The sequence below is a fragment of the Modestobacter lacusdianchii genome (assembly GCF_054177765.1).
In genome coordinates this window covers 56791-286201 of record NZ_JBJJTJ010000001.1, presented here as the reverse complement: position 1 = coordinate 286201, position 229411 = coordinate 56791, and the positions used below count along the sequence as shown (strand labels likewise).

Annotated in this window: 208 protein-coding genes, 5 tRNA genes and 2 pseudogenes (2 of these 215 running past the window's edge); 133 read left to right on the top strand and 82 right to left on the bottom strand. The window is 74.7% G+C overall.

Annotated elements, in window-relative coordinates; all coding sequences use genetic code 11:
* The 4 genes from ACJTNH_RS01350 to ACJTNH_RS01335 form a co-directional block, all read left to right on the top strand.
* A protein-coding gene (locus tag ACJTNH_RS01350) for a bifunctional [glutamine synthetase] adenylyltransferase/[glutamine synthetase]-adenylyl-L-tyrosine phosphorylase (protein WP_458172443.1) crosses the window boundary here: on the top strand, positions 1–1012 show its 3' end. 2093 nt of this gene lie to the left of the window's left edge; the window shows 1012 of its 3105 coding nt (coding positions 2094–3105); its start codon lies off the left edge, out of view; it ends in the stop codon at positions 1010–1012.
* Positions 1013–1017: 5 nt separating this feature from the next.
* Entirely contained in the window at positions 1018–1638 is a 621-nt protein-coding gene (locus ACJTNH_RS01345; RefSeq protein WP_458172442.1) for an FMN-binding negative transcriptional regulator, read from the top strand.
* A 29-nt stretch (positions 1639–1667) separates the two neighbouring features.
* Complete coding sequence (locus tag ACJTNH_RS01340; protein ID WP_458172440.1) at positions 1668–2003, top strand: CDGSH iron-sulfur domain-containing protein; 336 nt, start codon at positions 1668–1670, stop codon at positions 2001–2003.
* A gap of 108 nt (positions 2004–2111) precedes the next feature.
* Complete coding sequence (locus tag ACJTNH_RS01335; protein WP_458172438.1) at positions 2112–3386, top strand: hypothetical protein; 1275 nt, start codon at positions 2112–2114, stop codon at positions 3384–3386.
* Between the two features lie 17 nt (positions 3387–3403).
* On the opposite strand, the gene ACJTNH_RS01330 is transcribed toward ACJTNH_RS01335, so the two are convergent.
* Positions 3404–4417 carry an iron-containing redox enzyme family protein gene (locus tag ACJTNH_RS01330; RefSeq protein WP_458172437.1) on the bottom strand — a complete coding sequence of 338 codons (1014 nt, stop codon included), beginning with the start codon at positions 4415–4417 and terminating at the stop codon, positions 3404–3406.
* A gap of 117 nt (positions 4418–4534) precedes the next feature.
* Complete coding sequence (locus ACJTNH_RS01325; RefSeq protein WP_458172435.1) at positions 4535–6091, bottom strand: methyl-accepting chemotaxis protein; 1557 nt, start codon at positions 6089–6091, stop codon at positions 4535–4537.
* A 353-nt stretch (positions 6092–6444) separates the two neighbouring features.
* Here ACJTNH_RS01325 and ACJTNH_RS01320 point away from each other — a divergent pair, with 353 nt between their 5' ends.
* Both ACJTNH_RS01320 and ACJTNH_RS01315 read left to right on the top strand, forming a co-directional pair.
* Positions 6445–8658, top strand: coding sequence for a carbon starvation CstA family protein (locus ACJTNH_RS01320; RefSeq protein WP_458172434.1), 2214 nt, complete (start codon positions 6445–6447; stop codon positions 8656–8658).
* Positions 8655–8852, top strand: a complete 198-nt coding sequence (locus ACJTNH_RS01315; protein WP_222193413.1) for a CstA-like transporter-associated (seleno)protein — start codon at positions 8655–8657, stop codon at positions 8850–8852. Before ACJTNH_RS01320 ends, ACJTNH_RS01315 begins: the two co-directional genes overlap by 4 nt.
* A 63-nt stretch (positions 8853–8915) precedes the next feature.
* Here the strand turns inward: ACJTNH_RS01315 and glnA are convergent, their stop codons facing one another.
* A complete protein-coding gene (gene glnA, locus ACJTNH_RS01310; RefSeq protein WP_458172431.1) occupies positions 8916–10349 on the bottom strand; it encodes a type I glutamate--ammonia ligase in 1434 nt (477 codons plus the stop codon).
* A 187-nt stretch (positions 10350–10536) separates the two neighbouring features.
* Between glnA and ACJTNH_RS01305 the strand changes: the two genes are divergently transcribed.
* Positions 10537–10959, top strand: a complete 423-nt coding sequence (locus ACJTNH_RS01305) for an RDD family protein (RefSeq protein WP_458172430.1) — start codon at positions 10537–10539, stop codon at positions 10957–10959.
* 79 nt (positions 10960–11038) lie between these two features.
* Here the strand turns inward: ACJTNH_RS01305 and ACJTNH_RS01300 are convergent, their stop codons facing one another.
* The 3 genes from ACJTNH_RS01300 to ACJTNH_RS01290 all read right to left on the bottom strand — a co-directional run bounded on the left by ACJTNH_RS01300 (position 11039) and on the right by ACJTNH_RS01290 (position 14489).
* On the bottom strand, positions 11039–11911 hold the full coding sequence (locus tag ACJTNH_RS01300) for a DUF4191 domain-containing protein (protein ID WP_458172429.1): 873 nt from the start codon (positions 11909–11911) through the stop codon (positions 11039–11041).
* A 69-nt stretch (positions 11912–11980) separates the two neighbouring features.
* Positions 11981–12970, bottom strand: a complete 990-nt coding sequence (gene lipA / locus ACJTNH_RS01295; protein WP_458172428.1) for a lipoyl synthase — start codon at positions 12968–12970, stop codon at positions 11981–11983.
* 94 nt (positions 12971–13064) lie between these two features.
* Positions 13065–14489, bottom strand: a complete 1425-nt coding sequence (locus tag ACJTNH_RS01290) for a hypothetical protein (protein ID WP_458172427.1) — start codon at positions 14487–14489, stop codon at positions 13065–13067.
* Positions 14490–14620: 131 nt separating this feature from the next.
* Between ACJTNH_RS01290 and ACJTNH_RS01285 the strand changes: the two genes are divergently transcribed.
* A complete protein-coding gene (locus ACJTNH_RS01285; RefSeq protein WP_458172425.1) occupies positions 14621–15550 on the top strand; it encodes an LLM class F420-dependent oxidoreductase in 930 nt (309 codons plus the stop codon).
* A gap of 47 nt (positions 15551–15597) precedes the next feature.
* On the opposite strand, the gene ACJTNH_RS01280 is transcribed toward ACJTNH_RS01285, so the two are convergent.
* Together ACJTNH_RS01280 and ACJTNH_RS01275 are read right to left on the bottom strand one after the other, a co-directional pair.
* Positions 15598–16419, bottom strand: a complete 822-nt coding sequence (locus ACJTNH_RS01280; protein WP_458172424.1) for a phosphocholine cytidylyltransferase family protein — start codon at positions 16417–16419, stop codon at positions 15598–15600.
* 14 nt (positions 16420–16433) lie between these two features.
* The gene (locus ACJTNH_RS01275; protein WP_458172422.1) at positions 16434–17549 is read right to left on the bottom strand and encodes a CDP-glycerol glycerophosphotransferase family protein; all 1116 of its coding nucleotides are present in this window, start codon (positions 17547–17549) and stop codon (positions 16434–16436) included.
* Positions 17550–18092: 543 nt separating this feature from the next.
* Between ACJTNH_RS01275 and leuS the strand changes: the two genes are divergently transcribed.
* Complete coding sequence (gene leuS / locus ACJTNH_RS01270; protein WP_458172420.1) at positions 18093–21029, top strand: leucine--tRNA ligase; 2937 nt, start codon at positions 18093–18095, stop codon at positions 21027–21029.
* A 167-nt stretch (positions 21030–21196) separates the two neighbouring features.
* Here leuS and ACJTNH_RS01265 read toward each other — a convergent pair whose 3' ends face one another.
* The 3 genes from ACJTNH_RS01265 to ACJTNH_RS01255 form a co-directional block, all read right to left on the bottom strand.
* A complete protein-coding gene (locus ACJTNH_RS01265) occupies positions 21197–21613 on the bottom strand; it encodes a PPOX class F420-dependent oxidoreductase (protein WP_458172419.1) in 417 nt (138 codons plus the stop codon).
* Positions 21610–22251 carry a lipoyl(octanoyl) transferase LipB gene (gene lipB / locus ACJTNH_RS01260; RefSeq protein WP_458172418.1) on the bottom strand — a complete coding sequence of 214 codons (642 nt, stop codon included), beginning with the start codon at positions 22249–22251 and terminating at the stop codon, positions 21610–21612. Before lipB ends, ACJTNH_RS01265 begins: the two co-directional genes overlap by 4 nt.
* Before the next feature lie 160 nt (positions 22252–22411).
* Positions 22412–23647 (bottom strand): NAD(P)/FAD-dependent oxidoreductase, encoded by a 1236-nt coding sequence (locus tag ACJTNH_RS01255; protein WP_458172416.1) that lies wholly within the window; start codon positions 23645–23647, stop codon positions 22412–22414.
* A 117-nt stretch (positions 23648–23764) separates the two neighbouring features.
* On the opposite strand from ACJTNH_RS01255, the gene ACJTNH_RS01250 reads away from it, so the two are divergent.
* Entirely contained in the window at positions 23765–25564 is a 1800-nt protein-coding gene (locus ACJTNH_RS01250) for a serine/threonine-protein kinase (protein WP_458172415.1), read from the top strand.
* Between the two features lie 73 nt (positions 25565–25637).
* Here ACJTNH_RS01250 and ACJTNH_RS01245 read toward each other — a convergent pair whose 3' ends face one another.
* The 3 genes from ACJTNH_RS01245 to lpdA all read right to left on the bottom strand — a co-directional run bounded on the left by ACJTNH_RS01245 (position 25638) and on the right by lpdA (position 29986).
* The gene (locus tag ACJTNH_RS01245; RefSeq protein ID WP_458172414.1) at positions 25638–26543 is read right to left on the bottom strand and encodes a TIGR01777 family oxidoreductase; all 906 of its coding nucleotides are present in this window, start codon (positions 26541–26543) and stop codon (positions 25638–25640) included.
* Between the two features lie 144 nt (positions 26544–26687).
* On the bottom strand, positions 26688–28544 hold the full coding sequence (gene sucB, locus ACJTNH_RS01240) for a 2-oxoglutarate dehydrogenase, E2 component, dihydrolipoamide succinyltransferase (protein WP_458172413.1): 1857 nt from the start codon (positions 28542–28544) through the stop codon (positions 26688–26690).
* Positions 28545–28603: 59 nt separating this feature from the next.
* Positions 28604–29986 carry a dihydrolipoyl dehydrogenase gene (gene lpdA / locus ACJTNH_RS01235; protein WP_458172412.1) on the bottom strand — a complete coding sequence of 461 codons (1383 nt, stop codon included), beginning with the start codon at positions 29984–29986 and terminating at the stop codon, positions 28604–28606.
* Positions 29987–30143: 157 nt separating this feature from the next.
* Between lpdA and ACJTNH_RS01230 the strand changes: the two genes are divergently transcribed.
* Complete coding sequence (locus ACJTNH_RS01230; RefSeq protein ID WP_458172411.1) at positions 30144–30494, top strand: oxidoreductase; 351 nt, start codon at positions 30144–30146, stop codon at positions 30492–30494.
* A 70-nt stretch (positions 30495–30564) separates the two neighbouring features.
* Here ACJTNH_RS01230 and ACJTNH_RS01225 read toward each other — a convergent pair whose 3' ends face one another.
* Entirely contained in the window at positions 30565–32076 is a 1512-nt protein-coding gene (locus ACJTNH_RS01225; RefSeq protein WP_458172410.1) for a leucyl aminopeptidase, read from the bottom strand.
* Between the two features lie 129 nt (positions 32077–32205).
* On the opposite strand from ACJTNH_RS01225, the gene gcvT reads away from it, so the two are divergent.
* The gene (gene gcvT / locus ACJTNH_RS01220; protein ID WP_458172409.1) at positions 32206–33324 is read left to right on the top strand and encodes a glycine cleavage system aminomethyltransferase GcvT; all 1119 of its coding nucleotides are present in this window, start codon (positions 32206–32208) and stop codon (positions 33322–33324) included.
* Between the two features lie 42 nt (positions 33325–33366).
* Here gcvT and ACJTNH_RS01215 read toward each other — a convergent pair whose 3' ends face one another.
* The 4 genes from ACJTNH_RS01215 to ACJTNH_RS01200 are packed head-to-tail and all read right to left on the bottom strand — an operon-like array spanning position 33367 to position 35757.
* Positions 33367–34542, bottom strand: a complete 1176-nt coding sequence (locus ACJTNH_RS01215; protein ID WP_458172408.1) for a YihY/virulence factor BrkB family protein — start codon at positions 34540–34542, stop codon at positions 33367–33369.
* A gap of 44 nt (positions 34543–34586) precedes the next feature.
* Complete coding sequence (locus ACJTNH_RS01210; RefSeq protein WP_458172407.1) at positions 34587–34859, bottom strand: DUF4235 domain-containing protein; 273 nt, start codon at positions 34857–34859, stop codon at positions 34587–34589.
* A complete protein-coding gene (locus ACJTNH_RS01205) occupies positions 34856–35317 on the bottom strand; it encodes a DUF3618 domain-containing protein (RefSeq protein WP_458172406.1) in 462 nt (153 codons plus the stop codon). Before ACJTNH_RS01205 ends, ACJTNH_RS01210 begins: the two co-directional genes overlap by 4 nt.
* Entirely contained in the window at positions 35314–35757 is a 444-nt protein-coding gene (locus ACJTNH_RS01200; protein ID WP_458172405.1) for a phage holin family protein, read from the bottom strand. The genes ACJTNH_RS01205 and ACJTNH_RS01200 overlap by 4 nt, the downstream gene beginning before the upstream one ends.
* A 145-nt stretch (positions 35758–35902) precedes the next feature.
* Between ACJTNH_RS01200 and ACJTNH_RS01195 the strand changes: the two genes are divergently transcribed.
* The gene (locus ACJTNH_RS01195; RefSeq protein ID WP_458172404.1) at positions 35903–36115 is read left to right on the top strand and encodes a hypothetical protein; all 213 of its coding nucleotides are present in this window, start codon (positions 35903–35905) and stop codon (positions 36113–36115) included.
* Positions 36116–36208: 93 nt separating this feature from the next.
* Here ACJTNH_RS01195 and ACJTNH_RS01190 read toward each other — a convergent pair whose 3' ends face one another.
* Both ACJTNH_RS01190 and ACJTNH_RS01185 read right to left on the bottom strand, forming a co-directional pair.
* Complete coding sequence (locus ACJTNH_RS01190) at positions 36209–37192, bottom strand: aldo/keto reductase family protein (protein ID WP_458172402.1); 984 nt, start codon at positions 37190–37192, stop codon at positions 36209–36211.
* 98 nt (positions 37193–37290) lie between these two features.
* On the bottom strand, positions 37291–37905 hold the full coding sequence (locus tag ACJTNH_RS01185) for a DUF3043 domain-containing protein (RefSeq protein WP_458172401.1): 615 nt from the start codon (positions 37903–37905) through the stop codon (positions 37291–37293).
* A gap of 215 nt (positions 37906–38120) precedes the next feature.
* On the opposite strand from ACJTNH_RS01185, the gene ACJTNH_RS01180 reads away from it, so the two are divergent.
* The gene (locus ACJTNH_RS01180) at positions 38121–38477 is read left to right on the top strand and encodes a HesB/IscA family protein (RefSeq protein ID WP_036334939.1); all 357 of its coding nucleotides are present in this window, start codon (positions 38121–38123) and stop codon (positions 38475–38477) included.
* Between the two features lie 364 nt (positions 38478–38841).
* Here the strand turns inward: ACJTNH_RS01180 and asnB are convergent, their stop codons facing one another.
* From asnB to ACJTNH_RS01165, 3 genes are read right to left on the bottom strand one after another with little or no spacing between them, the layout of a single operon-like run.
* Positions 38842–40776, bottom strand: a complete 1935-nt coding sequence (asnB, locus tag ACJTNH_RS01175; RefSeq protein ID WP_458172400.1) for an asparagine synthase (glutamine-hydrolyzing) — start codon at positions 40774–40776, stop codon at positions 38842–38844.
* A 39-nt stretch (positions 40777–40815) separates the two neighbouring features.
* Positions 40816–41154: a DUF3817 domain-containing protein gene (locus ACJTNH_RS01170; RefSeq protein WP_458172399.1), complete on the bottom strand. Its 339-nt coding sequence runs from the start codon at positions 41152–41154 to the stop codon at positions 40816–40818.
* Entirely contained in the window at positions 41144–41509 is a 366-nt protein-coding gene (locus tag ACJTNH_RS01165; RefSeq protein WP_458172397.1) for a metalloprotease, read from the bottom strand. The genes ACJTNH_RS01170 and ACJTNH_RS01165 overlap by 11 nt, the downstream gene beginning before the upstream one ends.
* 256 nt (positions 41510–41765) lie before the next feature.
* Between ACJTNH_RS01165 and ctaC the strand changes: the two genes are divergently transcribed.
* Positions 41766–42659, top strand: coding sequence for an aa3-type cytochrome oxidase subunit II (ctaC, locus tag ACJTNH_RS01160; RefSeq protein ID WP_458172395.1), 894 nt, complete (start codon positions 41766–41768; stop codon positions 42657–42659).
* Between the two features lie 33 nt (positions 42660–42692).
* Positions 42693–43094: a cytochrome c oxidase subunit 4 gene (locus tag ACJTNH_RS01155; protein WP_458172394.1), complete on the top strand. Its 402-nt coding sequence runs from the start codon at positions 42693–42695 to the stop codon at positions 43092–43094.
* 987 nt (positions 43095–44081) lie between these two features.
* On the opposite strand, the gene qcrB is transcribed toward ACJTNH_RS01155, so the two are convergent.
* From qcrB to ctaE, 4 genes are all read right to left on the bottom strand, one after another.
* Complete coding sequence (gene qcrB, locus ACJTNH_RS01150; protein ID WP_458172392.1) at positions 44082–45767, bottom strand: cytochrome bc1 complex cytochrome b subunit; 1686 nt, start codon at positions 45765–45767, stop codon at positions 44082–44084.
* Positions 45767–46882 (bottom strand): cytochrome bc1 complex Rieske iron-sulfur subunit, encoded by a 1116-nt coding sequence (qcrA, locus tag ACJTNH_RS01145; RefSeq protein ID WP_458172390.1) that lies wholly within the window; start codon positions 46880–46882, stop codon positions 45767–45769. The genes qcrB and qcrA overlap by 1 nt, the downstream gene beginning before the upstream one ends.
* A gap of 70 nt (positions 46883–46952) precedes the next feature.
* Positions 46953–47837 (bottom strand): cytochrome bc1 complex diheme cytochrome c subunit, encoded by an 885-nt coding sequence (gene qcrC / locus ACJTNH_RS01140; protein WP_458172389.1) that lies wholly within the window; start codon positions 47835–47837, stop codon positions 46953–46955.
* An 8-nt stretch (positions 47838–47845) separates the two neighbouring features.
* Positions 47846–48445: an aa3-type cytochrome oxidase subunit III gene (ctaE, locus tag ACJTNH_RS01135; protein WP_458172388.1), complete on the bottom strand. Its 600-nt coding sequence runs from the start codon at positions 48443–48445 to the stop codon at positions 47846–47848.
* 161 nt (positions 48446–48606) lie between these two features.
* Between ctaE and ACJTNH_RS01130 the strand changes: the two genes are divergently transcribed.
* Positions 48607–49029: a hypothetical protein gene (locus ACJTNH_RS01130; protein WP_458172387.1), complete on the top strand. Its 423-nt coding sequence runs from the start codon at positions 48607–48609 to the stop codon at positions 49027–49029.
* 3 nt (positions 49030–49032) lie between these two features.
* Positions 49033–50091, top strand: a complete 1059-nt coding sequence (gene trpD / locus ACJTNH_RS01125; RefSeq protein WP_458172385.1) for an anthranilate phosphoribosyltransferase — start codon at positions 49033–49035, stop codon at positions 50089–50091.
* 76 nt (positions 50092–50167) lie between these two features.
* Here the strand turns inward: trpD and ACJTNH_RS01120 are convergent, their stop codons facing one another.
* Both ACJTNH_RS01120 and ACJTNH_RS01115 read right to left on the bottom strand, forming a co-directional pair.
* Positions 50168–50455 (bottom strand): Lrp/AsnC family transcriptional regulator, encoded by a 288-nt coding sequence (locus ACJTNH_RS01120; protein ID WP_458172383.1) that lies wholly within the window; start codon positions 50453–50455, stop codon positions 50168–50170.
* Complete coding sequence (locus tag ACJTNH_RS01115; RefSeq protein WP_458172381.1) at positions 50452–52398, bottom strand: DEDD exonuclease domain-containing protein; 1947 nt, start codon at positions 52396–52398, stop codon at positions 50452–50454. The genes ACJTNH_RS01120 and ACJTNH_RS01115 overlap by 4 nt, the downstream gene beginning before the upstream one ends.
* Before the next feature lie 163 nt (positions 52399–52561).
* Here ACJTNH_RS01115 and ACJTNH_RS01110 point away from each other — a divergent pair, with 163 nt between their 5' ends.
* The 4 genes from ACJTNH_RS01110 to ACJTNH_RS01095 all read left to right on the top strand — a co-directional run bounded on the left by ACJTNH_RS01110 (position 52562) and on the right by ACJTNH_RS01095 (position 56891).
* The gene (locus tag ACJTNH_RS01110; RefSeq protein ID WP_458172380.1) at positions 52562–52900 is read left to right on the top strand and encodes a hypothetical protein; all 339 of its coding nucleotides are present in this window, start codon (positions 52562–52564) and stop codon (positions 52898–52900) included.
* A 331-nt stretch (positions 52901–53231) separates the two neighbouring features.
* On the top strand, positions 53232–54317 hold the full coding sequence (locus ACJTNH_RS01105) for a C40 family peptidase (RefSeq protein ID WP_458172378.1): 1086 nt from the start codon (positions 53232–53234) through the stop codon (positions 54315–54317).
* A gap of 151 nt (positions 54318–54468) precedes the next feature.
* On the top strand, positions 54469–55767 hold the full coding sequence (locus tag ACJTNH_RS01100) for a M48 family metallopeptidase (RefSeq protein ID WP_458172377.1): 1299 nt from the start codon (positions 54469–54471) through the stop codon (positions 55765–55767).
* Positions 55764–56891 carry a glycosyltransferase family 4 protein gene (locus ACJTNH_RS01095; RefSeq protein WP_458172375.1) on the top strand — a complete coding sequence of 376 codons (1128 nt, stop codon included), beginning with the start codon at positions 55764–55766 and terminating at the stop codon, positions 56889–56891. Before ACJTNH_RS01100 ends, ACJTNH_RS01095 begins: the two co-directional genes overlap by 4 nt.
* Before the next feature lie 24 nt (positions 56892–56915).
* On the opposite strand, the gene ACJTNH_RS01090 is transcribed toward ACJTNH_RS01095, so the two are convergent.
* Positions 56916–58709, bottom strand: coding sequence for an AMP-dependent synthetase/ligase (locus ACJTNH_RS01090; protein ID WP_458172374.1), 1794 nt, complete (start codon positions 58707–58709; stop codon positions 56916–56918).
* 176 nt (positions 58710–58885) lie between these two features.
* On the opposite strand from ACJTNH_RS01090, the gene ACJTNH_RS01085 reads away from it, so the two are divergent.
* The 4 genes from ACJTNH_RS01085 to ACJTNH_RS01070 are packed head-to-tail and all read left to right on the top strand — an operon-like array spanning position 58886 to position 62251.
* Positions 58886–59317: an SRPBCC family protein gene (locus ACJTNH_RS01085; RefSeq protein WP_222193485.1), complete on the top strand. Its 432-nt coding sequence runs from the start codon at positions 58886–58888 to the stop codon at positions 59315–59317.
* Positions 59317–60480, top strand: a complete 1164-nt coding sequence (locus ACJTNH_RS01080) for an ArsA family ATPase (RefSeq protein ID WP_458172372.1) — start codon at positions 59317–59319, stop codon at positions 60478–60480. Before ACJTNH_RS01085 ends, ACJTNH_RS01080 begins: the two co-directional genes overlap by 1 nt.
* A complete protein-coding gene (locus ACJTNH_RS01075) occupies positions 60477–61223 on the top strand; it encodes a hypothetical protein (RefSeq protein ID WP_458172371.1) in 747 nt (248 codons plus the stop codon). Before ACJTNH_RS01080 ends, ACJTNH_RS01075 begins: the two co-directional genes overlap by 4 nt.
* The gene (locus tag ACJTNH_RS01070) at positions 61220–62251 is read left to right on the top strand and encodes an ROK family glucokinase (RefSeq protein WP_458172370.1); all 1032 of its coding nucleotides are present in this window, start codon (positions 61220–61222) and stop codon (positions 62249–62251) included. The genes ACJTNH_RS01075 and ACJTNH_RS01070 overlap by 4 nt, the downstream gene beginning before the upstream one ends.
* A 63-nt stretch (positions 62252–62314) precedes the next feature.
* Here ACJTNH_RS01070 and ACJTNH_RS01065 read toward each other — a convergent pair whose 3' ends face one another.
* The 3 genes from ACJTNH_RS01065 to ACJTNH_RS01055 form a co-directional block, all read right to left on the bottom strand.
* On the bottom strand, positions 62315–63559 hold the full coding sequence (locus ACJTNH_RS01065; RefSeq protein ID WP_458172368.1) for an ornithine cyclodeaminase, nickel-pincer nucleotide-dependent: 1245 nt from the start codon (positions 63557–63559) through the stop codon (positions 62315–62317).
* A 108-nt stretch (positions 63560–63667) separates the two neighbouring features.
* Positions 63668–64339: a hypothetical protein gene (locus tag ACJTNH_RS01060; RefSeq protein WP_458172366.1), complete on the bottom strand. Its 672-nt coding sequence runs from the start codon at positions 64337–64339 to the stop codon at positions 63668–63670.
* Complete coding sequence (locus ACJTNH_RS01055) at positions 64336–65115, bottom strand: alpha/beta hydrolase (RefSeq protein ID WP_458172365.1); 780 nt, start codon at positions 65113–65115, stop codon at positions 64336–64338. The genes ACJTNH_RS01060 and ACJTNH_RS01055 overlap by 4 nt, the downstream gene beginning before the upstream one ends.
* 126 nt (positions 65116–65241) lie before the next feature.
* Here ACJTNH_RS01055 and ACJTNH_RS01050 point away from each other — a divergent pair, with 126 nt between their 5' ends.
* Positions 65242–66024 (top strand): lysophospholipid acyltransferase family protein, encoded by a 783-nt coding sequence (locus ACJTNH_RS01050; protein WP_458172363.1) that lies wholly within the window; start codon positions 65242–65244, stop codon positions 66022–66024.
* Between the two features lie 54 nt (positions 66025–66078).
* Positions 66079–66582, top strand: coding sequence for a polyadenylate-specific 3'-exoribonuclease AS (locus tag ACJTNH_RS01045; protein WP_458172361.1), 504 nt, complete (start codon positions 66079–66081; stop codon positions 66580–66582).
* A 33-nt stretch (positions 66583–66615) separates the two neighbouring features.
* Here ACJTNH_RS01045 and ACJTNH_RS01040 read toward each other — a convergent pair whose 3' ends face one another.
* Complete coding sequence (locus ACJTNH_RS01040; RefSeq protein ID WP_458172360.1) at positions 66616–68733, bottom strand: Cache 3/Cache 2 fusion domain-containing protein; 2118 nt, start codon at positions 68731–68733, stop codon at positions 66616–66618.
* Positions 68734–68915: 182 nt separating this feature from the next.
* Between ACJTNH_RS01040 and ACJTNH_RS01035 the strand changes: the two genes are divergently transcribed.
* The 3 genes from ACJTNH_RS01035 (at position 68916) to ACJTNH_RS01025 (ending at position 72902) form a co-directional block, all read left to right on the top strand.
* Positions 68916–70253, top strand: a complete 1338-nt coding sequence (locus ACJTNH_RS01035; RefSeq protein WP_458172358.1) for a class II 3-deoxy-7-phosphoheptulonate synthase — start codon at positions 68916–68918, stop codon at positions 70251–70253.
* Positions 70253–71308: a threonine aldolase family protein gene (locus ACJTNH_RS01030; RefSeq protein WP_458172357.1), complete on the top strand. Its 1056-nt coding sequence runs from the start codon at positions 70253–70255 to the stop codon at positions 71306–71308. Before ACJTNH_RS01035 ends, ACJTNH_RS01030 begins: the two co-directional genes overlap by 1 nt.
* 166 nt (positions 71309–71474) lie before the next feature.
* Complete coding sequence (locus ACJTNH_RS01025; RefSeq protein ID WP_458172355.1) at positions 71475–72902, top strand: GntP family permease; 1428 nt, start codon at positions 71475–71477, stop codon at positions 72900–72902.
* 102 nt (positions 72903–73004) lie between these two features.
* Here ACJTNH_RS01025 and ACJTNH_RS01020 read toward each other — a convergent pair whose 3' ends face one another.
* From ACJTNH_RS01020 to ACJTNH_RS01005, 4 genes are all read right to left on the bottom strand, one after another.
* Positions 73005–74168 (bottom strand): S8 family peptidase, encoded by a 1164-nt coding sequence (locus tag ACJTNH_RS01020; RefSeq protein ID WP_458172353.1) that lies wholly within the window; start codon positions 74166–74168, stop codon positions 73005–73007.
* Positions 74169–74319: 151 nt separating this feature from the next.
* Entirely contained in the window at positions 74320–75240 is a 921-nt protein-coding gene (locus ACJTNH_RS01015) for a deoxyribonuclease IV (RefSeq protein WP_458172352.1), read from the bottom strand.
* A 10-nt stretch (positions 75241–75250) separates the two neighbouring features.
* The gene (gene pknB / locus ACJTNH_RS01010) at positions 75251–77251 is read right to left on the bottom strand and encodes a Stk1 family PASTA domain-containing Ser/Thr kinase (protein WP_458172350.1); all 2001 of its coding nucleotides are present in this window, start codon (positions 77249–77251) and stop codon (positions 75251–75253) included.
* A 238-nt stretch (positions 77252–77489) separates the two neighbouring features.
* The gene (locus tag ACJTNH_RS01005) at positions 77490–78632 is read right to left on the bottom strand and encodes an alpha-hydroxy acid oxidase (protein WP_458172349.1); all 1143 of its coding nucleotides are present in this window, start codon (positions 78630–78632) and stop codon (positions 77490–77492) included.
* 169 nt (positions 78633–78801) lie between these two features.
* Here ACJTNH_RS01005 and ACJTNH_RS01000 point away from each other — a divergent pair, with 169 nt between their 5' ends.
* The 3 genes and pseudogenes from ACJTNH_RS01000 to ACJTNH_RS00990 all read left to right on the top strand — a co-directional run.
* The gene (locus tag ACJTNH_RS01000; protein WP_458172347.1) at positions 78802–79125 is read left to right on the top strand and encodes an Rv2175c family DNA-binding protein; all 324 of its coding nucleotides are present in this window, start codon (positions 78802–78804) and stop codon (positions 79123–79125) included.
* A gap of 10 nt (positions 79126–79135) precedes the next feature.
* Positions 79136–79480, top strand: a complete 345-nt coding sequence (locus ACJTNH_RS00995; protein WP_458172346.1) for a lycopene cyclase domain-containing protein — start codon at positions 79136–79138, stop codon at positions 79478–79480.
* Positions 79477–79686: pseudogene (locus ACJTNH_RS00990) on the top strand (lycopene cyclase domain-containing protein); the annotation flags it as partial. The gene ACJTNH_RS00995 and the pseudogene ACJTNH_RS00990, both read left to right, overlap by 4 nt.
* On the opposite strand, the gene ACJTNH_RS00985 reads toward ACJTNH_RS00990, so the two are convergent.
* The 3 genes from ACJTNH_RS00985 to ACJTNH_RS00975 are packed head-to-tail and all read right to left on the bottom strand — an operon-like array spanning position 79683 to position 83289.
* On the bottom strand, positions 79683–80645 hold the full coding sequence (locus ACJTNH_RS00985) for a phytoene/squalene synthase family protein (RefSeq protein WP_458172344.1): 963 nt from the start codon (positions 80643–80645) through the stop codon (positions 79683–79685). The pseudogene ACJTNH_RS00990 and the gene ACJTNH_RS00985 overlap by 4 nt on opposite strands.
* Positions 80642–82156 carry a phytoene desaturase family protein gene (gene crtI, locus ACJTNH_RS00980; protein ID WP_458172342.1) on the bottom strand — a complete coding sequence of 505 codons (1515 nt, stop codon included), beginning with the start codon at positions 82154–82156 and terminating at the stop codon, positions 80642–80644. Before crtI ends, ACJTNH_RS00985 begins: the two co-directional genes overlap by 4 nt.
* Entirely contained in the window at positions 82153–83289 is a 1137-nt protein-coding gene (locus ACJTNH_RS00975; protein WP_458172340.1) for a polyprenyl synthetase family protein, read from the bottom strand. The genes crtI and ACJTNH_RS00975 overlap by 4 nt, the downstream gene beginning before the upstream one ends.
* Before the next feature lie 90 nt (positions 83290–83379).
* Between ACJTNH_RS00975 and metF the strand changes: the two genes are divergently transcribed.
* On the top strand, positions 83380–84282 hold the full coding sequence (gene metF, locus ACJTNH_RS00970; protein ID WP_458172339.1) for a methylenetetrahydrofolate reductase [NAD(P)H]: 903 nt from the start codon (positions 83380–83382) through the stop codon (positions 84280–84282).
* Positions 84283–84393: 111 nt separating this feature from the next.
* Here the strand turns inward: metF and ACJTNH_RS00965 are convergent, their stop codons facing one another.
* Positions 84394–85008 (bottom strand): hypothetical protein, encoded by a 615-nt coding sequence (locus ACJTNH_RS00965; RefSeq protein WP_458172337.1) that lies wholly within the window; start codon positions 85006–85008, stop codon positions 84394–84396.
* Between the two features lie 102 nt (positions 85009–85110).
* Between ACJTNH_RS00965 and ACJTNH_RS00960 the strand changes: the two genes are divergently transcribed.
* The 4 genes from ACJTNH_RS00960 to ACJTNH_RS00945 are packed head-to-tail and all read left to right on the top strand — an operon-like array spanning position 85111 to position 88378.
* Complete coding sequence (locus ACJTNH_RS00960) at positions 85111–85485, top strand: hypothetical protein (protein WP_458172336.1); 375 nt, start codon at positions 85111–85113, stop codon at positions 85483–85485.
* A 45-nt stretch (positions 85486–85530) separates the two neighbouring features.
* Entirely contained in the window at positions 85531–86637 is a 1107-nt protein-coding gene (locus ACJTNH_RS00955; protein WP_458172334.1) for a sigma-E factor regulatory protein RseB domain-containing protein, read from the top strand.
* A complete protein-coding gene (locus ACJTNH_RS00950) occupies positions 86634–87572 on the top strand; it encodes an ATP-binding cassette domain-containing protein (RefSeq protein WP_458172333.1) in 939 nt (312 codons plus the stop codon). The genes ACJTNH_RS00955 and ACJTNH_RS00950 overlap by 4 nt, the downstream gene beginning before the upstream one ends.
* Entirely contained in the window at positions 87569–88378 is an 810-nt protein-coding gene (locus tag ACJTNH_RS00945; protein ID WP_458172331.1) for an ABC transporter permease, read from the top strand. The genes ACJTNH_RS00950 and ACJTNH_RS00945 overlap by 4 nt, the downstream gene beginning before the upstream one ends.
* Positions 88379–88416: 38 nt before the next feature.
* On the opposite strand, the gene ACJTNH_RS00940 is transcribed toward ACJTNH_RS00945, so the two are convergent.
* Entirely contained in the window at positions 88417–90018 is a 1602-nt protein-coding gene (locus ACJTNH_RS00940; RefSeq protein WP_458172330.1) for a methyl-accepting chemotaxis protein, read from the bottom strand.
* Between the two features lie 134 nt (positions 90019–90152).
* A complete protein-coding gene (locus ACJTNH_RS00935; protein ID WP_458172328.1) occupies positions 90153–90983 on the bottom strand; it encodes a lipase family alpha/beta hydrolase in 831 nt (276 codons plus the stop codon).
* A gap of 35 nt (positions 90984–91018) precedes the next feature.
* On the opposite strand from ACJTNH_RS00935, the gene ACJTNH_RS00930 reads away from it, so the two are divergent.
* A complete protein-coding gene (locus ACJTNH_RS00930) occupies positions 91019–91675 on the top strand; it encodes a CDP-alcohol phosphatidyltransferase family protein (RefSeq protein ID WP_458172326.1) in 657 nt (218 codons plus the stop codon).
* A 119-nt stretch (positions 91676–91794) separates the two neighbouring features.
* Positions 91795–92778 carry a carbohydrate kinase family protein gene (locus ACJTNH_RS00925; RefSeq protein ID WP_458172325.1) on the top strand — a complete coding sequence of 328 codons (984 nt, stop codon included), beginning with the start codon at positions 91795–91797 and terminating at the stop codon, positions 92776–92778.
* A gap of 123 nt (positions 92779–92901) precedes the next feature.
* Here the strand turns inward: ACJTNH_RS00925 and ACJTNH_RS00920 are convergent, their stop codons facing one another.
* From ACJTNH_RS00920 to ACJTNH_RS00890, 7 genes and pseudogenes are all read right to left on the bottom strand, one after another.
* On the bottom strand, positions 92902–93558 hold the full coding sequence (locus tag ACJTNH_RS00920; protein ID WP_458172324.1) for a flavin reductase family protein: 657 nt from the start codon (positions 93556–93558) through the stop codon (positions 92902–92904).
* Positions 93559–93589: 31 nt separating this feature from the next.
* Positions 93590–94156: pseudogene (locus ACJTNH_RS00915) on the bottom strand (peroxiredoxin family protein); the annotation flags it as partial.
* A gap of 102 nt (positions 94157–94258) precedes the next feature.
* Positions 94259–95401: a glycosyltransferase gene (locus ACJTNH_RS00910; RefSeq protein ID WP_458172323.1), complete on the bottom strand. Its 1143-nt coding sequence runs from the start codon at positions 95399–95401 to the stop codon at positions 94259–94261.
* The gene (locus tag ACJTNH_RS00905; protein ID WP_458172322.1) at positions 95398–96198 is read right to left on the bottom strand and encodes a carotenoid biosynthesis protein; all 801 of its coding nucleotides are present in this window, start codon (positions 96196–96198) and stop codon (positions 95398–95400) included. Before ACJTNH_RS00905 ends, ACJTNH_RS00910 begins: the two co-directional genes overlap by 4 nt.
* Entirely contained in the window at positions 96195–97808 is a 1614-nt protein-coding gene (locus ACJTNH_RS00900; protein ID WP_458172476.1) for a phytoene desaturase family protein, read from the bottom strand. Before ACJTNH_RS00900 ends, ACJTNH_RS00905 begins: the two co-directional genes overlap by 4 nt.
* A gap of 56 nt (positions 97809–97864) precedes the next feature.
* Entirely contained in the window at positions 97865–98458 is a 594-nt protein-coding gene (locus tag ACJTNH_RS00895; RefSeq protein ID WP_458172321.1) for a GNAT family N-acetyltransferase, read from the bottom strand.
* Positions 98455–98982, bottom strand: coding sequence for a YbaK/EbsC family protein (locus ACJTNH_RS00890; protein ID WP_458172320.1), 528 nt, complete (start codon positions 98980–98982; stop codon positions 98455–98457). Before ACJTNH_RS00890 ends, ACJTNH_RS00895 begins: the two co-directional genes overlap by 4 nt.
* Positions 98983–99281: 299 nt before the next feature.
* Between ACJTNH_RS00890 and ACJTNH_RS00885 the strand changes: the two genes are divergently transcribed.
* Genes ACJTNH_RS00885 through ACJTNH_RS00875 form a run of 3 tightly spaced genes read left to right on the top strand, consistent with a single transcriptional unit; the run spans position 99282 to position 103935 of the window.
* The gene (locus ACJTNH_RS00885; RefSeq protein ID WP_458172319.1) at positions 99282–99608 is read left to right on the top strand and encodes a DUF6504 family protein; all 327 of its coding nucleotides are present in this window, start codon (positions 99282–99284) and stop codon (positions 99606–99608) included.
* On the top strand, positions 99608–100129 hold the full coding sequence (locus ACJTNH_RS00880; RefSeq protein WP_458172318.1) for an SAV_6107 family HEPN domain-containing protein: 522 nt from the start codon (positions 99608–99610) through the stop codon (positions 100127–100129). Before ACJTNH_RS00885 ends, ACJTNH_RS00880 begins: the two co-directional genes overlap by 1 nt.
* Complete coding sequence (locus tag ACJTNH_RS00875) at positions 100126–103935, top strand: DNA polymerase III subunit alpha (RefSeq protein ID WP_458172317.1); 3810 nt, start codon at positions 100126–100128, stop codon at positions 103933–103935. Before ACJTNH_RS00880 ends, ACJTNH_RS00875 begins: the two co-directional genes overlap by 4 nt.
* A 97-nt stretch (positions 103936–104032) precedes the next feature.
* Here the strand turns inward: ACJTNH_RS00875 and ACJTNH_RS00870 are convergent, their stop codons facing one another.
* Positions 104033–104794: a metallophosphoesterase family protein gene (locus ACJTNH_RS00870; protein ID WP_458172316.1), complete on the bottom strand. Its 762-nt coding sequence runs from the start codon at positions 104792–104794 to the stop codon at positions 104033–104035.
* Positions 104795–104902: 108 nt separating this feature from the next.
* On the opposite strand from ACJTNH_RS00870, the gene ACJTNH_RS00865 reads away from it, so the two are divergent.
* Together ACJTNH_RS00865 and ACJTNH_RS00860 are read left to right on the top strand one after the other, a co-directional pair.
* Positions 104903–105643: a methyltransferase domain-containing protein gene (locus ACJTNH_RS00865; RefSeq protein WP_458172315.1), complete on the top strand. Its 741-nt coding sequence runs from the start codon at positions 104903–104905 to the stop codon at positions 105641–105643.
* A gap of 19 nt (positions 105644–105662) precedes the next feature.
* Entirely contained in the window at positions 105663–106832 is a 1170-nt protein-coding gene (locus ACJTNH_RS00860; RefSeq protein ID WP_458172314.1) for an alkaline phosphatase family protein, read from the top strand.
* 3 nt (positions 106833–106835) lie between these two features.
* On the opposite strand, the gene ACJTNH_RS00855 is transcribed toward ACJTNH_RS00860, so the two are convergent.
* From ACJTNH_RS00855 to ACJTNH_RS00845, 3 genes are read right to left on the bottom strand one after another with little or no spacing between them, the layout of a single operon-like run.
* Positions 106836–107828, bottom strand: a complete 993-nt coding sequence (locus ACJTNH_RS00855) for a sucrase ferredoxin (RefSeq protein ID WP_458172313.1) — start codon at positions 107826–107828, stop codon at positions 106836–106838.
* On the bottom strand, positions 107806–109173 hold the full coding sequence (locus ACJTNH_RS00850; RefSeq protein WP_458172312.1) for a cupin domain-containing protein: 1368 nt from the start codon (positions 109171–109173) through the stop codon (positions 107806–107808). Before ACJTNH_RS00850 ends, ACJTNH_RS00855 begins: the two co-directional genes overlap by 23 nt.
* 2 nt (positions 109174–109175) lie before the next feature.
* A complete protein-coding gene (locus ACJTNH_RS00845) occupies positions 109176–109451 on the bottom strand; it encodes a BatC protein (RefSeq protein ID WP_458172311.1) in 276 nt (91 codons plus the stop codon).
* A 136-nt stretch (positions 109452–109587) separates the two neighbouring features.
* Here ACJTNH_RS00845 and ACJTNH_RS00840 point away from each other — a divergent pair, with 136 nt between their 5' ends.
* The 6 genes from ACJTNH_RS00840 to ACJTNH_RS00815 all read left to right on the top strand — a co-directional run bounded on the left by ACJTNH_RS00840 (position 109588) and on the right by ACJTNH_RS00815 (position 114527).
* Positions 109588–110586, top strand: a complete 999-nt coding sequence (locus ACJTNH_RS00840; RefSeq protein WP_458172310.1) for an acyl-CoA dehydrogenase family protein — start codon at positions 109588–109590, stop codon at positions 110584–110586.
* On the top strand, positions 110583–111326 hold the full coding sequence (locus ACJTNH_RS00835) for a PIG-L deacetylase family protein (protein WP_458172309.1): 744 nt from the start codon (positions 110583–110585) through the stop codon (positions 111324–111326). Before ACJTNH_RS00840 ends, ACJTNH_RS00835 begins: the two co-directional genes overlap by 4 nt.
* Entirely contained in the window at positions 111323–111937 is a 615-nt protein-coding gene (locus tag ACJTNH_RS00830) for a class I SAM-dependent DNA methyltransferase (protein ID WP_458172308.1), read from the top strand. Before ACJTNH_RS00835 ends, ACJTNH_RS00830 begins: the two co-directional genes overlap by 4 nt.
* Entirely contained in the window at positions 111934–112671 is a 738-nt protein-coding gene (locus ACJTNH_RS00825) for a glycosyltransferase (RefSeq protein WP_458172307.1), read from the top strand. Before ACJTNH_RS00830 ends, ACJTNH_RS00825 begins: the two co-directional genes overlap by 4 nt.
* A gap of 77 nt (positions 112672–112748) precedes the next feature.
* Positions 112749–113957: a DNA polymerase IV gene (dinB, locus tag ACJTNH_RS00820; protein ID WP_458172306.1), complete on the top strand. Its 1209-nt coding sequence runs from the start codon at positions 112749–112751 to the stop codon at positions 113955–113957.
* A 132-nt stretch (positions 113958–114089) separates the two neighbouring features.
* Positions 114090–114527 (top strand): DUF3040 domain-containing protein, encoded by a 438-nt coding sequence (locus ACJTNH_RS00815; protein ID WP_458172305.1) that lies wholly within the window; start codon positions 114090–114092, stop codon positions 114525–114527.
* A 69-nt stretch (positions 114528–114596) separates the two neighbouring features.
* Here ACJTNH_RS00815 and ACJTNH_RS00810 read toward each other — a convergent pair whose 3' ends face one another.
* The 4 genes from ACJTNH_RS00810 to ACJTNH_RS00795 all read right to left on the bottom strand — a co-directional run bounded on the left by ACJTNH_RS00810 (position 114597) and on the right by ACJTNH_RS00795 (position 120478).
* The gene (locus ACJTNH_RS00810) at positions 114597–115553 is read right to left on the bottom strand and encodes a ribose-phosphate diphosphokinase (RefSeq protein ID WP_458172304.1); all 957 of its coding nucleotides are present in this window, start codon (positions 115551–115553) and stop codon (positions 114597–114599) included.
* Positions 115554–115690: 137 nt separating this feature from the next.
* The gene (locus tag ACJTNH_RS00805; RefSeq protein ID WP_458172303.1) at positions 115691–118045 is read right to left on the bottom strand and encodes a transglutaminaseTgpA domain-containing protein; all 2355 of its coding nucleotides are present in this window, start codon (positions 118043–118045) and stop codon (positions 115691–115693) included.
* Entirely contained in the window at positions 118042–119391 is a 1350-nt protein-coding gene (locus tag ACJTNH_RS00800) for a DUF58 domain-containing protein (protein WP_458172302.1), read from the bottom strand. Before ACJTNH_RS00800 ends, ACJTNH_RS00805 begins: the two co-directional genes overlap by 4 nt.
* Positions 119392–119416: 25 nt before the next feature.
* A complete protein-coding gene (locus ACJTNH_RS00795; protein ID WP_458172301.1) occupies positions 119417–120478 on the bottom strand; it encodes an AAA family ATPase in 1062 nt (353 codons plus the stop codon).
* A 226-nt stretch (positions 120479–120704) separates the two neighbouring features.
* On the opposite strand from ACJTNH_RS00795, the gene mraZ reads away from it, so the two are divergent.
* The 19 genes from mraZ to ACJTNH_RS00700 all read left to right on the top strand — a co-directional run bounded on the left by mraZ (position 120705) and on the right by ACJTNH_RS00700 (position 142148).
* Entirely contained in the window at positions 120705–121139 is a 435-nt protein-coding gene (gene mraZ, locus ACJTNH_RS00790) for a division/cell wall cluster transcriptional repressor MraZ (protein WP_458172300.1), read from the top strand.
* Between the two features lie 345 nt (positions 121140–121484).
* A complete protein-coding gene (rsmH, locus tag ACJTNH_RS00785; protein WP_458172299.1) occupies positions 121485–122459 on the top strand; it encodes a 16S rRNA (cytosine(1402)-N(4))-methyltransferase RsmH in 975 nt (324 codons plus the stop codon).
* Positions 122460–122553: 94 nt separating this feature from the next.
* Entirely contained in the window at positions 122554–123216 is a 663-nt protein-coding gene (locus tag ACJTNH_RS00780; protein WP_458172298.1) for a hypothetical protein, read from the top strand.
* A gap of 3 nt (positions 123217–123219) precedes the next feature.
* Entirely contained in the window at positions 123220–125088 is a 1869-nt protein-coding gene (locus ACJTNH_RS00775) for a peptidoglycan D,D-transpeptidase FtsI family protein (RefSeq protein WP_458172297.1), read from the top strand.
* Positions 125089–125204: 116 nt separating this feature from the next.
* The gene (locus ACJTNH_RS00770; protein WP_458172296.1) at positions 125205–126758 is read left to right on the top strand and encodes a UDP-N-acetylmuramoyl-L-alanyl-D-glutamate--2,6-diaminopimelate ligase; all 1554 of its coding nucleotides are present in this window, start codon (positions 125205–125207) and stop codon (positions 126756–126758) included.
* The gene (locus ACJTNH_RS00765) at positions 126755–128212 is read left to right on the top strand and encodes a UDP-N-acetylmuramoyl-tripeptide--D-alanyl-D-alanine ligase (protein WP_458172295.1); all 1458 of its coding nucleotides are present in this window, start codon (positions 126755–126757) and stop codon (positions 128210–128212) included. The genes ACJTNH_RS00770 and ACJTNH_RS00765 overlap by 4 nt, the downstream gene beginning before the upstream one ends.
* Entirely contained in the window at positions 128209–129288 is a 1080-nt protein-coding gene (gene mraY / locus ACJTNH_RS00760) for a phospho-N-acetylmuramoyl-pentapeptide-transferase (protein ID WP_458172294.1), read from the top strand. Before ACJTNH_RS00765 ends, mraY begins: the two co-directional genes overlap by 4 nt.
* Positions 129285–130724, top strand: a complete 1440-nt coding sequence (murD, locus tag ACJTNH_RS00755; protein WP_458172293.1) for a UDP-N-acetylmuramoyl-L-alanine--D-glutamate ligase — start codon at positions 129285–129287, stop codon at positions 130722–130724. Before mraY ends, murD begins: the two co-directional genes overlap by 4 nt.
* Before the next feature lie 6 nt (positions 130725–130730).
* Positions 130731–132425, top strand: a complete 1695-nt coding sequence (gene ftsW, locus ACJTNH_RS00750; RefSeq protein WP_458172292.1) for a putative lipid II flippase FtsW — start codon at positions 130731–130733, stop codon at positions 132423–132425.
* Complete coding sequence (gene murG / locus ACJTNH_RS00745; RefSeq protein ID WP_458172291.1) at positions 132422–133609, top strand: undecaprenyldiphospho-muramoylpentapeptide beta-N-acetylglucosaminyltransferase; 1188 nt, start codon at positions 132422–132424, stop codon at positions 133607–133609. Before ftsW ends, murG begins: the two co-directional genes overlap by 4 nt.
* Positions 133606–135057 (top strand): UDP-N-acetylmuramate--L-alanine ligase, encoded by a 1452-nt coding sequence (murC, locus tag ACJTNH_RS00740; RefSeq protein ID WP_458172290.1) that lies wholly within the window; start codon positions 133606–133608, stop codon positions 135055–135057. Before murG ends, murC begins: the two co-directional genes overlap by 4 nt.
* A gap of 11 nt (positions 135058–135068) precedes the next feature.
* Positions 135069–135869 (top strand): cell division protein FtsQ/DivIB, encoded by an 801-nt coding sequence (locus ACJTNH_RS00735; protein ID WP_458172289.1) that lies wholly within the window; start codon positions 135069–135071, stop codon positions 135867–135869.
* Between the two features lie 374 nt (positions 135870–136243).
* Positions 136244–137554: a cell division protein FtsZ gene (ftsZ, locus tag ACJTNH_RS00730; RefSeq protein WP_458172288.1), complete on the top strand. Its 1311-nt coding sequence runs from the start codon at positions 136244–136246 to the stop codon at positions 137552–137554.
* Between the two features lie 78 nt (positions 137555–137632).
* On the top strand, positions 137633–138364 hold the full coding sequence (gene pgeF, locus ACJTNH_RS00725) for a peptidoglycan editing factor PgeF (RefSeq protein WP_458172287.1): 732 nt from the start codon (positions 137633–137635) through the stop codon (positions 138362–138364).
* The gene (locus tag ACJTNH_RS00720) at positions 138361–139134 is read left to right on the top strand and encodes a YggS family pyridoxal phosphate-dependent enzyme (RefSeq protein WP_458172286.1); all 774 of its coding nucleotides are present in this window, start codon (positions 138361–138363) and stop codon (positions 139132–139134) included. The genes pgeF and ACJTNH_RS00720 overlap by 4 nt, the downstream gene beginning before the upstream one ends.
* Positions 139135–139237: 103 nt before the next feature.
* Positions 139238–140089: a cell division protein SepF gene (locus ACJTNH_RS00715; RefSeq protein ID WP_458172285.1), complete on the top strand. Its 852-nt coding sequence runs from the start codon at positions 139238–139240 to the stop codon at positions 140087–140089.
* Between the two features lie 53 nt (positions 140090–140142).
* Positions 140143–140442, top strand: coding sequence for a YggT family protein (locus ACJTNH_RS00710; RefSeq protein ID WP_458172284.1), 300 nt, complete (start codon positions 140143–140145; stop codon positions 140440–140442).
* Positions 140443–140539: 97 nt separating this feature from the next.
* Positions 140540–141271 carry a DivIVA-like cell division protein Wag31 gene (gene wag31, locus ACJTNH_RS00705; RefSeq protein WP_458172283.1) on the top strand — a complete coding sequence of 244 codons (732 nt, stop codon included), beginning with the start codon at positions 140540–140542 and terminating at the stop codon, positions 141269–141271.
* A gap of 148 nt (positions 141272–141419) precedes the next feature.
* Complete coding sequence (locus ACJTNH_RS00700) at positions 141420–142148, top strand: hypothetical protein (protein ID WP_458172282.1); 729 nt, start codon at positions 141420–141422, stop codon at positions 142146–142148.
* A 94-nt stretch (positions 142149–142242) separates the two neighbouring features.
* On the opposite strand, the gene ileS is transcribed toward ACJTNH_RS00700, so the two are convergent.
* Positions 142243–145389, bottom strand: coding sequence for an isoleucine--tRNA ligase (gene ileS / locus ACJTNH_RS00695; protein ID WP_458172281.1), 3147 nt, complete (start codon positions 145387–145389; stop codon positions 142243–142245).
* Positions 145390–145498: 109 nt separating this feature from the next.
* Here ileS and ACJTNH_RS00690 point away from each other — a divergent pair, with 109 nt between their 5' ends.
* Positions 145499–147010 carry a potassium/proton antiporter gene (locus tag ACJTNH_RS00690; protein WP_458172280.1) on the top strand — a complete coding sequence of 504 codons (1512 nt, stop codon included), beginning with the start codon at positions 145499–145501 and terminating at the stop codon, positions 147008–147010.
* Between the two features lie 391 nt (positions 147011–147401).
* Here ACJTNH_RS00690 and mqo read toward each other — a convergent pair whose 3' ends face one another.
* Positions 147402–148889, bottom strand: a complete 1488-nt coding sequence (gene mqo / locus ACJTNH_RS00685) for a malate dehydrogenase (quinone) (RefSeq protein WP_458172279.1) — start codon at positions 148887–148889, stop codon at positions 147402–147404.
* Between the two features lie 333 nt (positions 148890–149222).
* On the opposite strand from mqo, the gene lspA reads away from it, so the two are divergent.
* The 6 genes from lspA to ACJTNH_RS00655 all read left to right on the top strand — a co-directional run bounded on the left by lspA (position 149223) and on the right by ACJTNH_RS00655 (position 156838).
* On the top strand, positions 149223–149792 hold the full coding sequence (gene lspA / locus ACJTNH_RS00680; protein ID WP_458172278.1) for a signal peptidase II: 570 nt from the start codon (positions 149223–149225) through the stop codon (positions 149790–149792).
* 74 nt (positions 149793–149866) lie between these two features.
* Positions 149867–150832, top strand: a complete 966-nt coding sequence (locus tag ACJTNH_RS00675; RefSeq protein ID WP_458172277.1) for an RluA family pseudouridine synthase — start codon at positions 149867–149869, stop codon at positions 150830–150832.
* A 12-nt stretch (positions 150833–150844) separates the two neighbouring features.
* The gene (locus tag ACJTNH_RS00670; RefSeq protein ID WP_458172276.1) at positions 150845–151642 is read left to right on the top strand and encodes a CPBP family intramembrane glutamic endopeptidase; all 798 of its coding nucleotides are present in this window, start codon (positions 150845–150847) and stop codon (positions 151640–151642) included.
* On the top strand, positions 151639–152151 hold the full coding sequence (locus ACJTNH_RS00665) for a GNAT family N-acetyltransferase (RefSeq protein ID WP_458172275.1): 513 nt from the start codon (positions 151639–151641) through the stop codon (positions 152149–152151). The genes ACJTNH_RS00670 and ACJTNH_RS00665 overlap by 4 nt, the downstream gene beginning before the upstream one ends.
* Before the next feature lie 230 nt (positions 152152–152381).
* The gene (dnaE, locus tag ACJTNH_RS00660) at positions 152382–155951 is read left to right on the top strand and encodes a DNA polymerase III subunit alpha (RefSeq protein ID WP_458172274.1); all 3570 of its coding nucleotides are present in this window, start codon (positions 152382–152384) and stop codon (positions 155949–155951) included.
* A gap of 152 nt (positions 155952–156103) precedes the next feature.
* Entirely contained in the window at positions 156104–156838 is a 735-nt protein-coding gene (locus tag ACJTNH_RS00655) for a DUF2567 domain-containing protein (protein ID WP_458172273.1), read from the top strand.
* Between the two features lie 94 nt (positions 156839–156932).
* Here the strand turns inward: ACJTNH_RS00655 and ACJTNH_RS00650 are convergent, their stop codons facing one another.
* Complete coding sequence (locus tag ACJTNH_RS00650; RefSeq protein ID WP_458172272.1) at positions 156933–157862, bottom strand: LON peptidase substrate-binding domain-containing protein; 930 nt, start codon at positions 157860–157862, stop codon at positions 156933–156935.
* 83 nt (positions 157863–157945) lie between these two features.
* Between ACJTNH_RS00650 and hisD the strand changes: the two genes are divergently transcribed.
* The 5 genes from hisD (at position 157946) to hisH (ending at position 161841) form a co-directional block, all read left to right on the top strand.
* Positions 157946–159250, top strand: a complete 1305-nt coding sequence (hisD, locus tag ACJTNH_RS00645) for a histidinol dehydrogenase (protein ID WP_458172271.1) — start codon at positions 157946–157948, stop codon at positions 159248–159250.
* Positions 159247–160353 (top strand): histidinol-phosphate transaminase, encoded by a 1107-nt coding sequence (locus ACJTNH_RS00640; protein ID WP_458172270.1) that lies wholly within the window; start codon positions 159247–159249, stop codon positions 160351–160353. Before hisD ends, ACJTNH_RS00640 begins: the two co-directional genes overlap by 4 nt.
* 4 nt (positions 160354–160357) lie before the next feature.
* Positions 160358–160954 carry an imidazoleglycerol-phosphate dehydratase HisB gene (gene hisB / locus ACJTNH_RS00635; protein WP_458172269.1) on the top strand — a complete coding sequence of 199 codons (597 nt, stop codon included), beginning with the start codon at positions 160358–160360 and terminating at the stop codon, positions 160952–160954.
* Positions 160951–161127 (top strand): hypothetical protein, encoded by a 177-nt coding sequence (locus tag ACJTNH_RS00630; RefSeq protein WP_458172268.1) that lies wholly within the window; start codon positions 160951–160953, stop codon positions 161125–161127. Before hisB ends, ACJTNH_RS00630 begins: the two co-directional genes overlap by 4 nt.
* A gap of 66 nt (positions 161128–161193) precedes the next feature.
* Positions 161194–161841, top strand: a complete 648-nt coding sequence (hisH, locus tag ACJTNH_RS00625; protein WP_458172267.1) for an imidazole glycerol phosphate synthase subunit HisH — start codon at positions 161194–161196, stop codon at positions 161839–161841.
* Between the two features lie 75 nt (positions 161842–161916).
* Here the strand turns inward: hisH and ACJTNH_RS00620 are convergent, their stop codons facing one another.
* Together ACJTNH_RS00620 and ACJTNH_RS00615 are read right to left on the bottom strand one after the other, a co-directional pair.
* Positions 161917–162690, bottom strand: coding sequence for an SDR family NAD(P)-dependent oxidoreductase (locus tag ACJTNH_RS00620; RefSeq protein WP_458172266.1), 774 nt, complete (start codon positions 162688–162690; stop codon positions 161917–161919).
* Positions 162691–162706: 16 nt separating this feature from the next.
* Positions 162707–163306 (bottom strand): nitroreductase family protein, encoded by a 600-nt coding sequence (locus tag ACJTNH_RS00615; protein ID WP_458172265.1) that lies wholly within the window; start codon positions 163304–163306, stop codon positions 162707–162709.
* Between the two features lie 60 nt (positions 163307–163366).
* Here ACJTNH_RS00615 and priA point away from each other — a divergent pair, with 60 nt between their 5' ends.
* The 3 genes from priA to hisF are packed head-to-tail and all read left to right on the top strand — an operon-like array spanning position 163367 to position 165278.
* Positions 163367–164098 carry a bifunctional 1-(5-phosphoribosyl)-5-((5-phosphoribosylamino)methylideneamino)imidazole-4-carboxamide isomerase/phosphoribosylanthranilate isomerase PriA gene (gene priA / locus ACJTNH_RS00610; RefSeq protein WP_458172264.1) on the top strand — a complete coding sequence of 244 codons (732 nt, stop codon included), beginning with the start codon at positions 163367–163369 and terminating at the stop codon, positions 164096–164098.
* Positions 164095–164487, top strand: a complete 393-nt coding sequence (locus ACJTNH_RS00605) for a RidA family protein (RefSeq protein WP_458172263.1) — start codon at positions 164095–164097, stop codon at positions 164485–164487. Before priA ends, ACJTNH_RS00605 begins: the two co-directional genes overlap by 4 nt.
* On the top strand, positions 164484–165278 hold the full coding sequence (hisF, locus tag ACJTNH_RS00600) for an imidazole glycerol phosphate synthase subunit HisF (RefSeq protein ID WP_458172262.1): 795 nt from the start codon (positions 164484–164486) through the stop codon (positions 165276–165278). Before ACJTNH_RS00605 ends, hisF begins: the two co-directional genes overlap by 4 nt.
* Before the next feature lie 15 nt (positions 165279–165293).
* On the opposite strand, the gene ACJTNH_RS00595 is transcribed toward hisF, so the two are convergent.
* Positions 165294–165923, bottom strand: coding sequence for a TIGR03085 family metal-binding protein (locus tag ACJTNH_RS00595; RefSeq protein WP_458172261.1), 630 nt, complete (start codon positions 165921–165923; stop codon positions 165294–165296).
* 231 nt (positions 165924–166154) lie between these two features.
* Here ACJTNH_RS00595 and ACJTNH_RS00590 point away from each other — a divergent pair, with 231 nt between their 5' ends.
* From ACJTNH_RS00590 to ACJTNH_RS00510, 17 genes are all read left to right on the top strand, one after another.
* Positions 166155–167960, top strand: coding sequence for an ABC transporter ATP-binding protein (locus ACJTNH_RS00590; RefSeq protein WP_458172260.1), 1806 nt, complete (start codon positions 166155–166157; stop codon positions 167958–167960).
* Positions 167957–169762, top strand: coding sequence for an ABC transporter ATP-binding protein (locus ACJTNH_RS00585; protein WP_458172259.1), 1806 nt, complete (start codon positions 167957–167959; stop codon positions 169760–169762). Before ACJTNH_RS00590 ends, ACJTNH_RS00585 begins: the two co-directional genes overlap by 4 nt.
* Before the next feature lie 60 nt (positions 169763–169822).
* Positions 169823–170254: a hypothetical protein gene (locus ACJTNH_RS00580; protein ID WP_458172258.1), complete on the top strand. Its 432-nt coding sequence runs from the start codon at positions 169823–169825 to the stop codon at positions 170252–170254.
* A 198-nt stretch (positions 170255–170452) separates the two neighbouring features.
* Positions 170453–170962 carry a hypothetical protein gene (locus ACJTNH_RS00575; protein WP_458172257.1) on the top strand — a complete coding sequence of 170 codons (510 nt, stop codon included), beginning with the start codon at positions 170453–170455 and terminating at the stop codon, positions 170960–170962.
* Between the two features lie 43 nt (positions 170963–171005).
* The gene (locus ACJTNH_RS00570) at positions 171006–172661 is read left to right on the top strand and encodes an FAD-binding dehydrogenase (RefSeq protein WP_458172256.1); all 1656 of its coding nucleotides are present in this window, start codon (positions 171006–171008) and stop codon (positions 172659–172661) included.
* Between the two features lie 24 nt (positions 172662–172685).
* Positions 172686–173489 carry a hypothetical protein gene (locus ACJTNH_RS00565; protein WP_458172255.1) on the top strand — a complete coding sequence of 268 codons (804 nt, stop codon included), beginning with the start codon at positions 172686–172688 and terminating at the stop codon, positions 173487–173489.
* Positions 173490–173521: 32 nt separating this feature from the next.
* Positions 173522–173896, top strand: coding sequence for a phosphoribosyl-AMP cyclohydrolase (gene hisI, locus ACJTNH_RS00560; protein WP_458172254.1), 375 nt, complete (start codon positions 173522–173524; stop codon positions 173894–173896).
* Positions 173880–175400 carry an anthranilate synthase component I gene (locus tag ACJTNH_RS00555; RefSeq protein WP_458172253.1) on the top strand — a complete coding sequence of 507 codons (1521 nt, stop codon included), beginning with the start codon at positions 173880–173882 and terminating at the stop codon, positions 175398–175400. Before hisI ends, ACJTNH_RS00555 begins: the two co-directional genes overlap by 17 nt.
* The gene (locus ACJTNH_RS00550; RefSeq protein ID WP_458172252.1) at positions 175397–176023 is read left to right on the top strand and encodes a TIGR02234 family membrane protein; all 627 of its coding nucleotides are present in this window, start codon (positions 175397–175399) and stop codon (positions 176021–176023) included. Before ACJTNH_RS00555 ends, ACJTNH_RS00550 begins: the two co-directional genes overlap by 4 nt.
* Before the next feature lie 188 nt (positions 176024–176211).
* Positions 176212–177021, top strand: a complete 810-nt coding sequence (gene trpC, locus ACJTNH_RS00545; protein WP_458172251.1) for an indole-3-glycerol phosphate synthase TrpC — start codon at positions 176212–176214, stop codon at positions 177019–177021.
* A gap of 90 nt (positions 177022–177111) precedes the next feature.
* The gene (gene trpB / locus ACJTNH_RS00540; RefSeq protein WP_458172250.1) at positions 177112–178506 is read left to right on the top strand and encodes a tryptophan synthase subunit beta; all 1395 of its coding nucleotides are present in this window, start codon (positions 177112–177114) and stop codon (positions 178504–178506) included.
* Positions 178503–179303: a tryptophan synthase subunit alpha gene (gene trpA / locus ACJTNH_RS00535; RefSeq protein WP_458172249.1), complete on the top strand. Its 801-nt coding sequence runs from the start codon at positions 178503–178505 to the stop codon at positions 179301–179303. The genes trpB and trpA overlap by 4 nt, the downstream gene beginning before the upstream one ends.
* A complete protein-coding gene (lgt, locus tag ACJTNH_RS00530; RefSeq protein ID WP_458172248.1) occupies positions 179300–180355 on the top strand; it encodes a prolipoprotein diacylglyceryl transferase in 1056 nt (351 codons plus the stop codon). Before trpA ends, lgt begins: the two co-directional genes overlap by 4 nt.
* A gap of 405 nt (positions 180356–180760) precedes the next feature.
* Positions 180761–185446, top strand: coding sequence for a glutamate synthase large subunit (gene gltB, locus ACJTNH_RS00525; protein WP_458172247.1), 4686 nt, complete (start codon positions 180761–180763; stop codon positions 185444–185446).
* Positions 185439–186926: a glutamate synthase subunit beta gene (locus ACJTNH_RS00520; RefSeq protein WP_458172246.1), complete on the top strand. Its 1488-nt coding sequence runs from the start codon at positions 185439–185441 to the stop codon at positions 186924–186926. The genes gltB and ACJTNH_RS00520 overlap by 8 nt, the downstream gene beginning before the upstream one ends.
* A gap of 149 nt (positions 186927–187075) precedes the next feature.
* On the top strand, positions 187076–188491 hold the full coding sequence (pyk, locus tag ACJTNH_RS00515) for a pyruvate kinase (RefSeq protein ID WP_458172245.1): 1416 nt from the start codon (positions 187076–187078) through the stop codon (positions 188489–188491).
* Positions 188488–189375, top strand: a complete 888-nt coding sequence (locus tag ACJTNH_RS00510; RefSeq protein ID WP_458172244.1) for an acyl-CoA thioesterase — start codon at positions 188488–188490, stop codon at positions 189373–189375. Before pyk ends, ACJTNH_RS00510 begins: the two co-directional genes overlap by 4 nt.
* 74 nt (positions 189376–189449) lie before the next feature.
* Here the strand turns inward: ACJTNH_RS00510 and ACJTNH_RS00505 are convergent, their stop codons facing one another.
* Positions 189450–191309, bottom strand: coding sequence for an aminotransferase class V-fold PLP-dependent enzyme (locus ACJTNH_RS00505; RefSeq protein WP_458172243.1), 1860 nt, complete (start codon positions 191307–191309; stop codon positions 189450–189452).
* 272 nt (positions 191310–191581) lie between these two features.
* A tRNA-Leu gene (locus ACJTNH_RS00500) sits at positions 191582–191655 on the bottom strand.
* Positions 191656–191724: 69 nt separating this feature from the next.
* Here ACJTNH_RS00500 and ACJTNH_RS00495 point away from each other — a divergent pair.
* Positions 191725–192348 carry an ANTAR domain-containing response regulator gene (locus tag ACJTNH_RS00495; protein ID WP_458172242.1) on the top strand — a complete coding sequence of 208 codons (624 nt, stop codon included), beginning with the start codon at positions 191725–191727 and terminating at the stop codon, positions 192346–192348.
* 226 nt (positions 192349–192574) lie between these two features.
* Positions 192575–193909, top strand: coding sequence for an ABC transporter substrate-binding protein (locus ACJTNH_RS00490; protein ID WP_458172241.1), 1335 nt, complete (start codon positions 192575–192577; stop codon positions 193907–193909).
* Between the two features lie 103 nt (positions 193910–194012).
* Here ACJTNH_RS00490 and ACJTNH_RS00485 read toward each other — a convergent pair whose 3' ends face one another.
* The 7 genes from ACJTNH_RS00485 to ACJTNH_RS00455 form a co-directional block, all read right to left on the bottom strand.
* Positions 194013–194438 (bottom strand): DUF1772 domain-containing protein, encoded by a 426-nt coding sequence (locus ACJTNH_RS00485; RefSeq protein WP_458172240.1) that lies wholly within the window; start codon positions 194436–194438, stop codon positions 194013–194015.
* Complete coding sequence (locus ACJTNH_RS00480) at positions 194435–194758, bottom strand: hypothetical protein (RefSeq protein ID WP_458172239.1); 324 nt, start codon at positions 194756–194758, stop codon at positions 194435–194437. Before ACJTNH_RS00480 ends, ACJTNH_RS00485 begins: the two co-directional genes overlap by 4 nt.
* Before the next feature lie 118 nt (positions 194759–194876).
* Positions 194877–195728 (bottom strand): ABC transporter ATP-binding protein, encoded by an 852-nt coding sequence (locus ACJTNH_RS00475; protein WP_458172238.1) that lies wholly within the window; start codon positions 195726–195728, stop codon positions 194877–194879.
* Positions 195725–196744, bottom strand: coding sequence for an ABC transporter ATP-binding protein (locus ACJTNH_RS00470; protein ID WP_222193612.1), 1020 nt, complete (start codon positions 196742–196744; stop codon positions 195725–195727). Before ACJTNH_RS00470 ends, ACJTNH_RS00475 begins: the two co-directional genes overlap by 4 nt.
* Positions 196734–197732: a branched-chain amino acid ABC transporter permease gene (locus tag ACJTNH_RS00465; RefSeq protein ID WP_222193613.1), complete on the bottom strand. Its 999-nt coding sequence runs from the start codon at positions 197730–197732 to the stop codon at positions 196734–196736. The genes ACJTNH_RS00470 and ACJTNH_RS00465 overlap by 11 nt, the downstream gene beginning before the upstream one ends.
* Positions 197733–197737: 5 nt before the next feature.
* Positions 197738–199054: an ABC transporter permease subunit gene (locus ACJTNH_RS00460; RefSeq protein WP_458172237.1), complete on the bottom strand. Its 1317-nt coding sequence runs from the start codon at positions 199052–199054 to the stop codon at positions 197738–197740.
* 242 nt (positions 199055–199296) lie between these two features.
* Positions 199297–199701 (bottom strand): PaaI family thioesterase, encoded by a 405-nt coding sequence (locus ACJTNH_RS00455; protein ID WP_458172236.1) that lies wholly within the window; start codon positions 199699–199701, stop codon positions 199297–199299.
* Between the two features lie 71 nt (positions 199702–199772).
* Between ACJTNH_RS00455 and polA the strand changes: the two genes are divergently transcribed.
* Entirely contained in the window at positions 199773–202505 is a 2733-nt protein-coding gene (gene polA, locus ACJTNH_RS00450; RefSeq protein WP_458172235.1) for a DNA polymerase I, read from the top strand.
* A gap of 130 nt (positions 202506–202635) precedes the next feature.
* On the opposite strand, the gene ACJTNH_RS00445 is transcribed toward polA, so the two are convergent.
* The gene (locus ACJTNH_RS00445) at positions 202636–203202 is read right to left on the bottom strand and encodes a 2'-5' RNA ligase family protein (protein WP_458172234.1); all 567 of its coding nucleotides are present in this window, start codon (positions 203200–203202) and stop codon (positions 202636–202638) included.
* A gap of 86 nt (positions 203203–203288) precedes the next feature.
* Positions 203289–204134: a class I SAM-dependent methyltransferase gene (locus ACJTNH_RS00440; RefSeq protein ID WP_458172233.1), complete on the bottom strand. Its 846-nt coding sequence runs from the start codon at positions 204132–204134 to the stop codon at positions 203289–203291.
* A gap of 236 nt (positions 204135–204370) precedes the next feature.
* Here ACJTNH_RS00440 and rpsA point away from each other — a divergent pair, with 236 nt between their 5' ends.
* Entirely contained in the window at positions 204371–205855 is a 1485-nt protein-coding gene (rpsA, locus tag ACJTNH_RS00435) for a 30S ribosomal protein S1 (RefSeq protein ID WP_458172232.1), read from the top strand.
* A 446-nt stretch (positions 205856–206301) separates the two neighbouring features.
* Here the strand turns inward: rpsA and ACJTNH_RS00430 are convergent, their stop codons facing one another.
* Entirely contained in the window at positions 206302–206556 is a 255-nt protein-coding gene (locus ACJTNH_RS00430) for a hypothetical protein (RefSeq protein WP_458172231.1), read from the bottom strand.
* Between the two features lie 220 nt (positions 206557–206776).
* On the opposite strand from ACJTNH_RS00430, the gene coaE reads away from it, so the two are divergent.
* Both coaE and ACJTNH_RS00420 read left to right on the top strand, forming a co-directional pair.
* Positions 206777–207373, top strand: coding sequence for a dephospho-CoA kinase (coaE, locus tag ACJTNH_RS00425; RefSeq protein ID WP_458172230.1), 597 nt, complete (start codon positions 206777–206779; stop codon positions 207371–207373).
* Between the two features lie 93 nt (positions 207374–207466).
* Positions 207467–207958 (top strand): VOC family protein, encoded by a 492-nt coding sequence (locus ACJTNH_RS00420; protein WP_458172229.1) that lies wholly within the window; start codon positions 207467–207469, stop codon positions 207956–207958.
* Between the two features lie 94 nt (positions 207959–208052).
* Here the strand turns inward: ACJTNH_RS00420 and ACJTNH_RS00415 are convergent.
* From ACJTNH_RS00415 to ACJTNH_RS00400, 4 genes are all read right to left on the bottom strand, one after another.
* Positions 208053–208127: transfer RNA gene (locus ACJTNH_RS00415), tRNA-Val, on the bottom strand.
* A gap of 53 nt (positions 208128–208180) precedes the next feature.
* A tRNA-Cys gene (locus ACJTNH_RS00410) sits at positions 208181–208251 on the bottom strand.
* Between the two features lie 42 nt (positions 208252–208293).
* Positions 208294–208366 (bottom strand) — tRNA-Gly (locus tag ACJTNH_RS00405).
* A gap of 119 nt (positions 208367–208485) precedes the next feature.
* Positions 208486–209061, bottom strand: a complete 576-nt coding sequence (locus tag ACJTNH_RS00400; protein ID WP_458172228.1) for an SsgA family sporulation/cell division regulator — start codon at positions 209059–209061, stop codon at positions 208486–208488.
* 172 nt (positions 209062–209233) lie between these two features.
* Between ACJTNH_RS00400 and ACJTNH_RS00395 the strand changes: the two genes are divergently transcribed.
* The 24 genes from ACJTNH_RS00395 to ACJTNH_RS00280 all read left to right on the top strand — a co-directional run.
* The gene (locus ACJTNH_RS00395; RefSeq protein WP_458172227.1) at positions 209234–209860 is read left to right on the top strand and encodes a sigma-70 family RNA polymerase sigma factor; all 627 of its coding nucleotides are present in this window, start codon (positions 209234–209236) and stop codon (positions 209858–209860) included.
* Complete coding sequence (locus ACJTNH_RS00390) at positions 209857–210753, top strand: anti-sigma factor domain-containing protein (protein WP_458172226.1); 897 nt, start codon at positions 209857–209859, stop codon at positions 210751–210753. Before ACJTNH_RS00395 ends, ACJTNH_RS00390 begins: the two co-directional genes overlap by 4 nt.
* A gap of 98 nt (positions 210754–210851) precedes the next feature.
* Positions 210852–211331 (top strand): TIGR02611 family protein, encoded by a 480-nt coding sequence (locus ACJTNH_RS00385; protein ID WP_458172225.1) that lies wholly within the window; start codon positions 210852–210854, stop codon positions 211329–211331.
* Between the two features lie 26 nt (positions 211332–211357).
* Positions 211358–211429, top strand: a tRNA-Val gene (locus ACJTNH_RS00380).
* Positions 211430–211580: 151 nt separating this feature from the next.
* Positions 211581–211988, top strand: coding sequence for an HNH endonuclease (locus ACJTNH_RS00375; protein WP_458172224.1), 408 nt, complete (start codon positions 211581–211583; stop codon positions 211986–211988).
* A 10-nt stretch (positions 211989–211998) separates the two neighbouring features.
* Positions 211999–212556 carry an MOSC N-terminal beta barrel domain-containing protein gene (locus tag ACJTNH_RS00370; protein WP_458172223.1) on the top strand — a complete coding sequence of 186 codons (558 nt, stop codon included), beginning with the start codon at positions 211999–212001 and terminating at the stop codon, positions 212554–212556.
* Between the two features lie 34 nt (positions 212557–212590).
* The gene (locus ACJTNH_RS00365) at positions 212591–213703 is read left to right on the top strand and encodes a CapA family protein (RefSeq protein WP_458172222.1); all 1113 of its coding nucleotides are present in this window, start codon (positions 212591–212593) and stop codon (positions 213701–213703) included.
* A 79-nt stretch (positions 213704–213782) separates the two neighbouring features.
* On the top strand, positions 213783–215813 hold the full coding sequence (thrS, locus tag ACJTNH_RS00360; RefSeq protein ID WP_458172221.1) for a threonine--tRNA ligase: 2031 nt from the start codon (positions 213783–213785) through the stop codon (positions 215811–215813).
* Positions 215810–216418, top strand: a complete 609-nt coding sequence (locus ACJTNH_RS00355; RefSeq protein WP_458172220.1) for an HIT family protein — start codon at positions 215810–215812, stop codon at positions 216416–216418. The genes thrS and ACJTNH_RS00355 overlap by 4 nt, the downstream gene beginning before the upstream one ends.
* A complete protein-coding gene (pgsA, locus tag ACJTNH_RS00350) occupies positions 216419–217075 on the top strand; it encodes a phosphatidylinositol phosphate synthase (protein ID WP_458172219.1) in 657 nt (218 codons plus the stop codon).
* A complete protein-coding gene (locus ACJTNH_RS00345) occupies positions 217072–218151 on the top strand; it encodes a phosphatidylinositol mannoside acyltransferase (RefSeq protein ID WP_458172218.1) in 1080 nt (359 codons plus the stop codon). The genes pgsA and ACJTNH_RS00345 overlap by 4 nt, the downstream gene beginning before the upstream one ends.
* Entirely contained in the window at positions 218151–219368 is a 1218-nt protein-coding gene (locus ACJTNH_RS00340; RefSeq protein ID WP_458172217.1) for a glycosyltransferase family 4 protein, read from the top strand. The genes ACJTNH_RS00345 and ACJTNH_RS00340 overlap by 1 nt, the downstream gene beginning before the upstream one ends.
* An 11-nt stretch (positions 219369–219379) precedes the next feature.
* Positions 219380–219928, top strand: coding sequence for a hypothetical protein (locus ACJTNH_RS00335; protein WP_458172216.1), 549 nt, complete (start codon positions 219380–219382; stop codon positions 219926–219928).
* 52 nt (positions 219929–219980) lie between these two features.
* Positions 219981–220898 carry a pyridoxal 5'-phosphate synthase lyase subunit PdxS gene (gene pdxS, locus ACJTNH_RS00330; protein WP_458172215.1) on the top strand — a complete coding sequence of 306 codons (918 nt, stop codon included), beginning with the start codon at positions 219981–219983 and terminating at the stop codon, positions 220896–220898.
* A complete protein-coding gene (gene pdxT, locus ACJTNH_RS00325; protein ID WP_458172214.1) occupies positions 220895–221569 on the top strand; it encodes a pyridoxal 5'-phosphate synthase glutaminase subunit PdxT in 675 nt (224 codons plus the stop codon). Before pdxS ends, pdxT begins: the two co-directional genes overlap by 4 nt.
* Before the next feature lie 72 nt (positions 221570–221641).
* Positions 221642–222394 carry a YebC/PmpR family DNA-binding transcriptional regulator gene (locus tag ACJTNH_RS00320; RefSeq protein ID WP_458172213.1) on the top strand — a complete coding sequence of 251 codons (753 nt, stop codon included), beginning with the start codon at positions 221642–221644 and terminating at the stop codon, positions 222392–222394.
* Positions 222395–222589: 195 nt separating this feature from the next.
* Positions 222590–223156, top strand: coding sequence for a crossover junction endodeoxyribonuclease RuvC (gene ruvC, locus ACJTNH_RS00315; RefSeq protein ID WP_458172212.1), 567 nt, complete (start codon positions 222590–222592; stop codon positions 223154–223156).
* A gap of 94 nt (positions 223157–223250) precedes the next feature.
* Positions 223251–223886: a Holliday junction branch migration protein RuvA gene (ruvA, locus tag ACJTNH_RS00310; RefSeq protein WP_458172211.1), complete on the top strand. Its 636-nt coding sequence runs from the start codon at positions 223251–223253 to the stop codon at positions 223884–223886.
* Positions 223883–225010 carry a Holliday junction branch migration DNA helicase RuvB gene (gene ruvB / locus ACJTNH_RS00305; RefSeq protein ID WP_458172210.1) on the top strand — a complete coding sequence of 376 codons (1128 nt, stop codon included), beginning with the start codon at positions 223883–223885 and terminating at the stop codon, positions 225008–225010. Before ruvA ends, ruvB begins: the two co-directional genes overlap by 4 nt.
* A gap of 157 nt (positions 225011–225167) precedes the next feature.
* Complete coding sequence (gene yajC, locus ACJTNH_RS00300) at positions 225168–225521, top strand: preprotein translocase subunit YajC (RefSeq protein ID WP_458172209.1); 354 nt, start codon at positions 225168–225170, stop codon at positions 225519–225521.
* A 14-nt stretch (positions 225522–225535) separates the two neighbouring features.
* On the top strand, positions 225536–227206 hold the full coding sequence (gene secD, locus ACJTNH_RS00295; protein WP_458172208.1) for a protein translocase subunit SecD: 1671 nt from the start codon (positions 225536–225538) through the stop codon (positions 227204–227206).
* Complete coding sequence (gene secF / locus ACJTNH_RS00290; protein ID WP_458172207.1) at positions 227203–228690, top strand: protein translocase subunit SecF; 1488 nt, start codon at positions 227203–227205, stop codon at positions 228688–228690. The genes secD and secF overlap by 4 nt, the downstream gene beginning before the upstream one ends.
* On the top strand, positions 228687–229280 hold the full coding sequence (locus ACJTNH_RS00285) for an adenine phosphoribosyltransferase (protein ID WP_458172206.1): 594 nt from the start codon (positions 228687–228689) through the stop codon (positions 229278–229280). Before secF ends, ACJTNH_RS00285 begins: the two co-directional genes overlap by 4 nt.
* A 96-nt stretch (positions 229281–229376) precedes the next feature.
* On the top strand, positions 229377–229411 hold the 5' end (the start) of the coding sequence (locus ACJTNH_RS00280) for a RelA/SpoT family protein (RefSeq protein WP_458172205.1). Its footprint extends 2383 nt past the window's final position; 35 of the gene's 2418 nt are visible here — the first part of the coding sequence; the start codon lies at positions 229377–229379; the stop codon falls past the right edge of the window.

Here is a 229411-nt window from a genome sequence, read left to right as displayed (position 1 = left end):
CGACCTGCTCGGCCGGCTCGACGTGACGGGCGTGGGCCGGGCCCTGCACGACGTCGCCGTCGCCACCCTGCGGGCCGGCCTGGACGCCGCGGTGCGCAGCTGGGCCGCCGAGTCCGGCAGCGACGTGGCCGACGTCCCGGTGGACGTCGCGGTGATCGGGATGGGGCGGCTGGGCGGGGCCGAGCTCGGGTACGGCTCGGACGCCGACGTGCTGTTCGTGCACCGGGTGCGGCCCGGGCACGACGAGACCCGGGCCAGCCAGGTCGCCAACGCGGTGGCGCACGCCCTGCGGCGGCTGCTCGGCGAGCCGGCGCCGGACCCGGCGTTCGAGGTGGACGCCAACCTGCGCCCCGAGGGCCGGCAGGGCGCGCTGTCGCGCAGCCTGAGCGCCTTCGCCGAGTACTACCAGCGGTGGGTGTCGACGTGGGAGGTGCAGGCGCTGCTGCGCGCCGCGCCGGTGGCCGGCGACGAGACGCTGGGCCGGGACTTCGTCGCGCTGGTCGACCCGCTGCGCTACCCGGCCGAGGGGCTCACGCCCGAGCAGGTGGCCGAGATCCGCCGGATCAAGGCCCGGGTCGACAGCGAGCGGCTGCCCCGCGGCGCCGACCCGGCCACGCACACCAAGCTCGGCCGCGGCGGGCTGGCCGACGTCGAGTGGACCGTGCAGCTGCTGCAGCTGCAGCACGCCGCGGCGCACCCGCCGCTGCGGGTCACCCCGACGGTGCCCGCGCTCACCGCGCTCGGGGAGGCCGGGCTGCTGGACGCCGGCCAGGTCGAGGCGCTGCGGTCGGCGTGGGAGCTGGCCAGCCGGGCGCGCAACGCGGTCTTCCTGGTGCGCGGCCGGCCCGGTGACCAGCTGCCCCGGCAGGGCCTGGAGCTCAACGGGGTGGCCCGCGCCTGCGGCTACGGCCCCGACGTGGACGCCGGCCAGTTCGTCGACGACTACCGCCGGGTCACCCGGCACGCCCGCACGGTGGTCGAGCGGGTCTTCTACGGCCGCGAGGAGGGCTGAGCACCGTGTACGTGCCCGCGCACTTCACCGCCCCGGACGACGCCCTCGCCCAGCTGCTCGCCGCCCCGGGCGCCGTCGACCTGGTCAGCAGCACCCCGGCCGGGCTCACCGCGACGACGCTGCCGATGCTGCACGACCCGCGGGCCGGCACGCTCACCGGCCACCTGGCCCGCAACAACACCCAGTGGCGGGACACCGTGGGGGAGGTGCTGGCCATCGTCCGCGGGCCGGACGCCTACGTGTCGCCGTCCTGGTACGCCAGCAAGGCCGAGCACGGCCGGGTGGTGCCCACCTGGGACTACGTCGTCGCCCACGTGCACGGCGAGCTGGTGGTGCACACCGACCCCGACTGGCTGGCCGAGCACGTCGCCGCACTGACCGGTGCGCACGAGGCCGGCCGCACCGAGCCGTGGGCGGTCACCGACGCACCGGAGCGGTTCGTCGCCGGGCAGCTGCGGGCGATCGTCGGGGTCGAGGTGCGGATCACCCGGGTCGAGGCCAAGTGGAAGGCGTCGCAGAACCGCCCGGCCGCCGACGTGGACGGCGTGGTCGCCGGGCTCCTCGCCGACGGGGAGGCCGCCACCGCGGCCGCCGTGCAGCGCACCCACCCGGGCAGCCGGGGTTGAGCGGCGTCCCCGCCGGGAACCACGGACCGGTGCCCGAGGACCAGCAGACCACCACCGCCCAGCTCCCGGCGGCCGACGACGTGACCGACGAGGCCGTCCGTGACGAGCCGCCGGCCGACGAGCCGACGGCGACGATCACGCCGTACCGGGACGGTCCGCTCATCGTGCGCGGGGACTTCCGGCTGGTCGACACCGACGGCAACGAGATCGACCCCGGCCGCAGGACGGTCGCGCTGTGCCGGTGCGGGAAGTCGGGCATCAAGCCGTTCTGCGACGGCACGCACAAGCGGGCCGGGTTCCACTCCGGCAGCGCGCCGACCCGACCCCGGCCGGCCGCGCGGATCTTCCGGGAGCACCAGGGCTGACCCGGCCCGCCTCGTCCGGGTCACCGGCAGTTCGCCGTCCGGTCACCCGGTGCACCCCGGCGGGCAGCAGGGTCGGCGGCGACCCGACCCGAACTCCTGAGGTGGCCCGTGCTCCGTCGTCCGCTCCGTCCCGTCTCCGCCGTCCTGACCCTCGGTGCCCTCGCGCTGGTCGCCGCAGCCGGCCCCGCCACCGCCGCGCCGGCGCGGACCTTCGTCCCGCTGGCCACCGTCGAGGTGGGGGGCGAGGTCGCCGAGATCATCTCCGCCACCCCGGACGGGCGCACCGTCGTCTACACCGACTCCGAGCTCGGCCGGATCGGCCTGGTCGACCTGAGCCGCCCCACCGCCCCGCGGGACCTCGGCTCGATCGACGTGGGCGGCTCGCCGACCTCGGTCACCGTGCTCAGCAACGCGCGGTACGCCCTGGTCGCCGTCGACACCACCACCGACCTGACCCGGCCCTCGGGTCACCTGGCGGTCGTCGACCTGCCGCGGCGTGCGGTGGTGCGCACCATCGACCTGGGCGGTCAGCCCGACTCGATCGACGTCGGGCCGAGCGGGGTCTTCGCCGCCATCGCCATCGAGAACCAGCGCGACGAGGACGTCGAGGTCGGCGACGTGGCGGGTGGGCTGCCGCAGCTGCCGGCCGGCTTCCTCTCCGTCGTCGACCTGCGCGGCCCGGTCAGCGCCTGGACCGCCGCCCGGGTCGAGCTGACCGGCCTGCCCGGGGCGGTGTTCGCCGACGACCCGGAGCCGGAGTTCGTCGACGTCGACGGCCGGGACGTCGCCGCCGTCACGCTGCAGGAGAACAACGCCGTCGCCCTGGTCGACCTGGCCCGCCAGCGGGTGGTCGGCTCCTTCTCGGCCGGCACCGTCACCCGCACCGACGCCGACGTCGTCGACGACGACGTGATCGCCTTCGACGACACGCTCGTCGCGCCGCGCGAGCCGGACGCCGTGCAGTGGACGCTGCGCGGCAACCTGGTCACCGCCGACGAGGGCGACCTGGCCGAGGAGCCCGCCGGCGGCCGAGGCTGGACGGTGTTCGACCAGACCGGCACGGTGCTGTACAGCAGCGGCGGGTCGGCCGAGCAGGCGCTCGCCGCGGCCGGCGCGTACCCCGACGGCCGCAGCGACGACAAGGGCGCGGAGTTCGAGGGCGTGGAGGTCGCCCGCATGCGCGGCGTCGACCACACCTTCATCGGCTCCGAGCGCGGGGACGCCGTCCTGGTCTACGACACCGACCGGGACGACGCCCCCGAGCTGCTCCAGGTGCTGCCGGTCGGGAAGGCGCCCGAGGGCCTGCTGGCCATCCCCTCGCGCGAGCTGTTCCTCACCAGCAACGAGGACGACGGCACCCTCTCGGTCTTCGGCCTCCGCTGAGGAGGACCCGGTCGTCGCTAGGCGGCGACCGGGTCCTGCTCGCGCAGCCCGGAGCGGCCGGCCCGCCAGGCGCCGAGCAGGTGCTCCGCGGTCAGCCCGTCCAGTGCCAGGGAGCACTGCGCGCCGAAGAGGACGTCGGCGGCCAGCGACGGGCTCTCGGCGACCAGTGACCCGCACATGTCGACCGAGGCGATCTGCTCGTGCACCGCGTCGGCCTCGACGTGCTCGTCGTAGAAGACGGTGGTGTGCTCGGCGAAGCCGAGGCGGCGCAGCCCCGCGGAGTACCGGCGGCTGGGCTCGGACGACGTCATCTCCACCGCGGCCAGGTGGCCCAGGCACGCGCCGCGGAACGCCCGGTGCAGGCCGAACAGCGACATGGTGTTGACCGACGTGAAGGCCACCGCGGGGGCGTCGTCCCAGAGCGCGCCGTAGCCGGTGTCCAGGTCCAGGTCGGCCATCATCCCGGCGAACAGCTGGCTGTGCATCCGCTCGACCGCGCCGCCGCCGTACTCGTCGGCCTGGATCTCCACCATCGCCGCCTTGGCCCGCCCGCCGATGCGCGGGATCGCCCAGGTGTGCGGGTCACCCTCCTTGAGGTGGTAGACCGACCGCAGGGTCAGGTACTCCCGCCACTGCTCGAGGGTGCCCTCCTTGGCGAGGTACCTGGACAGCGACGGGCCGTCGTCGGCGTCGATGACCGCGGTCAGCTGCTGGTCGACCGGCTCGTCGGTGACCTCGACCGGTGTGACGAGCTCCCGCAGCGCGGCGAGGTGCCGCTGCTCCAGCAGGGCGCGCACCCGCAGCAGCTCCGGTGACCACTCCCAGGCGTCGTCCACGTCGTCGAACCCGCGGTAGTGCAGCTCGTAGCAGATCGCCAGGCTGAGCTGCAGGTCGTCGTCGGTGAGCGGGTCGGTCGCCGACGTGGCCAGCCCCTCGGCGGCGGCGAGCGTGCGGGAGCTGAGGGTCGACCCGGCGGTGAGGTCCGCGCACAACGCGGCGCTGACGGGGCCCCGTGGCTTGGGAAGGCGCATGGCCTCGATCATGCCCAGGCGGTCGCCGGTCGGAACCTCCGGCGGTGGATCGGTCGCGCGCCACATGCTGCGGAGCCCCGCACCTCGGTGAGGTGCGGGGCTCCGGGGGCGTGCAGGTCAGACCTGACGGTCGAAGGCCGAGGCCATCCGGGCCTGCTCCTCGAGCACCTCGCCCATCCGGGCCTGGACGGCGTCGAGCTGGCCGATGATCTCGCTGGTGGTGTGGATGCCCTCGGCGACGGCCTTGCTGCTGGCCTGGATGCCGGCGATCTGGTCGGAGACCTTCTGGGTGGCGTCGGCGGTCTCCCGGGCGAGGTCCTTGACCTCGGAGGCGACGACGGCGAAGCCCTTGCCCAGCTCGCCGGCGCGGGCGGCCTCGATGGTGGCGTTGAGCGCGAGCAGGTTGGTCTGGTCGGCGATGCCGGAGATGATCCGGATGACCTCCCCGACCGCGGCCGAGGCCTCGTCGAGGGCCTCGACCTCACCGGTCATGGTGGAGGCCTGGCTGACCGCGCTCTCGGCGACCCGGCCGGCGTCGCCGGCGGCCTCGCGCAGCCGGGAGACGGTGTCCAGCAGCTCGCGGGCGTTGTCGGCGGACTCCTCGGTGCGGCGCAGCACGTCCAGCCGCTGGGAGACCAGCTGCTGGACGTTGCGCAGCGCGGCGGCGCGGGAGTCGGACAGGTCGATGGTCTCGGTGACGAAGAAGTCCATCGTGCCGATCACCCGGCCGCCGACCATGAGCGGGAAGCAGACCCCGGACTTGACCCCGGCGCGCTGGGCGGCCGGCCGGCGCACGCAGTCGGTCATCTCGCCCAGGTCGCGGACGAAGAAGAGGTCCCGGGCCTTCCAGGCCCGGCCGGAGATGCCCACCCCCTCGGCGAAGGAGGCGGCGAGGGTGACCTTGCGGAACTCCTCACCGGCCGAGCCGGACTCCTGCTGGAAGCGCAACACGTTGGCCTCCTCGTCCAGTTTCCAGAACGAGCCGTAGGCCCAGCCGAAGGCCTCCCGCACGGTGTCCAGGGCGATCCGCAGCGCGTGCTCCTGGTCCCGGGCGGCCCCCAGCTCGGTGACCACGGAGGTGACCGCGACCCGGTCGTCGAGGGTCTCCTTCAGCTGGGCGGTGGCCAGCGCTGAGCGGCGGGCGTGGCTGAGCAGCCGGCCCAGCGAGTCCCACTTGCCGGCCCGGTTCCCGCCGAAGGGCATCTCGGCGAGGCCGTAGTACTCGTAGAGGGCGATGACGGTGCCGTTCTCGACCGTGGGCAGCACGCAGCCGTGGGTTGCGCCCGCGGCCAGCGCGCCGGCCCAGCGCAGGCAGCCCTGGTCGCTGCTCTCGTCCACCAGGACGGCGGCCTTGGTGCGGATCGCCTGGCCGCCGTAGCCGTCGGCCGAGGTGACGCTCTGCACCCGGGCCGCCTGGGTGCCGGCCAGCGCGGAGGTCAGCGTGCCGGCCTCGGCGACCAGGTGGAAGGCGCCGTCCGGGCCGGGCAGCCACGTGCCGCCGTAGCTGAGGCCCAGCTCGTCGACCAGCGTCGCGGTGATCGTGCGGTGGGCGTCCAGGGCGTCGGTGACCCCGCGGTCGAGGACGGCGATGACCTTCTCCACCGCCTCCACGTCCCGGGGCATCTCCGCCGTGGTGAGCACGACCTTGTCCGGGGAGCTCGCGCGCCGCCTCATCCATGTCCTCCATCGCCTGACCGGCTCCGCCGGCGGGTGTCCTGTCCCCGGTCACCCGTGCGACGGGTGACGTCCTCTCCTACATCGGCAGGCGGCGCCCGGACTTGACCCGGACGGGAGAGGTGCGCGATCCGGTGGTGCGCGGCCGTCCCCGGCGCGGTCGGGACCGACCCGCGGTCGGGTGCGGGGGAGGGGAGTCGCAGCAGAGTGGCAGCCCCGCCGCGGCCGATGGCACTGCCTCCGGGACGACGCGTCACGCTGTCCGCGGGACGCGGTCCCGTTCGTTCCGGATGTGGTCCTAAGCTCCCTGCTCGACGGCGTCGACGAGGACGCCGCAGTGCTCGGAGGCGCGCATGTCCACGACGGTCACCAGGGACGACGCAAGCGGCGGTGGCGGGCCCCGCGATCCGGGCACCGGGCGCCGGCTGTCGCTGCGCTCGGTGCTCATCTGGACGGCGGTGGCCGCCGTGGGCGCGGTCGCCTGGACGGTGCTGGCGCTGGCCCGCGGCGAGGCGGTGTCCGCGCTGTGGATCCTGTTCGCCGCGCTGTGCTCCTACGCCATCGCCTACCGGTTCTACGCCCGCTTCATCACCTACCGGGTGCTGCGGACCGACGACCGCCGGGCCACCCCGGCCGAGCGGCTGCAGAACGGCGTCGACTACGACGTCACCGACCGGCGGGTGCTGTTCGGCCACCACTTCGCCGCCATCGCCGGCGCCGGCCCGCTGGTCGGGCCGGTGCTCGCCGCGCAGATGGGCTACCTGCCGGGCACCATCTGGATCGTCGTGGGCGTCATCTTCGCCGGCGCCGTCCAGGACCTGACGGTCATGTTCTTCTCGATGCGCCGCAACGGGAAGAGCCTGGGCCAGATGGTCCGCGAGGAGATCGGCCTCGTCGGCGGCATCGCCGCGCTGATCGCCGTCTTCGCCATCATGATCATCATCCTCGCGGTGCTGGCGCTGATCGTGGTCAACGCACTGGCCGAGTCCCCGTGGGGCGTCTTCTCCATCGCACTCACCGTCCCGATCGCGCTGTTCATGGGCGTCTACCTGCGCACGCTGCGGCCGGGCAGGGTGCTGGAGGCCACCGGCATCGGCGTCGTCCTGCTGCTGCTGGCGATCGTCGGCGGCGGCTGGGTGCAGGAGAGCGGGCTGGCCGACGCCCTGACGCTGTCCAAGGAGTGGCTGGTCCTGGCGCTGGTCGTCTACGGGTTCGTCGCCTCGGTGCTGCCGGTCTGGCTGCTGCTCACCCCGCGCGACTACCTGTCGACCTTCATGAAGATCGGCGTCATCGCCCTGCTGGCGGTGAGCCTGCTCATCGCCCGCCCGGTGCTGCAGGCCGACGCGGTCACCGACTTCGCCCGGGAGGGCACCGGCCCGGTGTTCGCCGGGTCGCTGTTCCCGTTCGTGTTCATCACCATCGCCTGCGGCGCGCTGTCGGGCTTCCACGCGCTGATCTCCTCGGGCACGACGCCGAAGATGGTGGCCAAGGAGAGCCAGGTCCGGCTGATCGGCTACGGCGGCATGCTGATGGAGTCCTTCGTCGCGATCAGCGCGCTCATCGCCGCCTGCGTCATCGACCAGGGCCTGTACTTCGCGATGAACAGCCCCGCCGGGGCCACCGGGGGCACGGTCGAGTCGGCCGCGGCCTTCGTCAACGGCTTCGGGTTCGACACCACCGCGCAGGACCTCGCCGCGGCGTCCGCCGCCGTGCAGGAGCCCACGCTGGTCTCGCGCACCGGCGGCGCCCCGACGCTGGCCGTCGGCATCTCGCAGATCTTCAGCGACGCCTTCGGTGGCGGGCTCCAGGCGTTCTGGTACCACTTCGCGATCATGTTCGAGGCGCTGTTCATCCTCACCGCCGTCGACGCCGGCACCCGGGTGGGCCGGTTCATGCTGCAGGACTCGATCGGCAACGTCTGGAAGCGCTTCGGCGACCTGTCCTGGCGGCCGGGCAACCTGATCGCCAGCGCCGTCGTCGTCGGCCTGTGGGGCTCGGTGCTCTACATCGGCGTCACCGACCCGCTGGGCGGGGTCAACCAGCTGTTCCCGCTGTTCGGCATCGCCAACCAGCTCCTCGCGGCGATCGCCCTGACGCTGGTGACCGTGCTGCTGATCAAGCACGGCAAGGCGCGCTACGCCTGGGTCACCGGCGTGCCGCTGGTCTGGGACCTCGTGGTCACCATGACGGCGAGCTGGCAGAAGGTCTTCTCCGACGTCCCGGCGATCGGCTACTTCGCCCAGGCGCAGCGGTACCGCGACGCCCGGGACGCCGGCGAGCTGCTCGCGCCCGCGCAGGACCAGGGGCAGATGGACCAGGTCGTCTTCAACTCCACCCTCAACGGTGTGCTGCAGGCCTTCTTCGCGGTGCTGGTGCTCGTGGTCGCCGCCAACGCCGCGGTGGTCGTCGTCCGGGCCCTGCGGGCCGGGGGGCTGCCGACCACGGAGGAGCCCGCCACGCCGTCCCAGCTGGTCGAGCCGGCCGACCTGTTCGCCACCGCGGCGGAGAAGCGGGCCATGGCCGAGCACCGGGCGATGGCCGGTGCAGGAGAGGGGACCTGGCGGTGACGGCGGTCCGGGAGGCCGTCGTCCGGGCCGCGCGCGGGGTGCGGTGGTACCTGCGCGAGTTCAGCGGGGAGGCCCGCTGGGACGAGCACCTGCGCGAGTGTGCCGCCCACGGGCACGAGCCGTTGAGCCGGCGGGAGTTCGAGCGCCGCCGGTCCGACGCGCTGGAGCGCACGCCGGTCAGCCGCTGCTGCTGACCCGGACGTACAGCGGCCCCCGACCTCGGTGAGGTCGGGGGCCGCTGTCGAGGAGCCGGTGGATCAGATGTCGTAGTACATCGCGAACTCGTGCGGGTGCGGGCGGAGGCGGATCGGGTCGATCTCGTTCTCCCGCTTGTACTCGATCCAGGTCTCGATCAGGTCGGAGGTGAACACGCCACCGTCGAGCAGGTAGTCGTGGTCGATTTCGAGCCGGTCGAGCACCGCGTCCAGCGACGCCGGCACCTTCTCGATGCCCAGGGCCTCCTCGGGCGGCAGCTCGTAGAGGTCCTTGTCGACCGGGGCCGGCGGCTCGATCTTGTTCTTGATGCCGTCGAGGCCGGCCATCATCATCGCCGAGAAGGCGAGGTAGGGGTTGGCCGACGGGTCGGGCACCCGGAACTCGATGCGCTTGGCCTTCGGGCTGTCACCGGAGATCGGGATCCGGCAGCAGGCCGAGCGGTTGCGGGCGGAGTAGACCAGGTTGATCGGCGCCTCGTAGCCGGGCACCAGGCGGTGGTAGCTGTTCACCGTCGGGTTGGTGAACGCCAGCAGCGACGGGGCGTGGGCGAGCAGGCCACCGATGTAGTGCCGGGCGGTGTCGGACAGGCCCGCGTAGCCGGTCTCGGCGTGGAAGAGCGGCTGGCCGTCCTTCCAGAGGCTCTGGTGGCAGTGCATGCCGGAGCCGTTGTCACCGAACAGCGGCTTGGGCATGAAGGTGGCGGTCTTGCCGTGCGCCCAGGCGGTGTTCTTCACGACGTACTTGAACAGCATCAGGCTGTCGGCCGAGCGCAGCAGCGTGTCGAACTTGTAGTTGATCTCGGCCTGACCGCCGGTGCCCACCTCGTGGTGACCGCGCTCGAGCTCCAGCCCAGCGTTGGCCAGGTTGACCATCATCGTGGCGCGCAGGTCGCTCTGGTGGTCGTAGGGCTCGACCGGGAAGTACCCGCCCTTGGGCCGGGTCTTGTAGCCCAGGTTGGGGCCACCGTTCTCGCCGGTCAGCGCCCCGCTGTTCCAGGAGCCCTCGACCGCGTCGATGTGGTAGTAGCCCTCGTTGATCGAGGTGTTGTGGCGCACCGAGTCGAACACGTAGAACTCGGCCTCGGGGCCGAAGTACGCGGTGTCGGCGATGCCGGAGCTGGCCAGGTAGGCCTCGGCCTTCTTCGCCACGTTGCGCGGGTCGCGGCTGTAGGCCTCGCGCGTGATCGGGTCGTGGATGAAGAAGTTGATGTTCAGCGTCTTGTGGATGCGGAACGGGTCGACGTAGGCGCTGCTCGCGTCGGGCAGCAGCAGCATGTCGGACTCGTTGATCGCCTGGAAGCCGCGGATCGACGAGCCGTCGAAGCCCAGGCCGTCGGCGAAGGTGTCCGGCCCGAACGTCTCCGCAGGGATGGTGAAGTGCTGCATGACGCCGGGGAGGTCGCAGAACCGGACGTCGACGAACTTCACGTCGTTGTCGCGGATGTAGGCGGTGACCTCTTCGGGACTGTTGAACATCGATCCTCCGGGAGTGGACGGCCAGCTCAACGGCAAGCTACGAGCGGGGAGTTGCTCTCCGGTGTCCCTCGTGTTTCCTGCCGGTAACACCGTCTCCGGCGTGTCGCCGGGAGACGGTCGCCGCGGCCGGTCGCCCCGCCGAACGGTCCCGGCCGGGACGGCGCCGGGGAGGTCCTACGCTGACGGGATGGCCGCGGACGACGCCCCACCCTCTCAGCAACGCACCCGTGGCGCCGCACTGGGGCTGCCCGCGGACGGACCCGGATCGCTCGCCTCGTTCGGGCAGCGCAGCGTCGCCTTCGTCCTCGACGCCTTCGCCGCCGCCCTCATCGCCGGGCTGGTGACCGCCCCCGAGCTGCCGCGCAACTGGAGCCTGCTGTCCTTCGGCCTGGTCACCGTGGTCTTCCTGGTGCTGACCGGGCAGACCCCGGGCATGCGCCTGCTGGGGTTGCGGCTGGCCCACCCGCAGCCGGGCCGGCGACTGGCGCTGTGGCGGGCCGTCGTCCGCACGGCACTGCTGATGCTGCTGCTGCCGGCCCTGGTCGTGGACTCCGACGGGCGCGGCCTGCACGACCGGCTCACCGACACCGCGGTGATCCGCGAGCGCTGAGGCCGGCAGCCAGTGGCCGCAGTACCGCAGAACGCCCCCGAGCCGGTCGGCTCGGGGGCGTTCTGCGGTACGGGGTGGCTCAGCGGCGGCGGACCTGGCGCTGGCTCACCGACATCTGCCGGCCACCGGGCAGCGGCCCGCCGGGCACGGGCATCCGGGCGCCACCGAGGGCGGCCATCCGCTTGCCGAGGGCGTTGACCTCCGCGCCGGAGAGGTTGCGGGGCAGCTTCATGACGTGCGAGCTCAGCTTCTTCAGCGGGACCTGGCCCTCGCCGTCGCCGACCGTCACGTCGTAGATCGGGGTGTCGCCGACGACCTTGGCGATCCGCCGCTTCTCCGCCGCGATCAGGCCGCGGACCCGGCCGGGGTTGCCCTCGCCGACCAGCACGATCCCGGGCCGGCCGAGCACCCGGTGGACGGCGTCGAGCTCGCGGTTGCCGGCGACGCCGGAGCTGACCCGCCAGTCACCGCGCATCCCGTCCAGCACCCACGACGCTGCACCCGGCTGGCCCTCGACCTGCCGGTAGGCCGACCCCTGGGCGCGGCGGCCGAAGACGATCAGGGCCGCCAGCAGGCCGAGCAGGACGGCGATGGGCAGGAAGAGGAAGGGGGAGCTGAGCAGCACGCCGACCAGCTCGATCACCGCGAACACCACCACGAAGGCGATGAGCATGAACCACGGCAGCTTCGGGTCGTTCTTGTACGTCATCGAGTAGGCCTGGCGCATCATGCGGGCCTGGCCCTTGAGCTTGGTCAGCCGCGACGTCTTCGGCTTCCCGTCCTTGCCGAGCTTGGGCGCCTTGCCCGGCTTCGGGGCCGTGCCCGGCTTGGCGGCCTTGCCCGCGGCGCCCACCGCGGTGGCGCCCGTGCCGCGTCCGGGCGCGCCGCCTGCCGGGCCGCGCCCGGCGGCGCCGGAGGGGGCGGAGGAGTCGGTGGACCTGCTGCGTGCCATGCCCCAAGAGTAAGACCCTGCTGTGCCCGCCCCGCGCGATGCGCGCCGCGACCGCGCGGGGCGGTGTGCTCAGCGGGTGGTGACGGCCAGTCCGCGGGCCTCGGCGGCCTGCTGGTAGAGCCGCCCGGCGCGGTAGGAGCTGCGCACCAACGGACCGGAGAGGACACCGGCGAAGCCGATCCGCTCCGCCTCGGCGTTGAAGCCGACGAACTCCTCGGGCTTGACCCACCGGACCACCGGGTGGTGCCGGACGCTGGGCCGCAGGTACTGGGTGATCGTCAGCAGGTCGCACCCGGCGTCGTGCAGCGCCTGCATCGTCTCCACGACCTCCTCCGGCTCCTCGCCCATGCCCAGGATCAGGTTGGACTTGGTGACCAGGCCGGCCTCGCGGGCGGCGGTGATGACCGACAGGGAGCGCTCGAACCGGAAGCCGGGGCGGATCCGCTTGAAGATGCGCGGCACCGTCTCGACGTTGTGCGCCAGCACCTCCGGGCGGGAGGAGAAGACCTCGGCCAGCTGGTCGGGCTCGGCGTTGAAGTCGGGGATGAGCAGCTCGACACCGCAGCCGGGCAGCGCGCCGTGGATCTGCCGCACCGTCTCGGCGTACAGCCAGGCGCCGCCGTCGGGCAGGTCGTCACGGGCCACCCCGGTGACCGTGGCGTACTTCAGGCCCATCGTCGCGACGCTCTCGGCGACCCGGCGGGGCTCGTCGGCGTCGAAGTCCGCGGGCTTGCCGGTGTCGATCTGACAGAAGTCGCAGCGTCGCGTGCACTGGTCACCGCCGATGAGGAAGGTCGCCTCGCGGTCCTCCCAGCACTCGTAGATGTTGGGGCAGCCCGCCTCCTCGCACACCGTGTGCAGACCCTCGCGGCGGACCAGCGACTTGAGCTCGGTGTACTCCGGCCCGGTCTTCAGCTTGGTCTTGATCCACTCGGGCTTGCGCTCGATCGGCGTCTGGCTGTTGCGGACCTCCAGGCGCAGCAGCTTGCGGCCGGCCGGTTCGATCCGGGACGACGTGTCCGGGGTTGCCGGTGACGCCTCCTCCATGCCCAGGCTCATGTCCAGCACGGTACTCCCGCCTCCCGTCCGCGCCCGGAGACGCCGGAGGGGGCCCAGCCGATGGCTGGACCCCCTCCGGGTGGTGCGGCGTGGATCAGCCGCGGGTGTTGCCGGGCTCGCCCGCCGGCCCCTCGTCGTCACCGGTCGGACCGGCCGAGGCCACCGGGGTGTCGGGGTCGTTTCGGGTGCTCGACGACGGCTCCGGCGCCGACTGGTTGCTCGGCTCACCGGGCCCGGAGGCCGGCTGGGCCTCCAGTGCGCCGATGTCGGTGTCGGTCGGGCTGGAGTCGGAGGGAGCCGTCTCAGCGGTGGAGACGGTCTTGCCCTGGGCCTGCGGTGACTCGCTACCGCCTGCGGGAGTGCTCGGGGAACTGGACACGGGGTCCTCTCGATAGCTGGGCACGGGGCCGTCGCCGGTCGGCGCCGGGGTCCACTGGTCCTCGGGGGCGTTGCGGCGGATGAGGATCGCCACACCCGCGGCCAGCACGGCCAGGGCGGCGACGACCCACGGCCAGCGGCGGGGCTGCTCCTCGATGCCCACGCTGCGCTTCACCGAGGTGACGGTGGTGGCGGTGCGCTTGCCGGCCTCCTTGCGGGCCCGGGCGGCCGCCTTCTCCAGCTCGGCCCGCCGCTTGGCCGCCTTCTTGCCGAGCTTGTCGGCCTTCTTGCCGAGCTTCGCCGCCTTCTTGCTGGCGGCGGCCCGGTTGGCGTCGGCGACGGCCCGCAGCGCGACCACCCGGGCGGCCGCCTGGTCACGGGCGGCCTCGGCGGCCGCCACGGCGTCCTGGCGCACCTTCTCGCCCTGCTTCGCGGTGGCCGCGCCCACGGTGGTGGCCGTGGTGGCCAGCTCGGCGGTGCGCGCCTCGAGCAGCGCGCGGGCGGCCTCGGCCTGGGCGACCAGGTTCGCCCGGGCGGTGTCGAGTGCCGGACCGGCGGCGTCGCGTGCGGCGATCACCCGCGGTGCGGCGTACGCGGCGGCCGCGGACGTCGCCGCGCTGAGCCTCGGGCCGGCGGCGTCGCGGGCGGCCTCGATCCGCGGGGTGGCGGCCGCGATGGCCGACTCCAGGTTCGCCCGGGCCGTCTTGGCGGCGGCCTCCAGCGCCGGGCCGCTCGCCTCCCGGGCGGCCTCGATCCGCGGCGTCGCGGCTGCGACCGCCGTCTCCAGGTTCGCCCGGGCGACCTTGGTCGCAGCCTCCAGCCGCGGCACGACGTCGGCCTCGTAGGCCTTCTGTGCGGCCTCCAGCCGGGGGGCGAGCGTCTTCTGCGCGGCCTCGAGCCGGGGGACCAGCACCTCACGGGCGGCGTCGAGCTGCGGGGCCAGGGCGGCGACCGCTGCCTCCACCCGCGGGGCGACGTCGGCGGCGTAGGCCGTCTGCGCGGCCTTGGTGGCCGCGGCCACCTGGGGTGCGAGCTGCTCCGCGGTCGCCCGACGGGCCTCGGTGACCGCGGCGCCGATGTGGGCGAACCCCTCCTGCAACTCGGTCCCGATGACCTCTGTCGAGCTCTTCTTGCCGAACACTCCAGCACCTCCGAGTTGATCGCGTCGCGATCATCCTGCCCGCCTTCGCCCGTGGGCACACCCCGAGGTCCGCGCCGCCGGGGCGTGGCGCGGGCCGGGCACCGCGCCGCGCGGCTGGCTAGGTTGCCCCTGTGCAGCTACGGATCTTCACCGAACCCCAGATGGGCGCCACCTACGACGACCTGCTCGCGGTGGCCCGGCGCACCGAGGAGACCGGCTTCGACGCCTTCTTCCGGTCCGACCACTACCTGACCATGGGCGGGGACGGGCTGCCCGGCCCGACCGACGCCTGGGTGACCCTGGCCGGGCTGGCCCGGGAGACCAGCCGCATCCGGCTGGGCACGCTGATGACGGCGGCGACCTTCCGGCTGCCCGGGCCGCTGGCCATCTCGGTGGCCCAGGTCGACCAGATGAGCGGCGGCCGGGTGGAGCTGGGCATCGGCTCGGGCTGGTTCGCCGAGGAGCACAGCGCGTACGGCATCCCGTTCCCGGAGCTGGGGGAGCGGTTCGACCGCTACGAGGAGCAGCTCGCGGTGATCAGCGGGCTGTGGGGCACGCCGGTGGGGGAGACCTTCGACTTCGCCGGTGACCACTACCAGCTCAGCGGCTCCCCGGCGCTGCCCAAGCCGGTGCAGCCCGGCGGCATCCCGATCCTGGTCGGGGGCAACGGCAAGAAGCGCACGCCGCGGCTGGCCGCCCGCTACGCCGCCGAGTTCAACGTGCCGTTCGCCTCGGCCGAGGAGAACGCCCGGCTGTTCGCCGGCGTCCGGGACGCCTGCACCGAGGTCGGCCGCGACCCGGCCGAGCTGGTCCACAGCTCTGCGCTCGTGCTGTGCGTCGGCCGGGACGACGCCGAGCTGGCCCGTCGCGCCGCCGCCATCGGCCGGGACGTCGACGAGCTGCGGGCGCACGGCGTGGCCGGCACCCCGGCCGAGGCCGTCGACACCCTCGGCCGCTACGCCGAGGCCGGCGCGAGCCGGGTCTACCTGCAGGTGCTCGACCTCGCCGACCTGGACCACCTGGACCTGGTCGCGGCCGAGGTCGCCCCGCAGCTGGGGTGACCGGCGCGACGCCCCGCCCGCCGGGTGGCGGACGGGGCGTCGCGGGGTCAGCCCAGCTCGGAGGCCAGCGGCTCCAGGGCCGCCCGCGACCCCAGCCAGGTGTTGGCCCGCTGCAGGTCGTCGTCGAAGTCGACCTCGACGGCGGAGAAGCGGGAGATGTCCAGCGGCCGGAACTGCACCCCGGCGTGCTGGACGGCCAGCTCCATGCCCCGCTCGAAGTAGTCGCTGGGCTCGCAGGCGGCCAGGTGCTCGATCAGCGCGGCCTTGTCCGCCCCGGAGACGTAGTTGATGCCGACCGCCTCCCCCAGCCCACCGATCACGGTCTTGGACAGCTCGGCGATGTACCCGTCCTCGCCGAGGGTGTACTTGACCTCCTCGTCGGCCACCGTGGAGGTGTCGACGCAGACGAAGCTCTGGTCGGCGTGCACCAGCGGGGCGGCGTGGTCGAGCACCGCCGGATCGAACACGACGTCCCCGTTCAGCCACAGCACACCGCCGGGGTGCGAGGTCCGCAGCGCGCGCAGGAGGCTCTGCGAGGTGTTGGTGACGGCGAAGTCGGGGTTGAAGGCGAACAGCAGGTCCGGCTGCGCCCGCATGACGGCCTTGGCCCGGTAGCCCACGACCGCGGTGACCGGCGTCGCGTCGCCGAAGACGGCGCGGACGCCGTCCAGCTGCTGCTGCATGATGCTGCGGCCGTCCATCAGCGGGGTGAGCGGCTTGGGCAGCTTCCGGCCGAGCCGGGTGCCCATGCCCGCGGCGAGCACCACCACCTGCGGGCCGGCGCTGCCGGGCTCGGCGGGACGGACGGCGACCAGGGGACGAGACCGCTCATCGCGGCCCCCGGTCAGGATCGGGTCAGCAGTGCGCATGCTCATCTCCTCGGTCAGTCGTTCGTGGGCACGGGGGTGGTGGCCGGCCGGGCGGGGCCGCCGGCCGGGGAGAAGAACAACTGCAGGACCCGCTCGGTGGCGGCGCCGTCCTCCAGCGAGCAGAACCTCTCCCGGAAACGGTTGTACCGCTCCGAGGGCTGCCACGGCTGCCGGCCCAGCTCGGCGATCGCGGCGACGACCTCCTCGCTGGTGGTCCACAGCGGCCCCGGCGCGATCTCGGCCAGGTCGAAGTAGAAGCCGCGCAGGTCGTCCCGGTAGTGCTCGAGGTCGTAGGTGAAGTGGACGATCGGCTTCCCGGTGACGGCGAAGTCGAACATCGTCGAGGAGTAGTCGGTGACCAGGACGTCGGCCGCCAGGTACAGCTCGCTGACGTCCGGGTACCGGGAGACGTCGAGCAGCGGCGGCGAGCCCTGCACCACCAGCCGGTCGGACACCATCGCGTGCAGCCGGACGAGCAGCACGTGGTCGGGCCCCAGGTCCCGCGCGAGGTCACCGAGGTCGACCGGGAGGTCGTACGACGGGCCGTCGTCGGAGAGCACCAGGTCGTCCCGCCAGGTCGGTGCGTAGAGCACCGCCCGCACGTGCTCGGCGATGCCCAGGGCCGCACGCACCCGGGCACGGCGCTCGTCCCGGTCCGGGGCGCTGAGCACGTCGTTGCGCGGGTACCCGGTCTCGTGCACCGGGCCGGTGAACCCGAACGCACTGCGCAGGTGCGGGGTGCTGGCCGCGTTGGGGGAGAGCAGGTGGTCCCACCGGGCGATGTCCCGCATGATCATCTCCAGCCGGCCCTCCGGCGCCCAGACCGCGTCCCGGTGCAGGCGCTTGAGCGGAGTGCCGTGCCAGGTCTGCAGGTAGGTCGTGGTCGGCTGCTTGTCCCACTCCCGGGACAGGCCGTCGTTGGAGACGATCACGTCGGCGGACTCCAGTGCCGCACGCGCGCCGGGGCCCCAGTGCTCCTCGAGGTGCGCGTCGGCCGGGAAGTCGCCGCGCAGCTCCGGGCGGGCCAGCCACACGGCGTCCATCTCGGTGCCGCGGGCGACGAGCGCCTCGTAGATGGCCCGCGGGTTGTCGGAGTACCGGCCGCCGAAGCTGTTGAAGACGACCCTCACCGGCGTCGGCCCGGCACGGAGGTGACCTGAGCCGTCCGGCGCGGGGCGCACCCCAGGGCCTGGGGGCGTGCTGGGCGCTGTCTCATGCTCACTCCTCCTCCGTGCTCTCGGCTCGACCGCTGTGTGTGACCGCCGCTGTCCGTGCCCCAGGGGGCGTGCGCTGGGTGCGCAGCCGCTCTGGTCGGTGCGTCGACGCACCCGGCCGGCACCGGGTCGGGCCCCCGGTCGCGCTGCCGCCTGCCGAGCGGCGCTGCGGAGTCCGGTGGACCTCGACGACCCGGGGCGAGCGGGCCCCGCTCGTCCGGCCCGGGGCGCCCCAGGCCGGAGTTCCGTGCCCGGTTGTGGCCGAGCCACTGCAGGCTACGGGCTGACCGGCCCCGGAGTCGAGCTGGGGGCCGTGGCCACGCGCTAGGATCGGCCCCGTGACCGGCGGACTCCTGCTTCCCCAGCCGTGCTGATCTGACCTGACGCAGAGCAGCACGGCGACCCCTCCTGTGTGAGGGGTCTTTTCATGTCCGCCCCTCGTACCCGGGAGCACCGACCATGAGCCAGACGGCCAGCCAGCACACCGAGCCCCCCGCCGACGGGGTGCCGCCGCACCGCTACACACCGGCGCTGGCGCAGCAGATCGAGCTCGCCTGGCAGGACCGCTGGGAGGCCGAGGGCACCTTCCACACGCCCAACCCGACCGGCCGGCTGAGCGAGGGCTTCGACCGGGTGGCCGACCGGCCCAAGGCCTTCCTGATGGACATGTTCCCGTACCCCTCGGGTGCGGGCCTGCACGTCGGGCACCCGCTGGGCTACCTGGGCACCGACGTCACCAGCCGCTTCCTGCGGATGGACGGCCACAACGTGCTGCACCCCATGGGCTACGACGCGTTCGGCCTGCCCGCCGAGCAGTTCGCGGTGCAGACCGGGCAGCACCCGCGGGTCACGACCGAGGCCAACATCGCCGCGATCAGCGCCCAGCTGCGCCGGCTGGGCGTCGACCACGACACCCGTCGCACCTTCGCCACGATCGACCCGGGCTACTACCGGTGGACCCAGTGGATCTTCCGGCAGATCTTCGAGGCCTGGTTCGACGAGTCCGCCGACGGTGGGCGCGGCAAGGCGCGGCCGATCGCCGAACTGGTCACTGAGCTGGACGCCGGCACCCGGCAGCCCGCCGAGGGCACGCTGCCCGAGGGGCGCACCTGGGCGCAGCTGTCCGCCACCGAGCGCCGCCGGGTCGTCGACGCGCACCGGCTGGCCTACCTGCACGAGGCCCCGGTCAACTGGTGCCCGGGCCTGGGCACCGTGCTGTCCAACGAGGAGGTCACCGCCGACGGTCGCTCCGAGCGCGGCAACTTCCCGGTCTTCCGGCGTCCGCTGACCCAGTGGATGATGCGGATCACCTCCTACGCCGAGCGGCTGCTGACCGACCTGGACCGGCTGGACTGGTCGGACTCGCTGAAGCAGATGCAGCGCAACTGGATCGGCCGTTCGACCGGTGCCCGGATCCGGTTCCGGGTGGGCGGGGGCGAAACCAGGGGATCGGGCGTCGATGAGACCGTCGAGGTCTTCACCACCCGCCCGGACACCCTGTTCGGCGCCACCTACCTGGTGCTGGCCCCCGAGCACCCGCTGGTCGGCGCGCTGACCGCCGGCGCGTGGCCCGAGGGCACCGACCCGCGCTGGACCGCCGACGCGGCCACCCCGGCCGAGGCGGTCGCCGCCTACCAGCGGCAGGCCTCCCGCCGCTCGGAGCTGGACCGGCAGGCCGAGGGCCGGGAGAAGACCGGCGTCTGGCTGGGCGTGAGCGCGCGCAACCCGCTGACCGGCACCGACCTGCCGGTGTTCATCGCCGACTACGTGCTGACCGGCTACGGCACCGGCGCGATCATGGCGGTGCCCGGCGAGGACGCCCGCGACTGGGACTTCGCGCAGGAGTTCGGGTTGCCCGTCGTCCGCACCGTGCAGCCGCCGGCCGACTTCGACGGCGGCGCCTACACCGGCACCGGCCCGATGATCAACAGCTCGAACGAGCAGCTGTCCCTGGACGGGCTGGACAAGGCCGCGGCGATCGCGAGGGTGACCGAGTGGCTGGTCGCCACCGGCGCCGGCGAGGCGACGACGACCTACAAGCTGCGCGACTGGCTGTTCAGCCGGCAGCGGTACTGGGGCGAGCCGTTCCCGGTCGTCTACGCCGTCGACGGCGAGGACGCCGGCCTGCCGGTCGCCGTCCCGGAGTCGATGCTGCCGGTGCTGCTGCCCGACGTCGACGACTACTCGCCCAAGACCTTCGCCGACGACGACGCCGACTCCAAGCCCGAGCCGCCGCTGTCCCGCGCGACCGAGTGGACGACGGTCACCCTCGACCTGGGCGACGGGCCGCGGGAGTACCGCCGCGAGACCAACACGATGCCCAACTGGGCCGGTTCGTGCTGGTACTACCTGCGCTACCTCGACCCCGGCGACGACGAGCGGTTCGTCGACCCGGAGCTGGAGGCCTACTGGATGGGCCCGCGCGAGCCGGGCGACGTCGGTGGGGTCGACCTGTACGTCGGCGGTGTGGAGCACGCGGTGCTGCACCTGCTGTACGCCCGGTTCTGGCACAAGGTGCTGTTCGACCTGGGGCACGTGTCCAGCGAGGAGCCCTTCCGCCGGCTGGTCAACCAGGGCTACATCTCCGCCTTCGCCTACACCGACGCCCGCGGCTTCTACGTGCCCGCCGCCGAGGTGGTGGAGAAGGACGGCCAGTTCTTCTACGAGGGGGAGCCGGTCAACCGTGAGTACGGGAAGATCGGCAAGAGCCTGAAGAACATGGTCACCCCCGACGAGATGATCGGGCAGTACGGGGCCGACACGTTCCGGGTCTACGAGATGTCCACCGGGCCGCTGGACCAGTCCCGGCCCTGGGAGACCAAGGCCGTGGTGGGCTCGCAGCGGCTGCTGCAGCGGGTGTGGCGGGTCGTGGTCGACGAGGAGACCGGCGAGGTGCGCGCCGCCGACGTCGAGCCCGACGACGAGACCTCGCGCGCGCTGCACCGGGCGATCGAGGCCGTGCGCGACGGCATGACCACGCTGCGGTTCAACATCGCCATCGCTCGGATCACCGAGCTGACCAACCACCTGACCTCGGCCTGCCCGCCGGGGACGCCGGTGCCCCGCTCGGTCGCCGAGTCGCTGGTGCTGCTGGCCGCACCGCTGGCCCCGCACCTGGCCGAGGAGCTGTGGTCCCGGCTGGGGCACACCGGCTCGGTGGCCTGGGCGTCGTTCCCGGTCGCCGACCCGCAGTGGCTGGTCGACGAGACGGTGGAGGTCGCCGTGCAGGTCAACGGCAAGGTCCGGGCGCAGGTCGCGGTGCCGGCCGACGCGGACGCCGCTGCGCTGGAGGCGGCGGCGCGGGCCGACGAGAAGGTCGCCGCGCAGCTGGAGGGCAAGACCGTGCGCCGGGTGATCGCGGTGCCGGGCCGGCTGGTCAACTTCGTCGTCGCCTGACCCCCGGACAACGGGTCACCTGATCCACGACCGTCCTCCCGCACCAGCGTCGGTGGGGGAGGACGGCCATCGGTGCGGTGGGACGTCGGCCGGGTCCGTCTCGGCCCCTGCAGCCGGCCGACGCCGTGCCGGTCCTGGGCGCTCGGCCGTGCTGGGCCCGCGCGGGCTCAGGGGGTGGTGATCCGGATCATCGCCCGGCGTTCGCGGCCGCGGTGGGTGACCAGCGCGGCCAGCCGGGAGGTGCCGTAGGTGATCCGCCACTGCCAGCCGTAGCGCCGGGCCAGGGCGTCCAGCGCGGGCGGCCACTCGCTCGGCTCGAGCAGGCTGGCGACGGCCTCGACCGCCGGCCCCTCGGGCCGGCCACGCATGTCGCACGGCGCGACGGTGACCCTGCTGGTGTGCCGCAGGCGCTTCACCTTGCCGGAGTCGGCGCTGGTCCAGACCACCAGCGAGCGAGCCTCGCCCGCCCGCGCGGCACCGGCCCCGCTGTCGACGGGAGCTGCCCAGACCGGGGTCGGCACCGCCGCACCGCTGCGGCGGAAGGTGGTCAGACTGACGTACCGGCTGGTCGGCAGGGCGGTCATGCCACGGGCGTGCCGGTGAGCACCCGGCGCATGGCGGCCTCGACCGCGTCGATCACCTCGGCGACGGGCACGTCGCGACCGAGCTCGACGCTCAGGGACGTCGCCCCGGCGTCCGGGATGCCGCAGGGCACCATGTTGCTGAAGGCCCGCATGTCGGGATCGCAGTTGAGCGCGAACCCGTGCATGGTCACGCCGCGGGCCACCCGCACGCCGATCGCGGCGATCTTGCGGTCGGGCCCGCGCTCGTCGGCCAGCACCCAGACACCGCTGCGCCCGTCGACCTGCTCGGTGGCCAGGCCGAAGCTGCCGCAGACCTCCATCAGCGCCCGCTCCATCCGGCGCACGTGGGCCACCACGTCGACCGGGTCGGGCAGGGCGACGATCGGGTAGCCCACCAGCTGACCCGGGCCGTGCCAGGTGATCTTGCCGCCCCGGTCGACGTCGATGACCGGGGTGCCGTCGAAGGGCCGCTCGTGCGGCTCGGTGCGCTTGCCCGCCGTGTAGACCGGCGGGTGCTCCAGCAGCAGCAGCGTGTCCGGACCGGTGCCGGCGACCCGCTGCTCGTGCAGCTCGCGCTGCCGCTCCCAGGCCTCCTCGTAGGGGACCAGACCCGCCCGCACGACTGCCAGCTCGCTCATGCCGCCGAGCCTATGCCCGATGCGTGCGACCCCGGCAGGCTTCCCCGGCAGGCCGGTGGGTCGAGCCGGCGGACCGGACCACGCCGTTCCGCAGACCGAGAGCGGGCGGAGCAGGTGCCGCCCGCCGGCACGGGTGGCACGGGTGGCACGGGTGTGGGCGTCAGCCGGTTCCCCGCCCGAGCCGGCCGAGCACGGCCCGGGCGGTGCGGGCCCCGCTGGCCATCGCGCCCTGGATCGAGGGGGTGTCACGGTGGTCCCCGCAGACGAACACCCCGTCTCCCAGGTCGACCGGCTGGCGGTGCCGCAGTGGGGGAGCGGCTGCCGGCTGGGCTCCGGTCACCGTCACGCTGGTCAGGTGCTCCAGGTCGCCGGGGGACACCCCGTGCAGGGCGGCGACCTCCGCCAGCACGTCGACTGCCCGGGTGGGGGCCAGGGTGGAGCTGGCGACCAGCGCCCGGCCGTCGGGGCTGTAGCCGGGTTGGGCATCGGAGACGACCACGCTGTTGACCAGCTGCCCGCCCGGCTGCCCCAGCACGATCAGCGGGTCGGCCCAGGGCGACTCCGGGAGGACGTGCAGGTGGGTGGTCACCTGCCGCGGGGCCGACGCCTGGACGCCCGGCAGCAGCGCCGCAGCCGTGTCGGGGTCGGTGGCCACGACGACCGCCTGCGCCGTCGTCGTGCCGACGTCGGTGCGCACCGCCCCGCTCGCCACCCCGGTCACCCGCACGCCCAGGTGCACCCGGTCGGCGGGGAGCCGGTCGGCGAGCTGCTGACCCACCGCCTGCATCCCGGCTGCCGGCAGCCCCACCCGTCCTCGGACGAAGCTGCGCCAGACCAGGTCGAGGTACCGGCTCGAGGTCTCCAGCTCGCCCTCCAGGAGGACACCGGCGAGGAACGGCCGGAGGAACACCTCCAGGGCACGCTCCCCGACACCGGCGGCCCGCAGCGCCTCGGCCGCGGTGCGCTCCCGTGCCCGCAGCAGCCGGCTCACCGGCGCGTAGCCGGCGCGGGCGGAGAAGGCGCCGAGCGCCGCCTCGCGCAGCGGCCCGCCCAGTGGGGCGCGCAGCGTGTCCGGGAGGGCGCCGGGGTGCTGCCGGGGGTCGACCACCCGGTGCACCCGGCCATCGACCCGCAGCACCGCACCCGTCCAGAACCAGCCCATGTCCAGTGCGGGCAGGTCGAGGTCGGCGACCCGCGGGTAACCGGTGTTGAGCACCTGGAAGCCGCGGTCGACGACGAACCCGTCGACCCGGGCGGTCGCCAGCCGCCCGCCGGGGTGCTCCGCTGCGTCGAGCAGGTGGACGTCACGGCCGGCGGCGGCCAGCCGGGTGGCCGCGCTCAGCCCTGCCAGCCCGGCACCCACGACGACGACCTCGGCACGGGACGGCGGTGGCATGGGCTGAACCTAGGCGGTCGCGGAACGGCTGGTCGGCCGGGCTCCGGAACGGTGGACGGTGCCCCACCCTGTGGACAGCGGGCACGCGCCGGGGCCGCCGCGCCCTACCGTCCCGGCATGGCTGCCCCCGTCCCTCCCTCGGCTGCTCCCGTCGTGCCCGGCTACGTGCTCGAGGAGCTGCTCGGCCGAGGCGGCTCCGGCCAGGTCTGGCGGGCTCGTCCGCGCTCCGGCGGGCCGCCGGTCGCCGTCAAGGTGCTGGTCCGCGGCGACCCGGCGCGGCAGGAGCGGGAAGCAGCCGTGCTCGGCGAGCTCGACCACCCGCACCTGGTCCGGTTGCACGAGGTCGTGCGCCGAGAGGTCCGCGACGGGCCGGCGCAGGTCGCCCTGGTGCTCGACCTGCTCGCCGGGGGGAGCCTCGCCGCGCTGCTGGCCCGGCGTGGGCACCTGCGGCCCGGGGAGGTGGTCACCGCCGTCGCCCCGGTGGCGGCCGCGCTGGCGCACGCCCACGACCGCGGCGTGGTGCACGGCGACCTCTCCCCGGGCAACGTGGTGTTCACCGCGGAGGGGCGTCCGGTGCTCACCGACCTGGGCACCGCCCGCATCGTGGGCGACACCGCCCGGGCCGAGATGACGCCGGCCTACGTCGACCCGGTGGTGGCCCGAGGTGGTGCACCGGGGCCGGCATCGGACGTCTTCGGTGTGGCTGCTGCGGCCTTCCACGCGCTGACCGGGGTGGCACCGTGGAACGCGGCCGGCCCGGACGCGACGCTGAGCGTCGCCGCCGTAGGTCAGCTCCCCGACCTGGCGCTGCTGGCACCGGAGGCCCCGGAGGAACTCGTCCGCGTCGTCCTGCGCGGCCTGTCCGCCGAGCCGCACCTGCGCGGGTCGGCCGCGGCGTTCGCCCTCGACCTGCGGCACGCCTGCCGTCCCGAGCCGGTCCGGCTGCCGGTGGGCGGTGTGCCCGACGAGGAGCTCGGCGCGACCGGGCGTGGGCCGCGCACCGAGCTGACCCACCAGGTGCCCGGTCGGCGCGCAGTGGCCGGGCACGCCGCTCCTGCGCCCGCCGGCCGGCTGACCGGGCTGCGGGCCGTCGTGCGGGGCCGCTGGCGGACGACGCTCGGCGACCCGCACCCGGACGCACGGCAGCTGGTGCGGGCAGCGGCCCGGCGGGTCGGGGTGGGGCTGCTGGTGCTGGCCGGGATCGCGGCCGGGCTGGCGGCCGCGGTGTGGGCAGGTGCGAGCTGGGGAGGAGGGACGGGACGGGTGCCGGCAGCCGACACCGCCGCGGTCACGACGAGTCCCAGCCCGACCGCTGCGGGGACGACGGCGGCCCCGGCCTCCGATCCGCCGGACACCGGAACCGCGGTCCCCGACGCTGAGTCGCCCGGCTCCGGACCTGCGGCCTCGACCCGCGAGCCGCAGGCCACGGGTCCGGGAGCCCCGGGCAGCGGGCCACCGGCTCCAGCCGGGGCACAGGAGGAGAACGGCGCGCCGTCGGACTCGGCCGACCCGGTCGACGCGCGGGGCTGGGCCGATCTCGTCGCCGGGCTCTACGAGCAGCGGGCGGCCGCGTTCGCCGAGGCCGAGCCCGCCGCGCTGGACGCGGTCTACACCGCGGACGCGCCGCTCCGGGACCGTGACAGGCAGGAGCTGGCCGCGATGGCGACGGCCGGCCAGGTCCTGCGGGGCTTCGACCCACGGGTCGTCGAGGTGCTCGAGGTGGGCCGCCCCGAGCCGGGGAGGGTCCGGCTGCTGCTGGTCGACACGGTGCCGGCCTACCGCGTGCAGTCCCATGGCGCGGCCGGCGCAGCGGTCGATGCCGTCACCGTGCCGGGCCGCGGGGAGGCCCAGGTGCGGATGGTGCTCGACCGTGCGCCGGACGGCTGGCGCATCGCCGACGCGTCCCTGGCCGGCTGACCGGACTGCCGGGCGGTCGGGAGGTGTGCTGTGTCGAGCGTGCGCTGGGCAGCTCTGTAGTTGCGGCTCTGGGTCAGCTGCGGGCCAGCGCGGCGGCCAGTGCGCCGGACAGCTCCGGCTGGCGGAACCGGAAGCCGGCCGACTCCAGCACGGTCGGGACAGCCCGCTGGCCGGCCAGGACACCGACGCGGGCGAACTCGCCCAGCACGAGCTGGAGAGCCGGGCCGGGAACGGTCAGCACCGCCGGCCGGTGCACCGCCGCGGCGAGCGCGGCCGTGAAGTCGGCGTTGGTGACCGGCGTGGGGGCGCTCAGGTTGACCGGCCCCGAGACCGCAGTGGTGAGCAGGAAGCGGATCGCGTCGACCTCGTCCTGCAGGCCGATCCACGGCACGTACTGCTGGCCGGAGCCGAGCTTGCCGCCCAACCCCAGCCGGAAGAGCGGGCCCAGTCGACCCAGCAGTCCGCCGGGGCCGAGCACCAGGCCGGTGCGCAGCATCGCCACCCGGACCCCGGCGTCGGCCGCCGGGGCGGTGGCCGCCTCCCACTGGACGCACACCCGGGCCAGGAAGTCGTCGCCGGCCGGGTCGTCCTCGGTCACCACCCGGGCGCCGGTGTCGCCGTACCAGCCGACGGCGGAGGCGGAGAGCAGCACGCGCGGCCGCGTGGGGTCGGCGGCGGCACCCTCGGCGAGGGCCCGGCTGACCGTGGTGGTGCTGTCGACGCGGCTGCGCAGCACCTGGTCCTTGTGCTTCGCCGTCCACCGCCGGTCGCCCACGCCCACCCCGGCCAGGTTGACGACCGCGTCCACGTCGTCGAGCAGCCCCGGCGGGATGCGGTGCAGCGCGGGTTCCCACCGGTGCTCGTCCGCGGTGCGCGGCGTGCGGCGGACCAGCCGCAGCACCTCGTGCCCGTCCGCGACCAGCGCCCGGACCAGCGCCGACCCGATCAACCCGGACGAGCCCGTGACGGCGACCTTCATCGAGAGCTCCCTGGGACGGGGCGGGCTGCGCCGCGGGCGGACCGGACGGACGACGAGGGGCCCCGGCCTGTGCCGGAGCCCCCAGCCCCGTCCGGTGCCCGGTCCCGCGGGTGCGGGGGACCAGGCACCGGACGGGGTCCTGCGTCAGGCGAGACCGAGGTCGCCCTCGAACTGGCCGCCCTCCAGGCGCTCCTTGACCGTGGTCAGGAAGCGCGCGGCGTCGGCGCCGTCGACGATCCGGTGGTCGTAGCTGAGGGCCAGGTAGACCATCGACCGGACGGCGACGACCTCGCCCAGCTCCGGGTCCTTGATGACGACCGGGCGCTTCACCACGGAGCCGACGCCGAGGATGGCGACCTGCGGCTGGTTGATGATCGGGGTGTCGAAGAGCGCGCCGCGGCTGCCGGTGTTGGTCAGCGTGAACGTCCCGCCGCCGAGCTCGTCCGGCGTCACCTTGTTGACCCGGGTCCGCTCCGCCAGGTCGGCGATCTTGCGGGCGATGCCGGGCACGTTGAGGTCACCGGCGCCGTGGATGACCGGCACCAGCAGGCCGCGCTCGGTGTCGACGGCGATGCCCAGGTTCTCGGCGTCGTGGTAGGTGACCGTGCCGGCCTCGAGGTCGACCGAGGAGTTCACCACCGGGTGCGCCTTCAGCGCCTCGACCGCCGCCTTGGCGAAGAACGGCAGGAAGGAGAGCTTGACGCCCTCGCGGGCGGCGAAGTCGTTCTTCACCTGGTCACGCAGCCGGGCGATCTTGGTGACGTCCGCCTCGACCACGGTGGTCAGCTGGGCGCTGACCTGCAGCGACTCCAGCATGCGCTTGGCGATGACCGTGCGGAGCCGGGAGAGCTTCTCCGTGCGGCCGCGCAGCGAGGAGTCCGGCGTGGCGGCCGGCGAGGGACGGGTGCCCCCGGCGGCCGGGGCGGCCGGGGCGGCGGGCTGGGCAGCCTGCTCGGCTGCGGCCAGCACGTCCTGCTTGCGGATCCGCCCGCCGACGCCGGTGCCCGAGACCGACGCCAGGTCGACGCCCCGCTCGGCCGCCAGGCGGCGGACCAGCGGGGTCACGTACGCGCCGGCCCCGTCGGGCGCCGGCGCCGCTGCCGGACGGGGCGCCGGGGCGACCGCCTCCGCAGGGGAGGGCTGGTCGGTGGGCGACTGGGTCGGCATGGCGCCGGAGGAGCCGTAGTCGGCGCCGGGCTGACCGGTGTCGGTGTTCGCCTCCACGGGGGTCGGCTGCGCCTGCGTCGCGGGAGCCGCCTTCGGCTCCTCGGCCTTGGGCTCCTCAGCCTTCGGCTCCTCGGCCTTCGGCTGCTCGGCCGGGGCCTGCTGGGGCTGGGCGGGAGCCGACGACGGTGCGGCCCCGGCGGTCCCGATGACGGCCAGCTCGGCACCGACGTCCACGGTCTCGTCCTCGTTGACCGTGATCGACAGCAGGGTGCCCGAGACGGGGGCGGGGATCTCGGTGTCGACCTTGTCGGTGGACACCTCGAGCAGCGGCTCGTCGGCGGTGACCTCGTCACCGACCGCCTTCAGCCAGCGGGTGACGGTGCCCTCGGTGACGCTCTCGCCCAGGGCCGGCATGGTCACCGAGGTGCCCTCGCCGCCGGAGTCACCGGACGGCGCCGGAGCTTCCTGCGCCGGAGCCTCCTGCGCCGGGGCCTCCTCGGCCTGGGGCTCCGCCGCGGGGGCCTCCTGAGCCGGGGCCTCCTGAGCCGGGGCCTCCTGAGCGGGGGCCTCCTGAGCGGGGGCCGGCGAGCCGCCGTCCTCACCGCCGATCACCGCCAGCTCCGCGCCGACCTCGACCGTCTCGTCCTCAGCGACGACGATCTTGGTGAGCACGCCGGCCGCGGGGGAGGGGATCTCGGTGTCCACCTTGTCGGTGGACACCTCGAGGAGCGGCTCGTCGACCTCGACCTGATCCCCCTCCTGCTTCAGCCATCGGGTGACCGTGCCCTCGGTGACGCTCTCGCCCAGGGCGGGCATGGTGACGGACGTCGGCATCGAAGACAGGTCTCCTCAGGTCGGGGGGTGGAGCAGCGGATGGGGGAGCGGAAGGGGGGTCAGCTGTGCGCGTGCAGCGGCTTGCCGGCCAGCACGAGGGCGGCCTCGCCGAGGGCCTCGCTCAGCGTCGGGTGCGGGTGGATCAGCTGGGCGACCTCCTCGGGGAGGGCCTCCCAGTTGTAGACCAGCTGGGCCTCGGCGACGAGGTCGCCGACACGGCTGCCGACCATGTGGACGCCGACGACCGGGCCGTTGCCGGCGACGCGGATGAGCTTGACGGCGCCGGCGGTCTTGAGGATCGCCGCGCGGCCGTTGCCGGCCAGGTCGTAGGTGGCCACCTCGACCTCGCCGTGCTTCTCCTTGGCCTGGGCCTCGGTGAGGCCGACCGAGGCGACCTCGGGCTCGGAGTAGGTGACGCGCGGGACGCCGGCGTAGTCGATCGGCACGACCGGGAGCCCGGCGAGCCGCTCGGCGACGAGGATGCCCTCGCCGAACCCGACGTGGGCCAGCTGCAGCGTGGGCACCAGGTCGCCGACGGCCGAGATGGTCGGCACGTTGGTCTGCATGTACTCGTCGACGAGGACGTAGCCGCGGTCCATGGCGACCCCGGCCTCCTCGTAGCCGAGGCCCTGGCTGACCGGCCCGCGGCCCACGGCGACGAGCACCAGCTCGGCCTCGTAGGACTTGCCGTTCTCCAGGGAGACCCGCACGCCGTCGGCAGTGGTCTCGACCTTGGCGACCCGGCTGCCCAGGGAGAAGTCGATCTTGCGGCGGCGGAAGGCGCGCTCGAGGAGCTTGGAGGAGGACTCGTCCTCCAGGGGCACCAGGTGCGGCAGGCCCTCGACGATGGTCACGTCGACGCCGAAGGACTTCCAGGCGCTGGCGAACTCGCAGCCGATGACGCCGCCGCCGAGGATGATCGCCGAGCTGGGCACCCGGTCGAGCTTGAGCGCGTGGTCACTGGTGATGACCTTCGTGCCGTCGATCTCGATGCCCGGCAGCGAGCGGGCGTAGGACCCGGTGGCCAGCAGGACGTGCTTGCCCTCGAAGGTCTGGTCGCCGACCTGGACGGCGGTCGGGGAGACCAGCCGGCCCTCGCCGGTCACGTAGGTGATGCCCCGGCTCTTGATCAGGCCCTGCAGGCCCTTGTGGTTCTTGGAGATGACGCCGTCCTTGTAGGCGTTCACCCCGTCCATGTCGATGCCCGACAGCGTGGACTTGACGCCGAACTGCTCGCCCTCGCGGGCGTTGTCGGCGACCTCGGCGGTGTGCAGCAGCGCCTTGGTCGGGATGCAGCCGCGGTGCAGGCAGGTGCCGCCGACCTTGTCCTTCTCGATCAGGACGACGCTCATGCCGAGCTCGGCTGCCCGCAGTGCCGCGGCGTAGCCACCCGAGCCACCACCGAGGATGACCAGGTCAGCGGGGGTGGTGGGTGCGCTCACAAGTGCTCCTCAGTGCTGGGTGACCCGGTGTGGTGCCGGGCACAACGATCGTGCGCCTGCCCATCCTGCCACTCCCGGGAACGCCGCGTTCGGATGCTCCGTTGATCCCTCTGGAGCGTCGCGGAGCCACCTGCGACCTCGGGGACGGGAGCAGGGCATGGGGTTGTTCGACCGGCTGCGCGGTCGCCGCGCCGGAGGCGGCGGTCGTGACCGCCGCGGCACGCTCGACCGGGCGTCCGCCGGGGCAGACCTCAGCCACCTGGAGCAGTTCGTCGCGACCCGCCGGGGCGTGGAGGGGTACGTCGAGCCGCGGACGGCGGTGACCGAGACGACGATCCTGCTGGTGGCCGCCGACGGGGAGTGGACGCGGCGGCGCATCGACGGTCCCGACACCGCCCGCAAGCTGTCCCGCGACCTCGCCGTCCCGGTCTACGACGCACAGGTGACCGGCTACCCGCAGCGGATGCGCGACTGGAGCGCCCGGCAGAAGGACAACCGGCTCTCCTGAGGGCGCGCACGACGCGGCCCCCGTGCCGACGGGGAGTCGGGACGGGGGCCGGGGTCGGGCGGGACCGCCGTCAGTCGGCCAGCAGGCCCTCGATGGTGGCCAGCAGCGTGCGGACGGGGACCCCGGTGCCGCCCTTGGGCGTGTGGCCCCACGGGGCGCCGGTGTTGTACGCCGGGCCGGCGACGTCGATGTGGGCCCAGGGCAGCCCGGCGGGGACGAACTCGGCCAGGAAGTGCCCGCCGACGAGCATCCCGCCCATCCGGTCGGCGTTGGCGTTGACCAGGTCGGCGACGGGGGAGTCCAGGCCCCGGCGCAGCTCCGGCGGCAGCGGCATGCCCCACATCGGCTCACCGCTGCGCTTGCTGGCCTCGACGACCGCCTCGCGCAGGTCGTCGCTGCCCATCACCCCCGCGGTGCGGGTGCCCAGCGCCACCAGCTGGGCGCCGGTGAGCGTGGAGGTCTCCAGCAGGTGGGCGGGGGAGTCCTCGACGGCGCGGCAGATCGCGTCGGCGAGCACGACCCGGCCCTCGGCGTCGGTGTTGGTGATCTCGGCCTTCCGGCCGTTGCGGAAGGTGACCACGTCCGCCGGGCGGTAGGCGGTCCCGCTGGGCATGTTCTCCGCGATCGGCACGGTCGCGGTGACGTCGACCGGCAGCCCGAGCTCGGCGACCAGGCACACGGTGGCGATCACGGCCGCGGCGCCGGCCATGTCGCTCTTCATGTCCTCCATCTTCGCGGCGGGCTTGATCGAGATGCCGCCGCTGTCGAAGGTGATGCCCTTGCCGACCAGCGCCACGCTGGTCTTCGCCTTCTTGCCCTTGTACTCCAGGCGCAGCAGCCGGGGACCGCGGGCGGAGCCACCCCCGACGGCGAGGATGCCGCCGTAGCCACCGGCCGCGAGGGCCTTCTCGTCGAGCACCTCGACCGAGAGCCCGGCCTTCTTGCCGGCGGCGGCGCCGCGGGCGGCGAGCTCGGCCGGGTACAGGTCGTTGGGCGGGGTGTTGACCAGGTCGCGCACCAGGTAGACGGCGTCGACGACGGCGCGGACCCGGGCCAGCGGTGCCTTGGCGGCCGCGGCGTCGGGGACCACCAGCTCGACCGAGGACGGCGGGGTGGGCCGGTCGGCGGGCAGCTGCGACTTGTAGGCGGTGAACTCGTAGGCGCCCAGCAGCGACCCCTCGCCCACGGCGTGCAGCCGGTCGGCGTCCGGGGCGCCGCCGACGGCGGCCAGCAGGCTGACCAGGGAGCTGCGACCGGTCAGCGCGCGGCTGGCCGAGCCGGCCGCGCGGCGGAGCGCCTCGGGGGAGTACCCCCCGACCGGCTGGGGGGCGCCGAGACCGACGACCGCGACGACCGGGAACGGACCCTGGCCGAAGGTCGGCAGCTTGGTGACCTCGTCCTCACCGCCGCGGGCACCCAGGTCGGCCAGCGCGGTGAGCAGCCGGCCGCCGAGCAGACGGTCGACCGCATCGGCGCCCGGTGTGCTGAGCAGCCCGTCGGGTCCCTTCCCGACGCCGACGACGACGGCGTCGGCGCTGAGCTTCTCGAGCGGGCGGTCGGTGGCGGAGACAGTCGGAGGCACGCGTCGATCCTAGGGAGGTGGTGAGCACGGCGTAGGACCGGCGGTGGGGTGACCGCCTCCGCGCCGGGTCGTCGCCCCGGTGACCCGGCAGGGGACCGCACGGGCCGGCCCTCCACTAGCGTGCTGCCGGTGAGCCCGCTGACCTCCCCCCTGCACGAACGCCACGCGGCCGCCGGCGCCAAGTTCGCCGACTTCGGCGGCTGGTCGATGCCGATCGAGTACGCCGGGGGCGGGGTGCTGGCCGAGCACACCGCCGTCCGGGAGGGCGTCGGCCTCTTCGACGTCTCGCACCTGGGCACCGCCACCGTCCGGGGGCCCGGGGCCGCGGCGTACGTCAACGCCTGCCTGACCAACGACCTCGGCAAGATCGGACCGGGGCAGGCGCAGTACACCCTGTGCTGCGTCGCCGACGGCCAGCCGGACGCCGGTGGGGTGGTCGACGACCTGATCGTCTACCTGCACGGCCCGGACGACGTCCTGCTGGTGCCCAACGCCGCCAACGCCGCCGACGTGCTGGCCCGGCTGGCGGCCGAGGCCCCGGCCGGCGTCACGGTCACCGACCGGCACACCGAGGTGGCCGTCCTGGCGCTGCAGGGTCCGCGGTCGGCCGAGGTGCTGGCTGCCGTCGGCCTGCCCGGCGAGCTGGACTACATGTCCTTCGCCGAGACGTCGGGCACCGGTGGTGACGAGGTGACCGTGTGCCGCACCGGCTACACCGGGGAGCACGGCTACGAGCTGCTGGTCGCCGCCGAGCGGGCCGGGCAGTTGTGGGACGCGCTGCTGGCCGCGGGGGCGCCGGAGCAGATCCGGCCGTGCGGCCTGGGCGCCCGGGACACGCTGCGCACCGAGATGGGCTACCCGCTGCACGGCCATGAGCTGTCGCGGCAGATCACGCCCAACCAGGCGCGGTCGGGCTGGGCGGTGGGCTGGCAGAAGGACGCCTTCTGGGGGCGCGAGGCCCTGCAGGCGGAGAAGGCCGCCGGGCCGGCCCGGCGGCTGTGGGGCCTGCAGGCACCCGGCCGCGGCATCCCGCGCCCCGGGATGGCCGTGCTCGACGCGGGCGGCGCCCGGATCGGCGAGGTGACCAGCGGGACGTTCTCCCCGACGCTGCGCACCGGCATCGCCCTGGCGTTGCTGGACACCGCGAGCGGTGCGGCCGAGGGTGACGAGGTCTCGGTCGACGTGCGGGGGCGGCCACAGCCGGTCGTCGTCCGCCGCCCGCCGTTCGTGGAGTCCCGGGTCCGGTGACCGCGTGCTCCCCGCCGCCCGGGCGGCGGGGAGCGGCTCGGCTCACCGCTCGGGGTGTGACTCCTCCGTCGGCACGGGCGGGTCGGGCATCTCGTCGGCGACGACCGCGTCCCGGCTGCCCATCGGCTGCGGCTCGCCCTCGGTGGTGTCCGCGGCCGTCTGGTGCTCGGTCTCGGCGTTGATCTCCGCGCCGAGCAGCACCAGGAACACGGTGAGCTGCAGCCACAGCATCAGCACGATGACCCCGGCGATCGCACCGTAGGTCTCGTTGTAGGAGCCGAAGTTGTTCACGTAGATGCTGAACAACAGGCTGACCAGCGCCCAGATCACCGTCACGACGACCGAGCCGAGGCTCACCCAGCGGAACTTCGGGGCGTCCCGGTCGGGTGCGACCCGGTACAGCACCGACAGCGCCCCGGCCATCACGCCGAGCAGCAGCACCCAGCGGAGCACCTGGGCCAGCACCGTCCCCAGCACGCCCAGCGGGAGGGCGTCGAGCACCACGGGGACGACGGCGACCAGGCTGAAGGTCACCAGGACGAAGACGATCGCACCGAGGGTGAGCGCCAGGGACAGCAGGCGGAGCTTGACGAAGTTGCGGGTCTCCACCTCGTCGTAGGCGATGTTGACGGCCTTGACCAGGTTGCCCACACCGCCGGAGGCGCTCCACAGCGCGGCCAGGATGGAGATGATCAGGCTCACCGTCAGTGCGCCACCGCTGCTGCTGGTGATGGTCCGCAGCTGGTCGCCGATCAGCTGCGCGGCGCTGTCGGGCAGCTGCTCGGACAGCGACTCGATCTGCTCGGTCACCGTCTCCGGTGAGGCGACGAGCCCGTAGATGGAGACGGTGGCGGTGAGCGCCGGCAGGATCGCCAGGAACCCGAAGAACGCCACACCACCACCGATGATCGGCATGTTGTCGGCGCCGTTCTCCGCCCAGGCGCGCTTGACGATCTGCAGCCAGCCGCGGGCCGGGATCTCCGTCGGCTTCTGCGCGTGCACCCCGGGCATCTCCGAGGCGCTGGGCACCTCGGGCGCCGGCCTGGCGGCCTCCCGCGCCTCGGTGGCCACCACCGTCGACGACGTGGCCCCGCCGGGCGGGCCGCCCGCGTCGTCCCGCTGCTCCGCGGCCCGGGCCGCTGCCCGTCGTTCCGCCTTCTCCTGCACGCGTGCGCGGATGTTGTCCACGGCGCTGCCCGGTCGCCCGGTGTCGACCATCTGCTCGGTCCCCTCGTCTCGGGTGGTGGTCGTCGGCTGGTGGGTCAGTCGCCCGGCCAGTGGCCGGTCAGCCTGGTGAACCCGCGTGCGCCGGCCCGGTCGATCATGGCCTTGGTGGCGCCGAACAGCGCGCCCTGGACGGCGGCGGCCACCACGACCTCGCGCATCCGGTACTCGCTCTGCAGCGCGCCCGGTGCGTCGTCCTCGTCGGCGATGCGCTTCCAGACCTGCTTGAACACCGCGCCGGACAGCGCACCGGCCAGCACGCTGCCCAGCAGCCCGATGGGGCGGTAGACGGCCTTCGGGCTCGGGCTCATCGGAGGACCCGGGCGATCGTGCCCCGCCACCCGCCGCGCCGGCCGGTCAGTCGTCTGGCGGTGCCGCGCTGGGTGGCGGCCAGCCGGGCTGCGGCAACCCGGCGCTCGGCGGACACCTCCGCCGCCGCGCGCCCGGCCCGGCCGGCCCGACGGCGCCTGCGCCAGGCGACCAGTCCGACCAGCGCGGTCACGGCGGCCACCCCGCCGCCGATCACGGCCGGTGGGTTCTCGCGGTAGGTCTCGACCGCGGTGTCCTTGGTCCGGTGCACACCCTCGACAGCCGACGTCCGGGCGCGGTCGGCGCTCTCCTTGGCCCGGCCCGGCACGTCCAGCCGGTGGCTCAGCTCGTCGACGGTGCGGCCCAGCTGTTCCCGGGTCTGCGCGATGTCGGCCCGGATGGCGTCGGGGTCGGTGGGGTCCGCGCCGCCGGCCGGCGTGGTCGCGTCGGCTCCGGTCATCGGGACGCACTCTCCTTCACGGTGGCGACGTCGGTCTTGACGCTGGAGATGGCCTCGGTCGGCACCGGCGGGGTGGCCTGCTGCACGTCCTTCTTGCCGACCAGGGCGAGGACGCCGGCCAGGGCGAAGAGCACGACCGCGACGATCACCGCCGACAGCCACGCCGGGACGGCGAGGGCCAGCGCGAGCACGGCCGCCGCGATGAGCACCTGCAGGCCGAGGAAGCCGAACAGGCCCGCGCCGCCGAACAGCCCGGCGCCGACGCCGAGCTTCTTGGCCTTGGTGCTGACCTCGGCCTGGGCCAGGCGCATCTCGTCGCGGACCAGCCGGGTGAGCTGGTCGGAGAGCTGACCGATGAGCTCACCGGTAGAGGCGTTCTCCGGGGTGGGCGGTGGTACGGCCGCGCGGCTCGCGCCGGCGCCCGGGGTGGGCTGGCTCATGGGTCCTCTGCGGTCTCGGAGTGGGTGGTGCCTGCACCATGCCCGTGCACTTACCTTGTAAACCAAGATCGCCGAGCCGGGGTGCGGCGGCGGGGCGGGTGGCACGGCGGCTGCCGTCCGGCCCCCGTGCCGTTAGCCTCCCGCCATGAGCTGGACCTGGCAGCTGGAAGACGCCTCGGGTGCGCCCGTGGACCCCGCGACGCTCGGGGTGGAGGTGCCCGAGCACGACAACCAGGGCGACGCGGAGTCCTGGCTGGGGGAGACCTGGCGCGACCTGCTCGAGCGCGGTGTCGCGACGGTCACGCTCCAGCAGGACGGCGAACGGGTCTACGGCCCCATGGGCCTGGCCGCCACCTGATCGGGGGTGGACGCCGCCGCGCGACGTCCACCCCCGGCCCCGTCCAGAGGCTCGCCCTGAGCCTGCGAAGGGGGAGGAGGACGGGGTCCTTCCTCAGCCCCGGGAGGTCTTGGCCGGATCGCGCTCGACGACGTCGCCCAGCACCTCGTCGATCCGGGTCATCACCTCGGCCGGCAGCTCGACGCCGGCGGCCTGGACGTTGTCGTGCACCTGCTCGGGGCGGCTGGCCCCGATGATGGCCGCCGCGACGTTGCTGTTCTGCAGCACCCAGGCGACGGCCAGCTGGGCCATCGACAGGCCCAGCTCCTCGGCGATCGGGCGCAGCTGCTGCACCCGGGTGAGGACGTCGTCGGTCAGGTAGCCCTTCATCGACCCGCCGACGGTGGCGTGACCACCCCGGCTGTCGGCCGGCGGCTGCTGGCCCGGCAGGTACTTGCCGGTGAGCACGCCCTGGGCCAGCGGCGACCAGACGATCTGGGAGAGGCCCTCCTGCTCGCTGGTCGGCACGACCTCGGCCTCGATGACCCGCCACAGCATCGAGTACTGCGGCTGGTTGCTGATCAGCTGCACCTTCAGCTCACGGGCGAGCTCGGCGGCCGCGGCGATCTCCTCGGCCCGCCACTCCGAGACGCCGAGGTAGAGCACCTTGCCCTGCCGCACCAGGTCGGCGAAGGCGGTCATCGTCTCCTCGAGTGGCACCGAGGAGTCGTACCGGTGGGCCTGGTACAGGTCGACGTAGTCGGTCTGCAGTCGCTGGAGCGAAGCGTTGCAGCTCTCGACGATGTGCTTGCGGGAGAGCCCGCGGTCGTTGGCGCCGGGGCCGGTGGGCCAGTAGACCTTGGTGAAGATCTCCAGCCCCTCCCGGCGCTGGCCGGCCAGTGCCCGGCCCAGCACCGACTCGGCCTTGGTGCCGGCGTACACGTCGGCGGTGTCGAAGGTGGTGATCCCGACGTCGAGGGCGGCGCGCACGCAGGCGTGGGCGGCGTCCTCCTCGACCTGGCTGCCGTGGGTCAGCCAGTTGCCGTAGGCGATCTCGGAGATGGTCAGGCCGGAACGGCCCAGGCGTCGTGTCTGCACATCGCAGACGCTAGTCCTCAGCCGGGCTAACGACCTTCGGCCCTCCTGCAGGGGCCCGCCACGAGCGTGCGAGTGGTGGGGGGCAGGAGGGTCCTTCCTCAGACCTCGGCGCCGAGGGCGACCTGCGGCTTGGGGAACCGCCAGCGGCGGATCATCGTGGCCCGGCTGACGCCGTACCAGACCAGGCTGCGCGAGCGCTGCGTGGTGTTCGGGAAGCGCTCGGCCACCGTCTTCTTGATCTTGCGGCCCAGGATGACCGAGTCGCCGAGGATCACCAGGAAGAAGGCGAACCAGATGAACACGGTGTAGCTCTGCACGGCCGGGTTCGGGATGAAGTAGCCGACCAGCACCAGCGCGGCGACGACCAGGAAGACGCTGCCGGCGTTGCGGCGGGCGTCGACGAGGTCACGCACCAGCCGGCGCTCGGGCCCGCGGTCGCGGGCCGGCAGTGAGCTCTCGTCGCCGCGGGCGGCGGCCTCGCGCGCGCTGCCCCGGCCGGCGGCCTGCTGCTCGCGCATCCGCCGGTAGGCCTCCTTGCGGGTGGTCGGCGGCGGGGGCACCGGGCCGCTGCGGCGCCCCTGGGCCTCGTTGCGCCGGGGGGTCGGTCGCCCCTTGCCCACGGCGGTGCTGCCGGCCAGCTGGCTGGTGAGGTCGGACTGGACGTCCGGGGTCGTCGCGGAGTCGGCGCGGCGGCCGGGCAGGCGGAGCTTCACGGCCGGTGAGTCTACGTGCCCGGGGGCGTCGTCCGGTGCGCTCCTGGGCTCCCCGGCCCCGCGTCGTCCGGCTCCGGACGGGTGCGGATGCGCCCTCGTCCGGCGAGAGCGCCGTACAGTGGGAAGCAGCTCCGCCACGGCGGTGTTGGCCGAACTGGGCGGCCCGTCCCGTGACGGGCCGAGCAGGACACCCTCGAGTGTGGGAGGACCACGACATGACCGTGCAGGACACGCAGGCCCCCGGCGCCACCGGCGTCATCCTCAGCGACCCCGCCGCCCTGAAGGTGAAGACGCTGCTGGAGCAGGAGGGTCGCGACGACCTGCGGCTGCGGATCGCGGTGCAGCCGGGTGGTTGCTCGGGGCTCCGCTACCAGCTGTTCTTCGACGAGCGCTTCCTCGACGGCGACCAGACCTTCGAGTTCGGTGGCGTCGAGGTGATCGTCGACCGGATGAGCATCCCGTATCTCAGCGGCGCGACGATCGACTTCGTCGACACCATCGAGAAGCAGGGCTTCACCATCGACAACCCGAACGCCGGCGGCTCCTGCGCCTGCGGGGACTCGTTCCACTGATCGTCTGAACCACCCAGCGAGGCCCGGTCCCCCCTCGGGGACCGGGCCTCGCTGCGTCCGGGGGGTCAGTCCGCCGGTGCCGACGGGATCGGGATCGGCAGGCCGCCGTCCGGCGGCGGCTCCAGCGGACCCGGGGTCACATGGGGGCCGGGGGTCGGCAGGGGCACCGGGACGACGGACGGCGTGGGGGACTCCAGCGGGCGAGCGCTGTAGCTCGGCTCGGCGCCGGACGGCGTGGCGGGCGGCGGCGGTGGTCCGGCACAGGCGCTCGGGTCGTCCGGGCAGACCCCGTCGTCCGTGGAACAGCCGGCGAGCAGCCCAACCGCCGCCAGGGCGGCGACCAGACCGGCTCGCCGGCGGCCGGTCACAGGCGGACCGGGTAGACCGGCTCGGGGATCTCCGGGGTGATCCGCTCCTCGACGAAGATGCCGTGCCAGATCATGAACACCAGCACCTCCCACACCTGCCGGGCGATGCGCTTGCTCGGCACGTCGGCCTCGCGCAGCCGGGCCAGCAGGCCGAGGACGTGGTCGCGGTCGAGCCACTCGTCGGTCTGGCTGGCGGTCACGATGTCCCGCGCCCACTCGTGCAGCGGTCCGGCCAGGAACTCCGCCGTCGGCACCGGGAAGCCCAGCTTGCGCCGGTTCATGATCTTCGGCGGCACGATCTGCCGCATCGCCTGACGCAGCGCGTACTTCGTCGCGTCCCCGCGCCGGGGCACCCGCATCTCCAGCGGCAGGCTGCTGGCCAGGGCGAAGACCTCGGGGTCGAGGAACGGGACCCGCAGCTCCAGGGAGTTGGCCATCGTCATCTTGTCGGCCTTCACCAGGATGTCCCCGCGCAGCCAGGTGAAGAGGTCGACGTACTGCATCGCCGTGACGTCGTCGTAGCCGGCCTCGCGGGTCTGCCGGTAGAGGGCCTCGGTGACCGTGACGTGCGAGAGGTCGGGGTCACGGCCGGGCAGCAGCTGGGCGAGCTCCTCGGCGTTGAGGTTGCGGGCGTTGCCGTAGTACCGCTCCTCGAGCGGGATCGAGGCGCGCCGGAGCAGGTCCTGCCCGCGCACGCCCTCGGGGACCAACCGGGACAGCCCGCCCAGCGCCCGCCGTCCGGCGGCCGGCAGCTTCGAGGCCCAGGCGAGGCTCAGCGGCTCGCGGTAGATGGTGTAGCCGCCGAACAGCTCGTCGGCCCCCTCGCCGGAGAGCACCACCTTCACGTGCTTGCGCGCCTCGCGGGCCACGAAGTACAGCGGCACGAGCGCCGGGTCGGCGACCGGGTCGTCCAGGTACCAGACGACGGTGGGGATCGCGTCGGCGAACTCCTGGGCGGTGATCTCCACCGGGACGTGCCGGACGCCCAGGATCCGGGCCGACTCCGCGGCGATGTCGACCTCCGAGGTGGCCTCGCGCTGGAAGCCGACGGTGAAGGTGACCAGGTCGCGGTTGTACTTGTGCGCCAGGGCGGCGACGGCGGTGGAGTCGATCCCGCTGGAGAGGAACGACCCGACGGTGACGTCGGCGCGCATGTGCTTGGCCACCGAGTCGTCCAGCACCTCGGCGATCCGGTCGAACAGCGCCTGCTCCGACCCCGGGGTGACCGGCTTCGGCGCGAAGGTCGGGTGGAACCAGCGCTTCGTGTGCAGCTCGCCGTCCGCGACGGTGAAGCTGGTGCCGCTCTCGATCCGCCGGATGCCCCGGTGCAGCGTGGCCGGCTCGGGGACGTACTGGAGCGTGAGGTAGTGCTGCAGCGAGGCCGGGTCGACCCCGCCCGCGCCGGGGGTGCCGCCGAGCAGCTCGAGCAGCGCCTTCTTCTCCGAGCTGAACACCAGGCCGCCGTCGGCCAGGCGGGCGGTGAACAGCGGCTTGATCCCGAAGGCGTCCCGGGCGCCGAACGCCGTCCCGGTCCGGGTGTCCCAGATGACGAAGGCGAACATCCCGCGCAGCCGCGGGACGACCGCCTCGCCCCACAGGTGGAACCCGGCGACGATCGCCTCGGTGTCGCCCTCGGTGGCGAAGGTCGCGCCGGCGGCCTTCAGCTCCTCGCGCAGCTCCAGGTAGTTGTAGATCTCGCCGTTGAAGACGATCCGGTACCGGCCCTCGGCGTAGGGCATCGGCTGCGGGCTGCCCTCGATGTCGATGAAGGCCAGCCGGTTGAAGCCGAGCACCGCGTGCGGGTCCGACCAGGTCTCCCGGTCGTCCGGGCCGCGGTGCCGCAGGCAGCGCAGCGCGTGCTGCACCCCGGAGACCGTCTGCTCGTCGACCCGTTCGGCATCGGTGGACAGGTAGGCCAGCAGGCCGCACATGCGGGAGGTCTCCAGGTGGTGGGAGGCGGGGGAGGACGGTCAGAGCGGCTGGCCGGCGCGCACTCGCGCCGTCACCCGCCGCTCGGCCCAGAACGACACGAACGGGACGACGCCGGCCAGCAGGACCAGGACGGTGCCCTTGGCGGTGAAGCGCGCCTTCAGGGCCAGGTCGAACGCGGTGGCCAGGTAGACGATGAACAGGAACCCGTGGATCGGCGAGACGACCGCGGAGACCTCGGGGACGTCGGCCAGGTAGCGCAGCGGCATCGCGACGAGCACCAGGACCAGCAGCATGACGCCGACGACGTACGCCATCACCCGGTACCGGCCCAGTGACGAGGCCACCTTTGGGGCGATCGTGCTGGTGTCAGCGGCCACGGGGCACCTCCTGCCCGAGGGCCTTGGCGTTCAGCTCGGCCAGGTAGGCGTTGTAGGCGGCCAGCTCCGGGTCGCCCGTGGTGTCGATGCGGGGGCGCTGGTAGAGGACGACGGCGTTGCCCGGCTCGTCGTCGGCCGGGTCGCGGTTCGCCTCGTCGCGGCACATGCGCAGGTAGAACCACAGGCCCATGAGGCCGTACAGCGGCCACTGCAGCGCGTAGCTCCAGTTGACCGGTCCACCGCCGTCCTCGGCCTTGCTCAGCTGCCAGTTGCCGAGGAAGAAGGTCGCCACGAAGAGCGCCGCCACCAGCAGGTGCATCAGCATCCACCGGACGGTGAGCAGGCGGGAGTACACGCCCTGACTCTAACCGTCGCCGGGCTCCTGACGGCGCCGTCCCGGGGGAGGCGGCGCGCACACCTGCGTCGGTCGGTGGACGCCCCGTGGCCCATCCGACCAGCCCGGTCGGCGACCCGCCGGGACGGTCCGCCCGCCACCGGGACGACAGGCGGGGTCGGCTAGTCTCGGCGAGACTGTGGTCGGGGTGGGCAGAGCCTGTCGGGGAACCGAGGAGCGCCCGCCGGTGAGACCGCGTGGCGCCGCCACGCGGGGGATGAGGAGGCAGCGGGCAGTGGCTCGACGCAGCAAGCTGGCGAAGGTCGCCGGGCTCGGTCTCCTGGGTGCTCTGACGCTCAGCGGGTGTGATGTCACGGGCAGTTGGCTCAGTTGGGGATGGCCGGACGGCATCACCGACGAGGCCCGCGAGATGCACCAGTTGTGGATCGGTTCGACGATCGCGGCCCTGGTGGTCGGCATCGCGGTGTGGATCCTCATCGCCTACGCGGCCATCCGGTACCGCAAGCGCGGTGACGAGCTCCCGCGCCAGACGGCCTACAACCTCCCGTTGGAGGTCGTCTACACCGTCATCCCGTTCGTGATCATCGCGGTGCTCTTCTTCTTCACGGTGAACACGCAGAACCGGGTGATGGAGCGCAGCGCGGAGCCCGACGTCACGGTCGCGGTGAACGCCTTCAAGTGGAACTGGCAGTTCGTCTACCCGGACACCACCGACGAGAACGGTGGTGAGCCGGTGTCCACCGTCGGCAGCACCACCGAGATCCCGATCCTGGTGCTCCCGGTCGACCAGACGATCCGGTTCGAGCTCGCCTCGGCCGACGTCATCCACTCGTTCTGGGTGCCCGAGTTCCTCTTCAAGCTCGACGCCATCCCGGGCAACGAGAACGGCCGGGACAACGTCTTCGAGGTCACCGTCCGCGAGCAGGGGGCCTACGTCGGGCGTTGCGCCGAGCTGTGCGGCACGTACCACGCGTACATGAACTTCGAGGTCCGCTCGGTCAGTGCCGAGGACTACGAGGACTACCTGGACGCCCGCCTCGACGGCCTGTCGACGTACGACGCGCTCGAGAGCATCGGTCAGCCGGGCGCGGCGACGAGCACGGTCCCGCTGCCCACCGGCGGCCAGCAGGCTGTTGCCTCCGATGACTGACCCGACCATCCCGCAGGACCAGGAGGAGCGGCCGTGAAGGTCGAAGCGCTCATCTTCAACTTGCTGACGGTGTTCTGCATCGTGGCTGCGTTCGTGTACGGCATCTGGGCGCGCGAGCCGATCGGCACCACGGCGCTCGCCCTGTCCGGTGGCCTGACGGCGCTGATCGGTGGGTTCTTCTGGTTCGTCAGCCGGCGCATCGACGCCCGTCCCGAGGACCGCAAGGACGCCGAGATCGCCGATGGCGCCGGCGAGCTGGGCTTCTTCAGCCCGGCGAGCTACTGGCCCTTCGGCCTGGCCTTCTCGGCCGCGCTGATGGGCCTGGCGCTGGCGTTCTGGTACCCGTGGCTGGTCCTGATGGCCGGTGCCTTCCTGCTGCTGACCATCGGTGGGCTGCTGTTCGAGTACTACGTGGGGCAGAACGCGCACAGCTGACGCCTCCCGCCCGCCCGACGGGGCCCCTCCCACTCCTGGGAGGGGCCCCGTCGTGTGTCTGGGGCAGGGATGGCCAGCCTCCCGGGCGCGCCCGGCGCATGCAGGGCTCACGAGTCGCGCCGTTGCTGAGACGCCCGTAGCCGCGGAGAGGCTCCGAGCGCGCGACTGGGCGAACCGCGGCGAGTGGGGCGTGGCCGGCCCGGTGAGGGCCCGGCTGGACGGCCGACCTGACCGGTGCACCAGCGGACACCGGTTCCGAGGTCCCCGTGGGTCCTGGCCCAGCGTCTGTGTCAGCAACACCCGTTCCGAGGCGACCCGATGGGACGGGGGAGCGGCTGCCGATCGTCGATCCGGCCGGCGGGGAGGCGATCGAGTCCGGATCGCGCGGGCCAGCTGGGGTCGCGCCTCCGGCCGCGCACCACGCCCTGGTGGACCGTGCGTGCGGCGTCGACGCCGACCGGAGCGCCGAGGGGTGCGCGGCCGCCCTGGGCGCGGTGCGTCCGGGAGTCGACCGGCGAGCCGTGGTCCCGCCGCCGGGTGATGGCGACGTCGACGGCGTCCCGCCGCCGGGCCATGTCGATGTCGACGGCATGGGCCCGGCAACGGAGGAGATCGAGGGCTCTGGTCGGTTCCGTCGCCTCGAGGGGCTCGGGGAGCTCAGTCGCACCGGCCGGCGTCGCGGTGGAGGTCGCCCGGCCGGGCCACGGCCGCGGTCTGCACCGCAACCGGGCGGCCGCGCGTGGACACCGGGCCACCATCGGGCAGAGGTCGGCTGAGCCGCCGGACTGGCTCGAGCAGGGTTGAGCCGGTGAGCTGACCGGGCCGGCGCCCGAGCCCGCCAGCTCGGCGGGTGGGCGTCGTCCGCGGACGGGAGGCCGTAGGTGCCCTCAAGTGGCCTCGGGGGCGTGTCGGGCGGCAGTCGCCCGGGGAAACGAGCAAGGGCCCCGGCGGACGATGCCGCCGAGGCCCTTGCTGGGTGGTGCTGGGTCAGTCGCGTGGCTCCTGCTGGGGTCGCCCGCCCTCGGACGGCCGACCACCCTCGCTGGGGCGACCGGAGCCGGTGAGCTCGCGGCCGGCCTGCTCGGACTCCAGGCCCCGGGCCTCCAGCTCGGCCTGGCGCTGCACCTCGGCCGGCTCCTCGATGGGGGAGAAGAAGCCCCGGATCGCCCGGCGAGCGCCACCGACCTGGTTCATCTTCTTCGGCACCGAGGCGCCGCCGTAGGCCAGCTGACCGTGGCCGTGCGCGTCGACCGGGCCCAGCGGCTGGTGGACCTCGATGAACTCACCGCTCGGCAGCCGGCGGATGACGCCGGTCTCGATGCCGTGCTCGAGCACCTCGCGGTCGTGCCGCTCGAGGCCCAGGCAGATCCGGTAGGTGATCCAGTAGGCGATCGGGGGGAGGACCAGGAAGCCGATCCGGCCGAACCACGTCATCGCGTTGAGGCTGATGTCGAACTTCTCGGCGATGACGTCGTTGCCGCCGGAGATCCAGAGCACCACGTAGGCGGTGATCGCCATCGTGCCCAGCGAGGTGCGCACCGGGACGTCGCGGGGGCGCTGGAGCAGGTGGTGGCTCGCCGTGTCGCCGGTCAGCCTGCGCTCGATGATCGGGTAGAGCGCGAGCAGGGTGAACATGATGCCCGGGATGCCCAGGGCGCCCCAGAGGACCGGCGGGATGTGGTAGCCCCACAGCACGATCTCCCACGGCGGGAAGATGCGGGAACCACCGTCGACGAAACCGATGTACCAGTCGGGCTGGGACCCGGCCGACACCTGCGCCGGGTTGTAGGGCCCGAACAGCCAGAACGGGTTGATCTGCACCAGGCCACCGAGTGCGGCGCAGAGGCCGAAGACGATGAAGAACAGTGCGGTCGCCTTGCCGGCGAAGGTCGGGAACAGCCGGTTGCCGACGACGTTGTGCTCGGTCCGACCGGCGCCCGGGAACTGCGTGTGCTTCTGCTTCACCAGGATCAGCAGGTGGAGCGCGATCAGCGCCAGCAGGATGGCCGGGATGATCAGCACGTGCAGGATGTAGAGCCGGCCGATGATCAGCTCACCGGGGAAGTCGCCGCCGAAGACGGTGAAGTAGACCCACGTCCCGATCACCGGGATCGAGAGGAACACCGCCGAGAAGATCCGGAGCCCGGTGCCCGACAGCAGGTCGTCGGGGAGGGTGTAGCCGGCGAAGCCCTCGAGCATGGCCAGCACCAGCAGGGCGACACCGATGAACCAGTTGGTCTCCCGCGGCCGGCGGAACGCGCCGGTGAAGAAGATGCGCAGCAGGTGGATGCAGATCGCGGCCACGAACAGCAGCGCCGCCCAGTGGTGCATCTGGCGGATCAGCAGCCCGCCGCGGACGTCGAAGGAGATGTCCAGCGAGGACTCGAAGGCCGCGGACATCTCGATGCCACGCATGGCCGCGTAGGACCCCTCGTACGTCACCTCCGTCATCGACGCGTCGTAGAAGAAGGTGAGGTACGTCCCGGACAGCAGCAGGACGACGAACGCGTAGAGCGCGATCTCGCCGAGCAGGAACGACCAGTGGTCCGGGAAGACCTTGTTGAGCGTGCGGCGGACCGGGCCGGCGACGATCAACCGATCGTCGACCTCCAGGGCCGCCTTGCCGACGAGCGTCGTGGGCTGGCCCGGCGCCGTCGTCGTGGTGGTCGCCATCAGTCGAGTCTCCCAATGTTCCAGAAAGAGGGTCCGACGGGCTCGGGGAAGTCGCCGCGTGCCCTGAAGTATCCCTCGTCATCGACGGTGATGGGGAGCTGCGGCAGGGACCGCGTCGCCGGGCCGAAGACCGGCTTCGCGCCCTGGGTGACGTCGAACTGCGACTGGTGGCACGGGCAGAGGATCCGGCTGGTCTCCTGCTCGTACAGCGACACCGGGCAGCCGGCGTGGGTGCAGATCTTGGAGTAGGCGATGTAGTCGCCGTAGCCGTAGTCCTCGCGGCCCTCGGCGGTCACCAGGGTGGCCATCTGGTCGGGACGCAGGCGGATCAGCATGACCGCCGCGTCAGCGGCCCGGTTGCCGCCCTCGACGGCCGGGAAGACCGTCTCCAGCGAACCGACCTGCTGGTCACCGGGGCGGACGGGGGTGCCGTCCTCGCGCAGCAGGCGCACGCCCTCGGCCCACGGCGTGGTGCCCAGGGGGTTGCCCGTGTTCGGGTTCTTGATGAGGCCGCCGAGCGGGGCGATCAGCATGGCGCCGAAGGCCGCGCCCATGACGCCGATGGTGCCCAGGAGCACCTTGCGGCGGGGGAGGCCGGAGTTGTCCAGGCCGCTCATCAGCGTCGCGCCGGTGGTGACCCGGTCGAAGTGCGAGCCGTCGTGCTTGTCCTGCACGGCCGTCTCGTGCGGGAGCAGCTTCTTGACGTAGAGCACCAGGCCCACGCCGATGCAGATCAGCGACGCGCCCATCGTGGCACCCAGCAGCGGGGTGAAGAGGGCGCTCCAGGTGCTGGCGCCGATCTCCCACTCCCAGTCGGGGAGGAACCAACCGGAGCCTGCGTAGATCACCAGGAAGGCGACGGCGAAGACGCCTGCCAGGGCGAACCACAGGGTGACCAGACGGGTGTTCTTCTTGTCCAGCGGGGAGCCGGGCGGGGCGACGGGGTCGACGTGCAGGACCTCGACGCCGTCGTACCGGGCACCCAGGCGGTCCAGCTCGGTGCGGTCCATCGCCGCCAGCTGCTGGGGCGAGTGCTCGGCGTCCGGGCCGCCGTGGTGCGGTCCGGACGTGGCGTCCCCGCCGGCCGAGCCAGGACCGTGCTCGGTGGTGGTCACGCGGTCTCCTCGGAGGCGATCGTCGCCCGTACGCGACGGGCGGGGTTGAGGGGGGAGTGCGGGAACTGGCTCACGGGGCCTTGGTCCCCATCCAGAAGATCCCGAAGAGCAGGGCGCCGACACCCACGGTCCACATGACCAGGCCCTCGGCGACCGGGCCGACGCGGCCGATGCCGGCGCCGCCGGGGTCGGCCGAGGCCTTGATCGTCTGCACGTAGTTGATGATCGAGCGCTTCTCGTCCGGCGTCAGCTGGTTGTCACCGAAGACCGGCATGTTCTCCGGGCCGGACAGCATGGCCGCGTAGATGGTCAGGTCGTTGGCGTCCAGGAGCGAGGGAGCGCGCTTGCCGGAGGAGAGCGCACCGCCCATGCCCGTGAAGTTGTGGCACTGGGCGCAGTTGAGCCGGAACAGCTCGCCGCCCTCGGCCAGGTCGCCGTCCCGCAGGTCGCCGGAGGGCAGCGTGGGGCCGCCACCGTTCTCCTGGATGTAGGCCATCAGCTGGTCGATCTCCTCCTCGGAGAAGATCGGGGGGCGCTCGGGGGCCTGGGCCTCCTGGCGGACCAGCGGCATGCGGCCGGTGTGCACCTGGAAGTAGACGGCGGCCTCGCCGACCCCGATCAGCGAGGGGCCGCGGTCCTGCACGCCCTGCAGGTTGGAGCCGTGGCAGGTGATGCAGCTGCGGGTGTAGAGCTCGCGGCCGGCCTCGACGGCGTTGGACGGGTTGCCCGTCGAGTCGTCGGCGGCGCTGGCCCCGGGGGCGAGCGCGGAGTAGCCCACGCCGGTCAGCACCAGGGCGGCCAGCAGGCCGGCGATGTTGGCCAGGCGACGGCGCTGCTTGCTCCGGCGCCGGTCGCGCGCCGCGGCCGCCGGGGAACCGGCGGCCGGACGGCGACGGCGCAGGCCGTGGCGGCCGCCCTCGAGGGGGGCTTCGGACGAGGCGTTCGTGGTGGACACCCGGTTCCCTACTTGATCAGGTAGATCGTGACGAAGAGACCGACCCACACGACGTCGACGAAGTGCCAGTAGTAGGACACCACGATGGCCGAGGTCGCCTGGGCAGGCGTGAAACGGCCCATGGTGGACCGGATGAGCACGAAGAGGAAGGCGACGAGGCCGCCGATCACGTGCAGGGCGTGGAAGCCGGTGGTCAGGTAGAAGACCGATCCGTACGCCGACGACGAGATGGTCGTGCCGTGGTCGACCACCAGGGTGCGGTACTCGAAGCCCTGGCCGAGCACGAAGACCAGGCCCATCGCGAAGGTGATGGTGAACCAGCGCCGGAGCCCGTAGACGTTGCCGATCTCGGCCGCGAACACGCCGTACTGGCAGGTCACCGAGGAGGCGACCAGGATCAGCGTGAAGAACAGCGCGTACGGCACGTTGAGCTCGGTCGGCTCCGGGGGCCAGCCGTCCTCGGCTCGGGCTCGCGCGGTGAAGTACATGGCGAACAGGCCGGCGAAGAACATCAGCTCACTGGCGAGCCAGACGATCGTGCCGACGCTGACCATGTTCGGTCGGGTCAGGGAGTGCACCCGCGAGGTGTCGAAGGTGCTGCTCGCCACGGGGGCCGTTGTCACCGGGTCATCATGGCATCGGTACAGGCGTCCCACGACGTGGGGTGGGGCGGCGTGGCGCGTGTCGAGGGCGCCGTGCACGAGTGCGCTGGACAGGCCCGTGCGGCGCGTTGCCCGGCCGGTCGGGTGCGGGCACTAGGCTCGCGCAGGTGAGCGTCGACGCCGCACCGGCCACCGTGCTGGTCTTCAGCCAGCGGGCCGAGGTCCGCGCCGCCGTCCAGACCGCGCTGGGGCGCTCCCCGGCCCCGGACGTGAGTCCGGTCACGTACGTGGAGTGCGCCACCGCCGACGAGGTCGTCGCGGCCGTCGACGCCGGTGGGATCGACCTGTGCGTGCTCGACGGCGAGGCCCAGCCGACCGGGGGGATGGGCATCAGCCGGCAGCTCACCCACGAGGTCGCCGACTGCCCCAAGCTGGTGGTGCTGATCGCGCGGCAGGCCGACAGGTGGTTGGCGCACTGGTCGATGGCCGACGCCACGCTCGCCTACCCGATCGACCCGCTGGCCGCCACCGACGTGGTCGCCGGGCTGCTGCGCGAGCGCACGGCGCAGCGCCCCGTCGTCCGTCGCTGAACGGTGGGCACCCAGGAGCCGACGTGGTCGGGTCTGCTCAACCGGCTCGTCCGGGGTGAGGACCTCGCCGCCGAGGACACCCGTTGGGCGATGCGCCAGGTGATGACCGGGGAGGCGACCCCTGCTCAGGTCGCCGGCTTCGTCGTCGCGCTGCGCGCCAAGGGCGAGTCGCCCGAGGAGGTCACCGGTCTGGCCGGCACGATGCTCGACCAGGCCACCCCGGTCGCGTTGCCGGTCGACTGCGTGGACATCGTCGGCACCGGCGGTGACGGGGCGCAGACGGTCAACATCTCGACGATGGCGGCCATCGTGACCGCCGCGGCGGGTGTGCCGGTGGCCAAGCACGGCAACCGGGCGGCGTCCTCGGCCTCCGGCACCGCCGACGTCCTCGAGGAGCTGGGCGTGGTGATCGACCTGCCCGCTCCCGCGGTGGCGCGGTGCGTCCGCGACGCCGGCATCGGCTTCTTCTTCGCCCCGGTCTTCCACCCCGGCATGCGGCACGCCGCCGCCCCTCGGCGGGAGCTGGGGATCGGCACCGTCTTCAACTTCCTCGGGCCGTTGACCAACCCGGCCCGGCCGGTGGCCGCGGCGATCGGCTGCGCGGACACCCGGATGGCGCCGGTGCTGGCCCAGGTGCTGGCCGACCGGGGCACCCGGGCGCTGGTCTTCCGCGGCGACGACGGGCTGGACGAGCTCACCACCACGACGACCTCCGCGGTGTGGGTGGTCCGGGACGGTGAGGTCGTGGCCGAGCGCCTGGACCCGACGGCACTGGGCGTGCCCGTCTCCGCGCCCGGCGCGCTCCGGGGCGGTGGCCCGGCGGTCAACGCCGACGTCGTCCGGCGCCTGGTCGCCGGAGAGCGGGGACCGGTGCGGGATGCGGTGCTGCTGAACGCGGCCGGTGCGCTGGCTGCCTTCGACGCGCCCGGTGCCCGGCTGCACGACGCCCTGGAGGCGGGGTTGCAGCGGGCTGCCACCGCGGTGGACGACGGCCGGGCCGCGGCGAAGCTGGACGAGTGGGTCCAGGCCAGCCGCGCGGCGCGGGACGACGCCGGCGCCTGACGGTCGCGGCACGCCCACCGGTGGGAGCACGCCCGGTACGGGCAGCGGACGCCCGGGCCCGCCCGCGGGTCGGGCTCTAGTCGGCCTGTTCGAAGCCGATGGAGAAGGCCGCCTCCAGGTCGTGCCGCGAGTAGGCGCGGAAGGCGATGTGCGTGGCGGTGTCGACGACACTGGGCACCTTGTTGATCCGGCCGGCGATGACCTGCGCGATCTCCTCGAACTCGTGCACCCGGACGAGCGCCACCAGGTCGACGTCGCCGGCCACGGAGTACACCTCGCTGACGCCGGGCAGTGCGGCGACGGCCTCGGCGACCTCGCCGATGGCGTCGGTGGCGGCATCGATCATCACGATGGCGGTGATCACGTCGGGGATGCTAGCCCGCCGGCGACCCGGCCGCGCCGTCCTCGCCGCGGGGTGGGCCGGCCGGCCGGCGCCGCGGCGCCGGGCACCACCCGGTCGGGCTGGGCGCGGGTGCTCAGCGAGCGGTGGTCGGCGAACGGGTCGAGCTCGGCCCGGCCGGCCTCCACCCGGGCGAGGAAGTCGCGGTAGTGCCCGGTGCCCGGCGTGCGGCTGGCGAGCGTGCCGGTGACGTCGACCAGCCGGGTGCCCGGCTTCTCCATCCAGCGCAGCACCAGCTCGGTCTCGTCGACGCTGGCGGCCAGCTCACCCTCCGGCCCGATCGTGGTCTCGGCGGTGGCCAGCAGGTCGGCCAGGTGCCCGCGCACCGAGCGGCCCCGTTCGGCGACGCCGGCGGCGACCAGTCGGCCGCGGCGGACGACCGACAGCTGCCAGCCGCCGGACCCGTCGGGCCGGGCGAGCACCAGTTCGGGGACGGCGGCCAGCAGCTCCAGGCGCTGCCTGCGGTGCACCGCCCGCAGCAGGACGGCCACCCTGTCCCGGAGGACCGCGGCGTCCTCGTACCGCCCCTCCTCGGCCAGCCGCTCGACCCGGGCGAGCAGCGGCGCGACCAGGCCGCGGGGGTCGGAGTCGACCGCGGCGGCGAACACCGACGCCACCGAGGCGTACTCCTCCCGGCTCTGCTGACCGGTGCAGGGCGCGCCGCACCGGCCCATCCCGGCGAGGGCGCACGCGGTGCCGAGCACGGTGAGCGAGAGCCGTGACGTGCACTGCCGCAGCGGCAGCGACTCGTGCACCGCGGCGACCGCGGCGTCCGCGGCGCGACGGTCGGGGAACGGCCCGAGGAAGACCCCGGCGCCCGGGCGCACGCGGCGCACCACCGAGAGCCGGGGGAAGGGCTCGTCGGTCAGCCGGACCCACAGCGCCCGTTCGGGGAAGCGGGACCGGCGGTTGTAGCGCGGTTTGTGCTCGGCGATCAGCCGCAGCTCGCGCACCGCGGCCTCCAGGTCGTGGGCGCACGGCAGCGCCTCGATCCGTTCGGCCAGCGTGATCATCTCGGTCATCCGGCTGCGTTGCTCCCCGGCGGAGAAGTAGCTGCGCACCCGGCTGCGGAGGTCGGCGGAGGTGCCCACGTACAGCGGCTCGTCGCCGGGGCCGCGGAAGACGTAGACCCCGGGGCCGGAGGGCACGTGCTCGGCCAGGTGCCGCTTCCGCCGGCGCTGGGGGTCGACCTGCCGGGTCACCCCGACCAGCTCCTCCAGGGAGGTGATGCCGAGCGGGCCGAGCCGCTCGAAGAGGCCGTGCAGGACGTCGACGGTCGCCCGGGCGTCGTCCAGGGCCCGGTGGCAGGGCTGGGTGGACGTGGAGAAGTAGGGCGCGAGCGTGGCCAGCTTGCAGTTGGGCACCTCGTCGCGGGTCAGCAGCCGACGGGCCAGGACGGCGGTGTCGACCGAGGCGAACGCCGGCCAGGCCACGCCGGTCGCCTCGCACGCGGCCCGGAGGAACCCGAGGTCGAACGGGGCGTTGTGGGCGACCAGCACGGTGCCCCGGGCGAACTCCAGGAAGGCCGGGAGCACCCCGTCGATGCGGGGGGCGGCGGCCACCATGGTGGAGGTGATGCCGGTCAGCACGCTGATGTAGGGCGGGATCTCCCGGCCCGGGTCGACCAGGGTCTGGAACTCGCCGAGCACCTGACCGCCGCGCACCTTCACCGCGCCGATCTCGGTGATCGCGCTGTCCTTCGGGGAGCCACCGGTGGTCTCCAGGTCGACCACCACGAAGGTGACGTCGGCCAGCGGGGTGCCCAGCTCCTCGATCGTGGCCTGCTCGAACCGTGGCCGCTCGGCCGCCGGGTGCCCGGGTGCGGCCAGCCGGTGCCACCCCGGCGAGGTGGCCGGCGGTCGCTCGGACGCGGTCGACGGGCGAGGCGGAACAGGTACGGACGGCACGAGCCGGACGCTAGGTCGGGGGTCCGACAGTCCGCCGGAGGCCACGCCGGTCCGGCGGGGAGGGGCGGTTCCGGCCGGGAGGAGGACGGGCGGTCGGGCAGAACTGTCGGTGGCCGCTCCTAGCGTCCGCGGCGTCCGGATCCGAGAGAGAAGGAGAGCCGCCGTGCTCATCGACTGCGACACCTGCACCGTCCGCGGTCAGGGCTGCGACGACTGCGTCGTGACCGTCCTGCTGGGCGCACCGCCGGGGTGGGGGAGCGAGCCCACCGTGGTCCCCCTCAGCCGGCGCCGTCCGGGCGTGCGCGCGGGCGAGCCGGCCCGGGAGGTGCCTGGCCGGGTGGCCGCCGCTGCCGAGGTGGGCGGCGCCGACGACGACGTCCGCCCGGTCGTGGAGCTGGACGACGTCGAGCGGAACGCGGTGCGGGCGTTGGCAGACTTCGGCCTCGTCCCGCCGTTGCGCCATCAAGATGCGACCACTCGCGGCGACCGTCACGTGAGCTGACGAATCTCAACCCTGTGATTCGTCAGGTGCTGTGGTGCATTGGGGGTTTGACGGGTCTTCATCTCGATCCGGTCACGGACTTAGGTTCGTCGTGTCCGAACGGGATGTCGTCGCCACAGAGGGTGACCCCGGACGGGCACCGCCGCACCACCGGGCCGCCTCGGCGGCCCGCTGGACCGGGAGCCCACCTCAGTCCTGCAGTGGGTCTCACGCGCTCCGCGACCTCGGGGCGCACGCGTCGACGACGACGCGCAGACCGGGCGTCTCCACGCCCGGCCCCGTGAGCTGACCCGGTCGGCGGTCTCGACTGCGAAACGGAGTCCCGCCGCCCGTGGCGACGTCCCAGCACCGTGTCCGGCCCGCCTCCCTGCCGGCGCAGGCCCACCTCGCGGCCGGTCCCCGCCGCACCCGGCTCGTCGGCCGGATCGGCACCGGGCTGCTCACCGGGCTCGTCGCCAGCCTGACCCTGGCCGTGCTGCCGGGCAGTGCCGCCGCCGCCCCCGCCGTCCAGGCCGGCAGCGCGGACGAGGCGACCCGGCTGGCCAGCGAGGCCACCCACGAGCTGGAGGTCGTCACCGAGCAGCTCAACGAGGCCCAGGAGGTGCTGGCGCAGCAGCGGGCGGCCGCCGCAGCCGCCGAGCAGGCCGTCGCCGCGGCCCAGGCCCAGCTCACCGCCCTGGACGCGCAGATGCGCCAGGTGGCGGTCAGCGCGTTCACCGGGGAGAACCTCTCCCGGTTCAACGCGCTCATGACCAGCGGCTCGGCAGACGAGTTCCTCGCCCAGGTCACCACGCTGGACGCCATCGCCGGGCACACCAACGACGTGCTCGCCCAGGTCACCGCCGCCGCGGCCACCGCGCAGCAGGCCAAGGCCGACGCCGACGCCGCAGCCGCGACCGCCGAGCAGACCCTCACGGACATCACCGCGCGGCAGGCCGACCTCGGCGGGCAGATCTCCGACTACAAGGCCCAGTACGCGGCGCTCAGCGTCGTCCAGCAGCAGGCCGTCGTCGAGCAGCACGCCGGGCCGGTGCTGGAGGCCCCGGAGACCGTGGTCGCCGCCAGCGACGCGGCGCAGACCGTCGTGGACACCGCCCTGGCCCAGCTGGGCGACCCCTACGTCTGGGGCGCCGGCGGCCCGAACGCCTTCGACTGCTCCGGTCTCACCCAGTACTCCTACGCCGCGGCCGGGATCAGCCTGCCGCACTCCAGCCTCAGCCAGTCCCGGATGGGCACCCCCGTCTCGCGGGGCCAGCTGCAGCCTGGCGACCTGGTCTTCTACTACAGCCCGGTCAGCCACGTGGGCATCTACATCGGCAACGGGCAGATGGTGCACGCCTCGACCTTCGGCCAGCCGGTGATCGTCTCCAGCGTGGACATGGCCGGCTACGCGAGCGCCCGCCGGCTGATCGGCTGACCGGAGCGCGCCACCGGCCCGGCCGGCGCCGGACCTCAGCCGGCGCCAGACCTCAGCTGGCGCCGGACCTCCGCCCGGTACCGGCCGGGGACACAGGACGGCTGCCTAAGCTCGGCGGCGTGTGCCCGAGGACCCGTCCGACCCGCCGCACGTGAGCAGCGCCTCCGGTGCGTCGCCGGACCCGTGCAGCACTCGTCGGCTCGCCCTGCTGGTGGCCGGGGTGCTGGGAGCCGCCCTCGTCGTGGTGGTCCTGGTCGCGACACCGTGGCAGCCGCTGCCCAGCCCGCCCGGTGGCCGGACACCGGTCGACCCGGAGGCGGTGTTCAGCGCCGACCAGATCGCTCGGGCCGAGGCCTTCGCCGCCGCGCTGCGACCGGCCTCGCTGACCTCGCTCCTGCTGGGCCTGCTGGTCTCAGCGGTGCTGGGGCTGACCCGGGCCGGCGCGGCCACGGCCCGGACGCTGGCCCGTCCGCTCGGGGGTGGCTGGGTCTGGCAGGTGCTGCTGGGCGTGGTCGGCATCACCGTCATCGGCCGGCTGGCGACCCTGCCGCTGTCGGCCTACGGCGAGGTCGTGCGGCACCGCTACGGGCTGTCCACCCGGGGCTGGGGTCTGTGGGCCCGCGACGTGGCCACCTCCACCGCCATCTCCGCGGGTCTGACCGCCGTGGGCCTGCTGGCCATCGTCGCCCTCGCCCGCCGCGCCCCGCGCACCTGGTGGGCCTGGGCCGGCGGTGGCGCCGCGGCCCTCGTGGTGGTCGGCTCCTTCCTCTACCCGCTGGTGATCGAGCCGGCGTTCAACCGGTTCGAGTCGATGCCGGCCAGTCCGCTGCGCACCGAGCTGCTGGCCCTGGCCGAGCGCAGCGGCACCCCGGTGGAGGACGTGCTGGTGGCCGACGCCAGCCGGCGCACCACCGCGCTGAACGCCTACGTGTCCGGGTTCGGCTCCACCCGGCGGATCGTCGTCTACGACACGCTGCTGGACCGGCTGCCCGACGAGCAGATCGAGTCGATCGCCGCGCACGAGCTGGGACACGTGGCCGACGACGACGTCCTGACCGGCACGTTGATCGGTGCGCTGGGGGCCGGGGCCGGGACGGCGCTGCTCGGCTGGCTGCTGACCGCCACGCCGCTGCTGCGCCGGGCCGGGGCGTCCGGGCCCGGCGACGGGCAGGTGGTCGGCCTGCTCATGCTGCTGCTGGCGGCCGGCACGCTGGTCTCCACGCCGGTGCAGAACCTGGTGTCCCGGCACATCGAGGCCCGCGCCGACCTGCACGCACTCGACCTCACCGAGGACCCGACGTCCTTCATCGCGGTGCAGCGGTCGCTGGGCGCGGCCAACCTCAACGACCCGGACCCGCCGGCGGCCTGGCAGTGGTTCTTCGGGTCGCACCCGACCGTGCCGCAGCGGGTCGCCTTCGCCGAGGACTGGGCGGCGGTGCACGGCCGGTGAACCGCACGCTCGTGGTCACCAACGACTTCCCGCCCCGGCAGGGCGGCATCCAGACCTTCGTGGCGGCGCTCCTGGCCACCCGGCCGCCGGACTCGCTGGTCGTGTTCGCCTCCGACCACCCCGGCGCGGCCGAGCACGACGCCACGCTGCCCTACCCGGTGGTGCGGGCCGGGACGTCGATGCTGCTGCCCACCCCAGCAGCGACCGGCACCGCGGCCGGGCTGGCCCGCGAGCACGGATGCGACACCGTCTTCTTCGGGGCCGCCGCGCCGCTGGGGCTGATGGCCCCAGCGCTCCGCCGGGCGGGGGTGCAGCGGCTGGTCGGGGCGACCCACGGGCACGAGACCGGCTGGGTGGCGCTGCCCGGCGCCCGGCAGGTCCTGCAGCGGATCGCCGGCGGGCTGGACGTGGTGACCTACATCAGCGACTGGACCCGGGACCGGTTGGCCCCCGCCCTGGCGGACCGGACGCGGCTGGTGCAGCTGTCACCCGGGGTGGACGTCGACCGATTCACCCCCGACGTCGACGGCACCGCGGTGCGGGCGCGCCACGGCCTGGGCGACGCGCCGGTGGTCGTCTGCGTCTCCCGGCTGGTGCCGCGCAAGGGCCAGGACGTGCTGGTCGAGGGCTGGTCGCAGGTGCTCGCACGGCACCCGCGGGCCCGGCTGCTGCTCGTCGGCGGGGGACCGCTGGAGCCGGCGCTGCGCCGGGCCGTGGCCGCCCGGGGGCTGACCGGCTCCGTCGTCCTCACCGGTGGGGTGCCCGCCGCGGAGCTGCCCGGGTACTACGCGGCCGGGGACGTGTTCGCCATGCCCTGCCGCACCCGCCGGGGCGGGCTGGACGTCGAGGGGCTGGGCATGGTCTTCCTCGAGGCAGCCGCCTGCGGCCGGCCGGTGGTGGCCGGCACGTCCGGGGGTGCACCGGAGACGGTGCGCGAGGGCGTCACCGGGCACGTGGTCGACCCGCGTTCGCCGGCGGAGGTCGCCCGGGTGCTGGCCGACCTGCTGGACGACCCGGCACGCAGCCGGGCGATGGGCGCGGCCGGCCGGGCCTGGGTGGAGGAGCGGTGGTCGTGGACGACGATCGCGCAGACCTTCGCCGGGCTGCTCGGCCCCGCACGCTGAGGGGCGGGGCCGGGCAGCCTGGGCTCAGCGCGCGTAGAGCGACTCGACCTCGTCGCCGAACTGCTTCATCACCACGGCCCGCTTGAGCTTCAGGCTCGGGGTCAGCGTCCCGTTGTCCTCGGTGAAGTCGTCGCCGAGCACCCGGAACTTCTTGATCGCCTCGGCCTGCGACACCGCCTTGTTGGCGTCGGCGACGGCCGCGTCGAGCTCGGCGAGCAGGTCGGGGTCGTCGCGCAGCTGGCTGGCGGTGAGCGCGGTGTCCTTGCCCTGGGCCTTCAGCCACGCCGGCAGCGCCTCGGCGTCCAGGGTGATCAGCGCGGCGATGAAGGGGCGCTGGTCACCGACGACGATGCACTGGCTGACCAGCTTGTGCGCCCGCAGCCGGTCCTCCAGGACGGCGGGGGCGACGTTCTTGCCCCCCGCGGTCACCAGGATCTCCTTCTTGCGCCCGGTGATCCGCAGGAAGCCCTGGGCGTCCAGCTCACCGATGTCGCCGGTGTGGAACCAGCCGTCCGCGTCGATGGCCTCGGCGGTGGCCTGCTCGTTCTTCCAGTAGCCGCGCATGACGATCCCGCCGCGCAGCAGCACCTCGCCGTCCTCGGCGATGGCGGCGTCGACCCCGGGCAGGGGGCGGCCGACGGTGCCGATCCGCAGGGCGGCATCGTGGTTGACCGACGCGGCGGCGGTGGTCTCGGTCAGGCCGTAGCCCTCGAAGATGGTCACGCCGATGCCGCGGAAGAAGTGGCCCAGGCGCTCGCCCAGCGGGGCGCCGCCGGAGATGGCGCCCGAGCAGCGCCCGCCCAGGGCGGCGCGGAGCTTGCCGTAGACGAGCCGGTCGAACAGGGCGTGCTGCAGCTTGAGCGCCAGGCCCGCGCCGCCGGTGTCCTGGGCGCGGGACCAGTCGACGGCGACCTGGGCGGCGCGGTCGAAGACCTTGCCCTTGCCGTCGCCCTCCGCCTTGGCCTTGGCGCTGTTGTAGACCTTCTCGAACACCCGGGGGACGGCGAGCACGAACGTCGGCTGGAAACGGCCGAGGTCACCGACCAGGTCCTTCACGTCGGCGGTGTGGCCGATGACCGTGCGGGTGTTGATCGCCCCGACCTGCAGGACCCGGGCCAGCACGTGCGCCAGCGGGATGAACAGCAGCAGCGAGCCGTCGGGGTTCATGAACCGGTCGAGCAGGGTCATGCCGTTGCGGATCTCGAACAGGAAGTTCGCGTGGGTGAGCTCGCAGCCCTTGGGCCGCCCGGTGGTGCCGCTGGTGTAGATCAGCGTGGCCAGGCTGCTGGAGGTGAGGGTGGCCCGGCGGGCGGTCAGCTCGCTGTCGGGCACGTCGGCGCCGGCCGCGGTGAGGGTGTCGACCGCGCCGTCGTCGAGGACCCAGACGGGGCCGAGCTCCGGGACCTCCGAGCGCACCGACTCGACGGCCGTGGCGTGCTCGCCGCTCTCGACGACGATGGCCCGCGCGCCGGAGTCGGCGAGGATCCAGGCGACCTGGTCGGGGCTGGAGGTCTCGTAGACCGGGACGACGACCGCGCCGGCGGTCCAGATCGCGTAGTCCAGGACCGTCCACTCGTACCGGGTGCGGGCCATCAGGGCGACCCGGTCACCGGCCTGCACGCCCCCGGCGACGAGCCCCTTCGCCACCCCGGCCACCTCGGCGGCGAACTCGGCGTGGGTGACGTCGACCCACTGGCCCGCGCGCTGACGGCGCAGCCCGACCTCGGTCGGGTGCTCGGCCGCGTTCCGGCTGATCATGTCCGTCAGGGCGTCGTCGGGTCCCACGGTGGCGGTGGGGGGAACGCTCAGCTCGCGCACGCCGGTCCTCTCTGTCCCGCCCGGGCGGGGCACCGTCGCCCCACTGCCCCGGACGTGGGGTCGCCGGTCAATCTAGTCCGGCGGCGCGGTCGTGAGCACCGGACGCGTCCCCCGACCGGGGCAGCGGGCCCGGGAGGAGGCCAGGTGGGGCGGGTGGACCGACTACCCTCCGGCGCATGGCGGACCAGTCCACCCAGTCGATCGTCGTCGATGCGCCCGCGGCCCAGGTGATGGCCGTGATCGCCGACTTCCCGGCCTACCCGCAGTGGGTCGCGGCGGCCAAGCAGGTCGAGGTGCTGGAGACCGGTCCGGACGGGCGGGCCCGCCGCGTGCACTTCGTGCTCGACGCCGGTGCGGTCACCGACGACTACGTGCTGGACTACACCTGGGACGGCGACCGACGCGTCGACTGGACGCTGGTGCAGGGCCAGATGCAGAAGCAGCAGGACGGCTCCTACGTGCTGACCGAGTCCGGTGGCTCGACCACCGTGACCTACTCGATCACGATCGACCTGTCGATCCCGATGCTCGGGCTGATCAAGCGCAAGGCGGAGAAGGTCATCCTCGACACCGCCCTCAAGGAGCTCAAGAAGCGCGTCGAGGGCTGATGCGCACCGTCCAGGTCCTCCTCGTCACCGGCCCCGGGGGCGCCGGCAGCTCGACGGTCGCCGCGGCCACCGCCCTCCGGCTGGCCGCCGCCGGCACCCGGTGCGTGCTCCTGACCACCCGGGCGCCCCGGGTCGAGGGGCTCGGCGACGCGGTCACCGTCGACGAGGTCACCGCGCAGCCGGCGCTCGAGCAGCTGTGGGCCCGGCACGCCGACCAGGTCACCGCCGCGGCCCCGCTGCTCACCCTGCCGCCGGCGACCTCCGTCGTCCCGGTGCCCGGGATGACCGAGTTCGCCCTGCTGGCGGCGCTGGCCGGGCACGTCCGGGCCGGGGACGCCGACGTGGTCGTGCTCGACGCCGGCCCGGCTCCGGCTGCGACCGCCCTGCTCACGCTGCCCACCGCGTTGCGCTGGTGGCTGGGCCAGCTGGCCCCGACCCGGCTCCGCGTGCTGGCCACCCTGCGCGCCGCGGCGACCCCCGACCGCCCGGGTCCGGCCGCCGGCCTGCTCGCGGGCGCGACGGCGGTGGAGGACCTGCTGGACGCCGCACCACTGACCGACCCCTCGCGCACCGCCGTGCACCTGGTGCTGCCGCCGGAGCCGGCCGCGGTCGACCAGCTGCAGGAGACGGCGACCGCGCTCGGCGTGCTGGGCCAGCGGGTCGCCTCGGTCACCGTCGCCCGGGTGCTGCCGGAGGGTGCGGGGGAGTGGTGGGCCCGGCGCGCCGCGGTGCAGCAGGAGGCGCTGCGCGGCGTGCGTGCGCTGCTCGGGCCGGTCCGGGAGGTCGCCGAGGCCGCCGTCCCGCCGGGGTCGGTGGCCGAGCTGGCCGCGCTGGACGCCGCCGTGCCCGAGACGGTGGTGCAGCCGGCGCCCGGGCCGGCGCCGCGCCGGGACGACACCGGCTGGGTGCTCGACGTGCCGCTGCCGTTCGCCCGCCGGGGCGGGGTGGAGCTGACCCGCTGGGCCGACGACCTGGTCGTGACCGCCGCCGGGACGCGCCGCTCGCTGCCGCTCGACCCGCTGCTGCGCCGCTGCACGGTCTCCGGTGGCGCGCTGCAGGCCGCCGGGACGGAGCAGGCGACCCTGGAGGTCCGGTTCGTCCCCGACCCCGAGCAGTGGCCGACCGGCCTGCTCGCCGCGCACGCCGCCGGAGCCGGGGCGTGACCGCCCCGGGAGGCGACTGGGTGGAACAGGTCCGCCGTGTCGTCGCCGGGCTGGCCGCCGACCCGGTCGGCGCGGCAGCGTCCGGCACCGCACCGTTCACCGACTGGGTGGAGCAGGCCCGCCGCCTGAGCGCCGAGCACCGCCTCGCCGAACGGCTGCAGGGCCTGCTCGGCAACCCGCCCGGCGGGCCCGAGGACGCCCGTCGACCCACCGCTCCCGGGGCCGACGCCACCGCACCCGGCACGACCGCTCCGGACGACGCCGGGTCGGCCACCCGGTCCGGCGCCGCCGGCCGGTCCGGTGCGACCGGTCCGGGTGGCACCGAGCCTGTTGCCACCGAGCCCGATGCCACCGAGCCCGAGGCCACCGGTCCAGGTGCCACCGCGCCCCGTGACAGCGAGCCCGGTGCCACCCGGCACGAGGCCGCCGCCGAGTGCCGAGGGTGCCCGCTGTGCGCCGGGCTGGCGGCGCTGCGCGGCCGGCGACCCGACCTGACCGAGGCGCTGGCCGACGTGCTCGCCGCAGCGGCGACGGCGCTCCGCGGCGACGGCCCGGGCAGCGCCCACCGCGCCACCCCGGACAGCACCACACCGGGCACCACGACCCGCACCACCCCGGACGGCAGCGACGCCGGCACCGATGTCCCTGCCCCCGACGTCCCCGCCGGGGACGCCCCCGCTGCACCGGAGAAGACCGTGCCCCACCCCGCCCCCGCCCCCGTCCAGCGGATCGACGTCGCGTGACCGGCCCCGACACCAGCGACCCCCTGCTGCCCGCCGTGGTGCCGGCCGCCGACGCCGCGCTGCTGCCGGCCCTCGGCATCGACATCGGCGGCACGAAGGTCGCCGGCGGCGTGGTCGCACCCGACGGCACCATCCTGGACACCGCCCGCCGGGCGACCCCGGGCAAGTCGGTGAGCGCCACCGAGGACGCGATCGCCGCCGTCGTCGACGAGCTCGCCGAACGGCACGGCGGCCCGCTGGTCGGGGTCGGCGTCGGTGCCGCCGGCTGGTTCGACCGCACCGGGGACACCGTGCTGTTCAGCCCGCACCTGGCCTGGCGCAACCAGGCCCTGCGCAAGGACCTCGCCGTCCGGCTGCAGCGCCCGCTGTGGGTGGGCAACGACGCCGACGCCGCGGCCTGGGCCGAGTACCGCTACGGCGCCGCCCGCGGCAGCGACCTGGTCGTGATGATCACCCTGGGCACCGGCATCGGCGGCGGGCTGGTCATCGACGGCCGGCTGCAGCGCGGGGCGCACGGCGTGGCCGGCGAGTGGGGGCACATGCGGGTGGTGCCCGACGGGCGGCTGTGCGCCTGCGGCAACCGGGGCTGCTGGGAGCAGTACGCCAGCGGCAACGCCCTGGGCCACACGGCCCGGGAGGTGGCCGACAACTCCCCGGCGGCCGCCGCCGACCTGCTCGACCGGGTGGGCGGGGACGCCGCCCGGATCACCGGCGAGGTGGTCGCCACCGCCGCGGCCGACGGTGACCCGCTGGCGATCGAGCTGCTGTGCGAGGTGGGCACCTGGCTGGGGCAGGGCATCGCCGACCTCTCGGCGATCCTCGACCCGGACGTCGTGGTCATCGGCGGCGGGGTCAGCGTGCTCGGTGAGACGGTGCTCGCCCCGGCCCGGGAGCGGCTGGAGCGGGCGCTGCCCGGTCGCGGGTTCCGCCCCGGTCCCCGGGTCGCCGCCGCCCAGCTCGGCGCGCAGGCCGGCCTGGTCGGTGCGGCCGACCTCGTGCGCCGGGCCGTGGTCGACGGGGACGCCTGAAGGAGGACCCCGCTGCCCCCACCGCTCGCGAGCTCGCGGCGGGCCCCTGCAGCGGGGCCGGGGTCACGGGGCGAGCTCGCGGGCCAGCTGCTCCAGGAACAGGCCGATGTCGGTGACGATGCCCATCGCCTGCGCGCTGCCGCGGTCGGCCAGCTTGGTCACCGTGGCCGGGTTGATGTCCACGCAGACCAGCGGGATCGACGCGGGCAGGATGTTCCCGGTCGCGATCGAGTGCAGCATCGTGGCGACCATGATCGCGAAGCCGACGTCCGGCAGTTCGGCCCGCATGGCGCGCTGACCGTCGATCACGTCGGTGATCACGTCGGGCAGCGGCCCGTCGTCGCGCACCGAGCCGACCAGCACGAACGGCTTGCCGGCCTGCACCATCGCGTGCATCACCCCGCCGGTGAGCACCCCGGTCTCGACGGCGGCGGCGATCGAGCCGGCGGCCCGGATGGTGTTGATCGCCCGGATGTGGTGCTCGTGGCCGTGCGGCACCCCGGAGCCCTTGGCCAGGTCGACGCCCAGGGAGGTGCCGAACAGCGAGGACTCGATGTCGTGGGTGGCCAGCGCGTTGCCGGCGAACAGGACGTCGACGTAGCCGGCGCGCACCAGCCGCACCATCGCCGGCGCCGCACCGGTGTGCACCACGGCCGGGCCGCCCACCCACAGCACCCGCTGGCCGGCCGCCTTGACCTGGCGCATCCGCTCGGCGATCTGCCGGACCAGCAGCGCCTGCGGCTTCTCGCTCGACACCGACGAGGACATGAAGCCGAAGTCGTCCTCCTCGCCGCGCGGGGCCTGGGGCGGCAGCTCCACCCGCACCCCGGCGGCGCCGCAGACGACCTCGTCGCCGGCACGCACGTCGCTCACCGGGACGGTGCGCACCCCGGTGGTGCCCGCGCCGCGGGTGACCACCAGGCCGCAGTCCATCTCCGGGCGCTGCACCCGCAGCCACTCCCGGTCCAGCCGGACCAGGGTCTCCAGGTTGGTGGTCGAGTAGAAGTCCTCGGGGAAGACGCCGTCCGCCGGGGCCGGGCGGGTGGTGGCCGTCCCGGGGTCGACCGGGTTGGCCCCGTGCACCTGCAGCCGCATGAGGATCCGGTCCAGCCGCTCGGGCTCGTCGGCCCGCACCTCGACCAGCGCCCGCGACGCGTCCTCGTGCTGGCGGCCCAGCTCCAGGCTCTCGATCCGATAGTCCCCGCCGTACTCCAGGACGTCGTCGAGGACCCGGGCCAGGATGCCGGTGTCCATCAGGTGACCGGTCAGCGTGACGACGGCGGAGTGCGCGAGGGCGGGGGAGCTCACCTCGCGCACGCTAGGGGAGCGCGCCGCCCGGGAGAACCCCTCGCCGTGCCCCGCCCCCGCCGGCCCCGTCGCAGGGGCCCGCCGTGAGCCTGCGAGGGGGGGCCTTCCTCAGACGACGGCGCCGTCGTCGCCGTCGTCGATGGACCGCTCGCGCATCCGGGAGACCAGCACCCCGACCCCGCTGACCACGGCGGCGACCCCGAGCACCAGGCCGAGGTCGATCGAGAGGCCCAGCTTCGTCGGCGCGATGATCAGCAGCGCGCCGGCGGCGATGAGCAGCAGGGAGTACAGCGACGCCGGGGCCAGCACGGGCAGCGGCGGCGGCGGTGGTGGCTCGTAGTGCTCCTCGGGGGCGTCGAGCACCGAGGGCTCGGCGGGGGGCGGGGGCGGGTCGTCCCGGGGCTGCTCGGAGACGACCGTGCGGCCGTGCTCGGCCTCGAAGGCGGCCACGATCCGGGCGAACTCGTCGTCCTCGCGGGTGCGGTCCTCCCGGGGAGGTGCCGGCGCGGGGTCGTCGGCGTGCTGGGCGACGACGGCCGCGGCCTCGGTCCGGCGGGCCCGGTCCACGAACAGCCGGTCCGACGGCGGGCTGGGCAGGGAGACGCTGCGGGTGTAGGGCTCCACGTCGGTGGCGGGGTCCAGGTAGGCGGCGATCCCGGCCGCCTCGAGGACGTCGAGCAGGTGCTCACCGACCCGGGGGTCGACGTCGCGCAGCGGGTACCAGAGCGCGGCGTGCAGGCCGTTGTCCCGGCGGCCCCGGCCGCGGCGGGGGAGGGTCACGCCGGGCTCGGGGACGAGGCGGGCACGCGCTGCCGGATCCACTCCACCGACCGAGCGAAGATCATCGGGGCGTCGTTGTCCAGGGTCGCCACGTGCCAGCTGTCGTGCAGCAGCACCTCGGTGGTGTCCCGGCTGCCCACCTCGGCCAGCAGCAGCCGGGTGGAAGCGGGCTCGACCACGTGGTCGGTGACGCTGCGGAAGACCAGCAGCGGGGCCCGGACGGCGCCCAGGTCGGCGCGGACCGCCGTCCAGAGCCGGCGCAGCGCCAGTGCTGCCCGGGTGGGCAGCCGGCGGTAGGCGAGCTCGACGCTGCCGGGCTTCTTCACGTCGCCGGCCACCGGCGCCCAGACCGGGGTCAGCCGGGCGAGCACCGGCAGCAGGGCGGCGTCCCGGCGTTCGGTCAGCAGCGAGGGGTTGACCAGCACCAGGGCGGCGACGTCGTCGGGACGGCGCTGGGCGAGCCGCAGCGCGAGCGTGCCGCCCATGGACAGCCCGGCCACCACCACCGCGGTGCACCGGCCGCCCAGGTCGTCCAGGGCGGCCGACAGCGCGGCGTACCAGTCCTCCTCGGTGCTGGCGTTGGCGTCCTGCCAGCGGGTGCCGTGGCCGGGCAGCAGCGGGCAGCGCACGGTGAACCCGGCGCCGGCCAGGTGCTCGCCCCAGGCCCGCATGCTCTGCGGGGTGCTGGTGAACCCGTGGCACAGCAGCACCCCGACCGGGCCGTCGCCGAGCGTGAACGGCTCGGCGCCGGGCAGCACCGGCGTCGTCTGCGGCATGGTCCCCTCCGGGTCGGGTCGGGTGGTGCGGCCGTGGGACGGGTGGGGCGGGACGGGCGACGGGCGCCGGCCGATTGTCGGAGCGCTGGACGCTTCCCTAGTCTGACAGTCGCTGAGGGAGGCGCGTTGTTCTACTGGTTCCTCAAGTACGTGGCCGTCGGGCCGATCGTCAAGCTCGTGTTCCGGCCTCGTGCGGTGGGCACCGAGCACGTGCCCGCGACGGGTGCGGCGATCATCGCGAGCAACCACCTGTCCGCCTCCGACTGGATCTTCATGCCCCTGTCGCTGCGCCGACGGGTCACCTTCCTGGCCAAGGCCGAGTACTTCACCGGCACCGGGCTCAAGGGTGCGGCGCAGCGGGTGTTCTTCGCCGGCAGCGGGCAGGTGCCGATCGACCGGACGAACGCCTCCGCGGCCGAGGACGCGATCCGCACCGGCATCCGGATCCTGACCCAGGGCAGGCTGCTGGGCATCTACCCGGAGGGCACGCGCTCCCCGGACGGCCGGCTCTTCCGCGGCAAGACCGGCGTGGCCCGGATGACCCTGGAGACCGGCGCCCCGGTCGTGCCGGTGGCGATGGTCTACGAGCCGCGCAGGGTGCCGCTGCCCGGCAGGCTCGGCCGGGTGCTGGGCAAGAACATGGTCCGGGTCGTCGTCCGCTTCGGGGAGCCGCTGGACTTCTCCCGGTACGCCGGGCTGTCGGGCGACCGGTTCGTCGAGCGGTCGATCACCGACGAGATCATGTACGAGATCATGGAGCTCTCGGGCCAGGAGTACGTCGACCTCTACGGCGCCAAGGTGAAGAAGTCGATGGACACCACCGGGGTCAGCGCGCGGGAGGCCGTCGGCCGGCTGCAGCCACCGCCGCACGAGGCCGCCGACCGGCTGCCCAGCTCCCTGGCCGGCTGACCGGGGGCACGCCGCGGGCATGAGCCTCCGGCGGAGGGCGCCTACGGTGTGCCGGTGAGCGTGCGGCGGTACTTCTACGACACCGAGTTCATCGAGGACGGCACCACCATCGACCTGGTGTCGATCGGCGTGGTCGACGAGACCGGCCGGGAGTTCTACGCCGTCAGCACCGAGTTCGACCCGGACAAGGCCATCCCGTGGGTGCGCCGCAACGTGCTCGACCAGCTGCCCTCCCCGGCGGACAGGGCGTGGCGGTCACGGCAGCGGATCCGGGAGGACCTGCTCTCCTTCCTCACCGCACCCGGTGAGGAGATCGAGCTGTGGGCCTGGTTCGCCGCATACGACCACGTCGCCCTGGCGCAGCTGTGGGGCGCGATGCCGGCGCTGCCGCGGCCGATCCCGCGCTTCACCCGGGAGCTGCGCCAGCGCTGGGACGACGCGGGCCGGCCGCCGCTGCCGCCCAAGCCGGCCGGCACGCACGACGCGCTGGTGGACGCCCGCTACAACCTGACCCGCTGGCAGGTCATCCAGGACGCGACAGGGGCCGTCGGCAGCTGATCGCTGCCGACGGCCCCTGGGGGTCGTGCGCTGCTAGACGGTGAAGACGTTGATCAGCCGGGTCAGCTCGCCGGAGAGCTGGTCCAGCTCCCGTGCGGCGGACCGGGCCGAGTCGACGTCGGCCGCGGTGCGGTCGGCGTCGGTGGTGACGTCGTTCATCGTGTCGGTGACCGAGGTGGCGCCGTGGGCGACCGAGCTGACGCTGCGGGACAGCTCGTTGGTGACCGCCGTCTGCTCCTCCACCGCGCTGGCGATGGTGGTCTGGTGGTCGTTCATCTCCCGGATGACGCTGACGATCTGACTGATCGAGGTGACCGCGGCGCTGGTGTCGGCCTGGATGGACTGCACCCGCTGGTGGATCTCCTCGCTGGCCCGCGAGGACTCCTGGGCCAGCTCCTTGACCTCGGTGGCGACGACGGCGAAGCCCTTGCCGGCCTCCCCGGCGCGGGCCGCCTCGATGGTGGCGTTGAGCGCGAGCAGGTTGGTCTGCTCGGCCACCGCGGAGATGACCTTGACGACCTCGCTGATCTCCCGCGAGCTGGTGCCCAGCGCCGCGATCGCGGTCTCGGTGTTGCCGGCCAGCTCGACCGCGCCCTGGCCGACGTGGCTGGCGTCGCTGGCGCTGCGGGCGATCTCCCGGATCGCCGACCCCATCTGCTCGGCACCGGCCGCGGCCGAGGAGACCCCGGAGCTGATGTCCGAGGCCGCCTGGTGGGCGTGCCGGGCCTGGTCCCGGCTGCGGGCGGCCCGGTCGCTGAGCCCGTCGGCCACCCGGGCCACCCCGGAGGCGGAGGCCGCCAGCGACCCGGCGGCGGTGCCGATGTCGCGGATGGTGCCGGCCACCTTGTCGACGAACCGGTTGAAGGCGTTGGCCAGTTCCCCGACCTCGTCCCTGGAGGTGTCGTCGACCCGCTGGGTGAGGTCGCCCCCGCCGTCGGCGATCTCGACCATCCGCTGGCGCAGCCCGTCCAGCGGCGCGGTCAGCCGGCGGCCCAGCCACCAGGCCAGGGTGAAGCCGGCGACCAGCACCAGCAGCGCGGCCACGACCAGGGCGGTGAACATCGAGGACCGGCCCTCGTCCAGCCCGTTGACCGGGCCGGCGGAGTCGCTGTCCTGCGCGTCGACCGCGATCACCCAGTCCCAGGGGGCGTAGTAGGCCACCTGGACGGTGTGCGGGCCGCTGTCGGCGTCCTGGTACCGCACGGTCGCCTGCTCGCCGTCGCCGAGCTCGAGGGCCGCGGTGACGATCTCCTGGACGTAGGCCTTGCCGTCGGCGTCGGTGGTCGCGAGGAGGTCCTCCCCGTCCGAGGCGCCGTCCGGGCTGATCAGCACCTTGCCGGCGCGGTCACCGGTGGCGCCCAGCACCGTGACGCCGCCGTTCTCGCCGACGGCGGTGTTCTGCACGCTCTCCCGCAGGGTCGGCATGCTCTCCTGCTTCACGCCGACGTAGAGCACGCCGATGACCTGCCCGGCGTCGTCGAACAGCGGCTCGTAGGCGGTGACGTACCAGGAGTCGACGACGAACGCCGTCCCCCGGTAGGTCTGGCCGGAGAGGACCGCGGAGATCACCGGGCTGGGGGTGTTGTTCGCGCCGATGGCCGGGATGTACGTGCCGATCGCCCGGGAGCCCGTGGCGCTGACCACGTTGGTGGCGACCCGCAGCATGTCGCCGGCCTCGTTCATCCGCTGGAAGATCGTCGCCGTGCCGCCGACCAGCGACTGGATCTGGTCGATGACGGGAGTGGGGGTGTTCACGTCGGCGTTCTGGCCCAGCCACTGGCCACCGACCTGGACGCGGGGGAGCGCGACCGGCGTGACCTGGCTGGTGACCTGGTTCTTGGCGTCCCAGGTCACGGCGTTGCGGTTGGCCGGCCCCAGGGACAGCCCCCCGGCCTGCTCGAGCACGTAGCCGGCGACCTGCAGGTCGCTGTCGACCTTCGCCGCCACCGACTCGCCCTGGGTGGACACGACGTCGTGGACGCCGTCCGCCGTCTGCTCGACGCTGTGGTCCACCAGGTCCTGGACGTCGGCCTTGGCATCGTCGGCGAACTGTCCGCTCTGCCAGGCGCTCACCCCCAGCATGGCCGCCCCCGTGACGGCGACACTGGCCACCGCCAGCGTCACCACCTTCGTCCTGATTCCCCAGCGCACGTGTGCTCCCCTGGCCTGCGTCCCCAGGCGGGAGAACTCCCGCCCCACGCAGACCATCGGCAGCCGGGCCGATCACCGGTACCGCCGCCGGCGAGCGCGGCAGGACGGCGGGTGGACCGGCCGCCCGGGTCGCGGCCGCGACCGGCGGCGCTGGGGGTCTCCCCGCGCCGTACCCTGGCGGCGTGAGCCTCCCCGAACCTGCCGAGCTGCTCCCGGACCTGGACCGGTGGCGTGGACTCCCCGCCGCCCAGCAGCCGGAGTGGCCCGACCGGGCCGCGCTGGACGCCGTGCTGTCCACCCTCACCACCGTGCCGCCGATCGTCGCGCCGGCCGAGGTCGACACCCTGCGCCAGCAGCTGGCCGACGTGGCCCAGGGGAAGGCGTTCCTGCTGCAGGGCGGCGACTGCGCGGAGACCTTCGACCTCAACACCGAGCCGCACCTGCAGGCGACCACCCGCACGCTGCTGCAGATGGCCGTCGTCCTGACCTACGGGGCCAGCGTCCCGGTGGTCAAGGTCGGGCGGGTCGCCGGCCAGTACGCCAAGCCGCGCAGCTCCAACACCGACGCCCTGGGCCTGCCCAGCTACCGCGGCGACATGGTCAACTCGCTGAACCCGGTGCTGGAGGAGCGCATCCCCGACCCGAACCGGCTGGTGCGGGCCTACGCGAACTCCGCGGCCGCGATGAACATGATCCGGGCCTACGCCCGGGGTGGTCTGGCCGACCTGCACGCGGTGCACGACTGGAACAAGGACTTCGTCGCGAGCTCCCCGGCCGGGGTGCGCTACGAGGTCATCGCCCAGGAGATCGACCGGGCGCTGGCGTTCATGAAGGCCTGCGGCATCGACGACGCGGCGCTGCGCGGGGTGGAGCTGTACAGCAGCCACGAGGCGCTGATCCTGGACTACGAGCGGGCCCTGCTGCGCATGTACGAGGGCCGCCCGTACGCCCTGAGCGCGCACTTCGTGTGGGTGGGGGAGCGCACCCGGCAGATGGACGGCGCGCACATCGAGTTCGTCTCCAAGCTGGCCAACCCGATCGGGGTCAAGATCGGCCCGACCACGACGCCGGAGCAGGCCACCGAGCTGGTCGAGCGGCTGGACCCGGACGGCGTCCCCGGCCGGCTCACGCTGATCAGCCGGATGGGCAACGGCAAGGTCCGCGACGTGCTGCCGGGCATCGTGGAGAAGGTCACCGCCAGCGGTCACCAGGTGGTGTGGCAGTGCGACCCGATGCACGGCAACACCCACGAGTCGCCCAGCGGCTACAAGACCCGGCACTTCGACCGGGTGGTCGACGAGGTGCTGGGCTTCTTCGACGTGCACCGCGGGCTGGGCACCTGGCCCGGTGGCATCCACGTCGAGCTCACCGGTGAGGACGTCACCGAGTGCCTGGGCGGGGCGATGGAGATCAGCGACGACGACCTCAACAGCCGGTACGAGACGGCCTGCGACCCGCGGCTGAACACCGGGCAGTCGCTGGAGCTGGCGTTCCTCGTCACAGAGATGTTGCGCGGCTGATGTACGGCATCGACACCGACGCCCCCGGCTCCTCGGCCGGCGCCGTCGACCTGCGCTCGGACACCCTGACCCGCCCGACGGCGGCGATGCGCGCGGCGATGGCGGAGGCTCCGGTCGGCGACGACGTCTACCGCGAGGACCCGACGGTCAACGCGCTGGAGGAGCGGGTCGCCGAGCTGTTCGGCCACGAGGCCGCGCTGTTCGTGCCCTCGGGGACCATGGGCAACCAGATCGGCCTGCGGCTGGTCTGCGAGCCGGGACAGGAGGTCCTGGGGGACGCCGACGCGCACGTGCTGACCTACGAGATGGGCGCTGCCGCGGCGCTGTTCGGGCTGTCGTCCCGCACGGTGGTGTCCGACGGCGGCCGGCTGTCGGCCGACCAGCTGATCGCCCAGGTGCGCCCGCACGGCGACTGGCACCTCACCGCCACGGCGGCGATCGCCGTGGAGAACACGCACAACCGCGGCGGCGGGCTGGTGCAGCCGCTGGGCGAGCTGGAGCGGCTGTTCGAGTGGTCGCGCACCGCCGGGGTCAACGTGCACCTGGACGGCGCCCGGGTGTTCAACGCCCACGTCGCCAGCGGTGTCCCGCTGTCCACCTACGGCCGGCTGGCCGACACCGCCTCGGTGTGCCTGTCCAAGGGGCTGGGCGCGCCGATCGGCTCGGTGCTGGTCGCCGGCGCCGAGCGGATCGCCGCGGCCCGCCTGTGGCGCAAGCGGCTGGGCGGGGGCATGCGCCAGGTCGGCGTGCTCGCCGCCGCCGGGCTGCACGCCCTGGAGCACCACCTCGAGCGGCTGGCCGAGGACCACGAGCACGCCCGGCTGCTGGCCGAGCGGCTGGGCGTGGACCCGGCGACCGTGGAGACCAACATGGTCGTCCTCGACGACGTGCCGGCCCCGGCGGTGGCCGAGGCGGCGAAGGCCCAGGGCGTGCTCGTCGGGCAGGTGAGCGCCCGCCGGGTCCGGCTGGTCACCCACCTGGACGTCGACCGGGCCGGGGTGGAGCACGCGGCCAAGGTGCTCACCCAGGTGATCGGGGACCTCGCCGGCCGCTGAGGGTCCGCGCCGAGACCGAACCGAGACCGGTGACGATTCGCGCGCTGGTGATCATGACTGAGACAGTGGGGCCCTCGTCCGCAGCCGCGGCCGAGACCGCGTCGCCGTCGACACGAAGAGGTCCCCTGTGCCCGAAGTCGAACCCGCCCTGGGTACCACGCCCCTGTTGCTGATCGCGGTGGCCGCGGTCGCCGTGCTGCTCGTCCTGATCATGAAGTTCAAGGTGCACGCCTTCGTGGCGCTGGTGCTGGTCAGCCTGCTCACCGCGCTGGCGACCCGGATCCCGATCGGCGACGTCATCGACACGATGCTCGCCGGGTTCGGGTCCACCCTGGCCAGCGTCGCGCTGCTGGTCGGGCTGGGCGCGATGATCGGCAAGCTGCTGGAGGTCACCGGCGGCGCCACCTTGCTGGCCGACTCGCTGATCAACCGGTTCGGCGAGAAGCGGGCACCGCTGGCGCTCGGGGTCGCCTCGCTGCTGTTCGGCTTCCCGATCTTCTTCGACGCCGGGTTCGTCGTCTTCCTGCCGATCATCTTCAGCGTCGCCCGCCGGTTCGGTGGTTCGGTGCTGCTCTACGCGCTGCCCTCGGCGGGCGCGTTCGCGGTCATGCACGCGTTCGTGCCGCCGCACCCCGGCCCGGTCGGCGCCGGCGACATCCTGGGCGCCGACATCGGCCTGCTGGTGCTCGTTGGTCTGGTCATCGGCCTGCCCACCTGGTTCATCGCCTGCTACCTGTTCAGCCAGTGGGCCGGCCACCGCTTCCCGGTGTCGATCCCCGCGACCCTGGCCGGCCAGGGGCCCGGCAACGGGGAGGCCCGGGACGACTCCGACGACGACCCGCAGGGCTCCGGCGGTGGTGGGGCCACCGCGACCGGCGGGACGGCGACGGCGACCACCACCCGCACCGGTCCGCCGCGGTTCGGCACCGTGCTGGCCCTGCTGCTCCTGCCGCTGGTGCTGATCCTGCTCAACACCGGCTTCACCACCCTGGCCACGGCCGGCGCGGTCGACGAGGAGGCCGGCTGGCTGGCGTGGGTGACCCTGCTCGGTCAGACGCCGGTGGCGTTGCTCATCACGCTGCTGGTGGCGGCGGCCGTGCTCAGCCGCGAGCGGTTCTCCCGGTCGGAGACCGAGGACCTGCTGAACTCCTCCATCGGGCCGGTGGCGGCGATCATCCTGATCACCGGCGCCGGTGGCATGTTCGGCGGCGTCCTGCGGGCCAGCGGCATCGGCACCGCGCTGGCCGACAGCCTGGAGTCGATCGGCCTGCCGGTCATCGTCGCCGCCTTCGTGATCGCGACCTGCCTGCGCGTCGCCCAGGGCTCGGCGACGGTGGCGCTGCTGACCACCGCCGGCCTGATCGCCCCGGCGGTGGCCGAGAGCGACCTGTCCCGGCTGGACACCGCGCTCGTGGTCATCGCGATCGCCTGTGGTGCCACCGTGCTCTCCCACGTCAACGACTCGGGCTTCTGGCTGGTCGGGCGGTTCCTGGGCATGGACGTGAAGACCACGCTGCGCACCTGGACGGTGATGGAGACGCTGATCGGCGTCGTCGGCTTCGCGATCGCCTGGGCGTTGAGCCTGGTCGTCTGACCCCGGTCGCGGCCGTGGACCACGCGGCGGCGGCCCGCACACGGCCCGGGCCGGGCCGCCCGCACTGCGGACGACCCGGCCCGGGGTGCTGCACCGACCGGCTCAGTAGGCGCTGAACAGCAGGTCGTTGTTCGCCGTCCGGGTGGTGTTCACCCGGTCCTTGGTGGTCGCGGCGGTGATGGCCGCCGACACCGTCGCCGGGGACGCCGACGGGTTGCCCTGCAGGTAGAGCGCTGCGACCCCGGCCACGTGCGGGGTGGCCATCGACGTCCCGCTGATGGTGTTGGTCGCGGTGTTGCCGGTGTACCAGTCGCTGGTGATGCCCACGCCGGGGGCGAACAGGTCGACGCAGGCGCCGTAGTTGCTGAACGAGGCGGGGGCGTCGTTCCGGTCGGTCGCGCCGACGGTCAGCGCCGCGCCCACCCGGGACGGCGAGCCGCCGCAGGCGTCCTGCGGCACGCCCCGGGCGTCGCCGTTGCCGGCGGCCACGGCGTAGGTCACCCCGTCGGCGATGGACCGCTGCACGGCCGCGTCGACGGCGGTGCTGACCCCACCACCCAGGCTCATGTTCGCCACCGCGGGGGCTCCGGCGGTGTGGTGCGCGGTCACCCAGTCGATGCCGGCGATGACGCCGGCGTTGGACCCGCTGCCGGCGCAGTCCAGCACCCGGACGGCGACCAGCCGGGCGCCCTTCGCCACCCCGTGGGTCGTGCCGCCCACCGTGCCGGCGACGTGCGTGCCGTGGCCGTTGCAGTCGTCGGCGCTGCCGCCGTCGATCGCGTCGTACCCGGAGACCGCGCGGCCGCCGAAGTCGGTGTGCGTGAGCCGGATGCCGGTGTCGATGACGTAGGCGGTCACGCCGGCGCCGGTGGCGGTGTAGCTGTAGGAGCCCGACAGCGGCAGCGCCCGCTGGTCGGTGCGGTCCAGCCCCCAGGTGGCGCGGGTCTGGGTCGCCTCCAGTTGCACCGGCGCGTCCCGCTCGACCGCCGCGACGCCGGGCAGGGTGGCCAGCCGGTCGGCCACGTTCGTCGGGAGCTCCACGGCGAAGCCGGTGAGCGCGGAGGTGTAGACGTGCTCGACCTCGCCACCGAGCCGCCGGGCGGCCTGGTCGGCGATGACGGCCGCGGGGGAGCCGGGCACCAGGCTCACGATGTAGGTGTCCAGCGGGGCCGCGGGGGCGGCGGAGGCGGTGCCGGTGGTCGCGCCGAGGCCGGCGACGGTCAGCGCGGCGACGGTGCCGGTGACCAGAGTCCTTCGGATGTGCACGGACGGTTCTCCTCGGGTCCGGTGGAGTCGCACTGTGAGGTGCGACGCAGACACGGAGAGTGAAACCTGGCGGTCTCGGTAGGAGAAGGAAAAGCGGCGTGCAATCGATTGTGTGCGGCGCGTCACGACATCCGGGCGCGTCGCCCGGGGATCAGTTCCGATCCGGCAGGGCCACCCCGTCGCGCAGGGCGCTCAGCAACGCGATGTCCCGGGCGTGGCCGTCGTCGGCGCTGGGGGTCTCCACCACCACCGGCACCCCGGCCATGGCCGGGTGGGTGAGCAGCTCGGCGAACGGGGCCGCCCCGATCGCGCCGGCCCCGATCGTGGTGTGCCGGTCCCGGGTCGAGCCGCAGGGGTCGAGCGAGTCGTTGGCGTGCACCAGGCCCAGCCGGCCCGGCCCGACGGTCGCCGTCAGCGCCTCCAGGGTCGCCGCCATCCCTCCGGGGGTGGCCAGGTCGTGCCCGGCGGCCCAGGCGTGGCAGGTGTCGAGGCAGACCCCGACCGCCGGGTGCTGCTCCAGCGCGGCGAGGTAGGGCCCCAGGTCCTGCACGGTGGCGGCCAGCGACTTGCCGCCACCGGCGGTCGGCTCGATCAGCAGCCGGGGGCCACCCTCGGGCAGTGCCTCCAGCACGGGCAGCAGCCGCTCGTGCAGCTGGGCGAGCGCCGCGTCGTAGCGGTCCTCGCCGACCGCCGAGCCGGCGTGCACCACGACCCCGGCGCAGCCGAGCTGGGCGCCGCGGGCCAGGTTGTGCTCGATGGTCGCGATGGACTGGGCCACGGTCGCCTCGCTCGGTGAGCCCACGTTGACCAGGAAGGGGGTGTGGATGAACGAGGGCACGCCGCGCTCGGCGCAGCCGGCGGTGAAGGCGGCGTCCTGCGCGGGGTCGCCGGCGCTGGGCTTCCAGCCGCGCGGGTTGCCGACGAACACCTGGACGGCGCGGGCGCCGACCGCGTCGGTGTAGGCCAGGCCGCCCTTGGCCAGGCCGCCCTTGATCTGGATGTGCGCCCCGATGGGCGGCGGTGCGGTGGCGGCGGGGTCGGCGGGGAGCAGGGTGGTGCTGGCGGACGTCACGAGGAGGAGGTCACCCGAAGCTGATGAGGATGCGGACGGTGCTGCCCTGGTCGACGACCTCGCCGGCCTTGGGGCTCTGGTTGAACACGCGGTCACCGGCGATGAAGGTCTCGCTCTTCACCTGCAGGCCGGCCGCGGTGAGCAGTGCGGTGGCCTCGTCGGCGGACTTGCCGCGGACGTCGGGGACGGTGACCTGCGGGACGCCGATCGAGACGGTGATGGTGACGTCGCTGCCGTAGGGCTGGGCGCCGTCGCCCGGGCCGGGGCTGACCGCCATGACCGACCCGGTGGACACCTCGGCACTGCGCCCCTCGTCCCGGGAGACGGTGAAGCCCAGCTGCTCGAGGTTGTCCTGCGCGGCGTCGGGGGACTGCCCGACCACGTTCGGGACGTCGACCGGTGCCCGGCCCTGCGAGACGACCGCGATGACCGTCTCGCCCCGCTTGAGCTGCGCGCCGGCGGCGGGCTCGAACCTGATGACGCTGCCGGCCGGCACGTCGTCGTCGAACTCCTCGCTGGCCTGCAGCGCCACCGGCACGTCGACGAGCGCGGCCTGGACGGCCTCCAGCGGCTGGTTGACCAGCCCCGGGTCGACGCTGAAGCGCTCGGGGCCCTTGGAGACGACGAGCTGGACGTCGGAGTTGCGGATGGCCTCGGTGCCGCCGGTGGGGTCGGCGGAGATCACGACGCCGGCGGGCACGTCCTCGCTGAACTGCTCCTCGCCGAACACCGGGTCCAGGCCGGCCTCCTGCAGCATGCCGACGGCGGTGTCCTGGTCCTGGTTGAGCAGGTCGGGGACCTGGGTCCACCGCCCCGAGCCCAGCCACCAGCCGATCGCGCCGATGGTGACCGCGAGCAGCAGCACCAGGGTCAGCGCGAAGCGGGCCCGGCGGCGGCGGATGTGCGGGGGCACGCCGGGGCGCACCGGTGCCGGGCGGGCACCGCCGACGTGCGTGGTCGCACCCGTGCCCGTGCCCGGCAGCACCGTGGTGCCCCGGCCGGACCGCATGCCGCCCAGCACCTCGGTGCGCGGGTCGCCGGCCCGCGGGCCCGGCGAGCTGGGCTGCCGGGGACGCGGCGCGGTGGGCCGGTTCGTCGGCCGCAGCGTGGCCGTGGGGTTGTCGGCCGGGCGCCCGGTGGGCACCGGCACCCGGGCCAGGCCCAGGTCGGCGCGCACGTCGGTGAGCTCGGCGAGGAAGGCGCCGGCGTCCAGCGGGCGGGCCGCCGGGTCGCGCCGGGTGGTGCGGGTGACCAGCTCGTCGACCTGCCAGGGCACCGTGGCGACCTCGGTGGACGGCGCCGGGACGTCGTGGTGCACGTGCTGGTAGGCCACCGCCAGCGGGGTGTCGCCGGCGTAGGGCGGGTGGCCGGTGAGCAGCTCGTAGAGCATCACGCCGGCCGCGTAGACGTCGCTGCGGGCGTCACTGCGGCCGCGCTCGAGCTGCTCGGGCGACAGGTAGGCGACGGTGCCGATCAGCACCCCACCGGTGTGGCTGGTCTGCCCGGTGCCGGCCACGGCGCGGGCGAGGCCGAAGTCGGCCACCTTGACCTGGCCGTCGGTGGAGATCAGCACGTTCTCCGGCTTGACGTCGCGGTGCGCGATGCCGGCCCGGTGGGCCGCGGTCAGCCCGGCCAGCACCGGCTCCAGCACGGCGAACGCCTCGCCGACGGTGAGCCGGCCGCGGGCCTGCAGCAGGTCGCGCAGCGTGCGGCCGCGGACCAGCTCCATGACCAGGTAGACCAGGCCCTGGTCGCTGCCCTGGTCGCTGACCGAGACCACGTTGACGTGGCTGAGCATCGCCGTGGCCCGGGCCTCACGGGTGAACCGGTCGACGAAGGCGGGGTCGTGCGCCAGGTGCTCGGCCATCACCTTGACCGCGACGGTGCGGTGCAGCCGCAGGTCGGTGGCGGCGTAGACGGTGGACATGCCGCCGCGCGCCAGGCGCTCCTCGAGGCGGTAGCGCCCCTCGAGGACGAGGCCGACCACGGGGTCGGTCACGACGGTCTCCACGCCGGCGAGTCTAGGAGCGGATCGGGCCGCGTGGACCCAACGACGCGGACGACGAGGTCACGGTCTGGACACCGGTGATCGGGAGTGACCAGGTGGACGGGTGGGGTCTGCGGGAGTGGTCGCCGGACGTCGGCGGTGGCCAGTGCGGCGGCCGGGGCCGGACGGCGCGCCGCTCCGGTGGCCAGCGCCCCGGGTCCCGGCGTCGCGGAGCCCGGCGCACCGGTGGTCGGCGGTCCGCTCACGACGCCCGGACGACGGTGTCGCGCGGCACCGCCCGCACGTCGTCCAGTCCGCACAGGGCCATGGTGTGCGCCAGCTCCTCGCTCAGCCCGCTGATCACCCGCGCCACGCCGTCGGCGCCACCGGTGGCCAGCCCCCAGGCGGTGGGCCGGCCGAGGAAGACCGCGCGGGCGCCCAGGGCCAGCGCGGTGAGCGCGTCGGACCCGGTGCGCAGCCCGCCGTCGGCGTAGACCTCCACCTCGTCGCCGACCGCGGCCACCACCTCCGGCAGCGCATCGGCGCTGGCGATCGCCGGGTCGGCCTGCCGGCCGCCGTGGGTGGACACCCAGACCGCGGCGGCGCCGGCGGCCACGCACCGTTCGGCGTCGTCGCCCCGCAGCACGCCCTTGACCACCACCGGCAGCCCGGACAGCTCGGCGTACCGGCCGATGTCGGCGAAGGTCCAGGTGGGCGTCTCGGCGGCCGGCAGCGATCGGTCACCGGTCACCGTCGGGTGGTTGGCCAGGGGCAGCCCGGCCGGCAGTGCGAAGTCGTGCCGCAGGTCGCGGTGCCGGCGGCCCAGCACCGGCAGGTCGACGGTGAGCACCAGGGCGCGGTAGCCGGCCTGCCCGGCCCGTCGCGCGAGGTCGTCGGTGTGCGCGGGGGAGTGCAGCCGGTAGAGCTGGAACCAGCGTGGCCCGGCCGGGGTGGCGGTGGCGACGTCGGCCAGTGCGGTGTTCGCGCTCGTCGAGACGGTCATCAGCGCGCCGGCGGCAGCCGCGCCGCGGGCGGTGCCGAGCTCACCGTCGGGGTGGGCCATCGCCTGGTAGGCCCAGGGAGCGACCCCGATCGGGGTGGCCACCTCGGTGCCGAGCAGCGTGGTGCCCAGCTGCACCGCGGCCACGCCGCGCAGCACGTGCGGGCGCAGCCGCCAGCGCCGCCAGGCGGCGGGTGCCTCGGCCAGTGTCGTCTCGGTGCCGGCCCCGCCCGCGTAGTAGTCGAAGACGTCGGCGGGCAGCACCTGCCGGGCCCGGGCCTCCAGGGCGTCCAGGTCGAGGAACGGCGGCTCGCGGCCCGGGTCGTCGGGGGTCGCCGTCTCGCCGGCCGCGCGCTGCGGCTGGCTGAGCCGGGGGCCGTGCGCCGGGCCGTCGCTGCGCGCCATGGCCGCAGCCTAGGGAACCCCCGGCCCGGCGCGCGGGGACCGCCGGGTCAGCCGAGGTCGGCCGAGAGCCAGTGCTCGGGCCGCAGGTGCACGACCAGGTGGAGGGGTACGACGGTCCGCCGGGCTTCCCCGGGCGGGACGGCGCCGGGGACCGACCTAGGCTGGCGGCGTGGACACGCTCACCCCTGCGGAGGTCGCCGAGCAGCTCGGCGTCTCGACGAACAAGGTCCGTCAGCTGATCTCCGAGCGGAAGCTGCTCGCCGTGCCCGGGAGCGGCAACAGCAGGATCCCGGCCGACTTCCTGCAGGACGGCGCGGTGCTCAAGCACCTGCCGGGTCTGCTGACCGTCCTGCACGACGGCCGGTTCACCGACGAGGAGGCCTTCGAGTGGCTCTTCCGCGCCGACGACTCGCTGCCGGGCACCCCCGTCCAGGCCCTGCGCGACGACCGGCACACCGAGGTCACCCGCCGGGCCCAGGCCCTGGCGCTGTAGTCGCCGGCCGATGGGGCACCTGACCTACCTCGCGCTGCTGGTCGGCTGCCTCGTGGTGACCGCCCCGCTGGAGCTGCTGCTCCACGTCCGGGTCTACGCGCGCTGGCGCCGGGTGCTGCTGGCGGTGCTGCCGGAGTTCACCGTGTTCGTGGTCTGGGTGCTCTACGCCATCGCCCAGGGCCACTGGGACTACAGCGACCGGTACACCCTCGGCGTCCGGCTGCCCGGCGGCATCCCGGTCGAGGAGGTGCTGTTCTTCCTCGTCGTCCCGCTGGCCTCGGTGATGTCGCTGGAGGCGGTGCGCCGGGTGACCGGCTGGGACGCCGGCTACCCGGCCGAGGAGGCAGACGCGTGAGCTACTCGGCCCTGGCCGTCACCGCGGTCGTCGTGGTGCTGGTGCTCGACCTGGCGGTCTACCGCACCCGGATGGTCACCCGGCGGGCCTACTGGACCGCCTACGCGATCATCGTCTTCTTCCAGCTGCTGATGAACGGCGTGCTCACCGGCCTCGGCGTGGTCACCTACGACCCCGGCACCATCTGGGGCCCGCGGGTCGCCTACGCCCCGGTCGAGGACCTGCTCTTCGGCTGGGCCATGGTCACCCTGACCCTGGCCAGCTGGGCGGCGGTCAACCGGCGGGCGAACACCGCCAGGCGGCGCGGCTTCGACACCGACACCCGGCGGTCGAGCACCCGGTAGTCGGCCCGCTCGATCTCGGTCAGGATGCCGCCGTACAGGTCGGTCGCGGCCCGGACGCAGTCGCGCGACTCGGGCGCCAGCATCGGGGTGCCGGGAGCGGCGTCGTCGTACCGGCGCCGGACGACCTCGACCATCTCCCGCATCAGCTGCCGGAACCGGTCGTCGAACCGCTTGGCCGCCAGCTGCTCCCGGGTGACCCCGTGCGCGGCCATCAGGTCGGCGGGCAGGTAGACCCGGCCGCGGTCGACGTCCTCGCCGACGTCGCGCAGGAAGTTGGTCAGCTGGAACGCCTCGCCCAGCGCGATCGCGTGCGGCGCCGCCTCCTCCCGGACCACCCCGGGCGCGGTGCCCAGCACCGGCAGCACCTGCAGGCCGATGACCGACGCCGAGCCCCACATGTAGCGGTCCAGGGCGGCGAGGTCGGCGTAGCCGCTGACGTCCAGGTCACTGGTCATCGCGGCCAGGAAGTCGACCAGGTGCTCCAGCGGGATGTCGTAGCGGCGGTAGGTGTGCACCAGCGCCAGCCGCACCGGGTCGTCGGACCAGCCGGCCTCGACCTCCTCCAGCGCTGCCTTCGACCAGGCCAGCAGCTCGCCCTCGGGGTCGCGGCCGGGCAGGTCGGCGCCGACGTCGACGATGTCGTCGGCCACCCGGGCGGCGGCGTACAGCGCGTGCACGGCCGGCCGGCGGTCGGGGGTGAGCAGCCGGGTGGCCAGGAAGTAGGACTTGCCGTGCTCGGCGGCGATCCCGCGGCACACCGCGTAGGCGGCGTCCAGCCGGGCCTGCTGCTCCGTCCGGTCGGTCGGCGGGACGGCGGTCACGCCTGCACCCCGGTGATCCGCTCGGCGGCCAGCCGGCCGCTGATCACGACCATCGGGACGCCGACGCCCGGCTGCACCGACGAGCCGGCCAGCACCACGTTCTCCGGGCCGCTGCGCGGCAGCGTGGACGGCCGGAACGGCCCCGTCTGGCCGAAGGTGTGCGCCAGGGCGAACGGCGTGCCGGCGGCCATGCCCTGCGCCGCCCAGTCCAGCGGGGTGAGCAGCTCCTCGACCTCGATGGCCTCGCCCACCCCGGTCCAGCCGCGGGCCTCCAGGGTGGCCAGCAGCTCCTCCCGGTAGCGGGGGGCCAGCGCCGGCCAGTCGATCCGGGCGTTGCCGCCGCTGCGCGGGTCGAGGTTCGGCGTCGGGGCGACCACGCTGAGCACCTGGCCGCCGTCGGGCGCCAGCGAGCGGTCGGTCACCGACGGCATCGAGATCAGCAGGCTCGGGTCGCTCATCGGCCGACCCTCGCGGGTCAGTTCGTCGAACACCTGCTGCCAGGCGTGGCCGAAGCTGATCGTGTGGTGCGCCTGCCCGGGCAGCTCCGCCCGCACGCCGAGGTGCATCGCCACGCAGGACGGCGAGTAGACCGGGCGCCGCGGGCCGCGCACGCCCGGCACCAGCAGGTGCGGCGCGTCGGCGGTGACGACGACGGCGTCGGCGGGCAGCCGGTCGCCACCGGCCAGCCGCACCCCGGTCACCCGGCCGCCGGACAGGTCCAGCTCGGCGACGTCGGTGTCGTAGCGGAACTCCACCCCGGCGTCGGCGGCGGCGGCGGCCATCGCGCGGGGGACCGCCCCGATCCCGCCCTGCGGGTGCCAGACGCCGGCGCCGATGTCCAGCTGCGCGATGACCGCGTAGGCGGCGATCGCCCGGAACGGGGAGACCCCGGCGTAGAGCGCCTGGAAGCTGAACAGCCGGCGCAGCCGGTCGTCGGTGAACGCCGCGTCGACGTGCCGGGACAGCCGGCGGAAGCCACCACGGCGGACCAGGGTGAGCAGCTCGGGGCCCAGCAGGTCCAGTGGGGAGTCCAGGTTGCGGTCGATGAAGGTGCGCAGCTGCAGCCGGTACAGCTCGGCGAGGTCGTCGAGGTAGCGCAGCAGCGCGGCGGCCTCACCCGGCCCGCACACCCGCTCCACCTCGGCGGCGAACGCGGCCCGGTCGGCGTGCACGTCCAGGTGCGAGCCGTCGGCGAACTGGGCCCGGTAGGTGGTCTCGAGCGGGGTGAGGGTGAGCCGGTCGGCCATCCGCTCACCGACGGCGGCGAAGGTCTCCTCGACCAGCTCCGGCGCGGTGAACACCGACGGGCCGGTGTCGAGCGTGTACCCGGCCCGGCCGACCACGCCGGCCCGCCCGCCGGGGCCGGGGCAGCGGTCGACGACGGTGACCTCGCGTCCGGCGCCGCGCAGCCGCAGCGCGGCGGACAGCCCGGCCAGGCCGGCGCCGACCACCACGACCCGGTCGGTGCGCCCGGGGACGGTGCGCAGCGGGCGGTTCAGCAGCGGGCTCACGCGGCGCGGCTGGTGGCGGCGACGGCGAGGGCGTCCAGCGCACGGCAGGCGTCGGCGGCCAGCGGTGCGTCGGCGATGGCGCGGCGGGCCGCCCGGGTCTGCGCGGCGATCCGTTCCTCCACCCGGTCCAGCGCCCCGGTGCGGGTCATCAGCGAGCGCACCTCGTCCAGCTGGTCGCCGTCGGCGTCGGAGTTGCCCAGCGCCCCGGCGAGCAGGGCGCGCCCGTCGCCGTCCGCGGCCTCCTCGGTGAGGGCCACCAGCAGCGTGCGCTTGCCCTCGCGCAGGTCGTCGTCGGCGGACTTGCCGGTCACCGCCGGGTCGCCGAACACGCCCAGCACGTCGTCCCGCAGCTGGAACGCCTCACCCAGCGGCAGTCCGATCGCGGTGCAGACCTCGAGCGCGTCGGGGCCGGCGGCGGCCAGCGAGGCGCCCAGCTGCAGCGGCCGCTGCACGGTGTAGCCGGCGCTCTTGTAGCGGGCCACGGCGAGGGCACCGGCCGGCCCCGGCAGCCCGCCGGCGGCACGGAGCAGGTCCAGGTACTGCCCGGCGGTGACCTCGGTGCGCATGGTGTCCCAGACCGGGCGGGCTCGGGCCAGGGCGGCGGGGGAGATGCCGGAGCGGCGCAGCAGCTCGTCGGACCAGACCAGCGCCAGGTCGCCGACCAGGATCGCGGCGCCCACGCCGAAGGTGGCCGGGTCGCCGTCCAGGGAGTCGCCGTCGTGCCGGTCGGCGAAGCCGACGTGGGTGGCCGCCCGGCCGCGCCGGGTCAGCGCGGCGTCCATCACGTCGTCGTGCACCAGGGCGCTGCTGTGCACCAGCTCCAGCGCGGCCACGGCGCGCAGCACCGCCTCGTCGGGCTCGGCGGCCGGGTCGGTGGCGTCGACGAAGGCCCGCCACCCCCAGTAGGCGAAGGCCGGGCGCAGCCGCTTGCCCCCACCGGCGACCGCGGCCACCTCGTCGGCCACCGGCACGAGCTCGGCGGCCATGGTGGCCAGCGTCTCCCGCTGCTCGGTGAGGAAGGACCGCAGCGCCGTCTCGACCGCACCCCGCAGACGGCCGAGATCGGCCGCCTCGAGGACCGGGGCGAGGAGGCCGTCGGCGGAGGAGTCGCGCTGCTGCGTCCCTGCTGTCACACGGCGAGTATTGCCCAACTCGGCGGTGCGCGACTCCGGCCCGGTGCGGTGGCCCCGGAGCGAGGGGCCGTCCACGTACCCTCGCCAGTCATGACCGGCACCGTGCGCGAGCTGCTGCAGTCCGAGCAGCCCACCTGGTCCTTCGAGTTCTTCCCCCCGCGCGACGCCGCGGCCGAGGTCCAGCTCTGGACGGCGCTGCGCCAGCTGGAGCAGTTGCGGCCCTCGTTCGTCTCGGTCACCTACGGGGCGGGCGGGTCGACCCGTGAGGGCACCGTGTCGGTGACCGAGCGCATCGCCACCGACACCACCATGCTGCCGATGGCGCACCTGACCGCGGTCGACCACAGCATCGCCGAGCTCCGCCACGTGGTCAGCCGGCTGGCCGACGCCGGGGTCCGCAACCTGCTGGCGCTGCGCGGCGACCCGCCGGGTGCCGACCCGCAGGCCGAGTGGGCGGCGCACCCCGCGGGGCTGCGGTACGCCGCGGAGCTGGTCGAGCTGATCAAGAGCATGGGCGACTTCTCGGTCGGGGTCGCCGCCTTCCCGGAGAAGCACCCGCGGTCGGCCGACCTCGACAGCGACACCGACATGTTCGTGGCCAAGTGCCGCGCCGGCGCCGACTTCGCCATCACGCAGATGTTCTTCCGGGTCGAGGACTACCTGCGGCTGCGTGACCGGGTGACGGCGCGCGGCTGCGACGTCCCGGTCGTCGCCGGGGTGATGCCGGTGACCAACGCCCGGCAGATCACCCGGATCGTGCAGCTGTCCGGGCAGGCGTTCCCGACCGAGCTGGCCGACCGGTTCACCGAGCTGGACGGCGACACCCCCGAGCACAAGCGGGCGGTGCGCGCCTACGGGGTGGAGGTGGCCACCGAGATGTGCCGGCGGCTGCTGGCCGAGGGCGTGCCGGGCATCCACTTCATCACCATGAACCGCTCGACCGCCACGCGTGAGGTGTGGTCGAACCTGGCCGGGGCCGACCTGGTCGGCTGACCTCCGGGCGGCTGGCCGCCCCGGGCCGGGTGATGTGCACTCGCGGCGGCGGCCCGCCGCGGGCGCACAGCGCTCCGGCTCTTCAGCGGGCCGGGGCCGGTGCGGGCCTGGTCAGCCGAGCAGCTCCTCGGCCTCCTGGGCGGCCCGGCGCAGGCCCTCCCGTTCGGCGGCGTAGCCACCGACCACGCCGACGACCGGCAGCTGGGCCAGGGCGCGGTGCCGCAGCTTGCCCTTCGGGCGGGCGTCGAGGGCGTCGTCCACCCGGCTGAGCAGCCGGGCGGCCCGCCAGATGTTGCGGGCGACACCGGTCACCCCGGAGCGGTCCGCGCCCAGCGCCTCGTCCCGGTAGACGCCGCGGCTGCGCGCCAGCAGCGGGGTCACCCGGTCGGCGGGCAGCTCGCGGTCGAGCAGCACCCGGGCCAGCAGCGACACCCGCTCGGCCGGCTCCTCGACGCCGTGCGCGCGGGCGACCCCGAGCACGACCAGCGCCTGGACGGCGGAGCCCACGGTGTTCTGCAGCGGCAGCAGGTCGGCGACCTTGCCGGCGAACCGCGGGGCCGCGGACACCCCGGCGGCGACCCGGCTGACCTGCTCGGCCCACCAGGCGGCGCGCTGGGCGGGCGGCAGCTGGGGCGGGCGGCCCAGCCGCTGCACCAGCGGGCCCAGCCCGGCGTCCACCCGGCGCAGCACGTCGACGACCACGGCGTCACTGATCGGGGCGGCCATGGCGTCCGACCGTAGGTGCCGCGGCCTGGCTCCGCAGGCCCAGCCCCACGGACCGGCACGTCGGCGCGGTTGCCGGGGCGGCCGGGCCGCTACCGTGCCGCCGTGATCATCGGGGCCGCCGTCGTGGCCGTCGTCCTGCTGGCCGCGCTCGCCGTGCTGCAGGCCCTGCTGGCCGCCGGCCGCCCGTACGGGCAGCTGGCCTGGGGCGGGCAGCACCGCGTGCTGCCGCGCCGGCTGCGCATCGGCAGAGCGGTGTCGATCGCGCTGTACGCCGTCATCGGCTGGGTGCTGGTCGCCGCGGCGGTCGAGGCGCCCACGGCCGGGCGTGCGCTCGAGGTGGGCGTCTGGGTGCTCACTGGGTACTTCGTGCTGGGCGTGCTGGTGAACGCCGCGTCGCGCAGCCGGCCCGAACGCGCGGTGATGACCCCGGTCTGCCTCGTGCTGGCCGGCTGCAGCCTGGTCGTCGCGCTGGCCTGACCGCGCTCGGCCACCCGGGTGGCGAGGCCGTCGTACGGTGGCCGGGTGGCTCGACGGCGGACCGGAGCAGCCCGCCGCTGGGCACTGGTGGCGGGCCTGGTCGCCGTGCTGCTCGCGCTGCCCCCGGTGATCGGCGCGCTGCCCGCCTCCGACGCCGGCACGCCCGCGGCCGACCTGCGCCGGGCGGTGCTGGCCTCCACCGACGTCCCGTTCGCCGGGTACGCGCAGTCCGCCGGTGGGCTGGACCTGCCGGTGGGCGACCAGCTCACCTCGGCGGCCGACCTGTTCAGCGACCGGACGACGATGCGCGCCTGGTACCGCGGCCCGGCCGACTGGCGGGTGGACGTCGTCGCACCGACCGGCGAGACCGGCGTGCACGCCGACCCCGGCGGCACCTGGACCTGGACCTGGGAGCGGGCGGTCGCCGTCCGGACGGCGCCGAGCCCCCTGGCGCTGCCCACCGCGCCGGACCTGCTGCCCAGCGCGCTGGGTCGCCGGCTGCTGTCCGAGGCCACCGACGCCGAGCTGACCCGGGTCGGCGCCGACCGGGTCGCCGGGCGGGATGCGCTGGGCGTGCGGGTGCGGCCGGCCGACGCGGCGTCGTCGGTGGCCCGGGTGGACGTCTGGGTGGACGAGGCCAGCGGGGTGCCGCTGCGGGTGCAGGTCTTCGGCGATGCCGACGGCCAGCCGGCGCTGGACACCGGCTTCCTGGAGTTCGAGCCGACCACCCCGCCGGCGGAGGTCACCGCCTTCGACCCGCCGGCCGAGGCCGAGCTGCGCGAGGGGCAGGACCCCCAGCTGCTGCAGTCCGCCGTCCGCGCCGCGGAGGACGGCCGCCGGGTGCGGCTGCCGGCGGCGCTGGCCGGGCTGGACCGTCGCACCATCGAGGGGGCGCCGCGTTCGGTGGGGCTGTACGGGCGCGGCGTGACCCTGCTCGCGGTCAGCCCGCTGCCCGGCCGGGCCGCCGACGGCCTGCGCGACGCGCTGGTCCGGGCGCCGGGCGTGGTCGTCGACGACCTGGGCGTGCGGATCTCCGCCGGTCCGCTGGGCCTGATGCTGGTGGACGGCGAGGACGGCCCGGTGCTGCTCACCGGCACCGTCGACCTGGACGCCCTCGCCGCCGCGGCCACCGAGCTGGTGCCGGCGTGGTGAGCGAGGCGGTGATCCAGACCGCCGGGCTGGTCAAGCGGTACGGGCAGCTGCGCGCGGTCGACGGCATCGACCTGGACGTGCGGGCCGGTGACGTCTACGGCTTCCTCGGTGCGAACGGCTCGGGCAAGACGACGACGGTGCGGATGCTGCTCGGCCTGGTGTTGCCCACCCGCGGCGAGGTGCGGCTGCTGGGCGAGCCGATGCCCCGCGCCGCCCGCCGGGTGCTGCCCCGGGTCGGCGCGCTGATCGAGGGCCCGGCGCACTACGGGCACCTCTCCGGCCGCGCGAACCTCGCGCTGCTGGACGCCGCCGGGCCGGGCGGCTCCCGTCGCACCCGGACGGCGCGCATCGACACGGTGCTGGAGCAGGTCGGCCTGGCCGGGGTCGGGCGCAAGCCGGTGAAGGCCTACTCGCTGGGCATGCGCCAGCGGCTGGGCCTGGGGGCCGCGCTGCTGCGCCGTCCGGAGCTGCTGGTGCTCGACGAGCCGACCAACGGGCTGGACCCGCAGGGCATCCACGAGATCCGCGACCTGCTGCTGGAGCTGCACCGCGGCGGGACGACGGTGTTCCTCTCCAGCCACCTGCTGGCCGAGGTCGAGCAGCTGTGCACCCGGGTCGGGGTGCTCGACCGCGGGCGGCTGGTGCTGCAGGACCAGCTGGCCACCCTCACCGCGCCCACCGGCGCGACGGTCGTGCAGACCCCCGACCCCGGCCGGGTGCGCGCCGCCCTCGACGGCCGGGTGCTGCGCACCGACGGCGACCGGGCCGTGGTGCGCGGCGCCGACCCGGCGGAGGTCAACGCCGCGCTGGTCGCCGCCGGCGTGCCGGTGACCGGCCTGTCGCTGGAGCGCCCGACCCTGGAGGAGGTGGTGCTGGCCGCGGCGAGCACCAGCGCCGACCGGGTGGACGCCCCGGGGGAGCGGTCGCGCCGGTGATCGCCGTCGAGCTGCGCAAGCTGTTCCGCCGTCCCCGCACCTGGGTGACGATCGGGCTGCTCAACGGGCTGCCGGTGCTGGTCGCCGTGCTGCTCGCGCTCACCGACCTGGCGCCGCGGCCGGGCGAGGGGCCGGTGTTCCTCTCCGCGGTGCTGACCAACGGCACGCTCTACCCGCTGGCCGCGCTGGCCATCGTGCTGCCGCTGTTCCTGCCGATCGCGGTCTCCGTCGTCGCCGGGGAGGCGGTCGCCGGGGAGGCGCAGGCCGGCACGCTGCGCTACCTGCTGGCCCGCCCGGCCGGGCGCACCCGGCTGCTGGTCGCCAAGCTCGTCGCGGTCATCGCCTTCGTGCTGGTCACCGTGGTGGTGGTGGCGGCGGTGGGCTACCTGACCGGGCAGCTGCTGTTCGACGTCCAGCCGATCGGTGGGACGGCGCTGTCGGGCACCACGCTGACCAGCCAGGAGATCGCCGGGCGCACGCTGCTGGCGATCGGCTACGTCACCGTCTCGATGCTCGGGGTGGCCGCGTTCGCGCTGTTCTTCTCCACCCTCACCGACTCCCCGCTGGGGGCCACGCTCGGCGCGCTGGCGGTGCTGATCGCCTCGTCGTTGCTGTTCACCCTGGACGCGGCGTCGGCGTTCGCGCCCTACCTGCCCACCCGCTACTGGCTGGCCTTCGTCGACCTGTTCCGCGACCCGATCCTGTGGCGCGACGTCGTCCGCGGGGTGGCGCTGCAAGCGGTCTACGTCGTGGTGCTGGTCGGCGCGGCGTGGGCGAACTTCACCACCAAGGACGTCACGAGCTGAGCCACTGGGCCGAGGCGTCGTCGGCTCGGCCCTGATGGTCAGAAGGTGAAGCGGTGGACGCCGGCGCGCAGGTCGGTGGCCATCCGGGCCAGCTCGTCCACGGCCGCCCGGGTCTGGCCCAGCGCCTCGGTGGTCGAGGACGCCGCCGTGGAGACCCCGGTGATGTTGCCGGCGATCTCCGCCGCCCCGCCGGCGGCCTCCTGCACCGAGCGCGACATCTCGGCCGTCGTCGCGGTCTGCTCCTCGACCGCGCTGGCGATGGTCGACTGGAAGTCGTTGATCGAGGTGATCACCGAGCTGATCCGGCCGATCGCGGCGACCGCCCCCGCCGCGTCGCCCTGGATCGTCTCCACCCGGCGAGCGATGTCCTCGGTGGCCCGGGCGGTCTCCATCGCGAGCTCCTTGACCTCGGTCGCGACGACGGCGAAGCCCTTGCCCGCCTCGCCGGCCCGGGCGGCCTCGATGGTCGCGTTCAGCGCCAGCAGGTTGGTCTGCTCGGCGATGGAGGTGATGGTCTTGACCACCGCGCCGATCTCCTGGCTCGAGGTGCCCAGGGCCTCGATCGTCCCGGTGGTCGCCCGGGCCTCGGCCACGGCGCTGGCGGCGACCCGGGCCGCCTCGGTGGCGTTGGAGCTGATCTCCCGGATGCTGGCGCCCATCTGCTCGGCGCCGGCCGCCACGGTCTCGACGCTGCGGGAGACCTCACCGGCCGAGGTTGACACGACGCCGGACTGGGCGGCCGTCTCCTCGGCGGCGGCGGAGATCTGGGCGGCCGAGGCGCTGAGCTCCTCCGACGAGGCGGCGACGGCGTCGGCCGACCCGCTCACCGCCGACAGCACGGCCCGCAGCTCCACCAGGGCGCCGTCCAGGGCGGCGCCGGTCTGGCCGACCTCGTCGCGGGAGGTGACGTCGGCGGTCCGGGTCAGGTCCCCGGCGGCCAGGGCCTGGGCGGTGGCCTGCACCCGGCGCAGGCCGCGGGTGATGGCCCGGGCGACGAGGACGCCGGCGGCGAGCGCGGCCAGCGCACCGAGGACGACGACTGCGGCCAGCACCGTGCGGGTCTGCTCGTACTCCTCGGTCGCGGCGGCTGCGGTGGCGGCGGCATTGGTGGCCCGCTGCTCGGCGAGCTCGTTGATCTGCCCGATGATCTCGGTGGCGATGGGGGTGACCGTCGACTCGCGGGCGGCGGACCAGGCGGCGAGGTCGCCGGCGTCGGCGAGCGCGTCGAGCCCGACCATCGCGGCCTGGTACTCGGTGATGCCGTCCAGCACACCCTCGATCAGGGCGCGGCCGGACTCCGACGGTCGGGTGGCGAGGTAGCTGTCGGCCGCGGCGGCGAGACCGGCGTAGGCGTCCTGCCGGACCTGCAGGTACGTCGCCCGGTCGGCCGCGGTGGTGGCCACCGCGTAGTTCGTGCCGGCCAGCCGGACGGCGAAGAAGTCCGAGCGCACCGCCTCGACCTGCGCGGTGCCGACGACCTCCTTCTCGTACATCCCGGTCGTCGCGTCTGCGGTGTGGCCCAGGCTGCGCAGGCCGAGCAGTCCGACCAGGACGGCGACGAGCACGGCCGTGCCGACCGCGGCGACGATCTTGGTGGTGATGCCCCAGCGCGGGCGGGACGGGGTGGTGGTGCCGGGCACGGGATGCCTCCGAGGCTGTGATCACGAGCGGCGCCGTCCTGGCGCCTCGCACTGGGTAATGACCCGGCTACACCTCGTCATGCCCGATCCGGTTGCGCGTCACCCGAAGTGGGTGGCCGGCGCAACGGTCCGGCTCAGCCCTGCCGCAGCCGGGCGCAGTCGGTGGCGGTCAGCTCCACCGGCGGGCCGGCCGCCAGCTGTGCCAGCACCATCGCCTGCACCAGCGGGTCGGTGGGCAGCTGGCCGTGGCCCACCTGGGCGTCGGCACAGATCGCCTGGACCGGGAGCTCCAGCGCGCCGTCCAGCCGGGCGGACTCCGGCGGGGTCACCGTGGTGTCGTCCGTCGTCCAGATCGACACCCAGCTCGGCCCCTCGGGGGTCTCGTCGCCGGCGTTGAGCTGCGCGAGCAGGTCGCTGTCGGTGGTGAGCTGCTGGCACCCCTCCGGGCACTGCGACGGCGCCAACGAGGTGGCCAGGTCGGCGACCCGGGTGCCGTGGTGCGGCGACCCGAGGGTGAGCACCCGGCGGGCCTGCTCGGCGCCACCGTCGGCCGCCCACAGCCGGGCGATCACCCCGCCGGCGGAGTAGCCGACCACGTCGACGCTGCCCGCACCGGTCCGGGCCAGTGCGTCGTCCACCGCTGCGGCGAGCGCGTCCGCCGACGCGGTCAGGTCACCGGTGCCCTCACCGGGCACCGCCACGACGCTCGCGTCGCGGCCGACGGCGGTCAGTCGGTCGGCGAGGCCCTGCAGCGAGCGGGTGGACCCGCCGTACCCGGGCACCAGCAGCACCGGGCCGGGCTCGTCCTGGTCGGGGGCGGCGACGGTCGCGTCGTCCCCGCGGCCGGACAGCAGCGGGACGGCGACGGCCACCACGGCCAGGACGACGACCGCCAGCAGGGCGAGCACCAGGCGGCGGCGGGCGGGGGACAGGCCGGCGAGCACCCACCCACTGTCCCTGCTCACGGCGCCTCGTGCCCGCGTCGTGGTGGACTGCACTCGTGCTGACCCGCGACGAGTACCTGGCGGCGTGGTCCCGCTGGCACGGCGGCACCGACCCGGCCGACAGCCGGCTGGTGCGGGGCTGGCTGACCCTGGCCTACACGCTGGCCCGCCCGCTGGCCCGGTGGTCGCCGCTGGCGGTCACCGCCCTCGGCCTGGTCGTGGCCGCCGGCGCGGTCGGGCCCGCGGCCGCCGGTGGCGCCTGGCTGGTGGCCGCCGGGCTGCTCATCGGCCTGTCCGGGCTGTTGGACTCCCTGGACGGCGCGCTGGCGATCGCCGGTGGCCGCGCCTCCCGCCGGGGCTTCGTGCTCGACTCCGCGGTCGACCGGCTCACCGAGGTCGCCTACGCCCTCGCCCTCTGGGTGGCCGGTGCCCCCGGGTGGCTGGTCGCGGCGTTCGGGGCGCTGTGCTGGTTCCCCGACTACCTGCGGGCCCGGGCCGGGCAGGCCGGGGTCCGCGAGACCGGCGCGATCTCGGTCTGGGAGCGGCCCACCCGGGTGGCGATGGCCGGGTTCACCGTCGGTGGGGCCGGCATCGCCTCCGCCGTCGTCGACCCCGGGCTGGTGGTCACCCTCGGGGCCGCGGTGGGCTGCCTGCTCGGCGTGGTGGGAACGGCGCAGCTGGGGCTGCAGCTGCGCCGCGCGCTCGCCGACTGACCCAGGAGGGGCGGCCGGTACGAGTGCCCTCTTACCCTGGAGCGGCCTCGGCGCTCGTTCCTGCCCGGGGTCGAGCGGCCTGCCCGTGGCCGCCGTCCCCGCACGGAGAGAGTCCGCCCATGTCCGTCGTCGTGACCGGGTCCATCGCCACCGACCACCTGATGACCTTCCCCGGCAAGTTCACCGACCAGTTCGTCGAGGGGAAGATGGAGAACGTCTCCCTCTCGTTCCTGGTCGACGACCTGGTCCAGCACCGCGGCGGCGCCGGGGCCAACATGGCCTACGGGCTGGCCCAGCTGGGGCTGCGGCCGGTGCTCGTCGGCTCGGTGGGCAGCGACTTCGACGACTACGACGCCTGGCTGACCCGGCACGGGGTGGACACCGGCAGCGTCCGCTGGTCCGAGCTGAAGCACACCGCCCGGTTCACCTGCACGACCGACGTGGCGAACAACCAGATCGCGTCGTTCTACTCCGGCGCCATGTCCGAGGCCTCGCTGATCGAGCTGGCGCCGGTGGAGCGGCGGGTCGGCGCGGTCGACCTGGTCATCGTCGGCCCGAACGACCCGACCGCGATGGTGCAGCACACCGCCGAGTGCCGGGACCGCGGCTACCCCTTCCTCGCCGACCCCTCGCAGCAGCTGGCCTGGGCCGACGGCGACATGATCCGTGAGCTGGTCGACGGCGCCGACCTGCTGTTCACCAACGAGTACGAGCACGCGCTGCTGCTGCAGAAGACCGGCTGGGACGACGCCGAGGTGCTCGCCCGGGTCGGCACCTGGGTGACCACGCGGGCGGCCCAGGGCGTGCGGGTGGAGCAGGCCGGGGCCGAGCCGATCGAGGTCATCGCCGTCCCGGAGACCAAGCCGGTCGAGCCGACCGGCGGCGGTGACGCGCTGCGCGCCGGGTTCGTCGCCGCCCGGCAGTGGGGGCTGGGCATCGAGCGCGCCACCCAGGTGGGCTCCGCGGTGGCGACCGCCGCGGTCGAGGTGATCGGCACCCAGGAGTACACGCTGTCCCGGGAGCCCTTCCTGACCCGGTTCGCCGACGCCTTCGGCACCGACGCCGCCGACGAGGTCGCCCCCTTCCTCCCCGCCTCCGCCTGAAGAAGGACCCCGCTGCCCCCCACCACTCGCAGGCTCGTGGCGGGCCCCTGCAGCAGGGCCACCAGGGCAGGTGCGGCCGACTTCCCCGTGCGGCCGTGGTGGCGAACAGGGCCGCTGGGGGCGTCAGCCGCCGCGGAGGCGTTCGCCGATGGCGGGGTCGCCGGACCAGTCGTGGTAGGGGATCCGGCGGATCTCCGTGACCTCGCCGATCGTCGACCACTCGTTGCCGCCCAGCCGGGCCAGCGGGCGCAGCTCCTCGATCCGCGGTCGGCCGTCCCGCACCGCCGAGGCGTGGACGGCGATGTGCACCACCCGGCCGAAGACGACGGTGCTGTCGCCGAGGGACACCGTGCCGTGCAGCACGCACTCCAGCGACACCGGCGACTCGGCGACCCGGGGCACGCCGACCACCTCGCTGGGCTCGAGCCGCACCCCGGTGTGCTCGGCCTCGTCCTGCTCCGGCGGGAAGTCGGTGCCGGTGGCGTTGACCTGCTCGAACAACGCCTCCGGGGTCAGGCTGATGGTGAACTCGCGGGTCTGCTCGACGTTGGTCAGCGAGTCCTTGCGGCCCACGCTGGTGAACTGGACGACGGGCGGGTCGACGCAGGCCACCGTGTAGAAGGAGTGCGGGGCGAGGTTGCGCACGCCCTCGGCCGAGCGGGTGCACACCCACGCGATCGGCCGGGGGACGACGACCGAGTTGAGCACCCGGTAGAAGGCGCCGGGTGCCATCTCGGCGGGGTCGAAGTGCACCCGCGGTGGGCTGCTCTGCTCGGTCACCCGGACATCCTCGCGCCCGGCCACCGCGGGTTCAGCTCGGCTCCGGCGGGTGCTCGGCCCGCCACTCGTCGAAGGCGGCGAGGAACGACTCGGCCATCCGCTGCTCGGTGACCAGCTGGTCGCGGTCGGTGTCGTCGACCATGCGCTCGCTCAGCGCCTTCGTGTTGAACCGGATGGCCCGGAAGTAGGGGATGAACGACCGCGGCTGGAAGGCCCGCTCCGAGGGGCTCGGGGCAACGCCGTCCGGTGCCCAGGGCTCGGGTGCGGGGAGTGCGGGCAGTCCGAGGCCCTCGACCGCGGTGAGCACCGGCTCGTCGTCGGTGCGGTCGGTGAAGTCCCGGGACAGCTCCCGGAACACCTCCCGGCCGTCCGGCGCCACGACGACCACGATCGGCCGGAAGATCGAGGCCTCGGTGTCCCAGGCGCCCAGCGGCTGGGCCAGCCGGGAGCCGCCCGGGTCGCTGGCCCATCGGAAGGGCAGGTGCCAGGTGGCGTTCATGCCGCGCTGGACCTCGGGCGGGTCGACCGAGGCGAGCACCACCTCGGCGCCGGCGGCGGTGAGCCGGGGCAGGGACCGGGCCAGGCGGACCGCCTGGGCGCAGCAGTAGGGCTACCAGTCGCCGCGCAGGCCGACCAGCACGAGGGCGGCGCGCTCGGAGGAGCGCAGGGCGAGCAGCTCGCGAGGGTCCATCAGCCCAGGCTAGGGGCGGCCCGCCGGGGCTGCCGGGTGGCCGGCGGTCAGGGCCCGGCCGCGCCAGTGGAGCGTGCCGCGGTGGTGCCCGGCCACCGAGCGGGCGACCAGCACGTCCAGCAGCGCGACCGACACCGGGTGGGCCAGCGCGTCGGGCCACACCCGGCTGCCGGTGCCGGCGGCGACGACGGCCCGCCCGGCGACCCCGGCGGCATAGCCGACCGCTCCGGCCCGGGACCCGGTGAGCGCGGCCAGCGGGGGCAGCAACCAGACCGCGCTGAGCGCGGCGGCGGCCCCGACGGCCGCCATGGGCCGCCCGCCCACCGCCGACCACAGCGACTTGCCGTAGCCGTCCCGGACCCCCGGCCAGCCGTCGTACATCCGGCAGGCGGCCAGCGTCGAGCCGTCGACCACCACCCCGCGGCCGCCGGCGGCCTTCACCGCCCGCAGCAGCGCGACGTCCTCGATCACCTCGCCGCGCACCGCGGCGTGTCCGCCGGCCCGGTCGTAGGCCGCCCGGCGGACCACCAGGAACTGCCCGTTGGCCGCCGCCAGCGAGGGCCGCGGCGAGCGCTCGGCCAGCCGCAGCGGCAGCAGGGTGCCCCACAGCCACTGCTGCAGCGGCTGGACCAGTCGCTCGGCCGCGCTGCCGGTCAGCTGCCGGGGCCACGGGGACACCAGGTCCAGCCCCGCCTCGTCGAGGACGGCAGCGGCCGAGGCGATCGCGTCGGGCATCAGCCGCACGTCGGCGTCCAGGAAGACCAGCAGGTCGGTGTCGCCGGCGGCCTCTGCTCCCTGCGCGCAGGCGTGTGGCTTGCCCAGCCACCCCGCCTCCGGCGGCGTACCGGGGACCAGCCGCACCCGGTCGTCGCCGACCGCCGCCACCCGGTCGGCCGTGCCGTCGGTGGAGCCGTCGTCGACCACCACGACCCGGAGGTCTCGAACGCCCCGCTGGTCGAGCACGGCGGCCAGGCAGCCCTCGATCTGCTCGGCCTCGTCGCGGGCCGGGACGACGACGGTGACCCGCCGGGCCGTCGGGCGTGCGAGGGCCGGTGGCCGGCGCAGCAACCGGGTGTTGACCACCGCGTGCAGCGCGGCCAGCACCGAGAGGCCGGCGCAGACCCGCACCAGCCGCCGCCAGGCCGCAGTCACCGGCGGCGCTGCTGGAGCACCAGGGCGACGACCACCGGCAGGGCCAGCAGCACGCCCCAGACCGCGGACCCGGGCAGGCCCAGCCAGCCGGCGTGCGCGAGCGCACCGCCGAGCACCATCCAGCCCAGGGTGAGCAGCGGTGCGGTGTCGCCGGCGCGCGGCGGGCCGGGACGGGCGGTGCGGGCGACGAGCAGGTCGAGTGCGGTCATCAGCACCAGCCCGGCGAACAGCCAGCCGGCGAGGTTGGTCAGCGGCACCGTGTCGATGCCGGGCAGCCCCGGGCTGGGGTGCGCCCAGCGCCAGTAGCCGGCCTGGACCAGCTGCGGGTCGAGCACGACGTCCCAGACCGCGAAGACGTAGGCCGCGATCAGCACCCGCACCGGCCGGGACGACGGCGCGAGCCGGCGGGCGGCCACCCAGCTGGGCCAGGCCATCATCAGCCAGGCCAGCGGCACCAGGAAGGGCACGCCGAGCAGCGTCGGGCCGAGCACGTCGCTGTAGGTGTAGCTGCCGTAGGGGAACCCGGTGGCCAGGCCCAGCGCCTCGAAGAGCACGGCGACCACGGCCACCAGCACCAGCACGCCGAGCCCGGTGCGCAGCCCCCGGCTGACGGCGGCGTGGCTGATCGCGGCCGCCGAGCCGAACAGCACGATCGCCCAGCTGACCCCGTCGCGGGCCGGGCCGTCGGTGAGCGGGTAGGCGATCGCGGTGCCCAGCAGGGCCACGGTGAGCGCCAGCGGCACCCAGCCGGCCGACGGCCGGGGGAGGACGCGGGGGGCGGTGATCGCGCCGGTCATCCCGCCGTCCTCCGGCGGAGCTTCCGGACGAGCTCTGCTCGCAGCCGGGCCGCCGGACGGCGGTCGGCGAGCACCACCCGCGCCGCGGTGCGCCCGGAGTTGCCGGACACCCCGCCGCCGGGGTGCGTGGAGGCGCCGGTCAGGTAGAGACCGCCCAGGCCGGGCACCCGGTGCCCGGACAGCGCCGGGGTGGGCCGGAACCCGAACATGCTGGCCAGGCTCATCTCCACGTGCATGACGTTGCCACGCAGCAGGGACAGTTCCTGCTCCAGCTTCAGCGGGGTCTGTACGTACAGCCGCTGTACCGAGTCGGCGAACCCCGGGGCGTAGCGGTCGACCGCGGCGATCAGCTGCTGGGCGGCCCGGTCGGCGATCTGCTCCCAGTCCGAGCCGTCGGCGAGCTCGTAGGGGTACCACTGGCCCCAGATGGTGACCACGTGCTGGCCAGCCGGGGCCAGTGTCGGGTCGCTCGCGGAGAACGACATCGCCAGCGGCACCGGCTCACGTGGCAGCTCGCCGGCCAGCCAGTCGCCGTGCGCCCGGGCCAGCTGCGCCCGGTCGGTGCACAGCAGTTGCAGCCCCTGTAACGCCTCGTCGCCCACCCCGGGGTACTGCGGCAACGCGTCGGTCTGGCAGCGCAGCACCAGGCCGAAGCCGTTGCCCAACGGCGGGTCGGCGTCGGCCAGCGCGGGCGGTGCGTCGTCCCCGGCGAGGGCCTTGGTGGCCAGCACGTGGCAGGCGGCGACGACGACGGGTGCGGTGATCCGCCGTCCGGAGACCGTCTGCACCCCGGTCACCCGCCGGTCGCCGTCCGGGCCCTCCACCAGCAGCCGCGCCGCGCCGTCCCCGAGGGTCACCCGGCCGCCGTCGCTGGCCAGCCGCGCGGCCAGCGCCTGCGTGAGCCCGCCCGAGCCGCCCACCGGGTGGCCGGGCGGGACGTCGTGCAGCAGCGCCACCCAGGCGACCATCGCGGCCGTGCCGGGCTCGGACATCGGCGGGCCGGACTGCGCCCCGAACCAGGCCAGCGCCGCCTTGAGCCGTTCGCTGGTGAACCAGCGGTCCAGCAGGGCGTCACCGGAACCGAGGAAGTCGGTGGCGATCTCCCCGCCGGAGGTGCGCGGCTGCCCGCGCCGGGGTGCGCCCACCGGCCACAGGTGCCGGACCAGCCGCGCGGGGCTCGGCCGGTCACCGAAGGCCGAGACCACCGCGGCGCTGCGCGGGCCCCACACCTCGACGAACCGGCGGTAGGCCGCGGCGTCGGCGTCCCCGCACGCGGCGGCGATCGAGGCGCAGGTGGCGTCGAGGTCGACGGAGAAGACCAGCGGCCGGCCGTCCGGACCGGGGTCACCGGGCACCGGCGCGGGCGCGAACCCCCACGGGTCGCAGTCGACGTAGTGCAGCCCGTGCCGCTCCAGCTCGAGCTCCTCGACCACCCCGCTGTGCCGGATGATCACGTGCGCGCTGGAGCCGCGGTCGACCCGCACGCCCGGCCAGCGCTCCACGGTGGAGACCGCGCCACCGAGCACCTCGTCGGACTCCACCACCTCCACCCGCAGCCCGGCCCGGGCCAGGTGGCAGGCGGCGACCAGGCCGTTGTGCCCTGAGCCGATGACGACGGCGTCGACGGCGGTGTCGGCCAGGGGTGTCTCCGGTGTCGCTACGGGGATCAGTCCTTCGGGACGGGGCGGGCCAGCGGCAACCGGGCGCCGAGGATGGCGAACGGGCGCGGGTCGCCGGGGAAGTGGTGATTGCGGGCCAGGTCGACGAACCCGTCGGCGTGGTAGAGCCGGAAGGCCTTGGTGTCGGTGTCCGGGGTGCTCAGCAACGCGGCCGGGTACGGCAGGTCGGCCAGCAGGGCGTGCAGCAGCTGGCGGCCCAGGCCGCGGCTCTGGGAGTCGGGGTGCACGTGCAGCTCGCAGACCTCGAAGGCCCCCGGCAGCCACTGCTTGGCCGTACGCCGGTCGAGGGCGCTGCGCACCTGGTCGTGCCACCACTGGCCGGGGGCGACCAGGTAGCCGTAGCCGAAGCCGACCAGGCGCTCGGCCGTCGTGCCGTCCTCCTGGCGGCCCTCGGCGAAGGCGCCGACCGCCCGGAAGCCGGGCCGCTCGGTGTGCTGCACGGCGTAGCCGTAGCGACCGGCGACGACGGAGTCGCCGTAGCCCATCGCGGCGCCGTAGATCGCCAGCGCCTCGTGCAGGTGCTCGCGCATCCAGCCGGCGGGCAGCTCGGTGACGCGGGTGGCGGGGGTGGTGTCGGTCATCGGGGGGTCCCCTCGTCGTCGCCGGGCCGGGAGCCGGGCCCGGGGCCCACCTCCGCGGGTGTGCCGGCGGTGAGCTGCAGCAGCTCGTCGTAGCTGGTGGGGAAGACGGTGTGCGGGTGCCCGGCCGCGGCCCACACCTGGTCGTGCCGGGCCAGCTCCACGTCGACCAGGGTGCCGATCGGCGCCGGGTGGCCGATCGGGGCGACCCCACCGATGGCCTGACCGGTGTGCTCGCGGACGAACCCGGGCGTGGCCCGGGCGATCCGGGGGACGCCGAGCAGGTCGGCGACGAGGGCCTCGTCGACCCGGTGCGCGCCGCTGGTCAGCACCAGCAGGGGCTGGCCGCCGGCGTCGAACACGAGGCTGTTGGCGATCGCGCCGACCTCGACGCCCAGCTGCGCGGCGGCGGCAGCGGCGGTGCGGGCGCTGTCGGGCAGCACGCGCACCTCGCCGGTTGCGCCGGCCTCGCGCAGCAGGCGTGCCACCTCGGCGACCCGGGGGTGCTGGGTCTCCGCGGCGGTCATGCCGGCGATCCTCCCACCGGCGCCGGGCCCGCGCCCCACCCGGGAGCCGCCGGTGGGTCCGTGGCCGCTGCCGGACCGGCGGCGCTCGGTGCAGCGGCTGTAACGACACGGCCGCCGACACGCCCGCGTCGGCTTGACGCCCTCGGTGGTGGACCGGTCTACTGGTCGGTGTTCGAACACCTGTTCGAACACCGGTGGGTCCGCTCACCGGCCCGGGTCGTCACGCCGCAGGGTGTGCGCTTCCCCGCCGGGCCGGTCGCGGTCCGACCGGTGGGGGGCTGAGAGTTGCGGAGTCTGTCATGAGCCGGGTGCTCGTCGGGGCCGGTGGCCACGTCGGTGAAGAGGTGCAGGTCGAGCAGGGGCCGTCGGGGCCGGCCCAGTTCTGGCGGGCGCAGACCCGCTACGTGGTGGGTGAGCTGCTCGACTCCTGGGTGGAGACCGCACCGTGGTGGCAGCCCGGCGCCGCCGGTCGTGGTGGCGCGTCCGCCGACCTGGTGGCCACCCGGCAGGTGTGGCGGGTCGAGGCCGTCCGCGCCGGGCGTTCCCGGATGAGCTTCGCCGGGGTGTTCGACCTGTCCTGGGAGCCGACGGCGAACCAGTGGCTGCTCGTGCGGGTGCACGACTGATGGGCGCCGCACGTGCCCTGCCGGCCCAGGGCGAGCTCCCGTTGCCCCCACCGCTGCCGACCGCCGCGGCCCAGCTGCTCGGCCAGGCCCACCGCGGCCTGGGCGAGGCCGCTGCCTGCCCCGACGCCGGCTGGCGGTACGCCACCGCGCACCTGGCCGCGCTCCGGGCCGCGGCCGCGGTGCTGGCCGCCCGTACCCAGCCCGAGCCGGCGCGGCGCCGGCCGCGCAGCGCCTGGGTGCTGATCGGTCAGGTCGCCCCGGAGCTGGGCGAGTGGGCGGCGTTCTTCGCCGCCGGGGCGGCCAAGCGCGCCGCGGCCGAGGCCGGGCTGTCGCACGCGGTGACCGAGCGGGAGGCCGACGACCTGGTGCGCGACGTGCGCACGTTCCTCGGCGTCGTCGAGACCGCGATCAGCCGCCCGGTGGCGTCGCCACCCCGGCTGCGCGCGGTCGACCCGGGCTCGCGCCGTCGCGGCTCCGGGCGCACCGGCCCGAGCACCACCGGTCCGAGCACCACCCCGTGAGCGACCCCTTCGTCCACCTGCACGTCGCCTCGGGGTACTCGATGCGGCACGGCGCCAACCACCCGGCCGACCTGGTCACCCGGGCAGCCGACCACGGCATGGGGGCGCTGGCGCTGACCGACCGCGACGGCCTCTACGGGGCGGTCAAGTTCGCCCTGGCCTGCCGGTCGGCCGACATCCGCCCGCTGTTCGGCGTCGACCTCGCCGTCGACCCGGTCGCCGGCGGCGAGCCGGGGGAGCAGACCCCCGGCCGGATCACCGCCGCCGCCCGGCACCGGGCCGCGCACCCCGCCGGCCGCCGGTCCCCGGCCCGCGGCGGGGCCAGCGTCGACCCGCGGTCCCCACGGGTCACCTTCCTCGCCCGGGACGGCGCGGGCTGGCGGTCGCTGTGCCGGCTGACCAGCGCCACCCACCTGGGCGGCACCCGCGGGGAGCCGGTGAGCTCGCTGACCCTGGCCGCCGAGCACTCGAACGGGCTGCTGGCGCTGCTGGGCCCCGGGTCCTCGGTGGGCCGGGCGCTGGCCGCCGGCCGGGCCGACCTGGCGCACGCCCGGCTCGCTGCCTGGCGATCGGTCTTCGGCCCCGGGCAGCTGGTGCTGGAGGTCGTGCACCACCGCGGGCAGGGCGACCGGTCCCGCGCGCAGGCGATGCTGCGGCTGGCCGCCGAGGCCGGGGTGCCGGCGGTGCTCACCAACGCCGTCCGGTGCGTCGACGCCATCGACGCCCCGACCGCCGACGTCCTGGACGCCAGCCGCCGACTGGTGCCGCTGGGGCAGCGGCACGTCGACCGGCGCACCGCCGAGGGGCACCTGAAGTCGGGCAAGGAGATGGCGCTGCTCGCCGAGGAGCTGGCCGGCCCCGACCGGGACGCCGCGCTGCGCCTGCTGGAGACCACCGCCCGGGTCGCCGAGCAGTGCGTGGTCGACGTCCGGGCCGACCTCGGCATCGGCACCGTGCGCCACCCCGAGCTCGACGTGGTCACCACCTCCGCCGAGCGGGGGATGAGCCCCTCGCAGGTGCTGCGCGGCCGGTGCGAGGCCGGGTTCGGCCGGCGCGGGATGAGCCCGACGGCCGCGGTGCGCGAGCGGCTGGAGGAGGAGCTGGCGGTGATCGACTCCCTCGGTTACCCGTCCTACTTCCTCACCGTCGCCGACGTGGTCACCCTGATCAAGGAGCTCCGGGTGCGGGCCGCGGCGCGCGGCTCGGGCGCCGGCAGCCTGGTCACCTACCTGCTGGGCATCTCCGACGTCGACCCGATCCGCTACGGCCTGCTGATGGAGCGGTTCCTCTCCCCGCTGCGCCACCAGCTGCCCGACATCGACATCGACGTCGAGTCCGCCCGGCGGATGGAGGTCTACGACGCGGTGATCGACCGCTTCGGTGCCTCCCGGGTCAGCTGCATCTCGATGATGGACACCTACCGGGTGCGGCACGCGATCCGCGACGTCGGCGCCGCCCTCGGGCTGCCCCCGGCCGAGGTCGACGCGGTGGCCAAGGCGTTCCCGCACATCCGGGCCAACCAGGTGCACGCGGCGCTGCGCGACCTCCCCGAGCTGCGGGCCAGCCGGATGGGGTCGCAGCGGGGCGGCGGCACCGGCGACCTCGACCTGCTGTTCGACCTGGTCTCCCGGCTCGACGGGCTGCCCAGGCACATCGCGCTGCACCCGTGCGGCGTGCTGCTCTCCGACGCCACCCTGCTCGACCGCACCCCGGTGGAGAACAGCTACCTCGGCTACCCGATGAGCCAGTTCGACAAGGACGACGTCGAGGAGCTGGGGCTGCTCAAGCTCGACCTGCTCGGCATCCGGATGCAGTCGGCGATCGCCCACGCCATGGACGAGGTGGCCCGGGTCGACGGGGAGCAGGTCGACATCGACGCCGTGCCCCGCGACGACCCGGCGACGTTCGAGCTGATCCGCAGCACCCGCACGCTGGGCATGTTCCAGATCGAGTCACCGGGCCAGCGCGAGCTGGTCGGCAAGTTCGGGCCGCAGACCTTCGAGGACCTCATCGTCGACATCTCGCTGTTCCGGCCCGGGCCGGTGAAGAGCGACATGGTCACCCCGTTCCTGATGGCCCGGAACGGCTGGCGCGACCCGGTGTACCTGCACCCCGCGCTGAAGCCGGCGCTGGAGCAGACCGCCGGGGTGGTGGTCTTCCACGAGCAGGTGCTGCAGATCGTGTCGGTGATGACCGGTTGCACGCTGGCCGAGGCCGACGAGGTGCGCCGGGCACTGGGGGAGAAGGACGCCCACCCCGAGGTCAAGGCCTGGTTTGCGCCGCGGGCGCTGGCCGAGGGCTTCGACACCGCGGTGGTCGAGCAGGTCTGGGAGGTGCTGGTCGCCTTCGGCTCCTTCGGCTTCTGCAAGGCCCACGCCGCGGCGTTCGCGCTGCCCACCTACCAGTCGGCCTGGCTGAAGACCCACCACACCGCGGCCTTCCTGGCCGGGGTGCTCACCCACGACCCGGGCATGTACCCCAAGCGGCTGATCCTCGACGACGCCCGCAACTTCGGCGTGCAGGTGCTCGGCCTCGACGTCAACGCCTCGGCCGGCACCTACCGGATCGAACGGGTCGACGGCGGCCCGGACGACGGCACCATGGACGACGGGGCTGCCGGCGACGGGCCTCACGGCGACGACCTGGACGACGGGGGCCGGTCGTGGGCCCGGCCGTCGTGGATGCCGGCGTCGATGCCCGACCCGGGGCGGTACGGCATCCGGCTGTCGCTGGCCGACGTGAAGGGGATCAACGACGAGGAGGTCACCCGCATCCAGGCCGGGCAGCCCTACCGCTCGCTGACCGACTTCTGGAACCGGGCGCGGGTGTCCCGGCCGGTGGTGGAGCGGCTGGTGCTGGCCGGGGGCTTCGACTCGGTCTACGGGTTCGGGGTGCGCGACAGCGAGGCCGGCCGGCCCGCCCGGCGGCGCGAGCAGCTGACCCGGCGCGACCTGCTGCTGCAGATCGGCGAGCTCGACCGCTGGAGCCGCAGCGGCGCCAAGGCCGCGGGCACCGGCCAGCTGGGCCTCGACCTGTTCGGCGCCGAGGCCTCGGCGGAGCCCGGGCTGTTCGACGTCGAGGTCCCTGCCGAGGGCGCCGGCGGCCAGCCGGAGTTCGTCGCCTCCGGGCTGCCGGAGTTCACCGACGCCGAGCGGGTGCGGGCCGAGCTGGAGGTGCTGGGCTTGGACGCCAGCCGGCACGTCGTCGAGTTCTACCGGCCGTTCCTGGCCGCGCTCGGCGCGGTGCCGGCCGGGGAGCTGCTGCAGTGCCGCAGCGGGGCGGAGGTGCTGGTGGCCGGGGTGAAGGTGGCCACCCAGACCCCGCCGATCCGGTCCGGCCGCCGGGTGGTGTTCGTGACCCTCGACGACGGCACCGGCTGCGCGGACTCGACCTTCTTCGAGGACGTGCAGGGCCCCTACGCCGCCACCGTCTTCCACTCCTGGCTGCTGGTGGTCCGCGGGGTGATGCGCCGTACCGGTCCGCGCGGGGTGTCGATGCGGGCCACCGGTGCCTGGGAGCTGCCGGCGCTGCACGAGGCCTGGGAGACCGGCGGGATGGCCGCGGTCGCGGAGCTGATGGCCGCGCCGGGGGAGTACACCGAGCAGGCGATCACCGGGGCGGCGGCGTCCCGGGCGTCCCGCCCGGTGGTGGTGCGGCCGGTGCTGGTGCACCCGACCGGCTTCCGGATGTCGCCCTACGCCGACATCAAGCCCGCCGGCGAGGACGCCGCCACCGCCGCCCGCCGCGCGGCCGCCGCCCCACCCCGCAAGCTCTGGCACTCCAGCCCCGGCAGCTCCGGCCACTGAACGGGCAGCCCCACCGGTGGACCCGCACGGCCCAGAGCACCCGCAGTTCTGGGCCGTGCACGTTCACCGGTCGGAACGAGCCCGGGCCGCTGCCGGCTCAGCCGGCGGGGCGGCCGTCGCGGGGGCCGAAGACGGTGAGCGCCTCCGCGTCGCTGGCCGCCGATCGCACGAAGTAGTCGGCCCACTCCTGCCGGTCCGGGTACCCCGACTCGGCGACCACCCGGCCGACCGCCGCGTCCACGTCGATCGGCGTCCGGTGCAGCGTGACCGCGCCGTCGGCCAACAGCGCCCAGTGCCCGCCGGCCCGCCCGTACGGCATCCCGACGCTGCCCGGGTTCACCACCAGTCGCCGGTCCACCAGCCGCACGAACGGCATGTGGGTGTGGCCGCAGACGACCGTCGCCACCTCCGGCGGCAGCTCGGCGAAGACCTCGGCCCACCGCGCCAGCCGGGTGTCCACCAGCACGACCTCCTCGTCGTCCCGCGGGGTGCCGTGGCAGAACACGACCGGCCCGAAGCCGTCGACGTCCAGGGTCACCGGGTGCGGCAGCCCGGCCAGCAGCTCCACCTGGTCCGGGCGCAGCTGCGCGGCCGCCCAGCGGCTCACCGGGTCGGGCACGTCCAGGTCCGTGCCGCGGGCCATCGTCACCAGCTCCCGGTCGGCGTTGCCGCGCACCAGCAGCACCCGGTCGCCCAGTGCGGTCAGCCGGTCCAGCACCTCCACCGGCTGCGGACCGGCCGCGTGGTCGCCGGTGACCACCACCAGGTCGGCGCCGGCGACGTCCGGTTCGGCCAGCACCTCTTCCAGCACCGGCAGCACCCCGTGGACGTCGGACAGCACCGCGACGCGTCGCACCATGCCGCCACCCTGCCCGGGCGGTCGCGGCACCGGAACCGGTTCCGCTGCCGGCGCACACCCGCCGTCCGGCCCGGGTGGGCGCGGCGGTGCGCCACTAGGCTCCCCGGGGTGACGACCCCTCCCGCCACCGCCGCGCAGGCCCCGGCCCGGACGGCAGCGATCTGGGCCGCGCTCGACCCACTGGTCGCCGCCGGCACCCCGCTGCAGGTGCTCGACCTCGGCGGCGGCAGCGGGATGTTCGCCGTCCCGCTCGCCGCCCTCGGCCACCAGGTCACCGTCGTCGACCCCAGCGCCGACGCGCTGGCCACCCTGCACCGCCGCGCCGCCACGGCCGGCGCCGGTGAGCGGGTCCGCGGCGTCCAGGGCGACGGCGACCGGATGCTCACCGCGCTCCCGTCCGGCGAGGTCTTCGACCTGGTGCTGTGCCACTTCGTGCTCGAGGTCGTCGACGAGCCGGCCAGCACCCTCAGCCAGCTCGCCGGCGTGCTCCGCCCCGGCGGGCAGCTGTCCCTCGCCACGGCCAACCGGGCCGGCGCCGTGCTGTCCCGTGCGGTCGGCGGGCACCCGGTGGAGGCCCGCGCCCTGCTCACCGACCGCGACCCGGCGCCCGGCCGCAGCGGGCCCGCCCGCCGGCGCTTCGACCCCGAGCAGCTGTTCGCACTGCTCGCCGGTGCGGGCCTGGAGCCGGGGGAGTGGCGCGGCGTCTCGGTCGTCGCCGACCTGCTCGGGGCCGCCTCCGGCGCCGACCCCGACGCACTGCGCGCCCTGGAGCTGACCCTGGCCGGCACCTCGCCCTACCGGGACGTCGCCACCGGCCTGCACGTGCTGGCCACCCGGCCCGCCGGCTGACCCGGCGGGCCCAGCTGTCATGGTGCTGCCGGAGGAGTTCGGGGTCCCGGCCTACGGCGGGAACACCCTCGCCGACGTGCTGCCCAGCGTCGCCGCGGCCCTCGGTGTCCCGGTGCACCGCGGTGACCTGCCGGCCGACCCGCTCGACCTGACCCCGGCCCTCGGCGGTGCCCGCCGGGTCGCCGTCCTGCTGGTCGACGGACTCGGCGCCGACCTGGTCGCCGCCCACCCGCACGACGCCCCGGTGCTCAACGCGCTGGGCACCCCGGCCGGCGTGCTGTCCGCCCCGTGCCCCAGCACCACCCCGGTCAGCCTCACCACCCTGGGCACCGGTCTGCCGCCGGGCAGCCACGGCGTGCTCGGCTTCGTCACCGCGGTGCCGGGGCAGGGCCGGACCCTCAACCACGTGCACTGGGGCGACGACCCCGACCCGCGGGAGTGGCAGGCGCAGCCCACGGTCTTCGAGCAGGCGACCGCCCACGGGGTCACCTGCACCGCGGTCGGGCCGCACACCTTCCGCGGCTCCGGGCTGACCCGCGCCGCCTACCGGGGCGCCGACTACGTCGACGCCTACAGCGCCGGAGACCTGGTCGCCGGCATGCACGCCGCCCTCCGCGCCGGCGACCGCAGCCTGGTCTACGGCTACACCGCCGACCTCGACCTCACCGGGCACCTCCGCGGCGTCGACTCACCGAGCTGGCGGGCACAGCTGGGCATCGTCGACCGGCTGGTGGAGCAGCTCGCCGCCGGCCTGCCCGAGGACGCCGTCCTGCTGGTCACCGCCGACCACGGCATGGTCGACGTGCCCGACTCCACCCGGCTCGACGTCGAGGAGGAGCCCGGGCTGCTCGACGGGGTGGCGCTGCTGGCCGGTGAGCCGCGGGCCCGGTACGTGCACGCCGAGCCGGGCGCGGCCGCCGACGTGCTCGCCGCCTGGCGCGCGGTGATCGGCCACCGTGGCTGGGTGGTCGGCCGGGACGAGGCGATCGCCAGCGGCGTCTTCGGGGAGGTCGACGCCGCACTGGCCGCCCGGATCGGTGACGTCGTCGCCCTGGCCCGCGGCACCTGGGCGTTCACCGCCGGGGCGCAGGAGCCGCACGGGTCGGTGCTGACCGCCTACCACGGGTCGCTCACCCCGGTGGAGCTGGCGATCCCGCTGCTCGCTGCCCGCGGCCGCGCCCTCGGCTGAGGGTCAGGCCGCCTGCAGCGACAGCGGGTGCCAGGTGCGCCAGCGGCCAGGCCGGGCCGCCGCGCAGGTGAGCCGGTGCGCCTCGGGCGACAGCCGGCTCTCCACGGTGACCAGCACGTCGCCGGCCGGCCCGGTCAGCGTCACCTCGAACCGCTCGACACCACCCGCCGGCGCCTCGAGCGCGCGCACCCGCCGGGTGGCCAGGTCGTGCACGCCCAGCAGCCCGAGCTCGGCCCGGGCGTGCTGCTGGGCGGCCTGCGCCGCCGGTGGCACCCCGGCCCGGCCGCGCAGCCACGGCAGCGCGACCTGGCCGGCCGCGTGCGCGGCGAGCAGCGCGGCGCCGTCGTCGGGCACCTGGCCGTAGACGAAGCCCCAGGGCAGGACGACGACGTTGGCGGCGAACCGGTCACCGCCCAGGTGGCTGGTCTCCCAGACGTCGGCCGGGACGCCGCCGGTGGGCAGCGCCCGGGCCAGCGGCCGCCCCCGCACCGCGCAGCAGACGTCGTGCGCCCCGTGGGTGCAGACCAGGTAGGTGGGCACCTCCGTCGGCTCGCCGACCGACCCGTCCCAGGGCCGGTCGAGCAGCTCGGCGTCGGACTCCCGGGTCGACCACGTCACCGTCTCCCGGCCCGGCGTGGTGTCGGCGACCGCCCAGCGCCGGCCGGAGTCGGCCAGCCGCTCACCGGGCCGGCGCACCATCTGGATCCGCATGCCCAGCTCCCGCGCCCGGGCGGCCAGCCGGGAGGCGACCCGGCGGTCGAACCGGGACTCCAGCAGCGCGTCCCGGCCCCACGGGCCCGGCTGCTCGACCAGCAGCCACCGGCGGGCCGGCGGGGCGGTGGCGACGGGCGAGTCCCCGCGCAGCAGCGCCTGCACCGAGCAGCGGGCGTCGTCGAGCCGGCCCGCCGGGTTGGCTCGCGGGGCCGGAGCCTGCCCGGCGTCCTGGCAGAACTGCGGGTCGACCTCCGTGCGCTCAGGCCTCGGTGCGGTCGTCACGGGTCCCATCGTGCTCCGCGGCGCCGGCGGCGCCGCCGGCCCGGGCACCCGGGACGATCGCGATCGACTCGGTCACCAGGCGGCGGGCCAGGGTGAGCTGGTCGGCGGCGTCCAGCCCGGGCAGGTCGCCCACCCTCAGCTCACCGGCGGCGAGCAGCGCGGCCAGCGCCGGGTGCGTGGTGGCCGGCAGGTCGTGGGTGCGGCGGCCGGCCACCAGGGCGACCCGGTCACCGTCCGGCTCGCGCAGCTGCACCCGCAGCAGCGGTCGCACCCGCAGCACCGTGTCGGCGGTCAGCGCCGCGATCGCGCTGGACTGGGCCAGCGGCGACACCGGGGCCGGCCGCACCTGCGCCCAGGTGCGGGCGCGCAGCGCGTCGGCCACGGCCGCCGGGTCGACCTCGCCCAGCCAGCGCTGCAGGCCCGACAGCACCGCGGCGACGTCGTCGGCGGTGGCTGCCGGGTCGGCCAGGTCGACGCCGAGCGGCAGCGAGCCGCGCAGCGAGGGGTCGTCGGCGGCCAGGGTGCGGACCAGGTCCAGCGCCGACTCGACCGCACCCCACCGGGTCACCGAGTGCACGCCGACGGTCAGGTGCGCGCTGATCTCACCCAGCGCCACCGCCGAGTGCAGGTAGCCACGGGGCAGGTAGAGGGCGTCGCCGGGGCGCAGCACCGCGTCGATCACCGGGGTGCGCCGTGCCGCGGCGGCGACCTCGTCGGCGCGGTCGGCCCAGGGGTGGGTGCGCAGCGGGTCGGGGAGCACCGGCTCGTGGATCGTCCAGTGCTTCTCACCGGCGACCTGCAGCACGAAGACGTCGTGCACGTCGTAGTGCGGGGAGAAACCGCGCGAGGACGGCGGGGTGATGTAGGCGTTGACCTGGGTGGGGTGGCCGAGGTCGACGGCGAGCTGGCCGGCGAAGTCGATCAGCGGCGGCCACAGCCGGTGCAGGCCCTGCAGGACGACGGTGCTGCCCTCGGCGAACAGCCGGAGCACCGCGTCGGAGGAGACCTGGTCGGCGACCTCGGCGCCGGCGCCCTGGGGGCTGGTGAACCGCTTGGCGTCGACGACGGCGCCGTCCTTGGCGATCCGCACGAACGGGGTGCGCAGCCCGCGGGTGCTCAGCAGCTCGTCGACGGCCTCGAGGTCGAGCAGGTCGGTGAAGGTGCCGCCGAGCTCGGCGGCGGTGGAGAGGAGGGGCCGGCGGGCCCAGTGCTCGGTGGCGAACACCGCCGGGTCGACCCGGATGCAGCGGCGCAACGCGGGACGGGCATCGGCTCCCGCCCAGGGACGGGCACCGTCCTCCTGGGTGGAGGACGGCGCCCGGTCCTGCAGATCGAGGTCGAGCACGGTCAGGCCGAGCCGTCCGCGCCACCGTCGTGCTGCCCGGGCGTGCCGCCACCGGCACCCGAGTCGGCCGGACCCTCGGCGCCACCGTCGGCACCGCCGTCGGCGCCGCCATCGGCACCGCCGTCGTGCTGCCCGGGCGTGCCGCCGCCGGCGCCGGAGTCGGCCGGGCCCTCGGCGCCGCCGTCGGCACCGCCGTCGTGCTGACCCGGCGTGCCCTCGCCCGCGCCCGAGTCCGCGGGGCCCTCGGTGCTGGTCATGTCGTCGTCGTCGAACGCCATGGTTCCTCCGATCGTCGTCATCGTGGCCACCGGACGGCGGCCACCTGGGGCTGTTCTACCGCGAAGATCCACCTCCCACACCTCCGGGGACGAGGCGTCCCGGTTGCCCACAACCGGTGTGGCAGGGTCGAGGGCTGTGACCGTCCCCCGAACCGCTGGTCCAGGGCTCGAACCGGCCCGCGAGGCGGTGGCCGGCACCGCGGCGGCGTTCCGTGCGCTGCTCGAGGACGGCTGGTCCCCACCGTTGCCCGGCGCCGGCGCGACGCTGACCCGGTGGCGGTCGCTGGCCGCCGTCGCCCGCCGCGGTCTCCCGCTCGCCCGGCTGGCCGAGGGGCACGCCGACGCCGTGGCGGTGCTGGCCGAGCTGAGCGGCCCGGCGGTGCCCGAGGGCGCCCGGCTGGGCGTCTGGGCCGCCGAGCCGCCGGACGGGCAGGTCGTCGCCACCTCGACGCCCGAGGGCTGGCGGTTGTCCGGCCGGAAGCGGTGGTGCTCCGGCGCCGGCACGCTGACCGCGGCCCTGGTGACGGCCACCGCCGAGGACGGGCGCCGGCTCTTCCTGGTCGACCTGGGCCGGCCGGGCGTACGGGTCGACCCCACGACCTGGGTGAACGCCGGCATGGCCGGCAGCGACACCGCCGACGTCCACCTGCTCGACGTCCCCGGCGTCCCGGTCGGGGGCCCGCGTGGCTACCTGGACCGGCCCGGCTTCTGGCACGGCGGCATCGGCGTCGCCGCCGTCTGGGCCGGTGGCGCGCAGGGCGTGGCGGCGGCCCTCACCGCGGCCGCCGTCCAGCGCGGGCCCGACCCGCTGCGCGACGCCGCCCTCGGCGCGGTCGACGTGCTGCTCGCCGGGGTCGACGCGGCACTGCGGGCGGCCGCCGCGGAGGTGGACGCCGACCCGCTCGACCGCGCCGGGACCGCGCAGCTGCGCGCGCAGCGGGTGCGGGCGCTGGTGGCGCGCGCCGGTGCGGAGGTGCTGGACGTCGTCGGGCGGACCCTCGGCGCGGGCCCGCTGGCCCACGACGCCGAGCACGCCGCCCGGGTCGCCGACCTCACCGTCTACCTGCGCCAGCACCACGGCGAGCGCGACCTGGCCGCCCTCGGCGCACTCGTGCGGGAACAGGGCGTGCGGTGACCGGCGACCGGATCGCCGCACCGGGCACCGCGGAGCAGGTCTGGACGCCCTGGCTGACCGGGCAGGACTGGCCGGCCTGGGTGCCGGACCCGAGCTGGGCACAGGTGGCGGTCTGCGCCGCCCACCCGGACGACGAGGTGCTGGGCGCCGGAGGAGTGCTGGCGCTGCTGGCCGGCGCCGGGGTGCCGGTGCACCTGGTCGCCGCCACCGACGGCGAGGGCAGCCACCCCGGCAGCGCGGTGCTGCGACCGGCCGAGCTCGCCGCCGCCCGGGTGGCGGAGACCGTGGCCGCGCTGGCCGAGCTGGGCGTGCCGGCCCGGGTGACCCGGCTGCGGCTGCCGGACTCCGGGCTCGCCGGGTGCGCGGGCGAGCTCACCGAGCGGCTGGCCGCCGCCGTCGCCGGCTGCGACGCGGTGCTCGCCCCGTGGACCGGCGACGCGCACCCCGACCACGAGGCAGTGGGCCGGGCCGCGGTGGCCGCCGGGGCCGCGGCCGGCGTGCCGGTGTGGCAGTACCCGGTCTGGGCCTGGCACTGGGCCACCCCGGACGACCCCCGGGTGCCCTGGCACACCGCGCACCGGGTCGACCTGCCGCCGGCGGTGCGGGCCGCCAAGCGGGCCGCGGTGGCCCGGTTCGTCACCCAGGTCCGGCCGCTGGGTCCGGACCCGGCCGACCGGGCGGTGCTGCCGGCCGGGGTGCTGGCGCACTTCGACCGTGAGCTGGAGGTGCTCTTCCGGTGAGCCTGCCGCCGTCCTTCTTCGACGCGATGTACGCCGCGGCCGACGACCCCTGGTCGATGCGCACCCGCTGGTACGAGGAGCGCAAGTACGCCCTGACGACGGCGGTGCTGCCGCGGCGGCGGTACACCGACGGGCTCGAGGTCGGCTGCTCGGTCGGCGAGCTCACCGCGCGGCTGGCCGACCGGTGCGACCGGCTGACCGGGTGGGACGCCAGCGCCGCCGCGGTCGAGCGGGCCACCGCGCGGGTCGCCGGCCGCGGGCACGTCCGGATCGAGCAGGCCGCCGTGCCGGCCCGGCCGCTGCCGCAGGTCGACCTGCTGGTGCTCTCCGAGGTGCTCTACTACCTCGACGCCGCCGACCTGCAGCGGCTGCTGGCCCAGGTGCGGGCCGCGGTCCGGCCCGGCGGCACGCTGCTCGCGGTGCACTGGCGGCACCCGGTGAGGGAGTACCCGCAGACCGGGGACGCCGTGCACGATGCGCTGCGGACGGCGATCCCCTGGCCGCGGGTCGCCGCGCACGAGGAGCCGGACCTGCTGCTGGACTGCTGGGTGGCGGCCGGCACCGGGGACCTGCGGGCCGCGTCGGTCGCCGCCGCCGAGGACCTGTGGTGAGCGGGGTCGACCTGCTCGGCGTCGTGGTGCCCGCGCGGGACGAGGAGCAGCTGCTGCCGGGCTGCTTGGCGGCGCTGGCCACGGCCGCCCAGCTGCCGGGGCTGACCGGCACGGCGGTGCAGCTCGTGGTGGTCGCCGACGGCTGCACCGACGGCACGGTCGCGCTCGCGCGGCGCGCCGGCGTCGAGGTGCTGGAGGACGGCGGTCCGGCCGGCAACGTGGGCCGGGCCCGGCACCGCGGCGCACTGCACCTGCTGTCCGCGGCGGCACGGGCCGGGGTGGCGCCTGAGCGGGTCTGGCTGGCCAGCACCGACGCCGACAGCCGGGTGCCGGCCGACTGGCTGGGCGTGCACCGGAGCGCGGCGCGGTCGGGTGCGGACGCGTTCGTGGGCACGGTGGAGATCGACGACTGGACGGGCTTCGCCCCCGGGGCCGTGCGGGCCTTCGACGCGGCCTACGACGCCTGGCGGGCCGGTGGCGTCGGCGCCGTCCACCCGCACGTGCACGGCGCCAACCTGGGCGTGCGGGGCAGCGCCTACCTGCGGGCGGGCGGCTTCCCGCCGCTGGCGGTGAGCGAGGACCACGGCCTGGTGGGGGCCCTGGTGCGGAGCGGCGCGAGCGTGCTGCGCAGCCCGCTGGGCCCGGTGGTCACCTCCGCCCGCCGGGCAGCCAGGTCACGAGGTGGTCTCGGCGCCGACCTCGACCGCCTGGCGACGCGTTTCGGCGGCGGCTGACCGGCTACCCTCTCGAACACGTGTTCGATCACGAGGGATGGGGGTGTCAGGTGTCCGGACGCACTACTGGTTGCACGGTGCTGCACGTCGACATGGACGCCTTCTTCGCCAGCGTCGAGGTGCGCCGGCACCCCGAGCTGGCCGGCACCCCGGTCATCGTCGGCGGGGTGGGCAACCGCGGGGTCGTCACCTCGGCCACCTACGAGGCCCGCCGGTACGGGGTGCGCAGCGCGATGCCGACCTCCCGGGCGCTGCGGCTGTGCCCGACGGCCACCGTGCTCCCCGGCGACCTGGCCCTCTACACCGAGGTGTCCCGCTCGGTGATGGCGCTGTTCCGCTCGATCACCCCGCTGGTGGAGCCGCTGAGCTTGGACGAGGCGTTCCTGGACGTCGCCGGCGCGGGTCGCCGGCTGGGTGGGCCGGTCGAGATCGGTGAGTACATCCGGGCCCGGGTCTACGACGAGCAGGGGATCACCTGCTCGGTCGGGGTGGCCGGCAGCAAGTTCGTGGCCAAGCTGGCCTCCACCCGGTCCAAGCCCGACGGGCTGCTGGTGGTGCCCCCGGCCGAGGTCATGGACTTCCTGCACCCGCTGCCGGTCGGTGCGCTGTGGGGCGTCGGCGCCAAGACCGAGGAGGTGCTGCTGCGGCTGGGGCTGAAGACGGTGGGCGACCTGGCGCACGTGCCGGCGCGCACCCTGCAGCGGGCGGTGGGCCAGGCGGCCGGCAGCCACCTGCACGAGCTGGCCTGGGGGCGCGACCCCCGCCGGGTGGTGCCCGACGAGCCCGACCGGTCGACCGGGGCGGAGGAGACCTTCGGCACCGACGTCGACGACCCGCAGGTGGTGCACCGGGAGCTGCTGCACCTGGCCGAGCGGACGGCGGGGCGGCTGCGCTCGACCGGTCACCTGGCCCGCACGGTGACCCTGAAGGTCCGCTTCGCCGACTTCACCACGATCACCCGTTCCCGCACCCTCAAGGTGCCCACCGACGTGGGGCAGGAGCTGTACGACACCGCCCGCACGCTCTTCGACGCCCTCGGGCTGGACCGCGCCCGGATCCGGCTGGTCGGGGTGCGCGCCGAGGGGCTGGTCGAGGCCGACGCCACCGCCCGTCAGCTCGAGCTGGGGGCGCGGGAGCACGGCCGCCGGGACGCCGAGCTGGCCGCGGACCGGGCCGCCCGGCGCTTCGGCGCGGGCGCGGTCCGGCCGGCGACGCTGCTGGGTCGGCGGCACGTCCCGAGAGCCGGTCCGGTCGTGCGCGACCCATCCCGGGGAACCGGTCGCTGACCTGCTCGTCGGCCCTGTGGCACCCCCCGGCGGGGGGTTCCGGGCCCTCGACGGGTGTGTCGAGGGCAACTCGCCTTTCGCAGCCCGCCAACGGCTCGTATCCTCGGTGTCACCGCGGGCGGACTGCCGCCGGTGGCTGATTGCACTGCGCACCTGGAGGTCGACGTGCCGCTCTCCGAGCACGAGCAGCGTCTGCTGGAGCAGATCGAGCGCGCCCTCGTCGATGACGATCCGAAGTTCGCCTCGACGGTCCGTACCGGCGACCGCCGGCAGAAGGCCCGCCGCAAGCTGCAGCTGGGCGCTCTCCTGGTCGTCGTCGGCCTGGCCGTCGTGGTCGGTGGCGTGGCCGTCCCCAACGTCTTCCTGGGCGTCCTCGGCTTCCTCATCGCCTTCGGTGGCGCCGTCCTCGGGGTCCTGAACTACAAGTCGGCCACCGGCGCGGTCGAGGCCGGCAGCGCCCCCGGGCCGGCCGGCCGCCCTGCCGCCGGGGGGGCGCGCGGTGCCAAGGCCCGCCGCCAGCCGATGAAGAACCGCCTCGAGGAGCGCTTCCGCCGCCGCTACGACCAGTAGCCGCGCGCCGGGTCCGCCCGTCGACACCGCAGCCGCCGTCCCTCCGGGGCCGGCGGCTGCGCTGCCTTGTCAGCCCTCCGGCGTGGGCACCGTGTCGAACAGCGCGCTGACCGACTCCCCGTCGTGGATCCGCTGCACGGCCTGGGCCAGGGCCGGGGCGACCGACAGCACGGTCAGCTTCTCCGAGGCCCCCGCCGGCACCGGCACCGTGTTCGTGCACACGATCTCCAGCACGTCGGGCTGGGCGCCGATCCGCTCCAGCGCGCCGGCGGCGAACAAGCCGTGGGTGCAGGCCACCCGGATCGACCGGGCGCCGGCGTCGCGCAGCCGGTCGATCAGCTCCAGCACCGTGCTGCCCTTCGCGATCTCGTCGTCCAGCACGATCACGTCCCGGTCGGCGACGTCGCCGATCACCGCGCTGATGCTCACCCGGTCGTCGGCGAACCGCTGCTTGGCCCCGGCCGCCACCGGCACCCCGAGCCGGCGGGCGAACGCCGCCGCCTCCTTGGCGTTGCCCAGGTCGGGGGAGACCACGGTCGTGCGGGACAGGTCGAGCGTGCGGAAGTGGTCGGCCAGCTCCCGCAGCGCGTGCAGGTGGTCCACCGGCACGCTGAAGAACCCGTGCACCTGCGGGGAGTGCAGGGTCATCGCCAGCACCCGGCCGGCCCCGGCGGCCACCATGAGGTCGGCGATCAGCCGGCCGCCGATGGAGATGCGCGGGGCGTCCTTCTTGTCCGAGCGCGCGTAGGCGTAGTGCGGCATCACCACGGTGATCCGCCCGGCGGAGGCGCCGCGCGCCGCGTCGATCATCAGCAGCAGCTCGACCAGGGCCTCCTGCACCGGCGTCACCAGCGGCTGGACCAGGAAGACGTCGCGCTCGCGGCAGTTGGCCTGCAGCTGCACCTCGAGGCAGTCGTTGGCGAAGCGGGTGGTCCGCACCGGCAGCAGCGGCACGCCCAGCTGGGCGCACATCTCCGCGGCCAGCTCGGGGTGGGCACTTCCGGCGAACACGGCGATCTCACGCAAGGGGCGCTCCGGGGGTGCGGACGGCGACGGCGGCAGCCGCCGGCGCCACCGTAACGAGGCCCGGCGACACCCCGCCGGGCGGAGCGGTCACCCCGGGCCGGTGGACCCGGCGCGACGGGCTCAGGTGCGCCGAGGGGTCAGGCCGAGCGGAGCGGTCGCGGGGTGTGCGCGGTGACCCAGCGCCCCGCGGCGGCCAGCGTCGACACCGGCCAGCACGCCGCCCGCAGCCGCTGCGACCGGGTCGCCGAGCGCAGCAGCGCCCGCCGGACGGTGCCCAGCGCCTCGGTCAGCTGCGGGTCGGGGCCCGGCCGGTCGGTGGGCGGGCCGTAGACCGAGCGCTCCTCGGCCAGGGCCAGGGTGCGCAGCCCGGCCACCGCGGCCGGCTCGGCGCCGGAGAGGCGCTCGGCCAGCTGCCGGGCCAGCTGCCGCGCGGTCGAGGCACCGGCCACCTCGATGCCCAGGTCGGTGGTGGTGTCGAGCAGCTCGTCCCACAGCGCCGCCGCTCGGCCGTCGGCCAGCCGGGCCCGCCGCAGCCGGCGCCGGGCCAGCAGCGGCACCCCGGCCACCGCGACCAGCAGCAGCACGCCGGCGGCCCCGGCGAGCCAGGGGAGCAGCGACGAGGGCTCCGCGTCCGTCGGCAGCGCCAGCGGCACCTGCTGGTCGTCCCGGTCCAGCTGGGCCGTCGGACCGGCCGGCACCGGCGCCTCCGCGGACGGGGTCGCCGGGTCGCTGACCGCGTCGGTGATCGCCTCCGACCGCGGGGCCCAGGGCAGCGGCACCGCCCGGTTCGCCGCGATCGGGGTCGGGTCGAAGGGGATCCAGCCCAGCCCGGCGAACCAGACCTCGACCCAGGCGTGCCCGTCGTCGGTGGTGACCACCCGGGCGTCGTCCTCGCCCCGCTCCCGGCCGGGGGTGTAGCCCAGCACCACCCGGGCCGGCACGCCGGCGGCCCGCACCAGCACCGCCATCGCGCCGGCGTACTGCTCGCAGTAGCCGCGGCGCAGCCGCAGGAAGTCGGCGAGGTCGTCCCCGGTGGTGCCCGGCTGGGTCGACAGCGTGTAGGTGAAGCCGTTGGCCCGGTCGGTGAACAGGCCCAGGATCGCGCGCACCCGCTCGTAGGGGGTCTGCTCGGGGCCGGTCAGCTCGTCGGCCAGCGCGGTGACGCTGGGGTCGAGCTCGGGCAGCTCGGTGTAACGCTGCTGCAGGTCGGCGTCCTCCGACGTCTGCGGGACCGCCTGCAGCTCGGCCACCGAGGGGTCGGGCTGCTCGGCGACGACCCGGTAGGACAGCCCGGCGGTGGTGGTGTCCCGCCCGAACGCCGTCCGGGCGTCGGAGTCGAAGCGCCAGTCCTCGGCGTCGGACTCCTGCACCCGCACCGACAGCGGTGAGTAGAGCAGGGGCAGGAACCGGTCGTCGTGCTCCAGCACGGTGACGTCGGCGGTCACCCGGCGGCTGCTCTGGGCCGCCGACAGCGGGGCCAGCGTCCCGTCGTCGGCGATGGACCGCTGACCGTCCAGGTTGCTCAGGTGCCAGCCCTCGTCGCCGTCGTACTCGTCCAGGGCGACTGCCCGCAGGTAGCCCGGGTCCTCGACCGAGGAGTCGACGCGCAGCAGGTCGATCGGCTCGGGGAGGGTGAGCTGGCCCTGCATCTCCGCGACCGGGTCCAGCGCCGTCCCGACCCCGTCACCGGTGCCGGCCCCGCCCATCCCCGCGGCCAGCGAGCCCTCGGCCAGCGTGGGGACGGCGACCGGCAGGAGCACCCCGGCGACGAGGGCGACGAGCCCGGTGCGCAGCGCCGGGAGGGTGCCGGTGCCCAACGGCGAGCCGCTGCCCCGACGGGCGCTGCCGATGAGCCGCCCCCGCTGGTCCGCCCAGAGCAGGACGGCGAAGCCGGCGGCCGGCGCGGCGAAGGAGACGAACGAGACGTCGCCGGTGACGGTGCTGACCGGGACGCAGTAGAGGACCAGCAGGCCCAGTCCACCCAGCGCCGGCTGCCGGGCGGGGACGGCGAGCAGGTCCACGGCCAGCGCCACCAGCGCCACGAACACCGTGGTGAGCGCCACCAGGCCGGTCAGCGGCAGCGCGGGGGTGGCCTGCTCGCGGATCTCGGCCGTGCCGTCGGCCAGCACCCCGCCCAGGTCGGCCACGCTGCTCGGCGTGGGCAGCACGCCGGCCAGCGCGTGCTCGGGGGTGAAGACCACGGTCAGGACGACCAGCGCCAGGGCCAGCTGGCCGACCGGCACCAGCAGCCGGCCGGCCGCGGTGACCAGCGGGCCGCCCTCGGCGTCGACCACCCTCAGCAGGAGGGCGCGGAGGGCGACGCCGCCCAGGCCGACGGCCAGGACGGCGAGCGTCACCGGCGCGATCCAGGTGCGGGCGGCGAACACCGGGTCCAGCGCCAGGGCACCGAGCAGGACGGCGACGGTGGCCGCCAGCGCGGTGCCGGCCCCGGTGCCGAGGGACCGGGACGACTCCTCGGGCGGGCGGGTCATGCCGGCACCCGCCCGCCGGTGGCCGAGGCCGCGCCCAGCTGCGCCCAGACCTGCTCGACCGGCCGGTCCGGGCCGGCGAGGACCACCTGCCACCCGGCGGCCCGGAGCAGGTCGGCGGCCCGGGCCTGCCGGGTGCACACCTCGGCCCGTGCGGCGGGGCTCAACGGCCGGCGGCCCCGGGTGGCGCCGGCGTCCAGCCAGCCGGCCGGGTCGACCAGCACGGCCACGTCGGTGCCCGGGCCGGAGCGGGCACGGGTCAGCGCGAGGACGTCGTCGGGGTCGACCAGGCCGAGCAGGCAGATGGCCGGGCCCTCGACCGAGGACCGGCGCATCGCCTCGGCGCCGGCCTGCAGGCCGGGGGAGCGGGAGCCACCGAGGACGGCGAGCCGCTCGAGCAGCTCCTCCGGCCCCAGCTGCCCCTGCCCCAGGGCCGGGGTGAGCTCGCCACCGTCGGTGACCACGCGCAGCCCGGCGCCGCGGCGCAGCAGGTGGGTGCCGATGCTGGCGGCCGCCTCGACGACCCACTCGAGGGTGTCCTGCGGCGCCGCCGGGTCGGCGGGCGCGGTGACCGAGCTGCCGAGCAGGTGCGCGGTGGCCCGGCTGTCCAGGAACAGCGTGGCCGCGGCGCGCCAGGGCCGCTCCTCCAGCCGGACCATCAGCTCGCCGGTGCGGGCGGTGGCGCGCCAGTGCACCAGGCGCAGGTCGTCGCCGTAGCGGTACTCCCGGGTGCTCACGTCGTCCTCGCCGTGCACCGCGATCGACCGCCGGGCGCCCTCGCCGCCGGACCCGCCGGCGCCGCTGAGCGAGCCGCTGCCCTCCAGCGGGCGCACCCGGGGGACGACCAGCAGGGCGGCGGTGTCGCTGCCGGCGGCGGTGCGCAGCACCAGCCCGAAGGGGTCGACCAGCCGGAGCCGCAGCGGGCCCAGGGCGAAGCGCCCGCGCCGGGTGCCGTGCAGCCGGTAGCGCAGTGGGGCGGTGGCCCCGCTGGTCAGCCGCTCGACGACGAACCGCGGACGGGTGCCCAGCTCGGCGGGCAGCTGCTCGGTGAGCAGCCACAGCCCCCCGGGACGGCGGTCGGTGTTGGCCACCTCCAGCAGCACGTCGGCCGTGCCGCCCCGGGGCAGCCGGGCGGGGGTCACGGTGCGCCGGGTGGCGACCCGGAAGCGCTGCCGGGCCACGCCGATGGCCGAGACCACCGGCAGGGCCAGCACGAACAGCGCCAGCTGCACCAGGGCCCGCTCGCCGAGCAGGGCGCCCAGCAGCACCAGGGTGACCCCGGCGGCCACCAGGCAGCGGCCGCGCAGGGTCAGGGACGAGACGGCGTCGGCGAGCCGGGTGCGGGCCATCCGGGGCTCCTGCGCGGTGGCCGGGTCAGCGGCCGCGCTGCACGGGCACGGCGGCGAGCAGGTCGGTCACGACCCGCTGGGTGTCCCGGCGGGCCAGCGCCGCGTCGGGGGTGAGCAGCAGCCGGTGCGCCAGCACCGGCACGGCCATCGCCTGGACGTCGTCGGGGAGCACGTGGTCGCGGCCGGCCAGCGCCGCGGTCGCGCGGGCGGCACGCAGCAGCTGCAGCCCGGCCCGCGGGGAGGCGCCCAGGCGCAGGTCGGGGGAGCGGCGGGTGGCCTCCACCAGCGAGACCACGTAGCGGCGCAGCGGCTCGGCGACGTGCAGCCGGCCCACCGCGGCGACCAGGCCACGGACGCCGGCCGCGTCGATGACCGGGGAGAGCGCGGTGAGCGGGTCGGTGGTGGCCCGCTCGTCGAGCATGGCCAGCTCGGCGTCCCGGTCGGGGTAGCCCATCGAGACCCGGGCGGTGAACCGGTCGCGCTGGGCCTCGGGGAGGGGGTAGGTGCCCTCCATCTCCTGCGGGTTCTGGGTGGCCACCACCATGAACGGCCGGGCCAGCTCGTACGTGACGCCGTCGACGGTGACCTGGCGCTCCTCCATGCACTCCAGCAGCGCCGACTGGGTCTTGGGCGAGGCGCGGTTGATCTCGTCGGCGACGACCACGTTGGCGAAGACCGCGCCGGGCTTGAACTCGAAGGCCCGGGACTCCTGGTCGTAGACGGCCACGCCGGTCACGTCGCTGGGCAGCAGGTCGGGGGTGAACTGGATCCGGCGCACCGTGCCGTCGATGGTGCGGGCCAGCGCCTTGGCCAGCGTGGTCTTGCCGACCCCGGGCACGTCCTCGATGAGCAGGTGCCCCTCGGCCAGCAGCACGACCAGTGCCAGCCGGACGACGTCGGGCTTGCCCTCGACGACCCGGCCGATCGCCTCGGCCAGCCGGGCGCCCTCGGCGGCCACGTCCAGGTCGGGCTGGTCGGTGCCCGGGTGCGCTGTCTCTGCGGCGTGTGGGCCGGTGCCGTTCGAGGGCGCGGAGGTCAGCTCCGTGGCACCCCGACCCGACCGCAGCTCTGCCGTGCCCTCCGTCACCCGGCCCACGGTACGTGCTGTTCAGGGCCCGGCGCGGCCGATCCGGTTCCGGTGATCGGGGAGGCCGGCGGCGGACCCGGTGGGGCGTGGTGGGGGAGAGGGGGCGACACGTCGCGAAGTGGTGTCCAGTGGGGGCCAGTGGGTTACTGTGTCGCGCAATGGGGAGGCCGACCCCAGGGATGGGGGTCGGCACAGCCAGAGGAGGACAGATGCGGGGGGTGATCCGGTGTTCGTCGGCAGCTACCCCCTGCGGCTGGACGAGAAGGGCCGGCTCGCCCTGCCGGTCCGCTACCGCGAGCTCGTGGCCGACGGGATGGTGATCAAGAAGGGCCAGGAACGCTGCATCTACGGGCTGACCATGGCCCGAGTCGCCGAGCAGAGCACCGCGCTCAAGGCGATGGCCCCCGCTGACACCAACGCCGCCCGCATGCACGCCCGGATGAGCTTCGGCTCGATGGTCGAGGTCGAGGCGGACAAGACCGGGCGGATCACCCTCCCCGCCAGCCTGCGGGAGTACGCCGGCCTGGACCGCGACGTCGTCGTCGTCGGTGTCGACACCCGCTTCGAGATCTGGGACGCCACCACCTGGGACGCCTACGTGGCCGAACAGGAGGCGATCTTCGCCGCGATGGAGAGCGAGGGGATGCCGACCCTGTCCTGACCCGCCCCACCGAGCCCCACCGCACGACCCCAGCACGACCCCGAACTCCCCGAGCGAGCCGACTTCCCCCCGGCTCGGTCGGGACCCGGGCACCGAGCCGACTTCCCCCCGGCTCGACGCCCACCGCACGGCACGACCGCCCCAGCCGCCCCAGCAGGGCTCCTCCTGGTACCGCTTCCCCGGCGCCAGGCGGGCCCTGCGGGGCGGCGGGCCAGGGCCGGGCCCGGTCCGCGCCCCACCTCCGCTCCACCCGGCTCCACCCGCCCCACTCCGCCCCACCCACCCGAGCGGCCCGCCCGTCCACGAGCCCGCCCAGCCCCGACAGCAGCACAGAGGAGCCCGTCGATGAGCAGCCCCGAGCCCACCGGGCCCGCGCTGCACGTCCCCGTCCTCCTGGACCGCGTGACCGAGCTGCTGGCCCCGGCGCTGAGCGCCGACGGCGCCGTCCTGGTCGACTGCACCCTGGGCCTGGCCGGCCACTCCCTGGCCCTGCTGGGCGCGCACCCCGGCCTGCGGCTGATCGGGCTGGACCGCGACCCCGACGCCCGCGCCGAGGCAGCCGCGCGGATCGCCGCCGCCGGTCACGCCGACCGCGCCACGCTGGTGCTCGCCGTCTTCGACGAGCTGCCCGACGTCCTCGACCGGCTGGGCGTGCCCGAGGTGCAGGGCGTCCTGTTCGACCTGGGCGTCTCCTCGCTGCAGCTGGACCGCCCCACCCGCGGGTTCAGCTACTCCACCGACGCGCCCCTGGACATGCGGATGGACCCCACCGGCCCACGCACCGCCGCCGACGTGGTGAACACCTACTCCCGCGGCGAGCTGACCCGGGTGCTCAAGGTCTACGGCGAGGAGCGGTTCGCCGGCCGGATCGCCGCGGCCATCGAGCGCGAGCGTGAGCGTGAGCCGTTCACCGGCACCGCCCGGCTGGCCGAGCTGGTGCGCGACGCGATCCCCGCCGCCACCCGCCGCACCGGCGGGCACCCGGCCAAGCGGGCCTTCCAGGCCCTGCGGATCGAGGTCAACGACGAGCTGGGCGTCCTCACCCGCGCCCTCCCGGCCGCCATCGACGCCCTGGCCGTCGGTGGCCGGGTGGTCGTGATCAGCTTCCACTCCCTCGAGGACCGCATCGTGAAGCAGACCCTGGCGGCCGAGGCCACCGACCGCACCCCGCCGGGCATGCCGGTGCCGATGCCCGAGCACGCGCCGGTGCTCCGGCTGGTCACCCGGGGCGGCGAGGCGCCCGGCGAGGCCGAGCTGGCCGCCAACCCCCGGGCCGCCTCCGCGCGGGTCCGGGCGGCCGAGCGGGTCCGGCGACCGTGACCGCACCCCCGGGCGCCCCCGCACCGGTGCCGGCGACCCCCGCACCGACCAGCCCCGCACCGACCCAGTCCACGACCGTCCGCGAGGAGCACCCATGAGCCAGCCCGCGCGGGCCGTGCCCCGCCCGACCACCCCCCGGACGACGGCGGGGGCCGCCCGCCCCGGTCCGGCCCGGACCGGCGCCACCCGCAGCAGCACCGCGCGGACCGCACCGGCCCGTGCCACGACCGCCCGCGCCACCGGCCCGCGCACCACCACCGGCCCGGTGCACGTGCCGCGCAGCTCCTCGACCCGGCGCACCGGGCCGATCACCGCCGGCGCGCAGCTGCGCCTGGTGCCCCCGGCCCCGGCCCGCACGCCCCGCCGGGTCCGCAGCCGCCGCCCGGCCGGGCGCACCCGGCGGGCCCCGTTCGCCGTCCTGCTGGTCGGGCTGCTGGTCGCCACCACCCTGGGGCTGCTGCTGCTCAACACCGCGATCGCCGTCGACTCGCTGCAGGCCACCCAGCAGCGGGTCGCCAACGCCGAGCAGGCCGAGGAGGTCGCTCGACTGGAGCAGCAGGTCGTCGCTGCCGATACCGCAGCCGAACTGGCCCGCGCCGCCGCGGCGGCCGGGCTGGTCCAGCCGGGGGCGGCCGCCCACCTGGTGCTGCAGCCCGACGGCACCTCGGTGGTCGTGGGCACCGCCGAACCGGCGCCCGTGCCCGTGCCCGAGACCGAGACCGAGACCGACCCCTCGTCGCCGACCCCCGGGAACTGATCCGTGCGCTCCGCTGGTCCTCCTCCGCCGATCCGCCCCGTCGCCCCCCGGTGGGACGGCGGCCGGTCCACCGGCCCGGCGGGTCGCGGTGACGCCCTGCGGTCGCGCCGTGACCCCGGCTCCCGTCGCCGCCGGCCGGCCCTGGGCACGGTCCAGCGCGACCGGCGCAACCGGCTGGGGCTGGCCTTCCTGATCACCCTGCTGGTGGTCGTGGTGGGCAAGCTCGTCGTCCTGCAGGGGGTCGACGGCGAGGCCCTCCAGCTGGCCGCGGAGAAGGACCGGCTGCGCAACTACCCGATCGAGGCCGTCCGCGGGCAGATCACCGACCGCAACGGCAAGGTGCTCGCCTACTCGGTGGACGCCGTCCGGGTGACCGCCGACCCGACCGTCGTCGCCGACCCGACGCGCACCGCGCTGGCGCTGACCACGCTGCTGGGCGTGCCGGTGGACGAGCTCACCGAGAAGCTGACCCGGGAGGGGCGCTACGTCGTCCTGGCCGAGGAGGTCTCCACCGAGATCGCCGACCAGATCCGCGAGCTGCCTGCCGCCACCCAGGGCGGGCTGGTGCTGGTCGACGACCCGGTCCGGCTGTACCCGGCCGGTGCCGTGGGGGGCCAGGTCGTCGGCTTCGTCGGCCGGGACGGCGAGGGGCTGGCCGGGGTCGAGCAGGTGTTCGAGGAGGAGCTCGCCGGCACCGACGGCGCCCAGCGGGTCGAGGTCGACGGCAGGGGCAACCCGATCCCGTCGGGGATCAACGAGTCCCGGCCGGCCACCGACGGCAGCACCGTGCAGCTGACCCTGGACGAGGACCTGCAGTTCGTCGTCCAGCAGGCGCTGGACGCCGCCTGCGCCGACGAGGCGACCACGTCCGCCTCCGCGGTGGTGCAGGACGTGCACACCGGCGAGGTCGCGGCGCTGGCCTCCTGCCCCGGGTACGACCCGGGCAGCTACAACACCACCGACCCCGCGCTGCTGGGCAACCCGGTGGTCTCCGACGTCTACGAGCCCGGCTCGGTGATGAAGGCGGTCACGCTGGCCGCCGCCATCGAGGAGGGCAAGGCCACCAAGGACACCGTGCTCAACGTCGACGGGCACATCCAGGCCGGGGACGTCGTGGTGACCGACGCCCACGACCACGAGCCGATCGACTTCACGCTGACCGGGATCCTCGCCAAGTCCAGCAACGTCGGGTCGATCATGCTGGCCCGCGAGGTCGGGGACAGCACGTTCGAGCGCTACCTGCGGGCGTTCGGCCTGGGGTCGACCACCGGCATCGAGCTGCCCGGCGAGAGCGCCGGCATCCTGCAGGACTCCGCCGACTGGAGCCCCGCCCGGGCGGCCAACGTGCCGATCGGCCAGGGCATCTCGGTGACGACGCTGCAGATGGCGTCGGTCTACCAGGCCCTGGCCAACGACGGCGTGCGCATCCCGCCGCGGATCGTCTCCTCGGTGACCGCCGCCGACGGCACGGTCACCGACACCCCGCAGCCCGAGGGCGTGCGGGTGGTCAGCGAGTCCACCGCCGACCAGCTGACCTACATGCTCGAGGCCGTCGTCGGCCCCGGCGGCACGGCGCCGCTCGGTGAGGTCGACGGCTTCCGGGTGGCCGGCAAGACCGGCACCGCGCAGCGGGCCAACCCCGAGACCGGCAGCTACGCCGGCGGCGGCTACTTCACCACCTTCGTCGGCTACGCCCCGGCCGACGACCCGCAGTACGTGGTCGCCGTCGACCTCGAGCGGCCCACCAGCGACGCCGAGGGCGGCCAGGTGGCCGCCCCGCTGTTCGCCGACGTCATGCGCTACGCGCTGATGTCCGGCGGCGTCGTCCCCTCCGGCTCGTCGCGGCCGGACTTCACCCTGACCGTCCCCTGACCCGCACCAGCGCCCCCCTCACCCCGACCAGCGGCATGGCCACCCCACCGGCCCCGGCGACACGGGGCCGGCGGGTGACCGGGCCGGCCGGGCCCGCGCCGGTAGATTGGACCGACGTGACCTCGACCGCGCCAGGGTCGGTGCCCCGGCCAACGGGGAACCGCCCGCTCCCGCTCACCGACCTCGCCGACCTCGTCGGTGCCCCCGTGCAGGGGGAGGCCGACCTGACCGTGCGCGGCGTCACCCTCGCCTCCGGTGAGGTCCGCCCCGGCGACCTCTACGCGGCCCTGCCCGGCGCGCGCACCCACGGCGCCCGCCACGCCGCCGACGCCGCCGCCCGGGGCGCGGTCGCCGTGCTCACCGACCCCGCGGGGGAGCCCGAGGCCCGGGCGACCGGGCTGGCGGTGTGCGTCACCCCGGAGCCGCGGGCCGTGCTCGGCGCGGTCGCCTCCCGGGTGTACGGCCGGCCCACCGAGCAGCTGCGCGTGCTGGGCATCACCGGCACCAACGGCAAGACCACCACCGCCTACCTGGTCGAGGCCGGGCTGGCCGCCGCCGGGCTGCCCAGCGGCCTGATCGGCACGGTGCAGACCCGCACCCGGGGCCGGGACGCCGCCGGCGCGCCGGTGACCACCGAGCTGCCCAGCGTGCGCACCACCCCGGAGGCCACCGACCTGCACGCCCTGCTGGCCACCATGGTCGAGGCCGGCGTGCAGGCGGTGGTGATGGAGGTGTCCAGCCACGCGCTGGTGCAGGGCCGGGTCGGCGGCGTCGGGTTCGCCGCGGCCGGGTTCACCAACCTCTCCCGCGACCACCTGGACTTCCACGGCGACGTGGAGAGCTACTTCCAGGCCAAGGCGCTGCTCTTCGACGGGCGCGCCGCGGTCGAGGTGGTCGACGTCGACGACCCGGCGGGGCGGCGGCTGGTCCGCCCCGGCACGGTCACCGTCTCGACCGCCGGAGCAGCAGCCGACTGGTCGGCCACCGACGTGGCCGGTGTCCCCTCCGGCGGGTCCACCTTCACCCTGCACGGCCCCGGCGGCCGGAGCTGGCCGGCCCGGCTGCGGCTGCCCGGCAGCTTCAACGTCGCCAACGCGGTGCTCGCCGTCGCCCTGCTGGACGCCGTCGGCGTGCCGGTGGAGACGGCGGTCGCCGGCCTGGCCGAGACCGTCGTCCCCGGCCGGATGGAGCCGGTGGACGCCGGCCAGCCGTTCATGGCCGTCGTCGACTACGCGCACACCCCCGACGCCGTGGCGACGGCGCTGCGGGCGCTGCGCGGGGCGACCACCGGCCGGCTGGTCACGGTGCTGGGCTGCGGCGGTGACCGCGACCCGGGCAAGCGCCCGGCGATGGGCGCCGCGGCCGCGGCCGGCAGCGACGTGCTGGTGATCACCGACGACAACCCGCGGTCGGAGGACCCGGCGACGATCCGCGGCGCCATGCGGGCCGGCGTCGACGACGTCCCGGCGGGGGAGCGGGCCGAGGTGCTGGAGATCGGCGACCGGCGCGCCGCGCTGGCGGCGGCCGTGGCGCTGGCGCGCCCGGGTGACACCCTGCTGGTCGCCGGCAAGGGCCACGAGACCGGCCAGGAGGTGGGAGGTCAGGTGCTGCCCTTCGACGACCGTGCGGTGCTGCGGGAGCTGCTGGCCGCCGGGACGGTGCCGGCGTGATCGCGCTGACGCTGGCCGAGGTGGCCCGAGCCGTCGGTGGAGAGCTGGCCGTCGGTGGGCAGCTGACCGGCGGTGCGGGTGACCTGGTGGTCTCCGGCTCGGTGCTGGTCGACTCCCGCGCCGTCGCCGCCGGTGACCTCTTCGTGGCCCTGCCGGGCGAGCGGGTGGACGGCGCGGACTTCGTCCCGGCCGCGGCCGCGGCCGGCGCGGTCGCGGCGCTGACCACCCGGCCGGACCCGGCGCTGCCCTGCGTCGTCGTGCCCGACCCGGTCGAGGCGCTCGGCCGGCTGGCCGGGGCGGTGCACCGGCGGCTGGTCGAGGGCGGGCTGGTCACCGTCGGCATCACCGGCTCCTCGGGCAAGACCTCCACCAAGGACCTGCTCGGCCAGGTGCTGGCCACCGCCGGCCCGACCGTGAGCCCGCAGGGCTCCTTCAACAACGACATCGGGCTGCCGCTGACCGTGCTGACCGCCGATGCCGACACCAGGCACCTGGTGCTGGAGATGGGCGCCCGTGGCCCCGGGCACATCGCCCGGCTCTGCCGGATCGCCCGGCCGCGGATCGGCGTGGTGCTCAACGTGGGGTCCGCGCACCTCGGCGAGTTCGGCAGCGCCGAGGTGATCGCCACCAGCAAGGGCGAGCTGGTCGAGGCCGTGCCGGCCGAGGGCACCGCGGTGCTCAACGCCGACGACCCGCGGGTGATCGGCATGGCGCCGCGCACCTCGGCGGCCGTCGTGACCACCGGCGTCGAGGACGAGTCCGACGTCCGGGCCACCGACGTGACGCTGGACGACGGCGCCCGCCCGCGGTTCACCCTGCAGGCCGGCGGCGAGCAGCACCCCGTCGCGCTGCAGGTCGTCGGGCTGCACCAGGTGGCCAACGCGCTGTCCGCGGCCGGTGCCGCACTGGCCGCCGGGATGACCCCCGCGCAGGTCGCCGCCGCGCTGTCGGCGGCCGGGCCGCGCAGCCGCTGGCGGATGGAGGTCACCCGGCGCGCCGACGGTGTGACGGTGGTCAACGACGCCTACAACGCCAACCCCGAGTCGATGCGGGCCGCGCTGGCGGCGCTGGTCCGGCTGCCGGGTCGCCGCCGGATCGCCGTCCTCGGCGCCATGGGGGAGCTGGGGCCGGCCGCGGACGCCGCGCACGCCCGGCTGGGCCGGGACGCGGTGCGCGCCGGGGTCGACCTGCTGGTCGCGGTCGGCCCGGACGCCGTGGGCGTGTACACCGGTGCACTGGCCGAGCGCGGTGCGCGGGACGCCGGCGCAGCAGACAGCCACGGGGGAGAGCAGGAGACGAGCGTGCACGTGCCGGACCGGGCCGCGGCAGCGCGGTTCTTGGCCGAGGTGGTGGCCCCGGGCGACGTCGTCCTGGTCAAGGCCTCGCGCAGCTACGGGCTCGAGGAGCTCGCCGCGGAGCTGCTGGGCTCGGACGGCCCGGAGGTGACCGCGTGAAGTCGGTGCTGGTCGCCGCCGCCGTCGGGCTGATCGTCTCGATCCTGGTCACGCCGCTGGCGATCAAGGCCTTCCGCCGGCACGGCTTCGGCCAGGAGATCCGGGACGACGGGCCGGAGAGCCACCTGTCGAAGAAGGGCACGCCCACGATGGGCGGCACCGTCATGGTGCTGGCCACCGTGCTGGGCTACCTGGTCGCCCACCTGTTCCTGATCAACCAGGAGGGGCGCGGGGTCACCGCCACCGGGCTGCTGCTGCTCTTCCTGCTCATCGGCCTGGGCACGGTCGGGTTCCTCGACGACTACCTGAAGATCCGCTACCGGCGCAGCCTCGGGCTGAACAAGACCGCCAAGCTGGTCGGCCAGCTGGTCGTCGGGGTCACCTTCGCCGTCCTCGCCCTGATGCTCGACGACGAGAACGGCACGGCCGTGGCCACCACGGCGGTCTCCTTCGTCCGGGACATCGCGCCGCTGACGCTGCCGGCGTTCCTGTTCGTGGCGCTGGCCTACCTGTTCATCGCCGGCTTCTCGAACGCGGTCAACCTGACCGACGGCCTGGACGGGCTGGCCGCCGGCTGCTCGGCGATGGTCTTCGCCTCCTACGTGATCATCTCGTTCTGGCAGTTCGGGCACGACTGCGCGGGTGAGCTCGTCGACGGCTGCTACACGGTGCGCGACCCGCTGGACGTGACGCTGGTGGCCGCCGCGGCGATGGGCGCGTGCCTGGGCTTCCTGTGGTGGAACACCTCCCCGGCCAGGATCTTCATGGGCGACACCGGCTCGCTGGCCCTCGGCGGCCTGATGTCCGGGCTGGCGATCGTCACCCGCACCGAGCTGCTGCTGGTCGTGCTGGGCGGGCTCTTCGTCGCGGTGACCCTCTCGGTGGTCATCCAGGTGGGCTTCTTCCGGGCCACCCGGCGGCGGGTGTTCCGGATGGCACCGCTGCACCACCACTTCGAGCTGGCCGGCTGGGCGGAGAACACCGTCATCGTGCGGTTCTGGCTGGTCACCGGCATGGCGGTCGCCTTCGGCCTGGGCCTGTTCTACGCCGACTGGCTCTCCATCACGGGGCTGTGAGCAGACCGGTGGAGGAGAGCGGGCAGCAGCCGATGGGCACCGTGCTGGTGGCCGGTCTGGGGGTCTCCGGCGCCGCGGCCGCCCGCGTGCTGCTGGCCCGCGGCGACGAGGTGCTGCTCACCGACGCCGCGGAGCCGGCCGTGCTGGCCGAGCTGGTCGCCGCCGGTGCCCGGTGGCTGGGCCCGGTGGACGCCCCGCCGGAGGGGGTCGACCTGGTGGTCACCTCCCCGGGCTGGCGGCCGGACTCCCCGCTGCTGGTGGCCGCGGCCGCCCGCGGCCTGGAGGTCGTCGGGGAGCCGGAGCTGGCCTGGCGGCTGCGGATCGCCGCCCCAGGGGGCCGGCCGGCCCCCTGGTACGCCGTCACCGGCACCAACGGCAAGACGACGACGGTGACCATGCTCGAGCAGGTGCTGCTGGCCGGTGGCCGCCGCGCCGTCGCGGCGGGCAACGTCGGCCGGCCGCTGGTCGAGGTGGTCACCGCCCGCGCCGCCGACGGCAGCCCCGCCTACGACGCGATCGCCGTGGAGCTGTCCAGCTTCCAGCTGCACTGGTCCTCCTCGATCGCCCCGGACGCCGCCTGCGTGCTCAACGTGGCCGACGACCACGTCGACTGGCACGGCTCCTTCGACGCCTACCGCGACGCCAAGGCGCAGCTGGTGCGGTTCGCGCCGGTCGCGGTCGCCGACGCCGGCGACCCGGTGGCCTCCGCGGTCGTCGCCAACCACCGGCACCCGGTCACGGTCACCCTCGACGAGCCGGCGCGCGGCCAGCTCGGGGTCCGGGCCGGGGCACTGGTCGACCGCGCCTTCAGCGCCGAGCCCGCCGGCGAGGTGCTCGTCGAGCTGGACGCGCTGCAGGTCCGCGGCCCGCACAACACCGTCAACGCCCTCGCCGCCGCCGCGCTGGCCCGCGCGGCCGGGATCGACGCCGCGGCGGTCGGCCGCGGCCTCGCCGGGTTCCGCGGCGGCGCCCACCGCAACGTGCTGGTCGGCAACGTGGACGGCGTGGACTTCGTCGACGACAGCAAGGCGACCAACCCGCACGCCGCCGGCGCCTCGCTGGCCGCCTACCCGCGGGTGGTCTGGATCGCCGGCGGCCTGCTCAAGGGCGCCGACGTCGACCCGCTGGTCGCTTCGGTCGCCGACCGGCTGGCCGGGGTGGTCCTCCTGGGCCGGGACCGCGAGCAGCTGGCCCGGTCGCTGGCGCGACACGCCCCGTCGGTCCCGCGCACCGTGGTCCCCAGCGGCGACGATGACGCCGTGACGGATGGGACTGACGGGGACCGGGTGATGGGTGAGGTGGTGGCGGCCGCCGTCCGCCTGGCCCGACCGGGGGACACCGTGCTGCTGGCGCCCGCGGCCGCGTCGATGGACGTCTTCACCGACTACGCCCACCGCGGCCGGGCGTTCGCCGCCGCCGTCCGGGCGCTGGGCTGAGCCGGGATGGCCACGACCACCCGCGACCGCCGGGCCGTGCCCACCCGCCCGCCCGAGCCCGCTCCCGCACCCCGCGCCGGGGTGGCCGCCCGCTTCCGCGGGCCCGCCTGGCTCGACGGGCCGATGACCAGCTCGCACCTGGTGCTCGGCTCGGCCGGCATGCTGCTGGCGATCGGCCTGGTCATGGTCTTCTCCGCCTCCTCGATCGAGGCGGCCACCTCCGGCCAGCCGGCCTGGCTGCCCGGCGTCCGGCAGCTGACCTTCGCCGGGATCGGCCTGGCCGGCATGCTCGTGGCGATGCGGCTCCCCGTGGGGCGCATCCGGCAGTGGGCGGGCCGGGGGATGCTGCTGGTCTTCCTCCTGCTGCTCCTGGTGCTGGTCCCGGGCATCGGGCTGAAGCTCAACGGCTCGCGGGCCTGGTTCGACCTGGGCTTCACCAACTTCCAGCCCTCCGAGCTGGCCAAGCTGGTCTTCGCGCTGTGGGGCGCCCACGTCCTCGCCCTGCGGGAGCGGTACCTGACCACCCGGTCACTGCTGGTCCCGGTCATCCCGGTGTTCGTGCTGATGTGCCTGCTGCTGCTCGCCGAGCCGGACATGGGCGCCGTGGTCAGCCTCGGCCTGGTGGTGGCGGGGCTGATGTGGGCCGGTGGGCTGTCCCGCCGCTACATCGCCGGCGCGGTCGCGCTGGTGGCGGCACTGGTCGCGCTGATGGTCGCGGTGGCGCCGTACCGGATGGCCCGGGTGACCTCGTTCCTCGACCCGTTCGCCGACCCGCTGGGCGACGGCATGCAGGCCATCCGCGGCTTCTACGCGCTGGCCACCGGCGGCGTGTGGGGCGTGGGACTGGGCAACAGCGCGCTGAAGTGGAACCTGCTGCCGCACGCGGAGTCCGACTACATCTTCGCCATCATCGGTGAGGAGCTGGGCTTCCTCGGCTGCCTGGTGGTGATCGGCCTGTACGCGATGCTGGCCTGGGCCGGGTTCCGGATCGCCCGCCGCTCGACCGACCGGTTCGTGCAGCTGGCCAGCATCGCCATCACGGTGTGGCTGGTCGGCCAGGCGACGATGAACATGGGCTACGTCGTCGGGCTGCTGCCGGTCACCGGTGTCACCCTCCCGCTGATCTCCGCCGGTGGCACGTCGCTGGTGCTCACCCTGTTCGTGGTCGGGCTGCTGGCCCGGTTCGCCCGCTCCGAGCCGGCCGCGATCGCCCACGAGCGGCACGCCCGCCGCGGCTGGCTGGCCCGGCTGCTGCTGCCGGTACCGGCCGCGGCGATCGACCCGGTGCCCTCCCGCCGGCGCCGGCCGGCGCGCCCGGGCACCGGCGCACGCCCCGGTCCGGCGGACCCCGCCCCGTGGCGCCCCGGTCGCACGGTCACCCGGGTGCCCGGGCTGCGCACCCAGGAGCAGCTGGCCGTGCGTCCCGGTACCCGCGAGCCCCGGCCGGACCCCCGGCGTCCGGTGCCCGGCGCCTGGGCGGGCGCCCCGGACGCGCGCCGGGGTGCGGCCCAGCGGCAGACTGGGCGCGGCCGGCCCCCAGCCGGTGACCGTCCGATCGTCCGCAACCGGCCCCCGGCCGCCGGGCCCGTCCTCCGCGACGTGCCCCGCGACCCCGGTGGTCCCGGTGAACCCCCCGCCGCGCGGGCGCGGCCGGTCGCCCGGCCCCGCCCCCCGAGAACGGAACGGCCACGCCCCCTGTGACCTCCCCCCAGTCCGCCCCCGGCGCCGGAGCGGCTGAGCCGACCGGTGCCCGCCCGGTCTCCGTCGTGCTCGCCGGCGGCGGCACCGGCGGGCACATCGAGCCGATGCTGGCCCTCGCCGACGCCCTGACCCGGCGCGGTGGCACCACCGGCGGCAGCGCCCCCGGTGGCACCCCCCGGGTCACCTGCCTGGGCACCGCCCGCGGCATGGAGACCCGGCTGGTGCCGGCCCGCGGCTACGACCTGCGGCTCATCCCGCCGGTGCCGCTGCCCCGCAAGCCCACCCCCGACCTGCTGCGGGTGCCCGGCCGGGTCCGCCGCTCGGTCGCCGAGACCCGGGCCCTGCTCACCGAGCTGGACGCCGACGTGGTGGTGGGCTTCGGCGGCTACGTCGCGCTGCCGGCCTACCTGGCCGCCCGCCGGGCCGGTGTGCCGGTGGTGGTGCACGAGCAGAACGCCCTCCCCGGGCTGGCCAACCGGATCGGCGCGCGGGTCGCCGCGGCCGTCGCGGTCACGGTGCCCGGCACCCCGCTGCGCGGCGGGCAGCACGTGGGCATGCCGCTGCGCACCTCGATCAGCGGCCTGGACCGCGCCGCACGACGGGCGGAGGCGCGGGCGGCCTTCGGCCTGGACGCCGACCGGCCCACGCTGCTGGTCTTCGGCGGCTCCCAGGGGGCGGCCTCGCTGAACCGCGCCGCGGTGGCCGCCGCCGACGCGCTCACCGCCGCGGGGGTGCAGGTGCTGCACGCCCGCGGGCCCAAGAACACCGACGTCACCGTGCCCGCCCGCCCGGCCGGCGCGGCACCGTACGTGGTGGTCGACTACCTGGAGCGGATGGACCTGGCCTACGCCGCGGCCGACCTGGCGCTGTGCCGCTCCGGCGCCGTCACCGTCGCCGAGCTGTCCGCCGTCGGGCTGCCGGCCGCCTTCGTGCCGCTCCCGATCGGCAACGGCGAACAACGGCTCAACGCCCTGCCCGTGGTGGAGGCCGGTGGTGGTCTCCTGGTGGCCGACGCCGACCTGTCGCCCTCCTGGATCGAGGCCCAGCTGGTGCCCCTGCTCACCGACCCCCAGCAGCTCGCCGGGCTGGCCCGGCACGCCGCCGCCGCCGGCTCCCGGGACGCCGACGAGCGGCTCGCCGACCTCGTGCTGCAGGTCGCCGGCGAGGGGGTGGGCAGCCGATGAGCGCCGACGACGTCGCCGCCTGGCGCGGGCCCATCCCGGCGCTGGCCGAGCTGGGCGCGGTGCACTTCATCGGCATCGGCGGCGCGGGGATGAGCGGGATCGCCCGGATCATGCTGGCCCGGGGCGTCCCGGTGTCGGGCAGCGACCGGCGGGAGTCCCCGGCGCTGCGGGCGCTGGACGCCCTCGGTGCCCGGGTGGAGGTCGGCCACGCCGGCGAGCACCTGGGTGCGGCCGCCACCGTCGTGGTCTCCACCGCCATCCGGGACGACAACCCCGAGCTCCTGGCGGCCCGTGGGCGCGGGCTGCGGGTGCTGCCCCGGGCGGTGGCCCTGGCCGCCGTCATGGCCGGCCGGCGCAGCGTGGCCGTGGCCGGCACGCACGGCAAGACGTCGACGACGTCGATGCTCACCGTCGCCGTCCAGGCCTGCGGGGTCGACCCGTCGTTCGCCATCGGCGGGACGCTGAACGAGTCGGGGTCCAACGCCCACTCCGGGCAGGGCGACGTCTTCCTCGCCGAGGCCGACGAGAGCGACCGGTCGTTCCTGCTGCTGGCCCCGCTGGGGGCGATCGTCACCAACGTCGAGGCCGACCACCTGGACAACTACGGCGACCTGGCCGCGGTCGAGGAGGCCTTCGACACCTTCGTCGGCACCGTCGCCGACGACGGCTTCCTGGTGCTCTGCCTGGACGACCCGGGTGCGGCCCGGCTGGCCGGCGTCGGTGCGGCGGCACGGGTGCGCACCTACGGCCGGCACCCCGACGCCGACCTGCGGCTGGACGACCTGCGGGTCGCTGCCGACGGCACCCGCTACACCGCGGTCCTCGACGGCCGGGTGCTCGGCGAGGTGCACATCCAGCTGCCGGGGGAGCACATGGCGCTCAACAGCGCCGCCGCGCTGCTGGCCGGGGTGGAGCTGGGGCTCCCGGCCACCGGGCTGATCGGTGGGCTGGGCCGCTTCGGCGGCGTGCACCGGCGGTTCGAGCTCAAGGGCACCGCCGCGGGTGTGCGGGTCTACGACGACTACGCCCACCACCCGACCGAGGTGGCCGCGCAGCTGCGGGCCGCCCGTGCGGTGGTCGGCTCGGGGCGGCTGCTCGTGCTCTTCCAGCCGCACCTCTACAGCCGCACCGCCCAGTTCGCGGATGGTTTCGGCACCGCGCTGGGCCTGGCCGACGAGGTCGTGGTCATGGAGGTCTACGGCGCCCGGGAGGACCCGGTGCCCGGGGTGACCGGTGCGCTGGTGGCCGACGCGGTGCCGCTGCCCCCGGGCCGGGTGGCGTTCGAGCCGTCCTGGTCGGCGGCGGCACCGGCGATGGCGGCGCGGGCCCGACCCGGTGACGTGGTGGTGACCATGGGCGCCGGTGACGTGTCGATGGTCGGGCCGGAGGTGCTGGCCGCGCTGGCGGCACCGGAGGCGGCGGGAGACGAGCCGGGGCCGGCGCGGTGAGCCGGAACGGGATGACGACCAGCGACCGGGCCCGCAGCGGCCGGCGCGGCGCCGTCCCGTCCGGTGGCTCGACCTCGGTGACCTCGCTGCGGGCCCGGCGGCGCCGGTCCCGCCGGCGCACGCACCCGCGGCGGCGGCAGCTGGCCGTCCTCGGCGCGGTGGTGCTGGTGCTGGGTGCCCTGGCGTGGGTGTTCCTGGCCAGCCCGCTGCTGGCGGTGCGGACGGTCCGGGTCGACGGGGCCGGGGCGCTGTCCGAGGCGCAGGTCGTGCAGACGGCCGGGGTCGCCGCGGGCACGCCGCTGGTGCGGGTGGACACCGACGCCGCGGCCGCGCGGGTGGCCCAGCTGCCCCAGGTGGCCTCCGTCGAGGTGACCCGCGGCTGGCCGGGCACGGTGGTCGTCACCGTGGCCGAGCGGGTGCCGGTGGCGGTCGTCGAGCAGGACGGGACCCGTCAGCTGGTGGACGCCGGGGGAGTGGTCTTCGACACGATCACCGGCGCCCCCCCGGCCGGGGTCGTGCCGCTGGAGGTCCCCGACCCGGGCCCGGACGACGTGGCCACCTCGGCCGCGCTCGGTGCGCTGACCGCGCTGCCCGCCGACGTCCGCGACGTGGTCACCGGGGTGACGGCCTCCACCGGGGACGACGTGACGCTGACCCTCACCCGCGACCGGACGGTGCGGTGGGGGAGCGCGGCCCGGACCGACCGCAAGGCCGAGGTGCTGGGCGCGCTGCTGACCCAGATCGAGGAGGGTGAGCTGGAGCCGGCCGACACCCTGGACGTCAGCACCCCGGACAACGTCGTCCTCCGGTGACCGAGGTCACCGTCGGTGGTGTGCGGGCGTCGGCGGTCAGCAGGCATCGGTCCGTCAGGCCGGCGGTGGGGGGCTGTTCCGACACGCCCGGCGGGAAAACGACCTGCGCGTCCGCCATCCCGGGCGCGCCGCTGTGCTCCCGCGGTGTCTACACCGCGACGTGAGACCTCGGCCAGGCCAGTCGTCACCCGCAGTGAGCCAGATGTGACGGACGGGTCGGGTGCGGCTCGTGCGAATCCGCTCTGTGGACACGCCGAGCGAGGAGGGGTGCTTGCTGCCCCGGGAGGGCACACCTAACTTCGTCCCCACAACGACTCAGTTGACATAACTATAAGGCTTAACCTGAGGATGAGGGTCCAGTTGGGGAGCGCAGCATGACACCTCCGCACAACTACCTCGCGGTCATCAAGGTCGTCGGCATCGGCGGCGGCGGGGTGAACGCGGTCAACCGCATGATCGAGGTCGGCCTCAAGGGGGTCGAGTTCATCGCGATCAACACCGACGCGCAGGCGCTGCTGATGAGCGACGCCGACGTCAAGCTCGACGTCGGTCGTGAGCTCACCCGCGGCCTGGGCGCGGGCGCGCAGCCCGACGTCGGCCGGCAGGCCGCCGAGGACCACCGCGAGGAGATCGAAGAGGTGCTCAAGGGCGCCGACATGGTCTTCGTGACGGCGGGCGAGGGCGGTGGCACGGGCACCGGTGGTGCGCCCGTCGTCGCCTCGATCGCCCGCAAGCTCGGTGCCCTGACCATCGGCGTGGTCACCCGCCCCTTCTCCTTCGAGGGGAAGCGGCGGGCCGTCCAGGCCGAGTCGGGCATCGAGGAGCTGCGCAACGAGTGCGACACGCTCATCGTGATCCCGAACGACCGGCTGCTGCAGCTGGGCGACCGGAACGTCAGCGTCATGGACGCCTTCCGGACCGCCGACCAGGTGCTGCTCTCCGGTGTGCAGGGCATCACCGACCTGATCACCACGCCCGGCCTGATCAACCTGGACTTCGCCGACGTCAAGTCGGTCATGTCCGGGGCCGGGTCGGCGCTGATGGGCATCGGCAGCGCCCGCGGTGACAACCGCGCGCTGCTGGCCGCCGAGCAGGCCATCGCCTCGCCGCTGCTGGAGGCCTCGATGGAGGGCGCCCACGGCGTCCTGCTGTCGATCTCCGGTGGTTCCGACCTCGGTCTGTTCGAGATCAACGAGGCGGCCTCGCTGGTCAGCGACGCCGCCCACCCCGACGCCAACATCATCTTCGGTGCCGTCATCGACGACGCCCTGGGTGACGAGGTGCGGGTCACGGTGATCGCCGCCGGGTTCGACGGTGGCAAGCCGAGCAACCGCAAGGACGCCGGGACGACGCCGCTGGCGACGTCGGCCCCGGTCGCCCAGGCGGCGCCGGCGGCCCCGCCGGCCCAGGTGCGCCCGGCGCCGGCCCAGACCGGCGAGCGGCTCGCCGCTCCCGTGGCGGGGCCGACCTCGACGCCGCCGTCCGCCCCCACTCCGGCGCCGCCGTCGACGACGGCACCGCGCGCGGGGCAGCCGGGCAGCACGCCGCCCCAGGGTGGTGGGCTGACCGTCCCGCCGCTGCCTCCGATGCCGGGCGGTCAGGCGAACAGCGGCGCCCGTCGTCCGCTCGCCTCCGAGGACTTCGAGGAAGAGCTCGACATCCCCGAGTTCCTCCGCAGCCAGTAGGAGGACCCCCGTGCCCCCCACCACTCGCCAGTTCGTGGCGGGCCCCTGCACGGGGGCCGGTTGCAGCGGGTCGCGTTCGTGACCGACAGATCGGCCGTCTCGTCGGCGGTGCGACCCAGGCGGGTCGTCACCGACCGGCGGGGCGGCCGCTCTGCTGCGCCGTACGACTCGTTCAACCTCGGCGGGCACGTCGGCGACGACCCCACCGACGTCGCGGCCAACCGGGCCCGGCTGGCCGGGGAGCTCGGGGTGCCGGCCGACCAGCTGGTCTGGATGACCCAGGTGCACGGCACCGGGGTCGCCATCGTGGAGGACGCCGGGGAGAACCCGGTGGCCGACGTGGACGCGTTGGTCACGGCCACCCCCGGCCTGGTGCTCTGCGTGCTCGCCGCCGACTGCGTGCCGGTGCTGCTGGCCGACCCGGTGGCCGGCGTCGTCGCGGCGGTGCACGCCGGCCGGGAGGGCGTGCGGCGCGGGGTGGTCCCGGCGACGCTGGCGGCGATGACCCGGCTCGGGTCCCGCCCCAGCGACGTCGAGGCGCTCCTCGGCCCGGCCGTGTGCGGCCTGGACTACGAGGTCCCCGCCGCCATGCAGGCCGAGGTCGGCCGGGTAGCCCCGGCCGCGGTGGTGCGCACGCGCACCGGCACCCCCGGCCTGGACCTGCGGGCCGGCCTGGCCGAGGTGCTGCGCGGTGCCGGGGTCCGGCAGGTCGTCCACGACCCGCGCTGCACGGTCGAGGACCCCCGGTTGTTCAGCCACCGGCGGGACGGCGTCACCGGCCGGCAGGCCGGCGTCGTCTGGCTCCAGTGAGCACCTCCTTGCCCCGTCCCGGGGCTCGCCCCGAGCTCGCGAGGGGTGAGGAGGACGGGGTCGGCCGACTCGCCGAGAACCGGCAGGCGGTCCGGGAGCGGATCGACGCGGCCGCGCGGGCGGCCGGCCGTGACCCGGCGTCGGTGCGGCTGCTGGCGGTGAGCAAGACCCGGCCCGCCGAGGACGTGCGCGCCCTCGCCGGGCTGGGCCAGCTGGACTTCGCCGAGAACCGGGTGCAGGAGCTCGCCGGCAAGGCGGCCGACCTCGCGGACCTGACCGGGCTGCGCTGGCACCTGGTCGGGCAGCTGCAGCGGAACAAGGCCGCCGCCGTCGTCCGGCTGGGTGCCGGGGTGCAGTCGGTCGACCGGGCGTCGCTGGTCCAGGCGCTGAGCCGGGCTGCCGACCGGGAGGGCCGCACCGTCGACGTCCACCTGCAGGTCGACCTGGGTGGGCCGGAGGGCGAGCTGGGCGCCCGCGGGGGCGCCGACCCGGACGAGGTGCCCGGCCTGGCCGACGCGGTGGCGGAGGCGCCGGGCCTGCGGCTGCTCGGGCTGATGGCCGTGGCCCCGCGCGGGGAGGCGCCCGCGCCGGCGTTCGCCCGGCTGGCCGAGCTCGCCGCCCGGGTCCGGGCCGACCATCCTGCTGCCCTGGAGCTCTCGGCAGGCATGAGCGGCGACCTGGAGGCGGCTGTGACAGCTGGGGCCACCGAGGTGCGTGTCGGTACCGCGTTGTTCGGCGCCCGCCCCCTAACCTCCGGTCCAGGGGAGTGACGCGGCACCCGTGCGCCCTCCCGAGTCACACGAGCACCACCAGCACCACCGATCACCTGTTCAGCACGAGTCGTCCTGCGACGAGACCAGAGGGAGACGTCCGATGGCCGGAGCCATGCGAAGGATGGGGGTCTACCTGGGCCTCGTCGAGGACGACGACGCCCGTGGTGGGTACGACCGCTACGCGTCGCGGCAGAGCGACTACGACCACGACGACCGGGGCTACGACCGCGGCTACGACCGCTACGCCACCTCCTACGACGACGACCCCGCGGCCGACGTCGCCGGGGACCGGTACGGGTACGCCGACGCCTACGGCTCGGCCGGCTACGACGACCACCCGGCCGACCAGTACGACCATGCCGGCGACAACTTCGCCCAGGAGCTCCCGCCCGAGCCCGAGGTCTCCCTCGGTCGGCGGCCGGCCGGCCCGCGCACGCTCGGCCTGGCCGGCACGACGACGGGCAGCACCTCCGCCCGCCTGGCCGCCGCCGGTGGCACGGGGCTCGGGTCGGCGTCCGCGGCCCGCAGCCGCATCTCCGGTGGCGGCGTCTCCGGTGGCGGCATCTCCGCTGGTGGGACGGCGACGTCCGGCTCGGCCGGCCTCGCGATGAGCGAGCCGGTCGTCCCGGCCCCCGCGCCGGCGCCCGTCGCGGCCCCGGAGCCCAAGCCGCAGGGCTACCGGATCACCACGGTGCACCCGGCGTCCTACAACGAGGCGCGCACGATCGGCGAGCGTTTCCGGGACGGCATGCCGGTGATCATGAACCTCACCGACATGGAGCACGCCGACGCGAAGCGACTGGTCGACTTCGCCATCGGTCTGACGTTCGGCCTGCACGGTAGTATCGAGCGGGTCACGGCCAAGGTCTTCCTGCTCAGCCCGCAGGACGTGGACGTGACTGCTGAGGACAAGGCCCGGATCCGTGAGGGCGGGTTCTTCAGCCAGTCCTGATCGACTGCGCGTCGTGACCACCCGGCACGAGGTGCCCTGAACGAGCGAGGACCGTGGCTCTCCTTCTGCAGATCGTCTCGTCGGTCTTGCTCGTCTTCCTGATCCTGCTGTTCGCCCGGTTCGTCGTGGACTGGGTGATGGTGCTCGCCCGCAGCTGGCGGCCGCAGGGGCTGGTCGCCGCCGGCCTCGAGGTCGTCTACGCCACCACCGACCCGCCGCTGAAGGCGGTGCGGAAGGTGATCCCACCGCTGAACCTGGGTCAGATCCGGCTGGACCTCGGGTTTATGGTGCTCCTGATCGGCGTCATCCTGCTGCGCAGCATCCTGGACAGCCTGGCCTACTCCTACGCATGACTCGTCCTGTCTCTCCGGAGCGGGGTGCGGACACCGAGCGGTTCGCCGCCGGTCTGCGTCCGTGTCCGTTCCTCCCGTCCGACCTGAGGTGAGCCGCATGCCACTGACTCCCGCCGACGTGCACAACGTCGTCTTCAAGAAGCCGCCGATCGGCAAGCGCGGCTACGACGAGGACGAGGTCGATGCCTTCCTCGACGTGGTGGAGGCCGAGCTGGCCCGCCTGATCGAGGAGAACAACGACCTCCGCGCGTCCGGGGGCGGTGGCTCGCGCGACGAGCGCCCCGAGTCGGCCCCGATGACCGTCGCGGCCCCGCCGCCGCCCCCGGCCCAGCCGGCCGCGCCGCAGGTGCGAGAGGACGACGCCATCCGGGCCTCCCGGATGCTGGCCCTGGCGACCGAGACCGCCGAGCGGCACGTCAACGAGGCCAAGGCCCAGTCCGAGCAGATGGTCGGCAGCGCCAAGAGCACCAGCGACCGGATGCTGTCGGAGGCCCGCGCCAAGAGCGAGCAGATGGTGGGCGAGGCCAAGAGCCGCGCCGACGCGATGCTCGGCGACGCCCGCACCCGGGCCGACACGATGGAGCGCGAGGCCCGCGCCAAGGCCACCGCCCTGCAGCAGGACGCCGAGCGGAAGCACGTCGAGGCGATGGGCTCCCTGGAGGAGAAGCGGGCGAGCCTGGAGCGCAAGGTCGACGAGCTGCGCACCTTCGAGCGCGAGTACCGCACCCGGCTGCGCTCCTACCTGGAGTCGCACCTGCGCGACCTGGACAGCCGGGGCTCGGCCGAGCCCTCGTCCAACGCCCGGCAGAGCCAGCACGTCAGCGCCTGACGGAGCACATGCCGCTCTCCACCGACCCGCTCGTGGCGGGCCCCGGGGGAGGGCCGTTCCAGCAGTGATGGAGCCCCTCCGGACCTCGGTCCGGAGGGGCTCCTCCGCGTCCGGGGCCGGCAGGGGATCGCGCGGCTAGCATCCGGCTGTGGTGCTCGTCGCAGGGGTCTTCGTGCTGGGAGCCGTGGGCCTGCTGGTCGCCGGGCTGGTCGCGGGGTCGACCACGGTGCAGTGGGCCTCCTTCGGAGCCAGTTCGGCTGCAGTCGTGCTCCTGGTGGCCGGCGAGCTCCGCCGGCGCCGCCGGGCCCGGGCCGGTACTGGCCGGCGGGCCACCACGGAGGCGCCGCCACCGGGCGCGCCGCCCGGCGGGACCCGTGGCGGCGCCTCCGTGGTCCGGCTCCCACCGGCGACCCTGCCCCCCGTCCCGCGGACGGACCCGGGACTCCGCGCACGCCTGGGCCAGGGCGCGGACGGACGCCTGGACGCGGGATCGCGCACCGACGGCCGGGGGACACCCCGGTCAGCCGACCTCGAGCCGGGCCGCCCCCCGGGCTCGTCCGCCCGGCTGCCGGACGGCCCCGCGACCGGGGCGCACGCCCGGTCCGAACCCGGCACCCCGTCGATCGGTGCGGACGGTGAGCCGCCGGCGGAGGAGGTGGAGGTGACCGACCTGCTGCTCGTGCTCGACCTGACCGACGAGGTGATGGTGGTCGACGAGCACCCGCGCTACCACCTGCCCCGGTGCCCGCACCTGGCGGGCACCCAGCCGGTTCCGCTGCCGATGGTGGAGGCGCGCACCGACGGGTTCACCCCGTGCGGTGCCTGCGCCCCCGACCGGGAACTGGCCCGCCGGGAACGCGCCCGCCGCTCCGCCTGACCCGGCCCACGGCGTCCCGCCGCCGGTGGCCGGCGACGGGACGCGGCAGGGGCCTGCCGGCGACGGGACGGTGACGGGGGGACCCGGCCCCTCGTCAGCTGCCGGCCGGGGCGATCCAGACCGAGGCGCCGGCGGGCGCCTCGAGCGGCTCGCCGGGGCCGGCGGCCTGCGCGTGCACCGCCGTGGCCAGCACCTCGCCGGACAACTGCTCGGCCTGCTCGGTGAGCGCCTGGGCGATGGCGCCCTCCCCGGTCCACCACAGCTCGATCCGGTCGCTGACGGCCAGGCCGCGGGACTTGCGGGCGTCCTGGACCAGCCGGACCACCTCGCGGACGAGTCCGGCCCGCTCCAGCTCGGGGGTGAGCGTCAGGTCCAGGGCGACGGTCAGCCCACCGGCCGACGCCACCGTCCAGCCCTCGCGCGGTGTCTCGGTGACGATCAGGTCGCCCTCGGCCAGCGGCACGTCCGCGCCGTCGACCGGCACGGTGGCCGCACCGGTGCGGTAGGCGGCGACCAGCTCGGCCGGGTCGGCCGCGGCGACGGCGGCGGCGACCGCCTGCACCTGCTTGCCCAGCCGGCGGCCGACCGCCCGGAAGTCGACCTTCACCGACACGTCGACCAGCGACCCGTCGACGGCGGCGAGCTCGGTCAGCTCGGCGACGTTGAGCTCCTCGGCCACCTCGCCGACCAGGTCCCGGGGCAGCTGCGACCATCCCGGGGCGGCGATCAGCGCCTGGGCCAGCGGCTGCCGGGTGCGGGCCTTGGCCGAGGTGCGGGCCGAGCGCCCCAGCTCGACCAGCCGGCGGACCAGGGCGACCTGCTCGACGAGCTCGTCGTCCCGGGCGTCCTCGTCCACGGTCGGCCAGCTGGCCAGGTGCACCGAGTCGGGGACACCTGCCGCACCGGGCAGCACGGCGTTGCGCCACACCTGCTCGGTGAGGAACGGCGTGAAGGGGGCCATCAGCCGGGTCAGGCCGTCGAGCACCTCGTGCAGGGTGCCGAGGGCCGCCGGGTCGCCGTCCCAGAAGCGCCGCCGGCTGCGCCGGACGTACCAGTTGGACAGGTCGTCGACGAAGCCGGCGATCAGCCGGCCGGCGGTCTGGGTGTCGAACTGCTCGAGCGCGTCGGTGACCCCGGCGGTGACCGAGGCCAGCTCGGCCAGCGCCCAGCGGTCCAGCAGCGGCCGCTCCGCCCGCGGGGGAGCGGGGCTGGCGGCCGGGTCCCAGCCGTTGGTCTCGGCGTAGAGGGTGAAGAAGCTCGCGGTGTTCCAGTAGGTCAGCAGGACCTTGCGCACGACCTCGGACAGCGTCTCGTGCCCGACCCGGCGCGCCGACCAGGGCGAGCCACCGGCCAGCATGAACCAGCGGACGGCGTCGGCGCCGTGCCGGTCCATCAGCGGCATGGGCTCGAGGATGTTGCCCAGGTGCTTGCTCATCTTCCGGCCGTCCTCGGCCAGGATGTGGCCCAGGCAGAGCACGTTCTCGTAGGAGCTCTGCTCGAAGACCAGCGTGCCCACGGCCATCAGCGTGTAGAACCAGCCGCGGGTCTGGTCGATCGCCTCGGCGATGAACTGCGCCGGGTAGGCCGCCTCGAACTCGGCCTGGTTCCGGTGCGGTGCACCCCACTGGGCGAAGGGCATCGAGCCGGAGTCGTACCAGGCGTCGATGACCTGCCGGACCCGCCGGTAGGTGCCCTCCTCGCCGGCGACGGTGAAGGTGACGTCGTCGATGAAGGGCCGGTGCGGGTCGAGGTCGGACAGGTCGGTGCCGGTCAGCTCCGACAGCTCGGCCAGCGAGCCCACCACGACCATGCGGCTGGGGTCGGCGTCGTTGCGCCAGATGGGCAGCGGGGTGCCCCAGTACCGGTCGCGGGACAGGGCCCAGTCGACGTTGTTGTTCAGCCAGTCGCCGTAGCGGCCCCACTGGATGCTCTCCGGGTGCCAGTGGGTGCGCTCGTTCTGCGCGAGCAGCTGCTCCTTGACCTGGCTGGTGCGGATGTACCAGGACGGCTGGGCGTAGTACATCAGCGGCGTGTGGCAGCGCCAGCAGTGCGGGTAGCTGTGCTCGTAGCGCAGCTCCCGGTACAGCACGCCGCGGTCGGCGAGGTCCTGCACCAGCGTGGGGTCGGCGGCCTTGAAGAAGTGCCCGCCCACCAGCGGGACGTCGGCGGTGAAGTGCCCGGTCGGGTCGATCGGGTTGACCACCGGCAGGCCGTAACCGCGGCACACCGCGAAGTCCTCGGCGCCGAACGCGGGGGACTGGTGCACCAGCCCGGTGCCGTCGTCGGTGGTGACGTAGTCGGCCAGGACGACGTAGTGCGCGTCCCCCTCGGGGAACTCGACCAGCTCGAACGGCCGCTGGTAGCGCACCCGCTCCCAGTCGCGCCCGGTGGTGCGCGCGAGCACCTCAGCGCCCTCACCCAGGACCGCGGTCAGCAGCGGCTCGGCGACGACGAAGGTGCCGTCGTCGGTGCGGGCGACCACGTAGGTGACGTCGGGGTGGACGGCCACCGCGGTGTTGGACGGCAGCGTCCAGGGGGTCGTCGTCCAGATCAGCAGGTCGGCCTGGCCGGCCCACTCACCGCTGGTGATCGGCAGCCGGACGTAGACCGAGGGGTCGGTCAGCGTCTCGTAGCCCTGGGCGACCTCGTGGTCGGACAGGCCGGTGCCGCAGCGCGGGCAGTAGGGCGCCACCCGGTGGTCCTCGACCAGGAGGCCCTTGTCGAACACCTGCTTCAGCGACCACCAGACGCTCTCGATGTAGCTGGCGTCCATCGTCCGGTAGGCGGTCGACATGTCGACCCAGTAGCCCATCCGGTGGGTGAGCTCGGCGAAGGCGTCGACGTGCCGCTCGACCGACTCCCGGCACTTGGCGTTGAACTCGGCGATGCCGAACCGCTCGATGTCCGGCTTGCCGGCGAAGCCCAGCTCCTGCTCGACGGCGATCTCGACCGGGAGCCCGTGGCAGTCCCAGCCGGCGCGGCGGGGCACGTGCCAGCCCTGCATGGTCTTGAACCGGGGGAAGACGTCCTTGAACGCCCGGGCCTCGATGTGGTGGGTGCCCGGCCGCCCGTTGGCGGTGGGCGGGCCCTCGTAGAAGACCCACTGCGGCTTGTCGGCCGACCCCTCGAGCGAGCGGGCGAAGACCTTGTCGGCCTCCCACTGCTCGAGGACCTCGTGCTCGAGGGCCGGCAGGTCGACCTGCGGGGGAAGGGCCCGGAACGGCCCGGCGGGAGCACTCACGGTGCCCATCATCCCCGACCCCGCCACCCGCCCCGCGCAGCCGCCGGTCCGCGCCGGGTGCCGGGCCCGGCGGCCCGGTACGGGAGACTGCCCCCATGGGGGAGCGCCGATGAACACGACGGTCACCCTCGCGCTGGCCATCGGCGCGCTGGTGGTGCTCGTCGCGGCAGTGGCGCTGCGGCTGGCCGATCGCCTGGGACTGCCCTCGCTGCTCATCTACCTGGCCCTGGGCATGGCGATCGGGGAGAGCGGCCTCGGTGTCGAGTTCGAGGACGTCGAGCTCACCCAGACCCTCGGGGTGGCCGCGCTCGTGGTGATCCTCGCCGAGGGCGGGCTGACGACCCGGTGGTCGGACCTCCGGCGTGCCATCGGTCCGGGGCTGACCCTGGCGACGGTGGGGGTGGCCGTGAGCATCGCGGTGACCGCGGCGGTCACCGTGTGGCTCCTGGGCTACGCGTGGGGCTTCGCCGTGCTGCTGGCCGCGGTCATCAGCTCGACCGATGCCGCGGCGGTGTTCGCCACGTTGCGCCGGCTGCCGCTGCCCCGCCGGCTGGCCGCCTCGCTCGAGGCCGAGAGCGGGCTGAACGACGCCCCGGTCATCCTGCTGGTCCTCGTCCTCTCCGAGCAGCTGACCGGCGGCACGTCGGACGTGTGGTACCTGGTGCTGGTCGAGGTGCTCGTCGAGCTCGCCGGTGGTTCGGCGATCGGGCTCGCGATCGGCTTCGGCGGCGCGTGGCTGCTCCGCCGGGCGGCACTGCCGCTGGCCGGGTTCTACCCGCTGGCGATGCTGGCGCTGTGCGTGCTGGCCTACTCCACCGCCACCCTCGCGCACACCTCGGGGATCGTCGCGGTCTACCTCTGCGGCCTGCTGCTGGGCAACGCGCCGCTGCCGCACCGGGCGGCCAGCATCGGTTTCGCCGAGGGGCTGGCGTCACTGGCCCAGATCGGGCTGTTCGTGCTGCTGGGGCTGCTCGTCTCCCCATCCCGGCTGCCGGATGCGCTGCTGCCCGCCCTGCTCGTCGGCGGCGCCCTGCTCCTCGTCGCCCGGCCGCTGTCGGTGCTGCTCAGCCTGGTGTGGTTCCGGATGCCGATCTCGCAGCAGCTGTTCATCTCCTGGGCCGGGCTGCGTGGCGCGGTGCCCATCGTGCTGGCGACCTTCCCGGTCGCGGCCCAGGTGCCCGGGGCGGAGCGGATCTTCGACACGGTGTTCGTGCTCGTCGTGGTCTTCACGCTCATCCAGGGCTGGTCCCTGCCCTGGGTGGCGCGGTTGCTGCGGATCGCCACCCCGGTCACCCCGCGCGACATCGACGTGGAGTCGGCGCCGCTGGACGAGCTGGGCGCGGAGCTGATGCAGCTGCGGGTGCCGGAGAGCTCCCGGCTGCACGGGGTCTACCTGCCCGAGCTGCGGCTGCCCGAGGACGCCGCGGTCGTGCTGGTCGTCCGGGACGGGCGGCCCTTCGTACCCGACCGGGACACCCGGCTCATGCGGGGGGACCAGGCGCTGCTGGTGTCCGCGCGCGGCTCCCGCGCCGAGGCCGAGCGCCGGCTGCGGGCGGTCAGCCGGGCCGGCCGGCTCGCCACCTGGCGCGGCGAGGCCGGCCAGCCCAGCGAGAGCGACTGAGCCAGTGGCCCGCCACCCGGCCCCCCGCCCGGAGCTGCACCCGGTCCGCTGACGAGCCACGGGGAGGCGTTGAGCCCCCGCTCGGTCTCGTCGAACGCTGCCAGCATCCGGGTTGAGCCGCCTCAGCGGGGGTTGAGCCGCGCCACGACGCGGCTCAACCCCTGCTGAGGCGGCTCAACCCCGGGCAGTGTCGGGGGGTCAGCCCGGGCATGGTCGAGCCGGCTGTCGGCCCGGGCGGTGAGCCGGCAGGTGCGGGTCGGTCGGTGTCACGGCCCGGGGCGGTCGCCGTCCGGGTCGACCCGGTTGGGGCGGGGTCGAGCCGCGTCAGGGCGAGGCTCGACCCCAGCCGGCGCGGCTCGACCCGGGGACGGCGGGCGGAGGCCGCTGCAGGTCAGCCCTGCAGCTCCAGGGTCCTGGTGGTGTCGGCGCGCACCTGGGCCAGCAACTCGGGCTCGGCGGACAGCTCGCGGCCGTAGGAGGGGATGGCCTCCTGCAGCAGCGGCCGCCAGGCGTCGATCCGGTCGGGGAAGCAGCGCTCCAGGAGCGTGAGCATGGCCGAGGTGGCGGTGGAGGCACCGGGGGAGGCGCCGAGCAGCCCGGCGATCGTGCCCTCGGCGCCGACGATCAGCTCGGTGCCGAACTGCAGCACACCGCGCCCGGTCGTCGGGTCCTGCTTGATGACCTGCACCCGCTGACCGGCGGTGATCAGCTCCCAGTCGTCCTGCTCGGCGGTCGGCACGAACTCCTCGAGCGCCCGGAACCGGGCCGACGTCGACTGGAGCACCTGGCCGATCAGGTACCGGGTGAGGGGGATGTTGGCGATCCCGGCGCCCAGCATCGAGCCCAGGTTGCCGCCGCGCACCGAGCGCGGGAGGTCCCACATCGAGCCGGCCTTGAGGAACTTGGGGGAGAAGCCGGCGTAGGGGCCGAACAGCAGGGCCTGCTCGCCGTCGATGAGCCGCAGGTCCAGGTGCGGCACCGACATCGGCGGCGCCCCGACCTTCGCCTGGCCGTAGACCTTCGCCTGGTGCCGGGCCACCAGCTCCGGGTTGCGGGTGCGGAGGAACTGCCCGCTCACCGGGAAGCCACCGAAGCCGCGGATCTCCGGGATGCCCGCGCCCTGCAGCAGGGGCAGCGCCCCGCCGCCGGCGCCGACGAACAGGAACCGGCTGTGCACGGTGCGCTGCTTGCCGCTGGTCAGGTCGGTGACGGTGGTCGCCCAGCGGCCGTCCCGCTCCCGCCGGACCTTCCGCACCCGGTGCTGCAGGTGCAGCTGCACCCCGCGGCCGACGACGTCCTCCAGCAGCAGCCGGGTCAGCGCACCGAAGTTGACGTCGGTGCCGGCCAGCGACCGGGTGGCCGCGACGGGCTCGCCGGCGGACCGGTCGGTCATCATCAGCGGCAGCCAGTCGGCGAGGACGGCGGGGTCGTCGGTGAACTCGAGGCCGGCGAACAGCGGCTGCGGTGCCAGGGCCTCGTAGCGGTTGCGCATGTACCGGTGGCCCTCGGTGCCGGTGACGAAGCTGACGTGCGGCACCGAGGTGATGAAGGTCTTGGGGGAGTCGGTCAGCCCGCTGCGCACCAGGTGCGACCAGAACTGGCGGGACACCTGGAACTGCTCGTTGATCCCCACGGCCTTGGCCGGGTCGACCGTGCCGTCGGGGCGGGCCGGGGTGTAGTTCAGCTCGCACAGTGCGGAGTGCCCGGTGCCGGCGTTGTTCCACGGACCGGAGCTCTCCCCGGCCACCTCGGTGCCGGACTCGAACACCTGGACGGTCCAGTCCGGCGCGACGATGCCGAGCAGCGCGGCCAGCGTCGCGCTCATGATGCCGCCGCCGACGAGGACTACGTCGGGGTTCGAGGAACCATCCGTGGTCAAGATCTGCCTCCGTGACTCAAGTGCGTACCCACCCATCGTCGTCCGCCGCTCAGGACGACACGGCCGGAACCGGGTGCTCCCCCCGAACTGAGGGGATGAGATGCATCACAGGCCGCCGTCCTCGAGGGTGCCCTGCGCCTCCCCCCGGCGCAGCACGTGCCCCCACCCGGCGTGGCGCCCACCTCACGACGACCGCACCCGGGGGAGCCGGCGCCCGCCGCCCGCGACCGGTCACCGGGTGACCGGGTCAGCGTGGCAGGCGGCGGCAGAGGCCCCCGCCGCTATCGTCGTCGGCGGACGTGGCCACCGGGGCCGCCAGCGGGGAGGACGGCGATGTCCGAGCAGCCCGAGACCTCGACGTCCCCGGCGGAGGGCGCACCCACCCCGGTGCGCCGGCCGCGGGCGGCACTGCTGCTGGGCCTGGCCGCCGGCATCCTGGCGCTGGACCTGGCCACCAAGCTGCTGGTGGTCGCCACGCTGTCCGACCGTGAGCCGCTGCGGCTGCTGGGCGGTGCGGTCTACCTGACCGAGGCGCGCAACACCGGCGCCGCCTTCTCCTTCGCCGAGGGCGCGACCGCGGTGTTCACGCTGATCGCCGTCACGGTGGTCGTGGTGATCGTCCGCAGCGCCCGGAAGCTGTTCTCCACCGGCTGGGCCGTGGCCCTGGGCCTGGTCCTCGGCGGGGCGCTGGGCAACCTGGTCGACCGGGTGTTCCGCGACCCGGGCTTCCTGCGGGGTGGCGTCGTCGACTTCGTCTCCCTGTTCGACCCCTACGGCGCCGTGTGGCCGATCTTCAACGTGGCCGACTCGGCGATCGTCTGCGGCGGCGTGCTGGGCGCGCTGCTGGCCTTCCGCGGCATCGAGTTCGACGGCAGCCGAGCCGCCGACCGCACCGAGAGCTGAGCGCGGCCCGCCCGGAGGCTCGCCGCGAGCGTGCGAGCGGTGAGGAGGACGGGGTCCTTCTGCACAATGGGGCGGTGACCAGCTCTCCCGGCCCGACCTCGACCGACGGCCGCCGGGGGGAGCTCCGCGCTCTGCCGGTGCCCGACGGCCTCGAGGGCCAGCGGGTCGACCAGGCGCTCACCCGGCTCTTCGGGCTCACCCGGGCCGTGGCCGCGGAGCTGGCCGACGCCGGCGCGGTCGTCGTCGACGGGCGGGCCCGGGGCAAGGGCGACCGCCTGTCGGGGGGCAGCTGGCTGGAGGTCGAGCTCCCGCCGCCGCCCGGCGAGCCGGTCGCGCCGCAGCCGGTCGAGGGGCTCACCGTCGTCCACGACGACGACGACGTGGTCGTCATCGACAAGCCGGTCGGCGTCGCCGCGCACGGCAGCCCGGGCTGGGACGGCCCGACCGTCACCGGCGGGCTGGCCGCGGCCGGCTACCGGATCAGCACGAGCGGTGCCGCCGAGCGGCAGGGCATCGTGCACCGGCTGGACGCCGCCACCACCGGGCTGATGGTGGTGGCCAAGAGCGAGCGCGCCTACACGCTGCTCAAGGCGGCGTTCAAGGAGCGCACGGTCGACAAGGGCTACCAGGCCCTCGTGCAGGGCCACCCCGACCCGTCCAAGGGCACCATCGACGCCCCCATCGACCGGCACCCCAAGCACGACTGGCGGTTCGCCGTGGTGACCGGCGGCCGCCCGTCGGTCACCCACTACGAGGTGGTCGAGGCGTTCCCGGCGGCCAGCCTGGTCGACGTGCACCTGGAGACCGGGCGCACCCACCAGATCCGGGTGCACTTCTCCGCGCTGCGGCACCCCTGCGTCGGCGACATGACCTACGGCGCCGACCCGACGCTGGCCGCCCGGCTGGGCGTGTCCCGGCAGTGGCTGCACGCCGTGCGGCTCGGCTTCGCCCACCCCGCCGACGGGCGCTGGGTGGAGTTCACCAGCGACCACCCCGCCGACCTGGCCGGTGCGCTGGCCGTCCTGCGCGCCGAGAACTGAGCCCCGCCCCTCGTGACCGCGGCGACCGCCCTGCCCGCCTCCTTCGCCGACTTCGGTCCGGCGCAGCTGGCGGCGGGGATCGTCGCGGTCTACCTGGTGGTCGGGGAGCCGTTCGTCGGCTACGTGCTGCACCGGCGCTTCGAGGGGCGGCTGCGCAGCGACCCGGCCGCCCGCCGGTCGTTCTACCGCCGGCTGCTGGTGCTCGAGTGGGGGCTGGCGCTCGTCGTGCTGGTGGTCTGGCTGGCCGCGCCCGGGGTCTCGGCCGCCGCTGTCGGCCTGGGCTGGCCGACCCGCTGGCCGGGACCGTTCACCTGGGCGGCCGTGGTCGCGCTCCTGCTGCTCGTCCTGCTGTCCACCCGGGCGCTGCGCGGCGGCGCGGTGGCCGGCCCCCCGCCGGAGGCCCTGCGGCGGACCCGGCCGGGGGAGGCGCGGCACGCCGAGCCGCCGGGCCACGCGACGCTCGCGCTGCTGCCGCGCAGCCGCTCCGAGCGCCGGCTCTTCGGCCTGGTGGGGGTCACCGCCGGGGTCTGCGAGGAGTGGCTGTACCGCGGCTTCTTCCTCGCCGTGGTCGCCGCGCTGGTGCCGGCGCTGCCGGCCGGTCTGCTCGTGCTGGTCGCCGGTGCCGCCTTCGGCCTGGCGCACGCCTACCAGGGGCTGACCGGGGTGCTGACCACCGGCGTGCTGGGCGGCGTCCTGGCCGCGGTCTACCTGGGCACCGGGTCGCTGCTGCTGCCGGTGCTGCTGCACGCGGCGATCGACCTGCGTTTCCTGCTGGTGCCCTCCTCGGCGCTCCCGGTGGCGCTGCGGTGAGCGCGCCCCGGGCCACGGTGGCCACCGCCGAGGACTGGCCGGAGGTCACGGCCCTGCGGCACCGGGTGTTCGTGCTGGAGCAGGGCGTCCCCGCCGAGCTGGAGCGCGACGACGCCGACGCGACGGCCGTGCACGCGGTCAGCCGGGACGACGCGGGCCGGGTGGTGGCGACCGGCCGCTTGCTGCCCGACGCCGCCGGGCCCGGCCGCGCGGTGATCGGCCGGATGGCCGCCGACGCCGCAGTCCGGGGCCGGGGCCACGGCGCGGCGGTGCTCGAGGTGCTGCACCGCGAGGCGGCCGCCCGCGGTCAGGTCGCGGTGGAGCTGCACGCCCAGGTGACGGCCCGGCGGTTCTACGAGCGGGCCGGGTACACCTGCGTCGGCGAGGAGCACGAGGAGGTCGGGATCGCCCACGTGCCGATGTGCCGCGGCCTCGGCGCGGAGGGCTCTGGTCAGCTCGGCGCGGAGCGCTCTGGCCAGCTCGGTGCGGAGCGCGCGGGGCCGGTGTGACGGAGTGGTCCGGATCGCGGAGACACGTCCTGTCGGACCCTCGGCGTAGGACTCAGGAGGTGCGAGGATCGGGGCACCGGTCCCCGCGCGAGCGCAGTCCCGGAGCACCACCGCACGTCGCGGAGCACCACCGAACGGCCTTCCCCGCCGGTCACCCAGAACCACCCGCCGCCCCTGCCCACCCGCCGGTGGGCAGGCGGTGCGCACGACCGTGAGGAGCACCCCACAGCATGAGCAGCACCCCGTCGTCCGAGAACTTCGTGCACCTGCACGTGCACACCGAGTACTCGATGCTCGACGGGGCCGCGAAGCTCGGTGAGGTCACGAAGGCCGCCGCCGCCGAGGGCATGCCGGCGCTGGCGATGACCGACCACGGCAACGTGTTCGGCGCCTACGACTTCTACAAGCAGGCCAACGCGGCCGGGGTCAAGCCGATCATCGGCATGGAGGGCTACTACACGCCCGGCTCCCGGTTCGACCGCGCCCCGTTCGACTTCGGCGACAAGCTGATCGACGAGGAGGGCGACGGCGGGTCCAACCGCGGCAAGGCCGCCTACACGCACATGACGCTGCTGGCCCGCACCACCGAGGGGATGCACAACCTCTTCCGCATCTCCTCGTTGGCCAGCCTGGAGGGCCAGTACCGCAAGCCGCGGTTCGACCGCGACCTGCTGGAGCGGTACGGCAAGGGCCTGATCGCCACCACCGGGTGCCCGTCCGGTGAGGTCAACATGTGGTTGCGCGCCGGCAAGCACGACAAGGCCCGCCAGGCCGCCGCGGACTTCCAGGACATCTTCGGGCGTGAGAACTTCTACGCCGAGGTCATGGACCACGGTCTGTCGATCGAGAAGAAGACCAAGCCCGCCCTGCTGGAGATCGCCAAGGAGCTGGGCATCCCGCTGCTGGGCACCAACGACCTGCACTACACCCACCGGGAGGACGCGCAGGCCCACGACGCCCTGCTGTGCATCCAGACCGGTTCCCGGCTCAACGAGCCCAACCGCTTCAAGTTCAACGGCGACGGCTACTACCTGAAGTCCGCCGCGGAGATGCGCTCGCTGTTCCGCGAGATGCCCGAGGCCTGCGACAACACCCTGCTGGTCGCCGAGCAGTGCGAGGTGCAGTTCACCGAGGGCGCCGACCTGATGCCCCGCTTCCCGCTGCCCGAGGGCGAGGACGAGACCTCCTGGTTCGTGAAGGAGGTCGAGCGCGGGCTGCACAAGCGCTACCCGAACGGCATCCCCGACCACGTGCGCAAGCAGGCCGACTACGAGGTCGGGATCATCACCCAGATGGGCTTCCCGGGGTACTTCCTCGTGGTCGCCGACTTCATCAACTGGGCCAAGGACAACGGCATCCGGGTGGGCCCCGGCCGCGGTTCGGCCGCCGGCTCGCTGGCCGCCTACGCCATGGGCATCACCGACCTGGACCCGCTGCAGCACGGGCTGATCTTCGAGCGCTTCCTGAACCCCGAGCGCGTGTCCATGCCCGACGTCGACATCGACTTCGACGACCGCCGCCGCGGCGAGGTGATCCAGTACGTCTCGCAGAAGTACGGCGAGGAGCGGGTCAGCCAGATCGTCACCTACGGCACCATCAAGGCCAAGGCCGCGATCAAGGACGCCGCCCGGGTGCTCGACCGGCCCTACTCGGTGGGCGACGAGCTGACCAAGCTGATGCCGCCGGGCGTCATGGGCAAGGACATCCCGCTGTCGGGGATCTTCGACCCCAAGCACGACCGGTACAAGGAGGCCGCGGAGTTCCGCGCCCGCTACGAGTCCGACCCGGGTGCCGCCGAGGTCGTCGACCAGGCCCGCAAGCTCGAGGGCCTCAAGCGGCAGTGGGGCGTGCACGCGGCGGGGGTCATCATCGGGCGCTACCCGCTGATCGACAGCATCCCGATCATGCGGCGCGAGTCCGACGGCGCGATCATCACGCAGTTCGACTACCCGACCTGCGAGACGCTCGGCCTGCTCAAGATGGACTTCCTGGGCCTGCGCAACCTCACGGTCATCGACGACGCGCTGCGCAACATCGTCATCAACGGCAAGGCGCCGGTCGACCTCGACGAGATCAGCAAGGACCTCACCGACCCGGCCACCTACGAGTTGCTCTCCCGCGGTGAGACGCTCGGGGTGTTCCAGTTCGACGGCGGCCCGATGCGCTCGCTGCTGCGGCTGATGCGCCCGGACAACTTCGAGGACATCTCCGCCGTCGGCGCGCTCTACCGCCCCGGCCCGATGGGCGCGAACTCGCACACGAACTACGCGCTGCGCAAGAACGGTCAGCAGGAGATCACCCCGATCCACCCCGAGCTGGCCGAGCCGCTCGCGGAGATCCTGGGTCAGACCTACGGCCTGATCGTGTACCAGGAGCAGGTCATGGCGATCGCGCAGAAGGTCGCCGGGTACTCCCTCGGCAAGGCCGACCTGCTGCGCCGTGCGATGGGCAAGAAGAAGAAGTCGGTGCTGGACGCCGAGTTCGTCGGCTTCGAGGCCGGGATGAAGGCCAACGGCTTCTCCGCCGCCGCGGTCAAGACGCTCTGGGACATCCTGGTCCCGTTCGCCGACTACGCGTTCAACAAGGCCCACTCGGCGGCCTACGGCCTGGTCTCCTACTGGACGGCCTACCTCAAGGCCAACTACCCGGCCGAGTACATGGCCGGGCTGCTGACCAGCGTCGGCGACGACAAGGACCGCCGCCCGGTCTACCTGGCCGAGTGCCGGCGGATGGGCATCAAGGTGCTCCCGCCCGACGTCAACGAGTCCTCCTGGGACTTCACCGCCGTCGGCAACGACATCCGGTTCGGGCTGGCCTCGGTGCGCAACGTCGGCACCAACGTGGTCGAGTCGATCGTCCGGGCGCGCGAGGAGAAGGGCGCGTTCAAGGACTTCGCCGACTTCATGCGCAAGATCGACACGGTGGCCTGCAACAAGAAGGTCATCGAGTCCCTCGCCAAGGCCGGTGGGTTCGACTCCCTGGGCCACTCCCGGCAGGGCATCGCGGCCATCCACGCCCAGGCCGTCGACTCCGCGATGAGCCTCAAGCGCAAGGAGGCCGAGGGGCAGTTCGACCTCTTCGGCAGCTTCGGCGAGGACGGCGGCGGCGAGCTCGGCGACCCGCTGAGCGCCGCGCTGGACATCCCGATCCCGACCGCCGACTGGTCCAAGGCCGAGCGCCTGGTCTTCGAGCGCGACATGCTCGGCCTCTACGTCTCCGACCACCCGCTGCACGGGGTGGAGCACGTGCTCACCTCGCACGCCGACACCGCACTCGCCGAGATCATCGCCGGGGGGGTCGAGGACGGCGCGAACGTGACCATCGCCGGCATCCTGACCGCGGTCGGCCCGCGCACCAACAAGCAGGGCGCCCCGTGGGCGATCGCCACCATCGAGGACCTCGAGGCCGGGCTGGAGGTGCTGTTCTTCCCCAAGACCTGGGCGCAGGTGTCGGACAAGGTGGTCCGGGACCAGATCGTGGTGGTCAAGGGGCGGATCAGCCGCCGCGACGACACCCCCTCGCTGTTCGCCTCGGAGGTGACCGTCCCCGAGCTCACCGAGGGGCCGCGCGGGCCGGTGCTGGTGTCGATGCCCGCCGCCCGGTGCACCCCGCCGGTCGTGGAGCGGCTGCGCGAGGTGCTGGGCAGCCACCCGGGCACCACCGAGGTGCAGCTGAAGCTGCTCAACGGCGGCCGGGAGACGGTCCTGCGTCTGGACCAGGGGCTGCGGGTGCGCCCCAGCACCGCACTGATGGGCGACATCAAGGCACTGCTGGGGCCGACGAGCGTCGCCCTGCTGTGAGAGAGGTGGAAGGACCCCCGTGCCCCCCCCACCACTCGCGAGCTCGCGGCGGGACCCTGCACGGGGGCCGGGCCTCGTGCCTGGCACGCTCGGCACGAGCCTCGGGACGGGGCCCTCGGCGGGGGCCGCAGGGCGCGGGTGAGGATGGAGCGGTGAGCGATCCCCGTCCCGCCGGCCCGGGCCGGCCGTTGCGCCCCGGTCCCGCGGTGCCCAGCGGACCGGCGGCGCCCGCTCCGCCGGTCCCGGGCGGGCCGTCGGTGACGGCGTCGAGCTGGGCGCCGGCCCGTCCGGCCGGCGCGCCCGGGCTCCGGGACAGCCGGGCCGACCTGCGGCCGGCGCTGGTCACCGTGGTCGCGCTCGCCGCCTGCGGGCTGGTCGCCGGGGGGCTGTGGCTGTGGCTGGCCCCGCGGGCCGACTACCGGGTCACCGACACCGACGTCGTCCCGGTCGACGGGCCGGTGTCGGCGGAGATCTTCATGGCCGACGACGGCGTCTTCGTGCTGCTGCTGGCCGCGCTCGGGCTGCTCGCCGGCCTCGCCGGGTGGGCACTGCTGCGCGCCCACCGCGGCGCGCTGACGCTGGCCGCGCTGGCCACCGGGTCGCTGGCGGCCGGCGTGGTCGCCTGGCAGCTGGGCGAGCGGCTGGGCGCCGGGCCCACCGATGCGCAGCTCGCCGAGGTCGGCGCCACGGTCACCACCGGGCTCAGCCTGGGCGCCGGTGCGGCGCTGGCGGTCGGGCCGTTCTTCGCCGTCCTGACCTACCTGGTGGCCGCCGTCCTGGACAGCCGGGACGACCTGGGCCGCCCGGGGGGCGCCCTGCCCTCCGCGGTGACCTCACCACCGCGCCCGCCGCTGCCGCCCGTCCCGCCGCCGGCCCCCCGCGGCTAGCCGCGCCCGGCTCCGGCAGCCCCCCGGCTCCTCGGCCCCCGTGCAGGGGCCCGCCGCGAGCGTGCAAGCTGTGGGGGGGCACGGGGGCCCTTCGTCAGTTCGAGGTCATCGGGGTGGCGAACTGCCGCAGCGGCACGGGCACCGCGCCCAGCGTCCGGAGCAGGGTGAGCTCCCGGCGCAGCAGCCGGGACTCCAGGGTCAGCCGGCGCCGGGTGGCCGACTCGGCCAGCAGCGCCTGCCGGTCCTCGGTGGTGAGCAGCGCGGCGGAGGCGACCAGGTAGGACAGCCCGCGCGCGTCGTCGCTGACCTCCCGGAGCAGGGCGGCGGTGCCGCTGAGCTCGGGCGGCGTGCCGTCGTCCTCGGGGAGCAGCTCGCTCGGGCTCAACGCCGCCAGCACCTCGTCGGAGAGCCCGTCGGGGTCACCGGCCTGCCGGACCGCGACGTCGGCCACGTAGCGGGCGAAGAGGTCCCGGACGTTGCCGGCCAGCACCTCCAGCGACCCGCGGGCCACCTCGCTGACCACCTCCTCGGGGACGATCCCGGCGGTGGCCTCCGGACCGACCAGGCCGTCGGCGTGCCCGGCGGCCTCCTCGGCCGCCTCCTCCTCGTCCAGCCACTCGACGACGGCCTGCAGGTACGGCGGCTCGGCGGCGTCGGCGTCCTGGCCGCCGTCGGGGGGCACCACCACGTCGAGCAGCCGGAACCGGTCGCTGCCCACCGCCACCAGCCGGAAGCCGCCGTCGCTCTGCGGTGCGATCACCCGCACGACAGCGGTGCACCCGACGTCGTAGAGGGCCTCGGCGGGGGCGACCCGCTCCACCTCCCACCCCTGCCGGATGGCGACCACGCCGAACCGGCGCTGGGCGCCCTCGGGCCGGGCCGTCAGGTCGACGACCAGCCGCCGGTACCGGGGCTCGAAGATCTGCAGCGGCAGCACGACGCCGGGGAACAGCGGGGTCTCCAGCGGGAACAGCGGGATGACCTCGCGACCGCCCGCGCCCGCCCCTGCTCCTGGCTCAGCCACGCGGCGAGCCTACGGGCAGCAGGGCCGCCGCACCGGGGCGTCTACGGTTGGGTGTTCTCCCCGCTCGTACCCGGAGGTGCTCCGTGCTGTCCCGCATCGACCTGCGTGGGTCCGCTCTGCCCGGGCCGCGTGAGCTCGCCCAGCTGCTGCCCCGCGCCGGCACCGACATCGACTCGGTGCTGTCCGTCGTCCGCCCCATCTGCGAGGACGTCCGGCTGCGCGGCGCCGAGGCGGTCCGCGAGATCACCGCCCGCCTGGACGGCGTCGACGTCCCGGACCTGGCGGTGCCGCAGGCGGCGCTGGACGACGCGCTGGCCACGGTCGACCCGGCGGTCCGCGCCGCCCTGGTCGAGGCGATCGCCCGGGTGCGCAAGGTGCACGCCGACCAGCGCCGCACCGACGTCACCACCGACGTCGTCCCCGGCGGCACGGTGACCGAGCGCTGGGTGCCGGTGCGCCGGGTGGGCCTGTACGTGCCCGGGGGGCTCGCCCCGCTGCTGAGCTCGGTGGTGATGAACGTCGTCCCGGCGCAGCTGGCCGGCGTCGAGTCGATCGCGGTCGCGAGCCCGCCGCAGCGGGACAACGGCGGGCTGCCCGACCCGGGCGTGCTGGCCGCCTGCGCCCTGCTCGGCGTGACCGAGGTGTACGCCGTCGGCGGCGCGCAGGCGATCGCCGTCTTCGGCTACGGCGCGGGGCCGTGCCAGCCGGTCGACATGGTCACCGGGCCGGGCAACGTCTACACGACCGCGGCCAAGCGGCTGCTGCGCGGGCTGATCGGCATCGACTCCGAGGCCGGGCCCACCGAGGTCGCCGTGCTGGCCGACGACACCGCCGACGCCGGGCACGTCGCCGCCGACCTGATCAGCCAGGCCGAGCACGACCCGCTTGCCGGCGCGGTGCTGGTGACCACCAGCGAGCAGCTGGCCGACGACGTCGTGGCGCTGCTGCCCGGGCTGGTCGCGGCCACCAAGCACAGCGAGCGGATCACCACCGCGCTGGGCGGCAGCCAGTCGGGGGTCGTGCTGGTCGAGGACCTGGAGACCGGCCTGGCCGTGGTCGACGCCTACGCCGCCGAGCACCTGGAGATCCAGACCCGGGACGCCCGCGAGGTGGCGATGCGGGTGCGCAACGCCGGCGCGGTCTTCGTCGGCCCGTGGGCACCGGTCTCCCTGGGCGACTACTGCGCCGGCTCCAACCACGTGCTGCCCACCGGCGGCTGCGCCCGGCACTCCAGCGGGCTGAGCGTGCAGTCGTTCCTGCGCGGCATCCACCTGGTCGAGTACGACGAGCAGGCGCTGGCCGACGTCGCCGGGCACATCGACGCCCTCGCGGGGGCGGAGGACCTCCCGGCCCACGCGGCCGCCGTCCGGGCCCGGCAGCGGCGATGACCGGTCTCGAGGACCTGCCGCTGCGCCCGGAGCTGCGGGGCAAGTCCGCCTACGGGGCACCGCAGCTCGCGGTCGCGCACCAGCTCAACACCAACGAGAACCCCCACCCGCTGCCTGCGGGGCTGCTGGCCGACCTGGGCACCGCGCTGGCCGAGGCCTCGCGAGGGCTCAACCGGTACCCCGACCGCAACGCCGAGGCGTTGCGCACCGACCTGGCCACGTACCTGACCCGCACCAGCGGCGAGCAGATCGGCGTCGACCAGGTGTGGGCGGCCAACGGCTCCAACGAGGTGATCCAGCAGCTGCTCCAGGCGTTCGCCGGTGCGGGCCGGACGGCACTGGGCTTCACGCCGTCGTACTCGATGTACCCGGTCTACTGCACGGGCACCAACACCGCCTGGGTCGAGGGACACCGCCGTCCGGACTTCACCCTGGACGTCGACGCTGCGGTCGCCCAGGTGCGCGAGGTGCGCCCGGACGTCGTCTTCGTGACCAGCCCGAACAACCCGACCGGCACCGCGGTCGACCTCGAGACGATCGCCGCGCTGTACGAGGCGACCGCGGGCGTGCTGGTGGTGGACGAGGCCTACACCGAGTTCGCCCGCACCGGCACCGTGTCGGCGCTGTCGCTGTTGCCCGGGCGGCCGCGGCTGGTCGTCAGCCGGACGATGAGCAAGGCCTTCGGCATGGCCGGGCTGCGGCTGGGCTACCTGGCCGCCGACCCGGCGGTGGTCGAGGCCGTGCAGCTGGTGCGGCTGCCGTACCACCTCAGCTCGCTCACCCAGGCCGCCGCGCGGGCCGCGCTGGCGCACACCGACGAGCTGCTGGCCACCGTCGAGGCAGTCAAGGCCCAGCGCGACCGGATCGTGGCCGAGCTGCCGGCGCTGGGGCTGACCAGCGTGCCCAGCGACGCCAACTTCGTGCTGTTCGGCCACTTCGGCGACGCGCACGCGGCCTGGCAGGCGCTGCTGGACCGCGGCGTGCTGGTGCGCGACGTCGGGCTGCCCGGCTGGCTGCGGGTCACCGCCGGCACGCCTGCGGAGACCGACGCCTTCCTCACCGCCCTGGGTGAGGTGGCCCCGGCCCACCGCCTGGGAGACTGAGGCCATGAACCGCACTGCACGCGTCGAGCGGGCGACCAAGGAGACCACGCTCGTCGTCGAGCTCGACCTGGACGGCACGGGCGCGGCCGACGTCGCCACCGGGGTCGGCTTCTACGACCACATGCTCACCGCGCTGTCCAAGCACAGCGGGATCGACCTGACCGTGCGCGCCGACGGCGACCTGCACATCGACGCCCACCACACCGTCGAGGACGTCGCCATCGCCCTCGGGCAGGCCTTCGCCGAGGCGCTGGGCGACAAGCGCGGCATCACCCGTTACGGCGACGCCACCATCCCGATGGACGAGGTGCTGGTGCAGGCCGCCGTGGACCTCTCCGGCCGGCCGTACTTCGTGCACGCCGAGCCCGCGGACATGACGCCGATGATCGGGCCGGACTACCCGACGTCGCTGACCAAGCACGTGCTGGAGTCCTTCGCGTTCAACGCGAGGATCAGCCTGCACGTGCGGGTGCTCTACGCCGGCCGCGACGCCCACCACATCGTGGAGGGGCAGTTCAAGGCGCTGGCCCGGGCGCTGCGCACCGCCGTGGCGCTGGACCCGCGGGTCACCGACGTGCCGTCCACGAAGGGCGCTCTGTGACCTTCGGGGTCGCGCTGCTGCTGGTCGGCGGCTTCCTGCTCGGCGGTGCCTACAGCATCTTCCGGGCCGACTCCGACACCCAGGGGCGCACCGGCGTGCAGATCGGCTTCGCCGCCGTCCTGCTGGTGGCCGCCGTCCTCGCCACGGCGTCGGGCGTGCTCTACCTGGTGTGAGCCGGCTCCCTGGCCAGCACGTCGCCGCCGGGAATGCCGGCGGCCCGTGGACGGCTGGTGGGTAGCGTGGCAGCTGTGAAGAAGGTCGTCGTCCTGGACTACGGATCGGGCAACCTGCGGTCGGCGGAGCGTGCGCTGACCCGGGTCGGTGCCGAGGTCACCGTGACCGCCGACCCGCAGGCCGCCCTGGACGCCGACGGTCTCGTCGTCCCCGGGGTGGGCGCCTACGCGGCCTGCATGGACGGCCTGCGGGCCGTCGACGGGCCGAAGGTGATCGGCCGCCGGCTGGCCGGCGGGCGTCCGGTGCTCGGCATCTGCGTGGGCATGCAGATCCTGTTCGAGCGCGGCGTCGAGCACGGCCAGGACACCGAGGGGTGCGGCGAGTGGCCCGGCGTGGTCGAGCAGCTGAAGGCGCCGGTGCTGCCGCACATGGGCTGGAACACCGTGCAGCCGCCGGAGGGGTCGACGCTGTTCGCCGGCCTCACCGACCAGCGCTTCTACTTCGTGCACTCCTACGGCGTCCGGGAGTTCCCGCTGGCCGAGGCCGGGGTGACCGGGCGGCTCACCCCGCCGTCGGTCACCTGGGCCGAGCACGGCGACCGGTTCGTCGCCGGCGTGGAGAACGGGCCGCTGTCGGCGACCCAGTTCCACCCGGAGAAGAGCGGCGACGCCGGCGCCCAGCTGCTCACGAACTGGCTCGACACCCTCGACTGACGTAGGACCCCGCCCCCGGCCCCGCTGCAGGGTTCGCCACGAGCTCGCGAGTGCTGGGGGCAGTGGGGTCCTTCGTCAGCTGCGGAGGTAGCTGGCCCCGTTGACGTCGATGATCGTGCCGGTGGAGAACCGTGCCCCGGGCGAGGCGAGCCACAGCACCGCGGAGGCGACCTCCTCCGGGCGGGCCACCCGGCCGTAGGGCGACTGGGCGCGCACCGCGTCACCACCCGGCCCGTCGAGCACCTCGCGGGCCATCTCGGTCTGCACGAAGCCGGGGGCGACCGTGCCGACCGAGATGCCGTGCGGGGCCAGCGCCAGGGCCATCGACTGCCCGAAGGCGTTCAGCCCGGCCTTGGAGGCGCCGTAGGCGGGGGTGTTCGGCTCGCCACGGAAGGCGCCCCGGCTGGAGACGTTGACCACCGCGCCCCCACCGGCGGCGATCAGGTGGGGGAGGGCGCGGAAGGTGGCGTTGGCCGGGCCGAGCAGGTTCACCGCCACCGTGCGCTCCCAGGCCTGCTGCCACTGCGCGTAGTCGACCTCCAGCGGCGGGTGGGCGGTGAAGACCGCGGCGTTGTTGACCAGCACCTGCAGCCCGCCGAGCGCCTCGGCCGCGTCGTCGACGGCGCGGCCGATCGCCTCGGCGTCGGCGACGTCGGCGGTCACGACGGTGTGGCCCTCGCCGGGCAGTTCGTCGCGGACCGCCTCGGCCTGCTCCCGGGACGTGTTGGCGTGCACCGCCACCCGGTCCCCCTGGGCGGCGAAGGCCAGGGCGATGGCGCGGCCGATGCCGCGGGAGGCGCCGGTCACCAGGACGGCGCGGGAGGTCGTCGACTGCTCGTTCGAGGTCACCGGGGGAGTCAACCAGTCACCAGCTGCCCCGGTGCACGACCTCGTCCAGGCCCCGCCGGCCGCGCTTGAGCGAGGGGGAGCGCTTGTCCTCGCCGCCCGGGTAGCCGACCGAGACGCAGCCGATCGGGGTGTAGGCCGCCGGCACGGCGAACGCCGCACGGAAACCGTCGATCCGCTCGGGCGGCACGCCGAAGAAGCAGGCGCCCAGGCCCTCGTCGACCGCGGTGAGCAGCATCAGCAGCGAGGCCATGCCGGCGTCGACGTCCCAGTAGGGCACCGGCCAGCGGGCCTCGTCGCGGTCGGTCCAGCCCTTGTCCGGCTCGGCGTACCGCTCCAGGTAGGCGGCCTTGTGCGACAGCGGCACGATCAGCAGCGGTGCCCGGCGCATCCGGGTCAGCCATCCGTCGGGGGCGCCGCCGTCGGTGGTGGCCGCCCAGAACCGGTCGCGCTCCTCCGGCGTCTCCAGCACCAGGAACGCCCAGCCCTGGCTGAACCCGGCCGACGGCGCGCGGATCGCGTGCTCCAGCAGCCGCTCCCGGACCTCCGCCGGCACCGGCCGGTCGGGGTCGTAGTCACGGACCATGCGGCGGCGGCGGACGACGTCCCGGAACTCCATGCGGACACCCTGCCGCAGCGGTCCGACAGGTCCGTCGGCGGCGTTCCCTAGGCTGGACCCGTGCCGAAGCTGGAGCTGCTCCCCGCCGTCGACGTCGCCGACGGCCTCGCCGTCCGTCTGGTCCAGGGGGAGGCCGGGAGCGAGACCTCCTACGGCGACCCGCTCGAGGCCGCGATGGCCTGGCAGCGGGACGGCGCCGAGTGGGTGCACCTGGTCGACCTCGACGCCGCCTTCGGCCGCGGGTCCAATCGCGAGCTGCTGGCCCGGGTGGTCGGCGCCCTCGACGTCGACGTCGAGCTGTCCGGGGGCATCCGGGACGACGAGTCGCTGGCCGCCGCGCTGTCCACCGGCTGCAGGCGGGTCAACCTGGGCACCGCCGCGCTGGAGTCACCGGAGTGGTGCGCCCGGGCCATCGCCGAGCACGGCGACCGGATCGCCGTCGGCCTGGACGTGCGCGGCACCCGGCTGGCCGCCCGCGGCTGGACCAAGGAGGGCGGCGAGCTCTACGAGACCCTCGCCCGGCTGGACGACGAGGGCTGTGCCCGCTACGTCGTCACCGACATCACCAAGGACGGCACGCTGCGCGGCCCGAACCTGGAGCTGCTGCGCGAGGTCTGCGCGGCCACCCCGCGACCGGTGGTCGCCTCCGGCGGGGTCAGCTCGCTGGCGGACATCCGGGCGCTGGCCGGGCTGACCGAGGTCGGCGTCGAGGGCGCGATCGTGGGCAAGGCGCTGTACGCCGGCCAGTTCACCCTGCCCGAGGCGCTGGCGCTGACCGCCGAGCTGGCGTGACCGCCGTCCGGCTCGGCTCGGGGGCGCCGTGGGAGGCGGTCGTCGGCTACAGCCGGGTGGTCGCGAGCGCCGACGCCGCGTGGGTCAGCGGCACGACCGCGACCGTCGACGGCCTCGTGGTGCACGCAGGTGATGCCGGGGCGCAGACCCGGGTGGCGCTGACGACGGTCGCGCAGTCGCTGGCCGACGCCGGGTTCTCGCTCGAGGACGTCGTCCGCACCCGCGTGTACGTCACCGACATCAGCCGTTGGCAGGAGGTCGGGCGGGTGCACGGGGAGTTCTTCGGCGGGATCCGGCCGGCGACGACGATGGTGCAGGTGGCCGCGCTGATCGACCCGGCGATGCTGGTCGAGATCGAGGCAGAGGCAGTTCGAGGAGTGGGTGCATGAGTCTCGCCGTGCGGGTGATCCCGTGCCTGGACGTCGACGCCGGCCGGGTGGTCAAGGGCGTGAACTTCGTCGACCTGGTCGACGCCGGCGACCCGGTGGAGATGGCCCGGGTCTACGACGCCGAGGGCGCCGACGAGCTCACCTTCCTCGACATCACCGCTTCCTCGGGCAGCCGGGAGACCACCTACGACGTGGTCCGGCGCACCGCGGAGAGCGTGTTCATCCCGCTGACCGTCGGTGGGGGCGTGCGCAGCGTCGCCGACGTCGACAAGCTGCTGCGGGCCGGCGCGGACAAGGTCGCGGTGAACACCGCGGCGGTCGACCGGCCCGAGCTGATCGCCGAGATCGCCGACCGGTTCGGCAACCAGGTGCTGGTGCTCAGCCTGGACGCCCGCCGGGTGCGCGACGGCGCGCAGACCGACTCCGGCTTCGAGATCACCACGCACGGCGGGCGCCGCGGCACCGGCCGGGACGCCGTCGAGTGGGTCGTGCAGGCCGCCGAGCTGGGCGTGGGCGAGGTGCTGCTCAACTCGATGGACGCCGACGGCACCCGGGCCGGCTTCGACACCGAGCTGATCTCCGCGGTCCGCCGCGAGGTCACCGTCCCGCTGATCGCCAGTGGGGGAGCGGGCGCCGTCGACCACTTCCCGCCGGCGGTCGTGGCCGGCGCGGACGCGGTGCTGGCCGCCAGCGTCTTCCACTTCGGGCAGCTGCGGGTGGGCGACGTCAAGGCCGGGCTCGCCGCGGCCGGTGTGCCGATCCGACACGAGGCCGACCGCCCGCTCAGCTGACCGGGGCGGGCGCCGTCAGTCGACGATGACGTCGACGCAGGCGACGTCGCGGCGGCCGCTCACCCAGAGCAGCACCTCCAGCGGCGCGCCGACGACCGTGGTCGTCGGCTCGCCGTCGTGCAGCCGTCGCTCGCTGCCCGCCGAGCCGTCCGGCACGTCGCTGCGCCGCACCAGCAGGCCACCGGCCGGCCGCGACGACGAGCGGCCGCGGGCCAGGAACGGCACCGTCCGCCACAGCTGGTCCTGCACGGAGCGGGGGAGCTCGCGCGGCGCCCAGCCCGGCTGGGCGCGGCGGACGTCCTCGTGGTGGATCACGAACTCGGCGGTGTTGGCCAGCCGGTCCACCACCGGCCAGGCGGTCGGCACCCAGGACGGCGGGCCGGACCGGACACCGGCCACGAGCTGCTCGAACGGTGCCCGCGTGCGGGCGCGGGCGTGCACCCGGTCGGTCCACCGGGTGAACGGGCCGCCCAGCGCGTAGCCGGGCATGGCGTCCGGCCGGCGGTCGCGCACGACCAGGTGGGCGGCGATGTCCTGCGTCGTCCAGCCCGCGCAGCAGGTGGGCTGGTCGGGCCCGAGCTGCTCCAGCAGGTCGGCGAGCGCGGCTCGCTCCGACTGCGACACGGGCACGGCAGAGGTCGGCACCCACCGAGGCTATGCCAGCCCTGGCCCCCGGGGGCAGGCAGCGGACGCCGGCGCCGGTGCCCGGGGTGGCGGTGCGGCCACGTTCGTCGACATGGCCGCTCGGGGCGCCGTCCGGTGCGGCCGTGCTCGTCAACACCTCCGCACTGGGGCGCGACTCGGAAAGCCGTTAGGAGGGGTAACCAAGTCGCGTAGGCTGGCGCCACCGATCGCACCACCCACCGGAGGACACCTGTGCCGCGCCGCAGAGAAGCCGTTGTCCGGCGCGGGCTCGGGCACGTCCGCCGGGCCATCCGCGAGCAGCCCGGCATCTTCACCCTCGCCCTGCTGGGCAGCAGCCTCTACGGCGGCATGACGGTGGCCAGCGCCTACGTCATCGGTGGGGTCACCGACCGGGTGCTGCTGCCCTCCTTCGACGAGGGCGCCACGACCGCGGCCGCACTGGGACTCGCCGCGCTGGCCATCATGGTCGTCGCCGTCCTCAAGATCGCCGGGATCATCGGCCGGCGGCTGTTCGCCGGGATGATGACCTACCGGCTGCAGGCCGACTACCGCCGCCGGGTGACCGGCCAGTACCTCCGGCTGCCGCTGTCCTGGCACCAGCGGCACCCCACCGGGCAGCTGCTGTCGAACGCGAACTCCGACGTCGAGTCCGCCTGGTTCTTCGTCTCCCCGCTGCCCTTCGCCTGCGGCGCCCTGGTCATGGTGGCGATCACCGTGGTGGCCCTGGTGCTCACCGATCCGCTGCTGGCGGTCGTCGGGCTGGTCGTCTTCCCGCTGGTCTTCGTGATCAACGCGGTCTACAGCCAGGTGATGTCCCCGCGGATGGCCCGGGCCCAGCAGCTGCGGGCCGAGGTCAGCGAGATCGCCCACGAGAGCTTCGACGCCGCGCTGGTGGTCAAGACCCTGGGCCGGGAGTCCAGCGAGACCACCCGCTTCGCCGCCAAGGCCGACGAGCTGCGCGACGGGCTGGTCGCCGTCGGCCGGGTCCGCGGCCTGTTCGACCCGATCATGGAGGCGCTGCCCAACCTGGGCACCCTCGCCGTCCTGCTGGTCGGCGCCGAGCGCGTGGCCGGGGGCGCCGCCGAGGCCGGCGACCTGGTGTCCATCGCCTACCTGTTCACGCTGCTCGCCCTGCCGATCCGGGCGATCGGCTGGGTGCTCGCCGACCTGCCCCGGGCGATGGCGGGCTTCGACCGGGTCACCCCGGTGCTCGAGGCGACGGGTGAGATCCCGCACGGGCCGGACGCCGCCCCCGGCGGCGACCGCGGCGCCGAGCTCGGGCTGCACGACGTCGGCTACCGGTTCGAGGGCGCCACCCGGCCCACCCTGGACGGCGTCACCTTCGACGTGACCGCCGGCCGGACGCTGGCCGTCGTCGGCCCGACCGGCTCGGGCAAGTCCACCCTCGCCGGCCTGCTCGTGCGGCTGACCGACCCGGACACCGGGGCGGTGCTGCTGGACGGCGTCGACCTGCGCACCGTGCGGGAGGGCGAGGTGAGCAGCCAGGTCGCCTTCGTCGCGCAGTCGACGTTCCTGTTCGACGACACCGTCCGGGACAACATCACCCTCGGCTGCCCGTTCACCGACGAGCAGGTGCACGAGGCGCTGCGGATCGCCGCCGCCGACGACTTCGTCGCCCGGCTGCCCGACGGTCTGGACACCCGGGTGGGGGAGCGCGGCGCCAGCCTCTCCGGGGGCCAGCGCCAGCGCCTCGCCCTCGCCCGGGCCGTCGTCCGCCGGCCGCGGCTGCTCGTGCTGGACGACGCCACCAGCGCGGTCGACCCGTCGGTGGAGGCCCGCATCCTCGACGCGCTGCGTGCCAGCGACCGCCCGGCCACGGTGGTCGTCGTCGCCTACCGGCAGGCCACGATCGCGCTGGCCGACGAGGTGGTCTGGATCGAGAACGGCCGGCTGGTCGCCCGGGGCACGCACGCCGAGCTGCTCGCGCAGGTGCCCGGCTACGTGCGGCTGGTCCGCGCCTACCAGACCGAACCCGCCCCCGGGCCGAGGTCCGAGCGCACGGAGGTGCCCGCGTGAGCGACGAGCCGCTGCTGACCGCCGACCGCCGGTCGGAGAGCGCCACCGCCACGCTGCGCCGCGGCCTGCGGATGATGCCGGAGTTCCGCCAGGGGCTGCCGGCCACGTTCGCCCTCGCCCTGGTCGCCACCGCCGGCCGGGTGGTCGTGCCGATCGCCGTCCAGCAGACGCTGGACAACGGGCTGAACGCCCCCGGTGGGCCGGACATCCCGCTGGTGCGCGAGCTGGTCGCCATCTGCGCCGCGGTGGTGCTGATCACCAGCTTCGCCGTGTACCGGATGAACGTGCGGCTGTTCCGCACCACCGAGACGGCGCTGGCCGGGCTGCGGGTGCGCGCGTTCCGGCACGTGCACGACCTGTCGGTGCTGCACCAGCAGGGCCAGCGTCGCGGGTCGCTGGTCTCCCGGGTGACCAGCGACGTCGACCAGCTGTCGGTGTTCATGCAGTGGGGTGGCGTGCTGGGGCTGGTCAGCCTCGGCCAGCTGGTCGTGGCCACCGTCGTCATGGCCTTCTACTCCTGGCAGCTCACCCTGCTGGTGCTGGTCTGCTTCATCCCGCTGGCGGTCGCCGTCAAGTACTTCGCCCGCCGGCTGGCCGAGGTGTACGGCGTCGTCCGGGAACGGGTCGGCGACGTGCTGGGCGCGGTCTCCGAGTCGGTCATCGGGGCCCCCACGGTGCGGGCATACGGCGTCCGGGCCCGGACGGCGGCGCGCATCGACCGGGCCATCGACCGGCACTACCAGGCGTCGGTGCACGCCCAGAAGGTCACCGCCGCGGTCTACGTCAGCGGTGAGTTCGTCGCGGCCGTGGCCAACGCCGCCGTGGTCGTGGTCGGCGTCCTGCTGGGCATCGCCGGGGACATCTCCGCCGGCACCCTGGTCGCCTTCCTGTTCCTCGTCACGCTCTTCGTCGCCCCGGTGCAGACCGCCAGCGAGGTGCTCAACGAGGCGCAGAACGCCGTCGCCGGGTTCCGCCGGGTGCTCGACGTGCTCGACACCGAGCCCGACGTCCAGGACCCCGTGAACGGCCGCCCGCTGCCCGACGGCCCACTGGACGTGCGGTTCGACCACGTCGGCTTCGCCTACGCCGCGGGCGCCCGCAAGGCCCTCGACGACGTCGACCTGACCATCGCCGCCCGCACCCGGGTCGCCATCGTCGGCGAGACCGGCTCGGGCAAGACCACCTTCGCCAAGCTGGTCACCCGGCTGATGGACCCCACCGAGGGCCGGGTGCTGGTGGGTGGCGTACCGCTCACCGAGGTCGCGTTCGCCTCGCTGCGCGAGCGGGTGGTGATGGTGCCGCAGGACGGCTTCCTCTTCGACGCCTCGGTGGCGGCCAACGTGCGGTACGGCCGGCCGGGCATCTCCGACGCCGAGGTCACCGCCGCCTTCGCCGAGCTCGGGCTGGGTGACTGGCTGGCCGGGCTGCCCGACGGCGTCGCCACCCCGGTCGGCCAGCGCGGTGAGTCGCTGTCGGCGGGGGAGCGGCAGCTGGTCGCTGTCGCCCGCGCCTACGTCGCCGACCCCGACCTGCTGGTGCTCGACGAGGCCACCAGCGCGGTCGACCCGGCCACCGAGATGCGGCTGACCCGGGCCCTGGACGCGCTCACCGACGGGCGCACGACGCTGACCATCGCCCACCGGCTGTCCACCGCCGAGCGGGCCGACGAGGTGCTCGTCGTCGACGCCGGCCGGGTGGTGCAGCGCGGCCGGCACGACGAGCTGGTGGACGCCGACGGTCCGTACGCCCGCTTGCACGCCTCCTGGCGGCGGAGCTCGGGTCGGCAGGCCGAGCCCGTCTGACGCCGTCCGCTGCGGCGGGGCGGCCGGGGACGGCGGCTCGGGGGCCCTAGGTTGCCGGGCGTGCCCGCCGTCGATGCGCCCGCCCGCCGCCGCCCCCCGGTCGCGGTGTTCGCCGCCGTCCCGCTGGCGGTGCTCAGCGCGCTGGCGGTCGCCCTGTTCGCGCTGATCGCCCTGGCGTTCTCCAACGGCAGCTTCGACGGCGGGGGCTGGCTGGTGGTCGCCGTCCCGGTGGTGCTGTCGGTGTGGCTGCTGGTCGGGGCGCTGCTGCTCCTGCTCGGTCGCAGCTGGCTGGCGGTGTTCCTGCCCGCCGCGGCCCTGGTCGCGCTGCTCGGCTGGGTCATCGTGGCGGAGGGGCTGATCGCGGACTCCGACGGCCTGCTGCCGCTGATCTGGGCGCTGCCGGCCGGCACAGCGGTGCTCGCCGCGCTGCCCGGCGTCCGCCGCTGGGTCGCCGCCCGCCGCGGTGCGCAGCAGTCCATCGCTCGCGGCTGACCACCCCGTTCGCCGGCCGGCGCCCCGAGCCCGGAGCCGGTGGGCAGAGCACGGTCGGCGCGCCGGCCTCCGTGCTGGCCCGCCCGCTGCTGGTCCGCTCGCCCTCCGATGCCCGGCAACGGCCCGACCGGCCCGGCTCAGGCTCCGCCCAGCTGACGTGCGGGCGCATCCCAGGGCGGCGGTCCTAACCTGCCGGGCATGCCGTCCACCTCCAGCCGCCGCCGTGGACCGGCGGCCAGCCAGCACCGTCCACGCCGTCCGATCGGGCGCGGGTTCGCGACCGCCCCGCCGGCTCCCGTCCGGCCGGTGCAGGCGCCCTTCGCCGCCGTCTTCGGGCTGCTCGTCGCCGCCGAGGACGCCTACCTGGGCTGGCTGCTCTGGGACGCCGACCCCGGCTGGGGCTGGTACCTGGCGCTGCCGTCGGTGCTGACCGCAGCGGCGCTCACCGGCGCGGTGCTGGTGCACCGTGGTCGCGCGCTCGGCAGGCGGGTCAGCGGTTCGGCGGTGCTCGCCGTGGCCTGCGTGCTGCCGCTGGTCGGGTTGCTCGGGCTGGCGCTCTTCTTCGCCGCGCTGGGCGGCGGCCAGGCGGCCTGGTGGGCGCTGCTGCTGCTCGTCGGCCCGGTGGGCGGGCTGGTGCTGGCGCTGCAGCGGCCGGTCCGGCAGTGGAGCGCTGCGCGCCCGACCAGGCCGGGGGTACGCGCACCCTAGTGCTCTGCTGCCTGGCAGGCAGCAGAGCACTAGCGTCCCCGGGGTGAGCAACGACGCTGACGTCATCGTGGTGGGCGCGGGGCTGGCCGGACTGGTCGCCACCGCCGAGCTGGCCGACGCCGGGAAGCGGGTGCTGCTGCTGGACCAGGAGCCGGCCGCCTCCCTCGGCGGGCAGGCGCACTGGTCCTTCGGCGGGCTGTTCCTCGTCGACAGCCCCGAGCAGCGCCGGCTGCGGGTCAAGGACTCCCTGGAACTGGCCCGGCAGGACTGGCTGGGCACCGCGGGCTTCGACCGCGAGGAGGACCACTGGCCGCGGCAGTGGGCCGAGGCCTACCTCCAGTTCGCCGCAGGGGAGAAGCGCGCCTGGCTGCGTGAGCAGGGCGTCCGGTTCTTCCCCGTCGTCGGCTGGGCCGAGCGCGGCGGGTACACCGCCACCGGGCACGGCAACTCCGTCCCCCGGTTCCACATCACCTGGGGCACCGGCCCCGGCGTGCTGGCCCCCTTCCTGCGGCGGGTCGCCGACGCCACCGCGCGCGGGCTGGTCACCGTGCGGCACCGGCACCGGGTCGACGGCCTGGTGCTCACCGGCGGGGCGGTCACCGGCGTGCGCGGCGCGGTGCTGGAGCCCAGCGACGCCGCGCGCGGCGAGGCCAGCTCGCGCACCGAGGTCGGCGAGTTCGAGTACGCCGCGCAGGCCGTCGTCGTCACCTCCGGCGGGATCGGGGGCAACCACGACCTGGTGCGGAAGAACTGGCCGGCCCGGCTGGGCCCGGTGCCCAAGCGGCTGCTCTCCGGCGTGCCGGCGCACGTCGACGGCCGGATGCTGGAGATCACCGAGGGCGCCGGTGGCCGGGTGGTCAACCCCGACCGGATGTGGCACTACACCGAGGGCATCGCCAACCACTCACCGATCTGGGTCCGGCACGGCATCCGCATCCTGCCCGGCCCGTCCTCGCTGTGGCTGGACGCCACCGGCACCCGGCTGCCGGTGCCGCTGTTCCCCGGCTTCGACACCCTCGGCACGCTCGCGCACATCGGCACGACCGGCCACGAGCACACCTGGTTCCTGCTCACGAAGAAGATCGTGGAGAAGGAGTTCACCCTCTCCGGGTCCGAGCAGAACCCCGACCTCACGGACAAGGACCTCAAGCTGCTGCTGACCCGGGTGCGCTCGGGCGCGGCGGCACCGGTGCAGAGGTTCCTGGACGACGGCGAGGACTTCGTCGTCGAGCGCACCCTGCCGGAGCTGGTCGCCGGGATGAACCGGCTCACCGGCGACTCGCCGCACGTCGACCTGGCCACCGTGGAGCGCGAGGTGGTCGCCCGCGACCGGGAGATCGCCAACACGTTCACCAAGGACCTGCAGGTCACCGCGATGCGCCAGGCCCGCACGTTCCTCGGCGACAAGCTGATCCGGGTCGCCGCGCCGCACCGGCTGCTGGACCCCGACGCCGGCCCGCTGATCGCCGTCCGGCTGAACGTGCTCACCCGCAAGTCCCTCGGCGGCCTGGAGACCGACCTGTCCGGCCGGGTGCTGCGGGCCGGTGGCGCGCCGTTCCCCGGGCTCTACGCCGCGGGCGAGGTCGCCGGGTTCGGCGGGGGCGGGATGCACGGCTACCGCTCGCTCGAGGGCACCTTCCTGGGCGGCTGCATCTTCTCCGGGCGGGTCGCGGGCCGCGCGCTGGCCGCCGCCCTGTGACAGTGGCGGCATGAGGACGACGGCGTGACGGAGGACCCGCGCGGGGCAGGGGCCCCCGAGGGCGTGGACTGGGACGCGGTGCCCTACCAGGGCCCGCCCCGCTACGTCCCGCCGATGGACCCACCGGTTGCCTCCGGCCAGGCTCCCCACCCGCCGCCCCACCACAGCCAGCCCCCGTACGGCCAGCCCCCGTACGGGCAGCCCCCGTACGGCCCGCCGCCCCACGGCGCGTCGCCGTACCCCCCACCGGGGCAGTGGCCGGCGCCGTACGCCGGGACGCCGTACGCCGGGACGCCGTACGCCGGGACGCCGTACGCGGGGACGCCCTACGCGGGGCCGCCGTACGCCGGGCAGCAGCCGCCCGGCTGGCCCGCTGATGCCCGGCCGGCCACCGTCGTCGTCGGCACGGCGCTCGGTTTCGCCGCCGCGGCGCTGCTGCTGATGTGCACGCTGTTCCTCGCCGCCTTCACCGCGCTGCTCACCGTCGTCCGCCGTCCGGACGCGATGGCCGGCCCGGGGGTCGTGGTGCTCCAGCTGGTGCTGGCCGGGCTGCTGGTCGCCGGGGCGGGCCTCGCGCTGGCCGGCCGGTGGCGCTGGCTGGTGCTGGCCGACGCGGCACTGGTGGTGCTGTCGCTGTGGTGGCTGATCGGCTCGCGCGGCGCCGGGCAGCTGCTGGACACCGCGCCGACGACGGTGCTCCCGGTCCTCTTCACGCTGCTCGCCGGGGCCTCCGGTGTGCTGGTCGCCCTCCCGGCGAGCCGGGACTGGGCACAGCGGCGCACCGCCGGAGCCGGCCGGCCCCCGGCCACGGCCGGGCCCGGCGCCTGACCGGCCGGGGGAGCGGTGGGACGATCAGCGGCATGTCCGCCCCATCCGCCGGCCCCCGGCTCGACCCCGAGGTCGCCACGCTGCTCCGCCGAGACCCCGCCGGGCTGGTCGCCGCCGTCGCCCAGCAGCACGACACCGGTGAGGTCCTCATGGTCGCCTGGATGGACGACGAGGCGCTGCGCCGCACGCTGACCACCGGCCGGGCCACCTACTGGTCGCGCAGCCGCGAGGAGTACTGGGCCAAGGGCGAGACCTCCGGGCACCGGCAGTGGGTGCGCGAGGTCCGGCTCGACTGCGACGGCGACGCCCTGCTGCTGCTGGTCGACCAGGAGGGCCCGGCCTGCCACACCGGCGAGCGCAGCTGCTTCCACCGCCCGCTGGAGGTGCAGCGTGCCGAGGTTCGGTGACACCGTGCCCTCCCGCGCGGAGTTCCTGGCGCGCGGGGGTGCCGGCACGGCGATGGTCCCGGTCACCCGCCGGCTGCTGGCCGACAGCGAGACCGCGGTCGGCGTCTACCGCAAGCTGGCCGGCAACCGCCCGGGCACGGTGCTGCTCGAGTCCGCCGAGCAGGGCAAGCAGTGGTCGCGCTACAGCTTCGTCGGCGTCCGCAGCGCCGGCGTGCTCACCGAGCAGGACGGGGCGACGGCGTGGCTCGGCGACCCGCTGCCCGGGCTCACCGACGACCTGCCGGCCGACCCGCTGGCCGCCGTCCGCACCCTGGCCCGCCGGTTCCGGGCACCGCGCGGTGCGGCCGCCGACGGCCTCCCGCCGCTGACCGGTGGGCTGGTCGGCTACCTCGGCTACGACGTGGTGCGCCGGCTCGAGCGGCTGCCGCAGACCGCCGCCGACGACCTGGGCATGCCGGAGCTGGCGATGATGCTGGTCACCGACCTGGCCGTGCTCGACCACACCGACGGCACGGTGCTGCTCATCGCCAACGTCCTCGACGGCTCGGCGGCCGGCTACGACGACGCGGTCACCCGGCTGGACGCGATGGCCGCCGACCTGACGAAGGCCGTCCCGCCCGGGGTCGCCACCCTGCAGACCGCCGACGCCCCGCCGGTGACCAGCAACATGGCGGCGGGGGAGTACGAGGCCGGCGTCGAGCGGGTGCGCGAGCACGTCCGGGCCGGGGACGTCTTCCAGACCGTGCTCAGCCAGCGGTTCGAGCTGGCCACCGACGTCGACGCGCTCGACCTCTACCGGGTGCTGCGGGCGACCAACCCCTCGCCGTACATGTACCTGCTGCGCTTCGCCGGCCGGCAGTCGCCCTTCGACGTGGTCGGCTCCTCGCCCGAGGCGCTGGTGACCGTGACTGGTGACCGCGCGATCGTGCACCCGCCCGCCGGCACCCGGCCGCGCGGAGCCACCCCCGAGGACGACGTCCGGCTCACCGAGGAGCTGATGGCCGACCCCAAGGAGCGGGCAGAGCACGTGATGCTGGTCGACCTCGCCCGCAACGACCTGGGCCGGGTCAGCGTGCCGGGCACCGTGGAGGTCGCCGACTTCATGCGGGTCGAGCGCTACAGCCACGTCATGCACCTGGTGTCCACCGTGGCCGGTCAGGTGTCGCCCGGCCGGGACGCCCTCGACGTCTTCGACGCGACGTTCCCCGCCGGCACCGTCTCCGGGGCGCCCAAGCCGCGGGCGATGGAGGTCATCGAGTCCCTCGAGCCGACCCGGCGGGCGCTGTACGCCGGCACGGTCGGCTACCTGGACGCCAGCGGTGACATGGACATGGCGATCGCCATCCGGACGGCGGTGCTGCACGACGGGCGGGCCTACGTGCAGGCCGGCGCTGGCATCGTCGCCGACAGCGACCCGGCCACCGAGGAGGCCGAGACCCGGCACAAGGCCCGGGCGGTGCTGTCGGCGATCGCGACGGCCGAGGGGCTGCGGGAGCTCCGGTGAGCGGATCGGGGCGCTCACCGCGCACCGAGCGCCGGGAGCTCACGCTGGCGCTGCTCGGCTGCGCGTTGGCCGGTGCGCTGGCGCTGTCGGCGTCCGGTCAGCCCTGGGCGGACGTGACGATCACCCGGCCTGCCCCGCTGCCGCCCACCGAGGCGGTGCTCACCGGCAGCCAGGCCGCACCGCTGGTGGCCGCGTGCGGGTTGCTGCTGCTCGCCGCCGCGGTGGCCGTGATCGCCGTGCGGGGCGCCGGTCGGCTGGTGGTCGGGCTGCTGGTCGCCGTCGCCGGCGGGGTGCTCGGGTGGTCGGGGCTGCGCGGGCTGACCGGGCAGCTGGACCTCGACGGCACCGACGTGGGTGCCACCGTCGGGCTGGGCGGGTCGCAGGTCACCACCGACGCGGTCGCCACGTGGCCGGCGCTCACGCTGGTCGCCAGCGTGATCGGGGTGCTCGCCGGGGCGCTGGTGGTGCTGCGCGGGCGCAGCTGGCCGGGGATGGGCCGCCGGTACGAGCGCGCCGGCGCACCGGCCGCGGCCCCGGCCCGCGCCACCCGGCCGGAGACGGCCGAGGACCGGCACCAGGCGGCCTGGCGGTCGCTGGACCGCGGGGACGACCCGACCGTCTGACGGAGGACGCCGCGGCCCCGTGCCGAGGGGCCGCTCGGGGAGCCGAGCCACGTCTACACCCGGGCCGCGCGGGCGGTGCACCGCCCCCCGCCCGCTGGCCGGACGGGCGCGTCTCTAGAGTGATCTGCGCTGTCCGAGTGGTGCGGTCCAGGTCCGGTGCCACATGCTGAGGGGTCCGAGGAGGGGTCGTGAGCGTCCTCGACGACATCGTCGCCGGCGTCCGTGAGGACGTCGCTGCCCGGCAGGCCGCCACCCCGCTGACCGAGGTGCAGGCCGCGGCCCGCGACGCCCGGCCGGCCCTCGACGCCCAGGCCGCGCTGCGGGCACCCGGGGTCGGGGTGATCGCCGAGGTCAAGCGGCGCAGCCCCAGCAAGGGCGCGCTCGCCGAGATCACCGACCCGGCCGCGCTGGCCGTGCAGTACGCCGCCGGTGGTGCCCGGGTGATCAGCGTGCTGACCGAGGGGCGCCGCTTCGGTGGGTCGCACGCCGACCTCGCCGCGGTCCGCGCCGCGGTCGACGTCCCGGTGCTCTGCAAGGACTTCGTGGTCAGCAGCTACCAGGTGCACGAGGCCCGGGCGCACGGGGCCGACGTCGTCCTGCTGATCGTGGCCGCGCTGGACCAGCCGGTCCTCACCGGCCTGCTGGAGCGGGTCGAGTCGCTGGGCATGACGGCCCTGGTCGAGGTGCACAGCGAGGCCGAGGCCGACCGCGCGCTGACCGCCGGCGCGACCGTGATCGGCGTCAACGCCCGTGACCTGACCACGCTGTCGGTCGACCGCTCCACCTTCGAGCGGATCGCCCCCGGGCTGCCCAGCGAGGTGGTGAAGGTGGCCGAGTCCGGCGTGCGCGGGCCGCACGACCTGATCAGCTACGCCGGCGCCGGTGCCGACGCCGTCCTGGTCGGCGAGGGCCTGGTCACCGCCGGCGATCCGCGGCAGGCCGTCGCCGACCTGGTCACGGCCGGCTCCCACCCGGCGACCCCGGGCGCCGCACGCTGACGGAGGGCCTTCCTGCCCCCACCCGTTCGCGAGGTCGCGGCGGGCCCCTGCACGAGGGTCAGGGGTGGCGGGGTCCCTACGCTGGAGGGCATGACCCTCTCCGCGCACGCACCGGCCCCTGACGTCCCCGACGCCACGGCGCGCCCGGAGTGGCCGGACGCGACCGGGCACTTCGGCGTCTACGGTGGCCGGTTCGTCCCCGAGGCGCTGATCGCCGCCCTCGACGAGCTCACCGCCGCCTACGAGTCGATGCGGGTGGACCCCGCCTTCCTCGCGGAGTTCGCCCGGCTGCAGCGGGACTACACCGGACGGCCCAGCCCGATCACCGAGGTGCCGAAGTTCGCCGAGCACTGCGGCGGCGCGCGGGTGCTGCTCAAGCGCGAGGACCTCAACCACACCGGCTCGCACAAGATCAACAACGTGCTGGGTCAGGCGCTGCTGACCAAGCGGATCGGCAAGCAGCGGGTCATCGCCGAGACCGGGGCCGGCCAGCACGGCGTCGCCACCGCCACGGCGGCCGCGCTGATGGGGCTGTCCTGCACCGTCTACATGGGCGAGGAGGACACCCGCCGCCAGGCGCTCAACGTCGCCCGGATGCGGCTGCTGGGCGCCGAGGTCATCCCGGTCACCACCGGCTCCCGCACCCTCAAGGACGCGATCAACGAGGCCTTCCGCGACTGGGTCACCAACGTGGAGACCACCAACTACGTCTTCGGCACCGTCGCCGGCCCGCACCCCTTCCCGGCGATGGTCCGCGACTTCCAGCGGGTGATCGGTGACGAGGCCCGTGCCCAGCTGCTCGAGCGCGAGGGCCGGCTGCCCGACGTCGTCCTGGCCTGCGTGGGCGGTGGGTCGAACGCGATCGGCATCTTCACCGCCTTCGTGCCCGACGACGGGGTGCGGCTGGTCGGCCTGGAGGCCGGCGGCGACGGCGTCGAGACCGGGCGGCACGCGGCCACGATCACCGGCGGCGACCCCGGGGTGCTGCACGGCGCGCGGTCCTACCTGCTGCAGGACGTCAACGGCCAGACCATCGAGTCGCACTCCATCTCCGCCGGGCTCGACTACCCCGGCGTCGGCCCGGAGCACTCCTTCCTGCACGACATCGGGCGGGCGGAGTACCGGCCGGTCACCGACGCCCAGGCGATGGAGGCCTTCGCCCTGCTCTGCCGCACCGAGGGCATCATCCCGGCGATCGAGTCCGCCCACGCGCTGGCCGGCGCGATGCAGGTCGGCCAGGAGCTGGGGCCGGACGCTGTGCTGCTGGTGAACCTGTCCGGCCGCGGTGACAAGGACGTCGAGACCGCCAGCGCCTGGTTCGGGCTGGGGGAGCAGACCGCCCCCACGGACGGCGACGAGCGCGCCGTCGAGGCCGGCCGCGGCGCCGAGCCGGGTGCGGGGCTGGACGAGCACCAGCACGCCACCGAGGGCGCGGTCAGCAACGACGTGGCCGTCGCCGGCCAGGACGCGGGGGAGCAGGCATGAGCGCGCTGCAGGACCGGATCGCCGCGGCGCGGGCCGAGGGCCGGGCGGCACTGGTCGCCTACCTGCCGGTCGGGTACCCGGACGTGGACACCTCGATCGCCGCCATGGTCGCCGCCGTCGAGGGCGGGGCCGACGTCGTCGAGGTCGGGGTGCCCTACTCCGACCCGGGCATGGACGGCCCGGTGATCCAGGAGGCCGTGGACGTCGCCGTCCGGGCGGGGGTCGGGCTGCCCGACGTGCTGCGGGCGGTCAGCGCGGTGGCCGAGGCCGGCGCGGTGCCGGTGGTGATGAGCTACTGGAACCCGGTCGAGCGCTACGGCGTCGACCGGTTCGCCGACGACCTGGCCGCGGCCGGCGGCGCCGGGGTGATCACCCCCGACCTGATCCCGGACGAGGCGGGCGCCTGGCTGGCCGCCAGCGAGCGCGCCGGCCTGGACCGGGTCTTCCTCGTCGCGCCGTCCTCCACCGACGTCCGGCTGGCCAGCACCGTCGCCGCCTGCCGGGGCTTCGTGTACGCGGCCTCCACGATGGGCGTCACCGGCACCCGCGCCACGGTGGGCGATGCCGCCGAGCGGCTGGTCGACCGGACCCGGGCGGTCGCGGGCGACCTGCCGGTCTGCGTCGGGCTGGGCGTCTCCGACGGCGACCAGGCCGCGGAGGTCGCCGCCTTCGCCGACGGGGTGATCGTCGGCTCGGCCTACGTGCGCACCCTGCTCGAGGGCCGGGGCCCCGACGGCGTGCGTGTCCTGTCCGAGGAGCTCGCCGCGGGCGTCAGACGTGCGAAGGTGCGCGCATGACCGTGCTCGCCGCCATCCCGAGCCCGACCCAGGGCGTCTGGGAGCTCGGACCGTTCCCGCTGCGCGCCTACGCGCTGTGCATCATCGCCGGCATCGTGGTCGCCGCCCTGCTCGGCGAGCGCCGCTGGGTCGCCCGCGGGGGAGCCCCCGGCGACGTCCTGGACATCGCCGTCTGGGCCGTGCCCTTCGGCATCGTCGGTGGCCGCATCTACCACGTGGTCACCACCCCCGAGCCCTACTTCGGCGAGGGTGGTGACCCGCTGCGGGCCTTCGCCATCTGGGAGGGCGGTCTGGGCATCTGGGGCGCCATCGCCTTCGGGGGGCTCGGGGCATGGATCGGCTGCCGGCAGCGGGGCATCCCGCTGCCGGCGTGGGCCGACGCGCTGGCGCCGGGGATCGTGCTCGCCCAGGCGATCGGCCGGCTGGGCAACTGGTTCAACAACGAGCTGTACGGCGGGCCCACCGACCTGCCGTGGGCGCTCACCATCCACCGGTGGGACGCCTCGGCCGGGCGGGCGCTGACCGGTCCCGACGGGTCCGCGCTGGTGCTGGGCACCTTCCACCCGACGTTCCTCTACGAGCTGCTGTGGAACGTGGGGGTGGCGCTGCTGGTGATCTGGGCCGACCGCCGGTTCCAGCTGTCGCACGGGCGGGCGTTCGCGCTCTACGTGGCCGCGTACTGCGCGGGGCGGGTCTGGATCGAGGCGCTGCGGATCGACACCGCCGAGCAGTTCTTCGGCATCCGGCTCAACGTCTTCACCTCGATCGTCGTGGGGCTGCTGGCGGTGGCCTACCTGTTCGCCCAGCGCGGCCGGCCACGGGAGGTCATCACCCGCGGCGCCGACCAGGCGGCGAAGGGGCAGGCCGCCGGCGCCGGGCGGGCCACCGCCGACGCCACGGCAGGTGACGCAGCGGCCGACACCGGTACCGGCAGCCCGGCCACGGCCGGCGGCACCTCGGCCGGCGAGCGTGTCGCAACTCCCGCCGACCGGTCGGGGGAGCCCGGCGACGCGTCGGGAGACCGCCGCCCGGGCACGCCCCCGGCGGGCTGACCACCGCCTGGCGAGCCCAGCCGGTCACCCGTCCGGTCCCGGCGACGTCCCCGCGTCGTCACCATGGTGAGACCTGCGCGACATGTCGCTGAGGTGTCGCTGCTGTGTACGCTCGTCGTCGGCCGACCAGTGATCCTGGGCCGGCCGGCGACGTCGGAACCGGGCCAGCGCTGCCCCGCACACGACCACCCCCGCGGACACCACACCCCGCGGGCGCGCGGGGAGCAGGGACCGGCTCGACGTACCGTGTCCCGCCGGCCCCGTTGCCCCACCCGTCGGACCGCACCGATCCTCCTCGCACCGCCCCACCCGCTTCGACACGACCCGGCGGGGTCTGCGTGACCCCCCGCACCAGCGCCACCGCCCCGGCGGCCGGCGCCGCGGCCAGCCGACGACGGGAGTGACATGTCTGACCTCGCCGCCCTTCCCCAGTCCGCTGGGGGCCGGCCCTCCTCGGCCGCGCCGGGCACCGCCGTCCCGTTCTCCGCCCTGCCGGCCGCCACCGGCCTGTACGACCCGGCGCGGGAGCACGACGCCTGTGGCGTCGCCTTCGTCGCCGACGCGCAGGGACGCCGCTCCCGGTCGATCGTGGCCGCGGGCCTCACCGCGCTGCACAACCTGGACCACCGGGGTGCGGCCGGCTCCGAGCCGAACTCCGGTGACGGGGCGGGCATCCTCACCCAGGTCCCCGACGCCCTGCTGCGGAGCAGCGTCGACTTCGACCTGCCGCCGCTGGGCGAGTACGCCGTCGGCATCGCCTTCCTCCCGGCCGACGAGGCCGAGCGCGCCTCCGTGGTCGACGCCGTCGCCGGCCTCGCCGCCGAGGAGGGGCTGACCGTCCTGGGCTGGCGCGAGCTCCCGGTCGACCCCGACGGCGCGGACCTCGGGCCGACGGCGCGGGCGGTCATGCCGCACTTCGCCCAGCTGTTCGTCGCCGAGACGATCGGTGCGCGGGCCGACGCGAAGGCCTTCGGCGGCACCGCGGCCCCACACGGTGTGACCCGGCTGGAGCGGCGGTCCTTCGTGCTGCGCAAGCGGGTCGAGCGCGCCGCCCGGGACGCCGGCACCAGCTGCTACGTCGCCTCGCTGTCCTCGCGCACCATCACCTACAAGGGCATGCTGACCACCGACCAGCTGCCGGCGTTCTTCCCCGACCTGCAGGACGAGCGCTACGAGTCGGCGATCGCGCTGGTGCACAGCCGGTTCTCCACCAACACCTTCCCGAGCTGGCCGCTGGCCCACCCGTTCCGCTTCATCGCGCACAACGGCGAGATCAACACGATCAAGGGCAACCGCAACCGGATGCGCGCCCGCGAGGCGAAGCTGGAGACCGGGCTGTTCGACGGGCCGGCCGGCCCGGCCAGCGAGCTCGGGCTGGAGCGGATCTTCCCGGTCACCGCCAGCGACTTCAGCGACTCGGCCACCTTCGACGAGGTGCTCGAGCTGATCCACCTGTCCGGCCGGTCACTGCCGCACGCGGTGCTGATGATGATCCCGGAGGCGTGGGAGAACCACGAGGAGATGGACGCGGCCCGCCGCGCCTTCTACCGCTTCCACTCCTCGATCATGGAGCCCTGGGACGGCCCGGCCTGCGTGGCCTTCACCGACGGCACGCTGATCGGCGCGGTCCTCGACCGCAACGGCCTGCGCCCCGGCCGCTGGTGGCGCACCAAGGACGACCTGGTCGTGCTGGCCAGCGAGGCCGGCGTGCTGGACGTCCCGGCCGGCGACGTGGTCGCCAAGGGCCGGCTGCAGCCGGGCCGGATGTTCCTCGTCGACACCTCCGCCGGCGCGATCGTCTCCGACGAGGACGTCAAGGGCGCCCTGGCGGCCGAGCAGCCCTACGACGACTGGCTGCACGCCGGCCTGGTGCACCTGCCCTCGCTGCCCGAGCGGCGCCGGTCCCGGCCCAGCCACGAGTCCGTCGTCCGGCGGCAGCAGCTGTTCGGCTACACCGAGGAGGAGCTGCGGATCCTCGTCCAGCCGATGGCGGCCAGCGCGGCCGAGCCGATCGGCTCGATGGGCACCGACACCCCGATCGCGTCGCTGTCGGACCGCTCGCGGCAGCTCTACGACTACTTCACCCAGCTCTTCGCCCAGGTCACCAACCCGCCGCTGGACGCCATCCGCGAGGAGCTGGTGACCAGCCTGGGGCGCACCTTCGGGCCCGAGCAGAACCTGCTGGACGCCAACCCGGCGTCGTGCCGGCAGGTCTTCCTGCCCTACCCGGTGATCGACAACGACGAGCTGGCCAAGATCCTGCACATCGACGACGACGGCGACCTGCCGGGCTTCGCCGCGGTGCGGATCACCGGCCACTTCGACGTCGACGGCGGCGGTGCCGCGCTGGCGCAGGCGGTCCGGGACCTGCGCACCAAGGTGAGCAAGGCGATCGCGGCCGGCGCGCGGGTCATCGTGCTGTCCGACCGGGACTGCGACGAGAAGCGCGCGCCGATCCCGTCGCTGCTGATGACCGCCGCCGTCCACCACCACCTGGTGCGCGAGCGCACCCGGATGGAGGTCGGCCTGGTCGTCGAGTCCGGCGACTGCCGCGAGGTGCACCACGTCGCGCTGCTGCTGGGCTACGGCGCCGCGGCGGTGAACCCCTACCTGGCCTTCGAGAGCGTCGAGGACCTGATCCGCACCGGCACGCTCACCGGCGTGCAGCCGGCCCAGGCCGTCCGCAACGTGGTCAAGGCCATGGGCAAGGGCGTGCTCAAGGTGATGAGCAAGATGGGCATCAGCACCGTCGGCTCGTACACGATGGCGCAGATCTTCGAGACGGTCGGCCTGTCCAAGGCCGTCGTCGACGAGTACTTCACCGGGACGTCGGCCACCCTGGACGGCGTCGGGCTGGACGTGCTCGCCGAAGAGGTGGCGATGCGGCACCGCCGCGCCTACCCGAGCAACCCGACCGAGACCGCGCACCGGCGGCTGGAGACCGGCGGGGAGTACCAGTGGCGCCGCGAGGGCGAGGTGCACCTGTTCAACCCCGAGACGGTGTTCCTGCTCCAGCACGCCACCCGGTCCCGGCAGTACGACGTCTTCCAGCGCTACACCGACACCGTCGACGGGCTGTCGACCGAGGCGGCGACGCTGCGTGGCCTGTTCACCCTCAAGACCGGTGAGCGTCCCGCCGTCCCGCTGGAGGAGGTCGAGCCGGTCAGCGAGATCGTCAAGCGCTTCCAGACCGGCGCGATGAGCTACGGCTCCATCTCCGCCGAGGCGCACGAGACCCTCGCGATCGCGATGAACCGGCTGGGTGGCCGGTCGAACACCGGTGAGGGCGGCGAGGACCCCGACCGGTTCACCCCCGACGCCAACGGCGACCTGCGCCGCAGCTCGATCAAGCAGGTGGCCAGCGGGCGCTTCGGCGTGACCAGCGAGTACCTGGTCAACGCCGACGACATCCAGATCAAGATGGCGCAGGGCGCCAAGCCCGGCGAGGGCGGCCAGCTGCCCGGCAGCAAGGTCTACCCGTGGGTGGCCCGCACCCGGCACTCCACGCCCGGCGTCGGCCTGATCAGCCCGCCGCCGCACCACGACATCTACTCGATCGAGGACCTCAAGCAGCTCATCCACGACCTCAAGAACGCCAACGACGAGGCGCGGGTGCACGTCAAGCTGGTCGCCGAGTCCGGCATCGGCACGGTCGCGGCCGGGGTGAGCAAGGCCAAGGCCGACGTCGTCCTGGTCTCCGGGTTCGACGGCGGCACCGGTGCCGCGCCGCTGACCTCGCTCAAGCACGCCGGCACCCCGTGGGAGATCGGCCTGGCCGAGACGCAGCAGACGCTGCTGGCCAACGGGCTGCGCGACCGGATCGTGGTGCAGGTCGACGGCCAGATGAAGACCGGCCGCGACGTCATCGTGGCCGCGCTGCTGGGCGCCGAGGAGTTCGGCTTCGCCACCGCCCCGCTGGTGGTCGAGGGCTGCGTGATGATGCGGGTCTGCCACCTCGACACCTGCCCGGTGGGCGTGGCGACGCAGAACCCCGAGCTGCGCAAGCGGTTCACCGGCAAGCCCGAGTTCGTCGTCACCTTCTTCGAGTTCCTCGCCGAGCAGGTCCGGGAGTACCTGGCCCAGCTGGGGTTCCGCTCCATCGACGAGGCGGTCGGCCACGCCGAGCTGCTCGACGTCGCACCGGCGATCGACCACTGGAAGGCCTCCGGGCTGGACCTGCGGCCGATCCTGGCGGTCCCCGACCTGCCCGAGGGGACGGCGCGGCGCAAGGTCCGCGACCAGGACCACGGCCTGGACGTCGCCCTGGACCAGACGCTGATCCAGCTCTGCGAGGGCGCGCTGCTCGACGCCCGCCCGGTGCACCTGGAGCTGCCGGTCCGCAACGTCAACCGCACCGTCGGCACGATGCTGGGCTCGATGGTCACCCGCCGCTTCGGCGGCGAGGGCCTGCCCGACGGCACGATCGACCTGACCTTCACCGGTTCGGCGGGCCAGTCCTTCGGGGCGTTCCTGCCGCGCGGGATCACCATGACCCTGGTCGGCGACGCCAACGACTACGTCGGCAAGGGCCTGTCCGGCGGCCGGATCGTCGTCCGCCCCGCCCCGGAGGCGAGCTTCGCCGCCGAGGACAACGTCATCGCCGGCAACGTGATCGGCTACGGCGCCACCGGCGGCGAGCTGTTCCTGCGGGGCCGGGTGGGGGAGCGGTTCTGCGTCCGCAACTCCGGTGCCCTCGCCGTCGTCGAGGGCGTCGGTGACCACGCGCTGGAGTACATGACCGGCGGCACCGCGATCATCCTGGGGCCGACCGGGCGCAACATCGCCGCCGGCATGTCCGGTGGCATCGGGTACGTGCTCGACCTGGCCCGGCACCGGGTCAACACCGAGATGGTGGACGTTGAGGAGCTGGACGTGCACGGCTCGCAGTGGCTGCGCGACGTCCTGCAGCGCTACCGGGAGGCCACCGACTCGACGGTGGCCACCAGCCTGCTGGCCGACTGGGGCCGGTGGTCGGGGCGGATCAGCGTCGTCATGCCGCGCGACTACCGGCGGGCGATGGAGGCTCGGCGGGCCGCCGAGGCCGCCGGGTACGACGTGGACCGAGCTGTCATGGAGGCGGCACGTGGTTGATCAGACCGGTTTCCTCAAGTACGACCGGCAGATGCCGCCGCGGCGGCCGGTCGACCTGCGCCTGCTGGACTGGCGCGAGGTCTACCTGACCCGCGACACCGGCGAGGACGCCGTCTTCCCGGTGGCTGCGGTGCGGGAGCAGGCCGCGCGCTGCATGGACTGCGGCATCCCCTTCTGCCACCACGGCTGCCCGCTGGGCAACCTGATCCCGGAGTGGAACGACCTCGCCCGCCGGGACGACTGGCAGGAGGCGATCGAGCGGCTGCACGCGACGAACAACTTCCCGGAGTTCACCGGGAAGCTCTGCCCGGCGCCGTGCGAGTCCGCCTGCGTGCTCAACCTGGAGAACTCGCCCGTCACGATCAAGCAGATCGAGTGGGAGATCATCGACCAGGCCTTCGTCAACGGCTGGGTCACCCCGCAGCCGCCGGCGGAGCTCACCGGCAAGAAGGTCGCCGTCATCGGCTCCGGGCCGGCCGGCCTGGCCGCCGCGCAGCAGCTGACCCGGGCCGGGCACGAGGTCACCGTCTACGAGCGGGACGACCGCATCGGCGGGCTGATCCGGTACGGCATCCCCGAGTTCAAGATGGAGAAACGCCACCTGGACCGCCGGCTGGACCAGATGCGCGCCGAGGGCACCCGGTTCGTCACCGACGTCCACGTCGGGGGCACCGGGGAGGGCGCCCTGTCGGTGGAGGCACTGCGGGCCGAGCACGACGCCATCGTGCTGGCCATCGGCACCCCGGTCGCCCGCGACCTGCCGCTGCCCGGCCGCGACCTGGACGGCGTCCACTTCGCCATGGAGTACCTGCCCTTCGGCAACCGTGAGGCGCTCGGCGAGCTCGACGACCCGCCGCTGTCGGCCAAGGGCAAGGACGTGGTCATCATCGGCGGCGGCGACACCGGGGCGGACTGCCTGGGCACCGCCCACCGGCAGGGCGCGGCGAGCGTGGCCCAGCTGGACTACAAGCCGGCGCCCAGCGGCACCCGGCCGCAGGACAACCCCTGGCCGACCTACGAGATGGTCCTGCGGGTCTCCCCGGCCCACGAGGAGGGCGGCGAGCGGCTGTTCGCCGTCAACACCGAGGCCTTCCTCGGCGACGAGCAGGGGCACGTGCGCGGGATCCAGGTGACCGAGATCGAGCTGGTGGACGGCCAGCGCGTGCCGGTGCCGAACAGCACCCGGGAGCTGCCCGCCGACCTGGTGCTGCTCGCGCTGGGCTACACCGGCCCGGAGACCACGGGGCTGGTCGAGCAGCTCGGCTGCGGCGTCGACGAGCGCGGCCGGGTCGCCCGGGACGGCGACTACATGTCCAGCGTGCCCGGCGTCTTCGTGGCCGGGGACATGGGCCGCGGCCAGTCGCTGATCGTCTGGGCGATCGCCGAGGGCCGCGCCGCGGCAGCCGCCGTCGACACCTGGCTGACCGGTGACTCGATGCTGCCCCGCCCGGTGACCCCGGACGCCGTCCCGCTGCGCTGACGTCGGGGCCTTCCGTCGTCCGGCCCGCCGGAGGCCCTGCGGAAGGGCCGTTCCCGCACGTCAGGACGTCTGGAACGACTACCGCCCCTCGGGGGGACACGACGGACCCGGTCCGCTCCGTCCGCCCGAGGGGCGACTAGTTTTGCCTCATGTCTCGTCGCGCCAAGATCGTCTGCACACTGGGCCCGGCCACCGGCTCCCTGGAGCAGATCACCGCCCTCGTCGAGGCCGGCATGGACGTCGCCCGCCTCAACTTCAGCCACGGCAAGCACGCCGACCACGAGAAGTCCTACCGGCTCGTGCGCGAGGCCTCGGACAAGGTCGGTCGCGCCGTCGCCATCCTCGCCGACCTGCAGGGCCCCAAGATCCGCCTCGGCACCTTCGCCGACGGCCCGGTCACCTGGGAGACCGGCAGCCGGGTGTGCATCACCGTCGACGACGTCGAGGGCACCGCCGAGCGCGTCTCGACGACCTACAAGGACCTCGCCAACGACGCCCGGGTCGGCGACCGGCTGCTCGTCGACGACGGCAAGCTCGCCCTCACCGTCGTCGAGGTCAACGGCCCGGACGTCTTCTGCCTGGTGCTCGAGGGCGGGCCGGTCTCGAACAACAAGGGACTGTCGCTGCCGGGCGTCGCCGTCAGCGTGCCCGCGATGTCGGAGAAGGACGCCGAGGACCTGCGCTTCGCGCTCTCCCTGGGCGTGGACTTCGTCGCGCTGTCCTTCGTCCGGCACGCCCGCGACGTCGAGCTGGTGCGCGAGATCATGCACCAGGAGGACGTCGTGGTGCCGGTGATCGCCAAGCTGGAGAAGCCGGAGGCGGTCGAGAACCTCGAGGCGATCGTCGAGGCCTTCGACGGCGTCATGGTCGCCCGCGGCGACCTCGGCGTGGAGCTGCCGCTGGAGCAGGTGCCGCTGGTGCAGAAGCGCGCCGTGCAGGTGGCCCGGGAGTACAACAAGCCGGTCATCGTGGCCACGCAGATGCTCGAGTCGATGATCGAGAACTCCCGGCCGACCCGCGCCGAGGCCTCCGACGTCGCCAACGCCGTGCTCGACGGCGCCGACGCGGTGATGCTGTCGGGAGAGACGTCGGTGGGCAAGTTCCCGATCGTCGCGGTGAAGACGATGGAGCGGATCATCGACGCCGTCGAGACCGACGAGATCCTCAGCCCGGCGGTGACCCGGGCCCCCGGGTCCCGGCCCGGCGCGATCGTGCGCGCGGCCAAGGACATCGGCGAGGCCCTCGACGTCGCCGCGCTCGCGGCCTTCACCTCGACCGGCAAGAGCGCGCAGCGGCTGGCGGCGCTGCACACCCGGCTGCCGATCCTCGCCTTCACCAACGACCCGCGGGTGCGCAGCCGGCTGGCGCTGTCCTGGGGCGTGGAGACCTTCATCGTGCCGACCGTCGAGCACACCGACGACATGGTCGCCCAGGTCGACTTCTCGCTGCTGTCCATCGGCAGGCTCAAGGAGGGTGACCAGGTCGTCGTGGTCGCGGGTTCCCCGCCGAACACGGCCGGCTCCACCAACCTGATCCGCGTCCACGAGGTGGGGACCGAGGCGTGACGACCGGGGTCGCGCAGCCGGGGGAGACCCCGGCTGCGGAGCTGATGCTGGTCCTGGACCTGGAGGAGCGCGGTCCGGACCTCTACGTCGGCACGACCCCGAGCACGCCGCTGCAGCGGATCTTCGGCGGCCAGGTCGCGGCCCAGGCGCTGACGGCCGCGAACGCGACCGTGCCGGGTGACCGGGTGGTGCACTCGCTGCACTCCTACTTCCTGCGGCCGGGCGACCCGCACGAGGAGATCCGCTACGAGGTCGACCGGATCCGCGAGGGCCGGTCGTTCAGCACCCGGCGGGTGGTGGCCCGGCAGACGCGCAAGGGCGAGGACGTCGCGATCTTCGCGCTGACCGCCGACTTCACCGCCGGTGAGCGCCCGGTGGTCGAGCACTCGCTGCCGATGCCGCAGGTGCCCGGCCCGGAGGGGCTGCCCGGCCTGGCCGAGGTGGCCGCCGCGCACCCCGCGCAGGGCAAGGCGTCCCAGGCGATCGGGCGGGCGGTGGAGCAGCGCTACCTCAGCGACCCGTTCGACCCGGCTCCCCGGCTGCCCCCGGACACCGCGTTCCGGGTGTGGTTCCGGGTGGCCGGCCGGCTGCCGGACGACGACGCGGTGCACGCCGCGGCGCTCACCTTCGTCAGCGACCTGACCCTGCTGTCGGCCGGGCTGGCCCGGATCGGTGGCGGGTGGGGCGGCTCGGTGGTCGGCGCGAGCCTGGACCACGCCGTGTGGTTCCACCGGCCGGTGCGCGCCGACGAGTGGTTCCTCTACGAGACCGACAGCCCGGCCGCCGCCAGTGGGCGGGCGCTGTGCTTCGGGCAGATCTGGGCAGCCGACGGCACCCACGTGGCCACCGTCGCGCAGGAGGGGCTCATCCGCTCCCTCGGCTGAGCCGGGGCCCCGGGTGGGCGCTCAGCGGGGTGACCGGGCTGTCGCCCGCCCGCTGAGCGCCCACCCGCTGCTGGTCAGCGGGCCGGGTCGCCGGGCTCGGCCGGGCCGGCGAGCTCTGCCTGGGCGCTCGCCTGGGCGGCCGTCTCGTCCCAGGCCGCCGGCGCCTCGACGGCCGGGGCTGCGGTGCCCGCGGCCGTTCCCGTCGCCGGGTCCGTGGCCGGCTCCGAGTCACTGACCGGGGGCTCCTCGGCCGCCGCTGCCGGCTCGGCCTCTGCCTGACCCGCTGCTGCCTGCTCGGCCGTCGGCTCGTCGACTGCCGCGTCCTCGACCGCCGGCCGGCCGGCCGCCGCCTGGTCGGCTGCCGGCTGCTCGGGTGCGGCCTGGTCGGCTGCGGCCTGGTCGACTGCGGCCTGCTCGGCCGCGGCCTGACGCTCGGCCACCTCCCGGGCGCGCTGCTCGGCCTGCTGCTCGGCGAAGTCGTTGGCCAGCCAGTCGTGGCCATCGCACAGCAGCGCCCACACCCGCTCGACGTGTGCCCGGGTCGTCGCCGGCGCGCCGATGGCCACCCGCAGCACAGCCCGGCCGCCGACGGTGGTGTGGGTCAGGAAGACTTCCCCACCGTCGTTGAGCCGGTCCAGCAGGGTCATGGTCGCCACGTCGGCGTCCACGCCGGCCGGCCAGCGGGGCTGCAGGCAGACCAGGGACAGCGGGTGCGGGGCGGCGACGTCGAACCGGTCGTCGGCTCCGGCCCAGCCGGCCAGCTCCTGGGCCAGCGCCACGTGGGTGCGGATGTGCTCGCGCAGCCCCTCGGCGCCGTACCAGCGCACCACGAACCAGAGCTTCAGTGCCCGGAACCGCCGTCCGAGCTCGATCTGCCAGTCGCGGTAGTCGACGACCGCACCGGTGTCGGTGGCGGCGTTGCGCAGGTACTCGGGGAGGATCGACAGCGCGCCGGTGAGCGCAGCCCGGTCGGCCACCCAGAAGAGCGTCGCGTCGAACCCGGTGAGCAGCCACTTGTGCGCATCGGTGGTGTAGCTGTCGGCCCACTCGACACCGGCCTGCAGTGCGCGCAGCTCCGGGACCACCGCACTGACCCCGGCGTAGGCGGCGTCGACGTGCAGCCACACCCCGTGGCGCTGGCACACCGCCCCGAGCTCCGCGAGCGGGTCGATCGCGGTGGTCGACGTGGTCCCGACCGTCGCGCAGACGAGCACCGGGGTGAACCCACGTGCGACGTCGCGCTCCAGCCGCTGGGCCAGCGCCCGCGGGCTCATCGCCAGGTCGGCGTCCACCTCGACGACGCGGATGGCGTCGGTGCCCAGGCCGGCGATCCGGGCCGCCTTCTCCATCGAGCTGTGCGTCTGGGCGGAGACGTAGACGGTGTGGTCCTCGGGGCGCACCCCGTGGCGCAGCGTGGCGCCCTTGCTGGCCCGGTGCAGCGCGGCGAGCAGCGCGATCAGGTTCGCGCCGGAGCTGGAGTCCTGGACGACGCCGCCGCCGGTGCCGGTGGACCGGAAGGACTCCGGCAGGCCCATCAGCTCGGCGAACCAGTCCATGACGTGCTGCTCGAGCTCGGTGGCCGCCGGGCTGGTCACCCACGACATCCCCTGCACGCCCAGGCCGGCCGACACCAGGTCGCCGAGCACGGAGGGCCCGGAGGTGTTCGCCGGGAAGTACCCGAAGAAGCCCGGGTGCTGCCAGTGCGTGATCCCCGGCATCACGACGCGGTCCAGGTCGCCCAGGACGGCGGAGAACGGCTCGCCCTGCTCGGGGGCCGCGGGGGGCAGCGAGGCGCGGACGTCGCCGGGGGAGACCTGGGAGCGGACCGGGAACGACCCCGGGTCGTCCTGCAGGCGCGACCAGTAGTCGGCGATCCAGTCGACGACCTGGTGGCCGTGCTGGCGGAACTCCTCAGGGGTCATGTGGCCGGTCACGGGCCCACCGTATTGACCTAGGGCGCCCGACACGGCGTCGGGTGGGCGGGCGCTCGGCCCGACGTCCTCCGCAGCGACGACCGTCTCCCTCGTCGACACCGCTGCCGGACGAGAGGTGGTCTGACCAGGCGGCCTGGTCACCGGCGGACGGACGGGAGAGGTGGACCGGTGCGGCCCGGGAGGCGCGCCGAGCGGGTCGCGCCGCGGCGCCCCTGGCCACTCGGACGCGCACGGCACGGTCCTGACCCGTGCCGTTCGTGCTGGTGCTCAGGTGCCCCCGGTGCGACTCGAACGCACACTGCGCGGGTTTTGAATCCGCTCCCTCTGCCGATTGGGGTACGGGGGCCAGCTCAACCGGGTGAGCGGTGAGCCTATCGGGCGGGGCGGGGGCGTCCTCGGCCGATAGGATGATCGGGTGAGCAACGCACCGACCCGGGTCCTCATCGCAGAGGACGAGGCCCTCATCCGCCTCGACCTCAAGGAGATGCTGGAGGAGGAGGGCTACGTCGTCGTCGCCGAGGTGGGCGACGGGCAGGCCGCCGTCGAGCAGGCGCAGCAGCTGCGGCCCGACCTCGTCGTCCTCGACGTCCAGATGCCCGTCCTCGACGGCATCGCCGCGGCCGAGCAGATCGCCGCTGCGCGCATCGCACCGGTGATCGTGCTGACCGCCTTCAGCCAGCGCGAGCTGGTGGAGCGGGCCCGCGACGCCGGGGCGATGGCCTACCTGGTCAAGCCGTTCTCCAAGAACGACCTGGTGCCCGCCATCGAGGTGGCGGTCGGCCGGTTCCAGGAGATGCACGCCCTCGACGCCGAGGTCAGCGACCTCAAGGAGCGTCTGGAGGCCCGCAAGGTCGTCGAGCAGGCCAAGGGCCGGCTGATGGCCGAGCGCGGCATGACCGAGGCCGAGGCGTTCCGCTGGATCCAGCGGACGGCGATGAACGAGCGCACCTCGATGAAGGCCCTGGCCCAGGCGATCCTCGCCACCGCGGCCGCGCCCGCCGGCGGCACCGAGACCGCGGGCGAGCCCACCGGCTCCTGAGCGTCGGCGCCGGGCTCGACGCCCCGGCGTGTTCCAGGGGTGTGACGCCCCGTCCCAGGGTGTGGCGGCTGCGCATCGCGCAGATCACAACGTCATCACGGTGCGACCGAGGGCGGCGCCACGCCGGGGAGCGGCGGTTAGGTTCTCCGCACTGATCGGCCGCCGGCCGGCCTCTGGGCCGGTCGGGGGCGTCGATGGACGCACTCACATCCCTGGGAGTTCCTTGATGCGCACAGGCAGGTTCGCCCGCGCGACCGCCCTTTCCGGTGCCGCCCTGATCGCTCTGTCCGCCTGTGGCGGCGGCAGCGACGACGGCGGCGGCAGTGACTCCGGTGGCGAGGCGAGCGGCGAGAAGCAGGTCAACGTCTACGGCACCGACGGCAACATGGGCAACGCGCTCGGCGAGGACTTCTCCGAGCAGGGTGCGCTGGCCGGCATGAAGGGCACCACGCCGCTGACGGAGCTGTCCGGGGACTTCACCGACCGGCTGCTCGAGGTCGACCCGGACCTGCAGGACTACAACTACGCCGGCGAGTCCTACGACGCCGTCGTGCTCACCGCCCTGGCCGCGCAGATGGCCGGCAGCAACCAGGCCACGGCCTTCGCGCCGTACATCAACGGCATCACCTTCGGTGGCGAGAAGTGCGACGACTTCGCCTCCTGCCTGGAGATCGTCAACGCCGGTGGCAACCCCGACTACGACGGCATCACCGGCCCGCTGAGCTTCGCCGACGCCGGTGAGCCGGCGCAGGCCAGCTTCGGGCTGCTGCAGTTCGGCGACGACAACGCCCTCGACGACTCCGCCACCGAGTACGTCATCGCCGGCGACGAGGCCAACGCGGCCACCGACGAGGGCCCGGCCCCCGTCGCCCCGGGTGCCACCGGCGCCCCGCTGACCATCGGCACCCTGCTGCCGGAGACCGGCAACCTGGCCTTCCTCGGCCCGCCGGAGGTCGCCGGCGTCCAGCTGGCGATCAACGACGTGAACGCAGCCGGCGGCGTCCTGGGCGCCCCGGTCAACCTGGTCACCGGAGACTCGGGCGACACCTCCACCGACACCGCCACCCAGACCGTCGACCGGCTGCTGCAGTCGGGTGTGAACGCGATCATCGGTGCGGCGTCCTCCGGCGTCAGCCAGTCGGTCATCAACACCGTCGTCGGGGCCGGCGTGCTGATGTTCTCGCCGGCGAACACCTCCGACATCTTCACCACCTACGACGACAAGGGCCTGTACTTCCGCACCGCTCCCGCGGACACCCTCCAGGCCCGGGCGCTCGCCGACCTGATCGGCGCCGACGGCAACAACACCGTCGGGATCCTGGCGCTCAACGACCCGTACGGCACCGGTCTGGCGGAGAACACCGCCAACAACCTGATCAGCGACGGTCTGCCCGAGGACTCGATCCAGACGATCATCTACGACCCCACCGCGGCGAACTTCGACTCCGAGGTGCAGCAGATGACCGACTTCAACCCCGACGCGATCGTCGTCATCGGGTTCGAGGAGTCCTCCCGGATCATCCAGGCGCTCAACACCAACGGTGTGGGCCCGCAGCGCTGACCCGATGCTGATCTCCTGATCGGCACGCACCACCTGCACCGAGCTGCGGCCCGGCACCCTCCGAGGGTGCCGGGCCGCAGTGTTGTCCGGGGGTGGCCGCCGGTCAGCCCAGGACCGCCCAGCCCGCCGCCAGGACGCTGCCGGTGGCGGCGAGCACACGCACCGAGTCCGCGTGCAGCAGGCGCCGGTGGGCCGCCGCGTCGAACCCACGTCCCAGCCGCCGGTGCTGCGGGACCGCGACCAGGGCGGTGATGCCCACGACGGTGCCCAGGCAGGCCGCGCCGGCCAGCACCGCCGCCCGCGGCGCACCGGGCGGGAGGTCGAGCAGCAGCCAGCCGGTGGTGACCACCTGCCCGGCGAAGAGCGGGCCGACGACCCGGGCGATCCGGCGCGAGTGCCCGTCGTGGAAGGCCGGCCAGGCGTCCGCGGGCACGGCGGTGAACTGGGGGTAGACCAGTACCCGCACGGTCCACTGCACGCCCGCGTAGGCCGCCGCCAGCGCCAGGTGGGCAGCCAGCAGGGCCGTCACGGGCAGGACGGCTTGGCGGGCTTGCCGCGCCAGGCGAGGCTCTGCGCGTCCAGCCGGCGCACCAGCGGGTCGCCCTCGGCGTCCATCCGCTCGGCGAGCTCGACCGCTGCGGCCAGCCGGGCGTCGTCCAGCTGGGCGAAGGCGGGGGAGCGGCGCCGGTCGAGCACGTCGTACCAGCGGCCGCCGACGGCGTGCTCCAGCACGATCCGCCCGAAGCAGTGGTCGGCGGTGACCACCCAGCCCTCGGCGCGTGCCCGTGCGGGCAGCCGGTCCAGCACCAGCTCCCGGTAGCGGTGCAGCGGCGCGGCACGGTCTGTCACCGGCCCATCCTGACCCGGGACGACGAACGGCGCCGCCCCCGGGAGGGAGTGGCGCCGTTCGGCCTCGGTGCTCCCCGGACCGAGCGTGCGAGGTCCGGGGAGCACCGAGGTCCGTCGACTACTGGGCCTTTGCCAGCGTGCCCAGGTACAGCTCGATGACCTTCGGGTCGTTCATCAGCGCCTTGCCGGTGTCGGTGTAGGCGTTGCGGCCCTGATCGAGCACGTAGCCGCGGTCGCAGATCTGCAGGCACCGGCGGGCGTTCTGCTCGACCATGATGATCGAGACGCCGGTGGCGTTGATCCGCCGGCAGCGGATGAACACCTCGTCCTGGTAGGCGGGGGAGAGCCCGGCCGACGGCTCGTCGAGCAGCAGCACCGACGGGTCCATCATCAGCGCCCGGCCCATGGCGACCATCTGGCGCTCACCGCCGGACAGCGCCCCGGCCTTGCCCTTCCGCCGCTCACCGAGCAGCGGGAACAGGTCGATGACGTAGTCGAAGCGCTCCTTGAACGTCTTCGGCCGCAGGTAGACGCCCATCTGCATGTTCTCCTCGATGGTGAGCGAGGGGAACACGTTGTTGTTCTGCGGCACGTACCCGACGCCCATCGACACGAGCCGGTGCGCGGGGGCGCCGGTGATGTCCTCGCCGCGCAGCGTGACCGAGCCCGAGCGCACCGGGATCAGCCCGAACAGCGTCTTGAGCAGCGTCGACTTGCCGGCGCCGTTGGGGCCGATGATGCCGACCAGCTCGCCGTCCTGCAGGTAGAAGTCGCACCCGCGCAGGATGTTGACGCCGGGCACGTAGCCGGCCAGCAGGTCGTCGGCGCGCACCAGCGCGCCCTCGGCCAGCTTCAGGTGCTCCTCGCGGGTGGCGGCCTTCTCGGCGGGGGAGAGCTCAACCCCGGTGGCGGTCTGCGCGCGGGTGACCTCCTCGTCGGACTCGTCCACCTGGAACAGCGGGTCGCTCATCGTCGTCCTCCGTCGGTGATCACGTCGGAGCCGGGCGAGGTGTCGCCGTGCTCCTCGCGGGCGATCTCCGCCTCGACCTCGGCCAGCACCCGGTCCTCCTCCTCGACGGTGAGGGGGGCGTCGTGGTGGGCACCGAGGTAGGCGTCGACGACCGCCTGGTTCTGCGAGATGGACTCCGGCGGGCCCTCGGCGATGACCTTGCCGGCCGCCATGACCACGACCCAGTCGCTGATGTCGCGGACGACGTCCATGTCGTGCTCGACGAAGATGACCGTCATGCCCTCCTCGCGGAGGTCCTTGACGTGCCCGAGCAGGCTCTGGGTCAGCGCGGGGTTCACCCCGGCCATCGGCTCGTCGAGCATGACGACCTTGGGGTCGCTCATCAGCGCGCGGGCCATCTCCAGCAGCTTGCGCTGACCACCGGAGAGGATGCCGGCGAAGTCGTCCTTCTTGGCGTCGAGCTTGAAGCGACGGAGCAGCTCCATCGCCTTCTCGGTGTTCGCCTTCTCCTGGGCCCGCCAGCCGCCCGGCACCAGGGCGCGCAGGAAGCTCTCACCCCGCTGCTCCTGGGCGCCGAGCAGCATGTTCTGCAGCACGGTGAGCCGGGACAGCGCCTTGGTGAGCTGGAACGTGCGGACGACGCCGAGCCGGGCCACCTGGTGCGGGGCGAGCTTGCCCAGCTCCTTGCCGTCGAACGACCAGGTGCCGGTGTTGGGCTGGTCGAAGCCGGTCAGCAGGTTGAACAGCGTGGTCTTGCCGGCACCGTTGGGCCCGATCAGGCCGGTGATGCCGCCGCGTTGCACCTCGAGGTGGTCGACCGAGACGGCGGTCAGGCCACCGAAGGTGCGGGTGACGCCGTCGACGACGATCGCCGGGTCGGGCTTGGCCACGCCGACCTCCCAGGGGAGGTCCTTCAGCGCCGCCTGGGCCAGCCGCTGGGGCGCCGGCCGGCCGGCCGGCGTCAGCTCGTCCTCGCGGGCGGCGTGCGCGCCGTGCGATCCGCTCTCAGCGGGCATCGAGCATCACCTCTCGTCGGTCACCGAAGATGCCCTGGGGTCGGAACACCAACAACAGCATGAGCCCGAGTCCGACGAGGACGAAGCGGATCTGGGCCACGTCGGTCGAGGACAGCAGCGCCTCGGGGATGACGCCGTTGGAGATCAGCGCCCGCAGGCCAGTGTCGGCGAACTGCAGGATGAACAGCAGCAGCATCGACCCCAGCACCGGGCCCAGCACCCGGGCGGCCCCGCCCAGGATGAGCGCGGCGTAGGCCAGGAAGGTGTTGGCGTTCTGGTACTGGTCCGGCAGCGCCGACCCGGTGCCCAAGGCGTAGACCATCCCGCCGAAGGCGCCGAAGACACCGCCGAGCACCAGCGCCTGCATCTTGTAGGCGTAGACGTTCTTGCCCAGCGCGCGGACGGCGTCCTCGTCCTCGCGGATGGCCTTCACCACGCGGCCCCAGGGGCTGCGCATGAGCTGCCAGACCAGCAGGCTGGCCAGCGCCACGAGCGTCCAGCCGACCAGCACCACCCACAGCTCCGCACCGCTCCAGCTGGTGCCGAGGATGTCGTAGCGGCGCTGGGTGTCCCAGGGCGCGAGGTCGATGAAGTCGCCGTTGAAGGCCGCCAGGCCGCGGGTGCCACCGGTGACCGGGGTGGCTGAGACCGACCGGAACACCAGTCTGAGCCCCTCGGCCGTGGCGATCGTGACGATCGCCAGGTAGTCGGCCCGCAGCCGCAGGGTCGGCAGACCCAGCAGGAGCGCGAGGACGACGGCGGCGGCCAGGCCGATGAGCACGCCGACCCAGAACGGCAGACCCCACTGGCTCACCGAGATGGCGATGCCGAAGCCACCGAGCATGGCGAAGGCGATCTGCCCGAAGTTGAGCAGGCCGGTGTAGCCGAAGTGGACGTTGATGCCGATGGCCAGCAGGGCGAAGAAGATCGCCTGGAAGCCGAAGAACGCCTTGCCGGCGATCGCGAACGCGTTGAGGAGATCGGACATCGCGGTCAGCCGATCCGGGCCCGGCTGCCCAGGATGCCCTGGGGGCGGATCACGAGGATGACGATCAAGAGGAGCAGCCCTCCGACGTACTTCATGTCGTCCGGGATGACGAGCGTGGACATCTGCACGAACACACCGACGATCACGCTGCCGACCAGGGCGCCGTAGGCCGTGCCCAGGCCGCCGAGGGTGACGCCGGCGAACATCAGGAGGAGCAGCCGGAAGCCCATGTCCCACTGGACCTGGTCGGACAGGCCGAGCAGCACGCCGCCGAGGGTGGCCAGCGCCCCGCCCATCATCCAGACGACCAGGATCACCCGGTTGACGTCGATGCCGGAGGAGGCGGCGAGGTCGCGGTTGTCGGCGACCGCGCGCATCGCCTTCCCGATCTTGGTGCGCTGCAGCATCAGCGCCACCAGCACCAGGACGACGACGGAGATGACGATCGAGGCCAGCGACCGGTTGGTGAGGGTGAAGGCCCCGTAGTCGACCGCGCGCTGGCTCTGGAAGTCGCCGTAGGGGTTGGAGAACCCGCCGTAGACGATCTGGATCAGGTAGCGCAGCAGCAGCGACAGGCCGATGGAGACCACCAGCGCGGCGATCAGGCCGGTGCCACGCCGGCGCAGCGGCCGCCAGATGCCCAGCTCGTTGAGCGCTCCGACCGCGGCCCCGGCGACCATGGCGATGATCGTCGCCGGGATCAGCGGCACCCCGCCCTGGACGTTGATGTACCAGGCGATGATCGCGCCGATGGTGACCAGCTCGCCGTGCGCGAAGTTGGTCAGCCCGGTGGTGCCGAAGATCAGCGACAGGCCCACGGCGCAGACGGCGATGAGCAGCCCGAAGCGCAGGCCGTCGACGAGCAGCTGGACGGCGCGGATCGTGCTGCCGCCGCCCCCGCTGCTGCCGTCCTGGAGGCCGAAGTTGACCGGCTGGCTGCGGCCGTTGTCGACGGTGACCGTGCGGGTGTCACCGCCGCCGCCCAGCTCGACGCCGTCGGGGAGCGCCTCGGCGTCCAGGCTGATCGTGTAGTCACCGGCTCCCGGGAGGTCGATGGCGAACCGGCCGTCCTCGTCGGTCTCGACCGAGTCGACCTCGTCGCCGGCGGCGGTCTCGACCGTCACCTCGACGCCCTCGATCGGGCCGCTCCGGCTGGTCTGCAGCGTGCCGACGAGGCGTTCGCCCTCGGCGCCGGCGATGCCGGGCGCGACCAGCGCCAGCAGCATGCCGAAGGTGGCCACCAGCAGGGCCAGCACCAGCGGACGGCGGCCGGAGCGCCACCGGTCGAGCCGGCGGCGGCCGGCGGTGGACGGAGCGGGCACCTCCCCGGTGTTGCTGCGTTCCCCGTGCCTGTGGGCGCGGTGGGGCGCGTGCGTCACTCGACCTCCCAGCCGTTGGATGTGAGCCGGGACAGTAACCCACCCCTGTTACGCGCATCGACCTGCTGGGACACACCGTGACCCATCTGCGACACGCCGGTCTGCTAAGCCGGGACGACGCGGGGCGTGGGCGACCGGTCGTGGGCAACCGGTCGGCGGGCGTGGCCGCTGCCGGCCCGCGCCGGTCAGCGGGCCGGCCGGACCATGCAGGTCAGGCGGGCGGTCGCCGTCGCCCGGCCCGCCTCGTCGGTGACCTCGACCAGGTAGGTGGCGAGCGTGCGGCCGCGGCGGGCCGGGGTGCACACCGCGGTGACGACGCCGGCGGAGGCGCCGCGCAGGTAGCTGGCGTTGAGCTCGATGCCGACCACGTTGCCGCCCTGGCCGGCGTGCAGCATGGCCGCCCACGACCCGATGCTCTCCACCAGTGCGCAGGTGGCGCCGCCGTGCAGCAGGCCGAAGGGCTGCTCGTTGCCGGCGACCGGCATGGTCGCGACCAGCCGCTCGGGGTCCCAGTCGGTGATCTGGATGCCCAGCTTCTCGTCCAGCGGGCCCTGGGTCGGCGGCAGCCACTCGGGCCGGGATGTGGTCACCCGGGCACCGTAGACAACGGGGCCCTCGCGCCGACCCGGACCGTCGTACCCCGCACATAGGATCGGCGGCGATGTCCGCTCCTGCTGCTGCCCCTGCGTCCGCTCCCGCCGACGGCGCCCGTCCGCGGCTGCTGCTCCTCGACGGCCACTCGCTGGCCTACCGGGCCTTCTTCGCGCTCCCGGTGGAGAACTTCTCCACCACCACCGGTCAGCCGACGAACGCCGTCTACGGCTTCACGTCGATGCTGATCAACGTGCTGCGCGACGAGCAGCCCAGCCACCTGGCGGTGGCCTTCGACGTCAGCCGCAAGACCTTCCGCAGCGAGATCTACGCCGACTACAAGGCCAACCGCTCGGAGAGCCCCACCGACTTCCGCGGCCAGGTGAGCCTGGTGCAGGAGGTGCTCGGCGCGCTGCACGTGCCGGTGATCACCGCGGAGAACTACGAGGCCGACGACGTCATCGCCACCCTCACCGTGCAGGCGGTGGAGCAGGGCATGGACGTGCTGATCTGCACCGGTGACCGGGACGCCCTCCAGTTGGTCAACGAGCACGTGACCGTGCTCTACCCGCGCAAGGGCGTCTCCGACCTGACCCGGTTCACCCCCGAGGAGGTCGAGGCCAAGTACGGCCTGACCCCGATCCAGTACCCCGACTTCGCGGCGCTGCGGGGCGACCCGAGCGACAACCTGCCGAGCATCCCGAGCGTGGGGGAGAAGACCGCCGCCAAGTGGGTGCGGGAGTACGGCTCCCTCGACGCGCTGGTCGACCAGGTCGACACCGTCAAGGGCAAGGTGGGGGAGAAGCTGCGCGAGCACCTCTCCTCCGTGCTGCAGAACCGGCGGCTCACCGAGCTCGACCGTGCCGTGCCGCTGGAGGTGGGGCCGGCCGACCTCGCCGTCCAGCCCTGGGACCGCAACGAGGTGCACACCCTCTTCGACAACCTGCAGTTCCGGGTGCTGCGCGACCGGCTCTTCGCCACCCTCGCCACCCCCGAACCGGAGGTCGACGGCGGCTTCGAGGTCACCGCCGACCGGCTCGCTCCGGGCGAGCTGGCCGGCTGGCTCACCGCGCACGCGCGCACCGGGCACACCGGGGTCGTCTTCCGGGGCACGTGGGGCCGGGGTGTCGGTGAGCTGACCGGCCTGGCGCTGGCCGCCGCCGACGACCACGCCACCTTCGTCGACCTGGGCCCCGACCTCGACCCCGCCGACGAGCAGGCGCTGGCCGCCTGGCTGGCCGACCCGGCGACGCCCAAGGTCGTGCACGAGGTCAAGGGCCCGCTGCTGGCGATCTGGGCCCGCGGCTGGGACCTGCAGGGCATGGTCAGCGACACCGCGCTGGCGGCCTACCTGGTCAACCCCGGGCAGCGCTCGTTCGACCTCGGCGACCTGGCGGTGCGCTACCTGCGCCGCGAGCTCAAGGACGCCGCGGAGCCCGAGGGGCAGCTGACCCTCGACGGTCTCGGGCCCTCGGAGGAGGACGTCGCCGCGGCCGCCGCGCACGCCGACGTGCTCAAGGCCGTGGCGGTCAACGACCTGTCCGACGCGCTGGAGCAGGTGCTCGGCCAGAAGGGCGGCGACCAGCTGCTCGGGCAGATCGAGCTGCCGCTGACCCGGGTGCTCGCGGCCATGGAGCACCGGGGCATCGCCGCGGACCTCGAGTTCCTGCACGAGCTGCAGCGCGAGTTCGCCGCCGCGGTGACCGAGGCCGCCGATGAGGCGTACGCGGTCATCGGCAAGGAGATCAACCTCGGCTCGCCCAAGCAGCTGCAGGCGGTGCTGTTCGACGAGCTCGGGCTGCCCAAGACGAAGAAGAACAAGACCGGCTACACCACCGACGCCGAGGCGCTGACCTCGCTGCTGGCCTCCACCGGGCACCCGTTCCTCGAGCACCTGCTGCGGCACCGCGACGTCACCCGGCTGCGCACCGTCATCGACGGCCTGATCCCGATGGTCGACGAGGTGGGGCGGGTGCACACCACCTACCAGCAGACGATCGCGGCGACCGGTCGGCTGTCCTCGACCGACCCGAACCTGCAGAACATCCCGATCCGCAGCGCCGAGGGCCGGCGGATCCGCCAGGCGTTCGTCGTCGGCTCGGGCTACGAGTCGCTGATGACGGCCGACTACAGCCAGATCGAGATGCGGATCATGGCCCACCTCTCCGAGGACGCCGGCCTGATCGAGGCCTTCACCTCGGGCGAGGACCTCCACTCCTTCGTCGCCTCCCGGGCCTTCGGCATCCCGATCTCCGACGTCGACCCGGAGATGCGCCGGCGGATCAAGGCGATGAGCTACGGCCTGGCGTACGGGCTGAGCGCCTACGGCCTGGCCCAGCAGCTGCGGATCACCCCGGAGGAGGCGCGCGGGCAGATGCACGCCTACTTCGAGCGCTTCGGTGGCATCCGCGACTACCTCGACGGGGTCGTCGACGACGCCCGGCAGACCGGCTACACCGAGACCACCCTGGGCCGCCGCCGCTACCTGCCCGACCTGACCAGCGACAACCGGCAGCGCCGGGAGATGGCCGAGCGGATGGCGCTCAACGCCCCCATCCAGGGGTCGGCGGCCGACGTGATCAAGGTGGCCATGCTGAACGTGGAGCGGGCGATCGAGGCCGAGGGGCTGCGCTCCCGGATGCTGCTGCAGGTGCACGACGAGCTCGTGCTCGAGGTGGCCGCCGGCGAGCACGACGCCCTGGAGGCGCTGGTGCGCCGGGAGATGGCCGGCGCGGCGCAGCTGTCGGTGCCGCTGGAGGTCTCGGTCGGCTTCGGCACCAGCTGGGACGCCGCCGCCCACTGACGGCCTCGTCCAGAGGCTCGCTCCGAGCCTGCGAGGGGGGAGGGGGACGAGGTCCTTCTGCCCACACCTCGCACGCTCGGCACAGGCCCCTGCACAGGGGCCGGCAGAGCGGTGGGGGCCGGGTGCAGGCTCAGCCGGTGGGGCGGCCCAGGGGGAAGGTGCGGACCAGCTGCCAGGAACCCGGCTCCCGGGTGCCGGCGTACAGGGCGGCGGTCTCGATCCGTGCCCGGATCGGGAGCTGGCTCCGCAGCACCTCCTCGGCGTGCCGGAGCCCGGAGAGGTCGCCCTGCCGGCGCTGCCCGATGCCCAGGTGCGGCACCGGCTCGCCGTGGGCGCCGCGGTACGGCGGGTGCTCGGGGAAGGCCTGCTGCACCCGGGCGGTCAACCGGCGGAAGGGCTCCTCGGGGTCGGGCACCAGGTAGAGCATCTCCTCACCGAACCAGGCGGTCCCGGTGAAGGTGCAGTCGAACGCCGGGACGGTGCACAGCACGTCGGTCAGACCGCTCAGCACGGCGTCGTCCACCTGGCGGGGCGTGACGAACGGGTAGATCACCGACAGGTGGGCAGGCACGCCCCACGACGCGGAGACGTCGAACTGCTGGCGGTGGGCGTCGACCACCGGGTCGACGTCGGGGACCAGCACCACCACGGCGCTCTCGGTCGCATCGGCCAGGACGGCCTGCGCTGTCTCGTCCACCGGGGTCCTCCCTCAGGTCGGTCGAGCGGCCGGCCCGCGGCCGGCGTCGGCGGCCAGCCTGGCAGGTCGACCCGGCCCTGCGCAGGTCAGGCGGGCAGCTCACCGACCAGGATGAGCGTGCCGGGCACCAGGGCGCCGCGCTCGGGGGACCACTGCCCCCACGTCTGGCTGCGGCCCGGTGTCCACTCCGGCTCCAGCAGGTCCTGGAGCACGAAGCCGGCACCGACCACGGCCCGCACCCAGTCCCCGACCGTGCGGTGGTGCTCGACGTAGACGGTGGCACCGTGTTCGTCGGTCTCCACGTAGGGCCGCCGGTCGAAGTACGACGAGACGACCCGCAGGTCCGCCGGGTCGGGGGAGTCGGGCAGCGCCCACCGCACCGGGTGGTTCACCGAGGCCACGAGACGGCCGCCGGGACGCAGCACCCGGGCGACCTCGGCGAGCACGGCGCCGGCGTCGGCGACGAAGGGCAGCCCACCGAAGGCCGAGCAGGCCAGGTCCATGCTGCCGTCGGCCAGCGGCAGCGCACCGGCGTCGGCCTGCAGCAGCGGCACGGCCAGCCCGGTGCTCCGGTTCAGCTCGGCCGCTCGGGCCAGCATGCCGCCGGAGACGTCCAGGGCGACGGGGGAGGCCCCGGCCCGGGCCAGCCACCGGGAGCAGGGGGCGGAACCGCAGCCGATCTCGAGCACCCGGCGCCCGACGACCTCGCCCAGCAGGTGGGCGTCGGCCTCCCGCAGCCCCTCCGGGCACCAGAGGAAGTCGGTGTCGCCCAGGTCGGACCCGTGCTCGGCCAGGTAGGCCGGCGCGGCGGCGTCCCACCAGCCGCGGTTGGCCCGCGCCGACTCGGCGGCACCGGCCCGGCGGCGCGTCACACCGCTGGCCGCGGGGTACCCGTCCGCGGCCAGGGGCAGACCTGCGCGGGAGCCGTCCATGACCCGGCGATGGTGACACGCCGACGGGTCCGCCAGCGGCAGGGCACCGTCCCCGACCCCTGGTGGACCGGTGCTCCCGGCGTCCGTACCATGGGGGATCACGCCAGAGGTCTGTGGTGTCGGCTCCCGGGAACGGGGTCTCCGCTGCGGTACGTCTCCCGTGAACCTCCCCGTGGTCCGCCTGGGCCGCGGGTGATCCTGTCCCTACGCATCCCCCGTCCGGAGCACTCGACCACATGACCTCCACCCAGGTCCGTCCCGACAGCACCCCGCAGATCGCGGTCAACGACATCGGCACCGCCGAGGACTTCCTCGCTGCCATCGACCAGACCATCAAGTACTTCAACGACGGCGACATCGTCGAAGGCGTGATCGTCAAGGTCGACCGCGATGAGGTGCTGCTGGACATCGGCTACAAGACCGAGGGCGTCATCCCCTCGCGCGAGCTGTCCATCAAGCACGACGTCGACCCGACCGAGGTCGTCAAGGTCGGCGACGAGGTGGAAGCCCTCGTCCTCCAGAAGGAGGACAAGGAAGGCCGGCTGATCCTGTCCAAGAAGCGCGCTCAGTACGAGCGCGCCTGGGGCACGATCGAGGCCAAGAAGGAAGCCGACGAGGTCGTCACCGGCACCGTCATCGAGGTCGTCAAGGGCGGTCTCATCCTCGACATCGGCCTGCGCGGGTTCCTCCCCGCCTCGCTGGTCGAGATGCGCCGCGTCCGCGACCTGCAGCCCTACGTGGGCCGCGAGCTCGAGGCCAAGATCATCGAGCTCGACAAGAACCGCAACAACGTCGTCCTGTCCCGTCGCCAGTGGCTGGAGCAGACCCAGTCCGAGGTGCGCAGCGAGTTCCTCAACAAGCTCGCCAAGGGCCAGGTCCGCACGGGTGTCGTCTCCTCGATCGTCAACTTCGGTGCCTTCGTGGACCTGGGCGGCGTCGACGGCCTGGTGCACGTCTCCGAGCTGTCCTGGAAGCACATCGACCACCCCTCCGAGGTCGTCGAGGTCGGCCAGGAGGTCACCGTCGAGGTCCTCGACGTCGACCTGGACCGTGAGCGGGTCTCCCTGTCGCTGAAGGCGACGCAGGAGGACCCGTGGCGTCAGTTCGCCCGGACCCACCAGATCGGGCAGGTCGTCCCCGGCAAGGTCACCAAGCTGGTCCCCTTCGGTGCGTTCGTGCGCGTCGACGAGGGCATCGAGGGCCTGGTGCACATCTCCGAGCTGGCCGAGCGCCACGTGGAGATCCCGGAGCAGGTCGTGCAGGTCGGCGACGAGATCCTGGTCAAGGTCATCGACATCGACCTGGACCGGCGTCGCATCTCGCTGTCGCTCAAGCAGGCCAACGAGGGCGTCATCGGCGACGAGGAGCAGTTCGACCCGGCTGCCTACGGCATGGCCGCGTCCTACGACGAGCAGGGCAACTACATCTACCCGGAGGGCTTCGACCCGGAGACCGGGGAGTGGCTCGAGGGCTACGACGAGGCCCGCGAGACCTGGGAGAAGCAGTACGCCGACGCCCAGGCCCGCTTCGAGGCGCACCGCAAGCAGATCGCGGAGGCCAAGGCCGCCGACGCCGAGGCCGCGGCCGGTGGCAGCTACTCCAGCGCTGCCGAGCCCGAGGGCGAGGTCGCCTCGACCGGTGGCAACGGTGGCGGTGGCGGCACCCTCGCCTCCGACGAGGCGCTGGCCGCCCTGCGGGCCAAGCTCGCCGGCGGGGAGTGACCCTGCAGCTCCACTGAGCAGCACCTGACAGTGCGCCGTCCACCGATCCCGGTGGGCGGCGCACTGTCGTCTGCGGGGCACTGCGCGATGGAACGGGCGAGGCGCCGGGCTCCTGGGACGCGTGGGTGGCGACCACGGAGGCCGCGGGGGAGTGGCACTGCGCCCGACGTCGCGTCCCCGACGTCGACGGGTGTGTCCGCGACGAGGACCACCCGGCTCAACGCGACGACCCCGCCGACCGTGGTGGTCGACGGGGTCGTCGGGTCGTCGGGCTCAGCCATGAGCCGTCCGGCCGTTCCCCTGGTGCCAGCTCGTCCATGAGCCGGCGATGGTCTCGGTGTGGCGCTGCGCTCGGCTGACGCCGTGGTCGAGCCGGTGGTGCCCCCCCGGTGGCTCGACCCGGCGATCGTCAGCGCGCGGGTGACCGGCCGCGGCCGGTCAGGTGGTCAGAGGCTGAGGATGATGGCGAACGCGGTACGCGGACGACCGCCCGCGTTGGCCAGGAAGTCCCAGGTGTGCCGGCCCGAGGGCACGCTGGGCATCAGTGCGCGCAGGAACGCCGCGCCCCGTCGGCTCTGCGGCAGTCGCTCCCGCACGCCCGGCAGGTCGGAGCAGCGGACCCCGTGCGGGGTCTCGATCCGGTGCCGACCGCGGCGGGGGGTGCCGGCGGACGGCGTGCCATCGAGCGTCGAACGGGACATGACGATCCTGCCTCTCTCCTGTGGCGGGGGAAGTCCACCGGGACGAAAGGTAGGTCCTGTGACTGGTGTGACTGGTGCGACGCGCCGCGCGTCCGGCCGCCGTGACCTGTCCGAGACCTGACGTCGCCGACGAGCCGGGCCCGTGCCCGGCCGGTCGGGCAGCGGCGTCCGGAGGCCGCTGCCGGGGTTGCTGCGGATGGCAGGGCCTAGGGTCGGCCCCGTGCTGAGGATCGGACTGACCGGCGGCATCGGATCGGGCAAGAGCACCGTGGCGGCGCTGCTGGCCGAGCGGGGCGCCCTGGTCGTGGACGCCGACCGCATCGCCCGGGAGGTCGTCGAGCCCGGCACGCCCGGACTGGCGGCCGTCGTCGAGGCGTTCGGCCCCGACGTGCTCACCGCCGACGGCGCCCTCGACCGTGCCGCGCTGGCGGCCGTGGTGTTCGGTGATCCGGCTGCCCGGGCTCGGCTCGACGGCATCGTGCACCCCCTGGTGCGCGCCCGCGCCGCGCAGCTGGTCTCCGCCGCCCCCGACGACGCCGTCGTCGTGCAGGACGTCCCGCTGCTGGTGGAGACGGGGCAGGCGGGGGCGCACGACCTGGTCCTGGTGGTGGAGGCCGATCCAGAGACCCGGGTGGGCCGGCTGGTGGGCCGGGGCCTGTCCGCCGAGGACGCCCGGGCCCGGATGGCCAGTCAGGCCACCGACGAGCAGCGTCGGGCGGTGGCGGACGTGGTGCTGAGCAACGACGGGGACCACGAGGCGCTGGTCGCGCAGGTGGAGCGATTCTGGGCGGAGCGGGTGGAGCCCGAGCGCGGCTGAGCGCCCCACCGCCGGCGATGAGTTCTGCCCGGTGACCCGGTCTTCGTCGTGCGGCCCCGGCGTGGGGTCGCTCCGGAGCGGAGGGAGCTCGGCATGGGCCAGCAGAAGATCGTCCCGAACCTGTGGTTCGACACCCAGGCGGAGGAGGCGGCGCACTACTACATCGACGTGTTCGGGGACGGCCGCGTCCTCGACGTCGCGCGGTACCCCGAGGGTGCGCCCGGCCCGGCCGGGTCGGTGATGACCGTGGAGTTCGAGGTCGTCGGCCAGCGGTTCGTGGGCATCAACGGGGGTCCTGAGTTCCCGTTCACCGAGGCGGTGTCGTTCCAGATCGACTGTGCCGACCAGGCGGAGGTCGACCGCTACTGGGACCGGCTGATCGGCGACGGAGGGCAGGAGAGCCAGTGTGGCTGGCTGAAGGACCGTTACGGCCTGTCGTGGCAGGTGGTGCCCGCGGGGATGGCCGAGGTGTTCGCCGATCCCGACCCGGCTCGAGCGCACCGCGCCGTGCAGGCGATGCTCGGCATGACCAAGCTGGACCTCGCCGCGTTGCGTGCCGCCGCCGACGGGGTGCCGGTCGGTTGAGGTGGGGATGATCACACCGGGCAGAGGGCGTCGCGGCATCCGCCCCTGAGACGGCAGGAGGCCCCAGGTCCGTGGACCTGGGGCCTCCTGCGGCTGGTGGGCGATACTGGGATCGAACCAGTGACCTCTTCCGTGTCAGGGAAGCGCGCTACCGCTGCGCCAATCGCCCGTGCCGGTGTCTCGACCGGCTCGCCCCCACACCCGTGCTCCGTGGAGGAGACGAGGTGGAGACGGGATTTGAACCCGTGTAGACGGCTTTGCAGGCCGTTGCCTCGCCTCTCGGCCACTCCACCGCACACCGGGCGCCGGTCTCGCGACCAGCGCCCGGGGTTCCGAGCGGACGACGGGATTCGAACCCGCGACCCTCACCTTGGCAAGGTGATGCTCTACCAACTGAGCCACGTCCGCGTTGCGGATCAAGTCCGCGTTACGTGGAGAACTCTAACCGACCCGTTCCAGGGCTCCAAACCCGGGGGGTCCACCGGGTGTCCGGGAGCCTGTTCTCGCAGGTCAGCGGCGCGCGGACCTCACCAGGAGCGCGGGTTGTCCGTGCCGCCGCTCAGCAGCACCGACAGCTCGTCGTCCACGCGGAGCAGCTCGCTCTCGTGGCCGACCGGCACGAGCAGCTCGGTCTCGCGCAGGAAGTCGCCCACGCTCGCGGCGGACAGCTCGAACAGCGCCTCGCCCGACGGTGCGCGCAGCTGCAGGAACAGCACGTCCAGACCGCCGCGAGCCGGCCACAGCCGCACGTCGCCCTCGCCGACGGGCCCGGTCAGGCCCGCCCGCAGCAGGTCCCGGCTGAGCAGCCACTCCACGCCGCCGTCCTCGTCCAGGCCCTCGTCGTCGAGCTCGTCGACCTCCTCGTCCTCCAGGTCGGTGCCGGCGAGTGCGGCGAGGTCGAGGTCGGTGACGCCGAACAGCCCCTCCTCGCCGGGGGCCTCGTGGCCGGCGTCCGCGGGGCCGTCGTCGCCGAAGCGGACCCGGACGGCGAAGGGGTCGGCGGAGTCGTAGACCAGTGCCGCCGGGACGGGGGTCCACGCCTGTGGGCCGACCAGGTGGAGGGTGGTTCGTGCAGTGCAGCCGGACCTCGGGTAGCGCGCCATGTCCTGGTAACGACCCAGAAAGGCCCTCGGTCACGCATGGCTTCGGCGTGTCGCGCCTCTGCACCCTCCTGAGTCCCACCAGTCACACCCGTCAGACCTGGCGAGGGTCCTGGGCAGGGTGCGGCGCGCGCTGAACCGATCACCCTGGGCGCTGCGAACGTCCCGTGTGACCATGGGCCTCGTGAGCCGACCAGCGCGCAGTCCGGAGGACGGCGCGGCCGACCTGGAACTGGTCCGTCGGGTGGCGGCGGGTGACCGCGGCGCGATCGACGACCTGTACCAGCGGTTCCGTCGTCCGGCGTTCGCGCTGGCGCGGCGGGTGCTGGCCGACGACGTGCTCGCCGAGGACGTGCTCCAGGACGTGTTCCTCAGCGTGTGGCGCGACCCGTCGGCCTTCGACGGGGCCCGGGGGAGCGTGGCCTCCTGGCTGCTCACGATGGTCCACCACAAGGCGGTCGACGCCGTCCGGCGCGAGGAGTCCCACCGGCGGCGCACGGCGCGGGCGGAGGACGACCTGGCCCTGAGCGCCCCCACCCAGACCAGCGACGTGGAGGACGACGTCTGGGAGCGGGCGGAGGCCGGCCGGGTCCGCTCGGCGTTGCGCTCACTGCCCGATCACCAGCGGGAGGCGCTCACGTTGGCCTACTACGGCGGGTACACCCAGCGGGAGGTGGCGGCACTGACCGGCACGCCGTTGGGCACCGTCAAGACGCGCATGCTGGCCGGCATGCGGCGGCTGAAGGACACGTTGGGCACCGGGGTGCCCGGCGCCACTCCGGCCGACGGGACCTCGCGATGAGCGCCGTGGACGACCGCGGCGACGAGCACCGCGCCTGGGACGAGCTGGCCGTCGGCTGGACGCTGCACGCCCTGGAGCCGGAGGACGAGGCGCTCTTCGCCGCGCACCTGACCGACTGCCCGCGGTGCGCCCGGACCGTGGCCGAGACCGCCGAGGTGATGGCGGCGATGGCCCGCGACCTGCCGCAGGCCGAGCCCTCCGACGGGCTGCGGGACCGGCTGCGGGCGGCGGTCGAGGAGACCGAGCAGCTGCCGCCCGCCCAGCCGGCCGAGCCGCGCCGTGTCCCGCCGCCGGCGGCGTCGCAGGCCGCGACGGCCGGCGACCAGAGCGACACCGCTCGTGGGAACACCGCCCGGGACGTCGGCGGCCTGGCGGACCCGCTGTTCGCCGAGCCCACCGACCTGCGGCCGGCCTGGCGCCGACTGCTGCCCACGGCACTGGCGGCCGCGGCCGTGGCCGCCGTGCTCGCGTTGGGGGCCTGGAACGTCGTCCTCTCCAGCGACCTGGACACCGCGCGGTCGACGGCCGCCGAGCGCTCGCAGATGCTCGAGGCGCTGCTGGTGCCGGGTCAGGCCACGATCGCGCCGCTGACCGAGGACGGCGACCCGGTCGCCACCGTGGTGGTGCGGGACGGCCAGGCCCAGGTGGTGGCCACCGGACTGCCGGTCAACGACCGCTCGGACAGCACCTACGTCCTCTGGGGGATAGGTGCTGGTTCCCCAGTGGCCATCGGGACGTTCGACGTGGTCACTCCCCAGATGGACCTGCGGACCGTAGGCTCGGCGGCGACCGGGCTGGACCAGTACTCGGCCTACGCCGTCAGCATCGAACCCGGTCAGCAGGCTCCGTCGGAACCGACGGACATCGTCGCGAACGGGCAGGTGACCAGCTGAGCGGAGCGGACACGATTGCGGCACCGGGGGAGCACCGGCCCCGGCGCCCGGCACCGCACGCCCTGGCGCCGGAGGCCGACGCCGCGGCGCAGCGCGCGGTGACGGCCGACCCGGTGGCGCAGGCCCCCGGTGCGACGGAGACCGCGCAGGAACGCCGCGCCCGGTACGACGCCGACGAGGTGCACAGCCTGCGCGAGCGGGTGGCCGAGTCCCGCTGGCGGAGCAGGATCGCCGCGCGACGGTCGCTGGACGCGCCCTACCGTGCCGGTGTCGGGCTCATCGGCGGCCTGGTCGTGGTCTTCGGCATCATCACCATCCCGCTGCCCGGGCCGGGCTGGCTGACCGTGTTCGCCGGGCTCTTCGTGCTCGCCACCGAGTTCACCTGGGCCGAACGGGTCCTGGAGTTCACCCGGCACCACGTGTCCCGCTGGACGGACTGGCTGGGCCGGCAGTCGCTGCTGGTCCGGCTGTCGTTCGCGCTGCTGACCGTGGCGTTCGTCTGCGCGGTGCTCGTGTTGACCCTCCACCTGACGGGCGTGCCGGACTGGGTGCCGGGGTGGGTGCCGCTCTGGCGGTGAGCGTCTGGCAGAATGTTCCACGCAGCGGGCGATTGGCTCAGTGGTAGAGCGCTTCGTTCACACCGAAGAGGTCACTGGTTCGAACCCAGTATCGCCCACCGGATGCAGGGCCAGGTGAACCCGGACGACGGGGGACCCTGGCCCTTCGTCGTCCCTGGGGTCGTCCTCGGGGTCGTTGTCCTCGAGGTCGTCGCCCCCATGGCATCGTCCCGGGCGCGAGGGCCCTGGACGGGCGCACCATGGACGGCGATGGCACTGGACCGGGCCGCCCGTCTGCGGGCCGCCGTGGAACGGGACGGCCCCACCTGCATCTGGTGCGGCCGTGCCTTCGGCGCGCAGGTGGGCCCGACCACCGAGCACGTGGTGCCGCGGGTGAAGGGCGGACCGTCCTGGCTGGAGAACGAGGTCGCCGCCTGCCGGCGCTGCAACTCCGCCCGTGGCCACGTCGCGCCGGTCGAGTGGCTGGAGGAGTGCGAGCGCCGTGGCTGGCACCCGGACGCGCCCCGGCTGGCCCGGCTCCTGGTCGCCCTCTCCGGGGCGATCGCCGAGCGCGGTGGGCAGCGCCGTGCCCGGCCCTACCTGGACGCCCAGCTGCGCCGGCTGCGCCGCCGGGGCGAGGCGCCGGCCGGGCAGGTGGGCGGGGGCCGTCCCGCGTAGCGTCGCTGGGATGAGCGACGTGGTGGGGCAGGTGGCCCAGGTCTCGGTGTACCCGGTGAAGTCACTGGCCGGGCGGGAGGTGTCCGCGGCGGAGGTGGACGACGCCGGCCTGCGGGGCGACCGCGCCTGGTCGGTCGTGGACGCCGACACCGGCGAGCGGGTCACCGTGAAGACGACGCCGCAGCTGAGCAGCGTGGTGCCCACCGGCGACACCGAGGCCGACACGATCACCCTGACCGAGGTGCTGGGCCGGCCGGTCCGGCTGGCCGCCTCCGCGGGCGGTCCGCAGGTCGACGCCGCCGCGGTGCACCTGGTGTCCCGCTCCGCGATCGACCGGGCCGCCGAGGGCGACGTGCCCGAGGGGTGCTCGGCCGACGACCCGCGGGCCAACCTGCTGCTGCACCTGACCGGCGGGCAGGACGAGCGGGCGTGGGTCGGCCGCCGGGTACGGGTCGGCACCACCGAGCTCGAGGTGGTCCGCACCCCGAAGCACTGCCTGGGCGTCTACGCCGAGGTGCGCACCCCGGGGCGGGTGGCCGAGGGCGACGAGGTGCACCTGCTCGACTGAGGGACGTGGCCGGGGCAGCCGCTAGCCTCCCGCCGTGCCCCGGAGAACCACGCTGGTCCTGCTGGCCGCCGTGCTGGCCGGGTGCGGCACGGACGACCCCGGCCCGGCCGCGGAGCCGGCCACCGCCACGACGTCGCCGGTCGCTCCGGCCGCGCCGCCGGCGCCGGAGTCGTTCACGCTCGTGGCGACCGGGGACGTGCTGGTGCACCAGGGCCGCGCGCTCACCACCGGTGCGCGCCGGCCGGACGGCAGCTGGGACTTCTCGGCGGTGTTCGCCCCGGTCGCGCCGGTCATCGCGCGGGCCGACCTGGCGATCTGCCACCTGGAGACGCCGGTCGCGCCGGTCGGCGGGCCGTACACCGGCTACCCGTCCTTCGCCGCCCAGCCCGAGATCGTCGACGCCCTGGCCGGCGCCGGCTACGACCTCTGCTCCACCGCGTCGAACCACTCGCTGGACGACGGCCTCGACGGCCTGGTCCGCACCCTGGACACCCTCGACGCGGCCGGGATCGCGCACACCGGCACCCACCGCGCCGCCGACGAGCCGCCGACCGTGGTCGACGTCGCCGGCGTCCGGGTGGGGCACGTGGCCACCACCTTCTCCCTCAACGGCGTCCCGCTGCCGGCCGAAGCGCCCTGGGCCGTCGACACCTTCGCCGTGCCGGACGTCAGCGGGGTGCTCGCCGACGCGGCCGCCGCCCGGGCCGCCGGTGCGGAGGTGGTGGTGGCCAGCGTGCACTGCTGCGCCGAGTACGACCACGAGCCGACCGCGGCCCAGGAGGAGGCGGTGCGCACGCTGCTCGCCTCACCGGACGTCGACCTGGTGCTGGGCCACCACGCGCACGTCGTGCAGCCCTTCGAGCAGCTCGACGGTGAGTGGGCGGCCTACGGGCTGGGCAACCACCTCGCCGAGCACAGCACCCGCGGGTACGACACCGAGGACTCGGTGATCGCCCGGTTCACCTTCACCCGCGGCGACGACGGCCGGTTCACCGTGTCGCGGGCCGAGGCGGTGCCCGTCCGGATCGAGGTCGGTGCCGACGCCGTCCGGCTGGTGCCGGCCGACCCGGAGAGCGCCGCACGGATCGGCGCGGTCCTGGACGCCCGGGGCGCCGTGGCCGCGGGGCTGGCGATCGTCCCCGGCTGACCCGGACCGTCGTCCCGGCGCACTAGTCTCGACGGGTCCGGCCGACCGGCCGGGACCGCGCCGACCCCCGGGAGCTCTCGTGTCCACCCCGCCTTCGCCCACCGTCGTCACCCCGATCCGGGTGCCGGCCGGGACGACGGCCCTGCAGGCGCTCAAGGACGCCGGGGTGCCGCTCAAGGGCCCGGACGGCGCGGTCGTCGTCCGGGAGCTGGCCTCCGGTGACCTCAAGGACCTCGCCTGGACCCCGGACGCCGACGCCGAGGTCGAGCCGGTCCCGGCCGCCAGCGCCGACGGCCGCGCGGTGATCCGGCACTCCACCGCCCACGTGCTGGCCCAGGCCGTGCAGGACCTGTTCCCGGGCACGTCGTTGGGCATCGGCCCGCCGGTGGAGAACGGCTTCTACTACGACTTCGACCCCGAGCGGCCGTTCACCCCCGAGGACCTGCAGGCGCTGGAGAAGCGCATGCAGGCGATCGTCAAGCAGGGGCAGCACTTCAGCCGCCGGGAGATCGGCGACGACGAGGCGCGGGCCGAGCTGGCGCACGAGCCGTACAAGCTCGAGCTGATCGGCCTGAAGGGCGGCGCGGGGGAGTCCGACGCCGAGGGTGCCGACGTCGAGGTGGGCGGCGCGCAGCTGACCATGTACGACAACCTCGACCCGCGCACCGGCGAGCGGGTCTGGACCGACCTGTGCCGCGGCCCGCACCTGCCGCGCACGTCGACCATCCCGGCCTTCAGCCTCACCCGCAGCGCCGCCGCCTACTGGCGGGGCAGCGAGAAGAACCCTCAGCTGCAGCGGGTCTACGGCACCGCCTGGGAGAGCAAGGACGCGCACAAGGCGTACCTGGAGCAGCTCGCCGAGGCCGAGCGCCGCGACCACCGGCGGCTCGGGGTGGAGCTGGACCTGTTCAGCTTCCCCGACGAGATCGGCTCCGGGCTGGTGGTCTTCCACCCCAAGGGCGGGGTGGTCAAGCGGGAGATGGAGGACTACGTCCGCCGCCGGCACATCGAGGAGGGCTTCTCCTACGTCGGCACCCCGCACATCAGCAAGGGCGGTCTGTTCGAGACCTCCGGGCACCTGCCGTACTACGAGGACACCATGTTCCCGGCCATGGACCTGGAGAACTCGAAGTACTACCTCAAGGCCATGAACTGCCCGATGCACAACCTGATCTTCCGGTCGCGCGGGCGGTCCTACCGGGAGCTGCCGCTGCGGTTCTTCGAGTTCGGCTCGGTCTACCGCTACGAGAAGTCCGGCGTCGTGCACGGCCTGACCCGGGTGCGCGGGCTCACCCAGGACGACTCGCACAGCTACGTCACCCCGGAGCAGGCGCCCGGTGAGATCCGGCACCTGCTGGCCTTCGTGCTCGGCCTGCTGCGCGACTTCGGCCTGGACGACTACCACCTGGAGCTGTCCACCCGCGGCGACTCGGACAAGTTCATCGGCTCCGACGAGCAGTGGTCGCTGGCCACCGCGGTGCTCGAGGAGGCGGCCCGGGAGACCGGGCTCGAGCTCGTCCCCGACCCGGGCGGCGCGGCCTTCTACGGCCCGAAGATCAGCGTCCAGGCCCGCGACGCGATCGGCCGCACCTGGCAGATGTCGACCATCCAGTACGACTTCAACCAGCCGGCCCGGTTCGGCCTGGAGTTCAGCGCCGCTGACGGCACCCGGCAGCAGCCGGTGATGATCCACTCGGCGAAGTTCGGCTCGATCGAGCGGTTCTTCGGCGTGCTCACCGAGCACTACGCCGGCGCGTTCCCCGCCTGGCTCGCCCCGGTGCAGGTGGTCGGCATCCCGATCACCGACGAGCAGGTGCCGTACCTGACCGACGTCGCCCTGCAGCTGCGGGCCCGCGGCATCCGGGTGGAGATCGACGACTCCGACGACCGGATGCAGAAGAAGATCCGCACCGCCAGCAAGCAGAAGGTGCCCTTCGTGCTGATCGCCGGTGCCACCGACGCCGAGGCTGGTGCGGTCTCCTTCCGGTACCGGGACGGGTCGCAGCGCAACGGGGTGCCGGTGGCCGACGCGGTGGCCCAGGTCGTGGCCTGGGTCGAGGGCCGGCACAACGCCGACCCGACCGCCGAGACCCCGCTGGTCGCCGGATGACCAGCGGGGAACAGGTCGGCGACGCGGACGAGGGTGTGGCCGGGTACCGGGTGCCGGTCCGCAACGACGACGGCGGCCCGACGTCGGGCTTCGACCACCTGTGGACGCCGTACCGGATGGCCTACATCCGGGGTGAGAACAAGCCGACCGGCGACCACGACTGCCCGTTCTGCCTGATCCCGGCGATGTCGGACGAGGACGGGCTGATCGTGGCCCGAGGGGAGACGGTGTTCGCCGTCCTGAACCTCTACCCGTACAACGCCGGCCACCTGATGGTCGTGCCGTACCGGCACGTGCCCGACTACACCGACCTCACCACCGCCGAGGTCGCCGAGCTGGGGGCGTACACCCAGACGGCGATGCGGGTGGTCCGGTCGGTCAGTGGCGCGCACGGGTTCAACGTGGGCATGAACCAGGGCACGGTCGCCGGCGCGGGCATCGCCGACCACCTGCACCAGCACGCGGTGCCGCGCTGGGGCGGAGACACCAACTTCATGCCGGTGATCGGGCTGACCCGGGTGCTGCCGCAGGTGCTCGCCGAGACCCGCGCCCTGCTGGCCGGCGCCTGGCCCGCCGGCCACCCGACCGCGCCGACGGGGGCCTGAGTGCTCGGCGTCAACCTCCGCCCCGTCGTCGGCCGCTTCTGGGCGCCCGTCGTCCGGGCGCTGGTCAAGCTGGGCGTCACCGCCGACGCGGTCACCCTGACCGGCACCCTCGGCGCGGTCGCCTCCGCGGTCTTCCTGATCGGCAACGGCCAGCTGTTCTGGGGCGCGTTCGCGGTCACCGTGTTCGTCCTGCTGGACATGCTCGACGGCGCGCTGGCCCGGGCCCGCGGTGGCGGTTCGGTGTTCGGTGCGGTGCTGGACTCCACCGGCGACCGGGCCGCGGACGCGGCGGTCTTCGGTGGGCTGGTCTGGTGGTTCTCCGGGGCGGGTGACAACCGGCTGCTGGTGCTGCTGGCACTGCTGTGCCTGGTCCTGGGGGTGCTCACCTCCTACGTCAAGGCCCGTGCCGAGGGGATGGGGTTGTCCGCCGACGTCGGCATCGTGGAGCGCACCGAGCGGCTGATCCTGGTGCTCGTGGGCACCGGGTTCACCGGGCTCGGCGTCCCCTACGCGGTGCACGTCGCGCTGTGGGTGCTGCTGGTCGGCAGCGCGGTGACGGTGGGGCAGCGGGTGGCCGCGGTCCACCGGGAGTCCCGGGGCCGGACGCTGCCGGCTGTGACCTCCAGCGACGAGACCTCCGGCCGCCCCGCGTCGTGAGCCGCCGCGCAGCCCTCCTCGACCGGGTCACCGACGCCGGCTACGCGGTCGCCTGGCGGGCCGTGCGGCTGCTCCCCGAGCTGCTGGCCCGACTGCTGTTCGCCGGCGGTGGCGCGTTCGCCGCCCGCCGGGGCGGCCGAGGCGTGCGGCAGCTGCGGGCCAACCTGGACGTGGTCACCGGCGGGCGGACGACCGACGCCGAGCTCGACGCGCTGACCCGGCGGGCGATGCAGTCCTACGCCCGCTACTGGCAGGAGGCCTTCCGGCTGCCGGTGTTCGACGTCGACCGGGTGGTCGCCCGGTCGACGATGGTCGGGCGGGAGCACCTGGAGGCGGCCCGGGCCGGGGGGCGCGGCATCGTGATCGCGTTGCCGCACAGCGGCAACTGGGACGCCGCGGGCGTGTGGCTGGTGCGCTGGCTGGGCGGCCCCTTCGTCACCGTCGCCGAGCGGCTGCGCCCGGAGGCGCTGTTCCGCCGGTTCGTCGACTACCGCGAGGGCCTGGGCATGCGGGTGCTGCCGCTCACCGGCGGCGACCGGCCCAGCACGACCGTGCTCAAGGAGTGGCTCACCGCCGGCGGGGCGACCTGCCTGCTGGTCGACCGCGACCTCTCCGGCGCCGGGGTGCCGGTGCGCTTCTTCGGCCGGATGACGACGATGCCCGGCGGCCCGGCGCTGCTGGCGGCGCAGACCGGCGCCACGCTGCTGCCGGCCGTCTGCCAGTTCGACGGCGACGGCTGGCGGTTCGTGGTGCACCCGCCGGTCCCGGTCGACGGCCCCGGCCGGCTGCGCGACCGGGTGACCGCCGCCATGCAGCAGGTCGCCGACGCCTTCGCCGGCACCATCGCCCAGCGGCCCGAGGACTGGCACGTCCTCGGCCGGATCTGGCCCGAGGTCGGTCCGGAGGGGCGCCCGGCCCCGATCGTCACGGCGAGCAGCCGGACCGCCGGCACGGCGGGCAGCCGGACCGCCGGCACGGCGAGCAGCCGGACCGCCGGCACAGCGGCCGACCCGGCGCCGGCCGGCGCCTCCGACGACGGGGCCCCGGCCGGGCCGGCCCGCACCGAGGTGGGCTGATGCGCATCGGGCTGGTGAACCCCTACCAGTGGGACGTCCCCGGCGGCGTCCAGTACCACGTGCGTGACCTCGCCGAGACGCTGCGCGCGCTCGGGCACCACGTCGAGGTGCTCACCCCCGCCGAGCACGAGGAGAACCTGCCGGCCGAGCACGTCACCTGGGCGGGCCGGGCGGTGCCGGTGCCGTACAACGGCTCGATGGCCAGCGTGCAGTTCGGGCTGGTGTCGGCGGCCCGGGTGCGCCGCTGGCTGCGTGAGGGCGGCTTCGACGTCGTCCACGTGCACGAGCCGGCGCCGCCGTCGGTCTCGCTGCTGGTCTGCATGATCGCCAAGGGGCCGATCGTGGCCACCTTCCACACCGCGACGACCCGGTCCAAGTGGCTGGCCGTCTGGGGGCCCTGGGTGCGGCCGTGGCTGGAGCGGATCAGCGGCCGGATCGCGGTGTCGGACTTCGCCCGCCGGGTGCAGGTCGAGCACCTGGGCGGGGACGCGGTGGTCATCCCGAACGGGGTGCACGTGCCCGCCTTCGCCGAGGGGCCGTCGCTGAGCGGCCACCAGCGGGGGGTCGGCGGCCCCACGATCGGCTTCCTGGGGCGCTACGACGAGCCGCGCAAGGGCCTGCCGGTGCTCCTGGAGGCGATGCGCGGCGTCGTCCGGGACCACCCGGGCGCGCACCTGCTGGTCGCCGGCCGCGGCGACCCGGACCGGCTCGCCGAGCTGGTGGGGGAGGAGCTCCGCCCGCACGTGACGCTGCTGGGTGAGCTGAGCGAGGCGGACAAGGGCGCCTTCCTCCGCTCGGTCGACGTGTACTGCGCGCCCAACCTGCTCGGGGAGTCCTTCGGGGTGGTCCTCCTGGAGGCGATGGCGGCCGGTGCGCCGGTGGTGGCCAGCGACCTGGACGCCTTCGCGCGGGTGCTGGACGACGGCGCAGCCGGCGTGCTCGTGCCGCGCGGCGACGCCGACGCGCTGGCCGCCGCCCTGGACGGTCTGCTCGCCGACCCCGTGCGACGGGCCGAGCTGGCCGCCGTCGGGCACCAGGTCGCGGCCGGCTACGACTGGTCGGTGATCGCCCGGCGCATCCTGGCCGTCTACGAGACGGTCGCGCCGCCCGGCGGCGTCGGGGTCACCGCCTCGGCCGAGGACGACGCGGCCCTGCTGGGCGACGGCCCGGACGACGGCGGGACGCCGGGGCCCTTCCGGCGGCGGGTGCGCCGCTAGCCTGAGCAGTCGTGACCACCGGTGCCTGGCTGCTGCTCGTCGCCGGCGTGCTGCTGATCACGCTCCTGCTCTGGACGGCGTGGACGCTGACCCGGCTGCGGCGGCTGGCCGGCAGGGTCCGCCGGGCGCGCGACGTGCTGGACGCCGCGCTGCTGCGCCGCGCCGAGCTCGCGGCGGCACTGGCCCGCGAGGGTGCCGACGCGCTCGGGCCGGACCTGGCCGCCGCGCTGGCGCGCGCCGCGGCCGGTGCCCGCGCACCGTCGGCCGGTGACCGGGAGGCCGCCGAGAACGCCCTGGGCCGGTTGCTGCGGCGGGTCCCCGAGGAGGTGCGGCCGGCCGAGCTGACCGAGGCGGGGGTCCGGGTCGGGCTGGCCCGGCGGTTCTACAACGACGCCGTCCGGGACACCCGGGCGCTGCGGCACGGGCGGCTGGCCCGCGTGCTGCGGCTGCACGCCCGCCGTCCGCTGCCGCGCTACTTCGACATCGACGACGGGCTGGACGCCGTGCTCACCGCCCCGGTCGGCGGGGGCGCGCCGGACGGCCGCCGGTCGGCCGGCTGAACCGCCGTACGCTGGGCCGTCCACGCCCGACGACCCTGCGAGGCAGCACACCGTGACCCAGCACACCAGCGAGTCCGCCGAGACCACCCCGGGCACCGGCACCGAGCGCGTCAAGCGCGGCATGGCCGAGCAGCTCAAGGGCGGCGTGATCATGGACGTCGTCACCCCCGAGCAGGCCCGGATCGCCGAGGACGCCGGCGCCGTCGCGGTGATGGCGCTGGAGCGGGTGCCCGCCGACATCCGGGCCCAGGGCGGCATCGCCCGGATGAGCGACCCGGACATGATCGAGTCGATCATCGGCGCGGTCTCCATCCCGGTGATGGCCAAGGCCCGGATCGGGCACTTCGTCGAGGCCCAGGTGCTGCAGGCGCTCGGCGTCGACTACATCGACGAGTCCGAGGTGCTCACCCCGGCCGACGAGGCGCACCACATCGCCAAGAGCGAGTTCACCGTGCCGTTCGTGTGCGGGGCGACCGACCTGGGCGAGGCGCTGCGCCGGATCGCCGAGGGCGCGGCGATGATCCGCTCCAAGGGCGAGGCCGGTACCGGCAACGTCGTGGAGGCCACCCGCCACATGCGGCAGATCCGCGGCGACATCAGGCGGCTGTCGACGCTGGACGAGACCGAGCTGTTCGTCGCCGCCAAGGAGCTGCGCGCCCCGTACGACCTGGTGGTCGAGGTCGCCCGGCGGGGCGCGTTGCCGGTCGTGCTGTTCACCGCCGGCGGGATCGCCACCCCGGCCGACGCCGCGATGATGATGCAGCTGGGTGCCCAGGGCGTCTTCGTCGGCTCGGGCATCTTCAAGTCCGGTGACCCGGCCCAGCGGGCGGCGGCCATCGTGCAGGCCACCACCTTCTTCGACGACCCGCAGGTGGTCGCCAAGGTCTCCCGCGGCCTGGGCGAGCCGATGGTCGGGATCAACGTGTCGACGCTGCCGGAGTCCGAGCGCTACGCCGTGCGCGGCTGGTGAGCGCCCCGCTCGTCGGGGTGCTCGCCCTGCAGGGCGACGTCCGTGAGCACGTCGCGGCCCTGACCGCCGCCGGCGCCCGTGCCCGGCCGGTCCGCCGGCCGGCGGAGCTGGCCGAGGTCGACGGGCTGGTCGTGCCCGGCGGGGAGTCGACCACGATGGCGAAGCTGGCTGCCCGCTTCGGGATGCTCGCGCCGCTGCGGGCGGCGGTGCGTGCCGGCCTCCCGGTGTACGGCTCCTGCGCCGGGATGATCATGCTGGCCGACACGGTGCTGGACGCCCCGGCCGACCAGGAGACCATCGGCGGGCTGGACGTCACGGTGCGCCGCAACGCCTTCGGCCGGCAGGTCGACTCCTTCGAGGGCGAGGTCGCGATCGCCGGGCTGGACGGGCCCCCGGTGCACGCCGTCTTCATCCGGGCGCCCTGGGTCGAGGAGGCCGGGCCCGGGGTCGAGGTCCTCGGCCGGGTCGAGGGCGGGCCGGCCGACGGTAAGATCGTGGCCGTCCGCCAGGGTCGCCTGGTGGCCACCAGCTTCCACCCCGAGCTCACGGGTGATCCCCGGGTGCACGCGCTGTTCGTGGAGCTGGTGCGGGCAGCCCGTGCCCGGGACCTGAGTTCGGACGGCGCCGGTGCCGGCGTCGGCGGTGGGGGAGGAGAGCTGCTCAGTGAGTGAGCGTGCGACCTCACCAGAGTGCACAGTGGCTCGGCTGCGGACGCAGCCGACGAGCGTCAGCGAGGAGAGCAAGTGAGCGGCCATTCCAAGTGGGCGACGACCAAGCACAAGAAGGCCGGGATCGACGCCAAGCGCGGCAAGCTCTTCGCCAAGCTGATCAAGAACATCGAGGTGGCCGCCCGCACCGGCGGCGGTGACCCGGCGGGCAACCCGACCCTCTTCGACGCCATCCAGAAGGCGAAGAAGAGCTCGGTGCCCAACGACAACATCGACCGCGCGGTCAAGCGCGGGTCCGGCGCCGAGGCCGGCGGTGTCGACTACCAGGGCATCACCTACGAGGGCTACGCCGCGGCCGGGGTCGCCGTGCTCATCGAGTGCCTCACCGACAACAAGAACCGGTCGGCGATGGAGGTGCGCACCGCGATGACCCGCAACGGCGGCACCATGGCCGACCCGGGCTCGGTGTCCTACCTCTTCTCGCGCAAGGGCGTGGTCGTCGTCCCGGCCGCCGGCCACACGGAGGACGACGTGCTGATGGCCGTCCTGGACGCCGGCGCCGAGGAGGTCCGCGACCTGGGCGACACCTTCGAGGTGGTCAGCGAGCCCGGTGACATGGTCGCCGTGCGCACCGCCCTGCAGGAGGCCGGCATCGAGTACGACTCCGCCGACATGGGCTTCGTGCCCAGCGTGCAGGTCGAGCTGGACGCCGAGGCCGCGGCGAAGGTGTTCAAGCTCATCGACGCCCTCGAGGACCTCGACGACGTGCAGAACGTCTACGCCAACTACGACGTCTCCGACGAGGTCCTGGAGACCATCGACGCCTAGGCCCTCTCGCAGGGCCCCGGTGCGAGCGTGCGAGTGCTGGGGGGCGAGAGGGTCCTTCGTCCGTCCTCCTCGTCCCTCGCCCGCTCGGGACGAGCCTCTGGACGGGGGCCGACGGGCGTGTCGTGGGCCCGTCCGGCTGGCATCCCGGCTAGCGTCGACTCGAACGTGTGTTCGTGCGATGGTGGGGGAGTGGTCATGCGGGTGCTCGGCATCGACCCGGGCCTGACCCGGTGCGGGTGGGGCGTGGTCGAGGGGCGTCCCGGTGCCCGGCCCACCGCGCTGGGGGTCGGCGTCGTCCGCACCTCTCCGGAGCTGGACCTGGAGCTGCGGCTGCTCGAGGTGCACACCGCGGTCACCGCGCTGCTCCGGGAGCACCGGCCGGTGGCGGTGGCGATCGAGAGGGTCTTCACCCAGAACAACAAGGGGACGGCGACCGGCACCGCCCAGGCCGCCGGGGTCGCGGCGCTGGCCGCGGCACAGGCCGACCTGCCGGTGGCCTGGCACACGCCCAGCGAGGTGAAGGCCGCGATCTCCGGCAACGGCCGCGCCGACAAGGAGCAGGTCACGCTCATGGTGACCCGGGTGCTCGGCCTGGCCACCGCGCCCAAGCCGGCCGACGCCGCCGACGCCCTCGCGCTGGCCGTCTGCCACGTCTGGCGCGCCCCGGCGCAGGCCAGGCTGCGGGTGGCGGCGCTGGCCGGCGGCATCGGCGCGCCGGTGCGCAGCACCACCCTCCCGCGCTGGACCGGCATCTCGCGATGAGCGGTCCCGTGACGAGCCGTCTCGTGACCAGCCGCCTCCCGATGAGCACAGCAGGCGCCACCCGGTGCCCGGACCGACCGACAGGAGTGGCCCGTTGATCGCCAGCGTGAACGGCCGGGTGGCCGCGGTGTCCCCGGACGGCGCGGTCGTCGAGGTCGGCGGGGTGGGGCTGTCCGTGCAGTGCACCCCGGGCACGATCGCCCGGCTGACGGTGGGGGAGCCGGCCCGGCTGTCGACCAGCCTGGTGGTGCGCGAGGACTCGCTGACCCTCTACGGCTTCGCCGACGACGACGAGCGGCAGCTGTTCGAGCTGCTGCAGACCGCCAACGGGGTCGGCCCCCGGCTGGCCCAGGCGGTGCTGGCCATCCACCCGCCGCGGGAGGTGCGCCGGGCGGTCTCGATGGGCGACCTCAAGGCGCTGATGCAGGTGCCCGGGATCGGCAAGAAGGGTGCCGAGCGGCTCGTGCTGGAGCTCCGTGACCGGCTGGGCACCACGGCCACCGACACCTCGCTGGACGGTCCGGCGACCCCGGGGCTGCCGGCGGTGACCCCGGTGGCGCCCTGGCGTGACCAGCTCACCTCGGCCCTGGTCGGGCTGGGCTGGAGCAGTCGGGAGGCCGAGTCCGCGCTGACCGCCCTCGAGCCGGTGGCCGAGCAGCAGGCCGCGGACGGCGGCGTCCAGGTGGCGCTGCTGCTCCGTCAGGCGCTGCAGATGCTGGGCCGGTCGTGAGCGGCCCGTTCGACCGGGGCCTGTCCGCCGCCGACGCCGGGCCGGGCCGGTTCCCCGACGATGCGGTCGACCCGCGCGCCGGGGACGAGGAGCGGGTCGTCGAGTCCGCGCTCCGGCCGCACTCGCTGGGCGACTTCATCGGCCAGCCGAAGGTCGCCCGTCAGCTGGACCTGGTGCTGGAGGGCGCCAAGCGGCGCGGACGGCCGCCGGACCACGTGCTGCTGTCCGGCCCGCCCGGGCTCGGCAAGACCAGCCTGGCGCTGATCATCGGCTCGGAGCTGGGCACCTCGGTCAAGATCACCAGCGGTCCGGCCATCGAGCGGTCGGGCGACCTGGCCGCGATGCTGTCGAACCTGGCCCCCGGTGACGTGCTGTTCATCGACGAGATCCACCGCATCGCCCGCCCCGCCGAAGAGCTCCTCTACATGGCGATGGAGGACTTCCGGGTCGACGTCGTGGTCGGCAAGGGCCCCGGCGCCACCGCGATCCCGCTGGAGATCAACCCCTTCACCCTGGTCGGCGCCACCACCCGGGCCGGCCTGCTGACCGGGCCGCTGCGCGACCGGTTCGGCTTCGTCGGGCAGATGGAGTTCTACGAGCCGGCCGAGCTCCAGCGGGTGCTGGCGCGCAGCGCCGACCTGCTGGGCGTCGAGCTGTCCCCGGAGGGCTCGGCCGAGATCGCCGGGCGCTCGCGCGGCACGCCGCGGATCGCCAACCGGCTGCTGCGCCGGGTGCGCGACTACGCCGAGGTGCGGGCCGACGGCCGGGTCACCCTCGAGGTGGCCCGGGCCGCCCTGGCGCTCTACGACGTCGACGACCTCGGGCTCGACCGGCTGGACCGCTCGGTGCTCGACGCGCTGGTGACCAAGTTCGGCGGCGGCCCGGTGGGCGTGGCCACGCTGGCGGTGGCGGTCGGGGAGGAGCCGCACACCGTCGAGGAGGTCTGCGAGCCCTTCCTCGTGCGCGCCGGCCTGCTCGCCCGGACCCCTCGCGGCCGGGTGGCGACGGAGGCGGCGTTCCGGCACCTGGGGCACCCGGTGCCGCGCGGCGGCCTCCCTCTCAGTGGGGGCACAGGCGACCCGCCGCTGGACGGGGCTTCGTCACAGACCCTGTTCGACGCCTAGACTCCTGCGCGCTGGCGCGCAACCCGGCTGCGGCCGGGGCGCCTCGCCCCGGAGCCACTCCGTGCGCGCGGAGTGCGCCGGCGCCGATGTACCCGAGCGGCCCGACCCCGGGCCGCACCCACCGCGCCACCTGTCGCGGTAGAGAGGCTCACCAGTCGTGGAACAGTTCTTCCCGTTGATCCTGCTCGTCCTGGCGTTCGCCCTGCTCATCGTGCTGCCCGCCCGGCAGCGGAAGAAGATGCAGGCCAACGCGGCGGCGTTGCAGGAGTCGCTGACCGTCGGCACCCCGGTGATGCTGACCAGCGGCATCCACGGCACGGTCGCCTCCCTCGGTGAGGGCACCATCGGCCTCGAGGTCGCCCCGGGCGTGGTGGTCACCGTGGCCCGCCCGGCCGTGATGGAGGTCCGCCAGCCCGCCGGCACCGTCGGTCTCCAGGGCAGCACCGGCGCCACGGGCACCGTCGAGGGCACCGTCGACGGCGACGGCGGCTCCACCGACCGCGCTCGCTGAGCCGGGTACCCCGGATGGCCGCCCGCCAGCTCCCTGCGCGGCGCTACTTCGCCGCCTTCCTCCTGATCGTCGCGGGGCTGTACGCGCTGGTGTACCTCACCGGTGACACGCGCACCCCCCAGCTGGGCCTGGACCTCCAGGGCGGCACGACGGTCACGCTCACCGCCCGCACCCCGGACGGTCAGGCCCCTGACCCCGAGGACCTCGAGCTCGCCCGGCAGATCATCGAGCAGCGGGTGAACGGGCTGGGGGTCAGCGAGGCCGAGGTCGTCACCGAGGGCGACAGCAACATCGTCATCTCGGTCCCCGGTGACAACGGCGAGCGCGCCCGTGAGCTGGGCGCGACGGCACAGCTGCGGTTCCGGCCGGTGATCGGTGGGCCCGAGGCCGCCACCCCGGCGGCCACCGAGTCCCCCGCACCCACCGACGGCGCCGAGGCGACCGACCCGGCCGCGACCGACCCGGCCCCGACCGACCCTGCGGACAGCTCGGCGGCGCCGACGGACGCCGCGGTGGAGACCACCCCGCCGGCCGCGACCGGCAGCGGTGCGGTCAGCGACCCCGCGGTCGCCGACGCGGACGCCCCGGCCGTGACCCAGGAGGAGGCGGCCGCGGAGTACGCGACCCTCACCTGCGACACGACGTCCACCGAGGTCGACCGTCCGGAGTCCTACATCGCCGCCTGCTCCGACGACGGGACGGCGAAGTTCCTCCTGGGCCCGGCGGTCATCGAGGGCACCGACGTCTCCGACGCCACCGCCGGCACCGCGCAGGGCACCGGCGAGTGGGTCGTCGACCTGGACTTCACCAACGACGGCTCGGCCGCGTGGGCGGACTACACCACCGCCAACGTCGGCAACAACGTGGCGATCACGCTGGACGGCCGGGTCGTCTCGGCCCCGACCATCAACTCGGCGATCGTCGGCGGCACCACCCAGATCTCGGGCAGCTTCGACCAGGAGTCGGCGACGGAGCTGGCGAACCAGCTGAAGTACGGGGCCCTGCCGCTGACCTTCGAGCAGGCCACCGCGCAGACGATCACCACCGAGCTGGGCAGCGAGCAGCTGCGGGCCGGGCTGATCGCCGGCGCCATCGGTGTGGCGCTGGTCTTCCTCTACGCCCTGCTCTACTACCGGCTGCTCGGCCTGGTGATGATCGCCAGCCTGGTGCTGTCGGCGGTCGTCGTCTACGCGGCCCTGGTGCTGCTGGGCCGGGAGATCGGGTTCGCCCTCAGCCTGGCCGGCATCGCCGGGTTCATCGTCTCGATCGGCATCACCGCCGACTCCTTCGTCGTCTACTTCGAGCGGCTCAAGGACGAGGTCCGCGAGGGGCGCAGCCTGCGCAGCGCCACCCCCCGGGCGTGGGTCCGGGCGCGACGCACGATCCTCTCCGCGGACGCGGTCAGCTTCCTGGCGGCGGCGATCCTCTACTGGCTGGCGATCGGTGACGTGAAGGGCTTCGCCTTCACCCTGGGCCTGTCCACGGTGCTGGACCTGATCGTGGTCTTCCTCTTCACCCACCCGCTGATGGCGGTGCTCAGCCGGGTCAAGAGCTTCGGCAGCAACCGCTTCTCCGGCCTGGGCCAGGTCGAGCACAGCCGCCGGCCGGCCGCCCCGGCCCGCACCGACCGCGAGCTGGTCGGTGCCGGCACGGGCAGCACCAGCACGAACGGGAGCAACCGATGACCCCGCGCGACCGCAGCACCGCCGACCGGCCCGACCAGGACCCGGTCGACGGGCCGCCCACCGCCGAGCCGACCTCCGACGGGCGCCCTGCCGGTGACCGCACGGCCGGTGAGGTCACCGCGGACGAGGTGACCGCCGACGGGCCGTCGGTGCCCCTGGGCACCGACGCCGACGAGCAGGTGGACGAGCAGCGGGTGCGCGACCAGGCCGCCGCCGAGAGCAGCGGGGACGACGCCCTCACGGACGCCGGCCTGGCGGCAGCGGGTGACGGCCGCCGCCGGGCACCGGCGCGTGGGTCGCTGGCCCACCGGCTCTACAACGGCGAGGTCGGCCTCGACGTGGTCGCCCGGCGCCGGTTCTGGTTCCGGGTGACCGCGGTCGTCGTCCTGCTCTGCGCCCTGACCATGGTGTTCCGCGGCTTCAACTTCGGCATCGAGTTCGCCGGCGGCAACAGCCTGCGGGTGCCGGCCGGCACCGAGCAGCTGGCCGAGGTGCGCCAGGCGGCCGAGGACGCCGGCGCCGAGGTGTCCACCGCGCAGGTCGTCGGTGGCGACTCGATCCTGCTGCGCACCGCGGCCCTGGACAACGAGGCCGAGGACGCCGTGGTGGCCGCGGTCGCCGAGGCCGCCGGGGTCGACCCCAGCCAGGTCAGCCCGCAGTCGGTCAGCGCCGACTGGGGCGGCGACGTCACCAACCAGGCGCTGATCGCCCTGGCGGTCTTCCTGGTCGCCGTCGTGCTCTTCCTGGCGGTGCGGTTCCGCCCGACGATGGCGATCGCCGCGATCGTGGCGCTGCTGCACGACATCATCGTGACGGCGGGCATCTACGCGCTGATCGGCTTCGAGGTGACGCCCTCGACGGTGATCGGCCTGCTGACCATCCTGGGCTTCTCGCTCTACGACACCGTCGTCGTCTTCGACAAGGTCGACGAGAACACCAAGGACCTGGACAAGAGCGCCAGGTCGACCTACGGCGAGGCGGCGAGCCTGGCGGTCAACCAGACCCTCATGCGCTCGGTCAACACCTCGGTCATCGCGCTGCTGCCGGTGGCCGGCCTGCTGTTCGTCGGCGCCGGGCTGCTCGGTGCCGGCACGCTCAAGGACCTGGCGCTGGTGCTGTTCGTCGGCCTGGCCGCCGGCACCTACAGCTCGATCTTCCTGGCCACGCCCGTGCTGGCCGAGCTGGAGGAACGCAAGCCGGAGAACCAGGCGCTGGCCAAGCGGGTCGCGGCCCGGCGCTCCGCCGAGGCCCGCCTGGGCACGACCCGGGACGACGCCCCGGTCGCCAGCGCCCGTCGGGCCCGCGGGGTGGCCCGCGGTGCGACGGTCGCGGTCGCCGAGCGGCCGGACGCGCTCCCGGACCGGCCCGCGGCCGACGTCCAGGTCGAGTCGCCGTCGTCGGTCCAGCGCACCGCGGGCGGGGGCACGACGGCTCCACGTCCCGGCCAGCGCCCGCAGCGCCCGGCCGGCAAGAAGCGGCGGTGACCACCGCACCGGTGAGCGGTGACCAGCGGCCGATCGACGAGCTGGTCGCCGCGGTCGCGGTGACGATCCCCGACTTCCCCGAGCCCGGCGTCCTCTTCCGGGACCTGACCCCGGTCTTCGCCGACCCGGTCGCGTTCCGCCGGGTGGTGGACGCGCTCACCGAGCCGGCCGACGTCGACCCGCGGGCGGCCGCGCTCAGCGGCCCCGACGGCGGGCCGGGCTTCGACGTGGTCGCCGGGATCGAGGCCCGGGGCTTCCTGCTCGGGGCGGCGGTCGCACTCGACGCCGGCACCGGCGTCGTCCCGGTGCGCAAGGCCGGCAAGCTGCCCCGGGAGGTCGTCTCGGCGTCCTACGACCTGGAGTACGGCGCGGCCACGCTGGAGCTGCACACCGACTCGATCCAGCCCGGTCAGCGGGTGCTGGTGGTCGACGACGTGCTGGCCACCGGCGGCACGCTGGCTGCGGCGATCGCCCTGGTGGAGCAGCTCGGTGGCATCGTGACCTCGGTCGCGGTCGTGGTCGAGCTGCTGGGGCTGGGTGGCCGGGAACGGATCGCCCCGCACCCGGTGCACGCCCTCTGGCGCACCTGACGGTGAGCCCCCTCCGGGTGAGCGTGCCCGGCGCTCACCCCCGCGCCGCGGCTAGCATGGGGAGGGTCTCCACTCCTCAACAGTGCAGGAGCTCCCGTGGCCTCTGACGTCGTCGCACCGCAGACGTCCGG

What these genes read in the sequence shown, in the direction of transcription:
- ACJTNH_RS01330 (WP_458172437.1), bottom strand. Translation starts at nt 4,417, where the DNA reads ATGCGCCTTCCCAAGCCACGGGGCCCCGTCAGCGCCGCGTTGTGCGCG.
- ACJTNH_RS01325 (WP_458172435.1), bottom strand. Translation starts at nt 6,091, where the DNA reads ATGAGGCGGCGCGCGAGCTCCCCGGACAAGGTCGTGCTCACCACGGCG.
- ACJTNH_RS01320 (WP_458172434.1), top strand. Translation starts at nt 6,445, where the DNA reads ATGTCCACGACGGTCACCAGGGACGACGCAAGCGGCGGTGGCGGGCCC.
- glnA (WP_458172431.1), bottom strand. Translation starts at nt 10,349, where the DNA reads ATGTTCAACAGTCCCGAAGAGGTCACCGCCTACATCCGCGACAACGAC.
- ACJTNH_RS01305 (WP_458172430.1), top strand. Translation starts at nt 10,537, where the DNA reads ATGGCCGCGGACGACGCCCCACCCTCTCAGCAACGCACCCGTGGCGCC.
- ACJTNH_RS01300 (WP_458172429.1), bottom strand. Translation starts at nt 11,911, where the DNA reads ATGGCACGCAGCAGGTCCACCGACTCCTCCGCCCCCTCCGGCGCCGCC.
- lipA (WP_458172428.1), bottom strand. Translation starts at nt 12,970, where the DNA reads ATGAGCCTGGGCATGGAGGAGGCGTCACCGGCAACCCCGGACACGTCG.
- ACJTNH_RS01280 (WP_458172424.1), bottom strand. Translation starts at nt 16,419, where the DNA reads ATGCGCACTGCTGACCCGATCCTGACCGGGGGCCGCGATGAGCGGTCT.
- leuS (WP_458172420.1), top strand. Translation starts at nt 18,093, where the DNA reads ATGAGCCAGACGGCCAGCCAGCACACCGAGCCCCCCGCCGACGGGGTG.
- ACJTNH_RS01265 (WP_458172419.1), bottom strand. Translation starts at nt 21,613, where the DNA reads ATGACCGCCCTGCCGACCAGCCGGTACGTCAGTCTGACCACCTTCCGC.
- lipB (WP_458172418.1), bottom strand. Translation starts at nt 22,251, where the DNA reads ATGAGCGAGCTGGCAGTCGTGCGGGCGGGTCTGGTCCCCTACGAGGAG.
- ACJTNH_RS01255 (WP_458172416.1), bottom strand. Translation starts at nt 23,647, where the DNA reads ATGCCACCGCCGTCCCGTGCCGAGGTCGTCGTCGTGGGTGCCGGGCTG.
- ACJTNH_RS01250 (WP_458172415.1), top strand. Translation starts at nt 23,765, where the DNA reads ATGGCTGCCCCCGTCCCTCCCTCGGCTGCTCCCGTCGTGCCCGGCTAC.
- ACJTNH_RS01245 (WP_458172414.1), bottom strand. Translation starts at nt 26,543, where the DNA reads ATGAAGGTCGCCGTCACGGGCTCGTCCGGGTTGATCGGGTCGGCGCTG.
- sucB (WP_458172413.1), bottom strand. Translation starts at nt 28,544, where the DNA reads ATGCCGACGTCCGTCACCATGCCCGCCCTGGGCGAGAGCGTCACCGAG.
- ACJTNH_RS01230 (WP_458172411.1), top strand. Translation starts at nt 30,144, where the DNA reads ATGGGGTTGTTCGACCGGCTGCGCGGTCGCCGCGCCGGAGGCGGCGGT.
- ACJTNH_RS01215 (WP_458172408.1), bottom strand. Translation starts at nt 34,542, where the DNA reads ATGGTCGACACCGGGCGACCGGGCAGCGCCGTGGACAACATCCGCGCA.
- ACJTNH_RS01210 (WP_458172407.1), bottom strand. Translation starts at nt 34,859, where the DNA reads ATGAGCCCGAGCCCGAAGGCCGTCTACCGCCCCATCGGGCTGCTGGGC.
- ACJTNH_RS01205 (WP_458172406.1), bottom strand. Translation starts at nt 35,317, where the DNA reads ATGACCGGAGCCGACGCGACCACGCCGGCCGGCGGCGCGGACCCCACC.
- ACJTNH_RS01200 (WP_458172405.1), bottom strand. Translation starts at nt 35,757, where the DNA reads ATGAGCCAGCCCACCCCGGGCGCCGGCGCGAGCCGCGCGGCCGTACCA.
- ACJTNH_RS01195 (WP_458172404.1), top strand. Translation starts at nt 35,903, where the DNA reads ATGAGCTGGACCTGGCAGCTGGAAGACGCCTCGGGTGCGCCCGTGGAC.
- ACJTNH_RS01180 (WP_036334939.1), top strand. Translation starts at nt 38,121, where the DNA reads ATGACCGTGCAGGACACGCAGGCCCCCGGCGCCACCGGCGTCATCCTC.
- asnB (WP_458172400.1), bottom strand. Translation starts at nt 40,776, where the DNA reads ATGTGCGGCCTGCTGGCCTACCTGTCCACCGATGCCGAACGGGTCGAC.
- ctaC (WP_458172395.1), top strand. Translation starts at nt 41,766, where the DNA reads ATGAGGAGGCAGCGGGCAGTGGCTCGACGCAGCAAGCTGGCGAAGGTC.
- qcrB (WP_458172392.1), bottom strand. Translation starts at nt 45,767, where the DNA reads ATGGCGACCACCACGACGACGGCGCCGGGCCAGCCCACGACGCTCGTC.
- ACJTNH_RS01085 (WP_222193485.1), top strand. Translation starts at nt 58,886, where the DNA reads ATGGCGGACCAGTCCACCCAGTCGATCGTCGTCGATGCGCCCGCGGCC.
- ACJTNH_RS01080 (WP_458172372.1), top strand. Translation starts at nt 59,317, where the DNA reads ATGCGCACCGTCCAGGTCCTCCTCGTCACCGGCCCCGGGGGCGCCGGC.
- ACJTNH_RS01055 (WP_458172365.1), bottom strand. Translation starts at nt 65,115, where the DNA reads ATGCCGCAGACGACGCCGGTGCTGCCCGGCGCCGAGCCGTTCACGCTC.
- ACJTNH_RS01030 (WP_458172357.1), top strand. Translation starts at nt 70,253, where the DNA reads ATGTACGGCATCGACACCGACGCCCCCGGCTCCTCGGCCGGCGCCGTC.
- ACJTNH_RS01005 (WP_458172349.1), bottom strand. Translation starts at nt 78,632, where the DNA reads ATGGCGCGCAGCGACGGCCCGGCGCACGGCCCCCGGCTCAGCCAGCCG.
- ACJTNH_RS00995 (WP_458172346.1), top strand. Translation starts at nt 79,136, where the DNA reads ATGGGGCACCTGACCTACCTCGCGCTGCTGGTCGGCTGCCTCGTGGTG.
- metF (WP_458172339.1), top strand. Translation starts at nt 83,380, where the DNA reads ATGACCGGCACCGTGCGCGAGCTGCTGCAGTCCGAGCAGCCCACCTGG.
- ACJTNH_RS00965 (WP_458172337.1), bottom strand. Translation starts at nt 85,008, where the DNA reads ATGGCCGCCCCGATCAGTGACGCCGTGGTCGTCGACGTGCTGCGCCGG.
- ACJTNH_RS00925 (WP_458172325.1), top strand. Translation starts at nt 91,795, where the DNA reads ATGTCCGTCGTCGTGACCGGGTCCATCGCCACCGACCACCTGATGACC.
- ACJTNH_RS00905 (WP_458172322.1), bottom strand. Translation starts at nt 96,198, where the DNA reads ATGACCGGCGCGATCACCGCCCCCCGCGTCCTCCCCCGGCCGTCGGCC.
- ACJTNH_RS00895 (WP_458172321.1), bottom strand. Translation starts at nt 98,458, where the DNA reads ATGACCGACACCACCCCCGCCACCCGCGTCACCGAGCTGCCCGCCGGC.
- ACJTNH_RS00890 (WP_458172320.1), bottom strand. Translation starts at nt 98,982, where the DNA reads ATGACCGCCGCGGAGACCCAGCACCCCCGGGTCGCCGAGGTGGCACGC.
- ACJTNH_RS00885 (WP_458172319.1), top strand. Translation starts at nt 99,282, where the DNA reads ATGAGCCGGGTGCTCGTCGGGGCCGGTGGCCACGTCGGTGAAGAGGTG.
- ACJTNH_RS00880 (WP_458172318.1), top strand. Translation starts at nt 99,608, where the DNA reads ATGGGCGCCGCACGTGCCCTGCCGGCCCAGGGCGAGCTCCCGTTGCCC.
- ACJTNH_RS00870 (WP_458172316.1), bottom strand. Translation starts at nt 104,794, where the DNA reads ATGGTGCGACGCGTCGCGGTGCTGTCCGACGTCCACGGGGTGCTGCCG.
- ACJTNH_RS00860 (WP_458172314.1), top strand. Translation starts at nt 105,663, where the DNA reads ATGGTGCTGCCGGAGGAGTTCGGGGTCCCGGCCTACGGCGGGAACACC.
- ACJTNH_RS00845 (WP_458172311.1), bottom strand. Translation starts at nt 109,451, where the DNA reads ATGGCGTTCGACGACGACGACATGACCAGCACCGAGGGCCCCGCGGAC.
- ACJTNH_RS00805 (WP_458172303.1), bottom strand. Translation starts at nt 118,045, where the DNA reads ATGACCCGCCCGCCCGAGGAGTCGTCCCGGTCCCTCGGCACCGGGGCC.
- ACJTNH_RS00800 (WP_458172302.1), bottom strand. Translation starts at nt 119,391, where the DNA reads ATGGCCCGCACCCGGCTCGCCGACGCCGTCTCGTCCCTGACCCTGCGC.
- rsmH (WP_458172299.1), top strand. Translation starts at nt 121,485, where the DNA reads ATGAGCAGCCCCGAGCCCACCGGGCCCGCGCTGCACGTCCCCGTCCTC.
- ACJTNH_RS00780 (WP_458172298.1), top strand. Translation starts at nt 122,554, where the DNA reads ATGAGCCAGCCCGCGCGGGCCGTGCCCCGCCCGACCACCCCCCGGACG.
- ftsW (WP_458172292.1), top strand. Translation starts at nt 130,731, where the DNA reads ATGGCCACGACCACCCGCGACCGCCGGGCCGTGCCCACCCGCCCGCCC.
- murC (WP_458172290.1), top strand. Translation starts at nt 133,606, where the DNA reads ATGAGCGCCGACGACGTCGCCGCCTGGCGCGGGCCCATCCCGGCGCTG.
- ACJTNH_RS00735 (WP_458172289.1), top strand. Translation starts at nt 135,069, where the DNA reads ATGACGACCAGCGACCGGGCCCGCAGCGGCCGGCGCGGCGCCGTCCCG.
- ftsZ (WP_458172288.1), top strand. Translation starts at nt 136,244, where the DNA reads ATGACACCTCCGCACAACTACCTCGCGGTCATCAAGGTCGTCGGCATC.
- ACJTNH_RS00715 (WP_458172285.1), top strand. Translation starts at nt 139,238, where the DNA reads ATGGCCGGAGCCATGCGAAGGATGGGGGTCTACCTGGGCCTCGTCGAG.
- wag31 (WP_458172283.1), top strand. Translation starts at nt 140,540, where the DNA reads ATGCCACTGACTCCCGCCGACGTGCACAACGTCGTCTTCAAGAAGCCG.
- ACJTNH_RS00690 (WP_458172280.1), top strand. Translation starts at nt 145,499, where the DNA reads ATGAACACGACGGTCACCCTCGCGCTGGCCATCGGCGCGCTGGTGGTG.
- lspA (WP_458172278.1), top strand. Translation starts at nt 149,223, where the DNA reads ATGTCCGAGCAGCCCGAGACCTCGACGTCCCCGGCGGAGGGCGCACCC.
- dnaE (WP_458172274.1), top strand. Translation starts at nt 152,382, where the DNA reads ATGAGCAGCACCCCGTCGTCCGAGAACTTCGTGCACCTGCACGTGCAC.
- ACJTNH_RS00640 (WP_458172270.1), top strand. Translation starts at nt 159,247, where the DNA reads ATGACCGGTCTCGAGGACCTGCCGCTGCGCCCGGAGCTGCGGGGCAAG.
- hisB (WP_458172269.1), top strand. Translation starts at nt 160,358, where the DNA reads ATGAACCGCACTGCACGCGTCGAGCGGGCGACCAAGGAGACCACGCTC.
- ACJTNH_RS00615 (WP_458172265.1), bottom strand. Translation starts at nt 163,306, where the DNA reads ATGGAGTTCCGGGACGTCGTCCGCCGCCGCCGCATGGTCCGTGACTAC.
- hisF (WP_458172262.1), top strand. Translation starts at nt 164,484, where the DNA reads ATGAGTCTCGCCGTGCGGGTGATCCCGTGCCTGGACGTCGACGCCGGC.
- ACJTNH_RS00575 (WP_458172257.1), top strand. Translation starts at nt 170,453, where the DNA reads ATGCCGTCCACCTCCAGCCGCCGCCGTGGACCGGCGGCCAGCCAGCAC.
- hisI (WP_458172254.1), top strand. Translation starts at nt 173,522, where the DNA reads ATGTCCGCCCCATCCGCCGGCCCCCGGCTCGACCCCGAGGTCGCCACG.
- trpB (WP_458172250.1), top strand. Translation starts at nt 177,112, where the DNA reads ATGACCCTCTCCGCGCACGCACCGGCCCCTGACGTCCCCGACGCCACG.
- trpA (WP_458172249.1), top strand. Translation starts at nt 178,503, where the DNA reads ATGAGCGCGCTGCAGGACCGGATCGCCGCGGCGCGGGCCGAGGGCCGG.
- lgt (WP_458172248.1), top strand. Translation starts at nt 179,300, where the DNA reads ATGACCGTGCTCGCCGCCATCCCGAGCCCGACCCAGGGCGTCTGGGAG.
- gltB (WP_458172247.1), top strand. Translation starts at nt 180,761, where the DNA reads ATGTCTGACCTCGCCGCCCTTCCCCAGTCCGCTGGGGGCCGGCCCTCC.
- pyk (WP_458172245.1), top strand. Translation starts at nt 187,076, where the DNA reads ATGTCTCGTCGCGCCAAGATCGTCTGCACACTGGGCCCGGCCACCGGC.
- ACJTNH_RS00490 (WP_458172241.1), top strand. Translation starts at nt 192,575, where the DNA reads ATGCGCACAGGCAGGTTCGCCCGCGCGACCGCCCTTTCCGGTGCCGCC.
- ACJTNH_RS00475 (WP_458172238.1), bottom strand. Translation starts at nt 195,728, where the DNA reads ATGAGCGACCCGCTGTTCCAGGTGGACGAGTCCGACGAGGAGGTCACC.
- ACJTNH_RS00470 (WP_222193612.1), bottom strand. Translation starts at nt 196,744, where the DNA reads ATGCCCGCTGAGAGCGGATCGCACGGCGCGCACGCCGCCCGCGAGGAC.
- ACJTNH_RS00465 (WP_222193613.1), bottom strand. Translation starts at nt 197,732, where the DNA reads ATGTCCGATCTCCTCAACGCGTTCGCGATCGCCGGCAAGGCGTTCTTC.
- polA (WP_458172235.1), top strand. Translation starts at nt 199,773, where the DNA reads ATGTCCGCTCCTGCTGCTGCCCCTGCGTCCGCTCCCGCCGACGGCGCC.
- ACJTNH_RS00440 (WP_458172233.1), bottom strand. Translation starts at nt 204,134, where the DNA reads ATGGACGGCTCCCGCGCAGGTCTGCCCCTGGCCGCGGACGGGTACCCC.
- rpsA (WP_458172232.1), top strand. Translation starts at nt 204,371, where the DNA reads ATGACCTCCACCCAGGTCCGTCCCGACAGCACCCCGCAGATCGCGGTC.
- ACJTNH_RS00430 (WP_458172231.1), bottom strand. Translation starts at nt 206,556, where the DNA reads ATGTCCCGTTCGACGCTCGATGGCACGCCGTCCGCCGGCACCCCCCGC.
- ACJTNH_RS00420 (WP_458172229.1), top strand. Translation starts at nt 207,467, where the DNA reads ATGGGCCAGCAGAAGATCGTCCCGAACCTGTGGTTCGACACCCAGGCG.
- ACJTNH_RS00400 (WP_458172228.1), bottom strand. Translation starts at nt 209,061, where the DNA reads ATGGCGCGCTACCCGAGGTCCGGCTGCACTGCACGAACCACCCTCCAC.
- ACJTNH_RS00395 (WP_458172227.1), top strand. Translation starts at nt 209,234, where the DNA reads ATGGGCCTCGTGAGCCGACCAGCGCGCAGTCCGGAGGACGGCGCGGCC.
- ACJTNH_RS00390 (WP_458172226.1), top strand. Translation starts at nt 209,857, where the DNA reads ATGAGCGCCGTGGACGACCGCGGCGACGAGCACCGCGCCTGGGACGAG.
- ACJTNH_RS00375 (WP_458172224.1), top strand. Translation starts at nt 211,581, where the DNA reads ATGGCACTGGACCGGGCCGCCCGTCTGCGGGCCGCCGTGGAACGGGAC.
- ACJTNH_RS00370 (WP_458172223.1), top strand. Translation starts at nt 211,999, where the DNA reads ATGAGCGACGTGGTGGGGCAGGTGGCCCAGGTCTCGGTGTACCCGGTG.
- ACJTNH_RS00355 (WP_458172220.1), top strand. Translation starts at nt 215,810, where the DNA reads ATGACCAGCGGGGAACAGGTCGGCGACGCGGACGAGGGTGTGGCCGGG.
- ACJTNH_RS00340 (WP_458172217.1), top strand. Translation starts at nt 218,151, where the DNA reads ATGCGCATCGGGCTGGTGAACCCCTACCAGTGGGACGTCCCCGGCGGC.
- ruvC (WP_458172212.1), top strand. Translation starts at nt 222,590, where the DNA reads ATGCGGGTGCTCGGCATCGACCCGGGCCTGACCCGGTGCGGGTGGGGC.
- secD (WP_458172208.1), top strand. Translation starts at nt 225,536, where the DNA reads ATGGCCGCCCGCCAGCTCCCTGCGCGGCGCTACTTCGCCGCCTTCCTC.
- secF (WP_458172207.1), top strand. Translation starts at nt 227,203, where the DNA reads ATGACCCCGCGCGACCGCAGCACCGCCGACCGGCCCGACCAGGACCCG.